Source organism: Sphingobacteriaceae bacterium GW460-11-11-14-LB5, assembly GCA_002151545.1.
Classification (GTDB): domain Bacteria; phylum Bacteroidota; class Bacteroidia; order Sphingobacteriales; family Sphingobacteriaceae; genus Pedobacter.
On sequence record CP021237.1, the window covers coordinates 2998918 to 3229603 of the forward strand.

173 protein-coding genes and 2 pseudogenes (1 of these 175 cut by a window edge) are annotated in these 230686 nt (G+C 39.4%); 66 read left to right on the forward strand and 109 right to left on the reverse strand.

Features of this window, described 5'->3' with window-relative positions; genetic code table 11:
- Both CA265_12110 and CA265_12115 read left to right on the forward strand, forming a co-directional pair.
- Positions 1 to 1622 carry the 3' portion of a hypothetical protein gene (locus CA265_12110; GenBank protein ARS40359.1) on the forward strand. 1612 nt of this gene lie to the left of the window's left edge, so only the last 1622 of its 3234 coding nucleotides appear in the window; the start codon falls outside the window, past its left edge; the stop codon is at positions 1620 to 1622.
- A 25-nt stretch (positions 1623 to 1647) separates the two neighbouring features.
- The gene (locus CA265_12115; GenBank protein ARS40360.1) at positions 1648 to 3273 is read left to right on the forward strand and encodes a hypothetical protein; all 1626 of its coding nucleotides are present in this window, start codon (positions 1648 to 1650) and stop codon (positions 3271 to 3273) included.
- 450 nt (positions 3274 to 3723) lie between these two features.
- Here CA265_12115 and CA265_12120 read toward each other — a convergent pair whose 3' ends face one another.
- From CA265_12120 to CA265_12260, 29 genes and pseudogenes are all read right to left on the reverse strand, one after another.
- Positions 3724 to 5130, reverse strand: coding sequence for a sialate O-acetylesterase (locus CA265_12120; GenBank protein ID ARS40361.1), 1407 nt, complete (start codon positions 5128 to 5130; stop codon positions 3724 to 3726).
- Positions 5131 to 5196: 66 nt separating this feature from the next.
- Positions 5197 to 6774 (reverse strand): hypothetical protein, encoded by a 1578-nt coding sequence (locus CA265_12125; GenBank protein ARS40362.1) that lies wholly within the window; start codon positions 6772 to 6774, stop codon positions 5197 to 5199.
- Between the two features lie 241 nt (positions 6775 to 7015).
- On the reverse strand, positions 7016 to 8458 hold the full coding sequence (locus CA265_12130) for a hypothetical protein (protein ARS40363.1): 1443 nt from the start codon (positions 8456 to 8458) through the stop codon (positions 7016 to 7018).
- A 3-nt stretch (positions 8459 to 8461) separates the two neighbouring features.
- Positions 8462 to 11797, reverse strand: a complete 3336-nt coding sequence (locus CA265_12135) for a hypothetical protein (protein ID ARS40364.1) — start codon at positions 11795 to 11797, stop codon at positions 8462 to 8464.
- A gap of 125 nt (positions 11798 to 11922) precedes the next feature.
- Entirely contained in the window at positions 11923 to 13053 is a 1131-nt protein-coding gene (locus CA265_12140; GenBank protein ARS40365.1) for a hypothetical protein, read from the reverse strand.
- Between the two features lie 74 nt (positions 13054 to 13127).
- Positions 13128 to 13703: a hypothetical protein gene (locus CA265_12145; GenBank protein ARS40366.1), complete on the reverse strand. Its 576-nt coding sequence runs from the start codon at positions 13701 to 13703 to the stop codon at positions 13128 to 13130.
- 314 nt (positions 13704 to 14017) lie between these two features.
- Positions 14018 to 16147, reverse strand: a complete 2130-nt coding sequence (locus CA265_12150) for a G-D-S-L family lipolytic protein (GenBank protein ARS40367.1) — start codon at positions 16145 to 16147, stop codon at positions 14018 to 14020.
- 62 nt (positions 16148 to 16209) lie between these two features.
- Complete coding sequence (locus CA265_12155; protein ARS40368.1) at positions 16210 to 17589, reverse strand: hypothetical protein; 1380 nt, start codon at positions 17587 to 17589, stop codon at positions 16210 to 16212.
- A 10-nt stretch (positions 17590 to 17599) separates the two neighbouring features.
- The gene (locus CA265_12160) at positions 17600 to 19132 is read right to left on the reverse strand and encodes a sulfatase (GenBank protein ARS40369.1); all 1533 of its coding nucleotides are present in this window, start codon (positions 19130 to 19132) and stop codon (positions 17600 to 17602) included.
- Positions 19133 to 19445: 313 nt separating this feature from the next.
- Positions 19446 to 21476, reverse strand: a pseudogene (locus tag CA265_12165) (beta-galactosidase).
- A gap of 680 nt (positions 21477 to 22156) precedes the next feature.
- A complete protein-coding gene (locus CA265_12170; GenBank protein ID ARS40370.1) occupies positions 22157 to 24094 on the reverse strand; it encodes a hypothetical protein in 1938 nt (645 codons plus the stop codon).
- Between the two features lie 151 nt (positions 24095 to 24245).
- A complete protein-coding gene (locus tag CA265_12175; GenBank protein ARS40371.1) occupies positions 24246 to 25727 on the reverse strand; it encodes a hypothetical protein in 1482 nt (493 codons plus the stop codon).
- A 477-nt stretch (positions 25728 to 26204) separates the two neighbouring features.
- Complete coding sequence (locus CA265_12180) at positions 26205 to 27701, reverse strand: hypothetical protein (GenBank protein ARS40372.1); 1497 nt, start codon at positions 27699 to 27701, stop codon at positions 26205 to 26207.
- Between the two features lie 105 nt (positions 27702 to 27806).
- A complete protein-coding gene (locus tag CA265_12185; protein ID ARS40373.1) occupies positions 27807 to 29297 on the reverse strand; it encodes a hypothetical protein in 1491 nt (496 codons plus the stop codon).
- Between the two features lie 311 nt (positions 29298 to 29608).
- Entirely contained in the window at positions 29609 to 31183 is a 1575-nt protein-coding gene (locus CA265_12190; GenBank protein ID ARS40374.1) for a hypothetical protein, read from the reverse strand.
- Between the two features lie 10 nt (positions 31184 to 31193).
- The gene (locus CA265_12195; GenBank protein ARS40375.1) at positions 31194 to 34607 is read right to left on the reverse strand and encodes a hypothetical protein; all 3414 of its coding nucleotides are present in this window, start codon (positions 34605 to 34607) and stop codon (positions 31194 to 31196) included.
- Between the two features lie 136 nt (positions 34608 to 34743).
- Positions 34744 to 35925, reverse strand: coding sequence for a hypothetical protein (locus tag CA265_12200; GenBank protein ID ARS40376.1), 1182 nt, complete (start codon positions 35923 to 35925; stop codon positions 34744 to 34746).
- A 45-nt stretch (positions 35926 to 35970) separates the two neighbouring features.
- Entirely contained in the window at positions 35971 to 36609 is a 639-nt protein-coding gene (locus CA265_12205; protein ARS40377.1) for a hypothetical protein, read from the reverse strand.
- 112 nt (positions 36610 to 36721) lie between these two features.
- Positions 36722 to 37108 (reverse strand): hypothetical protein, encoded by a 387-nt coding sequence (locus tag CA265_12210; GenBank protein ID ARS40378.1) that lies wholly within the window; start codon positions 37106 to 37108, stop codon positions 36722 to 36724.
- Between the two features lie 793 nt (positions 37109 to 37901).
- Positions 37902 to 38795, reverse strand: coding sequence for a hypothetical protein (locus CA265_12215; protein ARS40379.1), 894 nt, complete (start codon positions 38793 to 38795; stop codon positions 37902 to 37904).
- An 18-nt stretch (positions 38796 to 38813) separates the two neighbouring features.
- Positions 38814 to 47306: a hypothetical protein gene (locus CA265_12220; protein ID ARS40380.1), complete on the reverse strand. Its 8493-nt coding sequence runs from the start codon at positions 47304 to 47306 to the stop codon at positions 38814 to 38816.
- A gap of 393 nt (positions 47307 to 47699) precedes the next feature.
- Complete coding sequence (locus CA265_12225; GenBank protein ARS42970.1) at positions 47700 to 49202, reverse strand: hypothetical protein; 1503 nt, start codon at positions 49200 to 49202, stop codon at positions 47700 to 47702.
- 930 nt (positions 49203 to 50132) lie between these two features.
- Complete coding sequence (locus tag CA265_12230; protein ID ARS40381.1) at positions 50133 to 50699, reverse strand: hypothetical protein; 567 nt, start codon at positions 50697 to 50699, stop codon at positions 50133 to 50135.
- 839 nt (positions 50700 to 51538) lie between these two features.
- Positions 51539 to 54754: a dehydrogenase gene (locus tag CA265_12235; GenBank protein ARS40382.1), complete on the reverse strand. Its 3216-nt coding sequence runs from the start codon at positions 54752 to 54754 to the stop codon at positions 51539 to 51541.
- Positions 54755 to 54768: 14 nt separating this feature from the next.
- Complete coding sequence (locus tag CA265_12240) at positions 54769 to 55626, reverse strand: hypothetical protein (protein ID ARS40383.1); 858 nt, start codon at positions 55624 to 55626, stop codon at positions 54769 to 54771.
- A gap of 22 nt (positions 55627 to 55648) precedes the next feature.
- The gene (locus CA265_12245) at positions 55649 to 56584 is read right to left on the reverse strand and encodes a phosphoglycerate dehydrogenase (GenBank protein ID ARS40384.1); all 936 of its coding nucleotides are present in this window, start codon (positions 56582 to 56584) and stop codon (positions 55649 to 55651) included.
- Entirely contained in the window at positions 56581 to 57072 is a 492-nt protein-coding gene (locus CA265_12250) for a glyoxalase (protein ARS40385.1), read from the reverse strand. Before CA265_12250 ends, CA265_12245 begins: the two co-directional genes overlap by 4 nt.
- A 10-nt stretch (positions 57073 to 57082) precedes the next feature.
- The gene (locus CA265_12255) at positions 57083 to 58249 is read right to left on the reverse strand and encodes an enolase (GenBank protein ID ARS40386.1); all 1167 of its coding nucleotides are present in this window, start codon (positions 58247 to 58249) and stop codon (positions 57083 to 57085) included.
- Between the two features lie 71 nt (positions 58250 to 58320).
- Positions 58321 to 59205, reverse strand: a complete 885-nt coding sequence (locus CA265_12260) for an epimerase (protein ARS40387.1) — start codon at positions 59203 to 59205, stop codon at positions 58321 to 58323.
- 181 nt (positions 59206 to 59386) lie between these two features.
- Between CA265_12260 and CA265_12265 the strand changes: the two genes are divergently transcribed.
- The 3 genes and pseudogenes from CA265_12265 to CA265_12275 all read left to right on the forward strand — a co-directional run bounded on the left by CA265_12265 (position 59387) and on the right by CA265_12275 (position 61947).
- Positions 59387 to 60286, forward strand: coding sequence for a hypothetical protein (locus tag CA265_12265; protein ARS40388.1), 900 nt, complete (start codon positions 59387 to 59389; stop codon positions 60284 to 60286).
- A gap of 195 nt (positions 60287 to 60481) precedes the next feature.
- Positions 60482 to 61056 (forward strand): annotated as a pseudogene (locus tag CA265_12270) (GNAT family N-acetyltransferase).
- Between the two features lie 384 nt (positions 61057 to 61440).
- Complete coding sequence (locus tag CA265_12275; protein ID ARS40389.1) at positions 61441 to 61947, forward strand: RNA polymerase subunit sigma; 507 nt, start codon at positions 61441 to 61443, stop codon at positions 61945 to 61947.
- Positions 61948 to 62137: 190 nt separating this feature from the next.
- On the opposite strand, the gene CA265_12280 is transcribed toward CA265_12275, so the two are convergent.
- Positions 62138 to 62785, reverse strand: coding sequence for a hypothetical protein (locus CA265_12280; GenBank protein ARS40390.1), 648 nt, complete (start codon positions 62783 to 62785; stop codon positions 62138 to 62140).
- A gap of 175 nt (positions 62786 to 62960) precedes the next feature.
- Positions 62961 to 63566: a hypothetical protein gene (locus CA265_12285; GenBank protein ARS40391.1), complete on the reverse strand. Its 606-nt coding sequence runs from the start codon at positions 63564 to 63566 to the stop codon at positions 62961 to 62963.
- Between the two features lie 199 nt (positions 63567 to 63765).
- Here CA265_12285 and CA265_12290 point away from each other — a divergent pair, with 199 nt between their 5' ends.
- Positions 63766 to 64347: a rubrerythrin family protein gene (locus CA265_12290; GenBank protein ID ARS40392.1), complete on the forward strand. Its 582-nt coding sequence runs from the start codon at positions 63766 to 63768 to the stop codon at positions 64345 to 64347.
- A gap of 49 nt (positions 64348 to 64396) precedes the next feature.
- On the opposite strand, the gene CA265_12295 is transcribed toward CA265_12290, so the two are convergent.
- The 7 genes from CA265_12295 to CA265_12325 form a co-directional block, all read right to left on the reverse strand.
- On the reverse strand, positions 64397 to 65143 hold the full coding sequence (locus CA265_12295; GenBank protein ID ARS40393.1) for a DNA-binding response regulator: 747 nt from the start codon (positions 65141 to 65143) through the stop codon (positions 64397 to 64399).
- A gap of 11 nt (positions 65144 to 65154) precedes the next feature.
- On the reverse strand, positions 65155 to 67065 hold the full coding sequence (locus CA265_12300) for a histidine kinase (protein ID ARS40394.1): 1911 nt from the start codon (positions 67063 to 67065) through the stop codon (positions 65155 to 65157).
- A 33-nt stretch (positions 67066 to 67098) separates the two neighbouring features.
- Positions 67099 to 68406, reverse strand: a complete 1308-nt coding sequence (locus CA265_12305; GenBank protein ID ARS40395.1) for an HlyD family secretion protein — start codon at positions 68404 to 68406, stop codon at positions 67099 to 67101.
- Positions 68396 to 70588 carry an ABC transporter ATP-binding protein gene (locus tag CA265_12310; GenBank protein ID ARS40396.1) on the reverse strand — a complete coding sequence of 731 codons (2193 nt, stop codon included), beginning with the start codon at positions 70586 to 70588 and terminating at the stop codon, positions 68396 to 68398. Before CA265_12310 ends, CA265_12305 begins: the two co-directional genes overlap by 11 nt.
- Before the next feature lies 1 nt (position 70589).
- Complete coding sequence (locus tag CA265_12315; GenBank protein ARS40397.1) at positions 70590 to 71675, reverse strand: hypothetical protein; 1086 nt, start codon at positions 71673 to 71675, stop codon at positions 70590 to 70592.
- Positions 71676 to 71834: 159 nt separating this feature from the next.
- Complete coding sequence (locus CA265_12320; protein ARS40398.1) at positions 71835 to 72767, reverse strand: grasp-with-spasm system ATP-grasp peptide maturase; 933 nt, start codon at positions 72765 to 72767, stop codon at positions 71835 to 71837.
- 308 nt (positions 72768 to 73075) lie between these two features.
- Positions 73076 to 73348, reverse strand: a complete 273-nt coding sequence (locus CA265_12325) for a hypothetical protein (protein ARS40399.1) — start codon at positions 73346 to 73348, stop codon at positions 73076 to 73078.
- Between the two features lie 375 nt (positions 73349 to 73723).
- Between CA265_12325 and CA265_12330 the strand changes: the two genes are divergently transcribed.
- The 3 genes from CA265_12330 to CA265_12340 all read left to right on the forward strand — a co-directional run bounded on the left by CA265_12330 (position 73724) and on the right by CA265_12340 (position 77538).
- Positions 73724 to 74146 carry a hypothetical protein gene (locus tag CA265_12330; GenBank protein ARS40400.1) on the forward strand — a complete coding sequence of 141 codons (423 nt, stop codon included), beginning with the start codon at positions 73724 to 73726 and terminating at the stop codon, positions 74144 to 74146.
- A 163-nt stretch (positions 74147 to 74309) separates the two neighbouring features.
- On the forward strand, positions 74310 to 74681 hold the full coding sequence (locus tag CA265_12335) for a response regulator (GenBank protein ARS40401.1): 372 nt from the start codon (positions 74310 to 74312) through the stop codon (positions 74679 to 74681).
- A gap of 64 nt (positions 74682 to 74745) precedes the next feature.
- Complete coding sequence (locus CA265_12340; protein ARS40402.1) at positions 74746 to 77538, forward strand: hypothetical protein; 2793 nt, start codon at positions 74746 to 74748, stop codon at positions 77536 to 77538.
- 206 nt (positions 77539 to 77744) lie between these two features.
- Here the strand turns inward: CA265_12340 and CA265_12345 are convergent, their stop codons facing one another.
- Positions 77745 to 77978, reverse strand: coding sequence for a hypothetical protein (locus CA265_12345; GenBank protein ID ARS40403.1), 234 nt, complete (start codon positions 77976 to 77978; stop codon positions 77745 to 77747).
- Between the two features lie 422 nt (positions 77979 to 78400).
- Here CA265_12345 and CA265_12350 point away from each other — a divergent pair, with 422 nt between their 5' ends.
- The 3 genes from CA265_12350 (at position 78401) to CA265_12360 (ending at position 82586) form a co-directional block, all read left to right on the forward strand.
- A complete protein-coding gene (locus CA265_12350) occupies positions 78401 to 81469 on the forward strand; it encodes a hypothetical protein (protein ARS40404.1) in 3069 nt (1022 codons plus the stop codon).
- On the forward strand, positions 81447 to 82205 hold the full coding sequence (locus CA265_12355; protein ARS40405.1) for a hypothetical protein: 759 nt from the start codon (positions 81447 to 81449) through the stop codon (positions 82203 to 82205). Before CA265_12350 ends, CA265_12355 begins: the two co-directional genes overlap by 23 nt.
- Before the next feature lie 105 nt (positions 82206 to 82310).
- Positions 82311 to 82586 (forward strand): hypothetical protein, encoded by a 276-nt coding sequence (locus CA265_12360; GenBank protein ID ARS40406.1) that lies wholly within the window; start codon positions 82311 to 82313, stop codon positions 82584 to 82586.
- A 110-nt stretch (positions 82587 to 82696) separates the two neighbouring features.
- Here the strand turns inward: CA265_12360 and CA265_12365 are convergent, their stop codons facing one another.
- The 3 genes from CA265_12365 to CA265_12375 all read right to left on the reverse strand — a co-directional run bounded on the left by CA265_12365 (position 82697) and on the right by CA265_12375 (position 85875).
- Positions 82697 to 83878: a 2-polyprenyl-6-methoxyphenol hydroxylase gene (locus CA265_12365; GenBank protein ARS40407.1), complete on the reverse strand. Its 1182-nt coding sequence runs from the start codon at positions 83876 to 83878 to the stop codon at positions 82697 to 82699.
- Positions 83879 to 83956: 78 nt separating this feature from the next.
- Positions 83957 to 84814, reverse strand: coding sequence for an AraC family transcriptional regulator (locus CA265_12370; protein ARS40408.1), 858 nt, complete (start codon positions 84812 to 84814; stop codon positions 83957 to 83959).
- Positions 84815 to 84999: 185 nt separating this feature from the next.
- Entirely contained in the window at positions 85000 to 85875 is an 876-nt protein-coding gene (locus CA265_12375) for an alpha/beta hydrolase (GenBank protein ID ARS40409.1), read from the reverse strand.
- Positions 85876 to 86058: 183 nt separating this feature from the next.
- Here CA265_12375 and CA265_12380 point away from each other — a divergent pair, with 183 nt between their 5' ends.
- Positions 86059 to 86565 (forward strand): hypothetical protein, encoded by a 507-nt coding sequence (locus CA265_12380; GenBank protein ID ARS40410.1) that lies wholly within the window; start codon positions 86059 to 86061, stop codon positions 86563 to 86565.
- A 143-nt stretch (positions 86566 to 86708) separates the two neighbouring features.
- Here CA265_12380 and katE read toward each other — a convergent pair whose 3' ends face one another.
- On the reverse strand, positions 86709 to 88901 hold the full coding sequence (katE, locus tag CA265_12385; protein ID ARS40411.1) for a catalase HPII: 2193 nt from the start codon (positions 88899 to 88901) through the stop codon (positions 86709 to 86711).
- Positions 88902 to 89107: 206 nt separating this feature from the next.
- On the opposite strand from katE, the gene CA265_12390 reads away from it, so the two are divergent.
- The 5 genes from CA265_12390 to CA265_12410 all read left to right on the forward strand — a co-directional run bounded on the left by CA265_12390 (position 89108) and on the right by CA265_12410 (position 96891).
- Positions 89108 to 90136 (forward strand): hypothetical protein, encoded by a 1029-nt coding sequence (locus tag CA265_12390; GenBank protein ARS40412.1) that lies wholly within the window; start codon positions 89108 to 89110, stop codon positions 90134 to 90136.
- Positions 90097 to 91032, forward strand: a complete 936-nt coding sequence (locus CA265_12395) for a hypothetical protein (GenBank protein ARS40413.1) — start codon at positions 90097 to 90099, stop codon at positions 91030 to 91032. The genes CA265_12390 and CA265_12395 overlap by 40 nt, the downstream gene beginning before the upstream one ends.
- A gap of 27 nt (positions 91033 to 91059) precedes the next feature.
- Entirely contained in the window at positions 91060 to 93009 is a 1950-nt protein-coding gene (locus tag CA265_12400) for a hypothetical protein (GenBank protein ARS40414.1), read from the forward strand.
- A 724-nt stretch (positions 93010 to 93733) separates the two neighbouring features.
- Positions 93734 to 95557: a hypothetical protein gene (locus CA265_12405; protein ID ARS40415.1), complete on the forward strand. Its 1824-nt coding sequence runs from the start codon at positions 93734 to 93736 to the stop codon at positions 95555 to 95557.
- Between the two features lie 206 nt (positions 95558 to 95763).
- Positions 95764 to 96891, forward strand: a complete 1128-nt coding sequence (locus tag CA265_12410; GenBank protein ARS40416.1) for a hypothetical protein — start codon at positions 95764 to 95766, stop codon at positions 96889 to 96891.
- Between the two features lie 146 nt (positions 96892 to 97037).
- Here CA265_12410 and CA265_12415 read toward each other — a convergent pair whose 3' ends face one another.
- The 7 genes from CA265_12415 to CA265_12445 all read right to left on the reverse strand — a co-directional run bounded on the left by CA265_12415 (position 97038) and on the right by CA265_12445 (position 107428).
- Positions 97038 to 98033, reverse strand: a complete 996-nt coding sequence (locus CA265_12415; protein ID ARS40417.1) for a hypothetical protein — start codon at positions 98031 to 98033, stop codon at positions 97038 to 97040.
- A 143-nt stretch (positions 98034 to 98176) separates the two neighbouring features.
- A complete protein-coding gene (locus CA265_12420) occupies positions 98177 to 98689 on the reverse strand; it encodes a hypothetical protein (protein ARS40418.1) in 513 nt (170 codons plus the stop codon).
- Positions 98655 to 100601, reverse strand: coding sequence for a hypothetical protein (locus CA265_12425; GenBank protein ID ARS40419.1), 1947 nt, complete (start codon positions 100599 to 100601; stop codon positions 98655 to 98657). The genes CA265_12420 and CA265_12425 overlap by 35 nt, the downstream gene beginning before the upstream one ends.
- 34 nt (positions 100602 to 100635) lie before the next feature.
- Positions 100636 to 104202: a hypothetical protein gene (locus CA265_12430; GenBank protein ARS40420.1), complete on the reverse strand. Its 3567-nt coding sequence runs from the start codon at positions 104200 to 104202 to the stop codon at positions 100636 to 100638.
- Positions 104203 to 104337: 135 nt separating this feature from the next.
- Positions 104338 to 105516, reverse strand: coding sequence for a hypothetical protein (locus CA265_12435; GenBank protein ARS40421.1), 1179 nt, complete (start codon positions 105514 to 105516; stop codon positions 104338 to 104340).
- A 685-nt stretch (positions 105517 to 106201) separates the two neighbouring features.
- The gene (locus CA265_12440; GenBank protein ID ARS40422.1) at positions 106202 to 106798 is read right to left on the reverse strand and encodes a hypothetical protein; all 597 of its coding nucleotides are present in this window, start codon (positions 106796 to 106798) and stop codon (positions 106202 to 106204) included.
- Between the two features lie 399 nt (positions 106799 to 107197).
- Complete coding sequence (locus CA265_12445) at positions 107198 to 107428, reverse strand: hypothetical protein (protein ID ARS42971.1); 231 nt, start codon at positions 107426 to 107428, stop codon at positions 107198 to 107200.
- Between the two features lie 179 nt (positions 107429 to 107607).
- Between CA265_12445 and CA265_12450 the strand changes: the two genes are divergently transcribed.
- The gene (locus CA265_12450; GenBank protein ID ARS40423.1) at positions 107608 to 108594 is read left to right on the forward strand and encodes a hypothetical protein; all 987 of its coding nucleotides are present in this window, start codon (positions 107608 to 107610) and stop codon (positions 108592 to 108594) included.
- A gap of 18 nt (positions 108595 to 108612) precedes the next feature.
- On the opposite strand, the gene CA265_12455 is transcribed toward CA265_12450, so the two are convergent.
- The 4 genes from CA265_12455 to CA265_12470 all read right to left on the reverse strand — a co-directional run bounded on the left by CA265_12455 (position 108613) and on the right by CA265_12470 (position 115756).
- Complete coding sequence (locus CA265_12455; GenBank protein ID ARS40424.1) at positions 108613 to 109428, reverse strand: endonuclease/exonuclease/phosphatase; 816 nt, start codon at positions 109426 to 109428, stop codon at positions 108613 to 108615.
- 68 nt (positions 109429 to 109496) lie between these two features.
- The gene (locus CA265_12460; protein ARS40425.1) at positions 109497 to 111203 is read right to left on the reverse strand and encodes a RagB/SusD family nutrient uptake outer membrane protein; all 1707 of its coding nucleotides are present in this window, start codon (positions 111201 to 111203) and stop codon (positions 109497 to 109499) included.
- Positions 111204 to 111210: 7 nt separating this feature from the next.
- Positions 111211 to 114582 (reverse strand): hypothetical protein, encoded by a 3372-nt coding sequence (locus CA265_12465; protein ARS40426.1) that lies wholly within the window; start codon positions 114580 to 114582, stop codon positions 111211 to 111213.
- A gap of 55 nt (positions 114583 to 114637) precedes the next feature.
- Positions 114638 to 115756, reverse strand: coding sequence for a hypothetical protein (locus CA265_12470; protein ARS40427.1), 1119 nt, complete (start codon positions 115754 to 115756; stop codon positions 114638 to 114640).
- Between the two features lie 160 nt (positions 115757 to 115916).
- Here CA265_12470 and CA265_12475 point away from each other — a divergent pair, with 160 nt between their 5' ends.
- Positions 115917 to 116579, forward strand: coding sequence for a hypothetical protein (locus CA265_12475; protein ID ARS40428.1), 663 nt, complete (start codon positions 115917 to 115919; stop codon positions 116577 to 116579).
- 9 nt (positions 116580 to 116588) lie between these two features.
- On the opposite strand, the gene CA265_12480 is transcribed toward CA265_12475, so the two are convergent.
- Complete coding sequence (locus CA265_12480; protein ID ARS40429.1) at positions 116589 to 116786, reverse strand: hypothetical protein; 198 nt, start codon at positions 116784 to 116786, stop codon at positions 116589 to 116591.
- Between the two features lie 281 nt (positions 116787 to 117067).
- Between CA265_12480 and CA265_12485 the strand changes: the two genes are divergently transcribed.
- Positions 117068 to 118039, forward strand: a complete 972-nt coding sequence (locus tag CA265_12485; GenBank protein ARS42972.1) for an oxidoreductase — start codon at positions 117068 to 117070, stop codon at positions 118037 to 118039.
- Positions 118040 to 118617: 578 nt separating this feature from the next.
- Here the strand turns inward: CA265_12485 and CA265_12490 are convergent.
- The 23 genes from CA265_12490 to CA265_12600 all read right to left on the reverse strand — a co-directional run bounded on the left by CA265_12490 (position 118618) and on the right by CA265_12600 (position 149781).
- Positions 118618 to 121011, reverse strand: a complete 2394-nt coding sequence (locus CA265_12490) for a hypothetical protein (protein ARS42973.1) — start codon at positions 121009 to 121011, stop codon at positions 118618 to 118620.
- Between the two features lie 108 nt (positions 121012 to 121119).
- A complete protein-coding gene (locus CA265_12495; protein ARS40430.1) occupies positions 121120 to 122940 on the reverse strand; it encodes a hypothetical protein in 1821 nt (606 codons plus the stop codon).
- 62 nt (positions 122941 to 123002) lie between these two features.
- Positions 123003 to 125243, reverse strand: a complete 2241-nt coding sequence (locus CA265_12500) for a hypothetical protein (GenBank protein ID ARS40431.1) — start codon at positions 125241 to 125243, stop codon at positions 123003 to 123005.
- Between the two features lie 32 nt (positions 125244 to 125275).
- Positions 125276 to 127414 carry a hypothetical protein gene (locus CA265_12505; protein ARS40432.1) on the reverse strand — a complete coding sequence of 713 codons (2139 nt, stop codon included), beginning with the start codon at positions 127412 to 127414 and terminating at the stop codon, positions 125276 to 125278.
- 98 nt (positions 127415 to 127512) lie between these two features.
- Positions 127513 to 127869 (reverse strand): hypothetical protein, encoded by a 357-nt coding sequence (locus CA265_12510; GenBank protein ARS40433.1) that lies wholly within the window; start codon positions 127867 to 127869, stop codon positions 127513 to 127515.
- Positions 127836 to 129653 (reverse strand): hypothetical protein, encoded by a 1818-nt coding sequence (locus tag CA265_12515; protein ARS40434.1) that lies wholly within the window; start codon positions 129651 to 129653, stop codon positions 127836 to 127838. The genes CA265_12510 and CA265_12515 overlap by 34 nt, the downstream gene beginning before the upstream one ends.
- A gap of 124 nt (positions 129654 to 129777) precedes the next feature.
- A complete protein-coding gene (locus CA265_12520) occupies positions 129778 to 130269 on the reverse strand; it encodes a hypothetical protein (GenBank protein ID ARS40435.1) in 492 nt (163 codons plus the stop codon).
- An 18-nt stretch (positions 130270 to 130287) separates the two neighbouring features.
- A complete protein-coding gene (locus tag CA265_12525) occupies positions 130288 to 132255 on the reverse strand; it encodes a hypothetical protein (protein ID ARS40436.1) in 1968 nt (655 codons plus the stop codon).
- The gene (locus tag CA265_12530) at positions 132203 to 135601 is read right to left on the reverse strand and encodes a hypothetical protein (protein ID ARS40437.1); all 3399 of its coding nucleotides are present in this window, start codon (positions 135599 to 135601) and stop codon (positions 132203 to 132205) included. The genes CA265_12525 and CA265_12530 overlap by 53 nt, the downstream gene beginning before the upstream one ends.
- A 152-nt stretch (positions 135602 to 135753) precedes the next feature.
- A complete protein-coding gene (locus CA265_12535; protein ID ARS40438.1) occupies positions 135754 to 136806 on the reverse strand; it encodes a hypothetical protein in 1053 nt (350 codons plus the stop codon).
- 106 nt (positions 136807 to 136912) lie between these two features.
- On the reverse strand, positions 136913 to 137431 hold the full coding sequence (locus CA265_12540) for an RNA polymerase (GenBank protein ID ARS40439.1): 519 nt from the start codon (positions 137429 to 137431) through the stop codon (positions 136913 to 136915).
- Between the two features lie 371 nt (positions 137432 to 137802).
- The gene (locus tag CA265_12545; GenBank protein ARS40440.1) at positions 137803 to 139089 is read right to left on the reverse strand and encodes a hypothetical protein; all 1287 of its coding nucleotides are present in this window, start codon (positions 139087 to 139089) and stop codon (positions 137803 to 137805) included.
- 25 nt (positions 139090 to 139114) lie between these two features.
- Entirely contained in the window at positions 139115 to 141346 is a 2232-nt protein-coding gene (locus CA265_12550) for an ABC transporter ATP-binding protein (GenBank protein ARS40441.1), read from the reverse strand.
- A gap of 238 nt (positions 141347 to 141584) precedes the next feature.
- The gene (locus tag CA265_12555; GenBank protein ID ARS40442.1) at positions 141585 to 142307 is read right to left on the reverse strand and encodes a hypothetical protein; all 723 of its coding nucleotides are present in this window, start codon (positions 142305 to 142307) and stop codon (positions 141585 to 141587) included.
- On the reverse strand, positions 142304 to 143164 hold the full coding sequence (locus CA265_12560) for a hypothetical protein (GenBank protein ARS40443.1): 861 nt from the start codon (positions 143162 to 143164) through the stop codon (positions 142304 to 142306). Before CA265_12560 ends, CA265_12555 begins: the two co-directional genes overlap by 4 nt.
- On the reverse strand, positions 143165 to 143824 hold the full coding sequence (locus tag CA265_12565; protein ID ARS40444.1) for a glycosyl transferase: 660 nt from the start codon (positions 143822 to 143824) through the stop codon (positions 143165 to 143167).
- Positions 143817 to 144470, reverse strand: coding sequence for a hypothetical protein (locus CA265_12570; GenBank protein ID ARS40445.1), 654 nt, complete (start codon positions 144468 to 144470; stop codon positions 143817 to 143819). Before CA265_12570 ends, CA265_12565 begins: the two co-directional genes overlap by 8 nt.
- A 312-nt stretch (positions 144471 to 144782) precedes the next feature.
- On the reverse strand, positions 144783 to 145727 hold the full coding sequence (locus tag CA265_12575; protein ID ARS40446.1) for a hypothetical protein: 945 nt from the start codon (positions 145725 to 145727) through the stop codon (positions 144783 to 144785).
- A 64-nt stretch (positions 145728 to 145791) separates the two neighbouring features.
- On the reverse strand, positions 145792 to 146058 hold the full coding sequence (locus tag CA265_12580) for a hypothetical protein (GenBank protein ID ARS40447.1): 267 nt from the start codon (positions 146056 to 146058) through the stop codon (positions 145792 to 145794).
- 151 nt (positions 146059 to 146209) lie between these two features.
- A complete protein-coding gene (locus CA265_12585; protein ID ARS40448.1) occupies positions 146210 to 147781 on the reverse strand; it encodes a hypothetical protein in 1572 nt (523 codons plus the stop codon).
- A 506-nt stretch (positions 147782 to 148287) separates the two neighbouring features.
- Entirely contained in the window at positions 148288 to 148911 is a 624-nt protein-coding gene (locus CA265_12590; protein ID ARS40449.1) for a hypothetical protein, read from the reverse strand.
- 17 nt (positions 148912 to 148928) lie between these two features.
- Complete coding sequence (locus tag CA265_12595; protein ID ARS42974.1) at positions 148929 to 149192, reverse strand: hypothetical protein; 264 nt, start codon at positions 149190 to 149192, stop codon at positions 148929 to 148931.
- A 4-nt stretch (positions 149193 to 149196) separates the two neighbouring features.
- On the reverse strand, positions 149197 to 149781 hold the full coding sequence (locus CA265_12600) for an RNA polymerase subunit sigma-24 (GenBank protein ID ARS40450.1): 585 nt from the start codon (positions 149779 to 149781) through the stop codon (positions 149197 to 149199).
- A gap of 207 nt (positions 149782 to 149988) precedes the next feature.
- Between CA265_12600 and CA265_12605 the strand changes: the two genes are divergently transcribed.
- The 12 genes from CA265_12605 to CA265_12660 all read left to right on the forward strand — a co-directional run bounded on the left by CA265_12605 (position 149989) and on the right by CA265_12660 (position 159249).
- Positions 149989 to 150219: a hypothetical protein gene (locus CA265_12605; protein ID ARS40451.1), complete on the forward strand. Its 231-nt coding sequence runs from the start codon at positions 149989 to 149991 to the stop codon at positions 150217 to 150219.
- A gap of 188 nt (positions 150220 to 150407) precedes the next feature.
- Positions 150408 to 151523 (forward strand): alanine dehydrogenase, encoded by a 1116-nt coding sequence (locus tag CA265_12610; protein ARS40452.1) that lies wholly within the window; start codon positions 150408 to 150410, stop codon positions 151521 to 151523.
- Between the two features lie 3 nt (positions 151524 to 151526).
- Positions 151527 to 152117, forward strand: a complete 591-nt coding sequence (locus tag CA265_12615; GenBank protein ARS40453.1) for a hypothetical protein — start codon at positions 151527 to 151529, stop codon at positions 152115 to 152117.
- Positions 152114 to 153094: a GTP 3',8-cyclase MoaA gene (locus CA265_12620; GenBank protein ARS40454.1), complete on the forward strand. Its 981-nt coding sequence runs from the start codon at positions 152114 to 152116 to the stop codon at positions 153092 to 153094. Before CA265_12615 ends, CA265_12620 begins: the two co-directional genes overlap by 4 nt.
- Positions 153095 to 153101: 7 nt before the next feature.
- The gene (locus tag CA265_12625; protein ID ARS42975.1) at positions 153102 to 154280 is read left to right on the forward strand and encodes a molybdopterin molybdenumtransferase MoeA; all 1179 of its coding nucleotides are present in this window, start codon (positions 153102 to 153104) and stop codon (positions 154278 to 154280) included.
- A 3-nt stretch (positions 154281 to 154283) separates the two neighbouring features.
- Positions 154284 to 155024, forward strand: a complete 741-nt coding sequence (locus CA265_12630; protein ARS40455.1) for a hypothetical protein — start codon at positions 154284 to 154286, stop codon at positions 155022 to 155024.
- A gap of 1 nt (position 155025) precedes the next feature.
- Complete coding sequence (locus CA265_12635; protein ARS40456.1) at positions 155026 to 155523, forward strand: molybdopterin-binding protein; 498 nt, start codon at positions 155026 to 155028, stop codon at positions 155521 to 155523.
- Between the two features lie 4 nt (positions 155524 to 155527).
- Positions 155528 to 155761 carry a molybdopterin synthase sulfur carrier subunit gene (locus CA265_12640; GenBank protein ARS40457.1) on the forward strand — a complete coding sequence of 78 codons (234 nt, stop codon included), beginning with the start codon at positions 155528 to 155530 and terminating at the stop codon, positions 155759 to 155761.
- Between the two features lie 5 nt (positions 155762 to 155766).
- On the forward strand, positions 155767 to 156873 hold the full coding sequence (locus CA265_12645) for a molybdopterin biosynthesis protein (protein ID ARS40458.1): 1107 nt from the start codon (positions 155767 to 155769) through the stop codon (positions 156871 to 156873).
- A gap of 1 nt (position 156874) precedes the next feature.
- Complete coding sequence (locus CA265_12650) at positions 156875 to 157318, forward strand: molybdopterin converting factor (GenBank protein ID ARS40459.1); 444 nt, start codon at positions 156875 to 156877, stop codon at positions 157316 to 157318.
- Between the two features lie 2 nt (positions 157319 to 157320).
- Positions 157321 to 158229 carry a bifunctional molybdenum cofactor biosynthesis protein MoaC/MoaB gene (locus tag CA265_12655; GenBank protein ID ARS40460.1) on the forward strand — a complete coding sequence of 303 codons (909 nt, stop codon included), beginning with the start codon at positions 157321 to 157323 and terminating at the stop codon, positions 158227 to 158229.
- 678 nt (positions 158230 to 158907) lie between these two features.
- Positions 158908 to 159249, forward strand: a complete 342-nt coding sequence (locus CA265_12660; protein ARS40461.1) for a hypothetical protein — start codon at positions 158908 to 158910, stop codon at positions 159247 to 159249.
- Position 159250: 1 nt separating this feature from the next.
- Here the strand turns inward: CA265_12660 and CA265_12665 are convergent, their stop codons facing one another.
- From CA265_12665 to CA265_12675, 3 genes are all read right to left on the reverse strand, one after another.
- Complete coding sequence (locus tag CA265_12665) at positions 159251 to 159922, reverse strand: hypothetical protein (protein ID ARS40462.1); 672 nt, start codon at positions 159920 to 159922, stop codon at positions 159251 to 159253.
- A 245-nt stretch (positions 159923 to 160167) separates the two neighbouring features.
- Positions 160168 to 160356, reverse strand: a complete 189-nt coding sequence (locus CA265_12670; protein ID ARS40463.1) for a cold-shock protein — start codon at positions 160354 to 160356, stop codon at positions 160168 to 160170.
- Between the two features lie 164 nt (positions 160357 to 160520).
- The gene (locus tag CA265_12675) at positions 160521 to 160811 is read right to left on the reverse strand and encodes a hypothetical protein (GenBank protein ARS40464.1); all 291 of its coding nucleotides are present in this window, start codon (positions 160809 to 160811) and stop codon (positions 160521 to 160523) included.
- Between the two features lie 437 nt (positions 160812 to 161248).
- Here CA265_12675 and CA265_12680 point away from each other — a divergent pair, with 437 nt between their 5' ends.
- Positions 161249 to 161386: a hypothetical protein gene (locus CA265_12680; protein ID ARS40465.1), complete on the forward strand. Its 138-nt coding sequence runs from the start codon at positions 161249 to 161251 to the stop codon at positions 161384 to 161386.
- Between the two features lie 197 nt (positions 161387 to 161583).
- On the opposite strand, the gene CA265_12685 is transcribed toward CA265_12680, so the two are convergent.
- The 4 genes from CA265_12685 to CA265_12700 all read right to left on the reverse strand — a co-directional run bounded on the left by CA265_12685 (position 161584) and on the right by CA265_12700 (position 166977).
- The gene (locus CA265_12685) at positions 161584 to 162474 is read right to left on the reverse strand and encodes a gluconolactonase (protein ID ARS40466.1); all 891 of its coding nucleotides are present in this window, start codon (positions 162472 to 162474) and stop codon (positions 161584 to 161586) included.
- Positions 162475 to 162625: 151 nt separating this feature from the next.
- Positions 162626 to 164386 carry a multidrug ABC transporter gene (locus tag CA265_12690; GenBank protein ARS40467.1) on the reverse strand — a complete coding sequence of 587 codons (1761 nt, stop codon included), beginning with the start codon at positions 164384 to 164386 and terminating at the stop codon, positions 162626 to 162628.
- Positions 164370 to 166106: an ABC transporter ATP-binding protein gene (locus CA265_12695; protein ID ARS40468.1), complete on the reverse strand. Its 1737-nt coding sequence runs from the start codon at positions 166104 to 166106 to the stop codon at positions 164370 to 164372. The genes CA265_12690 and CA265_12695 overlap by 17 nt, the downstream gene beginning before the upstream one ends.
- 268 nt (positions 166107 to 166374) lie before the next feature.
- Positions 166375 to 166977, reverse strand: coding sequence for a scramblase (locus CA265_12700; GenBank protein ID ARS40469.1), 603 nt, complete (start codon positions 166975 to 166977; stop codon positions 166375 to 166377).
- A 405-nt stretch (positions 166978 to 167382) separates the two neighbouring features.
- Between CA265_12700 and CA265_12705 the strand changes: the two genes are divergently transcribed.
- Positions 167383 to 168228: an RNA-binding protein gene (locus CA265_12705; protein ID ARS40470.1), complete on the forward strand. Its 846-nt coding sequence runs from the start codon at positions 167383 to 167385 to the stop codon at positions 168226 to 168228.
- Positions 168229 to 168534: 306 nt separating this feature from the next.
- On the opposite strand, the gene CA265_12710 is transcribed toward CA265_12705, so the two are convergent.
- The 3 genes from CA265_12710 to CA265_12720 form a co-directional block, all read right to left on the reverse strand.
- Complete coding sequence (locus CA265_12710; GenBank protein ARS40471.1) at positions 168535 to 169206, reverse strand: hypothetical protein; 672 nt, start codon at positions 169204 to 169206, stop codon at positions 168535 to 168537.
- A gap of 90 nt (positions 169207 to 169296) precedes the next feature.
- Positions 169297 to 170730: an ATP-dependent endonuclease gene (locus CA265_12715; protein ID ARS40472.1), complete on the reverse strand. Its 1434-nt coding sequence runs from the start codon at positions 170728 to 170730 to the stop codon at positions 169297 to 169299.
- A gap of 253 nt (positions 170731 to 170983) precedes the next feature.
- A complete protein-coding gene (locus CA265_12720; GenBank protein ARS40473.1) occupies positions 170984 to 172123 on the reverse strand; it encodes a hypothetical protein in 1140 nt (379 codons plus the stop codon).
- Positions 172124 to 172480: 357 nt separating this feature from the next.
- On the opposite strand from CA265_12720, the gene CA265_12725 reads away from it, so the two are divergent.
- From CA265_12725 to CA265_12745, 5 genes are all read left to right on the forward strand, one after another.
- Positions 172481 to 173287, forward strand: a complete 807-nt coding sequence (locus tag CA265_12725) for a hypothetical protein (protein ARS40474.1) — start codon at positions 172481 to 172483, stop codon at positions 173285 to 173287.
- Positions 173278 to 173814 carry a 16S rRNA (guanine(966)-N(2))-methyltransferase RsmD gene (locus tag CA265_12730; GenBank protein ID ARS40475.1) on the forward strand — a complete coding sequence of 179 codons (537 nt, stop codon included), beginning with the start codon at positions 173278 to 173280 and terminating at the stop codon, positions 173812 to 173814. Before CA265_12725 ends, CA265_12730 begins: the two co-directional genes overlap by 10 nt.
- Positions 173815 to 174299: 485 nt before the next feature.
- Complete coding sequence (locus CA265_12735) at positions 174300 to 174761, forward strand: pantetheine-phosphate adenylyltransferase (protein ID ARS40476.1); 462 nt, start codon at positions 174300 to 174302, stop codon at positions 174759 to 174761.
- A gap of 261 nt (positions 174762 to 175022) precedes the next feature.
- Positions 175023 to 175526 carry an RNA polymerase subunit sigma-70 gene (locus CA265_12740; GenBank protein ID ARS40477.1) on the forward strand — a complete coding sequence of 168 codons (504 nt, stop codon included), beginning with the start codon at positions 175023 to 175025 and terminating at the stop codon, positions 175524 to 175526.
- Positions 175516 to 176121 carry a hypothetical protein gene (locus CA265_12745; GenBank protein ID ARS40478.1) on the forward strand — a complete coding sequence of 202 codons (606 nt, stop codon included), beginning with the start codon at positions 175516 to 175518 and terminating at the stop codon, positions 176119 to 176121. The genes CA265_12740 and CA265_12745 overlap by 11 nt, the downstream gene beginning before the upstream one ends.
- A 134-nt stretch (positions 176122 to 176255) precedes the next feature.
- Here CA265_12745 and CA265_12750 read toward each other — a convergent pair whose 3' ends face one another.
- Entirely contained in the window at positions 176256 to 176867 is a 612-nt protein-coding gene (locus CA265_12750) for an NUDIX hydrolase (GenBank protein ID ARS40479.1), read from the reverse strand.
- A 435-nt stretch (positions 176868 to 177302) separates the two neighbouring features.
- Between CA265_12750 and CA265_12755 the strand changes: the two genes are divergently transcribed.
- Positions 177303 to 178169, forward strand: a complete 867-nt coding sequence (locus CA265_12755) for a hypothetical protein (GenBank protein ARS40480.1) — start codon at positions 177303 to 177305, stop codon at positions 178167 to 178169.
- A 94-nt stretch (positions 178170 to 178263) separates the two neighbouring features.
- Here CA265_12755 and CA265_12760 read toward each other — a convergent pair whose 3' ends face one another.
- Positions 178264 to 179307 carry a hydroxyacid dehydrogenase gene (locus tag CA265_12760; protein ARS40481.1) on the reverse strand — a complete coding sequence of 348 codons (1044 nt, stop codon included), beginning with the start codon at positions 179305 to 179307 and terminating at the stop codon, positions 178264 to 178266.
- A gap of 413 nt (positions 179308 to 179720) precedes the next feature.
- On the opposite strand from CA265_12760, the gene CA265_12765 reads away from it, so the two are divergent.
- The 7 genes from CA265_12765 (at position 179721) to CA265_12795 (ending at position 189087) form a co-directional block, all read left to right on the forward strand.
- Positions 179721 to 180386, forward strand: a complete 666-nt coding sequence (locus tag CA265_12765) for an orotate phosphoribosyltransferase (GenBank protein ID ARS40482.1) — start codon at positions 179721 to 179723, stop codon at positions 180384 to 180386.
- A gap of 37 nt (positions 180387 to 180423) precedes the next feature.
- Positions 180424 to 180822, forward strand: a complete 399-nt coding sequence (locus CA265_12770; protein ARS40483.1) for an orotate phosphoribosyltransferase — start codon at positions 180424 to 180426, stop codon at positions 180820 to 180822.
- Positions 180823 to 180965: 143 nt separating this feature from the next.
- Positions 180966 to 183641 (forward strand): alpha-rhamnosidase, encoded by a 2676-nt coding sequence (locus CA265_12775; protein ARS40484.1) that lies wholly within the window; start codon positions 180966 to 180968, stop codon positions 183639 to 183641.
- Between the two features lie 613 nt (positions 183642 to 184254).
- Positions 184255 to 186855, forward strand: coding sequence for an ATP-dependent chaperone ClpB (locus tag CA265_12780; GenBank protein ID ARS40485.1), 2601 nt, complete (start codon positions 184255 to 184257; stop codon positions 186853 to 186855).
- Positions 186856 to 186979: 124 nt separating this feature from the next.
- Positions 186980 to 187660 (forward strand): hypothetical protein, encoded by a 681-nt coding sequence (locus CA265_12785; protein ARS40486.1) that lies wholly within the window; start codon positions 186980 to 186982, stop codon positions 187658 to 187660.
- A gap of 11 nt (positions 187661 to 187671) precedes the next feature.
- Positions 187672 to 188169, forward strand: coding sequence for a hypothetical protein (locus CA265_12790; protein ARS40487.1), 498 nt, complete (start codon positions 187672 to 187674; stop codon positions 188167 to 188169).
- A 282-nt stretch (positions 188170 to 188451) separates the two neighbouring features.
- Positions 188452 to 189087 (forward strand): hypothetical protein, encoded by a 636-nt coding sequence (locus CA265_12795; protein ID ARS40488.1) that lies wholly within the window; start codon positions 188452 to 188454, stop codon positions 189085 to 189087.
- A 53-nt stretch (positions 189088 to 189140) separates the two neighbouring features.
- Here the strand turns inward: CA265_12795 and CA265_12800 are convergent, their stop codons facing one another.
- Positions 189141 to 190343, reverse strand: coding sequence for an MFS transporter (locus CA265_12800; protein ID ARS40489.1), 1203 nt, complete (start codon positions 190341 to 190343; stop codon positions 189141 to 189143).
- Between the two features lie 103 nt (positions 190344 to 190446).
- On the opposite strand from CA265_12800, the gene CA265_12805 reads away from it, so the two are divergent.
- A complete protein-coding gene (locus CA265_12805; GenBank protein ID ARS40490.1) occupies positions 190447 to 191004 on the forward strand; it encodes an NAD(P)H-dependent oxidoreductase in 558 nt (185 codons plus the stop codon).
- A gap of 319 nt (positions 191005 to 191323) precedes the next feature.
- Positions 191324 to 191926, forward strand: coding sequence for a hypothetical protein (locus tag CA265_12810; protein ID ARS40491.1), 603 nt, complete (start codon positions 191324 to 191326; stop codon positions 191924 to 191926).
- Positions 191927 to 192005: 79 nt separating this feature from the next.
- On the opposite strand, the gene CA265_12815 is transcribed toward CA265_12810, so the two are convergent.
- A complete protein-coding gene (locus CA265_12815) occupies positions 192006 to 193658 on the reverse strand; it encodes a peptidase M28 (GenBank protein ID ARS40492.1) in 1653 nt (550 codons plus the stop codon).
- Between the two features lie 144 nt (positions 193659 to 193802).
- Complete coding sequence (locus CA265_12820; protein ARS40493.1) at positions 193803 to 196580, reverse strand: hypothetical protein; 2778 nt, start codon at positions 196578 to 196580, stop codon at positions 193803 to 193805.
- Positions 196581 to 196747: 167 nt separating this feature from the next.
- Between CA265_12820 and CA265_12825 the strand changes: the two genes are divergently transcribed.
- Positions 196748 to 197584: a hypothetical protein gene (locus CA265_12825; GenBank protein ID ARS40494.1), complete on the forward strand. Its 837-nt coding sequence runs from the start codon at positions 196748 to 196750 to the stop codon at positions 197582 to 197584.
- A 547-nt stretch (positions 197585 to 198131) separates the two neighbouring features.
- Here the strand turns inward: CA265_12825 and CA265_12830 are convergent.
- On the reverse strand, positions 198132 to 198575 hold the full coding sequence (locus CA265_12830) for a hypothetical protein (protein ID ARS40495.1): 444 nt from the start codon (positions 198573 to 198575) through the stop codon (positions 198132 to 198134).
- Positions 198576 to 199381: 806 nt separating this feature from the next.
- Entirely contained in the window at positions 199382 to 201889 is a 2508-nt protein-coding gene (locus tag CA265_12835) for a S9 family peptidase (protein ID ARS40496.1), read from the reverse strand.
- Positions 201890 to 202065: 176 nt separating this feature from the next.
- Here CA265_12835 and CA265_12840 point away from each other — a divergent pair, with 176 nt between their 5' ends.
- The 3 genes from CA265_12840 to CA265_12850 are packed head-to-tail and all read left to right on the forward strand — an operon-like array spanning position 202066 to position 205029.
- On the forward strand, positions 202066 to 202944 hold the full coding sequence (locus CA265_12840) for a polysaccharide deacetylase (protein ARS40497.1): 879 nt from the start codon (positions 202066 to 202068) through the stop codon (positions 202942 to 202944).
- A 12-nt stretch (positions 202945 to 202956) separates the two neighbouring features.
- Positions 202957 to 203820 (forward strand): polysaccharide deacetylase, encoded by an 864-nt coding sequence (locus CA265_12845; GenBank protein ARS40498.1) that lies wholly within the window; start codon positions 202957 to 202959, stop codon positions 203818 to 203820.
- Between the two features lie 39 nt (positions 203821 to 203859).
- Positions 203860 to 205029 carry a hypothetical protein gene (locus CA265_12850; GenBank protein ID ARS40499.1) on the forward strand — a complete coding sequence of 390 codons (1170 nt, stop codon included), beginning with the start codon at positions 203860 to 203862 and terminating at the stop codon, positions 205027 to 205029.
- Positions 205030 to 205337: 308 nt separating this feature from the next.
- On the opposite strand, the gene CA265_12855 is transcribed toward CA265_12850, so the two are convergent.
- The 5 genes from CA265_12855 to CA265_12875 all read right to left on the reverse strand — a co-directional run bounded on the left by CA265_12855 (position 205338) and on the right by CA265_12875 (position 208540).
- Positions 205338 to 205790 carry a 3-oxoacyl-ACP synthase gene (locus tag CA265_12855; protein ARS40500.1) on the reverse strand — a complete coding sequence of 151 codons (453 nt, stop codon included), beginning with the start codon at positions 205788 to 205790 and terminating at the stop codon, positions 205338 to 205340.
- A gap of 35 nt (positions 205791 to 205825) precedes the next feature.
- On the reverse strand, positions 205826 to 206170 hold the full coding sequence (locus CA265_12860; GenBank protein ARS40501.1) for a hypothetical protein: 345 nt from the start codon (positions 206168 to 206170) through the stop codon (positions 205826 to 205828).
- 181 nt (positions 206171 to 206351) lie between these two features.
- Positions 206352 to 206927, reverse strand: coding sequence for a nitroreductase (locus tag CA265_12865; protein ID ARS40502.1), 576 nt, complete (start codon positions 206925 to 206927; stop codon positions 206352 to 206354).
- A gap of 188 nt (positions 206928 to 207115) precedes the next feature.
- On the reverse strand, positions 207116 to 207676 hold the full coding sequence (locus CA265_12870; protein ARS40503.1) for a hypothetical protein: 561 nt from the start codon (positions 207674 to 207676) through the stop codon (positions 207116 to 207118).
- Between the two features lie 183 nt (positions 207677 to 207859).
- Positions 207860 to 208540: a hypothetical protein gene (locus CA265_12875; protein ARS40504.1), complete on the reverse strand. Its 681-nt coding sequence runs from the start codon at positions 208538 to 208540 to the stop codon at positions 207860 to 207862.
- A 414-nt stretch (positions 208541 to 208954) separates the two neighbouring features.
- On the opposite strand from CA265_12875, the gene CA265_12880 reads away from it, so the two are divergent.
- The 5 genes from CA265_12880 (at position 208955) to CA265_12900 (ending at position 214026) form a co-directional block, all read left to right on the forward strand.
- A complete protein-coding gene (locus CA265_12880) occupies positions 208955 to 210577 on the forward strand; it encodes an ABC-F family ATPase (GenBank protein ARS40505.1) in 1623 nt (540 codons plus the stop codon).
- 168 nt (positions 210578 to 210745) lie between these two features.
- Complete coding sequence (locus CA265_12885; GenBank protein ID ARS40506.1) at positions 210746 to 211438, forward strand: hypothetical protein; 693 nt, start codon at positions 210746 to 210748, stop codon at positions 211436 to 211438.
- Positions 211439 to 211561: 123 nt separating this feature from the next.
- Positions 211562 to 212146, forward strand: coding sequence for an RNA polymerase (locus CA265_12890; GenBank protein ID ARS40507.1), 585 nt, complete (start codon positions 211562 to 211564; stop codon positions 212144 to 212146).
- A complete protein-coding gene (locus tag CA265_12895; GenBank protein ID ARS40508.1) occupies positions 212139 to 213356 on the forward strand; it encodes a hypothetical protein in 1218 nt (405 codons plus the stop codon). Before CA265_12890 ends, CA265_12895 begins: the two co-directional genes overlap by 8 nt.
- Before the next feature lie 40 nt (positions 213357 to 213396).
- Complete coding sequence (locus CA265_12900) at positions 213397 to 214026, forward strand: restriction endonuclease (protein ID ARS40509.1); 630 nt, start codon at positions 213397 to 213399, stop codon at positions 214024 to 214026.
- An 88-nt stretch (positions 214027 to 214114) separates the two neighbouring features.
- Here CA265_12900 and CA265_12905 read toward each other — a convergent pair whose 3' ends face one another.
- The 4 genes from CA265_12905 to CA265_12920 form a co-directional block, all read right to left on the reverse strand.
- The gene (locus CA265_12905; GenBank protein ID ARS40510.1) at positions 214115 to 214621 is read right to left on the reverse strand and encodes a peptidylprolyl isomerase; all 507 of its coding nucleotides are present in this window, start codon (positions 214619 to 214621) and stop codon (positions 214115 to 214117) included.
- Positions 214622 to 214862: 241 nt separating this feature from the next.
- Positions 214863 to 215387 carry a hypothetical protein gene (locus CA265_12910; GenBank protein ID ARS40511.1) on the reverse strand — a complete coding sequence of 175 codons (525 nt, stop codon included), beginning with the start codon at positions 215385 to 215387 and terminating at the stop codon, positions 214863 to 214865.
- A gap of 276 nt (positions 215388 to 215663) precedes the next feature.
- Entirely contained in the window at positions 215664 to 216221 is a 558-nt protein-coding gene (locus CA265_12915; protein ARS40512.1) for a hypothetical protein, read from the reverse strand.
- Positions 216222 to 216372: 151 nt separating this feature from the next.
- Entirely contained in the window at positions 216373 to 218382 is a 2010-nt protein-coding gene (locus CA265_12920; GenBank protein ARS40513.1) for a thioredoxin domain-containing protein, read from the reverse strand.
- Between the two features lie 261 nt (positions 218383 to 218643).
- Between CA265_12920 and CA265_12925 the strand changes: the two genes are divergently transcribed.
- Positions 218644 to 219741, forward strand: a complete 1098-nt coding sequence (locus tag CA265_12925) for a dipeptide epimerase (protein ARS40514.1) — start codon at positions 218644 to 218646, stop codon at positions 219739 to 219741.
- Positions 219742 to 219817: 76 nt separating this feature from the next.
- Here the strand turns inward: CA265_12925 and CA265_12930 are convergent, their stop codons facing one another.
- Positions 219818 to 220714 carry a glycoside hydrolase gene (locus CA265_12930; protein ID ARS40515.1) on the reverse strand — a complete coding sequence of 299 codons (897 nt, stop codon included), beginning with the start codon at positions 220712 to 220714 and terminating at the stop codon, positions 219818 to 219820.
- Positions 220715 to 220854: 140 nt separating this feature from the next.
- On the opposite strand from CA265_12930, the gene CA265_12935 reads away from it, so the two are divergent.
- Complete coding sequence (locus CA265_12935) at positions 220855 to 222102, forward strand: MFS transporter (protein ID ARS40516.1); 1248 nt, start codon at positions 220855 to 220857, stop codon at positions 222100 to 222102.
- A 20-nt stretch (positions 222103 to 222122) separates the two neighbouring features.
- Here CA265_12935 and CA265_12940 read toward each other — a convergent pair whose 3' ends face one another.
- Both CA265_12940 and CA265_12945 read right to left on the reverse strand, forming a co-directional pair.
- The gene (locus tag CA265_12940; GenBank protein ARS40517.1) at positions 222123 to 223103 is read right to left on the reverse strand and encodes an arabinan endo-1,5-alpha-L-arabinosidase; all 981 of its coding nucleotides are present in this window, start codon (positions 223101 to 223103) and stop codon (positions 222123 to 222125) included.
- 553 nt (positions 223104 to 223656) lie between these two features.
- Entirely contained in the window at positions 223657 to 225027 is a 1371-nt protein-coding gene (locus CA265_12945) for a peptidase dimerization domain protein (GenBank protein ARS40518.1), read from the reverse strand.
- A 302-nt stretch (positions 225028 to 225329) separates the two neighbouring features.
- Here CA265_12945 and CA265_12950 point away from each other — a divergent pair, with 302 nt between their 5' ends.
- From CA265_12950 to CA265_12965, 4 genes are read left to right on the forward strand one after another with little or no spacing between them, the layout of a single operon-like run.
- The gene (locus CA265_12950) at positions 225330 to 226304 is read left to right on the forward strand and encodes a hypothetical protein (protein ARS40519.1); all 975 of its coding nucleotides are present in this window, start codon (positions 225330 to 225332) and stop codon (positions 226302 to 226304) included.
- Positions 226305 to 226359: 55 nt separating this feature from the next.
- The gene (locus CA265_12955; GenBank protein ID ARS40520.1) at positions 226360 to 226914 is read left to right on the forward strand and encodes a hypothetical protein; all 555 of its coding nucleotides are present in this window, start codon (positions 226360 to 226362) and stop codon (positions 226912 to 226914) included.
- Positions 226907 to 228412 carry a hypothetical protein gene (locus tag CA265_12960; protein ID ARS40521.1) on the forward strand — a complete coding sequence of 502 codons (1506 nt, stop codon included), beginning with the start codon at positions 226907 to 226909 and terminating at the stop codon, positions 228410 to 228412. The genes CA265_12955 and CA265_12960 overlap by 8 nt, the downstream gene beginning before the upstream one ends.
- Positions 228413 to 228439: 27 nt before the next feature.
- Positions 228440 to 228805: a DUF4440 domain-containing protein gene (locus CA265_12965; GenBank protein ID ARS40522.1), complete on the forward strand. Its 366-nt coding sequence runs from the start codon at positions 228440 to 228442 to the stop codon at positions 228803 to 228805.
- Positions 228806 to 228852: 47 nt separating this feature from the next.
- Here CA265_12965 and CA265_12970 read toward each other — a convergent pair whose 3' ends face one another.
- Positions 228853 to 229737 (reverse strand): NAD-dependent dehydratase, encoded by an 885-nt coding sequence (locus tag CA265_12970; GenBank protein ARS40523.1) that lies wholly within the window; start codon positions 229735 to 229737, stop codon positions 228853 to 228855.
- Between the two features lie 81 nt (positions 229738 to 229818).
- On the opposite strand from CA265_12970, the gene CA265_12975 reads away from it, so the two are divergent.
- Complete coding sequence (locus CA265_12975) at positions 229819 to 230172, forward strand: transcriptional regulator (GenBank protein ID ARS40524.1); 354 nt, start codon at positions 229819 to 229821, stop codon at positions 230170 to 230172.
- A 143-nt stretch (positions 230173 to 230315) separates the two neighbouring features.
- Here the strand turns inward: CA265_12975 and CA265_12980 are convergent, their stop codons facing one another.
- The gene (locus CA265_12980) at positions 230316 to 230639 is read right to left on the reverse strand and encodes a hypothetical protein (protein ID ARS40525.1); all 324 of its coding nucleotides are present in this window, start codon (positions 230637 to 230639) and stop codon (positions 230316 to 230318) included.
- Positions 230640 to 230686: the final 47 nt, after the last annotated feature.

Sequence of the window (230686 nt, forward strand, 5' to 3'; positions counted from 1 at the left end):
AGAAAGGCGGTACGGTTAATACACTAAAAGATGATATTTTGCTTAACCTGCGTCCAAAATGGACCATCATTCCCGGTCTTAGTCTCAAAGGACAATTTAGCTATCGTATAATGTCGGGTTCGGTAAAAAGTTCAAGGGATCAGTATCTGTTCTTTGATTATTTTACTAATGCAAAAATAGGCCGTGATTTTGAAACGGTACGCAATGCAGGCTCAGCAGAAAGAAGAAGCTACTATTATATTGGAGGAAACTTAGATTATAATAAAACCTTTGGGAAGCACAATATAAACGCGATATTACTTTATTCACAAGAGTATGATAATACCTCGGTTTGGGATGTCAAAACTTTACTTTCTTATCTGGGTAAAGCCTACTATAGCTACAATGGCAAGTATTTGTTAGAGCTGGGCTTACGTCGTGATGGATCGTCATTATTTGCCCCAGGCAAAAGGTGGGGATACTTCCCATCGGTAGCCACTGGATGGAACATCAGCAGCGAGAATTTCCTGAAAGACCTAAAATTTTTAAGTTCTATGAAATTGAGGGCCTCTTACGGATCTTTAGGAAACAACAATATCAATCCTTATTCTTATCAAACCACCATAAACAGCAGTGGAAGTGAGGCGGTATTTGGTAATCCGGATATTACCTGGGAGAAAATGAAAATTTTCAATGTGGGTACGGATATTAGCCTTTTTAGCAATAAATTAGACTTCACTTTCGAGTGGTATAACAAAGCAACCACCGATTTGATTTTAATTCCCCCGCCAACCTTATCATCGGGACGAGGCACCACTCCAACAAATATTGGCGAACTAAACAACAGAGGGATAGAATTTAAAATTGCTTATAATACAGTAGTTAATAATAATTTAAAGTTTAGCACCACTGTAGGATATTCTTACAATAAAACAAAAATTATAAAATTAGCTACCAACCTTCCTATTATTCAAGGTAACACTCGCAAAATGGCTGGTGGTCCTTTTACCGAATTTTGGGGATATAAAACAGGTGGTTTGTTAACCGCCCAGGATATGGCGAACAAGGTACCCATCATGAGTGGACAATTAGAAGGCGATATCAAATATATCGACATAAATGGCGATGGAGTAATTAACACAAGCGATTGGACAGGCCTTGGGACTGCAGAACCTTTAAGTAATTACTTCGCGAATATTTCGGTTACCTTTAAAAATTTCGATTTCGAGGTGCAGGTAAATGGCGTGGGTAAAAACCTTAAATTTTACGGTGGCCGATATGCTTACCCGCTTGATGTGGGAGGAGTTAGTGGCCCACCGCTTGTTGAACAAACTGATTACTGGGCCCCAACAAACTTAAACGCCAAATATCCAAGGTTGCGCCCATCCGCAGGTAACAATGGTCAATTTTCTGATTATTGGGCTGTAAATGCGGCATTCACCAGAATTAGATATTTGCAATTGGGTTACACCCTCCCATCAACCATAACCAAAAAATGGGCAAAGAATCTAAGGGTATATGTAAATGCCCAAAATCCACTTACATTTTCGGATATGAAACTGCTTGATCCTGAAAGTGGCGGTAACCAATCTACCTATTCGATAATGAAAGTTTACTCGGTTGGTGTTAATGTAAACCTATAGGCATAAATCATTAATTTAAAAAAACATGAAAAATAATATATATATTATCCTGATAGCTTTTTTTTGCTTAAGCAGCGTAACTGGATGTAAAAAATACCTTGAAAGAGACAATCCTGTAGCAACTACTGATGATAAATTCTGGAAACTGGAAAGTGATCTAAGGATAAATCTTGATGGGACTTATAGTGGCTTGCCAGTTGGTGCGCTTAACTATAATTGGCATGCAGGTAGTTGGATGCCTTTGGAAGGCTTTTCTGATAACATGATTCTAAAAACAGGCTACTTAACTGATGTAACTCTTGCACCATTAGGCTTAACCACAAGTTCAAGTAGTATTTACGACTCCTATTACAGTGTTTCGTATTCTTACATCAGAAGAACATGCAGGTTTTTAGAAAATTATAGTACTGCCTACGTACAAGATCCTAAAATAAAAGAACGGTATGCAGCAGAGGCAAGATCTTTAAGAGCATTTTATCACCTAATTTTATGGCTTTATTATGGCCCTGTACCTATTGTAAACCATTCATTGAGCGCACAAGACGCCAATCAACCAAGGGCTACGCAAGAAAATATGGTCAAGTTTATTAGCGATGACCTGCTAGCTGCGATACCCAATTTGCCCGATAACTATACCGAAAATGATAACTATAGATTTAGCAAAGGTACTTGCTATTCTTTATTGTCTATTCTTTATCTAAATGCGAAAGATTATCCTAAAGCTGCACAGTATTCAAAGATGGTAATTGATAATAAAGCCGCCTTTGGGTATGATTTACATACAGCAACCAGTCCTACGGTAAACAGCTATGCAGATCTATTTTCTTACAACGGCATCACTTCTAAAGAACGAATCATTTTTAGAAAAGGTGCAAATCCTGAAGCATTCTTAAGGCAAACATCAAGAAGCATGGGTGGCCATGCGGTGACATCGCCTACTGCATCTTTTGTAAATTGTTTCGAAACTAAACAAGGCAAAACCTTAGAAGAGCTTGGCCCGGATAGTGTTGCAGTTTACACACGTGAGCCTACTTATCATAATAACAGAGATCCTCGCCTGGGTATAAGCGTTTTAATGCCTAATGAGGTTTTTCTGGGTAAACTATTTAACCCATTTGATCAGTCGGTAGCCAATGTAGATCGGATCGGTCAGGCATATGCCACCCAAACTGGCTATTTTTCAAAAAAATATGTTGATCCAAGTGATATTAGCAGGCCTTATAGTGGAGGATTAGGCTTTTATATCATCAGGTATGCTGAAATTTTGTTAAACTATGCTGAAGCTTTAATAGAAAGTGGTGATTATCAAAACCCTGATGTTTTAACATATATCAACCAGGTTCGTACACGAGCTGGCATGCCAGAAGCCACCTCTGCCCAATATAATACACAAGAAAAAATCCGCGAATTGTTAAGGCGCGAAAGACGTGTTGAGTTTGGTTTGGAAGGTAAAAGGTTATTTGATATTCGCCGCTGGAGAATTGGCGAGCAGGTATTGGATGGTCCTGTTTATGGCGCCTTCGATCCAAATATAAATAAACCATACTTATCAGAAACCAGGGTGTTTTCGGCCAAAAGAGATTATCTATGGCCAATTCCTTTAGCCGAAGTAAACGCCAACACAAACATCGTACAGAATAGCGGATGGTAATTGATTGATTTGAATGCTTAGTACTATTAATAGCCTTCTTTAGATTTAATTGGTACAGAAAATTTCAATGTAAAAATGGGGTAATTCATAAAACATGAATTGCCCCATTTTCTTTAAAATTAACTTGAATTTTAGATTTTAATCTCATCATCCCATAGCTATCGGATGCGAATTGAAGGATTTCATGCATGACTGAAGCGATCTACAGATAACTTCCAATCGGCTGATAAGAAATTGAGATACCGCTAAAAACGATGATTTTTGAATTGTTTGATTGCAGGATTTGTCAGGGTTGTGACACCCACCTATAAACTTTAATCCAACATGATCAATTGTGAGAGCGTTAAGATCTTCACGCTCTGGTCCCCGGGTAGTATGATACTGCAACCAGGTCACCTACAAACTGCCTGATTGCAATATTTTAAGATATTTAATATGATGTATTGGAAATTATTTGATTTTATCCACACTAATCCCCCAATCATCGGTTCTAAAAGGGGCTACAGGTAAGCCAGCTTTACTAAAGAGATTGCCTATACCTGCATTGCTAAATTGATAGCGCACCGCCGCAGGGATTTTTACCTTTGCATTTGAAACAAAAATCTTATTTCCTTTTACTTTAACCTTTGCCGGATAAAATAACTTATCTGCACCAGCGATAAAAATTTCCTTTGGCGTATCTCCTTTAATCGTCAATCCACTTTCTGCATTATTGAATTCGATTACGATATCGCTTTTTTCTACTGTAAAGGATTTAAAAAGTGGATTTTTATAGCCTGCTTTTTTCTGTCCATAGGTTTCGGCCAATGCTAAATTTGCCAGACGTAAGCCTACATCTTTTTTATTGGTAGGGTGAATATTCAAAGTATCGGTAACCAGATCAGAAATAACAACCATACCCGTTTTTGATGTTGACAGGTTCCTGGTTTGCGCCTCCCGCACCAATGCCCCAACATTGTATTTATCGTATTTAAAAGGGGCGATCTGCACGTAATAAAAAGGGAAATCATTGTTCCAGGCCTTGCGCCAGGCACCTAACATCGTGTTAATTAATTCGGTATAACTTGCAGGCGTATCTCTGTTACTTTCGCCCTGGTACCAAATGGTTCCTGCAATGCTGTAATTAACCATAGGGGCAATCATGGCATTGTAAGTATAACCAGGTGCTACCGGCCACCAAGCAGTAGGTGCATTTTTCGTTGCTGCGTCTTTCAATACCGCATTATTTTCAACCAGTTGCTCAGGCGTCCAGGTTTCGGCAGGAGTACCACCCCAATTGCTGTTAATCAGGCCTATGGGTATATTCAGGTCCTGGTTGAGGTGTTTACCAAAATAGTAGCCTACTGCACTAAAAGTTTTTAAGGTATTGCTGTCGCAAACGGTCCACGTGCTATTGATATCATCTTGCGGTGTTTTTGAAGTGGTTTTAGGCACATTGAATAGTTTGATATTCAGTTTGCTCAGGTGTTCGAACTCTTCTTTGATGCTTTTAATTCCGGTACTGTAATTCCATTCCATATTCGATTGCCCGCTACATACCCATACCTCTCCTATCCACACATTTTCGAGTACAATTTTGTTTCCAGCCTGAAAAGTGATGTTGTACGGACCGCCAGCCTGTGGGGTTTTCAGTTCAACCTGCCAGGCTGCATTTCCATCGGCGCTAACTTCGGTTACCTGATTATCCCAGGAGGTGGTAATTTTTATTTTCTCTGCAGGCGAAGCCCAACCCCATAGTTTGGTCGTCGATTTTTGCTGCAATACCATATTGCTGCTTAAGATACCCGGTAGGCGGATATTGGCATGAAGTGATAACGCTAAAAAGCTGATGATAATGGAAAATATTGTTTTTTTCACTTATTTCTATTGTTAAAATGATCAAAAATCAAATTATTTGTCAATGGCGTCCAAAAGCTTAATCTTTCAGAGCACTCCTGTTAATTTATAAACCTGTGTGTAAGGGAGCTTAGTTTTAGCTGGTATTTGCAAAACCAGCTGATCACTTGTTTGTGTAAATTTTATTGCTGAGGCATCGCCAAAAAGACGGATATTTTTTATTTTCCTGATCGCATTTGTACCCAAACTCGGGATTGTAATATCGCCACCAACAGGGTTAAGTACAAAAACATATAAATCGTTTCCTTTAGTAGTAAAACGGACTTCATTATGGGGATAAGCAGGGCTTGTAATGGTTCGCTCGTTAAAATCTTCACTCTCGTGCTTTTTATTGGCCTCGAGATCAGCTTCGCTGATATTTTTCTGTTGTTTACCTCCATTTAGGTTATCACCATATATTTTCCAGGGTTTACTCGCGTAAATAGCCTCACTATTGGTATTAACCCACATTCCTAATGTATCCAGAATCACCTTGTGATCTGGAGGAATGGTTCCATCAGGTTTTAATTCTACGTTAAGCAGCAGGTTACCATTTTTGCTATTCATATCAACCAGGGTTTCGATAACAGTCCGCGCATTTTGTCTGATTGGTCTATCTGTTTTGTAAAACCAACTTTCAAAAGTCATCGTTCCCTGCCAGGGATATGGTAATATTTCTGTGGCACCACCACGCTCGATGTCTTTTACTGTTGAAGGTTCATTCGAAAACTTTCCAGCCACTACAGCGGTCACTTTGCCATGTTTTTGCAAACTTTGATTAAAAAAATAGGTACACACCTCTTTTCCATACTCCTTATAAGGGAAACCATAGCCATCAAACCAAAGCAAATCAACATTATACTTACTTACCAGCTCTTCCGTACGCTTTACATAGGTTTCTTTAACACTTTTAATCCATTCTGGTGTCCGTTTTTCGGGAGGCAATCCATACAAATCAGCCGGATCCAATCCTTCCCACCATTTGCCCTTGCCATCGGCTTTGGTCATCCAACCATCGTATTTCACACCTTTTTTCGCTCCGGAAGTATCAGCACCGAAGGCGGTTTTCCACCAGTCTAAAAAGCGGTCATCGTGCGAGCTTACACCGAAAGGCATACCGTATTTCACTGCTGATTTTTGAAACATCCCAATAAGATCCTTTTTAGGGCCAACATTTACCGAATTCCATGGCTGATAAGTAGAAGCAAAATTGTCGAAATGGTCGTGGTGGTTAGCCAGGGCCACAAAATACCTGGCACCTATACTCTTAAAGTATTTCAGCAATTCATCGGTATTCAGTTTGTCGGCTTTCCATTCGTGTATGACATCTTTAAATCCTTTTTCTGATGGATGTCCATAAGTTTTTAAATGGTAGGGATAGGCATTTGCACCCCATGTTTCTCTACCTACATTCTGTTGGTACATGTGACGGGCATACCAACCTCCACCTTCTGCTGGCTGCGATTGCGCCCCCCAATGTACCCAAATACCTAAACGGGCTTCGGTATACCACTTCGGGAACTGGTAATCTTTGCGAAGTTCTTCCCAATTTTTCTGCTGGGCAAATACAGCTGCCTGAATTAACAACAGGCATAACGTTAAGTAAAATTTAATTTTTTGTTTCATTTGTTGTTTGGTTTGTCGTTAATAACTTAAAAAATAACCCTCTGGCTGATGAAACAGACATGATTCAAACATATGAGAGTGGCAATCATTCTTTCATCTTGAAGACTAAAAGCTTTCATAATTTATGCTAAACAGATCAGTATAATTTTCACAGTACCATAAAATTCCGAAAATCAAATTACAAATAAAGGGCAATAATTTCTTGCCCATTATTTGTAACTGTATTACTATTCCTTGCAACTTAATAGCCTTGGTTTTGCGGCGCAAGTGCAGGATTTTTTTCTACCTCTACGGCTGGTACAGGTAAATATTCATATTGTGCCTGATAAGAATCTGCTCGCACCTTTGATTGTATTGCTTGTGCTGCCTTTGCAGTTTTTAACCATAATCCCCATCTCACAAGGTCCAACTTCCGATGCCCTTCACCACATAATTCGATACCACGTTCTTTCATGATTGCAGCACGCAAAAGCTCTTGAGTTAAACCATTTAGTGCTGATAAACCTGCACGTGCGCGGACTTTATTTATAGCAGTAAATGCCGTCGCCTGGTCGCCAGCTTCGTTTGCCGCTTCGGCTTCCATTAACAATACATCAGCATACCTGAAAATAATTATATTAAGCCCTGAATTACGTTCACCGGCATCTAAACGCCACCATTTTGGCCCAAACCATACGCTCACGCCATTTTCGGGATCAGGTATAAAGTTTTTTCCCATGTATCCAGTTGCAATCTCTAGGTCTTTACGTTTGTCACCTGCTTCGAAGCCATCAACAAAAGAATTTAATGGCACATAACCGCCATACCATGGTTTTTCGGAAAAGGGGGAAACGCCCACTTTTTTCTGAGGTGAATAAAAGGCATGCTGATAGCTATTTAAGTTATCCTTTTGAAAATCAATTTCAAAAATTGACTCATTATTAAATTCATTTGCTTCGGTAAACACATCTTTGTACTCTGGCAACAAAACACGTCCTGTTACAGCCTGCGCAGTCGTTAACGCAGCCGTCCAATTCTTTTTCCATAAAAACACTTTGGTTAATAGCGTTTGTGCAGCAGCTTTTGTTGCTCTTCCTTTATTAGCAGCTTCATACGAATCGGGCAAAACTTTAATAGCAGCTTCCAAATCTTTAATCATAAAATCTCTGATCTTATCTGCAGGTGTGCGCGGAAGTTTGGCAGCTGTACCATTATCAAGATAATTAACTTCATCGACCAAAGGTCCATCTCTAAAAACGCCGGTAACGTAATAATAATAAAGCGCACGTAAGAAACGGGCTTCGGCTACAGCACGATCTTTTATAGGGCTGCTTCCTGATTTACTTACCCGATCAATTACCTGCGAGGAAGTTTGTATACCCCGGTACAATCCGTTCCAGATGGTGGATGCATAGCCTCCATTTATAGGAGTTAGATTTAAGGCTCCTTTATTGCCCCAGGTAAAAATTGCATCGCAATCTTCGTCAAGGTAAGACCAAAGTTCTTGTTGAAAAAGACGTTGAGGGTGAGTGCCAACCAGCCAAAAATAAGCGCCATTAACGGCCATCACAGCATCTGCATCTGTTTTGAAAAAATTTTCAGGACTAACAAATGCCTTAGGATCTTCTGTTAATTCTTTTTTGCATGATGTCCCAAACATCAATGCGATTGTCATAAAGACAGCAAATATTTTATTGGTATTCATCAGTTATAGTGTTAAATTCAAGCCTAAAATAAAGGTTCTGTTTTGAGGATAATCAGTGTAATCGAAACCACGTAACGTAGAATTTGTTCCATAGCTATTTACTTCCGGATCGTAATAAGGATACTTGGTCCATAACCAAAGATTGGTTCCTGTTACGTAAACATTCAGCTTTTGGATCCATTTCACATGCATATCACTACCTGTTAAATTAAAACCAATTGTTGCAGTGCGCAAACGCAAAAAAGAACCATCATAAACACTTCTCGAAGAATAGATATAATCTAAAGTTTTTGGCAAACGCGGAATATCGGAAGATTGGTTATTCACTGTCCACCTATCTGCAACACTAGCATACTGGTTAAAACCCGGACTGGAGCTATTATTAAAGTTATCACTGATATTCATCACCTGATTTCCATAAGAGCCCTGAAAAAAAACATTCAGACTAAACTTCTTATAGGTAAAAGTATTGCCCAGGCCTCCATAAAACTTCGGATTCGAGTTTCCAATCACATGATAATCGGCAACATCTATCTTACCATCGCCATTTAAATCCTGGTACAGCGCATCTCCAATCCGGTTGTTCCCTGGTGAAGTTGCCGTTCCTGTAGGCGGGGTATCGGTTTTCTTGGTACCCACATAAGTGGTTCCCCAAAAAGTTCCAACAGGCTGTCCAACAATTAACCTGCTTATTGTAGAGTAAGTGCCATAACCAGTACTTGCATTATCAAAGGCCTGCACTCCTCCTAAATCGAGCACCTTATTCCTGTTTGCAGCAATATTTAAAGTCGTAGACCAGCTAAATCCATCCCGTACAATATTATCTGTATTAATAGCCAGCTCTAGCCCGTGGTTATTGATCGAACCAATATTGGTAACTTTTGAAGAATAACCAGATTGGGTAGCCAATTGTTGGTTGAGCAGTAGATTACTGGTTACTTTGTTATAATAGTCTAATTCTACGTTAACCCTTTTTTTCAAAATACTAAATTCGATTCCGGCATCGAACTGTTTGGTAGTTTCCCAAGTAAGATCGGGGTTAGGTAACCTGTCTGAGGTAAAGCCAACAATATTCGTCCCCCCAATCAGATAACCTATTACCGGTCTGAGTGAAGCTAAAGATTGATAAGTATCAATCCCCTGGCTTCCGTTTGAACCATAACTTGCCCTGATTTTTAGGTTATCAAAAACATTTAAATTTTTAATAAAATCTTCATTTGAGGCGTTCCATGCAATGGCAGCCGCCGGAAAAAAGGCACGTTTATGATTTGCTGCGAAACGAGATGAGGCGTCAGAACGTCCTGTTAGCGTTAAAAGGTATTTGTTTTTATAGGTATAATTGAAGCGGGCCAGGTATGAGAAAATGGCATATTTTGTTTCGCCCGATCCAATTTTGAATGTTGCCTGGCTCCCTGCCCCCAAATTATTATACAATAAAGGATCTGCATAATATTTTTGCCCTTCGGCATTGAATCTCTCTAATGATTCTGTTTGATAAGAGGTACCAATTACTGCGTTAAAATTATGGTCAGTACCAAAATCTTTATTGTAATTTAATGTATTTTCATTTAATACCATAATGGTATTGGCGGCATCAACATTTGCCATACCTGCATTCCCTGAATTTACCCTTGATGGCAATGAACTCGGTAAGTACCTGTTGACTTTATTAAAAGTCATCTGAGAGCCAAAGGTAGATTTGAATGTTAAACCTTTAATCAGCTCCCAGTCTAAAGTTAGATTCCCTGTGAAGTAGCTGTTAATAGTACGGTTATAAGGCACAGTCCCCTGTGCTACCGGGTTATCATAATAAAGTGGATCGTTAGGCTTTTGGCTTGTAAAAGATCCATCAGGGTTATAAACAGCTGCTATTGGAGAGTAGGCTGTAGCCGAACTTTGACTTGGTCCACCGAGGCTTACGGTATTGTTTCGGGTAACTGTTCGGCCAACATTAATCATTGCGCCTACTGTGACATTATCCCGGAGTTGTTTTGATAAATTGGTGCGAAACTGGTAGCGACTGAAACCGGAATTGAGAATAATCCCTTCCTGGTTATTGTAATTACCTGAAAGGAAATAGTTAAATCCTTTACTTCCGCCAGATGCACCAAGTGTATAATTACTCATTGGTGCTGTTCTTGTAATTTCCCTCTGCCAGTTTGTACCAACGCCTAACGATTGAGGGTTGGGATATAAAATAGGCGTGCCATTTAATACTGCAGCCTCATTAGCCAGTTCGGCATATTGGGTTGCATTTAACATGGCAATCTCTTTTGGCAATTGTTGTACTCCGGTGTAGGCCTCAAAATTGATATTATCAGATCCTGCTGCGCCCTTCTTAGTTGTAATAATGACTACACCATTTGAACCTCTGGCACCATATATTGCGGTTGAAGAGGCATCTTTCAATATACTCATCGAGGCGATATCTTGAGGGTTAACTGCATTGATATCTGCCCCGATTAATCCATCAATAACATACAGTGGCTCGTTTGTACCATTTATCGAATTTCCGCCACGAATACGGATAGATGCTCCAGAGCCTGGTGCACCATTGGTAGAGGTAACCTGTACACCGGCAGCTTTACCTTGCAACATCTGATCTACACGGTTGATCGGTAGATTTTCTATCGCCTTTTTATCTATAGTAGAAACTGCGCCAGTTAAGTCCTTCTTCTTAGTTATACCATATCCTACTACCACCACATCGTTTAAGTTATCAGATTTAGGCAAGAGTTTAATAGCCATATCAGCTTTCTGGTCGGCCTTTATTTCTTGGGTAGCATACCCAATGTAAGATATAACGAGTATGGCATCTTCTGGAACATTTTTAAGTATAAATTCTCCATCGCTGCCTGAGGTGGTGCCAATGGAACCATTTTTAACCTTTATGGTCACACCAGGCAAGGTATTGCCTTTTTCGTCGAGAATCTTTCCTTTAACGTCTCCCGGGGGAACAAGCAATTCTGTTTTTAACAAAATAGGCTTTCTTCTTATAATAACAGACTTATTTTTTACCGTGAATGTTAAGGGTTGATCATCAAAAACATGATGCAAAACCTTTTCGAGTGGTTCATTTGTACAATTAATGTTGACCGTCTTCGATTCACTGAGCATTTCTTCTGTACATAAAAAAGTATAGCCCGTTTGCTTTTGAATTTCTTTAAAAAAGATACTGAGCGCCATATCAGACGCTTTGATGGTTAGTTTTTGAGCTTTTACCGAAGCACTGACCTGCATTAAAACGGTAAATAGAAAAATAACTGTGAGTTTCATAACCAGTAATATTTTCTTTTTAGGACCATGGTGGCGCCATAACATTTTAGAATGATATTTCATACATTTGGTTGTTTTGGTTTAATTAGAATCTTTGATATGGAAATAATATTTAAGAGGTAAGCCATAACATTTATCGGGGGTGCCGCAAACACTCCCGATTCTTATCAGACAAACCTTAAATGGCTTTAAGGCATCACGATAATCCTCCTTCCTTCAACTTTAAAATGAACCAGATCTGTTAGCTCGAGCATATCGAGAACTTTATTGATGTCCTCATCGCGTGAAATGGTCCCCATAAATCTTTCTTTCGAAGTTCTACCAGTATAAACCACATCTACGTTATACCAGCGGCTAATCCTTTTCATTATTGTTTCAATCCTTTCGTTATCGAATACAAACAATCCTTTTTTCCAGCCAATGGCAGCTTCGGCATCTACAGTTTTTACTTCAATGGCTGATCCCTTCACTGCGGCCTGCTGGCCCGGCTTAAGAAATAAAGAGTGATAATCCAGTGCAATCACTTTAACACTTCCTTCCAACAGGGTTGTTTTTGTTTTATTATCTTCAGGGTAGGCACTTATATTAAAGTGTGTTCCAAAAACATTGATCTCTAATTTATTTGCAGACACTTTAAACATCCTCTTCTTGTCTTTTGCAACTTCAAAATAGCCCTCACCCACCAGTTCTACCTTTCGTTCACGATCCCCAAATCTGACAGGAAACTTTAAAGAAGATGCCGCATTAAGCCAAACTTTGGAACCATCAGGCAGTTGAAGCTGATATTGCCCTCCTGGCGGAGTCTGAATGGTATTAAATGAGGCTTCACCTATTGCCGGGTTATCATTTATAACATGAGTAAATTCATAAATCAATTCGCCCTTGGCGGTTTTGGTAACCTTGATGCCCGACTGCATGGCAATTTGTCCTGTACCCACATCTGCTAATATTATTTTTTTACCATCAGCAAGTGTAAGCACTGCTGTATTAGTACCTGGCCTTATTTCATGCATTGCACTTCCACCGTTGGCATGTTTTGGATATTTTTTTGGTGTAAGGAAATAAAAATAACTACCAAAACAAACCACAATCAGAATTGCTGCAACACGGCCAAGCCAGAATTTGTCCTTCCAGTGCGTTTTTCTGTTTGCAGATAAGTTGTTCCATACCTTTTTCCTTGCAGCCTCTATTTGCTTCGCCGAAGGCATATCTTTTTCATCTGCTAAATGCAGATACCAGCTTTCTACAATGGCGCATTCTTCCTGACTGGCTTTCCCTTCAAGATATTTCTCCAAAAGTGCTTCTACCTCTGATTTCATAATAAATAGATTTATCACCTATATCATAAGACTCCCGATAGGAGGCTATAGGGTACTGTAAGAAAAAATAAATCTTAACGGTGAATGAGAAGGAGCAGATAGGCAACAATCCCAATCCGCGATCGGAGGATCCTTAATGACTTTTTCACTTGCGTGCGTACGGTATGCTCAGAAGTACCGAGTTGATCTGCAATTTCCTTGTGGCTCATTCCATCAGTCCTGCTCATTACAAATACCTTCTTCATTTGAGGAGGAAGAGCATCAATTTCTCTTTCAATTAACGCAGCTAGCTCGCGTTCCCTCACCTGGGCATCGGTAACAAATTCTCCTTTATTAATAAAATCTTTTAAAGATTCTAGGTAAATATTTTTGCGGTCTGAACGTACTTTTAAGGTAAATATTCTATTCCTGATGGCTGCAAAGAGATAGGCAGAGAGATTCGAAATTTCCAGCTCGTTTCTTTTCGTCCATAAAAATTCAAAAAGATCGTGCACAATATCAATGGCATCTTCATCCGTTCCTATTTTTTTATAGGCATGAACATAAAGTGGCCTGAAAAAGCGGCTATAAATTTGGGCAAAAGCATTCTGATCCCCATTTTTAAGGAGTATTATCAATTCGTTATCAAGAAGCGAATCATTAGCTTTCATTGTTTTACAGTCGATCTTACTCAACACCTATCTTTCTTATAACAATAATTTGCAATTCATAATTTTGTTCACTCTTTGAAATCTAAATGTAGCCTATCAACATCTTAGAACATTAAAACGTCAAATATCAAATATATCGTAATTTGTTTAGGTAAAAAATAATGTCCCTTTATAGTTATATCTAATTTATCGGGACCGTTTAAATCGTATCACACAGTTACACCGCCATCTTAGTGAGTAAAGCTTTTTAGTAAATAATACTAGATTTGGTGTCAAAGTTAGATGCTCCATGAAATTTTCACCCTTATATGCAATTATCTTATCTTAATTATGTTTAGCATATCCGCTAAAATTGGCTTCAATGCCTTTGCCCAGGCCTTGTAGCCGTCTGCCTGTAAATGAATACCATCGCTTCCATATTTCGTGGGATCTAAATCGCCATTTGGCAATAAAAACGGAGAGGCGATTGATTGGTAAGTATAATTTTTATGGGGTAATTTGGCCAGTAATAAATGAACCTTTTCATACTTCGCTCTCCTTTCATCATCTTTTTTTATCCCAACAGGCAAAGGCCCTAATAAAAGCACCTTGGTTGATGGCATATTTTTGCTGGTCCAATCGGTTACTTTGCTAATGGCTGCTACAATTTCTTCCGGGCTATCGCCTGCACTAATGTTGTTCACACCAATCATCACCACCATTACCTTTGGTTTAGCTTTTGCATAATTACCGTTTTGCAAACGCCATAATATATTTTGGCTTCTATCGCCAGAAATACCTGCGCTTTCCCATTTTAAGTTTACAAAAACACTGTCAAAAGCTTTAAAGCCGGGTTTATAGGTTACCGAAGTTCTATGTCCACCGGTGCCCTGTGTAATCGAATTGCCTAAAAAAAGAATATCGAGGTTTTTCTCTGCCAGCAACAAACTATCTATATTTTCATGCTGTGCCCACCAGTCTTTGCCAGGGGTCCAGCCTGCACCCGATCTGTATTCTGAACCTGGAGCCGCAATCGCTGCGAAATTTACCTTCTGGCCAGTGGCCCTTAAAATAAAATCGGTAATAGGTGTAGGATTTGGCAAACTATGCGGATGATGGTTAACATTTGCTTTATGGATTACGGTAATATTGCCCCCGTTTTCACGTACTATTTTTTCAAAAGGTGTGGTATTTTCGGCAATAGGTACCACATCATCCACATCTCCTACCACATGTAACATCGGGAAACCCAGTCTGGCAATTTTTGCAGCGTGATCTAAGGGGCTGTTTTTAAAATTATCGGCCTGTGTTTCTGTAAGGTTATAGTCTTTTTTAAAATCTTCCCAGGGCTCTCTTGCTCCGGCATTTCTTTTTTTGCCCGGCCAGCTTTTTAAATCGAGTACAGGCGCATCTGCATAAATACAAGCTACTTTTTCGGGATTGGCCAGGGCCCAATTATATACGTAAACCCCACCACGACTCATACCTTCTAAAGCTACTTTTTTCGAAAGACCGCATGTTTGCATCAGGTTATAAAACTTATTCCACAAGCCAACGGCTTCGGCATTGCCAAAAAGCTCTGCTACATCGCAGTAAACAATATGAAAACCACGTTCCAGTAAAGAAACATCTGTTTGTGGCTCATGTCCCCAGAAACGGGCACGCCATACCCATAGATGGCCTTTCGCTACCACTTTTGGCTTAACCACCTTACAATCACGCCCGTTAAATTTAAAGCTGGCACATTCAAAGCCATTAAATTCAGTGATATTTTTGTCTTCCTTTATTTTAGAAAAAATGTCGGAATTTTCAGTCCTGTTTTGAGTGATGGTTTCATATAACCTCGATGCAATAATGGAAGCACCAATTGATGCAGGGTGGATTTTATCCGGAAACATACTTTCCTTATCAACAAACAGCGGATGGAGATTAATGATTTCCAGTTTTTCACGATACGCTACATGCTGTATCATTGGGATAATCCGGTTCACCAGAACAGGATCTGAAATGTAAGTGGTATCGGTAGAAAATGCAGCGACAGGCGCAACTAAAATAATGCGTGGTTTAGTTGATAGTTGCCTAAAGCTGTTAATCAGTTCCTTGTACGTATTTTCAAATTCATCATATCTGTTTCTATTTTGCCCTTTACTATCGTTGGTACCTAATTTGATCAGTACGATATTAGGTTCGCTCTTTAAGGCATCGGCGTATGCTTTTGTTTTCCAATAAGGATTGACGGTATTTTTTAACATCGTAGCGCCGCTATGACCGAAGTTCATGACCTCGTATCCACTGCCCAACATATTTTGCAACTGTGCCGGGTAACTGTTTTTTTCGCGGTTGGCAATGCCCATGCCATAGGTGATACTATTGCCTACGCAGGCTATTCGGATTTTTTTCTGGGCAATTGCAGTAAAGCAAATGGTCCACATCAGGATGGTAAAAAAGATGTACTGTTTTTTCATTTTAGTTCATTTGTGGTTTATGGTTAGTGTAATGTTCAGCTTCTCCTTATAGATTAATATTTTTAGTTAAATACTTTTTTAAAAAATTGATATGCATGTTCCATAACTGTCATATTCATATAAAAAACATGACCTTTGCCTTCTTGTATTTCCAATTCTGTTAATATTCCGTTTTCCTGATAGCGTTTGTACATATCTTTTGCCTCATCAACTGAAACTAAGCTATCATCGCTTCCATGAATAAATAAAAACGGGGCATCATCGGGTGTAATGTGTTTATATGGCGAAATCTTTTCAAACCAATCGGGCAAACTTTCTGCTTGTCCCCTTGGCCAGGTTTTCCTTCCGGTCAATGTTGGGGTTGCAAAGCCCGCTGCAGCCTGTATTTTGCTCGAAAACTTTCGGTTATCGCCATCCCCTTCCAGTACAGGATCATTACCCGTGGTGGCTAAAATCCCGGCTAAATGTGCACCTGCCGAGGCACCGCAAGCACCAATTTTATTGGTATCAATATTAAATTTTAGTGCGTTTGCTTTTACCCACCTCACCGCAGCCTTTGCATCGTAAACAGATTGTAAGGGTGTAACTGCATCAATCATCCGGTAGTCGATATTAACAGCCACGTATCCTTTAGCAGCCAGATACCTGGCCTGCGCTTCAAACCAGGCCCGTTTATGCACTGCCCAACCGCCATCATGCACAAAAATTACACATGGGATTGGTTTACTGGCAGCGTTTTTTGGTAAAAACAGATCGAGTTTTTGGCTATAACCATTAGGCGTAGTATAAGCAATATTTCGAATGGCTGTTGAGGCTGGGATTGTTTCGTCCATATTCACCGGACTCTGGTCGGTAATCAGTTCAAAGCCTAGTGTACGGGCTGCCTTTGCAAATTGCCCTGAAAAATCATTTAGAAGATTTTGCGTTTTACAATAATCCAGAAATACCTTTAGCGCTTTATCAGGGCTTTGCACATGAGGGTTCTCAAAATATACATTCTCAATATAAGCCAAACGTGCCCGATAGTAAAGCGGATTTGATTTAACAACGGTCTGCTTTTCGGCTTGTAAAAAATGAGCATAAGGCTCTATTTCTTTTATTTTTTTAAGCAGCGTTTTATGGAGATAGCCAGCATCAGGAACCAATAATACATTGATGATGGGTTTATTTTCTAACTGTACCGTTTGGCTTTGGTATCCTTTAGCGGTAATTTGAAGTATGGCGTTTGAACCAACCTCTAGTTCGTACCTCCCATCGGCATCTGTAATTACTTTTTTGCCTGATTGTTTATCTTTAACCTGCACCCATTGTAATACCTCCCGATTGTCTCTTATGGTGCCTACTAACTTAATAGATTGTGCAAAAGCTGTTAAATGAACAGCAAATAGCCCGCAAGCTATTGTCGCTATAAAACAAAATCTATTCTTCAAATAGTTCTTCATTATTTAAAAATTAGGGTTGAATGCTTGTAGGCCACGCAACAGGTTGCTGATTGGATTTGTAGATTGGCATCGGGGCGTTCCAGTTTTTTAAGCGGGCGCCTAGCAACTGCACAAGCTCTTTTGCTTTTTGTGGCTGAGTGTTCGACAAATCATTGGTTTCACCGATATCATTTTTAAGGTTATATAGTTCGTATTTACTATTGCGAAGGTTATACACCAATTTCCAGTCGCCTTTGCGTATGGCGCTGAAATAATTGATACCCTCCTCTTTTAAGTTTTGCCATTTATTAGGGAAATGCCACACTAGGCTACGCTCATTATCTACGGAGGAAGGATTTTTTAACAGAGGCACGAAACTTTTTCCGTCAATTTTTTGTACGGTTTTATAATCTTTGACTCCTGCCAGTTGCAGGATAGTGGGAAAAAAATCTTCAATAATTACATACTGATTGGTAACCGTTGACGGTTTTACCAGGACTGGATATTTAACAATCATCGGCTCTCTAATGCCTCCTTCATAAACCGAACCTTTGCCTGCTTTTAAGGGCAGATTTTGGGTGTAGGCTGCACCTCCCCGTTCGCCAGCCAGGCTTAATCCACCATTATCGCTTATGAAAATGATAACCGTGTTCTTTTCTATGCCTTTTTTCTTTACGAAATCCAAAACATCACCAAGGCTTTTGTCCATACCTTCTACCAAACTGGCATAGGCAGCTTCGGTGCTGTCTAGTCCGAGTTCTATGTATTTTTGAAAATATCTTTTATCACTTTGTATGGGTGTATGTACTGCATAATGTGCAAAATTTAAATAAAATGGCTGCTTATTGCAGATGGGCGCATCCAGCGTTTTTATCGCCTCTTTGGTTAGCGCTTCGGTTAAGAAGGTTTCAGTACCATAATATTCTTCCATATCGGGTACTGCTCTCAATCCGGCTTTTCCCAACATATTGCCATAATTTTCTTGCGGAAGATAGCTCTGTGGGTTTCCGGCTGCATGGCCGGCTATATTAACCATAAAACCCATATTGTATGGGTTTGCTCCCGGTGTGCCAGTCGAGGCCCAATGTGCTTTGCCTACATGAATAGTAAAATATCCTGCGTTTTTAAGCAGTTGAGGAAAAGGTGTTGCGTATACTGTTTTTACTATACCATCAACAGGACTTAAACCGTTGTAATTCCATTTTGCAGGTTCAAATTGGTCGTCTTTTGCATCAGTATTTTGATCTTTTTGAGGGTTTGTCCAACTAGTGATGCCACTATGTGCAGGATTTAGACCTGTTAACATGGCCGTACGACTTGGTGTACAAACTGGTGCTGCGTAGGCATTGGTAAACTTCATCCCCTCCTTTGCCATACGTTCCATATTTGGCGTATGGTAACGCTGATTGAGTGGGGTTTTTTCCTTCCAAAATGGAAGTGAAGTATCTTGCCAACCCATGTCATCGACCAAAAAAATGATAATATTGGGGCGTTGATTTTGAGCAACGACGTTACCCAAATTTATTACCAGTAACGCCACGAAGGTTAATATTGATTTCATTATTCAAATTGTCGAAAGTATTTTCCAAATAAATAGTTTACAAAAAGGCAAATAAAGTTTAATATTAATAAACAAATATCGTATTTAAAAAACTCTTACTTGGGTTTATATCATTTTTATTAAAGATGGATATCGCTTTGAGTGATTGTTAAGCCAGTTATCGCTTATATCAATGGTTAAATTGACCATGGTTCATTGTTAATAATCCCTTTCCCTTGCACTCGTTAAGTTAAATCGGATTTTATAAATTATTTTCAGCTCTGTATTCCATTTTAAGATTAAACTTATCCTTACTCTGCTATTCTAATTTTCGTAGCTACAACTCCTGCTGGCTTACCACATAACCATTTGGCCTTACCACAGTTATGACCGCTTTACCTTCATAATCTTTTTCGAGTTTCATTTTAATTTCCTGGCCGGGAGTTAAAGTGGGTAGATCCTATGCTTTCTGGCTGACCCAATTGTCTGTACGGCTTGAGACGTAGATTTTATAACCCTTCACGGTATGCTGTGGCAAGCCCATGCTCCCAAAAATGGTTACCGTAAAAGGTTCTTTTTTTTCTGGAGTCAACACATTAGCCACTTGCACCTCAACCGGAGAAGATAGCTCTCTCAACACCTTCATTGAAGGTTTAGGTTTGCCATACATATCGTAAACGCCATGTACTCTTCTTTTAAATTTAGTAGTATCACTTGTACCCGGATAGTGGGTGCGGTAATCGGTTAAATCGAAGTAAATCGCACCCTGTACAAAAGGCTTGTTTTCGAAAGTGGCCATATGGTAAACCATATCCTGTATCCGGCGTTCGTCGCCACCTTTAAAATTGGGTTCGCACAAGCCGAACTCTGAAATAATTAATGTTTTATCTGGATAACTTACATGGATACTATCCAGATAATTACCTATTTTAGCTACTGGCAATTGCCACCAACTGCCTCCATATTCGTTCATCATTAAATAATCGCCCTGGCTGGCACCATCGGGTACAAAGTTTTTGTGATTGCTGAAACTGCTGGTAAGCGTGTTGCTTACATAGGCTTTCATTCTGGTTTTATCCAGTTCCCCTGTGTGTATCATTAGATCATCAATCATTTGCTTAATATCAGCATCACGTCCACGCAACTCATTACCTACTGCCCATGAGAATATACTGGTGTGGTTATAAAAGTTGCTAATCATATGCCCGAGTTGCTGTATCGCAATGGTACTCACATCCTTGCTGGCCGGGGTCTCTGGTCCCCAAAGCGGAATTTCCTGCTGAACCAGGATGCCGTTTCTGTCGCAGAAATCGTAAAACAATTCATCCTGCTGAAAGTGCATACGCGTGAATATGGTATTTACGGCCTTTAACATGCGGCAGTGTTTTATGATGATAGAATCGGGTTCTGCAAAACCATAATGAGGATCTGAACCAGCTGTCCATTCTGTACCCATTAGTTTTACGGCTTCGCCATTTAAAAAGATCTGGCCATTTTTCATCTGCAGATTTTTAAAGCCTACGCTAGTAGCAATTTCATCAATCACTCTATTGCCCAGCATTACCTTTACCTGTACCTTGTAAAGGTTCGGAAAATCAAAATGCCAGGGATTCACTTTTGCCAGATTGAGTTCGGTTATGCCCTCATTACCTTGCCAGATTGGTGTTAAAGTTTTGGCAAATACGGTGTTGTGACTGCTTTGGTTATCCTCAGTTATTTTTATTGCGTATTGCAGGTTACGATTGGGTTTGTCGAAACCCAGTTTTATCTTAAGATGTCCGTTATTGTTAGTCAAATCCAGTTTTGGCTCGGCATGGATGTAACTGGCAGCAGGTTTTCCACTTACAATCAGGGCTACTTTTCTGATAATACCACCATCGTTTGCCCAATCGAAAGAATTGCTAAAAGGTACTTTCTTTTCATTGTACGCATTATTTACTGCAACTGTTATGATATTTTCTTTTCCATAACTGATTTTATCATTGAGATTGACTTTAATCTGATTAAACCCGTCGCCAATGCTTTCTAAAACTTCCTTTCCGTTAATATAAATCTTTGAGGTGTGGTTAATGGCCCCAAACTGTATAACCACGTTTTTATTTTTCCATTCTGTCGGTACTTTTAAAGTGTAACGATACCAGCCCCAGCCATAGTGATTTTGGGTCGCCTCTTCTACATTCCAGGTGTGCGGAAGGTTTACTGATTTTAAATGGGCTAGATCTTTTATATTCCAGCTCTGTGCAATACCTTCGCCTTTTAAATCGATGGCGAATTTCCAATTAGCATTGATGGGAATGGTATCGCGTTGCGCGAAAAGTTTAAGGCTAAAACAAATAGCTGTAAATAATAAAATAAATTTAATTTTCATTTGTGTTGTCTGGTTTACATTTTTGAATAGAGCAAAATGATATAAAAATTCACTATCGGCTGCACATAATTGTTACAATAAAATTGTTTCTTTGATGCTAGCGTTCCTTCAATTCCGATCTCTGAACCTTATCTCTCATTTCAGTAATATGAAATTATAACATTACCACCTCTGGCTATATGAATTTCCATTTGGCCCGCCTCTAAATCTCCAAGTGCTGGATTTCATTCTTTGAATTGACAGCGATGTTAGTCGGGCTCTTATGCGACAAACCTCTAGTTGTCAATTTCCACCAGCCCGACGATCTGTACAACATTTTATTGTAAGAAATATAAAATCCCATTTTAACTCGTCTGGCAAGTAAAAGTTAACTGCCGTTTCAACTTTAGTCATTTTCTTAACATACTAGGGGTAGATTTTTCATAAAGATCTGTATACTGTACAATCACGATATTTTAATAACAGTAGCATCGCCAGTACTCTCATTATAAAAACAATATTACTCTCCGCGTGCATAAATAAAATCTGACGGCAGCACTGGAAAAAGGCTACCAAATGGTATTTGCTAAAGAAAATATGGAGATTAGACCTTCGTTAATAACCAGTATGATATTTGGTTGAACAATAACTTTTAATCCCGCTACATTCTACAGTTTTGTTTTTCTGGTACAAACTGAATGCTAAGAATGGCGTGTACTGCCTGGTTGTTCCATCAGTCGTTTTAGTTCCTCAAAATGCGTTTGGTACACACCCCGTGGTGTTATTTTATATCTAATGCAAACTGCTGCTGCTTTACCTACAATTTCACCCATCATGCCGCAGGTACGCATTACGCGGACAGGACCTAGGCCATCATTGCTTACGCTGATATCCCTTCCGGCCATGAATAGATTGTTGATATTCCGGCTATAGAGAATCCTATAAGGCGCCCAATACACCCCATCATACACGTAGCCCTCACCAGAAGAGGCATGCGAGATAAATTCTTGTCCTTTTAAATCTTTATCAAAATTTTCATCTGCCTTATGGATATCGATATGCCATGAACACGGAAAAACGGCATCGGCAAACGCTTTGCGTTTTAAGAAGTCATCACCGGTAAGTACCACGTCACCCATTAACCTACGCGATTCTCGTTTACCCGCTATAAATGCACACCAGCCCAAACGGTGATTGGGATATAATTTATCAACATTTTTAAGCGCATCCCATGCACCGTACATAGCCCTCAAGTTTAAGTCTCTTATTTTTTCGATATCGGTAATGGGATTTTTATCAAAACCACTCTCCCAAAACCAACCGCCAAGGTTACCCAATGGATCTTCACTACCCCACTGGCCTTTATAATTTTTACGTCCGGGAAAAGGTTTATCGCTTAAATCTATGGCCCATGGGCACCGTGGAAATGGCTGTTCGCGGTTACCGGTTTCCCAGGACAAGGTAAGTGCAGTTTTGTCTTTGCATTCGCAGTCTAACACCTGCTTTTCATCCGAAGCATCCATAACATTCCATAGGTTAGAAGACCCCATCATATTTGAGCTGGCGATCTCGTAGTCGGCGCCGGCTAAAAAACCAATGGTTGCATCGCCTGTACAATCGGCAAAAAAAGTAGCTTTAATCTTCTTTTGTAAGGCTGTCTTTGTACTTTGAATAACTATTGCTGATAACTTGCTTTTAGTATGTTCTACACTAATTGCCCTATAATTGGTAAATAGGGTAATCCGGGATTCATCGGCAACGATTTTCAGCTTACGCTCATCTCCAAAATACTGTCCTTTTATAGCATTCCGTGATCCATATACGGGTTCTGGCATACCAGGAAGCATAATTTCTTCCACAATATCGCCAATATAAACAAATGGCTTTTGCCGGGTTTTTCCTTCAGGCCATACCCTAACTTCAGAACTACCATTTCCACCTAAAACCGGTCTATCCTGGATTAATGCAACCTTTAAACCATTTCGGGCAGCTGATAAAGCCGCACATGTACCAGCTAAACCCCCACCCACAACAGCTAAATCAAAGCTTCCTCCATCTGCAGGCTGATCAGGCAGGCCAAGTAGTTTTCTTCTGAATTTTGTAAGCGCCTGAACATCATTTGTGGGCCTAAAATTTTCATCTCTGCAAAAAAGCAGCGAATCACAGCGCCCTTCAAAACCGGTTAAATCGTGTAATGCAACATGGGTCTCGGTACCCACGGTAACCATACCCCCATCGTGCCAATGCCAATCTTCTTCTTTGGTTCCAAAAATTTCTTTTACTGGTTTACCATCAATAATTACCTGAAACTTTCCTGGTGCACCCGGTACCTTCCATGGCGCTACCCAATCGCGGGTGCGTACCCATATTCGGTATTGCCCTGCCGAAGGAAATTTTACGGTAGTTTTTGCGTCTTTAACCGGAATACCTAAACCATGTGCCAGTAAATAGGGCGAGCCCATTTGGTCCATAGATTGTTGATCTAAGTCCCAACCACCTAAATCTGCAAATTGCTCTGCTTCTAAAAAAAGAAATTCACTGTTAATGGCTTGTTTTTCTATACTGGCAAATAAGTTTGCGCCGGCCAGCAAAAGTAAACTGGTACTTCCTGCCTTACCGATAAACTGTCGACGATTCATTTTCTACGCTTAAAAGTTGGATTCTCCTGGTTTAAATACTTTAAATTATCATTTTTTTAATGATATAGCAATGTTGACCGTAAATAAATTTTATGGTTAAAAATATTGGGCGGGTAGACCAAACACCCCCCAATATTTTACTATTAAAAAATTATCTCCATATAAACCATTTCTGATTATAACCACCGTCCGCACTAGACTGTACAACCTGTGCACCATCTGCCGAAGATGCATTTAAAATCTGTATCGGTTTATTACTATGCACTGCGGTGATGGTGTAAAGGCCTGAAGCATCTGGCTCTAATTTAAATTGTTGATTAGCGGCCTGGTTCGACCAAGGCCATTGTATCAATGGAGCATTATTTGCTATTGAAGCTCCGTTAACATTCATAGCTTTATTAGTATAATTATTAATGATGCCATAATTTATACCGCTAACATAATTAAATCGCCAGAGGTAACTACCCTGGCTATCCCCCATGCCTTGTACTACTGCAGCACCATCCGCATTACTTGCAGCGGCGATTTGTATAGGCTTACCACTACTGATATTGCTGAGCCGATACGTACCCGGATAAAAACAGGAAGGATTTGTCTCACAATAGTTGATAAATTTGATGATGCTCGTGGCATCATCCTTAGTATCAGACAAAACATGCCAGATCATAATACCACCAATACCTTGTTGCAGGGCAAAGGGTATTTTCTGCCTGATCACGGGATGGCCATCATAAAAAACCTTGCGTGTAGCCGTAAGTGATACCGTATTTACGCAGTGACCACTAGGCTTTGCCTGTATTACGTTACTATAACCAATTTGAGTAGTAGGCGCGTTATTATCATAAACCCATGCATAAGTCGGTACACCCATGTTTATTTTTGATGGGGAAATTTTTAATTTACAAGTATTAAAATCTGTTACAAAATCGGAAAAAGAAGAGTGTGGCTTTGCACCGGGTTGATTTGTTCCATGATCATAACTCATTACATTCAGAAAATCAAGCTTGCTGTAAGCAGCAGTTGAAAGGACACTTGCCTGATATGCGGCAAGCGCAACGGACAGTAATTTAGAATGTAAATGAAGAGAATCAGACAATTGAACCACAAAAGGACTGAAATTACTGGTTAAACCAGCTCCCTCAAAATCAAGGTCTACCCCATCGAAATTATTGATGGTAGTAAATTTACGGATTTTAGAAATAAAGTCCGCCCTGTTATTATTGATCAAATTATTTGCATTGCCATTAGCTTCGACTGTACCAGTGCCAAAATAAATACGGAGGCCCGCGTTATGTGCTTTTGTAATTGCCTGGGTGACATTTGTGGTAATGGTAAAATTACCGGAGGCATCTGGATTAAGAAATGCAATAATAATATCAGTGTATTGAGATGTAACAAAGCTATCGATATAAGTATCGAAATCCGAACCTCCAACACTATGCAGGGTAAGGTAGCCCACTTTTCGAAGGCTACCCCCTGCGGAGAGCGTCTGGCTGTTTGCCATACGTTTATTTGTTGAGAATCCTGTCGTGTCTTCATTAGGCACAGTAGCCTTTTTACACGAGGTGAACAAGATCAAGAATGCCACTATACAGCAGTAGCTTCTATTCAGGCAGAATACATTTGTTTTCATAATTTTTGGTTAGGTTTTTGGTTAAAAATATTTGTACGTGTATTTAAAATCTGTACGGATTTTATTGCACTGAGACAATGACAAAAAATATCTGGCAATCAAACATCTAATTACAATTCCACTTTTTATTCATTTCCCAATTATTCTACGGATAGCTCTTTATAAGGATTTGAATACTGCATCGTCTCAATATTATTATGACGGCTAGCATCGCTGATACTCTCATGATAAAACCAAATATTTTTCCCACGTTGAATAAATCAGCGATTCCTGATTTGTGATAACCAGCTGACCCTATTATTGTGGTTGTTTTGATTAGTCGAAGTACTTCCGCTGCCATTCTGCGATATCCAGAGCTGTACGGATTTTCAGATTAGCCGGCTCAAAAGAAAAGGGCCTACGAAATAAAATTCATAAGCCCTTTTCCAATGGGTAGTTTTTCAGCCTCAGTGTACCTTAGGGCTATTGCTTATATTGTTATTTTTCAATAATCCATTGTTGATTAAGCCCGCCACCGGAGCTCCATACATCAATATTTATTCCATCGGCAGTAGATAAACCATATGTTTCAAGCACATTGCCGCTGTTAACATTGGTGACGGTGTAATAACCCAAATAATTAGCGACAAGTTTAAATTTTTGGTTATTTCCTCCGCCCCATGACCATTGATCGATATTTACACCATTTGCAGTAGAAAGCCCAAAGGTTTCTAATACCAAGCCGCTGTTTGCATTGGTAAATTTAAACTGGCCAGCTCCCAAATGAGTGGGTATCCACTTTTGTGAATTAGAAACACTGTTATAGCTTTCTTGCTGGACATTGGCTCCATTGTTTAAAGCAGCCCCTGCTACATCCATATATTTACCACTGTTTAGATTTTTAAAACGATAAGCTACTGTCGGATCAAAACCTAGGTTGTTGGGATTATTTAAACAGTAATTAATAAATTTGATTAGTGATTTATCATCTTTCGAATCGGCCAAAACATGCCATATCATTATGCCACCCACCCCTTGTTGCTGGCAGTAAGGAACTTTCTGACGAATCATGGGAAAACCATCGTAGAACCATTTTTTAGTTGGATTAGGTGAAAAGTAATTAACGGCATGAGCCGTTGGATTTTGTTGGACAATACCTCTATACCCTATCTGATTATTGAATGTTCCGTTTATGTATTCATAAGCATAAGCAGGTATACCCATATTTATTTTTGAAGCATTGTTGTTCATCTTCGTCTTAAACGTTGTAAAATCGAGCGTAAAATTTTCATAAGAAGAATGAGGGCCTGGCGTATTAGTACCCGAACCATGATCGTAACTCATCACATTTAGATAATCAACACTGTTATAGGCTGCAGCGCTAATAGCATTAGCCTGCCAGCGGGCAATTGCTACAGACAATTTTAGCGAGTGAGCATGCAAGTCATCTGCCAATTGGGTTACAAAAGAATTAAAATTGGGGATAATGCCATTACCTTCGAAATCCAAATCCACTCCTTGCAGATTGTTTGCTATAGCAAAGTTTCTAATATTAGTGATAAAATTAGCGCGATTGTTATTTACCTGGTTACTCACATCACTATTTGGCGTATTGCTAGAAATGCCAATAAATACACGTGATACACCAGCATTATGGGCTTTGGTGATAGCTGCTGTAAGGCTGGGTGTAATGGTAAAATTACCGCTGGCATCGGGGTTAATAAACGCGAATATGAGATCCGAGTATTGCTCAACATTAGTATTATCAATCCATGTACTCCAATCCTCCGTACCAGTATTCCAAATAGTAAAATAACCTACTGTTCTTGTGCTACCACCGGGTAAAAGCCCTTGAGGGCTTGTCATACTTTTTTTAGCTGAAAATGTTGTGGTCTCTCCGTCTTGCACAACTGCTTTTTTACAGGATGCAAGTAATATGGCTAGGACTAGAATAGCCAAATAAGCTTTGATTGACTGAAATGCTTGTGTTTTCATAATATTTTAGTCAGGGTTAAAAAAATTTATCAGTGTGTTAATAAAAAATGTGCGAAGCGACAAGAACACCTATCTTATTTATTAAATTAATGTATCTTATGTAGATCAATGTTTTCTAATGATGAATTTTTGGTTATCACCATTAGCATCAGGCCACTGCACTATTTTTGCACCCACTGCTGTTGAGGCTCCATTAACTGAGGCTAATCGGTTACTGGCAACATTTACAACTTTATAGTAACCCAAAATATCGGGTACTAATTTATATCTTTGGTTACCTCCGGTATGCCAGGTATTCTGTATAAATTGTAAACCCTGACCGCTAGCAGTTTCATCCACCTCATCTAACACCTTCCCGCTGTTTTTATTGGTAATTTTGAACTCATTATTAGTGGCTGCAAGCAACCATTTTTGGTTATTTGCATTTGCAAAGGTGTTTTGTTGCACACCAGCCCCGTTGTTTAAAGAGGCACCTGTCACCTCTATGGCTAAGTTGCTGTTCTTTGCGGTAAAAGAATAGTCAGTTACAGGATTGAAGCCCGCCATTGCCGGATTTCCTGCACAATAATTCATTAATTTTAATAAAGATGATTCATCATCTTTTGGATCGTGCATCATTTGCCAGATCATCATCCCCCCAACATGTTCTTGCAGGCAGTAAGCTACTTTTTGTCTGAGTACAGGATGGCCATCATACCACCATGATTTGGTAGGGGTAGCATATTGATAATTAAGCGCGTAAGCTTTAGGAAACTGCTGTAGAATATTTTTAATTGAAACCTGTGTTACAACATTATTTCCTTCATATTCATAAGCATAACCGGGCACACCCAGATTGATCTTAGCCGAAGGCACTTTAGTTTTAAAAATACCATAGTCGTATTGGAATTGTGCCAAAGAAGAGTGCGATGCGGCATAACCTGGCCGGTAATCATAAATCATGGCGTTTAGATAATCCAGTTTGGCATAAGCAGCAGTTGTTACCTGATTAGCCTGATAACGGGCAATAGCAATAGATACCAGCTTGCCACTATTGTGGATTGCGTCGGCCAGCTGGATCACAAACGCATTATAATTGGCGGGATTGTTGCTGATTCGTGCTCCTTCAAGATCCACATCAATACCATCAAAATTATAATTATTTAAAACAGCAATCATATTCGTTATTACCTGTGTACGGTTTGCAGGCGCAACCAGGTTATCCCAATAGGCTGGACCGCCACCGCCACCGATAGAATAGTGTACTCTCACTCCTTGCAAGTGTGCCTTTGGAACTGCATCAATAATATCTTGGCTTACAGTAAAATTTCCATTTACATCAGGATTAATGAATGAGATACAAAGATCGGTTAGCTGATCAAGGTTAATGTTATCCAATTCCTGTGCATAAGAAGTTCCCCAGGTTTGCAAATAACCATACATCCTGAGGTTGGTTTGTAATCCCGCCGGATGACCAACAAAACTTTTATAAGCATTTGATTTAAAGGTAGATGTAGGATCAGCAGATTGATCAAGATCTGGCGTTTTTTTACAAGAAAGAGCGGTAATTGCCAGTAAAATAAATACAAGCAATTTGAAGTTTTTTTTGTTTTTCATACTTTTTGGTTTTAAAGGTTAGTTAATTAGTTCAGTCAATTGGTAAACTGGCTGTAATTCCTTTGGCTGAATAAGTATTAAATGAAGTGCCGCATTTGATGCTGAATAATTTGGGTAGATTGCTATTTCAAAGCATTATTGTAAGATTTTTTGAGACATAAAGCTTAAAACAGGCGGCGCTACTAAGTCCGCCTATTTCAAACCAAGCGCATAATTTAGGTTATTAGCCTACTAATAGATTTTAAAATTGTCTTAAACTTCATGTCTTGAAATGGTTATCCTACACGAATACAGCCTTATTATTTATTAAATTAAAAATTAGGCCCGCCTTTATCCCACCATACACGTGTACTTCCGTTATCAGGTCCCCCAAGCAGCGCTAAACCAGTTTTAACTCCCTCAGGGTTGCCTAACAACTCTGATTGTGCATAAGGCAATCTTCTAATTTGGGTCTCGGTATCGATAGTACCATTGCTGAAATTACGGGCAACAGGAAAAAGCTTTGGATAACCTGTACGGCGATAATCAGCCCAGGCCTCATACCCATCAGGAAAAATAGCCAGCCATTTTTGAACAATAATTCTTTCCAGTTTTTGCTCCTGGCTTGCCGCATCATCCCATTTTATGGTAATTGATGATCGTGCCGAAGTGTTGTTAACCGGATTAATAGGATCAACATAATCTTCTTGCTTAGCTGTAGCGTCACTTAAGTATCCACCGATAGATACCCCCCATTGATCCATAGAAGTTTGTATTCCCTTTTCGTAGTTGGCTTTGGCATCTCCAGCACCAGTCCAGCCTCTTAATGCAGCTTCAGCTTTTAGGAACCACATTTCGGCTGCATTCATTTCCATGTGCGGTGCAAACTGCGTATAAGTATCAGTATAATTAAAGGCCGTAAATGTTCTGTAATCACCCTTGGTTACATCGGCTCCTAAACGTATACCTGAATATTTGCCTGCAATACCAGCCTGTGTAGCAGGTAACGCCATTTTTGTTGCTCTTGGATCGTTATAACCATTTAAATAAGTTCCAAATGAGGCATTAAGCATATTATCGCGGTTATAGGCAAAAGTAACTAACCAATAATCATTCTGTTTTCCACTGGTTAAAACGGCATTATCGGTATTGGCAGCCAAAACACCTTCTGGTGCGCTTAAGGCAAGTTCGCCTTGTGTTTTTGCAGTAGCTGGATCTATTTTAGCCAAACGCATGGCCAAGCGTAACCGTAAAGAATTACCAAACTTTATCCATTTTGCCAGATCTCCTCTGTAGATAAAATCGTTATTACCAATTCTGTTTTTAACGGGTGGATTACTTGCCAAATAAGTCCGCATGTTGTTCACAGCAGTATCAATCTGTTTAAAAAATGTAGCATATATTGTTTTTTGATCATCGTATGGAATAACCCGAAAAGAAGTACCTGTTTTGGTATAAGGAATAGGGCCAAATTTATCAGTTACCCTATGCATAGCCTGTACCTGTATTAATAGTGCGACTCCCCAAACATCGGGTAGCGTAGTACGTGCGCCTGCTTCGGCTATTTTTTTTATGGGCGCCATTACCATATTATATTGATGTGTAAAAGGACCGTCGTTCCAACGGCTCACCAACGAATAGTTTAAATTATTGAAGCCTCCTTCGAAATTAGTTGGCGACATCATGTAACCGGCATAAGCGTCTGCACTTAAATTCTGACTAATCTGAAAGCCTGTAAGTAAACCCATTTCAATAGGCCCTATTGCACTAGGCACCAGGCGTAATGATTGTTCGTCACTTAAAGCTAGTGGAGGGGTATTAAAATCTTCGAATTTTTTGGTACAGCTAAACAAGGTGCTAAGCACCACAATAGTAGTTAAGATGTATCTTGTTGAATTATTTTTCATCTTGGTATCCTTAAAAAGTTACATTTAAATTAAAACCGATGTCGCGCGTAGCCGGCATATTAAAAGCATCAACACCCGATAGGCCATTACCTGTAGACATGGTTAACTCTGGGTCATATGGTGCCTTTTTATAGAAATAGAGCAGATTTCTACCGGTTAGCGATAACCTAACATTTTTAAAAGCACTGTTTTTAATAGGGAGGTTGTAACCTAAGGCGGCCTCGCGCATGCGTACTACTGTAGCACTATACATATAAGCGCCTGCCATTGCACCTCTGGCACCAATAGTAGAATAGTAGGTTTTTGGGTCTAAAGTAGTAATGGATTGTCCGGCAGTATTTACTGCATTTACGGTAACACCTCCATTATCCCTTGCCATTCCACTTTCTTTTGATACGCCCATCAAATCCATATAAGCCTGAGTAATGGACATTACTTTGCCCCCAAATTTGCCATCAACTAACAGGCTTAAGCTAAAATTTTTGTAGTTAAATGTATTGCTCCAGCCCGCCTGAAATTTAGGATTAGGATTACCCACATACACCGTTTCCGTTGATTTTAATGGGCGATAAGGTTCGGTAGTGCCGTTTCCAGACAATTTCATCCTTCCTTGGTCATCGTAAACAAAAGTTTGCGCATAAATATCACCATATGAACCTCCTTTTCTTACTATAGAGCTATAACCATAAGTATCGCCAGTTAAAGCAAACTTGGTATTATCTTCCGGATCCCTTACCTCTAAAATTTTGTTTTTGTTAGATGCCCCGTTAATGGAAGTAGTCCAGCTAAAATCATTTCCCGCCAATGCGTTATAGCCTATTATAAACTGATAACCAGCATTTTGGATCTTACCTGCATTATAATATGCTACGCCTACCAGTGATGGTGCTGGTGGTGCATAAGCAAAGTATTGATTAATAGTATTGGTTTTATAATAAGTAAAACTTAAACTTAACTTATCTTTAAAAAACCTGAATTCTGCACCTGTTTCGAAGGTTTTAGTGCGCTCAGGCTTTAAAGTAAATTCTGCACTGTTGGTATTAAAGACTAATGCTCCCTGAGCATTTTGACTATTTAAAAACCGCGTAAGATATGATGGCAATGTATTCCCTACTTCGGTATATGAGCCTCTTATTTTTGCAAAAGATATAAATTCGGGCATCTTGGTCATTTGTGATGGCACAAGTGATAAGCCGACAGAAGGATAATTGTAATATTTATTTGCTGTAAATGCGAGTGTAGAAGACCAATCCTGCCTAAAGGTTGCGGTTAAAAACGCCCAATCTTTGTAAGCTAAATCTAAGTTGGCAAAGGCAGCCTGTAGCTGTGTATGGCTGCGTGAGGCACTACCCGGATTAAGTACAGGAAGTGTGCTCGTGGCACCCGGCGCAATAGTTTGGGCTGCTTGTGCTACGATATTGCTGGCTACGAAATAATCGGGAGTTAATAAATTTCCACCCATAGACATTCCTGTAGCTGAATTATCGGTAATACTGGTACCGATTAAACCTCCGATTTTAAAATCCTGTAAGTTTAACGGTATTTTAAAATTTGCAATCGCATCTGCATACTTTTGGATCTGGGTACTGCTACCAATTGCATAACTTCCATTACCTAGTCCATTCAGGTTAAAATCGGTACCTTGAAACCTTTTGGTTTCCGAATCATCAGTGGTGCGGTCTAAATTCCCCCTAACCTGTAGATTTAACCAATCGGCAAAAGTGTACTTTACGCTACCTGTAATTAAATAACGGTTACGTTTAGTTACGTTGGGCTCGTTATTGAGAATCCACCACGGGTTTTCCTGGTGAAAATCTCCGTTTTTTGTTAACCAAAACTGACGGTTGTAACCCTGTAGTTGCGTATTATGGTAATTTTCTTTGTATGGAGTAATATCTACATTTCGTGGAAAGAGATAAAGAGATAATAAAGGACTTGGATAAACTCCAATTGGAGGTTTGTTATTAACAATCTGGTTGATGTAATTTAAACCTGCATCAACCGATAATTTCCCTTTCAAAAAATTCGCCGTTTCCCTCAGGTTTAAATTATGACGGCTTAGTTTGTTTGTCGGTGTAATACCACTGGCACTAGTATTGGCATACGAAATATATGTTTGTGCTAAATCATTACCGGCAGAAAAATTAAGTGCATTGTTGAAGTTATTTCCATTTTGGAAATATTGATCCAAATGATCGTGACTGGTAGTTGCAGCTGGTCCCCAACTTGTAATGTCGCCTGTGGTTTGTGTAGTTACCGCTCCATAATTATCTTGGAATTTTGGCCTGTAAGCGGTTTGACTTGATTGATAAGACGAGTTAAAGTTAATTTCGGCTTTACCGATTTTTCCTTTTTTAGTGGTAATTAAAATCACGCCATTTTGTGCCTGGCTACCATAAAGTGCTGAAGCAGATGCCCCTTCTAAAATAGAGATACTGGCTATATCTTCTGGATTAAGGTTAGAAATGCCATCACCGCCATCACTTACACCACTGCCATAAATATCAGTTGGCTGACTGCCCCGGGCATTTAACATCGGCACACCATCTATTACGTATAAAGGCTGGTTATTGCCATTTACAGAGCGATTGCCACGCAAGGTCACTTTAGCAGAACCACCCACACCAGAGGTGCTTGAAGAAATGGTCACCCCTGCAGCTTTACCACTTAAGGAATTGATAAAATTATTTTGTTTAACCGTAGTTAAATCTTCTGACTTTAAGGTCTGAACATTATAAGATAGTGATTTTGAAGCGCGCTCTACCCCTAAGGCAGTAACCACAACATCATCTAACTTCTGCTCAGCAGGAATTAGAGTAATTGCAGCCGACCCAATGCCTCCAGCAGTTAATTCTTTAGTCTGATAACCGATATAGCTTATGACTAAAACCGCAGCATCATCTTTTACATTAATGACAAATTCGCCGGTTCCGGTAGTAGAAGTTACATTCTTTGTGCCCTTTTCAGCTACGGTCACCCCAGGTATGGGCTGCCCCTTTTCATCTACTATTTTTCCTTTTATTGGAATTTCGATTATTTTGACTAGCTGATTTGCAGTTATAATTTCTTTCACTTTTAAAAAAACAGCATGGTCTTCAACCTTGTAGGCTATAGGTTGATTAGAAAAACAGAGTGCCAGAACTTCTTCTATGCTTGCATTTTTAACATTAATGGTTACGGGATTTGCATTTTTTAAAATTTTATTATTATATAAAAAATCGTAGCCACTTTGAGCTCTGATGGCATACATAATCTGGCGTAAGGAAGCCTGGTTTTTATTGAGTGTAATTTTTTGTGCAAATGTTGATGCGCTTACCTGCATAATTACCGTCGTGAGCAAAAAAGCAATTAATTTCATAACCCGCAAGATTTTTTGTTGGGTAGGGCGGTTGCATCCATCCCTAGATTGTAAGTATAAATTCATAAATTTGAATTGTTGGGTTTAGTTGAAAATGGTTCAAGTCATTTTTTATTCCGGATTTCCGGAAAGGGTAATCCCAGCGTAAGGTTGAAGGTGTTAGCGCACTTTCAACCATTTTTTGGCACTACCGTGTCAAGTATTAATTCGTCACGATAACCCTCCTTCCTTCTATCTTAAAGTGCACATCGCCATTATATTCAAGCATTTTTAAAATCGCAGAAATATTTCTGGATCTCGAAATTCTGCCAGAGAAAGTAAGATCACTGGATGGTTTTACCTGGTACACCACTTCAACATTATACCATCTGGCAATCTTGCTCATAATGGTTTCAAGATTTTCATTGAACTGAAAGTCGCCATTCTTCCAGGCTATGGCTTCTTCTACATCTACATAATCTGATAGGCTGATTCCATTAGAACTAGCCACAGCCTGTTGCCCGGGCTTTAATAATTGAGATTGCCTGTTATTAAAAATCTTAACAGAACCCTCCAGCAGTGTGGTTTTGATTATTTCTTCATCAGCATAGGCCATAATGTTAAAATGAGTTCCTAAAACCTCAACCACCTGCCCTCTGCTTTCTACCTTAAAAGGCATTTTTTTATTGTGTGCAACTTCAAAATAAGCCTCACCTGATATTTTTACCTTTCTCTGGTTTCCGTTAAATTTAGTTGGATAGGTAATACTCGACTGCGCATTTAGCCAAACTTTGGTTTGATCGGGCAAGATGACCTGCCATTGCCCACCTATGGGTACAGATAAGGTATTAAACGAGGAAGGGCTACCGTTGCTTGTTGTCTTCGAAAAATCGTAAACCAACTGTCCATCTGCTGTTTTGGTAATTTTAATTCCACCCTCAGCAGCTACTAGCCCATTATTTGCTTTGGTTAAACTAATTTTTTTGCCATTTGCCAAGGTTAGGGTAGCTTGATTACGACCAGGGCCAATATCTTTTGTGTAAGTACTTTTAACTTGAGTATTGCTTTGTTTGATCCAATAAAAGCCTATACCCATCGCTACAGCAAGAATCGCGGCTGTGCCGACTTTTAGCCATACAGATAATAATTTCCGTCGTTTTGGCTCATTGGCATTTTGTTGCGAAAGTTGATTGTTTAATTTTTCAAATTGTGCTTCAGCTTCTATGTTACCAATGTGATCGCGGAGAAGCAACACTGTTTTTTTTAACTCAACGATTTCATTTTTGTCGTTTGGATGATCGGAAACCCATTTCTCCCAATATTCTGTATCTGCCAAATTAGTATTCAGGCAATAGTTGATAAAGCGTTGATCTTGGATCAGATTCTGGAGATCTTGTTGCTGCATTTTCTATTTGGTTTCCACAATAGAGCAACAACCATTAATTTTTCACTACTGTTTTATAAAAAAAATGAAAAATAGTATAGAAATGGCCATTAGCGCTAAATAAATTTCATTTAAATGTTCTTTACCTATTGCTATTTTAAGCTTATCCAATGCTTTATACATGGTATTGTAAGCTGTATTTATAGAAATTTGGTTGGCAGCGGCAATTTCTTCATAACTCAGGCCCAAATAGAACTTTTGGTAGATCAGAGATTTTTGCTTGGTTGGGAGCTGGCCTATAAATTTATGTAAGATATCGCTTAAATGTTGCTGGTTACTTTTTATGATGTATTCTTCTTCAACAGAAGGCAATGATTTTAAATCAGAGAACTCGTCATAGGATAAGCATTCTGCCAGAGGAATTTCTTTTTTATAGAGTTTCCTTAAGAAAACCGTAATCAAATAATTATGATGGTTATCGATATGGCCTAATTTTTTCCGATTTTCCCAAACAGATAAAAAAAGTTCGTTTAAAACATCTTTGGTTCTGCTTGTAGAAAACCCTTTTTTTAATGCAATATAAGTTAGATAATGATAATAATGGAGATATATTTTTTTGAAAGCCGTTGTATCGCATTCGGCAATAAAAACTGTCCAATGAGGTTTTAACGCGCTCCCATGCAATGTATTTCTGTTTTGATTCATTTGGTCGATCTAATATATTGAAAAATTTCGCCAATAGACTTCCAAAAGTTAAAACCTTTTTCAATTTATGTCGTTCGCTCCTAAAAACAGGATCAATTTAAATAATGAAGCGCTAGGGCAGTAAGGTATAGCCATGATCTGAAAGCGCCTTTGTCAAACAAGATCGGGCATTGGAGCCAAAGTTTCGGATTTTTCTCAAATCCTGTAACCGGTACTTTGTTACAAAAAATGAAACGGTTATTTTATCAGAAGTTCCAAATGGTATCTTTCCGTACTTGATCTCTGCATCTAAAAATAAACTCAGGACATTAAACAGCCTGATGGAATTAACGTTTTGCAGCACATCCAGCAGCAGGGTTTCAGCCTGATCGAGAATATCAGTATCAATCGGCGTTTCAGAATCGGAAAAGTCACTTTGCAACTGTTTGCTAAAACGTAATACAATATCCAATGCATCCAGGTACTCCCTGTACTTTATTTTATCACCGGGCTTGTTCATTCGATCCATCTATATTTTTTTAAAGAACTCAGAAAATTTTAGACTGTTAGCTAGAAGCATATGCAGATCAGATAGTGTTTCGGCAAACAAATTTTTTCATGTTCTTTAGTGGTTTTCTAGTTAAGTTTTGGTTTAAAAATATTTATTAATGTGTTTAAAATCTATATGGCTTTATTGCAATGCGTGAACGGTTTAAAGACCTTGTGATCATTTTGCAATTAATCTGCTCGTTTTAAACGTGATTCGATAGCGAAGTTGCAGCGTATGAATTTATTATTTCAACCAATACGAAATGCGCTACAATTCAGCTATAAATCCAACTCAACATAAATTTCACTTCATTTCTTTCCTTAATGTTCTACAGACAACTTTTTTTTAAGCACCTATGCCCTCCATTATTCCAATATCATTATGACGGTTATGCTAACTGGTACTCTCATCATAAAATTAATATCTTTCGTAATGAACTCTTTCCCATTAGATTAAAACTTAAAGCCAAGATCAAACTTCACCCGCCCCACCATTTGACGAACACATCAATTAGGATGCTTTCGATGAGCTTGTCATTGATCTGAATTTTCCCTCAACTGCAAATGGCCTCAATAAATTGAGTAACTAAAAGCTCAAAAAATGCTCAAGATATTCGGATTTCATTCTAAAAATCAAAAGCCCTAGATAGTTCCTCTAGGGGCTTTTGACACAATTAGCGTCCATCTTTCTCTTGATGGCAGTTTAAGAAGGATAATTTATTACCGAATCATTCTTCCACGACATAACTTTATCGTTGGTGCTCTTAAAACTTCATACCTAAAAACAACTCAAATTCTCCGTTGGTATAACTAGATAATGGGGCATTGATCTGGGCATTGTGATAAAAGTTAAAAGTGTAGTTTTTCATAAAATCAGCACCCACGCCAAAACCCAGCGTTCCTGAGCTTCGATATACACCCATCAGTTTAACCTGCTTTTGTACGAAGCTGTATTGCAGGGCGGCATCCCATATATCGCTGGAATTTTTTAATCCTCTGAAGACAAATTTTGGTTCAATTTGACTTCCAGCGACCTGAAATTTGTAACTAGTAGTAATATAAAACGTATTTACACTTTCAACAGCCTTTTGCCGCTGCCAAAAGGTATTGCGCAAATTGGGAAATGCGGCTTCGAATTCGAAGTTCTTAATGGTAATTCCTGTTCCAAAATCGCTATCAAAATAGGCAGCCCTTTGATTATACATGGCAATCAGTGGGTCGCTGGCATCTCCTCTAACATCACCAGCTGATAGACGTTGAGCGACTAAACCGCTGGAAAGACCAAAATGAAGCTCGATTCCATTTCCGTTTAAAGGGATATGATAAGAATAGGTTGCCATTGCTTTAAAATTTCTCTGCAAGCCTGCCCTATCCGATATTAAATTTAAGCCAATACCTGTTTTATTACCCCGCCACTCGCCGGTAATTTGCTGTACAGTAGGCGCTCCATCAACTGATGTCCATTGAGAGCGGTGACTGAGCCCCAACATCCACCCGTTTGTTATACCCGCCATCGCCGGATTTGCCAGGTATCTATCAGTATAATATTGTGCATTAAATGTACCCGTTTGAGCCTTAAGAGTTACTGTGGCAAATAATATAACCACTATTATAGCTACAAAGTGCTTTATATATTTTAATTTTTGCTTATTCATCATTTTTAATTTTACTGTTTGTTATTTGCCAGGATGATTTCGAACAAGAGTCATGAAACCTTTTTGTTTCAGCTTTCCTTTTCCAAAGTCGATTACATAATAGTAGGTTGCTTCGGCCAGCAAATTGCCATTCGAAGTGCCAGCCCAACTGTTATCGTAATTCCTTTTTGTATATACTATTCTACCAGCACGATCGAATATGGTAACCTGATTATCCGGATAAGCGTCTATATTTTCCACTTTCCATACATCATTGTGCCCATCACCATTTGGCGTAATCAGATTTGTAGCAGACAGCGTGGCATAATCATCCACCACCTCGACAGTAAGTGATACCGATTTTGCGCAGCCAAGTGCATTAACTGCCATGACTGTGTAGGTGGTTGTTTTTAATGGCCTAACTTCAAGCATCTGTGTAGTACTCGTACTAGTGAAACCATCCGTGCCCGACCAGTTATATTTTTCTCCTCCCTTTGCTGTTAGTATTATCGATTCGCCCTTACTTATCTTTAGTTTAGATGCGTTAAGGGTAACATTGGGCAATGGATTTATTTTCAGCTCACCAGGTAGGTAAATAAAACTGTAATTATCGGCCTCAGCGTCTTTAGGTGTTAAAACATAAGTACCTGCAGGCGATGAACTGTTTGCTAGAGTTGACACGCTTGCCTTAGTTTTTATAACGTCCTGTTTATCATTCAACTTGAATCCTGAATAGCTCACCGTAAAAGCTGGCAAATGTGTATTTTCGCAAATTTGGATATTGTCTGAAGTTGCGGTTAACATCGCTTTTTCAATGCTGAGTGGGGCTGATCGATAAATGATATTATAATTTTCGCCCGCGGTTAAGTTGCCCGCTTCAATAGCATAATTACCTGTATTTTCTCCCAATGTTCTAACTAAAGTACCTGAGATAGCGTCACTACCTAACAATCCTATGCTTGAATAATTAAATTGAGGATCGGCCTCTCCATAAGTTTTGACCTTTGCATTTGCAGTTATGGTAAGGTTTGCTTTTGATATGATCAGTTTACCTGCCCGATAAGTAATTGCATAATTATTGGCTGAGTAACCCGTAGCCTCTATAAGATAGCTTCCAGCATCTTTCGCTCCCATCGCACTACCGCCATAAGTTAAGGTGCCTTGCAGGTTGTGACTATTTTCGCCGTTCACAAAACCATCATAGCTTATGCCATTACCATCCGTATAGGCTATGCCGTCATAGGTTTTATTAAAATCGTTTGCAGTTACCGTTAATGCTTTTTGATCTACCCGAACCTGAAATGAAACAGGTGCAGCGGCAGCATAATTGGCATTTCCTACGTCACCAGCAGTAATGGTAGCTGTACCTGTACCTATCAAGCTTACCTGCCCATTAACATCAACAGTGGCTACATTTGTATTGCTGCTTTGGTAAGTGGCATTTAAACCTGAACTAGATTTGGCAGATGCATCGATACGAGCATCACCATAAGTTTTAATGACTAAACCACCAGCCGTTTGTGTGTTAAAAGCCAACGTATTTGTCGTAGTTTGACTGATCAGCAATTTCCCATCAACATAGCTAATGTTGTAATTGGCCGATGAAAGCCCGCCGGGCGTAATGGCATAATTCCCTACATCGCTTGCGCCTTGCGAATTGCCTCCGTAGCTAAGCATCCCCCTTAGCACATTGGCATCTTCACCATTTGCAAAGCCATTGTAGCTTACACCATTACCACCCGTATAGGCTATGCCGTCATAAATTTTATTAAAATCGTTCGCACTTACCGTTAATGCTTTTTGATCAACCTGAACCTGAAAAGAAACAGGCGCGGCGGCAGCATAATTGGCATTCCCTGCTTCATCAGCAGTAATGGTAGCTGTACCTGCACCTATCAGGCTTACCTGTCCATTAACATCAACAGTTGCTACAGCAGTATTGCTGCTTTGATAATTGGCCTTTAAACCTGAGCTAGATTTGGCAGAAGCATCAATACCAGCATCGCCATAAGTTTTTGTAACTACACTTCCCGCTGATTGCGTATTAAAAGCTAATGTATTTGCAGTATTCTGGCTGATCAGTAATTTACCATCAACATAGTTGATATTGTAATTGGCCGACGAAAGCCCGCCAGGTGTAATGGCATAATTCCCTACATCGCTTGCCCCCTGTGAAGTACCTTCATAACTAACTATCCCTTTTAGTACTTGGGCATCTTCTCCATTTGCAAAGCCATTGTAGCTTACGCCATTACCACCCGTATAGGCTATGCCGTCATAAATTTTATTAAAATCGTTCGCACTTATCGTTAATGCTTTTTGATCAACCTGAACCTGAAAAGAAACAGGAGCCGCAGCAGCATAATTGGCATTCCCTGCTTCGTTGGCCGTAATGGTTGCTGTACCTGCACCTATCAGGCTTACCTGTCCATTAACATCAACAGTTGCCACAGCGGTATTGCTGCTTTGGTAAGTGGCGTTTAAACCAGAGCTAGATTTTGCAGAAGCATCAATACCAGCATCGCCATAAGTTTTTGTAACTACACTTCCAGCTGATTGCGTATTAAAAGCCAATGTATTTGCAGTATTCTGGCTGATCAGTAATTTACCATCAACATAGTTGATATTGTAATTGGCCGACGAAAGCCCGCCAGGTGTAATGGCATAATTCCCTACATCGCTTGCCCCCTGTGAAGTACCTTCATAACTAACTATCCCTTTTAGTACTTGGGCATCTTCTCCATTTGCAAAGCCATTGTAGCTTACGCCATTACCACCCGTATAGGCTATGCCGTCATAGGTTTTATTAAAATCGTTTGCACTCACCGTTAATGCTTTTTGATCTACCTGAACCTGAAAAGAAACAGGAGCAGCAGCAGCATAATTGGCATTTCCTGCTTCATTGGCCGTAATGATGGCTGTACCTGCACTAAGCAAGCTTACCTGCCCGTTAACATCAACAATTGCCACAGCGGTATTGCTGCTTTGGTAAGTGGCGTTTAAACCTGAAGTCGCTTTTACCGATGCGTCCAAACCTGCATCACCATAAGTTTTTGCAACTACACCGCCTGCCGTTTGTGTGTTAAAAGCCAACGTATTTGTCGTATTTTGACTGATCAGCAATTTCCCATCAACATAGTTGATATTGTAATTGGCCGACGAAAGCCCGCCGGGCGTAATGGCATAATTCCCTACAACGCTTGCGCCTTGCGAATTGCCTCCGTAGCTAAGCATCCCCCTTAGCACATTGGCATCTTCCCCATTTGCAAAGCCATTGTAGCTTACACCATTACCACCCGTATAGGCTATGCCATCATAGGTTTTATTAAAATCGTTAGCACTTACCGTTAACGCTTTTTGATCAACCTGAACCTGAAAAGAAACAGGAGCCGCAGCAGCATAATTGGCATTCCCTGCTTCGTTGGCCGTAATGGTTGCTGTACCTGCACCTATCAGGCTTACCTGTCCATTAACATCAACAGTTGCCACAGCGGTATTGCTGCTTTGGTAAGTGGCGTTTAAACCAGAGCTAGATTTTGCAGAAGCATCAATACCAGCATCGCCATAAGTTTTTGTAACTACACTTCCAGCTGATTGCGTATTAAAAGCCAATGTATTTGCAGTATTCTGGCTGATCAGTAATTTACCATCAACATAGTTGATATTGTAATTGACCGACGAAAGCCCGCCAGGTGTAATGGCATAATTCCCTACATCGCTTGCCCCCTGTGAAGTACCTTCATAACTAACTATCCCTTTTAGTACTTGGGCATCTTCTCCATTTGCAAAGCCATTGTAGCTTACGCCATTACCACCCGTATAGGCTATGCCGTCATAGGTTTTATTGAAATCGTTTGCACTTACCGTTAATGCTTTTTGATCTACCTGAACCTGAAAAGAAACAGGAGCCGCAGCAGCATAATTGGCATTCCCTGCTTCGTTGGCCGTAATGGTTGCTGTACCTGCACCTATCAGGCTTACCTGCCCGTTAACATTAACAGTTGCCACAGCAGTATTGCTGCTTTGATAAGTGGCATTCAAACCTGAACTAGATTTGGCAGAAGCATCTATACCGGCATCTCCATAAGTTTTTGTGACTACACTTCCCGCTGATTGCGTATTAAAAGCTAATGTATTTGCAGTATTCTGGCTAATCAGCAATTTACCATCAATATAGCTAATGTTATAATTGGCTGATGAAAGCCCGCCGGGCGTAATGGCATAATTCCCTACATCGCTTGCCCCCTGTGAAGTACCTCCATAACTAATTATCCCACTTAGTACTTGGGCATCTTCTCCATTAGCAAAGCCATTGTAGCTTACGCCATTACCACCCGTATAGGCTATGCCATCATAGGTTTTATTAAAATCGTTTGCACTTACCGTTAACGCTTTTTGAGCTACCTGGACCTCAAAAGAAACAGGAGCAGCAGCAGCATAATTGGCATTTCCTGCTTCATTGGCCGTAATGATGGCTGTACCTGCACCAAGCAAGCTTACCTGCCCGTTAACATCAACAGTTGCCACAGCGGTATTGCTGCTTTGGTAAGTGGCGTTTAAACCTGAAGTCGCTTTTACTGATGCGTCCAAACCTGCATCACCGTAAGTTTTTGCAACTACACCGCCTGCTGATTGCGTGTAAAAGGATAATGTATTTGTAGTGCTTTGGCTGATCAGCAATTTCCCATCAACATAGTTGATGTTGTAATTGGCTGATGAAAGTCCGCCAGGCGTAATGGCATAATTCCCTACATTGTTTGCACCTTGCGAGGTACCTCCATAAGTAAGTGTACCGGTAAGTACAGTAGCATCATCACCAATTGCAAAACCATTATAGCTTGCCCCGTTTCCTCCAGTGAAAGCCATGCCATCGTAGGCTTTACTAAAATCATTTGCGCTAATGGTTAGAGCAGCCTTTTTAATAATAGCACGTGAACTGATAAGATCGCTATTATTTGCAATCTTGTAATTGTTGGCATGTGCGCCAGCAAGCTGTATATTCGAAATAGACAATGTAGCCGTTTTATCCGTACCCACATCTTTACTATCATATTCAATTTCATTACTGCTTAATGCTAATTGAACATCGTCACTGTTAATCAGATCCCCATTTGCGAGTGTTAAATCTGTATTTTGAATGCTGCCTTTTGTATTTCCATCGTAAATTTTTGTTAAAACAGCATCAGGCTTCAAATCAACATTTACGGACTTTTTGTTAATGCTAAGTTTGAAAATAACATCAGTTGCGAGTAAGTATGCAGCGTTTCCTGACTGACTGGCTGTAACATTGACAATCCCTGCCTTTTTAATTTCTATTTTCCATTTATTGCCATCTGCAACATCCTGAAATGCTTCTGCAATGGTATTATCTGACGAAGCATAACTGATTGCTAAGCCAGAACTTGCGCTTGCGATTGGTATAAATGGTGCCTCACCATAGGTTTTGTCCTGATCGTTGGCGGTAATGCTTTGTGTCTGCTTTTTGAATTCATAAGCACCTAAATCAATTGTTGTTTCTTCTATACGGGCATTTTCATTCAGGTCTTTGGAATCGGAATTAGAATTTTGATACAAAGTGTTATCCCCTGCATTTACAGCCAAACTGCCGGGTTGTAATGTCAAATCATCATCTTCTGTTCCTGCTGTATTATCTACACCGTCTGCATCGGTAAACGTAGGGTCTTGGTTTTGCAAGTTTGTGCTAACATCATCTAAAGTAGCATTGGCAGCTAGTGGAGCCGTATATTGGAGAATAGCGTTTTTAAAACTTACTCTTTGTTTAGGGCTTAAGTCAAATAAATTATTACCATTATTGAACGCAATAGAGTTGACAACATTAATCTGATAGTCGAACTCAAATAAGCCACCAAAACTACTTGATCCGGCTAAAAAAGAACCAGTTGATGCTTGATTGTTGGTAAAGCTGCAATTAATGAAGTTAGAAAGACGTTCTCCGTTTACAAATACGCCTGACAAATAGGCTACTCCACCTTTACCGGCTGATGAATTACCAGAAAAAATACTATTAGTAACGCTTACTTTCGTGGATATTATCGCTCCGCCTACATCTGCAGCATTATTACCTATAAATTTACAATTGTTAATGGTTTGATCACCTACCCTGGCAAGAATTGCGCCTCCTGAGCTATTTTTTGCACTATTACCAATAAAATTACATCTTGTGAAAAGTATATCTCCCGTTTCGTTTAAGTATGCCCCACCACCAGAAGCCAGGTTATTTTTAAATAACACATTATACATTTCTGTATTGCTCCCAAAGTTATAAATAGCACCACCAAGTTCTGCCTGGTTGGCTTGAAAATTCATATTTCTTATTTTGGGTGCTCCCTTTAAAAGATACAGCCCGCTACCATAGCTCAGGTTTACCTCTTTAGCGTTGATAGCTATTTTAGTGTTTAGATTAGCATTTCCACCAGTAACTGTAAAACCATCTATAATACCAGTACCAGCATCATCTACTGAAATGATTACATTGTAGGCGTTTTCACCATTATTGGCAATACTGAGGTTTTTCCCTGTGCCACTCAACACGTCATCGTCACTAAAGTCGCCTGTTAATGTACTTTTATTGGCTAAAATGCTTAAATTACGCTCGGCGAGTGTAGCTTCAGTTCCGGCAAAGCCTCCGTACAACTTTACATCCTTAACCAGCAAAAAACTGTTATTTCTACCTGATGGAATACCGGCAGTATTATCTGTAGGACCATAAAGAGGTTTGTACAGCCCTCCCGCTACCCAAATTTCTTTTATGGTACCAGGCGCAACAGCATTTTGGTATTTTGCAGCATATAACGCGTCGGCCACCTCGGGAGTAGCATTTGCCCAACTGCTACCATTCATATTACCTGTGCCATTTTGCTTCACATATGCAATTCCATTGGCATCAGGAATGATTAATTTTGGTTGTTTTTGCGTTTCATAGGCACCCAAATCAATACTGCTTTCCATGATACGGTTCTTTCCTGCAAGATCCGTAGATGGCCAGTTGGCATTCTGATACAAAGCAGTGTTACCTGCATTAGAAGCTGGGCTAAGGGGTTTTAATGATAAATCATCATCTTCAGTTCCTGCAACATTGTCTGCTCCATCAGCGTCTGTAAAGGCTGGGTCCTGATTGAGCATGGCCGTAGTTGCTGCATCAAAAGTAAAATTAGATGGTTTTGCACCAGGCTGTCGCAGCATGCAAAACTGGAAATTACCAAGTCGCTGTATGCCCAGATTAACATCATCGCGAATAATGCTATTGATAAAATCTACCTTATATCTATAACTGCGAACTAAGCTTTGACTCCAGCTAACTGCGGCACCTAATGGTGATTCATTATTGTTAAAGCCGCAATTTATAAATGTAGAGGTAATGTCCTTTTGTTCAAATCTCATAGACAAATACACTGCCCCACCTTCTACTGTGCCGGTATTCCCCGTAAAAATACTACCTATGGCATATGCTGTTTCAACACCGAGTGCTCCTCCGTAGTTTGCGGAGTTACCTGCAAATGTGCAGTTTTGCATATATTGCGTACCAACTAAAGAACCAATTGCGCCACCGTTACCACCTAAAGCATTATTACCTATAAATTTACAATTGGTAAATATATTTACAGTTGCTTTATTATAAAATGCCCCACCACTTGCTGCCAGATTGTTTTTAAATAATATTTTATCACTTGTTAAACGACCTACACAATGTATTGCTCCACCAGTCGATGAGGCACTATTACCATAGAACACAATATTACTAAGTGCTATACCATTAGCACCTGAACTATAATAGAGCCCCCCACCAAGATTTTGAAAAAGTTGAATCCTCGTTACGTAGATTTGGGCACTTCCGTTGGCATTTCCACCCGTAACATGAAAACCATCCATGACCGCAGTGCTTGCAGCGTTTAGATAGGTAAGTACGTGGTAGGCATTTTCTCCACTATTGGTTATACTTAGATTATCACCAGATCCACTTACCACATCATCACCATTAATATCTCCCGATAAAATGGTTTTATGAGCCATATTGCTCAAATCTCTTTGGGCAAGTGCTGATTCTGTACCCGCAAAGCTTCCGAATAGTTTTACATCTTTTAGCAGAAAAAAACTGTTATTTCTACCATCGGGGTTACCAAAATTATTATCTGCAGGGCTATACAAGGGCTTATAAGTTCCGCCAGCCACCCAAACTTCCTTAACCGTGCCAGGCGCAACAAGATTAAGATTTCTTGCTGCCACCAATGCATCCGCAAGTTCCTTCGCGGCATTAGGCCAACTGCTCCCACTGAAATCGCCGGCTGCATTTTGGTTTACATAGATGATGCCAGATGCATCTGGCGTAATTACAATGGCTTTAGCCTTAATGGCAGGCTTTACAAAAACCTGTTTCTTTTTATTTTGGGAATTAATTGCCGGTACGCTTCCGGGAAATATGCTGGCACTCAATATTGCAGGCATTATGAGCAGCAATATCCAGCCTAATTTCCTCCAGTGCCAGCCAAAATGTTTACTGGGTAACTTTTTTTTCATGTGCAGTTAATTTAAATATTTGCGAAAGTGTTATCATTCCCCTAGGCACTAAGCACCACCGCTAAAAGCGATGGCGCAGCGAATAAAACGGAACGAGATCGTATTTTTAGATCGCTGCAAATTTTATAACTCGGCTTAAGCTGCACAAGCTTTCCGGTAGGACAAAACTCGGACATCCATATATTGGTTGCCGATATAGCTTCTCAAAGCGGTGGACAAATAGCGGACAACCTGAATTCTTCAGGTTTTTTGATTAAATAAGGTTAAGTTTTTCTCAACAATCTGCAAAAAGGTGATGAAGAGGAACAAAGGAATTTAAGATGAGAACTAAAGACACATCATTATTTCGGACGAAGTATAACCTAATACCGATTTTCCATCGATTACGAAGTTTTAGATTTGGTTAAGAGAACAGATATAGTTTTCGAATGCGATTCCTTCTGGGATAGTGATCCGGTTCTTTAATCTCCTTTTGCTGCGTAGTACACTGTCTTTACTATTACCCAACATATCAGCTATCTGCTGGTTGCTAAGTTGAAGGCAAATTAAACTCGCTAAGCGTTCTTCTGCAGGGGTAATTTTGGGAATAACTTCTTTCAATCGGTAGTAAAATAGCGGATAGGCTTTGGTAAAGTCCTCTTTAAATTTAATCCATTCTTTGTCTGTGATCAATACGTAGTTACACAAACTCATTCCTAAGTCCGGAACACCGTTTTCATTAATTGCCTTTTGCATGTCCCTAATCAATTGTTCTTTTTCATGCATACTAACTGCGAAGGCGCTTATTTTGTCTTTTGCTTCTTTAATCTCCAGTTCCTTCACTATTCTATCGCGGTTCAAAAGCTCTTTTTCATATTTATTCTTAAGCCTTTGCCTGTTATAAAGCAGTCCGCTAATTACAGTTACCATGAGAATAGCAGCCAGAGTAAAATTCAATATGGTTTTCTTATGTTGCAGTTTCATCCCTGTATCTTCGAGGTTATCCTGTATATTGTCGAATTCAATTTTGGCCTTGAGCAGGCATAGTGTTTTTGCATTGACATCTGTAAGCCGCTCGTTGTTTATTTTGTGATAAAGTTCATTGTATTTATAAGCACTGTCTAACTCATTGAGCTTCTGGAAGCTTTTTTGAATGCCCTGTAGGGCCAATAGCTTCTGGTCTGTTAAATAAAAGCCATCTTTGCACGACCAGTAGTAAACGTTCTTCCACTTTTCGAGTGCTATTTTATAACTCCTGTGCTTAAAATATATCCCAGCCAAGATATTTTCGGCCATCGCCATATTATTGTAGGCCTTAAATTGTTTACTCACATTTAACTGAAACTCCACCATCGGGATGCCCTGTTGCTCCGACCCCTGCAGAATAAGGCAATGGCCGATGTTCCCTTTGGCTATGCCCATCCACAACATTTTATCGGGGTAGTGCCTAGAAACTTTCTGAATTAGGGTATCTATAATAAGTTGGTAATAATATTTTGCACTGTCATAACGCCCAAGCTTAAGGTAAGCTGCGCCAACAATATCAAGTTGAAAAACGTAGGTTCGTGGGTTCCATAGTTTTTTCTTCAACCTGGTAAAGGCCAGGCATTGCAAGCCATAGTTGATACTTTGTTTATAGCTATTACTTCTGTATAGGCCTATGCTTGCTCCAAAAAAGATATTATGTACATAATTGAAATGAGTAATACCTACTTTGCGCATCATTTCAATAGCCTTAATATTGTATAGTACATAATCTGGTGTACCTTTACCTGCGCTTGCATACAGGCCGTAAAGTTCAGCCATTAATTGATCGTCTTTAAGTTTATGTGCAATACCGATGCAGTTAAAAAGCCTTATGGAATCCTGCCCCGTAATTTTCACGCCATATTCTAGCTTGGCCAGAAAATCGTACATAAAAGCCCTGATTTCTAAACGGTTATCAGGATGCCGTTTAAGATATTGGTTTAAAGTATGCATCAACTCCTGGTGTTCGGGGAGAAATTCCGGCGATCTATGGGTTTTGAGCCAATCATAGCTGTCTTCTGCCCTGTGTGTCTGGCTGGTATCGTTTGTTTTCCAGGCATCGATATAGGTATTCACTATTGATTGGCCACGAACAGCATCGCACAAGACCATGATAAAGAGTGTTATTAAAAATAATAACCGTTGTAGTAGAGATGTTAACATTAGACGATGTCAGAACAAAAATGTTGACCAATTTATTCCGTAACAACAAAAATCTTCATCAATTTAATCCTTGACTTATTTTACATTCCTGGCTAGCAATGATTGGCCGCAATTAAACAATGCGAACCTGACTACAATTATTGCTACGTCCAGATCATAAACCAGAATCCATTTTAGTATTTTTACAAATACTAAACTTAAATTCTAATATTTGGTTACAGACAAATACGGTTCTATTTTAGAAAAACTTTAATTATCCTTTTTTTTACACAAAATAAGAATGAAATTTCAACTATTCAAATTATTTAGAGCGGACAAATAGCGGACAAACAAGTAACCTATATCTTAAAACCTAGTTATAAAAGAAAAAATAAAATTCCATAAAAGTCTATTAATGAATAACTAAGGTTTACAACCAAAAGAAAACAGCTCACTCATCATTAACTTTTCAAATTCAAAACACAATTCACATCTCAAATAATTAATGACAGTTAATAATCTAATACAAACTCTATATTTTGATCAAGAAAAAGTTTAGCTTAACTAAACAAAAAAAAAAAAAACGACATAAACGGTCCTTAGTATTATCTAGGGTTTAAAAGCTTACCTAATTAGATGCTGTATACACAAGATTTTAATTATTTGCCAAAAAAAACACTAATCATAAATTGAATCGATCGAAATCACTGATGCTTTCATCACCTCAATGGAATCATACCAAATGTCTTTATGGGTAAAATGACAGATACCACCAGTGATTTCAGTTATTACTGCCCCTAACAGTGTCGCGTGATACTTTTCAAAGACATCTCCATGATGATACTTTATAGAAAAAACTTTATGGCAATGTTGAAGCTGAACTTCCACTGCTGAACTAAGCTCTAAAAGTTTCGTGAATTTCTTTTTTTTCTTTCCGAACATTCCCCTTATCCGTAAAGAGTAGCTATTATTAACAATTTTATCTTTCAATATCTTCTGCTTAAATTCCTTTAGTTCAAACGATTTTATTGATATTTTAAACGTCCGGTTCAGCGTTACCCCATTGAATATGGATAAGCCCTCTTTGTCCCATACAAAAGTAATTGACAAGGTAGTAGCGGATGGCCTTAATGAAAAAACAGGCTCAATTGTTAGTTTTTTTTCATGCTCATTCAAACGCTTTAAAATTTCAGGAATAAGATCGTCTGTAATAGAATCTGCATAAACATTTATATAAGCACTCATATTTAAATTATTACAGGTTATCCAAGATAGATTCCAATAGTTGCATTTGTATCTTATAAAGACTCAATACATCAACAAGATGTGACTAAGATGATGGCTTGAAGCAACGGCATCCAATCTTCGAAAACTGTTAATATTTGTTTTTTATCGGGATAACATCATCCACGTCTGCGCAAATTTTGAAAGGATCCAAGGCTTAAGCAAGCTTTCGAGGCGGACAAAAAACGGACATTAAAAACAAAGCTGTCTACGAATGGACAAAGCAGTGCTAACCTCAGTCACTGGAGCCAGATGGCCAAATGCGCATGCCTAAAAACACTGCCAGATATAAGAGTATACCGTCTAACCACCATGTGCTTTACTTAATGAAAGAAGTCAACAGGATGTATTGCTATAAGTATTTACCCGAAGGATTCCTTTAAAGGCTGTAGGAGAGGTTATTATTAAGGGGTAATAGCTATGATTTTTTTAAGAGTGTTAATGATAAGATTTAAAAACATGATTTATATTTCCAAATTTTCTTAACTTTAACCTAAGAATTTGCAATCAAAAAATAGAGGTGAGTTTTAGCTGATTCAAAGCAGTCAAAAAAACACAAAATACTGATTAAAAGACATTTATAGCTATAGGTTCGACTCCCTTCGGCTCCACTGAAATCAGTATCAAAAATCACTGAAAAACATTAAAAGCCTGCAAATCGACCATTTGCAGGCTTTTGTTTTTTAGGCAATAGTGGCTTTTAAGACCAAATAACGCATGTAAGGCAGCTCATCAATTTACATGGTAATCGCTGTCTGCACTACGACTGCAAAACAAGGGAATTTATCCGTTTTTGACCCTTATCTCTTTCCTCCTTCCATCGGATGTTCTTTCAATAATTGTTCTGTTGTATAGAAATCTTTTTTCCCCTGGGTGGCTTTCCTCACGGCTTTAACTTTTTCCGGAGAAATAGCTGCCCCGTTATTTCCGAATGAGTTTCGAAGATAGGTTAGTACCGCCGCTACTTCTTGGTCTTTCAATAACTCGCCAAACGGCGTCATAGGAACCTGGCCGGTGTATTTTTTGCCATTTACTTCTATCGGTCCCATAAGGCCTTTCAGCACCAGTTTGATTAGCCTTTCGTCACTCCCGTTTACCCATTTACTGGCTGCAAGCGGTGGAAAACCGGAAGCTGTGAGCCCTTTACCGTCAGCCTGATGGCAGGTTTTACAATATCCTTCTTTATTGTAAATAATCCTCCCCTGGTTAAACAAGGCCAGTGTAGGGCCTTTAAGTTCTGTTTTTTCCTTTTTCTCATTTTCTTCTGCCAGATTTTTTCCATTTAAATGTGCCACAGCAGTTTTATAGGCAGGTACCATCCAACTATCCATAGGCAGTTTATTGGCCTCTGCTAAAACAGGAAGACCCTTTTCCTTACCGATCCATGAAGCCGCTACGATAGCCATCAATCTTACCCGGCTATTTTTATCCCTGGAGGCTTCCATCAATAAGTTGGCCTGGTCTGGCAGCTGGTGTCCGGTATACCGTACTACCTGCACTGCGGCAGCTCTTGCACGATAATCTTTCGCTTTTAATAGCTGTTTTAAAAGTCGCTGATCTACTTTGTTCATTCCCCAGCTCACCCAAAGGCCTTCAAGTAAATGATGTTCATAACGGATGTCGCTGGTATCCAGTTTCGCTATCCAGGTGGTGAGTTTAGCCAGTACCTGAGCAGCATTACGTCCCCTCAGTTCTCGGCGGGTACGGTAACGGGTTCGGTACTCGGGCAGTTTGAGGTTATCCAGGAGTTGTTCTATACTGGCACCAGCTATTTTAGCCGGTTTTACTAAAGGCCTTGAAGGATAAGTAATCCGGTAAATTCTTCCATGCGAATGATCGCGCAGGGGATCCCTAGCATTGTGCTGCATATGCCCAATAAGAATATTATGCCAATCGATCACGAATAATGAACCATCAGGTGCAAACTCCAAATCTACAGGACGGAAATTAGGATCATTGCTCACCAGCAAATCCTGACGGAAACGGCTTTTATAACCTGTGCCGTCATCTTCCAGGGTGTGTTCTTTCGTCCCCAGGAAACCAATGGTATTGTTGATCAGGAAGTCTCCCTGGATTTGATCAGGAAAATGGCGGCTGGATACAATTTCAATACCTGATGTTGGCCGTACCAGATGCGCCTGTTCGATCAGTTGTTTTGATTTGTGTGTGGCCTGCCCATATCTTGGTAATATTGTTCCGGGGAGCATCCAGCGAAAATCAGGGCTGGATGTTTCTGCAAAAAAAGGCTGTCCCCAATCATCGAATGTAATACCCCATGGATTTGGAATGGCCATTTGCGCCGTGCGCTCGAGTTTCCGGCGTATAGGATCGTATCTGTAAAAGCCGCCGTTGGTTGCATAAACAGGTCCATAAGAAGTTTCTACATTGGTACGGAGGAACACACCTTCGCCCGAATAAATGGCCCCTGAAGGATCTGTTGTGAAGGCATGACTGCTGTGGTGCGAGTCGTGGTCATCAAAACCGCTTAACAAAATTTCTTTCTTATCGGCTTTATCATCGCCATCGGTATCGGTCAATAAGATTAGATTAGGCCCCTGTGCTACATATACGCCTTCTGCGGCAATCTCAAAACCGAGCGGTAAATGGAGCCCGTCTGCGAAAACAATTTGTTTATCTGCCTTTCCATCCTGGTTGGTATCTTCAAGAATAATGATCTTGTCGTTGGGCTTAGCATCTCCTACTTTATATTGCGGATAGCTGGGCATAACCGCAACCCACAGCCGTCCTTTATTATCGAAGGATAACTGTACAGGTTTGGCCAGGAAATTAAACTCCGTTTCTGAAGCAAATAATTCCACCTTGTATCCCGGTGGTACCTTCAGGCTGTTAACAGCCTCTTGCCCGATGAGATATTTAAGGTTACCGTTTTTTTTGCTGGGTGTATAGTTGGTTTTAACCTCAGGCAAAATGCTGGTGTGTTTATCAGCCGCTTCCAGGTCCATTTTCTCCCCTTTAGCCGCCAGCCAGATCGCCGTGTCCCTAACTGCTGTCATCTCCCGGATTTTCTTTATTTCAGCAGGAAAATTGTCTGGTCCATAGGGTTTATACCTGCGGCCATAAACGTGTACTCCATTTGGAATTTTGAAATCGTTCAGCCACATCCAGTTCTTTTCCATCACGGCATCGTGCACCAGCTTTCTGTTGTTTTCTGCAGAGGAAGAACTTTCTCCAAAAATCTGGTCGGCCAACAATTTCCCAAGTTTTTTATAACCTTCTTCATTAAGCTGGGAACCATCGATGGTTAAAGGCGCCGCAGTATCCTGATACCATTTTAATGAAGGGTTGAATACATCTACAAAGCGTACCTGATTTTGCGAAGCAATCTCTTTCATTGCAATCGCATACAGCTGGATATTTTCATTTTCCTTTCGACCATCCGGCAGATCGTAGCTGCTTTTGCGGCTAAGGTCTTCAAAAGCGATAGGCGAAACAATCACAAGCTGTGGCGCTGAAGTACCATTGTATTTTTGCTTCAGGGTCCATTTAATAAAAGCATCAAGTTCTGCTTTATAGTTATCAAGTCCGGCTTTTCCAGCGAAAGATTCATTAAAGCCAAAAAAGGAAATAATCACATCTGTTTTGAGCCTGCTGAGCCATTGATCGGGTGTCTCAAAAAAACCTTCACCCGGGTCCTCCATCTCTAATGTTCCTCCGGCATCTTTGCTTTTTACCAGGTTTGCCCTTTCGATCTGAAACTTTTCTGCACCCGGGAAAGCCCATGGAGAATTCCTGCCGGCATGCGGCCGGAAACCAGGCGTTTCACCTTCGTCGCACATGTTGCGGATGAATAATTCATGCGCTGGAAAACGAAGCTGCAGTTCTGTTTCAAAATTATCATAATTGATCATCCTCGCCCCCAAATTGTTGCCGATGATTGCAATACGTGTGCCCTTAGCAATGGACAGTGGCGTATCTTTATATTTAAAGGCATTCATAATTACCGCTGCAGGTACAATTACGAACAGGCATAATATGCTAATCTTTATTAGTCTCATGATCGCTGACAGGTTTATTTAGCTACACGGTAAGGTACCTGGATATCCATCTTACCCTTCCATTTCTTTGGTACTTTCAGGCCCAGTTCGTCGTGAATGGCATTGATCACAAGCCGCTGAAAAGATTCTATCCTGAAATCCTCAGGATGGCCAAGTGTGGTCATAAAAATCTTTCCACCGAAAGAATTGGTACCCGTCCAGGCAACAGGATTGTCAACCGCTGTTCCCTGCGGATTTACGGCTTTGCCCATTAGCAATGAAGTAGAGCCTTTTAGCGGATAGTCTGGCACAACATGGTACAACCAGGAACGAACATGAAAATCTTTTGCAACGCCAGTGAGTATAGGATTACCAGACGCTGTAGGAATGATGCTCACATCGGTGCTGCTATTGTGCCCATAGTGGGTATGTTTGGCTTTTCCGCCCCAACCCGGAGGAGCGTTCAATGCAAATTCTCCGAAGGCATTCCATTTTTCGCTAACATGCCCTTTGGGAAAATTGAACGCATGTGTAGTCGTGCGGAAGCCCATCACTGGTTTTCCTGACTTCAGATAGGATTCAATATGGGCAAGCTGTTCAGCAGGGAGTCTTCGCCAACGCAAATAGAACACAACCAGGTCTGCATCTTTTAATACTTCCAGCCCTGGAATATTTTCTTCACTGTTGTGGTCTGGAGATGATTTGAGTACAATAGTCCTCATGCCATAGTTTTTTTCCAGTTCTGCTGCAATAATGGGAAGGGTTTCTTCACCGCTATATTCATGGTCTCCACACACAAAAACAACAAGCGGCTTTTTAGTCTTTTGAGAAGATGGTGTAGAGAATAATATGGTACTCAGGGTTAACAATAAACCCACACAAAAAGTATTCATCTTTATAAGAATTTAGTGATTATCATATAAATGCGTTTCGATTATATATACTATTTAATTCTGGTTGCTGACCTGCAAGTACTGACAATACATTCCTTACGGTAAGCAGGCACATCTGCTTGTATGTAGATGCAGTAAGACTGGCAGCGTGTGGCGTAACAAGTGCATTTGGGTGTTGTACAACGGCCAGGCTCTGCAAGGGTGGTTCATCTGGCAATACATCTGCAGCAAAACCAGCAATAGTCCCGGCGTTCAAAGCGTCAAGAAGTGCTGCATGATCTATCAGTGCCCCCCTTGCCGTATTGATCAGAAATGCCTTTGGTTTCATTAATGCCAGTTGGGATGCGCCGATGATCTCATTGGTTTCATTGCTTAAAGGCAGGTGAAGGCTTACTACATCCGATTGCTGTAATACTTCGTCCAAAGGCAGGTCCTGTACCGACCTACTCCAGCACAACACTTTCATGCCAAAGGCATCTCCCAGTTTGGCTACCCGTTTTCCGATATTCCCCAATCCCAGTATGCCAAGGGTTTTGCCATTCAGCTCATCACCAGCATATTGATTGCGCCAGTTCCAGTTATTCTGTTTAACATGATTTACTGACCTGTGCATATCGCGCATTAACATCAACATTAAAGCGAGCGTATGCTCTGCAATGGTGGCCGCATTACTACCCGGGGCATTGATCACCCTGATCTTTCTGGCGCTTGCTTCGTCCACATCCACATTGTCCAGGCCAACACCACATCTGGCTGCTACTTCTAAATGCGGACAGGCGTCCATCAAGGTCTTATCTATGTGTTTTTTTCCCCTCGTAATAATCGCATGTACTTCCACATTGTTCAGCGTATCTTTTAATCCGGCTTCATCATATCCTGTGAATACATTCACATTTTCCTGCAAGAGGGCTAATGCTTCTTCTGCGATAGTTTCCAATAGCAATACGTTTTTCCTCATGGCTTGTTATGGTATAAGGTCGCGTCGTCAGATTTGAATCCTCTGAAATCATTCCTTTTTGAAATATACAAGCCTTCTTCATACAGTTCATCTTTAAAGATACGGTCATCCACATCGGCTCCTGGTATAGAAGAAATTTCTACCAGGTTACCAGCAGGATCACGCACAAACATCTGCATGGCACCATCGGGTAACTTTCTTACTTTTCCCCAGGGATTTATATCAATAGCGTTCAGTTCTTTCATGCGAAAAAAGATGCTGCTGAAATCGTCTACCTGTACACAGATATGCCCGCGAAATGAAGTTCGGTCTTCCCATTCCGAAATATGCAACTGCTGTTCATCGTTAAATTTGAAAAACATCACCGGATAATCGAACCGAAAAGCGGCGAGTGGTTCAAGACCGAGTTCCTTTGTGTAAAATTCGCCTGCTTTTTCCAGGTTATCTACTATGAGTGTAACATGGTTAATTTTTAATGCTTTTGCCATACGTAATGATCTAAACCGATTGCTTAAACTGTTTCACAAAATCCCAATTAGGGGTCAGGCCTAATCCAGGGGCGGTGGGTGCGCTGATCTCACCATTTACAACAGCGATCTGTTCGTTCACCAGATCGTACATCATAGGGTTTCCACCCAGGGAGAACTCAATAATGGTTGCGGAAGCCGAAGCAAATGCAACGGTTAGCCCTGCCATAAAAGAAAAGGCAGAACCCCAGCAATGGGGCGCCAGCTCCACCTGATGCACGCTGGCCAGATGGCTTACGCGCATGGCCTCCGAAATGCCCCCAATAATGGCTGCATCTGGTTGTACCACATCTATCGCCCTTATCTGTAAGAGATCATGGATATCAAAACTGGTAAACTCACTTTCACCTGCAGCGATGGGTATATCGGTAGCAGCTCTTACCTCTGCTGTCCCTTTCCGGTTATCAGGACTGATGGGCTCTTCAAACCAATACACATTACAGTCTTCCACACCTCTGCAAAATTGCTTTGCTTCAGGCACACTGAAGGTTCCATGTGCATCTACCATCAATTTGATATCCGGCCCTAGTGCAGCCCTTGCAGCCTTTACCCTGTTTATACTTTTCTGCACGGTATCATCCATCACCCCAACACGCATCTTCACCCCTTTAAATCCCTTATTCACGTAGCCCATCAGCTGTTCGCCTATATTTTGCTCATCCGCCCAGCCTCCACTCGCATAAGCGGGCATTTTCGTTCTGCAGGCGCCACCCAGGAGATCGGCTACAGGGACATTCAGCATTTTCCCCTTCAGGTCCCATAATGCGGTATCAATGCCGCTCATTGCGGATATGGTAAGTCCCCTCCTGCCAAGGATTGGAAATTTTCTTCCCCTTGATAAGGCGTAATGGTCTCTTGTCCCGTTGTACATTTCTTCCCAAAGGCGGGTGATATTTTTCACAGATTTGCCAAGCAACATGGGCTTCAGCTCATTTTCAATACAATTTACAATGGAAGCGCATATTCCGCATGAGCCTACTGCGGCTTTAGCTTCACCAAATCCCTGTAATCCTGAATCTGTGGTGATGACTACAAGGGTCATGTCAAAGCTGGTGAGCAATCCATAGTCTGAAACATGTTGTTTTGCTTCAGGAATTGGACAACGCAACCAAAATGCTTCTACATTCGTTATTTTCATTAGGATATCTTTTATCGGTTATTAATCTCTCGTAGGCCTATTTTTCACTCGTATTTATTTGATCCTTGTGTTTAGATAAGCTTTGATAAAGTATGATAGGATGCTTTGGTAAGCATGGTATAAAATGCATCTGTAACAGAAGAACTGCCATGATCTATCAGGAACTTTTCCTGTTCAGGGCTAAGATTTTCAGGTTTTTCATCAATTGAGCCAGGGTAAGGATTTGCGGGTGTACGATCTAACGGCGAACAGAACTCTACAGAAAGTGCACCCTTATAATTTACTTCATGCAAGGTGTCAACAATCTTTTGCCAGTCGAGATTTCCCATGCCGGGGGCCATTCTGTTATTATCGGCTACATGAAAACCTACCAATCTATCTTTTGCCATTTTAATCGCTTCAAACATATCCCTTTCTTCGATATTCATATGAAAGGTATCAAGGCAAACGCCACAATTTGGGCCAACTTCTGCCGCCAGGGCCAGTGCCTGCTCTGCACGGTTAATGAAATAGGTTTCAAATCTGTTAATAGGCTCTATGCCCAAGGAGATGCCAGCAGATTCGCTGTACTCATATATTTCCTTCATCGAATTCACTGCCCAGGCCCATTCTTCTTCAGGCCGTCCATCTGGCACAATCTTTCCTACTGTACCCGGAACCACTGAAACCATATAGCCGTCAAGCTCTTTCACCATATTCACTACATCTTTTACATACTGCACAGAAGCTGCACGTTGCGCCTCATTACGTGCCAGCAGGTTACGCTCCCCTAACATCAACGTTACTGAACCCCAACAGGATAGCCCATGTTCTTTCATTAATTTTTGCAGGTCTTTGGTGTTGTACTGATCCGGGGTCCCCGCGATTTCAAGTCGGGTATATCCGATAGCAGAAACTCTTCTTACTGTTGTTTCTATAGTTTCAGCACGCATCCAATTGTGTATCGCGAGTTCCATAACGAGTGATATAAAATTTGGTCAGGTTTATTACAGGCCATGCTTAGTAAAGCCTACATAACAAACATATCCAGATTTGGGTTGAAATAAAAATACTTCATTTGCTAATTTGTGATACTATATTTACCTTAATTCAAAATTTCCGCTCTCAAAACTAATTAATGGTACTAAAATACAGCATATGAAAGCTTCTTACCGACACATATCTACACCTGAGGATGCCAGTTTTGCCATTAAGGAATACCGTCAGCCACGCTTCACCAATACTTTTCATTTTCATCACGGATATGAAATTATTCTGATTGTGAAAAGTTCAGGGCATGTGTATGTGGGTAACAAAGTGATGAACTATAACGAAGGAGAGATTTTTATGTTCGGACAGGGACTGGTGCATTGTTTTTCCAATGATAAATTACCTAAGGATACACCTGAAGAAGTGCATGCCATAATCGTGCAATTTACTGCAGATTTTATGGGAAAGGATTTCTTTGAACGACTGGAGCTAAGAAAGATAAAAGAGTTGTTAGAACAATCGGCTTATGGTATCAAATTCAGTAACGGGGCACCTTCTCTTAACGCACTGTTCTTCCAATTCCAACCCGACCAGCAAATGCGGAACCTGATTCTGTTGCTTCAGGTACTGGAAGAATTATGTCTGCGCAGTAGCGAAGAAGCTTTATTGCTCACTGACGATGTCAGAAAAATAAGGTACAAGGAAAGTGATTCGAACAAACTCGCTTCCATTTTCAACTATGTATTTGAGCACCATCACCATCATATTGATATCAGTTCGGCGGCTTCCATGGCCTGTATGAGCAAAGCAGCTTTTTGCCGTTACTTTAAAAGAAGCACCCACAAAACCTTCTCGCAGTTTGTAAATGAGATCAGAATCAGCCATGCCGCCAAGTTATTGATGGGGAAAGAATATAACATAACAGATATATGTTACGCCTGTGGCTTTGATAATGTTTCTTATTTTAACAGGCAATTTAAAATTCATCAGGGTATATCGCCCAGCGCATACCGGAAAGTATTTATGGAAAGAAACGCCAACAATCCTTTTTTACGACTTACCCATTGAATTGCGATTACTATTTACTTGAACCAGATGTTTATTATAATATGAGGGAACATCTTGCTTATTACATTCCCCGCATTTGCAATTAAAACAAACCGATAATGTTATTTGTTGATTTCATAAAAGACTGAAGGATAAGCGATTGGTTAATATTAAAAATAACCAATTTGCCAACGGAAGGTTAAAAATGATGGTGATATGGTCATAAGAAAGGCTTCGGTAAAAGATCAGGTCCATGTTTCAGGAGTATTGACGCTGGCATTCAGCACCGACCCGATGGCCAGGTGGTCGCTCCCTGATTCTGCAAAATATTTGGAAGTTTTCGCTTCAATCACGATGGCTTTCGGAGGAAAGGCATTGAGCAGGGAACGGCTTATGTAGCCGATGGTTTCACAGGCGCCGCGCTATGGTTGCCACCGGGTGTTGAATCCGATCAAGAAACCTTATCCAGGTTGTTCGATGAGCACACTGACGACAGGATAAAAGAAGATATGTCCAGCATTATTGAACAAATGGAAAAATTTCACCCGACTGAACCGCACTGGTACTTACCAATGATAGGTGTCGATCCCGCACATCAGGGTGCAGGTACAGGCGCTGCATTGATGACTGAAGCACTCAGGAATGTCGACAGTAGTGGATTAATTGCCTATCTTGAATCTTCCAATCCCAGAAATATTCCACTATACCAGCGTCATGGTTTCGAAGTTATCGGAGAAATTCAATCTGGCAGTTCCCCTGTTTTACGGCCCATGTTGAGAAAAGCGAGATGAGTCAATGCCAGTAATTTGTCTCATACGGCCAGTGAAAAGGGTCGGTGAATAGTTATTTATTCTTATTATCAACGCTGGATAGTTACCTGTACTTTTTCCGTCATTTTGATGCTGATCACCAGGTCTATTTGCCTCACCCCTGATCATGCATCCCATGATATATTTCTTTGTAAGCGCTGCAGTTGTTACATAAAATACTTTTCAGTGGGTTATTTTCTATCAGTCATAAAGCATATATCCGATAAGTCACCATCAATTACAGGTAGCAACAGGTAAAAATACGGCGTTTGCGAAATGTACTTACTACACCATAATCCGATGCAAAGGCAGAATTCATGTGGTATAGCTTTTGTAATTTATAGTTACACGCTAAAACAAAGACTTATGACACAGAAAGAATTCAGCGAGACCATCAGCTTTCATGCATCTTCCCTCAGATCGCATGCGCTTAATTTCACCAGGGATCCCGAAGATGCGAACGACCTGCTACAGGAAACCCTGCTCAAGGCGACACGTTTTGTCTCTAAGTTTGAAGACGGTACGAACATCAAAGGATGGCTTTTCGTGATTATGAAGAACACCTTCATCAACAATTACAAAAAAAGCCTAAAAAACCGCGACCGCACCGTTCAGGAAGAAGAGATTACTTCGGCCAATCTTTATTATAGCGCGACCACAAATGGTTCGGTTGGCAGTTTTGCCATGCAGGATATCAATCTGGCCTTATCCATGCTGCCCGAAAAATATGCTGCGCCATTTATCCGCTACTTTGAAGGTTACAAGTACCATGAAATTGCAGATGAGATGCAACTGCCATTGGGAACTGTTAAAACCTATATCCATGAGGCCCGGATACTGCTTAAAAAATACCTCAAACAATACCAGTCATAAACCAAAAAACTGGAAAGTAGCCGATACAACTTCTTTCCAGTTTTTTATACACCTGGTCAAAATAACAAGTTCCAATTACCTTGAGCCAGTGCGGAAAATACGCGTTTTATAAATAATAATACCTAAATATAATCCATTAGATCTTTTCAATAAAATATCTAATCTCTTCGGCCTGGTGAACAGCAATACATCAGTTAAGGATACCCTTGCTATAGGCAAACCGCATGAGTACAGCTGTATTTTTAGCACCAGTTTTATCGATCAGACTCTGACGGTGCCCCTCCACAGTCCTTCGGGAAATAAAAAGTTTATCTGCCATTTCCGAATTGGTCAGCCCCTGCCCGATCAGTTGAAGAATTTCAATTTCCCTTGAAGAAAATTCTGATCCTTGTATGTCAAGAGATGCCGGAAGTGATTTTTCGATCATCTTATCGAGCAAATTAATCGAAAGGCATGAGCAGATATAGCGCTCACCTGTAAAAATCTTCCAGATTGCAAAAAACAGTTCTTTTGAAGTGACGGATTTTGTAAGGAAGCCCATTGCACCTGCACCCATTGCCTGGTAAAGATGTGATTCATCATCAAGCATGGAAATAATTAAAACAGGAATGTTCAAACCCTTATCCTTAAGAACCTTAACCATGGTTATACCATCCATTACAGGCATTCCGATGTCGGAGACAATCACATCTGCCTGGCAGCCCTGATCAAGGGCATCAATTACCTCCTGACCATTTCCTGCGGTAAAAACAATCTGGTATTCGTTGGTTGATTCCAGAAGCATTTTAAGTCCGTCCCTGATGACTTTGTGATCTTCGGCTAAAATTATTTTTTTCATTATGAATTGACGCAATCGGGACAAAGCTGCGCTGGATTGTCGGAATAGTCATATGCTAAACAACACGCTACATTCCATAAAGTTTTAGATCGCGCCATTCAATTTCCAGAAATTTATAAGTCTTTACGATTTGAGCTCCCCATTAAGCGAATAAAATAGTTAAGCAGTGGATAACTTAAGACAATATTCCTGAAACCAGGAGATGCCATTGGGTAAAGGACAGGCCAATGGCGCTTCCACCATTTACCACCAGATTCCTGGCCTGATCGAGCAGTCCCAAACCTTCCGTGTTGGGTACCTCATTACGCCCATGTACCTCGGCGCTCAGCACATTGCCACTGCGGAAAACAATAAAGGTAGAAGTTGCCCGGTCAGAAAAAAAGTGGGCAGTTTTATTTTCTTCAAGACCAGGAACCCTGCTGGGCCTTGCCACGAAAAGCGTAAAATCAATATCCAGATTGGCATCGGTATACTGTTCCATGTGTTCGATACAAACCCAGTCATAACCAATGCCTACCGATGTTCCCAAACCGGGGATATCGATACGGATGTAATCTTTTTCCCGGGCCGCTCTATCGAGTTCATTTCCGAAACTGTCGATCAGTTTAAAACGGCTCGCTTCAATAGTGGAGATATGGTGCCATTCGTTGATATCAAGGAGGCGGTCAACAGCTTTCTGGTAGGCCGCAATAGCCTCCATTGGAGAAGGAAATATCTTTTCTTCTTCAGCGTCACTCTGCTGACCAATCTGCTGGGTGGGTATAAGGTCATCCTTCTTCATGGGTACTGTTTTAGTAAAAATACCATTAACAGCACAATTGTTTTCCGTTTTGATGAATAAGGTAAAAACAGGTAACTAACATCTTATGTAATAAATACCTGTTAACAAAAGGCCAACTACCTGTTTACGCGATTCTTCAAACTATTCTATTGTCCCTCAGGTTGATACCTATATAAAAGATAACTTAACATTAGCAAATATGGCAACTTCAACAAAAGCAGCAAGCCCTCAAACTGGCGGCAAAACTGCAACAAAAAAAACCACTGGCAATACCACAGGTAAAATTGAACCTGGTGAATTCCACGAATTCTTTATTGACGAGTTAAAGGATATTTATTGGGCTGAAAAACACCTGGTAAAAGCGTTACCTAAAATGAAAAAGGCTGCCACCAGCCCAGAATTGGCTGCAGCCTTTGAAAAACATACCCAGGAAACCCAAACCCACATTGACACATTGGAACAGGTATTCGGATTACTGGATGAGAAACCGGCAGCAAAAAAATGTGATGCCATGGCAGGCTTACTTGAAGAAGCAAACGGCATCATCGAGGATACTGATGCGGGCACAATGATCCGTGACGCAGGCCTGATCCTTGCCGCACAGAAAGTAGAACACTATGAAATTGCTACCTACGGAACCTTAAAAGTATTCGCTGAAAACATGGATCGTTCAGATGTAGCTGAACTTTTAGGACAAACCTTAGAGAATGAGAAAGCAACAGACGTAGCGCTCACCGAAATTGCGGTAAGTGCAGTAAACGCTGAGGCAGCGGCTGAGTAAAAATTTAAGATCAAGGCTCAAAGGAGCCTTGATCATATCTGTATTTTAACTAGGCAATATTCTCCAAATATTTCACAACTTCTTCCTTTTTCCTACTCGAAACCAATACCTGCTCATTATTTTGCATCAGCAGGTAACCCTCCCGGTAAAACTTTTTAACGTATTTGAAATTTACCATATAAGATTGATGACATCTTAAAAACCCGAATGGCGTAAGTAAATTTTCGTATTCCTTTAAGCCTTTAGAAACAAGAATCTCTTTCCCATCAATTAAATGGAAAGTGGTATATCCTTTATCACTCTTACAAACCACTATATCGTCTATCGCAATAATTTCGATGTATTCAAAAGTTTTTAGCGCAATGCGTCTGGTTGCACCTAATCCTTGCGCAAGGTAATGGGCTTTAGCGATGGCCAATTGCTGTTGACTAAACCGTTCCTGTTCCTGATGATGATAACATTTATTAATAACTGCGCTTAAAGAAATTTCATCTATTGGTTTCAACAGGTAACCAAAAGCACCTAAATTCAAGGCCTGAATGGCATACTGATCATAAGCCGTTAGAAAAACAACCTGAAAGTCCTTCATTCCAATTTCATCGAAAAGCTGAAAGCTGTCGCCATCTTTCAGCCGGATATCTGCAAGAATAATATCGGGTACCAGGCTGGGGATTTCCACCAAAGCCGTCGATACCCTATCGGTGAAACCTACAATTTCAAGATAACTGATTTTCTTTACAATCTGCAAAATATGCTGCATAATTCGCACTTCATCTTCAAGGATATATAACTTCATCTTATCGTGTTCTATTCTTCAATTAAAGGTATCGTGATTTCGGCAATTACGCCCTGCCCTTCTATTTTATCATTAACCGTAAATTCAGCACGTTCACCACGTGATGAAAAAAGCAATGCCAAACGCTCTCTCAGGATAATCTGGGCCAGGGATTGCTTATTTTGTTTTTCTGTATGATGATTCACAATTCCGCTGCCGTTGTCATCTACCTTAATCAATAACATCCTGTTAACCTTACTAAATGAGATCTTTAACATGCCTTTATGGCTGATCAGTCTTAAACCGTGTTCTATGGCGTTTTCGACAAAAGGTTGTATCAGCATTGGCGGGATAAGTACCCGTTGAGGGTTTAAATCTTCATCTACAATTATCTGGTAATCAAATTCACCTTCATACCGCATTTGCTGAAGCCGGATATAGTTGGTCAAGGTATTTAATTCTTCACCAAGCTCAATAAAATCCTTTCGGTTTTGTTCTAAAACGCCACGCAGTAAACTCGAAAATGAATTGAGATAACAAACCGGTTCATCCACATGACCTGAGGTGATTAAACTCTGCAGGTTGGCAATTGCATTGAATATAAAATGTGGATTTAACTGGGTTTGCAATAACTTTTGTTCGATGTTTAACCTTTGGTTCTCAGATTGCAGCAATCTGTTTTTCTCTTTTAAACGTTGTTGACGGTAAATAAAATAAAAGAATAGAAAAATAGCCAGAAAAACCAAGGTAAGTAAAACAAGTGTCCAACGCTGCTGCTTTATAGCGGCCTCATTTGACTTGTTAAGCTCATTCAGTTTCTGAATGCTTTGATCCTTTTTCTCTGTTTCGTATTTCTCCTGCAGATCAGCAATTTTAACTGCTTCAATCGCCTGATAATTCCTGAGTTCTATAGTATAAGCAGAATCTGCGGCCTCCATAGCACGTACAAAATCTCCCTTGTGTTGATAAGCCTCTTTAAGCCCCTGGTAATATCGTCCGTTTTGTTTCTTAAACTGATTCTTCTTTTCGCGTTCAATACCTTCCAGATAATATTTGATAGCCGAATCGGCCTGCTTATTCCGGATAAAAGCCGTCGCCAAATTGTTGTAAGCGATGTCGTTCAGGTTGTTGTGTTTTTTGAGGTAATTGAAATATAACCTACTAAATTCCACCGCTTTTTCATTCTGATGCTGTCTGGCATAAATCTGAGATTCGTTATTGTAAGAACGGGCTATAGCAAGACTGTCGCCAACTTTAACAGCCAGTTCGTGAGCCTTACCATTATAAAATTTCATCTTTTGATCGTCATTTAGTCTGGCTGCCAGCAGAAAACAAATATCATAATACCGTTGTTGAACAACCGCATGCGTTTTGTATGGATGATTTTCATAATAGAGCACCGAGTATTTGAGCGATTCTTTCTCATTGTTATTTTGAAAATATGCCTTGGCCAGCAAATCGTAAAAACGGTAAGTGACAGGGCTGTGAACCCGTTCCGCAATCTTCATGGCAGAAATTATTTTCTCCATTACGCTTGATTCGACGAGTAATCCATCTCCGAAACTCAGACTTAGGATGCTATAAGTTTTCAAAAGTTCTACCGCATCATCAGGCGTTTTGCCTTTCATCTGCTTAAATTCAAGCAGGGCACTGTCTGGTCTCCTTTCCAGCAGATATTTTCTTGCTTTAAAATAGTGAAGATAGGAACTAACAGGATCGTGTTTAGCTTTAATGAGATTGTTCTCCTGATAAACTGCGCTTTTGAAGGCCTCGTTAGATAAGGTATCCAAGGCCAAGATCGCAGCCAAAGAATCCTTCGCTACACTTGCCCCCTGGCTGCTCTGATGCTGTAATTTAGCCCTTCCCTCTTTATTTTTGCACGCACTGCATACCAGGATCCCACAAAACAGAAGATGAACATATATGGTTAATCTACTCCTCATTAATCAAATTATTTTATTTACTATCCGCTAATTCTAATCGATCTGATACCTTAAAAGTTTTCTGAACTGATAAAACACCCTTTCAATCAACCTTAAATCATGTGTTACGATTTCTGCTTTACCTTTTAGCTCCTTGTCAAAAATCAAACTTTCATGATGGGAAGTTTTCAATCCTTTAGGGAGCATAACATCTACATAATAATTTCCTTCGGCATCAGGGGTCAAAGATATGTTTTGCACCCTTCCTTCTACAATACCATATTCCTGAAAAGGATAATTTTCTAATTTGATCAGCACTTTGGCTCCTGGATGGATCTTCCCTGAATTAGTGGCTGAAACCAACATCTTCCCGATCAGCTTTTTGTTATTGTCGGGCAAAATAGATAAAATCGCATCCCCCTTTTTCACAAACTGATTTTCTCCCCAAAACTGCTGAAAACTGGCCATGCCGTCTGTTGAAGAAACAAGGAGATAATCCTGTTCCCATTGTTTTAATGACTTTCTTAATTGTTCAAACAGTTGCAGCGTTTGAGAAGCAAAACCGATTTTGTCTTTTTCGGTGTTTATGATAGCACTACTCTTTGTTTTATTAAAATTTGAGATACCTTCTTCTGCCTGAGATATGGAAATATTGATATTTTCCAAACCTTGTTGCGCCTGTAAAAATTTAATTCTTTCGTTCTCGAATTCTATGGCCGAAATAACCTTCAGACCGAAGAGTTTTTGTGCGCGCTGATAATTTTTTGTCGTGAGCTCGAGCCTTGCCCGTTCCAAATCTTTTTGTTGCTTTAACGATATAATTCTTCCTCTGTATTCGACTATATTTTGGTCAGCAGCGATATGCTCGGGCGTGTACGGGCGGAGTTTTGTAAACAATTTTTCATCCTGAAATGCTTTTGCAAAAGCATTGTAGTCGCCTTGTAATTCTCCTAAATTAAAACCTGAGGTTTTTTGAAGCGGAAATGAAAATAGTCGGGCTGATGATGTAGCATCCACAATTTTCTTTAATTCAAGCATGTTTTTATAATCGGCTGTAGATTGTAAAACCATTAATACCTCATTTTTGCGCACCTTCTGGTGATCTTTGATGAATATTTTTTCAACTTTAGAATCCGTTCTTGCCTGAAGCCGCTCTGGTGGATGGTGTGAGGTTACAATAATGGTAGCGGGTACAAATTCAGGATATCTGATCACATAACTCATCATCAAGATCATCAAAATTGCGCAAAATACGATCACATTTCCCCAACGGACCATCCAGTGAGGAGGTTCAGCCAATACGTCCTGAACACTTTCTGAGCGCAGTTCTATATCGTCTAGCAGGTCTTTTTTAGTTTCCAAGTTCCAGTTGATTTTTGATTAATCGGTAATACTCCCCCCTTTTAGAGACCAGTTCGTTATGATTGCCTTCTTCCACGACCATTCCTTTATCCAATACGATAATTTTATCGGCATGTTTTACGGTAGATAATCTGTGCGCAATAACAATTGCGGTCTTTCCTTTGAAAAACTGCTCCAGGTTTTCGATGATGATTTTCTCGTTATTGGCATCTAATGCACTTGTAGCCTCATCAAAAAAGATGTAGTCTGGTGATTTATAAACTGCCCTTGCAATAAAAAGCCGTTGTTTTTGACCTCCGCTTACACCTAAACCTTCATTACCAATTTTGGTATTGTAGCTCAAGGGTAAACTTTCTATAAACTCCTTAATATTCGCAATATTAATGGCCCTGCGTAGTTTTTCTTTATCGATAACATCCTCACCAATACCAATGTTATTGGCAATGGTATCATCAAACACATAACTTTCCTGCATCACAACACCACAATGGTGACGCCAAAACCTGGGCGAAATGTTTTTCATGCTGGTATTTCCTATTTTAATCTCACCTGAACTTGGTTCATAAAACTTGGTCAATAATTTTAGCAGCGTCGTTTTTCCACTCCCACTAGCACCAACAATTGCGGTTGTTTTTTGGAATGGAATAGTGAGGTTTAGATTTTGGAATACAAAGGATTCTGAACCGGTATACCTGAAAGAGAGGTTACTTAACTCAATATTTTGTTCGGGTATTTCTGTAGCATATTGCTCAGTGGTATGCTCCTCATCTTCCTTGTCATGAATCTCTCCCAAGCGTTCCAACGATATTCTGGCATCCTGGGCCTGCCTGATGAAATCAATCAATTGCAGCAATGGCGCATTGAGCTGACCAATAATATATTGTACAGAAAGCATCATCCCCAGGGTCAGGTTTCCACTTAATACCAGTTTTGCAGCCAGAAAGCTGACCAAAATATCTTTGATCTGGTTGATAAAACCACCGCCAACAGATTGCCATTGTTCTAAAGAAAGCGATTTTATCTGCACTTTGAATAATTTGACCTGTAGAAATTCCCAATCCCATCTTTTTTGCTTCTCTGCATTGTGCAGTTTTATTTCCTGCATACCATTGATGAGTTCGATGACCTTACTTTGTTCGCGTGCAGTTTGAGAGAACTTTTTATAGTCTAATTCCTTTCTCTTTTTAAGGAAAAAGCTGATCCAGCCGACATATAAAATTGCACCAATTAAGTACACGATAAACAAGCGGTAATCGTAAATCAACAGAACAACACTGAAAATGACAAGGTTGACCATCGAGAACAGGGTGTTGAGCGATGAATTGGTTAGCAATTGCTCTATCCTGTGGTGATCGTTAATTCTTTGCATAATATCACCTGTCATCCGGGTATCGAAAAAGCTGATGGGTAACTTCATGAGCTTAATGAAAAAATCTGAGATGATGGAGATATTGATGCGTGCAGAGAGATGTAACATGATCCAGCTCCTGATAATTTCTATACCCATTTTACCCAGAAAAAGCATAAGCTGGGCAAGTAAGACCAGGTATATAAAATTAATATCCTGATTCTGGATGCCTACATCAACAATACTTTGGGTTAAAAAAGGAAAAATCAGCGACAATATACTTCCTGCCAATAAACCAATAATGAGCTGGAGAATCAGTGACTTATACTTGAGCAGATATTTGGATAAAAAAGAAAAACTTGCTTTCTTTTCTTCGGCATCAAATTCACTTTTATAAAATGCTGGGGTAGTCTCCAAAATAAGCGCAATGCCTTCCTCGGTACGTTCATCCGCATTTTCACCGATCCAGCTTTTTATAAATTCGGCCCTGCTATATTTAATTAAGCCGTAACTGGGATCTGATACATAAACGTTTTGTGCGCTGTCGATTTTGTAAACCACTACATAGTGGTTTTTATTCCAGTGCACCATGCAGGGCAAAGGCGCTTCTGCAAGCAGCGTATTAAAATCTATTTTAACACCCAGGGTCCTAAAGCCCAAATTTTCGGCAGCATTACTGAGACCAAACAAACCACTTCCTTCTCTGGTTGTCTCCGAAAGCGTTCTAATCTGCTGTAAAGGGATGCTTTTCTTATAGAATTTAGCAATAATCCGCAGGCAAGTAGGACCGCAATCTTTACTGTCGGGTTGTTTATAAAATGGGAACGACTTCATATTAAATAGACCAGGCATTTTCAAATTCCTGAGTTAATTTCTCTTGATCAATGGCCATTCCGGCGGCAGAAACGGCCACTCCGGCATCGCTTAAAGTTCGGTAGCCTGTTTCATCATCCCACCTGGATAAATATGGATTATACCTGCATTCGGTGGCATGGTACCATTTTTCATCGCCCTTAAGCGGAACCCGACTATCCACGCACATGTATCTAAACTCACAGTCTTTGCACACCAGCATATCATTTTTATTGATATGCCCCAGTTCCCGAAATTCGGGCGAGGATATGATTGCTAAAAATTGTGCTTTGCTAAGGGAGGCTATATGTCCGTAACTTATTGTATTGTTTAAACCATTTTTAATATGGCCAGCAGCATCGATGTAGATCTTTCCAAAATAATAAGAATGGTAATTGTAAGCCTCAAAAAAATGCTCACTATTTATATCGAGTTTATCAAAGGTTAGCCTGCTGCTATAATCAGCAAAGCTTTCCTCAAAAAAATTGTAATATATATTGTCGATCAACTTGGTTTTCTCCCCTAGCTCTGTGTTGAAAAAGTTGACTGAAAAAATCAGCGGATAAAACCTGAAAGCTTCGCAATATTCCTCGAAAACCTCAGCGTTAAAATTTTCGATGTAAAGGTAAATGCCGTCAATTTCGAGTGTGGCAATTTTTTTAAACAGCCTGAACAGATCTGCGCTTAATTCAGTTGCGATGATGGAAATATTCATTAAATATTCTCCGCCCAAAAAATCCAGGAAACTTTCATCGATATTGGCATGAATAATCAGGTTGCTGAACTGATTGGGTGTATATAGATTCCTGTCGAGGGGAATAAACCTTTTCCGCTGATGAGGGTCAGAAAGTTCAAATATAATTTCCTCCTGCATTAAAAAACTGATCAGCTCCTGTCTTTCTCCGGCATCCTTAATTTTAGAAAACTGAATAAAGTTGTTGGTATCCAAAATGGCATGATACTCGTTTGGGATAAAAAAATAATCTTTTCTGAGCAGATCGTAAATTATCGCCCTATTGTAACCACTAACAGGAATACACAATTGGTTTCTTAAAAATAATTTGTTCATAGCGGCGATTTGTAGAAAAGATCCAATTGTAAGTTGGTGGTATTGAATAATTTTGAGCACCTGGTTTTAATCAGGTATTTAGGTTTCTCCTTTTTCAGTAGAGATTTCAGGTGTACAGGTGCATTACCGTTCTGAATTTCAAATTTTATCTTTTCCATGTTATAGCGTTGAGGCAATCTCCTTTTCCAGATGATAATTGCAGGGATTAGAAACCATTCCAAACTGACCTATAGGGTTGAGATCTAAAAAATAGTATTGCTGATCTTCCATGGCATAAACCACATCAAAGGAAGCACAGTTGAGTCCGATCGCGTCCAATAATTTTTGTATTTTACGCTCATAAGATCGGGGAAACTGATAGGGAGTCAACCGGTTCGGTTTCCCGTAATCATAGTTTCTAAAATCTACATTGGTATTTTTATTGTTCTGGGAAAAAATAGCCATCGCGTAAAAATCACCATTTAGATAGAAAGCCCTGATCTCGTAAGTTTTAATAATATTTTTCTGGAAAAATGTAGGGACAAATTGCTCAGGCAGATCGTTGATGTCTGCTAAAGTGATTTCTGCGGTATAGGATAAATGAGCAAAATCATCCGAATCAACCATGCTGAATGGCGCAGTTAAGGGTTTAGAGATCAGTTGTTTTTCCTGATGATAGAAATTTAATAACGTATTTTTACAACTGGTAACCAGAAAAGCTGGTGCTGCAATAGCATATTTTTTGCATAGATCCATCAAATGAAGTTTGTTGATGTCCCGGGTCCTGAAATTGTTTATAGCCGGTTTTTTATCCAGCACATAATAAAAGTACTGCACCAGGCTGGCAATTTCACTTGACAGATATTCTTTGATCAGTGCACTGCTGAAGTCTTTGCTCAGGTAAAGCCCACCCCTACGGTACCATATTTTTGTTATTTGCGCACTATGCACCCTTTTACCGTCAATTTTAAGGGTAAAATCATCTGTGGTAAGCGAAATAATTTCTACATCAGAATTTTCATTCAGCCGGATGAATGCCTTTTTCATGTGTATTAACCAGTTGATTACCCTACTGGTTGAATAATCATCGTTGACCGAGAAAATTAATATCATAATTGAGGTAGATTATTAGCGGCTGTTTGCAATTGACGATACCAAATGGAGGACAGAAGTCCCCCATTCTGGTTGAGTGAGATTTACCAGGTACTTGTGGTTTGGCTCAATACTTTACCTTCATCGTTGGTCATCGTGGTGACACTGTCACTACAACAATTGCTTGAAGTGTAAGTAGAACATGAGCTAAAAGTTCTGGCCAGTTTGCCACCATTGATTTGAGCGTCTTTTAAATCAATTCTTTTTGCGAATAGTGCTTTGTTGTTTTTCATAAGTCTTTTCTTAATTTATAGCTAAGTTTATACGGTTTATTTACAAACGTAATCTGTGCAGGCGCTGATTGGTTCTCCACAGTCGTTTTTAGTCACATACTGGGTGTCGGTACAGCCACCACCGCTAGTCGCTGTCGAGGTTACTGTGCTGGATTCAGCAAGTCTTCCTCCATTAATCTGGCAATTTTTTAGCTCAATCCGTTTTTCGAATAATCGGTTACTTTTCATAATTGTTTTAAATAAATATTGATAGATAATCCGCCAACTTACCCTGGCGTATGGGTTGTTGACAGCAAATTCGGGATACATCGTGACTAGCGCAAGGAACAATTTATATCCGAGCACTTTAAAGCGATATCCGCAGGCAATTGATAAATATTCGTTTTATTAAAACTGACCATTTACAATCTACAGCCAATGGTTATTTGAAAGGATCTTTCAGCGTAACAGGTGAATAAGTGGATTGTCTCAGCTGATTGGTAGCTTCAAAAATTGCTGAAATAAATAGAAGAGCTGGTAAAAAAATGATGAACCAAGAGCAAAATGGTCAGATGAACCACCTTACAACTTTTACGACTATCTTTATTAGAAACTGCAAAAATGCAGTAAATTGCGCTCGTCGTTATTCTTATTAATGCTTTCAACTGTTATATAAAATTTAACTAAAAGCATTAAAAAGAAATCATGAACAGTTTAAAGTTCAAAATAAGCCTGTTATTTTTAACTATAATGACTTTGTTGTCATTAACAGCCCAGGCTCAAACCTATACAGGCTGTGTAATATATGAAGCTTCAGGAGATCCACGTGTTAGTGATGGCATTTATACAGCGTCGTTAGGAACCACTTCCAGTTGCAATGGTTATACTGTTCAAGATTATTCTTCAACACCAACAACATCAGCACTATCCGGCTATTGTTATACCCCAAGTTTAGATAATGCTACTCCTGCACTCTTCAGAAATTGTGTAACCGCGGGCAGATGCGGAATTATCAAAACAATTACAATAGTCAACTGCCCGATAGACGATTACACCCTATATCTTACACTGGCATTAGCTGTAGTGGCAGTAAGTGTTTTGAGAAAGCAGGTTTATGCGACGCAGTAGCTATTTAAACCGCATCAATGGATTGGTGTTGGTGTATCTCCGGAATAAGCATCGAATAGCACATTAGAAACCTATTCTACTGATTGATAGCCTCCTGTAAGCTGTCAACATTTATCACGGTCACTCCCTTTTAAAATTTATTAAAATCAATGTATATTCGTACATGGATCATGCTAAAACCGTGCTTATCTTCGATGATGACCCCGACCTTTTGAATATTTTCAACTTCCTTTTTGAGGAAGACGGCTGGCAGGTACACAGTTTCCAGAACTGCGACCATGTAGTTGAGATGGCAGTAAAGCATCGGCCGCTGCTGATCCTGATGGACAATTGGATCCCATCTATTGGCGGGATTAAGGCCACTCAGCTCTTAAAGTCTAACGAAGAATTGAAAAACATCCCTGTGATCTACGTCTCGGCCAACAACGATGTGAAGGCGCTTTCGGAAAAAGCTGGAGCAGATGGATTTATTGCAAAGCCCTTTGATCTTGACGAGCTTTTGAAACTTGCCAGCGCGCTGGTAAACAAAAGTTAAAAGTCCTTGTTTTATCAGTCAGACCAACCAGGATTTACCCAGCAGACCACCACTTCCCCAGCTTATGGAACATGAAAACCAGACCAGAAACGAACAACAGATCATAGCGCTCATTGAAAGCGCACCATTCCCGATTGCGGTATACGAGGGGCATGAAATGCGCATCACACGAGCCAACCAGGCCGTAATTGATGTATGGGGTAAGGGAAATGATGTTATTGGGAAAATCTATGCAGAGCTGCTTCCAGAGCTCAAAGACTCTGGCATCTACCAAAAACTTGAGGAGGTTTACTCAACAGGTGTTCCCTATCACACCCGTAACAGCCGGGTCAATCTGCTCATCAAAGGAGAATTGAAGGAATTTTATTTCAATTATTCCTTCACCCCATTGTATGACCAGAGCGGGAAAGTATACGGGGTAATGAACACCGCTGCCGACGTGACCGATCTTAACCTTGCCAAACAACACGCAGAATTCGGCGAGCAGAACTTCCGCAACATGATCCTTCAGGCACCCGTAGCGATGTGCCTGCTGCGTGGACCAGCGTTTATTATTGAGATCGCGAATGAAGCAATGCTCGATATCTGGGGGAAACCGAGGGCCACGGTAATGAACAGACCAGTCTTCGAGGCGCTTCCCGATGCAAAGGAACAAGGTCTGGAGCAGGTAATGGAAGAAGTTTACCGCAGCGGAGAACCCTTTTCTGCTAATGAAACACCCGTGCAACTCTTGAGACATGGAAAACAGGACACCGTTTATCAGAACTTTGTATACCAGGCCTATCGCGATCCTTTCGGCGCAATTCTTGGTGTACTCGCCATTTCTGTTAATGTAACCGAACAGGTAAAATCTCGGCTGGAGTTGCAAAAAGCATACGAACAGATCCAACTTTCAAAAACCGCAGCACAACTTGGCACCTTTGACATGGACCTGGAAAAGGGAATCATGGAATGGGACTGGCGCTGCCGTGAGCTTTTTGGTGTGCCCCATCAAAATGCAGTAACCTATGAGAATGACTTTGTAAAGGGGCTTCATCCGGACGACAGGGAAAGAATCACCAGCATCATCGAAGCGCTGCTCTCGGGAAGTAGCCCTAACGGCGAATATGACGTGGAGTATCGGACAATCGGCCAGGCTGATCACCGCTTGCGCTGGGTACGGGCCAAGGGAAAAGTCTACTACGAAAACAAAAAAGCAAAAAGGTTCATCGGCTCTGTACTGGATGTGACTTCGGAAAAGCAGAACGAATTGCGCCTGGCCGACCTGGCTGAAAAACAGGCACGCCTTGCGGCAGTGGTGAATTCAAGCGACGACATTATTATATCAAAAACCCTGGAGGGAATAATTACCAGCTGGAACCCGGCAGCAGAGCGGGCCTTCGGTTATACTGATGCCGAGGCTATCGGTTGCCACATTTCCATTATTATTCCACCCGAACGTATACAGGAAGAGGACTACATTATCTCGCAGATACGCAGTGGAAACAACGTAGATCACTTTGAAACAATAAGACAGGATAAAAATGGCAAGCAGTTGCACTTGTCGATCACAGTCTCCCCTATTATTGGCCCTAAAGGAAATGTTACCGGCGCCTCAAAGATCGCACGCGACATTTCTGAGCAGCTGCAGGTCCAGGACACGGCCAGGAAATATACGGAGCGCCTGGAAATCATGAATATGTTGATGGGCTCTATATCCGAAGAGCTGGAGCTGAACAAAATACTGCAAAAGGTGACTGATGCCACCACTGAACTCACCGGCGCAGCGTTCGGCGCCTTTTTTTACAACAAGACCGATGAACAGGGAGAATCCTACATGCTCTTTACCCTTTCCGGTGCACCCAGAGCAGCTTTCGAAAAGTTCGGCATGCCCCGAAATACGGCGGTATTCCATCCTACCTTTTCAGGAGAAGGCGTAGTTAGGGTCGATGACATCACAAAGGATGAAAGATATGGAAAAAATGCTCCCCACCATGGCATGCCAAAGGGGCATCTGCCTGTGGTTAGCTACCTGGCTGTGCCGGTAGTATCAAGAAACGGGAACGTGATTGGCGGACTGTTCTTTGGGCATCCTGAACCAGCAAAGTTCACCCAGGAGCATGAGACAGTCGTTAGTTCCATCTCCGCCCAGGCAGCCATTAGCCTCGACAACGCAAAACTCTTTGAAGAAGTAAAGGCACTTAATGACAAAAAGGATGAATTCATCGGACTGGCCAGCCATGAACTCAAAACACCATTGGCCAGCATCAGCGGTTATCTTCAGATCCTGAACCGGTTGACATTCGATGCCAAACAGCAAACATTCCTGGCAAAAGCATCCAACCAGGTGCAAAGGCTTACCGCTCTTGTTAACGACCTGCTGGACATATCCAAGATTGAAGCCGGAAAGCTACAGCTTTCCATTAAATCATTTGACCTGGAGGCCGTGATCAGGGAATCGATTGAACTTATTCAACACTCAGCTCCTAAACATAGCATTAGTTTTCATAGCAATACCAAGCCCTGCATGGCCAGCGGCGATGCCCAGCGTATCGAACAGGTCATCATCAATCTGCTTACTAATGCCGTAAAGTATGCCCCGTTAGCCGACCAGGTTAAAGTTAACCTTGACTGCTCTCCTGAGCGGATTACCGTAAGCGTAAGGGATTTCGGACCTGGTATCCCACATGACAAACTAAAAAACATATTTACAAGGTTCTACCGCATTGATGAATCCTCGCCTAATATTTCAGGACTTGGTATCGGGCTGTACCTATCCCATGAGATCATCACGCGTCACAAGGGAGACATCTGGGCAGAAAGCGAACCCGGCTTGGGTAGTACTTTTCTTTTCACGCTTCCGGTTGGTGATAGATAAAAGAAAAATTTCTAAAGATTGCAGCTTTACATTTAAATACCATAAAGGTGAATTTTTGGTTCTCAATGCTAAAATTAATTCATCACAAAAAAAAGATAATTAAATCTATCGGCTCTACTCAGCTATTAAATTCATGATTACAAGCATCTTATCACAACAATGAATTAAACCTTCTTTCATCGGAAAGTATCCAAATGAAGCTAAAATCACATCACACAACGTTCATCGAAGATTACCGAAGGTATTAAAGAAAACGATCTGAGACCGACTACCTTAAGGCCCGTTGCGGAAAGCACGATTTCAAACCAGACATCGCAGTTGATGTACAATTCAAAAGGTGAATCTGCAATCCATAAATCTATTTCCTGATCGTTCACATCGGTGATAGTTGCCAGACCCGAATAGCGGTTTATGGCCGATATTTTACCAAGGCGCATCATAAGTATAAAACCCACCCTATATGGATGGTCTCCGCGCCAACGCCATGACCGGTACTTCCGGCATGGTGCAGCATTTTTTTTGAATACATATATTAGGATAGACTTTCCATTTTAATATTTCCATCAGGCTTCCGGCTTTAATACCCGGAGGTATCAGCAACAGCCGGCCAGTCGTTCAGGAAATAAATTTCTGAAGCAAACATGCCGAATATTGGGCCGGTGCTTTCAGAGACATAAATTTACAAATCCCCTCCATGCGTATCTGTGCCAGTTAACAGTTGGTAATCTTTAGCCCAATAAACAGCAATGCTGGTTAACCGTTGGAAATTCCAGGAACTGAGACTTCGTGGAATCTGACTCCGTGGTGCTATATTTGATCACTTAATTCCGAATCTGACGAAAATCCAATATTTTAGCATAAAATGTCTCTACGCCCTATCCCGTACTTCGCCGGCCTTATGCTACTGGCTATTCTGTCAGTTTGCGCACAATCCGTTCTCCTTGAGAAACGCCGGCTCACTTCTGCAGATGGATTACCGCAGTCCTTTGTGAGCGGTATTGTTCAGGACCGGGCAGGCTTTATCTGGACAGCTACCCGCGAAGGACTTGCCAGGTATGATGGCCGCAGGTTCAAGGTTTTCCGCCATAGCGTGAATAACCCAAAGAGCCTGGCCTCTAACATCATAGCTACCCTTTACCTCGATAATCAGGATCAGTTATGGATCCAGTATGAAAACGGTGCGCTGGACGTGCTCAATGCCCGCACAGAACACCTGTACCATTTTTCTGATGATCCTGTGTTCAGGCCTACTTTTTCGAATATCAAAAACATCAATGCCATCGTATCCCCTAAAAAAAATATTTATTGGATGATCTGTGATACCGGCGGCATCTTTGTTGCCGATCTGCAAATCAAGAAACTTCATTTTTATTCACCTTCCAGGCTGGGCTTGGGCAAAAAACACATTACCGGAATAGCCACATCTGCAGGCAGGATTGTGCTCAGCACCGACTCGGCAATCGTCACACTCAATACCGCAGGAAAAATACTGAGCACCATTCCGTTCACTTTTAAGAATCCAAACCTATTCGACCCCAGCAGGCCCTGGAAGGATACCTCGCCAATAATCAGAAAAAACGGAGATGTGGTTATCCTTGATAAGGGAAGGGTAATCATCTATAAAAAAGCCAGCCGAAGCTTTAGCATACTGCACCTGGCCGAGTCAAAATCTTATGTGCAGCCTTCTCTGGCCATAGATAAACAAGGAAACATTTGGTTTGGCAGCAATCAGACTGTATTTATGCTGACTACTGATAGCAGACTGATCCCCAAGCCCATCTACAGCGCTCCGGACGAGGTGGCAAGGAATATGCTGATTGACCGTTCGGAGGTACTCTGGATCGGAACAAATGGCTACAACCTCCGACAGTTCGACCTCCGGCTTCCCCGCATGCCGGCTAAAACCTATACCACAAACTTTTTCCTCGATATGCTTCACCGTGAACTGAATGTCCCGTTAAAGGAGATACAAAACAGTCCGCTGGCTACTGCAAGAACGCCTTACCTATTCCGTTCGGTCAGGGATAAGCAGGGAAAAATATGGATGTCAATTGCAGGCGCCGATGAGCTTCCAGCCCCCAACCTCTGTTATTATCAACAAGGCCACCTGATCAGTGACAAATGGCGTTATGCCGATACGATCAGCACTAATCACCGCAACCTGAGCGCAATGGCAGTAAGTAGCAAAGGTCAGCTTTGGGCAGTGGATGATAAACTCCACCTGATCCGCCTGGACACCGTGAAGCGCCTGGCCACCACGGTATCGCAGATCCCCCTTTCGGGCATGAAAGAGATATATGAGATTTATAGCCTGCTCATGGAGGGAGAAGATATTTTCTACATTACGACTTCGAACGGCTTTTTCCGGTTTGACCTTCGCACAAAAGTCAATATATCCTATGGAAAGATGCTGCCCGGAGCAGAATTTACCATGCTGATCAGGGATCCTATAAAACCAGGCATACTATGGGTGGGTACTAAGGGCGACGGGTTGATTAGAATGGATCTCGCGCGTAAAAAATTCAGGCTCTATAGCACAGACGACAGCCTGCCTAACAATACTATTTATGCCATCCAGGCAAAAAAAGGCAGACTGTGGTGTAGTACCAACAAGGGGATATTTTCATTTGGTCTTAAGGACGCCAGGATCCAAAGCTATACCATGACCGATGGACTTCCGGTAGATGAATTTAACAGGTTCCACTATTTCGAAATGCCCGATGGCAGGCTGGCATTTGGCGGGACTGAGGGCTATACCCTATTTCTGCCCGAGGCAATCACCCATGATAACTTCGCGCCTCCAACTGTACTTACCGGCATTCGGGTAAACAATAAACCCGCCGATTACGGCGAACCTGGCTCCCCCTTTAATCGGGCAATCAATGCCCTTGATACCCTGGATTTGTCTTATCGTCAAAATTTTCTGGAACTCGATTTCGCCGCACTGGAATATAATATTACCGGAAAGCTTAACTACCGGTATATGATGCTTGGGCTAGAAAACAGGTGGATTGATGCTGGAACAAATAACCGGGCAACTTATACCAATTTATCCCCGGGAACTTATCAGTTCAGGGTCAATGCCACAAATTCTGCCGGACAATGGAGCAGGGAATATAAACAACTGACCATCATTATCCATCCACCATTTTATCAAACCTGGTGGTTTATAACTGCGCTGGGTATACTTTTTACGGCAACAGCCTATTTGCTTGTCAAGCAAAGGATTGCCCGCATCCGTCAGCGGGATCAAAAAAAACATGAACTGGAGATCGAAATGATTGAACTGGAGGCGCAGGCCCTGCGTGCCCAGATGAATCCTCACTTCATCTTCAACTGCCTCAGCTCCATTAAATCACTGATCCAGGAAAATGCAAATCAACAGGCCATTAGTTACCTCTCCACCTTTTCAAGGTTAATTAGGGGGCAGCTCGGCAACGAACTACAGGAAATACCCTTAGAAGAGGAAATCAACACCTGCCGTTTATACCTGGATATGGAGAAGCTCAGGTTCGGAGACAAGATCAGTTATCGCTTTTTAACCGAACCTGGTATTGAGCCCAAACGAATAATGGTACCGCCACTTTTCCTGCAACCCCTGATCGAGAACGCCATATGGCATGGCATCCTGGCTATGGAACAGGGCGGTGAGATTGTGATCCGCATTTATAGCGACCAGCAAAATATCATCTGCCGCGTGGAAGATAATGGCATCGGGCTGACCGCTTCCCATGCCCGGAAGTCAAAAACCAGTAATCTCTATGAATCAAAAGGAATTATACTCATCGAAAACAGGCTTAGGGTATTTAATGTCAGGAATGAGACCCAGAGCAGCATTACAATCTATCCTCGCCCCGGAGGGAACAGAGGCACCATTGTCGAAGTTAAATTTTTAAAACCTGAAAGAAATGATCAACGCCATTATCATTGATGATGAAGCGCATTGCGCTAATGTCCTTAACAACGATTTAAAGCTATACTGCCCGGAGATTAAGGTGCTCGACATTGCCCATTCTGGCCTGGATGGAATCAGAAAAATCCGTGAACATTCGCCACAAGTGATATTTCTGGATATTGAGATGCAGGATATGACCGGATTTGAAATGCTCGAAATCATGGGACCATCGCTTCAGTGCAAGGTTATTTTTACCACGGCATATGCCCAGTTCGCCATTCGGGCCTTAAGGATCAATGCACTGGATTACCTGTTAAAACCGATCGACGTACAGGAACTTATACAGGCAGTAGAACGTATAGGAAGATCCATTGAAACAGATGGAAATAATATTCAGCAGGTACAGCATGCAATAGCCAATCTTAAGCTTCCGCCGGAAGAGCAGAAACTGGCATTACCTAACCGGAACGGATATGATTTTATCGCTCCTGCAGAGATCCTTTACTGCAAAGCAGACGGAGCCTATACAGAGGTGTACTTAACAAATGGCAAGACCATTTTGCTTTCTAAATCGCTGGGTGAAATTGAAACCGTGCTCCCCCCTTCGCTATTCGTCCGCATCCATCACTCCTGTACCATCAACATCAATCATATCAGCCAGTTCAGGAAATCTGAGGGGGCGAGCCTGGTCATGTCTAACGGGCACCAACTGGGGATTGCGCGCTCAAAAAAAGATCATTTGCTCCGACGGATCGGCTTATTGACGAAATAAAGCCGGGGTTAAGGAACGAAAATTTGTGCAACACTAATGAAGATTATAATGTAATGACCGGATATTTTGGCAAAACAAAATGCCGTTTGCAAGGGTTTTGAGATCATGACAGCATTTAACATTGAAATCGAACATGATGATCAAACGATCAGTCTGACCATTATCCCAAAAGATGATTATTTTAAGATTGTTTATTTCGGCGGGATTTTAGGCGCAATAAGAAAACAGGGATCTGACTGGACCTTACTGAAAGCAGAAGAAATCGAGCCTGGCGAACTGGCGCCATTTGATTACAAACTGACAGAAGACGGTCATCATATTTCGCTGGGTGTGGCCGAGATTAACCAGATCTCTGGGGCAATCGAAAATCACCTTAGCTAATGCATCTAACATTAAGACAAATTGTAAAACATCTTGCTAAATCTTCAATAGGCCTCCGGTATTCAAAATTATCTTTAAATGGAATTTTCATCAAATTAAAAGGCAGGGAATCAACTTCTATCCGGTGTAAGCATTTTTACAAATTCCTGTACCGATTCATCAGTAGGAGCAGCGAAATCTTTAATCCCGTCAATTGTCTCCTGGCTAATGCTGGCTGATCGCTCAAACATGATGTTTTCGTACGCTGAAATGGCATCATTTATATCCTTATATTCAAAACTTGTCAAACATTCGCAAAGATCTAAAGCATCGAGCATAGCTAAATTAACGCCCTCACCATTAGGGGGCATCAAGTGTGCTGCATCACCAATAAGTGTAAGGTTACTTTTTGTCTCCCACCGCTGTTCTAAAGGAAAGTAATTCAGTGGCCTTGAAACAAAATGATTACAAGCCTCAAATAGCGTAAAAAAAACAGGGTTCCAGTCTGCAAAATGAGTAATTAGATAGGCGCGCACCACTTCAGGCTTATTAAAATCAATACCGCTGGTGCTCACCCAATTTTCCGGATACATTGATGCTGCGTAAAAGGTTAATCCGCCATCACCGCGTGGCTGGGCAATAATTGTTGCTCCTGCTCCCATAATCATCAAATTAGCCTGATCAACTAATTCGTAAATTTCCGGGCATTCTTTTTCGGGTTGTTCTATTTCGCCCTGAATAATCATCGCTCCGGAGTAGCATGCTTTTACATCAGTTAGATAAGGACGGATCTGTGATCGGTAACCATCCGAGCCTATAATCATGTCTGCGGTGGCGGAGCTTCCGTTCCTGAAATGTAGTTCCCATTTATCTTTAACCTGATGCATATTTAAAAAATGACTATCCCAAACAACTGTTCCCGGTAGCAGCGCCCCTATTAGAATATCCCTAAGTGCACCACGGCCAATCTCTGGCCTGAAGTTTTCGTCGCCAAAATTTGCCGCTGAACTTTCCTCATCCAAAAGTATATTTCCTTTTGGATCAAGCACTCTGAATTTATCAGCGCCCGGTATATAATTTGATTTAAATTCCTCCATTAATCCAGCTGCTTCCATCACCTTTAGGCCGGATTCAAAATGAAGGTCAACAATTGCCCCTTGTATACGTGCCGACTGACTATGATCTCGTTCATATACTTTAACATCCGCACCTTTAAGCTGTAAAAGCCTTGCGAGCGTTAAGCCCCCAGGCCCACCACCAACAATGGCAATTTTTTTATTTTGTAATAATTTATGTTCTTTTAAAGTTTCCATTAGATGTTCTCTTTTTGATCGCACAAAGAAACATGGAATGTTCAGGCAGAACAATGGCTGAAACAGGTAAGTATAGGACTATTCGCGGTTTCTTTCACGAAATACTGTAGGTGTGCAACCTGCTAACTTGACAAACAGCCTTATGAAATATGAATAATCATCATATCCCAATTCCACAGCAATCTCCTTTATAGAAAGAAGAGAATGAAAAAGTAAGCGTTTAGCTTCCAGTACAATACGTTGCTGAATATGAGCAGAAACAGATTTCCCTGTTGTGGCTTTAACACACTCATTCAGATAAGAAGTAGATATATTCAGGCGTTTTGCATACTCCGATGGCGTTTTAATCTTTTTATAATAATCTCCCAATGCCACTTTAAATGACTTATTAATAACTTCGTAACGGTTAAGATGGTCTGTTTCTTCAGACCTTGCCAGATAGAGAGAGGTAACCAATGCAACCAATGTATTACAACTTTCCTGCAAAATAGCGTTGTACAGTTTATACGCTTTTTTTTCTGCAAGTCCCAGGCACAAAACAGCAGTTTGCGAAAGAATAACTAATGTTGCAAGATCAACTGTTAAAGGTTTAACTGGATAAAAATTTTGTAGCAAGCTTAAATATTGCGGATGGAGATTTTCTTCAGTAATAATCATGGTGCTGACCAAAGCATGTTCAAATGTGATGAGCCGGTGTACCTGGTCTGGTTGAATATAAATGATGGAAGGCGCCTGGATATTGTAGGTTTGAAAGTCAATTTCTATTACTGTGCAACCTTCTTCCTGAATAATAAAAGTATAACCACCGTCACGGTGCGACCGTTCCACATCCTCAAAGTTGGGCGGGCCGTCGAAGAATTCTCGCATGATCATTATTCCACCGAAGGTTCCATGAGGAAGTGCATTGACAGGTATTTGTAGGCTTTTTTTATTCACTTCTTAAAATTACCAAGATATTTGACATTTTAACAGCAGGCGTTAAAAAACACACCCAATACAATTTCTTTTTTCCAAAATCCAGTAAAAGGCTAATTTTTGAGATAATCAATTACATTAAATTTTAAAAGTCAGGAAAATAGAAAGGATTTTTATAAGAATCAATTCCCAATCCGTTAAATAAATTACTTTAAAAAACTATCCAAATAACCGAATATTGTTTGCGTTTGCTGCATCAGGCTTACATGCCCCTGCGAAGGGACTATGGCCAATTGTGATTTGGGCATTGCTCCGAAATCAGCAAATATAGCACCCCCGAGTAATTGATATGTTTTAATCAACTCCATTTTATCCAGTCCGTCATTATCACCTGCAATTATTAATACGGGAGAAGTAATCTTCGAGATATTGTTGTCACCCATGTTGTATGGTTCGCCTGCTAAAGCAATCATCTGCTCCAGGAACTTTGTCCATTTTGTTTTGTCGGGAGCTACCGCATCGTATGCAACGTGCATCGGACTGTTCATAAAAAGTTCAGGTTTCATGCTTTTAAACGCATTATTCACTTCAGGCATCCAACCAGCACTTTTATAAGTAGAAGAAATGATCACCAATTTCCCTAACCTTTTAGGGCTTTGTATGGCAAACTGGTAAGCTACGCTACCTCCGAAACTATAACCAATTACATCAGCACTGTCTATTTTAAGGTAATCCATTACCCCTGCCACATCGCTGGCTAAGGTAACATGCGATAATTTCCTATCCGAAAACGGGCTGTGTCCATGCCCTTGCAATTCGATAGCAATTACTTTTCTTGTTTTTGACAATTGAGGAATTAATTGGCCCCAATTTGCTTCAATCGTCATAAAAGCGCCATGCAGTAAAATAACAGGCTTACCCTGGCCATAGGTTTCGTAATAAACTTTGATACCATTCACCGGCACAAAACCACTGCCATTGGGTTTACCTTGTTGTGCATTTGATTGAGCTACTATCACCATCATAATTGCAATGAGTAGTATTGTTTTAAGAAGATATTGTGTTTTGAATAAATTTTTCATAACAGTTTAAATTAGTTTGAAAATCATGAACAATACAAAGATAGCGCTCATTTCAGGATTTGACCGCGGGCAAAAGCGACGACATAGCGGGTGGATTGTGACAAAACATCATCATTGTACTGACAAAGAACTGATTAGATTTTAAGTCTTAAAACTTTTATATCTGGCAATGGTTGTATAGGCATGGAGAACATAAACGAGCTGATTATTCCGGCAGCCAGACAAGGCGAAGTTGAAGTATTAAGAGAACTTATCCGCAGGGGTGTGGATTTAAACCATCGCGATGAGAAAGGATATACCCCATTAATCATTGCCTGTTATAATAAACAACTGGAGGCTGCAAAGTTATTGATAGATGCAGGAGCTGACCTGAATGCTGCTGATACTGGCGGAAACACGGCACTGATGGGTGTAGCCTTTAAAGGTTACATTGATATTGCCAGTTTACTTATTGAGAGCGGCGCGCTGCTTAACCTCCAGCATGGGAATGGAGGCACCGCACTGATGTTTGCTGCCATGTTCGGCAGAAATGATGTACTTCAATTACTGTTGAACCATGGTGCTGATCGTTATATGCTTGATGTACGGGGTCAGAGTGCCCTTGATTTTGCTGCCTTGCAAGGCAATGAAATGGGCATACAGTTATTAGAATCTCAAAATGGGGCAACGCATCTCTCAAAAGCGCCTTAGTAAGTTTTTTTGCTGATAGTATCTTCTTCTATTACGTTATCGAACTACTAAAAGTAAATAGGAAGAGTTATCCCATCTCTATCTTATCCATATCAAATGAAGTGGAGGCTGTTACGCCTCCACTGGTGTATGTTGTACTGATCTTATGCAGGTATTTTCCTTGGCTTTTCGCGCTCCCAGAAACGGTGTAGCGCAATAATCTCTACAAAGGTTTTGCTGAGTTGATCAAGATCTGCAGAAACGATGATACCCTCCCGCAAAACGGTTTCCCTGGAATATTCTGCCGGGAGCTTTTTAAGGAAATAGGTAGATTGCAATACCTGAAGTGCTTCTTCGTCTGCTGCAATTGCTTTGCAATGTTTAAAAGCCTCATTCAAAAAGTGGATGGCATTGGCCTCGGCCTCCAGTGCTGCTACAGCATTTTTTCCACCTGGAACATAAACCGCATCATATAATACAGATGCTGCTGTCAGGAAACTCTCGTCTACTTTAATCTTTTTATCTCCTTTTGAAGTGATCTCCCCAAGTTTTGGCGCAATAATGTGCACCACCGCACCATTGGCAATGAGTAAATCCTTAACTCCAGACAGGGATTTTTCATCCACACCATCTGCAGCAAGTATGGCAATCTTTCTGGTGCTAATGGTATCCTTAATCGTTTCTGCCATACTCAAAGGAGCCGATTTGGAAAGGCTTCCTTTAGGATTTAAAGAGGCATAGTCCGCAGGATCGCCATCAGCTGGTATACTATTGTTCAGTTCGTCCAGCGGGATCTTTGGAATATCCAGACCAAGCGCATAAGCAACAGCTGTAGCCAGTCCTTTATCAATTTGAACGAGTACCGCAAGCATACGCTCACGAATCTCGGTGGTTTTTACCTTTCCAAGCTCAAAACTCAGCGCATCAATAATGTGGTTCTTTTCCGGTTCGCTCTGCGAGTTGAAGAACAAGCGTGCCTGCGAAAAGTGATCAAAAAAACTTCTGCTCCTTGCCCTGATCTTTTTAGCATCAATACGTTCGTTATGGCTTACAAATCCCCCTTCAGCAGCTTTTACCTGTTGGGGATCGTTGGCTGCAATAGCGTTAGGTCCATAACTGGTTTTACCTCTATTGATCGTCTGGCGCATATAACCATCGCGCTGGTTATTGTTTACCGGCACTACTGGTCTGTTAATGGGAATTTCGTGAAAATTCGGGCCGCCCAAACGGATCAGCTGGGTATCGGTATAAGAAAAGAGTCTTCCCTGCAATAGCGGATCATTGGTAAAATCAATCCCCGGAACCACATGGCCAACGTGAAAAGCCACCTGTTCGGTTTCGGCAAAAAAGTTATCAGGATTTCTGTTCAATGTCATCTTACCAATACGCTGTACGGGTACAAGTTCCTCGGGAATCAGTTTGGTAGGATCCAAAAGATCGAAATCAAATTTAAACTCATCTTCTTCTGCTACGATCTGTACGCCCAGCTCCCACTCCGGAAAAGCACCAGCCTCAATGGCATCCCAAAGATCCCGGCGATGAAAATCAGGATCCTTACCGGAGATATTCTGGGCCTCGTCCCAAGCAACGGAATGTACGCCCAAAAGCGGTTTCCAGTGAAACTTCACAAAATTAGATACGCCACTGGCATTAACAAACCTGAAAGTATGAACCCCAAAGCCTTCCATCATCCGGTAACTCCTCGGAAGTGCCCGGTCGCTCATCGCCCACATGATCATGTGCGAAGATTCAGGCATTTGAGAAATAAAGTCCCAAAAAGTATCGTGTGCTGAGGCGGCCTGGGGCATTTCATTATCGGGCTCGGGTTTTACCGCATGTACCAGATCAGGAAACTTGATTGCGTCCTGGATAAAAAACACAGGCATGTTATTTCCTACAAGATCGAAATTTCCCTCCTGTGTATAAAATTTCACTGCAAAACCACGAACATCACGCGCCAGGTCAGTTGAGCCGCGCGAACCGGCAACGGTTGAAAACCTAACAAAGACCGGTGTTTCAACTTCAGGATCAAGCAGAAATGCAGCTTTGGTTAGTTCCGACATATCTTTATACACCTTGAATACACCATGGGCTGCCGATCCCCTTGCATGCACAATACGTTCCGGAATGCGCTCATGATCAAAGTGAGTGATTTTTTCACGCAGGATAAAATCCTCCAATAAAGTTGCTCCTCTTTCTCCTGCTTTTAATGAATTCTGGTCATCATTGATCCGAAGACCATGATTGGTGGTCAGCAATTCGCCAGTGGAATCCGCAACAAAAGATTCCAATTTAACGGTTTTATCATTTTCCTGACGAGCAGGTGCATTTTTCTTTTCAGATGTTTTCTTAGCCATAATACCTTACATTATGCCTATACAACCCAATATGCTGAACAATAGTTTTGTTTATCTGATACTAAAAAAAGGAAAACACAAAAAGCGGCACTAATTAAAAAACACCCGCTAAAATTAAGTTTCACCACGTTAACGGTTCGTCTTACCACGCCAACACAAAAAAGTGAAAATAAAAACCCTAGAATTAAGCAATTGGCTACTAAGCAATGGTATATGAACTTGTAAACTTCAGGGAAATAATTTTAGATGCCCTTAGGGCAGGAACAGTATATCAGCGTCCGCACAAGGAACTGCAAGACGAAATCGTAAAGGAAAGTAAACGAATATTCAATGCCATTCAGCACCACATCACACAAATAGCCCCTGACAGATCAAAGGCATATCTAACACAACATCAAAAAGGCTTGATTCAGTTAATGGAGGAGCTGGAAACCATGATGCATGATTCGCCTGATGCCAGTCATGAAAACAAAACGGAAGAAATTAATAGCCTAATCAATCTGCTCAACCAGATGGTTTTGGATCTTCAGCATTATTTCCCATATTATTTTGATTATCACAGTCCTGTTCCACTTATTTACCAAAAGCAAGTATTATTAAATATTGCAGAAAATTCTACCCAGATCTTTACAAACCTTGAAGAGCTGCATGCCGATTTGGAAGCCATCGAAGTTTTTACGCATATCTTTGAGCACTTAAATAGTGCTGCAGGCCGTTTCACTTTCGAACAGGCCGGATATCTGCGTGATTTTTTCGAATCACTTCAAATCGCATTAAAGAAATTTGTGCCCCCTTTAGAAATGCCGGGAATTATCCTACTGCTCAGCGCCTTAAATTTCAATCATCCATCTTTTTATCATTCCTGCTGCAGCCATTTTAATCATGAACTTCAAAAGTGCGAAAACATTAGCGAGCAATATAGATTACTCCATTTCTTTAAAAAGCTAATCGGGCAGGTTTTTAAAACCATAAGCCTACCATACAGCAGGAATTTGCCCGATATTGATGAATCACTGCTGAGGTATATTGAAAGCGAGATCAGCTACCTCAAATCAATTGATACCATCGCCGAAGACCTGAGTGCTGGTGGTATTTTAGACAGCAGTTTTAAAGTAAGCTTTACCGTAAGACAACTCGCGATCTTTATTCACTTACAAGTGGAGGCCGGCATTATCACAACTCAAAGCCCCAAGGCATTACATCAATACATTACGAAAAATTACACAATTCATTAAGTGTTAACCCGGCCTATGCAGGCTATAAGGAAGAATTCTTTGCTCAGCTTGCATTACGTACACAGTGGACAGGATTAAGTGGCGCCCCCCAAACGGGGCAAATTTCTTTGGATGGCGTTACAGAAAGTTTTAAAAAGAACATTGGTGTGGGTTTACAGGTTACGGCAGATAAGTTGGGCGCGCAGAGGGCAAACTCAATTTACCTCAATTATGCCTACAGGATACGTTTAGATAGAGACGATACCCAACGTTTGAGTTTCGGTTTAGCTGCAGGTGTTACCAATTATGTTATTGATGGCGCCTCCTTGCATCCTGTTGAGCAAGACGATGTTACAATACCTACCGGAACCGTAAGCAGTTATGTGCCCGATGCGCGCTTTGGCGTTTATTACAGTTCGCCAAACTATTATATCGGGGCGTCGATCATGGATATGTTTTCCGGCGACCAGTCAAATGATATTTTCAAATGGGATACCGCTACACAACAAAACATCAAGCGCAAACGCCATTATTATTTTATTACCGGCACCCTTTTCGAATTATCACGGGATGTAAAGTTAAGGCCAAGTTTACTTTGGAAAGAAGATTTTAAAGGGCCAAGCAGCCTGGATCTTAATGCCATGTTCGTATTCGGAGATAAACTTTGGGTGGGTGCAGGATACCGCACAGGCATAAACATATGGGATAAAACGTACAGAAACGGGCAAAATTTAAGCGATGCCAATTCCATTTCGGGCATTGCCCAGTTTTATGTTACAGACCGGCTGAGGTTAGGTTATTCTTATGATTATACCATTAATGGCCTCAGCAATGTGCAGAGCGGTTCTCACGAAATATCGATCGGGCTTACCTTCCCACACCGGTCTGAGCGCTTACTGAGTCCACGTTTTTTCTAATTCAATTACCATCTAGATTAATCCATTATGAATATTAAATATTTGCTGTACCTTTTAATAACCATCAGCTTTTATAACATCAGTTATGGTCAGGAACAGTTATCCTTTAGAGATCGGGCTAAACAAAAATATGAAAACTATGATTACGCCCAGGCTATCCCCATGTACCTTAAACTTGTAGATGTAAAAGATCCCCAGATAGGTGATGTAGAAAAGTTAGCTTACAGTTATTACAAGATAAACGATTACGAGGCTGCAGAAAACTGGTTTTCGCGCCTCATCGCCTATCCGGAAAGCAAAGCCGAACATCTGTTAACATATGGTTCGGTACTGAAATCAAACCTCCGTTATATCGAGGCTAAAAAAGTTTTCGAAACCTATGCCTCCAAAACCGGCGACACCAAAAAAGTAGCTAACGACTTATTGGGCTGCGATTCTGCACAGCTTTGGCTGGCTAAACCTACGGCTCATTTAATGCATAACGAATCTGCGGTCAATACATCGCTTTCCGAATTTGGTGTATTTCCATTTGCCTATACCGTATTTTATACCGGAGAGCCGGATGCAGGCGTTTTTAAAAGTGTATATGGCCGGACTGGAAATCCTTTTTTACGGATTTATACTGCAGATAGAACAGCCAGTGGCACTTTAAGTTTCCCCCTTGTCGACAAATCGGTTTACAATGATGCCGATTACCATGTAGGCCCCGTAATCAGTAATAAAGCAGGCAATATGCTTTTTGTTTCCCGAACATACGTTGGAAAAAAGGATGCAGAAATAGAATTAAAGGGGAAAACAAAGTTTAGAACAAATAATATCGAACTCTATATCTACACGGCAAATAACGGCAATTGGACAGCACAACCGTTCCTTTATAATAATGTAAAACAATATTCATTGGGCCATGCCTGTTTAAGCAAAGATGAGCAGACACTTTATTTCACTTCCGATATGCCGGGAAGTGTTGGGGGAACGGATATCTGGTTTAGTACCCTGCTAAGTGATAACACCTGGAGTAAACCACAAAATGCCGGCAGGGCAATCAATTCCGAAGGAAACGAAATGTTTCCTGAAATGGGAGCAGATAGTACACTTTATTTCTCGAGCGATGGTTTACCAGGCATGGGTGGCTTGGATGTTTTCGGCGCAAAAGGAAGTAGGGACAACTGGACAAAACCATTTAATCTACGTTATCCGATCAATTCGGCAGCTGATGATTTTGCCTTTGTAAACATGAGCCTGCCAACTGCTGATCTGGGAATCGGATATTTATCCTCGAATAGAAAAGGCGGAAAAGGTGGCGACGATATTTACAGCTTCCTGATTGAAAAACCAAAGATTATACTGGCCTTGAAAGGCAAAACTTTCGACAAGAGCACAGGCGCCTTGCTCCCGCTCACCAATATCACACTGATGGCGGGCGACCGCAGGGTAGTTGGTAAACAGCTAACCGCTGATTCTGCCAAATACTTTTTTGAACTCAGCAAGAATACAGATTATATGGTACTCGGTCAAAAAGTTAAATACTATAGTGATTCTGCAAGGCTAAGCACTGTCGGTCTTACCAAATCTGATACCCTGGAAGTTAATTTATACCTGAAACCACTCTTTGTAGTGGGCACAAAAATAGAAATCAAGAATATCCATTATAATTTTGATAAATACAATATCAGGCCTGATGCCGCCAAAATACTCGACGAAACCGTCCGCATCATGAGGGATAATCCCACGCTCGAAATTGAAATGGGATCGCATACAGATAGCAGAGGTTCTGACAGTTACAACATAGTCCTTTCACAGCGCAGGGCACAATCAGCCGTTAATTACCTGGTGAGCCGCGGCATTGCCCGTAGCCGGATGAAAGCGAAAGGTTATGGCGAAACGCAGTTACTTAACCGCTGTAAAAACGGCGTGGCCTGCTCAATTGCCGAACACCAGGCCAACAGGAGAACTGAGTTTAAGATTGTGAAATATTAATCACTAAACCATTATGGACTGAAAGTCCACAGATTTAATAACGAATGAAATTTATTATTAAAAAAGCCACAGATTCGCAGATTGCATCTAATCTGTGGCAAAAAATAAAAATTTGCAGCAAAGAAATCTTGCACTAAACTGCATCGTTTCAACTAAAGGATGAGACCATTAAATCCGCGCTGGGCTGGCCAAAAACCAGCCCATTTTTTGTGATAAAAACTTACAGATTTCTTAATCAAACTTGCTGCTGTAAGGATATGCCTTATTATAAAGTTTGGTGACCTATTCGCCCTTGAAAATAACAACTTTATTTCCTGATGTTAAAGGTGGACTGCGCTAAAATTTAAACTGCCCTGGCCCGATAGGGGCCTGAAAAAGCTGGCGGTACGCTTTCTAAAATAACAGAGTCATCTTTTGCCCATCCACATTCCATTTAGCCTGCAATCGCGACCAACAGTAACCAAAATCGTACTGAAGATGGGATCCTTTTGTAAAAATCATCCAATCTCCACTACTGCAAACGCCTACGATCAAACGTTTGCGCAGTCTTTTTTCTTTTACATCAATGTAATAATGAATACATTGTATTGAGGTTTTACACAGACTTTCATCCAGCTGTGTTAGGATTTAAACTGGCTAACTAAATATTACAAAACGAATGATCACCATAATCCATTGCTGGAATATGGCTCACTATAACCAAATATTTACCAAAACCTAAAAAATGAAAAAGAAACTATTACTCTTAACCGTTTCGGCTATTGTAGGGCTCACAGCCTGTAAAAAAGCAGCCGTATTACAAGATGAAGTTGTAAACACTAAAAAAACCATGAGTGGTGTCAGTGTACAATCCCTCACGCAAACCAATGTTTTTAATGTTACCGAAAAAATTAATGCATCAATTGAAAGAGATCGTTTAAAAAATGGATACTATTTAACCGATTTTACAGCAACCGGCTTATACATGGCTCCAGGTGCTACTTTAGATATCACTGTAGAGCAAACCGCAGGAACCCGTTTGCCTAAATTATTAATTGGCACCTACTCGCGGTATGGCACCTGGAATACCCAGCCCACCGTTGTACAGTTAACCGCAGGCACCAATACCATTAGTAATGCTGTTGGCGGCTTATTGTGGATCAGGTACACCAACTCGACCACCGGATCAACCGCTAAGTTAACTTTCAATAGCGGCTATACCTATGCGCCCTATTACAAACTTGGTGTGACTACAAATTCAGACTGGATTAACCAATTACAAACCTACACCACGCCCGATGTTGTTTTAGAAGGCACCAATTGTTTTATCGTCGTATCACGAACTAAAGCCATACAGTACCAGGCAGAAGATCAGAGCGCTATATTGAATAAAATTACACAGGTTATTGCGCTGGAAGATGATTTGAATGGCTTAGACAACTCATTACCTGCCCATGCTAAAAATGTGCATACTTATCTTTTAACACAGCATGAAGATCCGGCCTATTATTTTTTCGCTTACGATTACCGCACGGCTTATATTACTTCAGATGTGAATGCCATTTTAACTTTAAGCGCAGTAGGTACCAATGGCTGGGGCTTATGGCACGAACTGGGTCACCAGCACCAAATGATGTGGCGTTGGGGCGCTTTGGGTGAGGTTACGGTAAATCTTTACAGTTTATATGTGCAACGCACACTTACACCATCTATCAACAGGCTCGTAAATGATGGGGTGTGGCCAAAAGCTTTTACCTATTTAGGAAAACCTGCCGGAACCAAAGATTATAACGGATCAGCAAGTTATGCCAATCCTTTAACCGATCTGTTCATCAGGCTTTGCATGTTCCAGCAATTAACCCTGGCTTATGGCGATAACTTTTACAGAACCCTCGCCAAAAACATGCGTGTTGAAAATCCAACCCTAGCTAATGACGATGCCAGGTTGCGTTATTTCATGCTAAAAGCTTGCAGTATATCGGGCAAAAACTTAAGTAACTTCTTCCAGAAATGGGGATTGAATTTATCGACTCCGGCAGCTACTACCCAAATATATGCTGATATGGCCGCTTTGGGTTTACCTGCACCAAGCACCGATCCTTCTACCCTGCAAGACAACGTTGCACCTTTAACCGAATTAAGTAAAACCGGGTGGAGCATCAATTCTTTCAGCTCTGAAGAAACCAGTGGCGAGGGTGCTATTAATGGCAGGGCTGCCACTTTAATTGATGGAAGTTACAGTACATTCTGGCACTCACGCTGGACTACTTCTCCAACAAGTTATCCGCATCAGGTGGTTATCGATCTGGGTTCTTCAAAATCGGCAAACGGATTAAGTTTAGTGCAAAGAAGCGGCTTGAGCCGGGCGATTAAAAACTTTCAGGTGTTAACCAGTACCGATAATATCACTTTCACATCGGTAAATAATTATGTAGCTCAAAATGTTGCCGGCGCACAATATTTTGCATTTGGCAGTACCAAAACCTTAAGGTACCTTAAAGTAATTGCCACCTCTGCGCAAGACGGATTGCAGTTTGCATCGCTGGCAGAGTTAGGTTTATACAACTAAGCACTTAACAGGCTGTATCATAATATAGCATGTCATCCTGAGCCTGTCGAAGGAATTGTTTAAATGCCGCTCAAAGCATTTCAACTAATGACATTAATTTATGATACAGCCTCTTTTTATTTTACCACTTTACCCATTGCCTTTTTGATTTATATTCGCAGTATTAAAAACATCTGATACCATTATTTACCTATTGAATATCATTAATGAAAACAACAATTAACTCATTTAAAAAACTCACTTTATTTAGCCTTGTTTTAATAACGGCGGCCTGTTCTAAAAAGGAGCTTGAACCCTTAGAAACAGGTCCAACCATACCTGACTACTCTTTTACAGGCGCTTCTGCTGCAGAACTGATGTTCGAAGATGGCGAAGAAATGTCTACCATGACCAGCGAAAGTCGGAGATTTAATGTAAATAATGTATTGCGTATCGTGGCCCTAAACAATACCACGATCGAAGTAGCTAATTTTGCACCTGTTGATATCACTGATGCCACAATTCTGGTGTCGATTAAAGGTCAGCCACAAAAAATTCAGTTATTCCATATCGGAACCATTAAAGGGCATAGAATTAAACAAATGGAATATCCCTTTATCTCCGGTCAAACTGAATATCTCGACGTTAACAATAATACCGTAGATCTATCCGCCTATAAAACCATTGGCATTAATCCAGCTGATATTAGTTTTGAATTTACAGGCACTACCCCATTGATTACGAAGCTCAAAAAATTGAATATAATTAAATGGCAGCCTAAAATGCATGATTTTGATCCTCAAAATGAAGACAACAACTGGCTGGACGAACCAACAGCGAAACAGTTCAGGATGTTTACCGGTTTTATGATCAATTTTGCTTACATGTATACCGATGATACCATGCGAAGCAGTATCGTGAATGAACTCGTTATCGGCAATGATGGGACAACCCCGCTTACGACTGCTGAAAAGGAAGCTGATTGGATTAAAGCACAAACACGTACAAAAATCAATTGCGGTTTAACTGATACCCGTAAAGTATCGGGACTTGGTGGCGGAAGTACATTTGGTATGCCAGACTGGCTTACCTTAAATTATATGACCAAAAGTTACAGCACACCATTTCACGAAATGGGACATGTTCTGGGTTATAGCCACAGTTCATCGATGACTTACCCTCAAAACAACAGAGGCAATGTACCTGTATTTATGGCCAGACAGGATGTGATGAATGCAGCAGGCGATTTTCCGATAAGAACAAACAATTATTATAAACCTGATGATATTCCAGCAGCTAAACCAGCAACAAGTGCACGAAAAGCAATTGATAGCGGTTTAGAGTGTATTCATTAACTTCATATCAGGCAATTACGAAAGGTCGTTTAATAAATAAGCCTGCCCGGTTATGCCTTTTAGAAGATTTACTGTAATGAAAAGGGTAACAAAAATTGTTACCCTTTTTTATTTTAATAAACAGTGGAAAGCACGCTGGCTCAGTATTATTTTTTCATTTTTGGGCCGACAACGATTTTCCTTTTGCTTATTTTAGGTGCAATCTCCTGGCCAGGCCTTAATTTTGCGTCGTCTACATAATTTAGCGCTTCAGGCGATTGACCTACCCAATTGCTTTTTCGGCCTTCGATATGCATCGTGCCTGATGAAGGATCGATTGTTAAAGAAGTAAACAAAGCATCCTCGTAAGGACAGGTACTGGATATCCACGGATGGCTTTTATGAATTTCTTCTGAATAACTGTTGTGTTTGTATTTACCTCCAACCCAAAAATAAGAGGCCGAATTAATGTGGACATAGTTGATGTTTTTGATAAAAAGCTGGCAATCTATGTGCGTATGGCCATTTATGGCCAGCAATATTTTATCCGAAGCTGCACTTAATATTTCCTGTATTTCTGCCGCATTATCTACCGCCATGGCTCCCGCTAGTGGCTGGTGGCTGACTATAATAATAGGTTTATCGATTTGTTTTAGTTGCTGTTGCAGCCAGAGTTTTTGCTCATCATTAATGTAGGCTGGATAGCCGCCTTTGCGTGTTGGCGAGCCCTTATCATTTCCATCTAAAATAATAAAACACACCCCATTTATTTCTTTGGTATAATATCTTGATGGCATTTTCCAATAGCTCAAACATTGTTCTTTGGTGTGCCCATTGTCTGTATCATGATTACCAATAACATGTAATGCTGTTTGGTGTGCGTTATTAAACCGATCAATCAGTTCTTTATTTTTTTCATTAGGATAAGCGAAATCGCCCATTTGTAGGATCAGATCGGGATTGATTTTTTTAGTGTGCGCTAAAAAGGCATCTAATCTTTCGCTCCCATTGTGAATCACATCCTGATGAAGATCGGTGATGATCCCTACTTTTACTGGTTTTGCTTTATTCGCAAACATAGCAAGCGCCGTATCGGGGATCTGTAAAACGATACCCGTAGCAAATATGCCATTGATAAACGCCCTTCTATTTAATGTTTTCATTGTTTTAGCGTATTGTTTTTAATAATCGGTTCGACCAGACCTGAATTCTTGACAAGTTTAGCCTCACTGTATTCAAACTGTTTTATTTAAAGGTGAAAATGCCAGGCAGAAATTTTTCCGGCCTGGCATTTGGTTTCAGTAGCTTAAGGTGCAACTGATATCAAAATGGTCCAATCGCGTATAGTCCCATCTGCAGAATGCAGCCTATAGGTAAACTGGCCTTTAGAAAAATCGGCAATGATACCTGCCACCGGTGCGCCGTTCATTGGCTCTATTGTTTTTGCAAAGTGCGTAAACCTGATACCTACTTTAGTAAGGTCGGTTCCTTTTACGGCAACAATTCTTACGGTAGCCTGGCCCTTATCTACCACATTAGAGGTTGTCGTAATACCTGTTGTTTGATAACCAGTTACTACTTCTCCATAACCTAACTGATTCTTAACCTCGTCGTATTTGAATAATTGTGCCGTGGTAATATTGGCATTATCGCCCCACTGAGTATCATCTAATTCTACCCTTGGTTTCATACAAGCCGATAACATGAATAAACTCATTAACATCAGGCTATACAATATATTTTTATGTTTCATTTTTAATAATTTAATTAATACCAACAATGAATTAATTCCAACCCGGATTTTGACTGAGCGTTGCATTATTTGCCTGATAAAGTTTTATCTGCTGAAGCGGAATAGCACTTAGGTAATCTCTTCCCGGATTAATGTAGAGCCCTCTTCCCCCTGCCTTAAAATCGGCCACTTTAAAATAAGGGTTCATTCTTCCATTGGCAAATCTGTCTACATTGCTACCCACAACCAGACTAAATTCGTTAAGCGTATAACCATCTTTCCTGATTTGGCTATATAATGCTGGGTCTGATCCGTTATCCAAAGTAACCTGGGCTGGCGTACGATTGAAATAATCAAGAAACTCCTGTAATAAGGCCCCTTTTGGCTGATAGCCGTTAATTACCTTTTCGTATACGGCCCATCTTTTTAAATCATCCAGTCTAAAACCTTCAAGAGCAAACTCTACACTTCTCTCTCTTCTGATTTCATTTAAAACAGGCGTTGCAGTAGGATCGAATCCGAGATCCTCGCGGTATGTTCCCGGCGTAATGGTATTGATATTTAAGGGTGTCATGCCTACCCGGCTTCTAATCAGGTTTACTGTTTTGTCTATATCGGTTTGATTAATTGTTCCTAATATAGCTTTGGCTTCGGCTAAAGCCAATAAACCTTCTTCGTAGCGCATCAGGATATCATCTGTTTCACCTTTTGTGGCCTCTTGTGCCAATACCGCACCTTTAAAATTCCGGTATCCGGTTGAAGTAAATCCGATGGAAGTATATGGTGCCTGCGAAGCAATTACCGGGTACCTGAACGGTACGCCGTCTCCTCCTCTGCCTGCCAATTGATTAAGGGGACCACGATCTGGCGTCCACACCGTTTGTTTAAACCTGGGATCTAAAGTATTACCGAGCTGATTCAGCGTATTGGTATAATTTGCTGGAAAAACCTGTGGTGTTCCATCCTTGTTTAAATAAATATCAACCAGGTGGTCGGTAATAGAAGGACCAGAATCTAAAATCTTGAAAAAGAAATTGTGACTCAATGCAAGCAAAGCGGCATCATAAGCCTTAAAAAGAAAAACACCATCAATATTTGCTGCATTTTTTTGTGCAAAAAGCTGATTGTATGCAATTGTTTTATCGCCCGCACCAGTAAATATCTTTGTGCCATTCCTGTTGATCAGCTGTAAAACTGTGGGCTCGATCATTTCTAAAAACTCGACACCATTTTTACCAGCCATCGCATAAGCAGTCGTTTTTTTACCATGGTAATATTCCCAGGTGCCTTCGTATAATGCAACCCTAGCTTTTAATATCAACGCGGCTTCTTTATTTACTCTTCCTGCAATTGCGGCCTGACCTTCTCCTTTCCAGTTTAGTTTAGCGATAGCTAAATCCAAATCTGCGATAATCTGTTTCGCAACATCATATCTCGAAGCCCTTGGCTGGTATAACTTGTCGAGGTCATTGTCATTTAAGGCTTCTGTAACAATGGGCACACCGCCAAAATTTCTAAGTAAGCTGAAATAATCCCATGCCCTGAAAAAGTATCCCTCACCAATGTAATGGTTGGCCGCATCTGTTTTTTCTGCATTAAGATTGGCATATTTGAGGAAATAGTTATCTGATCTGATATTTGCATAACCTCCAGACCAGCTGCTATTGGCATCGGGCGCGACCGAAACCGCATCCCATCTGTATAAACTACTGGTAGCTGTTGTTTGTACAATCATCATATCTGAATTGGCATCCAGCGCCAGGTTACTGTTGCCACCGGTTGGGGTACCCGTACCGCCCTGGGTATTATATTGTGGTGCTAAGCGGCCATAAAATCCGTTAACAAAAATTTGCAGGTGGGTTGCAGTCTTAAAAAAATCATTTGGATTTACAGCATCCAGCGGAGTTGTATCTAAAAAATTTTTCTTACAGGCCACAAAACACATCATTACAAAGAGCGCAAGTGCGATTTTGCTTGATTTACTAATGTAAGCTTTCATCTCGATTATATTTATGTATGAAGTGATCGATTAGTTATAGGTTGATGTTTAATCCCATTGAATAGTAGCGTAGTGGCGGATAACCATTTACACCATTTCTTAAAAGCTCGGGATCATATTTGATAAAGGATTTATTGTAAATGAATCCCAGATTTTCGCCACTAAAATAAACGTTAACCTTTTTCAGTTTAACTTTGTTCACCCATTTCTGAGGGAGATCGTAAGCAAGCGTAACGTTTCTTACCCTTAAATTGGCCAGGTTTAACGAATATTTATCGGTTGCTGATCCTCTTCCAGTATTAAATGCAGGGAAAAAAGCATCTGTATTACCTGGACTCCAATAGCCTAAATCGGTACTTTCTTTAAATGCAGGGGTATAGAAATAAGCTAAATCGGCACCTGCTTTAGTCCCCCACACCCATTCGGTATCGTTATAAACACGCCATTGCATTACCCCTTCTAACACTGCTGAGACAGTAAAATTATTCCAGGAAACAGTTGGTAGTATGGAATAACTCTTGCGTGGATAATTAAACCCGTCTTTAATGACATCGCCCCTGCTATACCAAAAACCACCGTTGCCAGAATTGATGTAACCATCACCATTAACATCGTTGTACATGATGTATCCAGGGTAGTTATAGGTTCCGCTTAAGGTTCCTGTTCTCAAATCACCCGCGTTTTGCGCAATACCTTTTACACCATACACGTAGTTTTGTCCAAATTGTTCACCGGGTGTCCAAACACCACTTACAATACCTGTTTTATTTGCATTGTACTCGGTAACGTAACCGATATAATCGCTCATGTTAAATTTAAGCGAATAGTTTAAAGGTTTGCCTGCGGCCTGAAACTGATCATTCCATCCTACCGAGAGTTCCCAGCCACGGGTTTCGGAAACGGCATTGTTTTTTCTTGGGGCATCAGTTCCCAATACCTGTGGAAGTGGGTCAACAGGGCCAATTTGATCAATTACAGTGCGCTGGTACCATTCGTAGGTTACATTAAGCCTGTTTTTTAGCGCAGTGATATCCACACCAATATTTAAAACGGTTGGTTTTGCCCAGGTTAATTCTGAGGTCACTAAATCAGGAGTTGATGCGACATTAGCATATGTCCCGCCTAAAAGAAGATTTTTATTAACGGTGGTGGGTACAGTTGGCAAATAAGTGTAATATTCAGGGGTAACACCATCTTTTTTAAAGGCATTTAAATCTCCAGAAGTTGACCAGGAAACACGAGGCTTAAATTCTGAAATGATGTTTTTTAAAGGCCAGAAATTTTCCTTTGCTGCATTCCATGCTCCTGATAATGAAGGGAAATAGCCCCAGCGAGATTTACTCGCAAATCGCGAACTGGCATCACTTCTGCCGGCAAGCTTTACAAAATATTTTTCAAGATAATCGTAAGTAATTACGCCATAAAAACCTAGGGTGCTCCATTGATACATACTATCGCTTGCAGTAGGATTATTGGCTGCAGTACTAAGTGATTCTGAAACATCCTGCGCAAATAAATCCGTTTTGCTACCCGATAAAGATTTAAAGCCAGTTTCTTCGGTTTGAACACCGAACTGTGCTAAAAAATTATGTTTTTGTGCAAACGAATTACTATACTGGGCACTTAATTTAGCCATCTGATAGCCCAGCACGCCATTTGTTTTACTAATACTGCTCAAATTTGCCGAGCGGTTGTTTTGGATTTTGGTACCATCAGGCAGTTCGGTATAAACAACCTTTGTTACTTTAGAGTATTCGGTAAAGCTCTGTCTTCTTGAGTAATCTGCATTAATTTCGAAATGTTTGAAAGGCTTTACTGTTGCTCCACCGCTAAGCACAATATCATTTCTGGTATTGTTGATAAGTCCGCCATCACCTAAAATGCTTGCAGCGCCCAGGATCCACGAATATGCATTTCCAGATGGAACTCTTAACGGTGTAGCAAAATACTGCATCATGCTGGAGAAAATAGCGTCATAATTGGCTATGTCACCGCCGTTTCCGGTATAGTTGGGACCTTGGTTGGCCTGCCTCGCATAATTGATATCTGTTCTCAGGTCCAGCCAGTCTGCAGCTTTATATTTAAGCTTGGTTTGAAAGCTATATCGGGTATTGAAATTTAAATCACCTTTTAGTAGACCTTTGGTATTATTATAACCAAAGCTTGAAAAATAGTTAACCCGATCAGTTCCTCCACTAAAATTTAAATTATGTTGCTGACTGAAATCATGGTTATTGAAATAGGTATCGTAAAGCTTTGTAGTTGCAAAAGACTGCTCTCTGGTCCAGCCTTTAAAACCGGCATCGCCACTTGGAAACTGCCCATTTTCAATATACTGTTGTGCTTTATCACCAAATTGAGTTCTTAATGCATTAAACGACGGATCATTCCAGTCTTGTCTTAGCCAGGCTTCCATCCGTGCAATGGTAACCGCATCAACGCCATCTGTACCCGTTCCATTAGGCTGCCCGTTACGCTGCGCAATGTTAATGTACCTTGCCCAATCAGGCGAATTGGGCTGCGTTGGGGCAAGCACCATTTGACCGATTTTAGAATTAGTAGTATAGTTCACTGATACTTTTCCTTCTTTACCGCTTTTTGTGGTAATCAATAATACACCATAAGGCGCTCTCGATCCGTAGATAACTGTTGATGCCCCATCCTTTAAAAAGGAAACGCTTTCTACATCATTAGGATTAACGTCCTGAATGGGTCTTTCAACCCCGTCAATTAAAATTAATGGTGCACCGGTACTGTTAATTGATGTAAAACCTCTGATATTTATGGAAGGATTAGCTTCAGGCGCACCACTTGGCATCCTGATGTTCAGTCCGGGAGCTAAACCAATCAAACCATCGGTTACTGTACGGATAGGTCTATTTTCAAGGGCCTTTCCATCTATGGTTTGAACAGCATCGGTAAGGCTACTCTTTTTAACTTTACCATAGGCAGTTACCACCACATCGTTTAAAACTTCCTGGCTCGGGCTAAGTGAAATTGAGCCATTTACTGCACCCGCTACAACTTCTTTGGTTTGGTAACCAATAAAAGATATCACCAATACAGCCGCTTTATCTTTTACTTCGATGATGAAGTTACCGTTTCCATTTGTTTGCGTTACATTCTTCGAGCCTTTTTCGGTTATACTCGCCCCAGGTATGGGATTACCGTTTTCATCGACTACTTTTCCTGTAATTTTTTCGGCAGGCAATTGAATGGGGTTAAAAAAATTAAACTTTATTTCTTTTCCTTTGATCAGCACGGTTTTATCGGTGATCTCAAAGGCTAATGCCTGATCTTTAAAACAGATTTTTAATACCTCATCAAGGGAAGCATCCTTAACATTAATGCTCACCAGTTTGGCTTGTTTTACGATCTTCTTATTGTAAAAAAAATCATAATTACTCTGATTTCGGATTTCATCGATAATTGATGATAGGGACGCATTGGTTCTATTAAGGGTTATTTTTTGGGCGAAAGTGCTCGCACTAACCTGCATAATGGTTATTATCAATAAAAATGTTATCATTTTCATCACCAGCAGAATTTTGTAAAGGGCATGGCAGTTACCTCCATACCTATTATGTAAGTTTAAATTCATAAATTTGGATTTGTTGGGTTTCGGATTGATTCTTCGTTAAATTTTATTCCGACTTGTCGGAATGGGTAACTCAACATCCGGTCAGAGGTGCGCTAACACCTTTGGCCATTTTTTGGTTTACCACAGTTGTCGCCATTATTTCGTCACAATTACCCTCCTTCCCTCTATTTTAAAATGTACGTCGCCGTTAAACTCTATGATTTTCAATAAGGAAGATATATTCTTAGCACGCGAAACTTTGCCTGCGTAAACATTATTCGGATCGGGTTTAGTTTGATAAACGACATCAACATCATACCATTTAGCTACTTTTGTCATAATGGTTTCGAGGTTATCATCAAATTTGAAATAACCATTTTTCCATGCCACTACATCTTCCATATCGATATCATTGGTTACGGTAATTTTTCCCGCATTTACCTGGGCCTGTTCTCCCGGAACAAGTAACTTGCTTACTTTTCCCTCCGAAATTTTTACTGAACCTTCTAAAAGCGTTGTTTTAATGACTTTGTCTTCTGCATAGGCCATCACATTAAAATGTGTACCTAATACTTCAACTACCTGACTACCCGCATGCACTTTAAAAGGCATCTTCGCGTTATGCGCAACCTCGAAATAGGCTTCACCAGAAATTTTCACCTCCCTTTCATTACCGATAAAGTGTATTGGATAGGTTATACTCGATAGGGCGTTTAACCAAACTTTAGAATGGTCCGGAAGAATGACCTGCCACTGTCCGCCCACGGGCACTTCAATCGTATTAAACTCTGGTTTTAGCCCTTTTGATGCGGTAGTTGCAGTTGCTTCATAAACCAGCTGACCGTTGGCTGTTTTAGAAATCCGAATTCCAGTTTGACTGGCGATCTGGCCGTTGGTTAAACCGGCTAAACTGATCTTTTTACCGTTTGCAAGCGTTAAAATTGCCTTATTACTCCCCGGAGCCACATCGTTAGCCTTGGCTACAACGAGGTTGTTTTGATCTGTTTTTTGTACCCCTGATTTAAAATAAAATAAAGCACCAATGACCAGCAGCATGGCCGCAGCTATTGCAAATGTTTTTAACCATTGATTTGGATAAAGCTTTATGGCTGGAGTTGACTCTGATTTGATGCTGTCGCTAATCCGCAATAACATCTTCCGTTCGGTTTCCGAACGTTCATCAGCCGACATGTGATCGGTATAACCTTCATTCGAAGACTGGTTTTCGTACCAAAGTTCAATTTCCTGGATTTCGGCGGGTGTAGCCTTTCCATTTTTGAACCTGGTCATAATTTCCAGCAAATGCTCATCGAACGTGTTTTGATTCTTGCTCATATAACAGTATTCGGAGCAAAAGCAAAAAGGTTCTACAGGAAATTAAAATAAATTCAAAATAAAATACAATAAACTGATTTACAACACAATAAATTTAATTAAAACTGAATCACTAAGGAGTCAGCGTCCATAAATTTATGTAACGAATAAATTTGCTATTAAAAAGATGGCATATCATAAAGCCGATTTCAGCCCATATGCTATCATGTTGTCCAAAGGACTGTCCAAACACCTTAAAGCATATTTAAACAGATCATTCGCCAAGCTATCAATGACATTATTTTATAAACAATTATTAATCAGTACTTTAACTACTTCGTATTTCCATCCAGCCAGGCCATAGCACGGTATCCCCGTTCTACTTAAATCCGGCCTAACAAATTTTTCGGGCTACATTGTTCTGGCCACACAGCTGGCTTCAAAAGAAAAATTTTCAGCCGGCATTTTTTGTTTCTTTTTGATGCCAAAAAAAAAGAGCCATTCGGCGGCGGCGAGCCGAGGCAAGACCGTGGTGTATGGCAAAAGAAATCAATTATATATCACTACTAATATTGATTTTTATAAATAAATTATTTCTCAGGATGACAAGTCTACATTTATGATACAACCTCAAAAAATAAATTGCATAAACTAAAACCATTGCCCTGAGAGTACATGGTTTCCACTAACGGAAAGACCAATCAATTTATTTAGATAAAAAAAGCAAACAGGCAATCATCAGATAGGTTCTGCTGCCTTTAAACTCCTCTCTAAGGAAAAGCATGGCTTTATGAAGATGTTTTTTTACCGTGCTTACCGAAATCTCCGCACGCCGGGCAATCTCCTGATGCGACAGTTCTTCAAATCTAAACATCATAAATACTTCCCTGCATTTTTCGGGTAATTTACTGCAGGCAGAAAGTATAAGTGTTTTAAACTCCTTGCTTTCCAACTGATGATCAGGCAATACCGGTGAAAGGTTTGTTTCTGCAATCAGGTTGTCGATATGTTTATAGTGTAGCTGTTGCAAACGATAGGTATCGATTACTTTAAACTTAAGCGCTGTTTTAAGATAAGCCTCCAGCGTAGATTTTGGATCTATTTCATTGCGGCGAAAATAGAGATTAACAAATATTTCCTGCACCACCTCTTCCGCATCTTCTTTCGAACGTAAGCGCTGGTATGCTGTGTTGAGCAGAACTTCCCAATATCTGCGATAAATTTCAGTAAATGCGTTTTCATCACCTAACCTCAGTTGGGCAATTAAATCAGCGTCAGAAAATTTCTCATTAGTTTTCATCATGTTAAAAGCTAGCCACTTAAAAAATTATTTTTAATCCACTTTAATTTTATGAGGGGCGTTAAAGCAATTGTTTATTACACATGTTTTTGCATATAAAAAATTTTATTTGGTAGAAGTGATTAAAATTAGAACTTTTTATTTGTTTAGCAAAACTAAACTATGTTTATTATGATATAAATAAATTCCTGTTAATTTTTAGTTACCAAATTTTAATACCGGTTCTGATAAAAACTGGAAAGTATTTGAGAAAAAGAAAGGTAAGTAACGACTAATCAAAGAAATAACAAAACCACATAAAGCTTTACCAGCTCTTGCACAAAGTAATGACCGATACCAGATCATCGGATCGGAACCGTGAGGTAAACCGTAAAATTGAATATTAAAAAAGGTCTGTCAGGCTTATAGATTATTTACTTCAAAGCCACGATAGCTAAGCATTTCGGCATTATGCGAAACAATCAGACGGAGTTTTAATCTTTCTATGATTGCTCTGGCTTGCGCAATATTTCTTTGCATATCGTTTATTCCCCTGATTTCTATTCCACCCGACATGAGTTTAAATTTGCTGGGCTCAAACTGGTCAATAAACTGCTGTAGATCCGGACTCACTTTTACCTGATTATTTTGCATCATTAATTCTTTTGCCACAAAGCAAGATAAAGCGTTTTAACTTATCAGCGCATTCATATTAACTTATTAAGAAATTAGTATTTTACGCTAAAAGAAATTACGGTCATTGAATATCATGTATTTAATTGCACTTGAACTGAAAATGCAATAAATTAGCTAAGCAATCAAAGCCGGCCCGATTGGCCGGTAGCGAACCTCTTCCTAAAAAACAGATGATGCCCAATAACAAAGTATATCCGCTAAGCCTGCTGTTTCTGGCACTTTTATTCAGCTCCGTATCTGCAATAGCGCAAATTGTACTCAAGGATAAAAAATATCGTGTAGACACTAAAATATTCGCGCAAACTGATTCAGCTACACTAAAGTTAGATATTTATTACAGTGGTAAAATAACGGAAACTAAGCCAACAGTTCTTTTTGTATTTGGGGGAGGTTTTGTAATGGGCCGCAGAGATAGCAAGTTATTTGATCAATATTTTAACACTTTATTGGCGAAAGGATTTAAAGTGGTTTCTGTTGACTATAGACTTGGCCTTAAAGGAAAGAAATTTCCGAGTCCATTTAATACTTCTAATTTAAAAGCCGCTATTGATACCGCTACAACAGATGTTTTCGATGCAACAGCATACCTCATCAGAAATGCAAAAGAGCTCGGCATTGATACTGCGATGATTATCCTATCGGGATCAAGTGCGGGCGCAATTACGGCACTGCATGCCGACTATAACAAGCGGAATGCCACAGCCTTGTCGGTTAAACTTCCACCGCATTTTCAATACAAAGGTGTAATTTCTTTTGCAGGAGCCATACTAAGTTATCATGGTGCACCCAAATATGTTATACCCCCAGCACCTACCATGTTTTTTCATGGCACAACCGATAAACTTGTTCCCTATAATAAAGTGAGGTTGCTGAACCGGGGCTTTTTTGGCTCTAAGTATCTTGCACATACCTTCAGCAAAAACGGATATCCGTATTACTTTCAGTATGTACAAGGTATGGGGCACGAAATAGCAGGTACCCCAATGGTGGAAAACCTGCCTGATATTTTGTGGTTTATTGAAAATTACATCCTTAAACAAAAGCGCTATTTTATGGAAGTAAATTTTAAAGATGCAGACAAAAAACCCAGCTTTAGCATACCTCCTGCTTTGAAAAAGAGGTAGCGTAAATGGAGTGGTTCGCTATTTTTTCAGTTCGAGCACTGCAACGATAGGCAAATGATCTGAGGCGTATCGTTCAGGAATAACCTCGTGCGAAACCACTTGAAAAGGATTTCCGGTTTTAAAAGCAATATGATCAATTGTTTTGCGTGGGTTAATCACAGGAATGGTAAAACCACAATCGCTACAGGTTCTGGTAAAATTCGAATCGAATATCTTGATGCTTTCTGAACCTGGATCGGCATTCAAATCACCTGCAACAATTAGTGGTAAGGTTTCCTGTGCGGTTAAGCGATTGATCTCTTTAGCCTGAAGGATGCGGTTATCTTCCGGACGTTGGGCATCAAGATGGGTAGAAGCAAAACGGATAAAAACGCCTTTGGCAATTTCGGCAGTTGCAATGGCTAAAACCCTTTGTTCTGCTTTGGCATCGTTATTTTTAGGCAACATAAAAGTTTGTTGTGCAGATAAAGGAAAACGTGATAAAATGGCTACGCCATAGTCGCCCCCATCATGGTCAATTGCTTTACCAAAATAAAAATTCATCTTTAATTTAGTAGCCAAAACCACGGCCTGGTTAATACTTCCTGATCTTTTGGTATTCACATCCACTTCCTGTAAGGCCACCAGATCTGGTTTTTGCTGTGCTATCGCTTTGGCAATGGCATCAACATCAATAAGGCCTTCTTTCTCTTTTGATGGCGGATTGCAATGGTGAAGGTTATAAGACATTACACGCAGTACATTACTGTGCTTTGATTCAGCTTGTTTGCTGATCCTGGGTGAACATGCGCCCAAAAGGCAAATGCTTAATATTAAAAAAGAGTATAATTTCATATCGGTTAAATTAATAAATAAAAAGAGGCCGTATCATAAAATTTTAATGACACAGCCTCTTATATTAGCTACCAGCCTGGGTTTTGCCCCAGTACCGGATTACGTTGTAGTTGGGTAATTGGAATTGGCCAGAGATAATTTTTAGGCGCAACAAATTTTCTACCGGTGTTTACCACAAAATACCCATTGGCATCTGTCGCAATGGTGGCTACATATTGCTGATTAAAGCTTTCAACCAAACTTTTCTTCATGCCCTTTACATCCTGGGCCAATAAATCGCCTTGTTTCCAGCGGAGGATGTCATAATAACGCTGTCCTTCAAGTGCCAGTTCAACCCTTCTTTCGCGTCTGATTTCGGTTCTTAAATCCAATCCGGCCGCTGCAAGTTCGGTAATTACCATTCTCTTCATCCCCACACGATCGCGCAATTTATTAATGGTATTATCAATATCAGTTTGGGTAAGTGTACCTTGCTCCAACCTGGCCTCTGCAAAAGTAAGCAGCACTTCAGCATAACGGATATGATGGATATCGTTCGAATCCTGGCTTACTGTACCTACAGCAGCAACTTCTACGTATTTGCTAAAGTAAAATCCGGTTCCGGTTATACAACCCTTTTTATCGGCATTCCATTTAGGCGTGTTAAATATCGGATTTGTAGTGGCATCGGCATCACCATCATCTTGTCCACCCCAGGCTCCACCAGGTGTTAATATCGTTTGGTTCATGCGTGGATCCCTATTTTTAAAGATATCGGCATAAGTGCTTTCGCTATACAATGGTGATTTATCTATCGGAAGTCCATCGATACATAAATAAGCATCAACCAAGGATTTGGTTGGCGAGTAGCGACTCGTTTGATCGGGCACCTGGATTTCGCGACTGGTGTTGTGCACACTTACCCCGGCAACATTCGGTCTGGCTAAAATGGTTTCTTTGTTGGCTCCTCCGGCTAATTTTCCTTTGTAGGTAAAAAGGTCGTTATAACATTTGGCTGTACCACCGGCTGTATATAGCTGATAAACATTTAAGTCCATTACTGATTTAGCGGCAGCTTCGGCAATGCTCCATTTCTCAAAAAAGAGTGCTACCCTGGCTTTCCAGGCAAATGCGGCTCCTTTGGTAATACGGCCAAGGTCTGCTGCAGTATAAGCCGTTGGAAGGCCTGCCGCAGCTGCATCTAAATCGGCAAAAACAAATTCGAGCACTTCTGCCCTTTTATTACGCGGACCAAATACTTCTTCATCACCAATATCGAGTGTTTTGGAGAGTAACGGCACATCGCCGAAAAGGAAGATCAGATAAGTATACATAAAAGCCCTCAAAAACCTTACTTCGCCTGCATACTGCGCCAAAGCAGTGGCACTGATATTGGTGGCTTTGGTATAATTTTCGAGAAAATGGTTACAACGCCTGATGGCCGCATATAAATTTACCCATTCGGAGTTTAAGGTACCAGAGGTAAAATCGTAATTACCTGCAGAAATGGCCTGATATTCTGAATTTGGCGGGTAAATGGTATTGTCGCCCATGTTTTCCATGGCGATGGTATTATTGTTTCTTAAATTGCTGTAACAGGCATTCGCAGCCAGTTTTAGCTGTTCTTCCGTTTTCCAGAAGCTGATATCGGTTACCGAATCCAGCGGTTCGCGGTCAAGAAATCCTTTTTTACAACTGGCTAAGAAAAAGGATGGAATCAGTGCAGCGCCGCCCAACAGACCCGTTGCTTTTAAAAATGATCTGCGGCTGTTGATATATTGATTTTGATTTTTCATGGTTGGTTTATTTTAACTTAATCGAAAGACCGAAAATGAATGTTTTAACCTGAGGATATAATCCGCCACTGGTTGCCTGCGATTCGGGATCGTAAGCATAAAAGAAGTTGGTGTCGGTAAACAAGTTATCAGCCGAAGCGTAAACCCTTAGCCTATCTATATGAATTTTCTGCAAGAAATTTCCAGGGATAGTATAACCCAGCTGTAGATTTTTTACCCTTAAATAAGCTGCGTCCTGTAACCAATAGTCGGCCAATCTTCCGGTGTTTCGGGTATCTTTATATACGAAACGTGGGTATGAACCTCCTGTATTTTGTGGGGTCCACCTATCCATGTGTACTTCCTGAGGAAATGCAGCATCGGCATTATAAGCGTGTAAACCCACTCCGGTAATATAACCATTTGCCATGCCTACCCCTTGTAAAAACACACTCAGATCAAAATTATGATAGGCCGCATCTAACCTGAAAGAATAATTATACCGGGGATAAGCATCACCAATTACCTCGCGGTCTAAATCGGCACTAATCAAACCATCGCCATTTAAATCACGGTATTTAAGGTCGCCAGGGGCTACTTTACCCGCATCTGCAGCAAAGATTGGAAACTTTGGTACGTATTTGCCCGCAGCATCTTTGGTAAAATCAGCCTCCTGAGCTAAACCATCTGTGCGGTAACCATAAAAAGCATCAAGCGGTTGCCCTACCTGACGGATCCTGTCGCCAATGGTTGGTGGAACACCGCCCAAATCGGTAACGGTATTTTTGATATCAAAAAATTGCCCGGTAATGCCATATTTAAAGTTTCCGATCTTATCGTTCCAACCCAAACTCAATTCATATCCTTTGTTTGATATGGCTCCTGCATTCTGATCAGGAACGGTAAGGCCAATTACGTCAGGTTGTGGCACTTTAAGTTGTATATCTACCGTTTTTTTGTTAAAGATATCTCCGGTAAAAGTAAGTCGGTTGTTAAAAAAAGCCAGGTCCAAACCAACATTAAGCATCGTGGCTTTTTCCCATCTTAACAATGGATTAGAGAGTATCGTTTGTGCAAAACCAGTAGTCAGGATATTACCTATTGGCATGGTCCCCACACTGGTTAACACTTTAATATATGGATACCACTCAGAATAAGCTGGTCCGTCTGCTCCGTATTGATTACCTAATGAACCATAGGAAGCGCGGATTTTACCATCGCTAAACCAGTCGCGGCTATTGTCTTTTATAAAACTTTCTTCACTAAACCGCCAACCCGCAGAAACTGAAGGGAACACGCCCCATTTTTTTCCAGGTGCATATCGCGAAGACCCATCGTAGCGCATATTAAATTCTACCAGGTATTTTCCGGCATAATCGTAATTAACCCTCGAAAAAAGTGACTGTAAGGCATATTGATAAGCATCTCCGGTTGCCGTTGGATTTAATGATCCAATATTCAACACCGGTACATCATCACTAACCAGGTTGGTTTTAGCAGCCGTAAAAGCATCAAAACGGTAAGTTTCTTGCTGATAACCACCAAGCAGTTTAATGTGGTGTTCGCCTAAATTAAGGGTATAATCCGCCTGCATGGAGAAATTTTGCAAGGTCGTAGTCGTGGCAACTTCCCTCAGCGAATTGTTCGGACTGGTGGTGTAAATAATGGCATTGGTGGCTGGATTGAAATAATCGATCCTTCGGTTAAATGTCCTTCTTTTTTGAGAACTGGCAATTAAACCATACTGCGATTTGATATCCAAACCTTTTAGTACATGCAGGGTTCCGGTAATGTTGGAGGTAAATTCTTTAGAGAAAAAATTATTGAAACCACCATCGGTAGCAATAGCCAAAGGATTACTGGATCCACCGCCGTAACCCCAGGTCCCCGTAGTAAAGCGAACAGGTGTTAATGGCGAGCTGGTAAATGCTGTATAAATAGCACCTCCGCCGCCTTCCGTATCGGCAGCAGGCTGGTTTTGGTTACGGTCTAAATAGCCCAGATTCACATCAACATCCAGCAGGGAAAGGAGCTTTAATGCTGACAGCTTTACCCTGGCATTGTTTTTTGCAAACTTATATTGATCGCCGGCAATCAGGCCATCCTGGTTTTCTCTTCCGTAAGAAAAATAATAATTAAAATCGCTGCTTCCTCCCTGTACGTTAATGCTGTGGTTCTGTTGTGGAGCATAATCTTTAATCAGTGCATCTGTCCAGTTGGTGTTGGCAAAATAATTAGGATCAGAACCATTCCGCGCGACCTCAATCTGTGCATCTGTGTACGATTTTGGAAGGCCTGCATTGATCTGTGCTTCGCCAAGCAGTGTCATGTAATCAACCGAACCTAACATTTTAGGCAAACGGGTAGGTGTTTGAAAACCATAATAACCGTTATATGAAATAATGGCCTTCTGATTAAACTTACCTTTTTTTGTGGTCACTAAAATTACACCGTTTGCTGCTCTGGAGCCATATATTGATGAAGATGCTGCATCTTTAAGCACGGTTACGCTTTCAATATCATCAGGATTAATCCAGTTCATATCACCTGGTACACCATCAATCAGCACAAAAGGATTTGGATTATTGGTGGTTCCTGTTCCTCTTATCCTTAATGCCGAATGTGTAGCGCCTGGTTGTCCGCTACCGCCAATAGTGGTCAATCCGGTAATGGTACCTTGCAAGCCTGTAGAAACTGCCGTAATAGGCCGGTCTGCCAGTACCTTGGCGTCAACCTGCGATATGGCTCCCGTTACATTTGCTTTGCGCTGCGTTCCATAACCTACTATAACCACATCATTCAGCCCAACAGTTGAGGGTTTTAAACTGATGCTATAAGTGGTTTGATTTCCAATGGTGAAGTTATAGTCCTCATAACCTACCATCCGCACTTTTATTTTATCGCCAGGAAAAGCTACAATGCTAAATCGGCCCGTATCATCAGATGACACTGCTTTTTTAGAACTTTCGTTTACGATACTTGCACCAGGTATTCCCGTTCCGGTTTCATCAGTAACGGTTCCCTTAATATCAAGCTTTTGCGGCAGGGCTTTTTTGGTAATGACTATGGTGTGCTGTTCTATGGCATAACTAAGCGGCAAATTTTCAAGACTCTTGTCCATTACCTGCTGTATGGTCATATCTTTTACAGTAACATTGAAAGTTCCGGCCTCACCGATCATTTCGTTGTTGTATAAAAAATCATATCCGCTCTGCTTTTTAATTTCCTGAAAAATTTCTTTCAATGAAGCTCCTTTTAGCGAGAAGTTTATCTTCTGCGCATAAAGGGATGCTCTTACCTGGACGCAGAAGATTAATAGTACGGCTATCGTTAGTCGCATCACCTTAAGTGGCTGAAACATGGAACTTAGCCTGGTTCTTTTTAAATAAAAAAAATTCATTTTGTATGGTTTGTTTAGTGGGTGGTTAATCCGTTTTGTTGTTTAGGGCAAAAATTTAGTTGATAACAGTTACCCTCCTTTCTGCAATATTGAATTTTACCGTTCCTGTAAGACTGAGCACTTTTAGTACTTCAGAAATATCTTTAAACTTCGAAACCGAACCTGTATATGATAACTTGTTATTATGGGTATTGTATACAATATCGATGTCGTACCATCTCGAAATTTTGCGCATCACTGATGATAAATTTTCTTCATTAAACACAAAATAGCCGTTCTTCCAGGCCATGGTCTGCTCTATATCTGCTTTATTCACCGTAAACTTGTTTTCAAATAAAACCCCTTCTTCGCCAGGTTTAAGATAGGTAACTGCTGAAGCTGATGTAAGCATCACTTTTCCTTCCAATAGCGTTGTTTTGATAAAAGCTTCGTCTTTATAGGCCATCATATTAAAATGTGTACCGAGTACCTTTAGCTTCATATCCTGTGTTTTTACATAAAAAGGCATTTGTTTATTCCTGGCTACTTCAAAATAGGCCTCGCCATCAAGCTCTACCTCACGACTGTTACCGGTAAACCGAGTTGGAAAGCGAATGGAACTGGCGGCATTTAACCAAACTTTAGATCCGTCAGGAAGCACCAAAGCATATTGCCCCCCTCTTGGAATGGATACTGTATTCAGTACCACTTCTTCTGATGCATCGGAAATAACATCATAAGCCAATGTTCCATCAGCGGTTTTATTGATGGCAGTACCACTTTCGGAAGCTATTTGTCCCTGAGCCGCATTATTGAGTACAATCTGTTGTCCGTTACCAAGTGTGAGTATGGCTTTATCTGAACCAGGTTTGATTGTTTTTGCATGGTTTAATACCACCGCATGCTGCTTACTTTTAGGGTTAGTATTGAAATAAAAAACTGCCGAGACAATAAAAATCAATATTGCAGCTGCTGCAGCGATCTTCGTAAACAGTGTAAATGGTTTAACATGCTTGCGTTCACCAGCCCTTTCCATGACCTGTAAGAACAGGCGTTCGGCTTGCTCGCCACCCGGCTTTGTACTTTCAATCAGTTCGAAATCATCTTCATAAGCATTTAAGCTTTCTATTTCTTCTGGTGTACACTTTCCCTGAAGTGATTTTTGATAGAGAATAATATATTCCTGTTTTGTCATGCGAAGCGCTTTTCATCATAGAGCCACAACTCTGCTTAAACACACTTAATTTTTTAAAAAAATATTTAACCAGCCTAACCTGGTAAAGAATTAAGGTATCGTTCAAAATATTTATATTAGCTTAACAAATTCTTTATCTTGATCAATGAACTTTGCATAAATGAAACCTATCCATCCAGCGGCAGACGAGTGCGAATTATGGGAGGCCATTAAATTCGGGAATCAAAAAGCATTTAAAATATTATTTGACCGTTACTTCCCTACTTTGATGGCTACTGCCTCGCACTATTTGCAGGATGAGCAGGCATGCGAAAACATTGTGCAGGATATTTTTCTCAATATATGGCTCAAAAGAGATGTGCTCGAGATCAGGGATTTTAAAAGTTACCTTAAAGCCGCAGCAAGGTATCATGTGTATAAGGTCATCAGAAGTAAAAAGTTAGCCGGAAGTGTAATTTTTACAGATGAAAATCTGGAAAACGAATCGGCTTATGCCATTAATAACGCTGAGGAATGGCTCAATGTATCGGCACTAAAAACACAGGTTAGCGGATATTTACGGATGTTACCTAAACGCTGCAGGGAAATTTTCTTAATGAGCAGGGAAGAAAATTTAACAAATGGTGAAATTGCAGAGAAACTTAATATTTCTAAACGGAGCGTCGAGAATCAGATCACCGCTGCGCTTCATCACCTGAGGGTTAATCTCAAAAACTATCTTTTTATTAGTGGATTGGTTTATTTTTATGCCGCACAAAATCCTTCAGCAGAAAAAAATATTCATTTCCTTGTTGAATCGCTGTTGTTGTACCCGCTCATTTAGCTTAATGGATTAATTTTCGTGCTCACCATCCTCCGCAGTCAGTATTCTTTCCATTTCGATCATCATCTGCTCGGCCAGGCGTTGTTTAGCCTGCAATTTAGATAAGTAAGCATCAGCAAATGTGACTTCAAGCTCATCCATAATAAAGGCATATTTTGCTTTAAGTTCTATGAGATCAATCTGAAGCTTCCTGGAAAGATTTTGCATAATACAAAGCTAAAAAAAGGGCGGCTATAATTGCAGGTAATGGTCTTATTTTTCTTTCTAAAAAAAAAAATACACCAAACAGACAAACCGGTTAAAACAATCTCCTAATTCTTTCGTTTATAAATTGATTCCGGCGTGGTTTCCGGAATAGATTTGTTTGGTTAGTTGATTAGGGATCACTCCCAAAGTGAATCCCTTTTCTTTTTTACAAAGCTTTCGATCAGCCGGGCATGGTTTCCAGACAATATTTTCTAAATTCAGCCTTTCAAATCGATAATACAATGGAAGAAATCAGATGGGGCATTATTGGCTGTGGTGATGTGACTGAAGTAAAAAGCGGACCTGCTTTTAATAAGGTAAACCATGCTAAACTGGTTGCTGTAATGCGCCGTGATGGTGAGAAGGCTGCTGATTATGCCAGGCGACATCAGGTGCCTAAGTGGTATGATGATGCTACTCAATTGATTAACGATCCGGAGGTTAATGCCATTTACATTGCTACCCCACCCCTGCAGCATGAGGCTTACACCATTGAAGCCTTAAAAGCCGGCAAGCCGGTATATGTAGAAAAACCCATGACTTTAGATGCGGATGCGGCCCAACGCATGACTGATGCGGCTAACCAGTTAAAGGTGAAACTTTCCGTAGCCCATTACCGCCGTGCCCAACCCATGTTCTTAAAAGTTAAAGAACTATTGGCTGCACACAGCATTGGCGATATCCGTTTAGTCCGGTTAAAAATGCTCCAGTCGCCCAACCCTGCGTTGATTGCCAAAACAGCCGATAACTGGCGGATTAACCCAGCGATTTCTGGTGGCGGTTTATTTCATGACCTGGCTCCGCATCAGTTAGATCTGATGACCTATTATTTCGGTGCCGTTAAAAATGCGATAGGTATTGCTACCAGGCAACAGGAAAACACCGAGGTTGATGACCTGGTTGCGGGAAATATCCTTTTCGAAAATGGCATTGTTTTCAGCGGTACCTGGTGTTTCTCAGTCGCCCCACAAGATCAAGCCGATATTTGCGTGATTTATGGTTCAAAAGGCCACATCAGTTTCCCCATGTTTGGCAATAAAATTACGGTTACTACCGATCAGACAGCAGAATTTGTATTTGAACCTTTGCAGCATGTGCAGCAACCCATGATTGAAAAAGTTGTTGATTACTTTTTAGGCAAAGGACAAAATCCGTGTAGTGGCGAAGATGCCTTAATTACAATGAAGTTAATGGACGATTTTACGCGGAAGTAAGCGCTATGATGCTATGGAAAAGGAAATAAATGGCTGAACTAACACTTCATTTTTGGAATTTGCAAGACACAAAAAGGTATTAACCACATAAGAAAGGTAAGAAAATATAAGACCTCTGAGCTTATATGATCCTTCTACCTCTTATATGGTTTAATTAATAATTCTTCGATTTGCTCAGGACTAAGCACACCATCATCCATCTTATATTTTCCATCATACGAGATCCTTTGAATCCGCTCAGGATGACAATCGCTAAATATAAAGTTCATTACCATATAAGAAATGTAAGCCCCTTGAGCTTATATGATCCTTCTATGTCTTATATGGTTTAATTAATAATTCTTCGGTTTGCTCAGGACTAAGCACACCATCATCCATCATCCATCTTACATTTTCCATCATACCAGATCCTTCGACTCCGTTCAGGTTGACAATCGCTAAATATAAAATTCATTACCATATAAGAAATGTAAGAAAATATAAGACCCCTGAACTTATATCCTTCTACTTCTTATATGGTTTAATTAATAATTCTTCGGTTCCAAATAAAAATAACCTTTTGATGATCTAAATTCTTTTTAAAATTTCACTTCGTAACTTTTACCTGCCAGGGTTTTAATTTCTTTAAATTGGTTATGGTATTTAACCTTACAAACACCACCTTTAGGAGCGAAAATTTTTGCACCAGTTAATTTTCCATCGTTCCAATTCATATCTACTACAAAATTGCCCCTAGTTACGAAACCTTTAACCGATCCTGTTTTCCATTCCACAGGAAGTGCGGGTAACAATTCGATATAGCCCTGGTGGCTTTGCAATAACATTTCTGAAATACCGGCGCCACCCCCAAAGTTTCCGTCAATCTGAAATGGCGGATGTGCGCCAAATAAATTGGCATAAATACCGCCGCCACCGTATTTCACTGTAGCATCTTTACCTACAAAACGCATTAATTTTTTCACCGCATCGTAAGCACGTTCTCCATTTTGCATTCTGGCCCATAAATTTATCCGCCAGGTAATTGCCCAGCCTGTACCTTCGTTTGTACGCAGTTCAAGCGATTTACGTACCGCATCGGCTAGCTTTGGTGTTTCTGAACTGGTGATACTATAACCGGGATATGCCGAAAATAAATGCGATAAATGGCGGTGATGTGGTTCTCTGTCTTTCCAGTCGTGGTACCATTCCTGTAAATTTCCGGCTTTGCCAATCTGATATGGATAAAGTTTAGCCATTGCCGCCTTTACTTTGGCTTGCATCGCTACATCAAGCTTTAATATTGCTGCAGTTTTTAAATAATCGGCAAATAACTCCCTGATCATCGCCATATCTGCAGTACTACCATACAAAGTTTGACCAACGTAACCTTTATCGGTGATGTAAACATTCTCAGGTGAAGTTGATGGTGCCGTTACCAGGTAGCCTTTAGGATCAGCCGTTAAAAAATCTAAACAAAACTGTACTGATCCTTTGATTAAGGGATATGCCTGCTTTTTAAGAAAGGCCTCATCTTTGGTGAAGGCATAATGTTCCCATAAGTGGGTACTTAACCAGGTGCCTCCCATTGGCCAGTTGGCCCAGCAGGGGTCGCCTTCTCCGCTATCGCCCACAGGGTTAGTCATTGCCCACATATTACTGTTGTGGTGGCATACCCAGCCGCCAGCACCATAAAAGTTTTTTGCTGTTATAGCTCCGGGTTTAGCCAATCTGTCTATAAAGTCTAACAGGGGTTGGTGCATTTCCGAAAGATTTGCAGCCTCTGCTCCCCAATAGTTCATTTGTGCATTAATGTTCGTGGTGTAATTACTGCTCCAAGGTGGACGCACAGATTCGTTCCAGATGCCCTGTAAATTAGCAGGAAGGCCACCTGAACGGGAAGAACTGATTAATAAATACCTGCTGTATTGATAAAAAAGGGCAATTAAACTGTTATCGGTTTTACCTGTGGCAAATCGATTGAGCCTGTCTATTGTGGATAATTTTTCATTTTCAGTATCGCCCAATTGTATGGCAACACGGTTAAAATATTTCCTGAAATCGTTAAGATGCGCCGTTTTTAAACTTGGATAACTTTTGTTTAACACGCTATTGAGATAAGCCGCAGCAATAGTATTTTCAGCTTTGCCTGCTAAGCCTGGGTTTTTATCAATACCATTATAACTGGTCGCCATAGAAAGCGCCAATATTACTTCGGTAGCGCCATTAACACTTAAAGTTGTATCCGTTAAATTTTGTTTCCCATCTGTTTTTAAAACCTTTAACATCGATACAAAGCGCATCGCATTTGTGGTATCGTTTACAATTGCATTGGCAATATTTCCTCTGTAATTCGGTTCGGTATGCACAGGTGCCCAACCTTTCATCATCAACATACCCGATTTAACCAAACTCCTGGCCAGCAGTTTACTATTGAAATTACACGAAAAGCTAAGTTTATCTTTCCCAGTTGCAGTTAATTTAAATATAATCAGCTGATTGGGATGAGAGGCAAAGGTTTCGCGGGTATAAGTGGTATGGTTAATCTGGTAACTTACTTTTGATACCGCATTTTGAATATCCAGCTCCCGTTTATAGTTAGTGGCATCGCCTGCGTGATCGAATTTAAAAAACAGATTACCAAGGGGCATAAAAGCTTCTGAGTAAGGCCCCTGCATAAAATGAGCAAGTGAATCGGCCGCTTTATAATCTTCCGAAAAAAGTGCTGTTCTGATAGGTCCCAAATAATTTTTGGCATTGGGATTTATTTTTGCGGCATCAATCGGTCCACCCGACCATAAAGTGGCTTCGTTTAATGATATCTGTTCTTTAGCGATACCACCATATACCATAGCGCCCAAACGCCCGTTGCCCAAAGGCAGGGCTTCTTCAAATTGCGTTGCCGGTTTGGTATACCACAATTTTAGGGCATTATTTTCCTGAGCTAAAACAAAGGTAGCAATACAACAAAAAAATGTTGTCAAAAAAAATCTCATCTTAATTGGATTAGGATATAACATATGGCGTAAATAAAACAAAAAAATAGTTCAAACAATAAACTATTTTTTGCAAATACATAAACTAAATAATCATCTGTAATTAACTTAATTCTTAACCGTAACCGGACTTTCGAATTTAATATCTGATTTAATATCTTTTTTAAGCATTTCCTTCAATCGTATCTCGGGCTTTTCGATGCCGCCAAACTGATTGCCTTTAATCAGCACGCCTGTACAGGCTAAAAAATTAAATGCCGGACGGCTTTTACCTGATGGCATAAAATCTGACTTTTCGATCTTGTTATTGATAAAAGTTAGCCCATTGGTGCTTTTTGCAGATAATAAAGGATAATCCAACAGTTTAAAGGTATTGTTTTCGATCCTGATGTTACGGTGTACATAATAATTTTTAACCAACTCACGGTTTTCGGGGTTAATCTTAATGGCATAACTATCAGGTGCACTGTTATAACCGCATTCGATAAACTGGTTATTGCGGATGGTTACGTCGGTTACCGGACCCGATTCGTACCAGCCCATGGCATCATTTTCAATCAGGATGGCGTGCATGCCCGTACGGTAATAGACGTTATTTTCGATCAATACCTTACGTCGTGTGGTAATCAGCGTTCCCCTGGAGATCGTTCCTTCGAATCTTGAATTTGTAATTTTTACAGATGGTGTCCAGGTGATGTTTTCCAGGGCATCATCTATTTTTAATTCACTGGAAAAAGGTTTTTCCATTTCCACCAGCATTTCTCTTTCCGAAATTAGTTTTGCGGTTTTAATTACACCCTGGGCGTAAATCTGAAGTGCAGCACTGTTCAGGTAAGCTACCGTATCACCCGGTATAAAAGCATTAAATCCATAACTCTGGTGATGCATAAACTTTAACTTTAAACTGTTGGGCGATACAATTTCGCTTATTTTTAAATGTGTACCGTGTACGTTAACCGGATCATCATGCAAACCATTAAACCGGCAATTATTGATGATAATTTGTCCTTTGCAACCCGAAAAATGCATGCCATCAGCCGATGAAGCAATTACACGGCCGCTTCCTGGTTCAGGTGCTACAAAAACACTGTCGTAACTCAGGTTTTCGGAGAACTGAGATACAATACCCAAACCATGCATTGAATACATGTTGATGTTGTGCAGACTGATATTTTTAGAGCGGTTATTAAATGCGCCTACATAATCGCGATAACGGTCTCTAACCGTTAGCACATCGCCAGCCTGCGCTTTAAATTTCGAAAAATCTCCTGTGAATTTTACCTTGAGTGGGCCTATGTTTTCAGCGTTACTTTTAGAAAAAACTTCCCAATTGCTGTAGAATAAGGTGCCTGCACTTGGTCTTAAGAGTACCGCATGGTGGTTTTTAGCTATCCATTTTTCGCCGTACCATTCCAACCGACCATTAACAATGGCAAATTTGCTATCGGGATGAATGTTTGCGATAACCGATGTTGGTGTAATTTCCTGCAAGGTCATTTCCGACATCCCCGGCCGCTCATAATTAATGGATAGATTTTGAAACCTGATGTTTTCGCTCCCATCAATCACCCAGGTAATCATTTTTCCATGAAAGATAAAAACGGAGCCATTGCCTTCTAAAGTCACATTTTTTAAGTCTTTTAGGTATAAGCCGACGCTTTGTTTTTTTACCGGGAATTCTACTTCGGAGGAGGTGTTGGAGATATAATAATGTGTCTCGGTAGCGCTGTCTGGCCAAAAATCATACCGGCCTTTTGGGAAATTAAGTACAGATTTCGCTTGCCCTTTCGTTGCTTCAATAGCTTTTTTTACACTTGCAGTAGCATCAGCAAAACTATTGGGTTTGGCTCCAAACTGGGTAACATCAATGGTTTGGGCATGGAGCTGATGACCAATACATAATAACAAGGCGATAAAATATTTTTTCATTTGTGTGTTTGCTATAAATAATTCAGCCCTTACAGCTTTAGAAAACGGTAAGGGCTATAAATTTAATTTAAATGGATTGTAGTTTGATATTGCGTTACCGCTTTTATGGATTTAAATCCTGTTCTTTTGTTTTTAATCTCCTGTATTAACTCAGCCTGAACACCTGTAGTTTGGTTATTCCAGTCCTTTAAATCTAAGTTAATTTTGCCTCTGCCTAAAAATCGCTGCAAGCCAATTTGCCAGGTTTCGCCGTTATACAGGTTATCTGTTTTTATGGTCTGTTGCTGAATCAGATCGCAGGCATCACCCCAGTAATCTACATTTAAAATTACATCATTTACGTTTTTAGGAAATGTGGCCGGGAAACTAATCTCGGCAGTTTTACGGCTTGGATAATTTACCGTGATTTTAGCCATATAGTTTGGTGTTTGCCACTCATACTGATCGAAGAGCGATTTCGTCGTTTTAGGTTTAGCAGCTGTAAAAGCGTTTAATCCCTTTGGATAAACCATTAAATTAAATGTAGCTTTGTTAAGTTGCTGCAGCGTAATTTCATCATTTTGAACCAGAACATCTGCCTGGCTAATCAATAAGGCATCTTGTCCTTTCAGTTTTAACCTCCATGCATTTTGAGCTTGCTCAGGGCTAATAAAAATAATTTTGATTGAATTTCCGTCTGTGTCTGTAAAGGTGCAATCGGTTTTATCAATGACCTGCAGTTGCAGTTGATTAGCAGTTTGTACCGCTTTCCAACCTGTAATATCTTTATTTTTAAGCGTGCGGCTGTCTAACGCGAATTCTGGGTTTACACCTTTTAATTGCTGAAAAACCAGCGTAATATTTTTACCATTAACTAACCTGGCAAAAGGTTGTGCGGTTGCATATTTAATTAAAGCTGAGCCTGCTTTTAAGTTAAAAGGTAAAATTGCCGTCGTTTGTCCTTCGAGTAATAATGTTGGGTAATTAATCGTTTCGTTTGGCAGGTTTACCTGCATCGTAACGTGTTTATCGGGCATGGTAATGCGCACCTGTGTATTACCTAAAAACAGGAAACCGCTATTGCCATTAGCCCTGGCGATATATCTTAAGTCTTTCGTGTTTTTTTCGTCCCTTACCGGATTTTCTGGTTCGTAAACCCGCATAGGCGCTAAATCCGTACCGAAATCGTTCACAAATGTGTGAATTACCTTCAAATATTTATAGGATGGACGCAAAAAACCAAACTCACTGATGGGTGCTTGAAAATCGTAACTTTCAGGACAAGTTCTAGGTTCTTTTAATCCAGGCGTTTGGGTGCCACCATGAAACATGTAATACCCCACCAGGTTCATACCACGGCCTATCTGGTTTTGTAGGTGTGCTTCAATTACTTCGGGCTGTACAATAAAACGGTTTTGATAAGTGATCTGGCTACCTGCACCTTGCTCGCATAGCCCTTTTGGAAATTTGTGTACATCATAAAAAACTTTACCTAAGGCATCGGTCATAATCCATTGATCGTTGCCATATAAAAAATCTTTGGTGAGACCGCCACCGCCTCTTTCCCAACCGCGGTAAGGGTAAGAGCCCTGTAAAGGGATCACTTCCATTTTGGCATCGTCAAATACGGTATTAGCGGTTACCGTCCAATAGACTGGATTAATTTGTGCTTTCCGGGCGATTTCCTTCAGTGTAGTAATGTGTTCTGCCTGGCCACTTGCATATTCGTTTTCTAATTGCACGCCAATAACCGGTCCACCATCGGCAAAATACATGTCCCTGGTTTGCTGGCCAATTTGCTTAAACAAACCTTCTGATTCTTTTAGATATTCGGGGTTGTTGGTTCTGTGGCCTTTTAATTTTTGTATCCACTCAGGAAAACCACCATATAACTGTTCACCATGGCTCCAGGGGCCAATCCGCAGCCAGACATACATACCATTTTTTTGGCAAAGCGATATAAACCGCCTGAGATCACGGTTACCTTTCCAGTCCCATACCCCTTTTGTGGTTTCATGTTCATTCCAAAAAATATAGGTGGCTATGATGGACAAACCTCCGCTTTTCATCTTCAAAATTTCGGTTTCCCAGTTTTCTGGCCTTACACGGTTATAGTGCATTTCGCCCATCACCGGAAACCAGGGTTGATTATTTTTAGTAAAATATTGATTGTTTACTCCAAGTTTAATACCATCGGGATTAGTTCCTGTCATATTAATAGAGGTAACATCTAAACTTCTGTTAGATTTTACATCAATTTGATAGTATTGCGCCCGTGCTACTAAAAAAGAAAGCATCAAGCAAAAAGTTATTATTTTTTTCATTTGTTATGTTTATATTTTGGGTAGACCCAAATTTACAAGGGAAATTTATCTAACATAGCACGCTTTAATAGTTGTTGGGCTGCGCTGATCGGATTAGAAAAAGGTTCGATTTTACTTACTCCGGGATCATCTACCCAGTTTTGTTCAAAGGCTTTTTTATCGAATACACTCCTTTTGTTCCTGGCTTCCAAAGTCAATTTCATTCTTGGAATGTAGAAATCGCGGATTAAGCCGCTCCACATCCTGCATGAATAGTCATTAACAGGAGGCCCCCAAATGGTTACAATCCGCTTTGCGCTCGAAGCATAAAAATTTTGCAAAGACTGGTCGTTGCTGTGTGCTGTTGCAAAATTAATCCACCTGCCTAAGCGGTTTAAAGGATGGCTTTCCATCAAACGATCTAAATCAGCTAACAATTTCATTGCTTTATCAGCATATAGGTTAGCCTTAACAGTATCTTTTTTTTCGAAGGCATCATTTGTGGCAATAAGTAAGTTTTCTGCTTTTAAGCCTAAAACCAATCCAACCCTTTCAATGGCATCAGCCTGATAATTTTTAGATTTTTTTAATTCAGGGGCACAGGCCAGAAATAAGGCTACAGATTTAAAAAAATCTTTGCTGTTGTTAATACGGCTTCTTTTGAAAGAACCAGTCTGCCAGTTAAATTGTGGATGATCAATTAATTTTGCGTAACTGCTTTTGCGCAGCAGATCCCAAGATTTTTTAAGTTTTTCAGGATAGTTGCCATAGCGGTTGATGGAAAAATCTTTTAACCACTTATTTAAATCTATTGGATTATTATTCCATGCAACATCTGCCAACAATTCATAAACAGCAGTATTATTTTCTAATCCTTCGCCTGAGATAGAAAAACCTTTTAAATTGTTCCTTGCAGGATTTTTAAGTGTTTTTCCGGCACCTGTAGCATACAATTCCAAATCGCCGGTATAAGCCGTTTTGCCGCCCATATTAGGTACAAAACCATAAACCCATTGTTTACCATTAAAACCATTTACAGGTTCCCAACTATTCGCATAATCGTTTGCATAATCTAAAATCATAATTTTATCATCGGGTACCTTACTAAAGAGGGCTTTTACATTTTCTGGCGGCCATTGTTTACGCTGGTAGCCAAACATCCAACCCTGTATTACCCAGGTAGCATCAGGGTTGGCTAATCTGATAGCATCATAGGTGAATTTTCCATAATCTGCCAGAATATCGGTAACAGGCTTATCTCCCTTTGGCAGTTCCATTTCGTTAAAACTATCTACAAGGTAATATTTGGCATCTCCAAACTCGGCTTTCCACTCATCCATATACATTTTGGTAATCTTCATAAACAAAGGGTCGCCAGGCATCAGCATTACGGGCCTTTGCGAGGCTGGAAACCCTGCGTTCCATAAAGTATTGTGTAGTAACAACTCTGGATATAGCCTCTTTATGGCTTTGGGCACAAAACCCGCAAACGACTGCAGAATGGGCTCCATTCCAAGCTCGCGCATGCGGGCAAGAATTTTATGCTGCAGTTCAATTTGATCAGTATGCCATGTTGAGGGTAAAGTGCCCCCTACATTTTGGATATTACCCATTCGCTGCCATGGCAACAATGATGGCGAGACATAAAAACTATCAATTTCTTTTTGGGTAAGGCCTAATTTTTTCCAAACTCTTGTGGCAATGGCTTCAGTGGCTACTGGAGCCATTAAAGTATTAAACCCATGCATGGCCTGCCAATCCAATTCTTGCTCCCAGCGTTCCCAGGTCCAGAAAGGAGTAGTATAACCAAAAGTAACAACGTTGTAAGACTGCCTTATCTTGTAGGGCGATGTAATTTTAGTTATTGGTGCATCGGGCCATTTAGCCGGTACTTTGAAGTTGCTGCCCACCCAATCGAGCATGCCTAATTGGTTGTCTTTCAAATAATCATACACACCACGCGTTAAGGCATTGGTAGTAGTAGCCTTAACTGTTAAAACACCGTTTTTGGCGGAGTACTGATAATAATCTGTATTTCCCTTATTTTTTAACCATTCCAGTTGTATCCGTTCTGCCTTTGGGCCAATGGTACGTAGCAGAACATGTTTTGCAGGGAGTGTGTTTAACTTTTGGGCAAATACTTGTAGCTGCACCATTAAAAACAAGGCTATAAAAATTAATTTATTATTCATAGAGAACTGAAAATAAGATTGTGGTTAATGAATTGATCATAGCTTAATGGTTTATCTCTGGATTTTTTCCATCAAGTATAACTGCTAGCTTATGGCAATTATAATGAGGGTAGCTGCTCTGTTATAGCTTCATTTACTAATCTTGCGGCTGTTTCAACCGGATTTTCAAATGGCTTTATTTTGCTTATTTCTGCGTTATCTACCCAATTTTGCTCAAAAGCGGCTAAATCGAACTTCTTGCCAGTTTTCTTCTCCTCTAAAATTGCCTGCATCCTCGGAATATAGAAATCTCTAACTAAACCACTCCAAACCCGGCAAGAGTAATCATTTACCGGTGGGCCCCAAATGGTTACAATTCGTTTTGCACTAGCGGCGTAGAACTTTTTCAAGGTTGGGGTTGAGCCATGCTGCTTCGCAAAGTTCACCAATTTTCTAGTCTGTTTAACGGGTGAGATTCCATTAACCTGTCCACATTTGCCAACAGTATTATCCCTTTTTTGGCATAAGAATCTCCATTAGTGATATCTTTTTTAGCATAGGCCTTGCCTGCTGCTTCAAACCAGTTTTCGGCCTTTAACCCCAATACAAATGCACTGCGTTCAATGGCATCAGCCTGATAGTTTTTGGAGTTTTTAAAATTACTCCGACAGGCTAAAAATAATTCAACAGATTTAAAGAAATTATCGGACCTATCTACATTGTTAATTTTCAATCTTCCAATTTGCCAACTAAACTGAGGGTGGTCTATCAGCCTGCTGTACGCGCTCTTACGCAACAAATTCCAGGACTGCCTTAATTGATCGGGGTAAGCGCCGTAACGGTTAATAGAAAAATCTTTTAACCAACTATCAAGTACTATCGGTTTATCAGACCAAGCGGCATCTGTTAATAATTCGTAGATAACAGCGTTGTTCTCAAGGCCTTCGCCAGAAGTAGAAAAACCTATTAGATTCTTCTTTTTAGTGGAAGCGAGCGTTTTACCCACGCCTGTAGCATACAAATCGAGATTGCCTGTATAAGCTGTTTTACCACCAGCATTAAACATATAACCATAAATCCACTGTTTACCATTAAAGGCATTAAGCGGCTCCCAGCTATTAGCATAATCATTGGCATAGTCTAAAATCAGTATCTTAGCATCGGGTATTTTGCTAAACAAGGCTTTTACATTTTCTGACGGCCATTGTTTGTGCTGATAGGTAAACATCCATCCCTGTATAACCCAAACTGCATCAGGATTAGCACTTTTTATCGCGTCGTAAGTAAATTTTCCGTAGTCGGCCAAAATATCGGTAATGGGTGTATCACCCTTTGGCAGTTCCATCTCATTAAAACTATCTACGAGGTAATATGTGGCATCGCCAAACTCGGCTTTCCACTCATCCATGTACATTTTAGTAATTTTGGCAAACAAAGGATCGCCTGGCATCAGCATGGAGGGCCGTTGTGAGGCTGGAAAGCCCGCATTCCACAATGTACTATGGAGCACTAAATTGGGATAAAGTCTTTTAATAGCCTTTGGAACGAAACCTGCGAATGATTGTAATATGGGTTTTATGCCCAGTTCGCGCATACGTGTCAGCACTTTGTGCTGTAGTGCGGTTTGATCTGTAATCCATGCATCTGGCAAAGCACCGCCTACATTCTGTATGTTGCCCATCCGTTGCCACGGCAATAAGGATGGTGATACGTAAAAGCTATCGATTTCTTTTTGGGTAAGCCCTAATTTTTTCCATACCCTGGTAGCAATCGCCTCGGTAGCTATGGGTGCCATAAGCATGTTAAAACCATGCAAAGCCTGCCAGTCGAGCTCTTTTTCCCAGCGTTCCCAGGTCCAAAAAGGAGTGCTATAACCAGCGGTAACCACGTTGTGGGCCTGCCTTAATTTAAAAGGCGATGCAACTTTGGTAATTGATGCATCAGGTAGTTTGCCTGATATTTTAAAATTGTTCCCCGCCCAATCCTGCATGCCTAAATGATTGTTTTTAAAATAGTCGTAAACGCCACGAGTTAAGGCATTGGTAGTAGTAGCCTTAACGGTCAACCGGCCATTCTTAGCAGCATATTCATAATAATCTGCCCCACCGTCTGATTTTAATAGTTCTAATTTTATCTGCTCGGCTTTAGCGCCAAATGTTCTTTTTAAAACCTGTTTTGCAGGCAGGGTACTTACGTTTTGAGCGTTAATTTCTCCGTTTAAAATCAGGAGGAAAAAACAAAATAGTAAAGTTCTTATCATCTGTTTATTAATATACAAGTTATTGTATTCGGCTAAAACATCTTTCTTGACACAATAATGTTGTCTAGGACAATCATGGAAAAGAGCCGTTAAATTTAACGGCTCTAATCATACAACTAACCCACTAATTATTTGAAAATGAAGTGACATTGATCGTCCACACCTTAACATCACCATTGGCTGCAGTTACCACATATTTCAGCGGCTTGGTGGCGTCGGTAGGGTCGCCGAGCGCAGGCGTTCCACCTGTAGGCGAAATGGTAGCCGCTGTAGAGAGGTTAACATTGAACCAAATCTTAGTCTGAACCACTTTAGCCTTCTCCGCCGCAGTAAAATCAACAGGACTTCCTGCTGCCGGAACACTAATAGCTACATTTATAATACCATTAACCTTATCTATATTACCCTGTACCACGGTTAATGTTCTATTTGTTACAATTGATTGTCCGTTCATATTTTTCGCACCACTTTCAAAGCGATACTCGGCATTAACCAAAGTAATTGCATTGCCATCAGCAAGTGGCAGTTCAGGTAAACCTTTCTTCAAACAAGAAGTGAATAACATTGCTATGATAATGCCCATAAATGGCATTCTAATTTTATTAATATTTTTCATCGTTATTTTCTTATATATCTACCAACCAAAATTTTGCGGACCAAATTTTGGATTATTATCAATAAACCGTTGTGAAATAGGCATTAAATAGCGCCTGTTAGGATTGAATTTACGATCGTTGTAACCATTTGCGAAAGGCCCGGTAACAATGGCAAATCCTTTACGATCTCTAGTGATGTCCATTACTCTTATTGGCTCGGTTAGTTCGGGTATCGTTCCTCCGCTAGCGATATTATTATTTGCATCACCGCCGTAACGTCCCCAACGCAGTAAGCTCCAGTAATAATCATTTTCTTCGGTTAGTTCTACCCTACGTTCTCTTTTATAATCTTTCCAAACCTCTGATGAGGACGATGCCATCGAGGCAGGAATTTTACCATGAAATTCGCGTGTTTTATTTAAAAATATTTTAGCATTAGCAAGATCACCTTTTAATAGGTAGGCTTCTGCCATATTTAAAAACACACGCCCTAATCGCATACATACATAATGATAATCTGTTTTAGAAACATTTAATAATGTTGGCGTTACATTGGTATAAACCCCTTTGCGCCAGTACATATTACTCAAACTTGCACCCCAGATACCGCCGTTAACAGAAATCCACCTACAGGCATTACCTTTTACAGCAGTAACTAAATTATCTCCATAAAACTTGGTCGAGTCGCTAACGATTGAACTGGCCCATCTTGCATCGCGGTTTCTATTGGTTAAAGACCATACAGTTTCTGTACTTCCAGATTTAATTCTGCCTTGTTTTACAATTGTTTCCTCGGCCAATTTAGGAATAACATTATCTTTTAATCCTATCTTTTGATAAGGAATGGTAACAGAAGCGCTTTCATCAACTGCAGCCTTATATTGTGAAGTTTGATGCCAAGGCAAAGCTTTTGTAGGATCGGCATCGTCTTTAACTAAGTACTCATCAGTTAAGTTTTCACAAGGAAAGTTACCAGGCCAGCAATTGAACAAATCTGGAATGAGATACGCTGGGTAACCTTCCATCGGAACCAATTTATCAGGTTTAAGATTTCCAACCATAAATTGCATTGGTGTATCCTGTACGGTTGTATTAATGGCTTTCTTATAAATGGCCAATATAATTTCAGGAGAAACATTTTTAGTTTCATTAAACATGCCTCCATAATCTGCTTCTAGTGAATATCCTCCATTATTGATTACCAAATTTGCATTATCTATAACTTTTTGCAATAAAGGATCGCTCGCCGATACGTTTGCAGCATTGGGATAATTTTGGTAAGCTATGGCTTGTAAACAGATTTCTGTTAAAAATGAAGCGGCAACATATTTATTTGTTCTACCTGCCACTTTTATAGTTGGCAGATCGGCAACCGCGTCTTCTAAGTCTTTAATAATTAACTTATAAGATTCAGCAGGATTTGCTGTGCTTGGTAATTTTAATTCATCATCAGGGGTAAGCACTCTATCGATCCAGACTATACGTCCGGTGCTGCGAGCAATGCTGTAATAAGATAAAGCCCTTAAAAATTTAGCTTCTGCAATCATTGTTTTTTTATCGGCATCTGCAATGCCAGCAGATTCCTGAACTTTTTTCATAATCAGGTTGCAACGGCGAACGTTAGCCCAATTGTTAAATCCATAATCACTGTTATTGGTTAAGGTTTCACTAAATACTGGGTAAGCATCGCCGGCAATTCCATCCTGACCTAAAATATTTGATGTGCGGGCATCAACGCCAGGACCACTGGCAAACGAATTTGTAATTGCATCGTAAGTGCTGAACACAAATGTTTCAGCATTTGATTTACTACTCCAAACAACATCTTCACTAATTCTATCGTATGGTTCCGTTTCCAAAACTTTTTTACACGCATTTAGTCCCAATAAGCAAACAAATAAGCCTAAAGAAGATATGATATATTTTTTCATTTTTTTAAACTTTAGTTGTGAATTAAAAACCAGCTGAAACACCAAGGGCAAATGTTCTTTGTACAGGATAGCCATAGTTGTTGGGATCAGATTCAGGATCGATAAAATAATCCTGGCTTTTAGATGATGTTAATAGGTTAGTACCGGAAACAAACAGGCGTAGTTGCTGGAATTTTGATTTCTTTAATAGTGAATGTTTAAAATCATAGCCTAGCTGCACATATTTTAAACGCAAGTATTTGGATTGAATCAGCCAAAAATCACTTCTTGCGAAATTATTTCCTCCGTTAACACTTGATGTTGATACAGCACGAGGAAACAAGGCATCCTGATTATCAGTACGCCAATAATCTTGCTGAAACTGATAAGTAAGCAATGAAACAGGATTTGCACCTTGTACTACATCTCCAATATACCTGTCCCTGTTCCCCGAGCCTTGCATGACTGCACTAAAGCTAAATCCCTTATAACCAAGATCAACTGTAAGGCCAAAATTTATTCTTGGGAAAGTATTGTTGCCAATCCTAACCCTGTCATTATCATCAATTTTTCCATCTCCATTCAAATCCTGATACCTTAAATCACCAGCTACAACATCAGTTGAAGAAACTCTTCTGGCACCGTTCAGCAATTCACGATTGGTAGTATAAAACCCATTATTGATCAATCCCAAAATTGGCCGGCCACTATCGTCCACTAAAAAGCGTGTTTCTTGACCTGATACACGCGTAAAAGGGTTTCGGAGTGTAGCGTCATCATCCAATGTAGATCTTTCATTTAGAGTATTAAAATAAGTAAAATTCAATCCTACCTTATAAGTGAGTTCACTCACTTTTGAATTCCAATTTACATTAAATTCTACACCTTCTTTTCTGATTGCCCCAGCGGTGAAATTGATTGGCGGCAACCCGATACCTAGCGTTTCGGCAAATTGAGGATCGGAGGTAACAAAACCAGTAGTTCTAGTGTAAAAATAATCAACTGATGTATTTAAACGGTTGTTTAGTGATGCCATATCAATACCAATGTTTCGGCTTTTAATGGTTTGCCAAGAATAATTAATACTTGGCAATGCACTTGGCTCTGATGTACCTTGAACTGGTTTACCATCCATAACATAGCCTATCGAAGCCACTCTGTATCCGGCTACGTAAAGAAACCTTCCAATATTATCCGAATTCCCTGTCTTACCGTAAGATCCCCTCAATTTCAAATAATCTAAAATATGCTTCTCTTTCAAACCTTTCATAAAGGTTTCGTCAGAGAGCATGTAACTGCCCGATAAGGCATAAAATGTTCCCCATTGCTTTCCAGGGACAAATAAATCGCTACCATCTCTTCTGAGCGATGCTTCTAAAGAATATCTATTTTTAAAGCTGTAAGAAATACGTCCAATGTATGCTGCTCTTGCACTTTCCGCTTCGCCGGTAATTAAGTTATTACTTCCATCAAAAATATTTATGGTCTGATTTTCCGTAGGACCCGCTATAAACTGATCACTTATAAGTTGATAACCTACCCTGCTCACATTTAAGCCTGATGTTTTGAATTGTTGTTGTTCGTAAACCCCGGTAAAATCAATGCTGTGATCGCCAAATGTTTTGTTATATGTAATGTATCCTTGCAAAGTAAGTGTATTTCCAGAGCTGCTTGAGCCGGTTAAAGTTGGTGCAGGCCCCGGAATTGCAGTCTTGCTACCGTTGGCGTAACTTGGCGCAAAATAATTCCAAATTTTACCTTCAGAATTAATCGTATTATAGTTGCCGTTTAATTTAAATTTTAAGCCTTCTAAGAAATGTGCACTATATTCTAAACTTAAATTGCCGTTAAAAACCCTGCTCGATCTTCTATTATAACCAGATTTTGGATCCAGTTCTACCACTGGGTTATCTGGGGTATTGATAGATGGTAGTCCAAACTCATTGTATGCCTGAAACGTTGGTTGCTTATTTTGGATATGACTATACAGATTAGAAAAACTAACACTAGGCTGCGAGTTAGACTCAACGTATCCATCAAAGGCGGTAACAACTTTTAAATTAGCCTTTTCTAAATCACTCGAAGTGTTTAGCCTATAAGTAGCCCGTCTGTTATAGTTTTTATCGGTTTTTAAAATTGTTCCCTGGTCGTAATACGATAATCCTCCATAATAGGTTAACAATTTTGTACCTGAAGATATAGATAGGTCATGCCTCATTTCTGGCGCAAAATTTTTCATGGTTAATGCCCTCCAATCCGTATTAGGGAAGTTTAGCGGATCAGAACCTGTGCGGTATTTTTCCAAATCGGCTGGAGAGGTATAAGGGCTTTTACCTTCTGCAGCATACAACGTATTAATGGCACTCCTTTGATCGTAAGAGCTTAATTTATTTGGGAAAAGTGTAGGTTGAGAAAATACCTGATTAAATGCATAGTTAATATTCACGGTACCTTCTTTTCCTTTTTTGGTCGTTACCAAAATAACACCATTAGCAGCCGAAACGCCATATAGTGCAGTTGCAGCAGCATCTTTCAGTATCGAATAAGTTTCAATATCATTCGGATTTATATTGGCAAAATCATTTGCAGATCTGATCACATTATCGATGACGAAAAGCGGCGTACCTCCCCCTCTGATGGAAATGGTGCTTTTTGTACCTGGCGAACCACTATTAGTTGTCACAATTACACCTTGAGCTCTCCCAGCTATGGCATCATTTATTGAAGCTACAGGTATAGATGCTACAGCATTCATATCTAGTGTACTAATCGCACTCGTCGTTTTTCTTTTAGTCGTTGTACCATAAGCCTGAATTACGACTTCATCAAGATTATTGTTAGCGGGCTTTAACTGGACATTTATAAGAGATTCAGATGCTGGCACCTCAACAGATATATATCCAATAGCGGAGAAAACCAGTATGGCATTTTCAGGCACTTTTAAACTAAACCTTCCTTCTCCGTCGGTTGATACAGCAAGCCCCTTAACACCTTTTACTGCCACTGTAACACCCGGTAATCCAGTATTAGTTTCGTCTTTAACCACACCCCTTATGATAAGATCTTGATTAAACTTATCAGATGCCAGGATGGTGATCAAATTATTTTCCCTAACGTTAAAATTTAATGCAGTTCCTGATAAGAGTGATTGCATTACTTCTTCTAATGGAGCCTGGCTAGTTTTAATACTGACCAATTTATTAAATGGCCCTTCGGTTGGACTGTACACGAAACGGTATCCGCTTTGTTTTTCGATGATCTGCAGGGCTTTTTCGAGCTTGACATTTTTGAGGTCAAGAGAAAGCTTTTCTTGCGAAAAAACCTTGGCAGAAACATTTAAACAGGTAATAAAGATAATAAAAATGGCAATCTTCATTTGAATAATGAATTTGGATAGCAGCCTGAGCCATGGCGAGGCTTGACTAATGTAAATTTTAATCATATTTTTGTTTTTTGGTTGGTTTATTTGAGGCTGCGCATTTTGTGTAATGAAGCCTCAGATTAAAAAGAAGATCAAAAAAATTATTGAAGGGGAATTGTTGCAGCAATCCCCTTCTTTTTTCTTTTGATACAGGTTTATTTTGGTTAGTTTGTTTATTTGGTTATCGTAATCAGCTCTCCTTTCTTTTTGAATTTAAAATGTTTTACCTCCTGCATTTTCTGCAATACCGTTAAAATATCTTCGTTTTTGAAATTTGCCGTATAAACGTAGGCAGCTACTTCTTTATCCTCAAACTCTATAGTGACATTAAACCAACGCTCAAGCCGCTCTTTGATCTCCTCAAAATTGTTGTTTAAAAAAACGATATTATTATGTGTCCAGGCCGATTCCACGACCTCTTTGTTCACCATCGTAAGATTATTGACTTCAATTTTAGGCAACTTATCGTCTGCACTCCCAAGCGATGGCCTCAGATTCAATTGATCTTTTACAAAATGATAGGTGATTTTTTGCCCGGCCTTAAGAATAATGGTGTTTTTATTCAATCCGTTATTATCTTCTAATTTAATAGAGCCCCGAACTAAGGTTGCCGCCGATTCGTTTTCGTTGTTATAACTTTTAACATTAAAAGCGGTACCCAATACCGTGATCTTAAAATCCTTGGTACGCACGTAGAAAGGTTTCTGTGCATTGTGTTTTACATCAAAATAAGCTTCTCCGGTTAATCTAACGTTTCGATCTTTTTGATTAAAATTTTCTCCCAGCTCGATTTTGCTATCACCATTAAGATATACCGAGGTACCGTCAGGTAATACGATTTTTTTCTTCTCCCCTTTTTTCGCTACAAAGTTTTCAGCGTATAGTGATACTTCAGCTCGCCTGGTATAATTAAAATAGATGAGCCCTAAAAATAAAACAACAAAAATGGAAGCAGCAATGCCGTAATGTATTGTCTTAAATCTCCTGATTTTTACTACGGGCGATATCATGCTGGTCAGGTAATCCACCTGTTGATCAACAGGTTTTAAATTACCGCTTAATACCCCATATAATTTTTTGGCAGCATCAACTGTTTTATGCTTTTCAGGATTTTTGGCAATCCAATCTTCCCAAAAAAGAACGCATTTTTTGCTGCTACCCTCGCAATATTGCTTAAAGGTATCATCCATTAAAAAATCTTCCGGGTATTTATATTCGTCAATCATTACAGCGCTTTTAATACCAGTGCGCAGAATGTTAAACTTTTACCAAGTTTTTTTCGCTTTTTTTTTAATTTATTTTAAAACAGCTTTAAAATACAATTACAAACAGCTAAAATTTAAGGTGAGTACGGAGGAATTTGAGGGCGGTATAAATGGTGTTATAAGCCGTTCTAACGGTTAATTGGCTTCTTTTAGCCACATCTTCATAACTCAAACCATCGTAAAAGCGCAACTGAATCAATTTTCGTTGCTGAGGGGTCAGTTTTTCTAAAGCCGCAAGTAAACTGGCTTTAACCAGCTCATCAGATTGTATTTTTACAATCAGTTCTTCGTAAGGCATCTCTAATAGATCTTCGTCCTCTCTAACGATAATTGAAATGGCCTTATTTAACCGCTGTTCGTGAGCGATTTTCTTTAAAATCTTCCTTTTCAGAATGGTACGCAGATAAGATTCAACCTGTTCCACCCTGGGAAGTGCATCATGTTTCTCCCACAGTTCGAGAAAAACCTGGTTTAAAGTATCAGTAACTACTTCAGCATCGTTACAAACGCGTAAACCAAATCCAGCTAAACTCCGGTAAAGACTTTTATACAAGTTAAGGAAAGCATCTTTTTCACCTAAACACATGGCCTCCCACCACAAACTATGCAGAGAAATGTCCTCACCCAGAATATTCTTTTTGTCCATGTTAGTGGCACGCTTTGTTTGGTTATGATCTACTTATATAAATGGGGTTCCTTTATAAGTATTTTTCAAAAGTAACATTTAGGTTGCATATTTTATGTTCATAAATACTAAACAATAGGATATATTCTTTTCACCTTTCCTTGAAAACCCTAAAAACCAAGGGTTCACAAAGGATTTTTTCCACTAAGAAAGCTTCTATTTTAATTGGAAGATTGTCGTTTAATTAAAAAAACACCCACTGCCCATAAAAAATGGCAGCGGGTGTTTTTTAATAGGGATGTAAATTTCAATAAATTTTTTATGATTTATATTTACTTGTCAAAAATCTTATTCAGGTTTCGCATAAACCGCTGCAATAAAGAGCTTTCTTTTGTTACGATTTCAACATCTGCAACCATTCCAGGTTTAAGTATAATGGTATGTTCGGCATCTTTTTTTTCAAATTGCTGGAAATCTATTTTAGCAAGGAACACACTGTCTTTCAATGCAAAATCTGTAATATAACTTACCTTTCCATTAATCACACCAAATTCTTCAAAAGGGTAACTACGCAATTTAATCAGACTCCGTTGCCCTATCCTCACCTTGCCCATATTATATTGCGGAATCTGGACCTCACCAAAAAAATTACTATTACCAGGATTGATCATAAAGAGTGGCTGGTTCATTATTACATTCTGATTTTCCTGCAAAATACCTACATAACTTACGTGGCCTTTTGACGTTGAAGAAACAACATATTTCAATAACCAGCCTTCCGTGTCGCTAATAATACTATTCAACGCTTGAACGAATTTTGCCTGTTGTTCCCGTATGGTGTTCTCTAAAGTAGCCAATTCCTTTTGCTTATTAAGGTAGCTACTGTTGTTGTTGAGCAGTGCCGTAGCTGTTTGCTGCAGTGGATATTTACCAGAAAGATATTTATTTTCCTGCTGTTTAAATTCGCTGTTAGAAATCACTTCTTTACTTTTAAGCTTTTTATAAGCTTCGTATTCTTCAGCTATATTTGCGTATTCTTTTTCCTGTACCTGTTTCTGTTGCAAAATCTGCTGTTCTAATTTCCGTATTTCACCAATATCTCTTTGTAAGTAAGCTTTTTGGGCAAGATAGAAACCGCCAGATTGTGTATTTGCAAACTGGATATATTCTTGATAAAAAGACTGGTAACTGTTTTGTAATTCTCCTAAATTAAGACCTTTGGTCTCGAAATTCACCTTATTGATGGGTTTTCCAGTGTTTACTAATTCCCTTAAAGCTTTTAATTTTGTTGCAAAAATAAGTACATCTTCATGCCTGGCTGTACTTTCTATAAAGGCAAGTGGCTCACCACTGTTAACCATTATATTCTCTTTCACCAAAATTTTAACCAGTTTGCCTTGCTGATGCGCAATTACTTCTTTAGGCGCATTTAATGAATTTATCTTTAAAGAAGTTTTAATAATGTCAGGATAACGGATAAGTGCAGACATCAAAACAATTGAAAGCAAAACCAGAAATATCAAAGTAATTCCACGTCTTAATATCCATGAGGGCACCGCAGTAATAATTTCACTTACTTCCTCGCTATGTACGGTTACTATTTCTCTATATGATGGCATATTTATTTCAATTTTAGTCTTTCGCCTAAGCACCTAATTCCAACTGGTTTTTTACCAGATTAAAGTATTCACCCCTCATTTTTGTCAGTTCAGCATGTGTACCTTGTTCTACAATCATTCCTTTATCAACCACCACAATATTATGAGCATTTTTTACGGTACTTAAACGGTGGGCAACTACAACTACGGTTCTTCCCTTAAAAAATTCTTCCAGGTTATCCATAATTACGCTTTCATTATTGGCATCAAGGGCATTGGTGGCCTCATCAAAAAAGATATAGGCTGGGTCTTTATAAACTGCACGTGCAATTAAAATCCGTTGTTTCTGCCCTGCACTAATTCCATTGCCTTCAGCACCAATTTTGGTATTTAATCCCAAAGGCAAACTTTCGATCAGATCTTCAATATTGGCCATCTTAATCGCATGCTGTAGCCTGGCTGGATCAGGATATTCATCTGCCACTGCAATATTTTTGGCAATGCTATCAGAAAAGATAAAACCATCCTGCATTACTGTACCGCATTGCATGCGCCAATAGCCATAACCGATTTGATCAAGGTAGCTTGATCCGACCTTGATATCTCCTTTTTGAGGGCTGTAAAATCTCAGCAAAAGTTTTAGTATCGTCGTTTTCCCACTACCACTCATACCGACTATAGCAGTGGTTTTTCCGTGAGGGATATTTAAATCTATTCCTTTTAACACAGGCTCATTACCAGCACCAGGATAAGTAAAACTTACATTATTGATCAATATACTTTGGTTTGCCGGAAGCTCCTTTAAAAAGCTTCTTGTCAACGGTTCTTCATCCTCCATTTTATGAATTTCATTTAGCCTTTCTAAACTAATTTTGGCATCCTGAAAAGATTGTATAAAACCCAATAATTGCTCAATCGGACTGTTTACCTGCCCTACTATATACTGCACGGCCATCATTCCCCCCAGTGTAAGATCACCATCTATTACTGATTTAGCGACCAAAAAAGTAATCAGGATATTTTTACCTTCATTAATGAAAAATGCTCCTGCCTGCTGAAACTGCCCCAAAGAAAGGCTTTTAATACTAAACTTAAATAATCCTGCCTGCAAACGCTCCCACTCCCAACGTTTTTGCTGCTCACAATTATTCAACTTTATTTCCTGCATCCCGCCAATTAACTGTACCACACTACTCTGGTTTTTTGATGAGATATCAAAGCGCTTAAAATCCAAATCTCTGCGCCTTTTTAAAAAAGCCATTACCCATAGGGAATAGAGTACACTACTTACTAAGAATATGATAAATATGTTGATGTTGTAATAGGCCAGTATAATGGTAAATATTACCAAATTAAACATAGAGAATATGGTATTCAAAGTAGACCCGGTCAAAAAGCTTTCAATTCTTTGCTGATCATTCATCCGCTGCATAATATCCCCTGTCATTTTAGTATCGAAAAAGCTCATGGGCAGTTTCATCAGCTTGATCAAAAAATCTGTCAGAATAGAAATATTGATCCTTGTACTAACATGCAGTAAAATCCAAGAACGGATAAAATCTACACTCATCCGTCCTAAAAACAACATGGTCTGTGCAATCAGGATGATGTAGATGAAGTTAAGGTTTTTGGTATTGATACCGATATCAACCACAGCCTGTGTAAGGAAAGGTACAATGAGCTGCAATAAGGTACCAACCCCTAAGCCTACAAACAACTGACCAATTAGTTGTTTGTAACGATAAAGGTAACGCAATAAAAAAGTAAAGTTAATACCTTCATTTTTATCTCCTTCCTGATCATAAAATGCCGGACTTGGTGAAAGTATTAACGCAATCCCCTGGCTATGTCCATTATCATGTGTACTTAACCAGTGCCGTACAAATTCACTTTGATTATACACAATTAAACCCTTACCCGGATCGGCAACATAATATTTGTCTCCTTTAACTTTATAGAGTACTACAAAGTGATTTTGGTTCCAGTGCAGAATTACCGGCAGCTCTGTTTCCAAAAGTTGATCCAAAGTCAATCTACTTCCTAAAGTACGGAAGCCTATCTTTTCAGCAGCCTCGCTAATGCCCAACATGGAAACACCTTCGCGATTGATGCCACTGATTTCTCTTACCCTTTGAAGCGTAAAATTTTTACCATAATGTTTGGCCACCATACGCAGGCAGGTAGGGCCACAATCCATTTGATCGGGTTGTTTATAGTGGGTGAAGTTTTTCAATATAGATATATTATATGGTGCTTTTATCAGGAACAATTTGTTCATTTTTCCCTTTTGGGTACTAAATTTTTCAATGTTAAATCAATAATTTTATCTAAAATATATGTATTTGATGCTTTACCCTTTGCAGAAATTCCGTTCCAATTAGAACCCGCTCTATAATAGAAAAATGTATTATCCATAATTATATCATATGCCCAAGCCCAAAATCAGAAATAGAAAAGATTGATACAATACTCTAACTCCCAGAGGTAACAATTCAATATTTTGAAACATTTCATTTCTATTTTGCTAAAAAATTAGACCTTAAAAAATCATGACCACCAAGCTTATTTTTATTTAGAATCAAAATCTTTTTTTCAAATGGTAACGCCAGTCCCTCAGGATATCCGTATGCCGGGCTTAATTTTTTAACAAGTCGATGAAGCAAATACCTATTCAAATGCGATTCATCGTGCCAAACAGCGATAATACCTTTCTTCAAATCTTTTTCAATTCGGTAAGCCAATGCTTCTATTAATTTAATGTAAGCGCGGGACCTGCCGCCGTTAAATCCGCCCATAAAATAATATTTGCCTCTATTTCTCTCAACATATGCTAGAGATTTGGGATTTTCTTCGTATGTAAAATTTTCTCTTGATTGATTGTGAAAACCTGGGTGCACAACTGCGATTAAATCTTCTTTTTTGGGCAAAATAGTTTCGTCAATTACTGCAACACATTTCATATTTGCATTTAAAAAAAATACATAATCAAATTTTGTTAGTTGATCTTTAATTTCATAAAACATATGAAACCTCAACAGTGTATCAAATGGCCAACCCAAATGCTTTTGTTCAATGAGATGTACCCTTTTGTTAATTGGTTTTATTTTTATATTCTGATCAGTAAATACAAAATAGTGCTTGGTAATTTTGGGCAAAAAATAGTTTTCCATCGATTGGAAAAAACCATCCCAAAACATAGCGTATTTGCCAGTACAGATATATAGAATAGCAATCTTCATAACTTAATCCACTCTTTAGGCAAAATCCCATCAATATTTTTACTGTGATTGAACCATTTTTTTGGGGTAATTACTATTTTATTCGGATTATTATTTAACCATGCCCCCCACCAGCTAAAAGTGCTGTTGGCTATTATATTGTGCTTGCATAAACTCATTAGATACATATCCAAATGGCATTTATTTTTTTTATTGGTTTCTACATATTGGATATTATTTACTTGTCCCAAATTTTGTTTCGCCCAATGCATATCGTCCGTAAAAATATAAAACCATGGTTCATTGGTCTTCATTTCGATATATTCAATTGCATTTGCATAATACTCTAGCCCCAAATTCAAGTGGATTGGCGATTGCAAATAATCACCTCTTCGTATATGAATACTAACAGCATTACTATCTAAGATCTGTTTTTTATTTGCTAGATTTCCTAAATCTGCTTTTTCTAATTCCCTAAATCTGAATTGATGTCGAACTTCGTTTTCAATTTTCTTAAAATAATTAACGTTTTGCCAGTAACCTGAAAAATGAGCGCCGTCCAGATTTGCTAAATCAGGATTATAGCTAGACTCTTCTTCTAATACCTCCTCAATGATAAATTTGTCGGACTTTAACCTATAGCCTAAGTTGCCAACTTCATCTTTTATCGCTTCTATAAAATAGAAAACATCTCTTTTATTTGCTTTTGCAATATTAATATTGAATGCTTTATCCAACCAATAACCACCATGTCTATTATCGCTATCGTAATACGAAAGATCGAATTTTACTTCTTTATTTCCTAACATATGTATCAAAGCAAAAGCATATTGAAACATTTGGTTACCTAGCCCCCCCATAAGTTTGATGATGACCATTTATAAATTAGAATATTTTAAATAAGCTTCCTGAATTCTCTGTAACCTTTCTTCGGTTCTTTTAAACATATCTTGCACCAAACCGGGCTGTTCATTGTGCATTGGGGTAATATCTGAATATCCAAAATCTTTTTGCCGAGAAATAAAGGGATATAGCACCATTTTATGGCTGGTTAACCCTGCTAAAACCAAATCTGCAACATCTGTTTTTTTAAATTTATAGTTTAGGATTTTTTTATATATTTTTTTATAGACTACAATAAATTGAGTAGATAAAAACGTATTGAGCCAATATCTATTTTTAGTTAATGGTACAACTTGTCCATAGCCGCCAATCCCACCAGAGAGAATATCAGCACCTTGGTCATGAGCTTCAATAATATTTTGGATCAAATAATCCTTACAATAATGAGCTGTAAATTCGTGATCGTCCTCACATATGACAATTACATCATCATCATTTATTATAGCCATTTCTGTGATTTTAACTATACTCTGCCATAAGCCTATTGCTCCAATTTTATGTTCACAAGCCTCAACAAGTTGAACGTTAAACTCTGGCCTGGCTTTAAATTGTCGTAAAATATGGTGTAATCTTTCATTCCGGCTTTTAAGATTGATCACATATGTAGGTAAGATAATATCTTCGTGATTACTCATATAGGTTTGGCTTATAAAATTGCTTTACTCTATTTAAACTATTAAGAACCATACTAGCTTTTTCAAAAATTTGGGTAACATACCCCTCTTTATTATTTTTAATGGTTACATCAGAATAGCCAAATTCTTTTTGGATAGATATAAATGGATATATTAAAAACTTATTGGGTGTTAAATCAGCAATTTTTCGATCTGCTACATCCTGTTCCATAAATTTAGCCTCTAAGATGTTTCTAAAGAATTTTCTAAATATTATCGCAAATTGCAAACCGGTAAACTGGTCTACCCAAAATAAGTCATCAGAAACTTCTAGGACGTCACTAAACCAGCTAACCCCGCCTAATAAGACGTCTGCATCTTTTTCCTTTGCAGCGACTATCTTGCTAAACAAAAAATCATTTGAATAATGCTTTGTAAATTGATGATCATCCTCGCAGATCAGGATATATGATTCATCTTTTGATACTAAATTTTCAATTATATGTTTAATGGTACTCCATAACCCTAATGCCCCATTTTTATTTTCAATAGCATTTATAATTTGTAAGTTAAATTCTGATTTTTTATTAAATTCTTTAAATGCATGACATTTACGATCAGTCCGTTTTTTAAGGTTAATGATAAAAGTAGGAATGTTTTTTTTCATATTCGGAGTCTTCAAAATTATATTTTATTCATCAAGAGTTCAGATTAAGATGTTAGACTAATTAACATTAGGATAAAAAGCCTGCACTTATAAGAAATATATAGTTTATTTTATTGTAAGTTAAAGATCAAGATCCCATTTTATTTTAAATCACATAACCACTTCGCTACTAAACACTTAGGCTATTTATTATTGGACTGACTTAAATATGAGATGTTCCTTAATTAGGTCTATGATAAAAGTTAAAACTGAAATACTAACACGATTAGTTTTTACTTCCATGACCAATTTCATTCATAAAATCATTTTAGGTTAAGGTTTTGTAATGTATATCATGTTCTTATTAAAAGATATGTATATATGTCCAAATTTTCTTAAAATATAATTTCCAATTAAAGATGGTTCTGCGGCGGTCATCCCAGTTTTATTGGTGTGAAAAAATACTGAAGGTGTATCTATCTTAAATTTTCCTATTTTGATAGCCTTAAGTGTTGCAAAGTGACCAGTCATTACTTCTCCTTTCATTGTAGTCCCTTCTCTTTTGATCTCAGGTTTTAGATTTATTCCATATAAAAGGTTGTGTTTTTTAACTAATCGTGTAGAGAAACCGATCGTACCTCCACTCGCCCCTAAATCAATAATACATCTTTCTTTAAAACTATCCCCTCTTTGAGTATAAAAGGTTGCGAGAACTTCGTATCGTAATTTAGATTTATCAACTGGGTTTATCCTTATACTATCTATTAGTTTATTTTTATTTGAGATGTTCCCCTTATTAAAGGAAATGGTATTATTAAAATAATTTATTTCAACTATATAGTTTTTCATAAACTCCATTCCGATTAACAATTCTGCTTTGTCCCCAATTATTCTTTTCATGTCGATAATAGCATGCGACTTAGACACTCCATTTACTTTTCCAAAAGCAAACGTAATTAACATTCTTTGAAACTTATTTTCTTCTTCGGCACTTTGAACTCTTTTATATCTGGTATTATTTGGCCCTTGCTCAATCTTGGTTAGGCCAATTCTTTGAGCAAATGTAGAATCGCATATCAAGGTGTATGGTGCCCCGGTGTCCAATATAAAATTTACATTAATTGTATCTTGAATAGTACCTTTAAAAATAATATGTCCTCCAGACATAACTACAGGCATACTGTTAGATTTAGAAATATTGTTAACTGGTAAGTTATTATTCTGACATCCAATTAAAATTAATATAAGAAAAAACAAAAATTCGAATTTATTATTCATATTTCCATATATTATCAACCCGTGGTTATTAACAACAACCACAGGTTGAATAGGGATTGAAAAATTACGGGCGTATAATAACACCCCACTCACCACTCACACCTGATCCATTGTAGGCAGGATATATTGCATTACATGCAGCTGTAGCATCGCCACTAATCGAAGACCTACACCAATCCTCCTTGCCACCTGGAGTTGTACAAGAGAGATAATAGTTTTCCTGACAATTACCAATACCACTTCCTGTTCCTCCCATTACTTTTTTTAATTGCGCCCTGGTCAGTACTTCACCTTTCTTAAAGGCATTTGGTTTTAAACTTAATTTTTTCATTGTTTAATGCTTAAATTTGGTTTTAAAGTTTTTGTAGCCCTTCCAAGCTGGGTTACTTATGGCTCCATGTATTTTATAACCACATGGTAGTTCACTGGGGCAGTACATTTCGAACTGGCTGCCCCTCTTTTGTACAAAACGGTTTGTCCCTTTAAGTAATCAAATATTTGATATCCTCCAAGAGATAAGGCGCTGGCAGTTTATAGCCATTTACCAAAATGGTAGGCGTAAAGGCAATTTCTGCCATATCACACCAAGTTTTTTGTTTTTTAGTTACCTCATTCATTTCACCATTAAATGTTATAGGATATTTCTGTGCCCAGATTTCATAATTCTGCGCACCTTGCGCATACCAATCATTTAATGCTTTTCCTAAGAGATCAGCATTGTTCAATGTAGTCAATGCACTGATATGTCGGGACACTTTTGTTTTTTTATCATCATCATGGTCGGCGGTGGTAAAAATAATTTTCACCTGCAGATCATCACGATATTTTAACCATTCATTAATAGTTTGATGTGCCTTGGCACATGGTCCACAAAATGGATTGCTTACCATGGTAATTACCGTTTCAGCATTTGGATTGCCTAGTGTTACTGGCATCATTTCATCACCTATGGCATAACGTGATTGGTTTATTAATACCTGCTTAAATAGTTCACTATTATATTTAAATTTTTTAAGCTGTAATTTTAGTGGTTTAAACTGTATCGAATTAGTAAAGAATGGTTTAAATGTGTACCAAACTGTAACAGGAAGCAAGAAATAAAAAATTATTTGAATGAAAATACTAGAACTAAAAGTTGAAAAGCTAAAAGGCCAAAGTCCAAAGCTGAAAGCTACAATATTTGCGATTACTAATAAGCCTTGTACCATGCAGCACAACAGGCACCAATTTTTATAGCGATACTGATAAGAAATAGAATAAATAGTATAAGACAGCGCAAGTAAATTCAAACAACTCATTATTGCCAAACTACCAGGGTTAATGAGAAGTGTAATGACTGAACCAGTAAAGTAGAAAAATCCTACCTCGCCCCATGAAAGCCACGAAGTAAGTTTAGCAGCATCTGATTTAAGGATCGCATTACAACCATTTTTATTGCCCAAGCTGCATAGGTTTTGTACCAAAGGATTACTACTACCAATACTATTGATTAGCAATAATGAGGTAACACTAACACCAAATAAATTAATAATTAGTAAGACAAAGTAGACAGCGCTTAAGCTTGTATTCAATAACGCCAGAATTATTCCTAAAACTATTGTAATAATCAGTATGGGCAACCTCATACTTTGGAAAAGATCTTTCCATTTATTTTTACCATACTCAGGCTCTTTACTTTCTTTATCTGCCTCGGCCAACAATACTGTACCACTCCATTTTTGCAGAAATTCTTTTATCGGCAAAATAGCTTTTTGCTTTTTCTCGTCACTGTATACTATTTCCTGATCATTAACAGCCTGTACCAGTATAAAACTCCCTCCATTGCTAGCAAAATGGGCTACAAAAGGGCAATTTATGTCTTTAAAAGTAGTTTTATCAATATTAATGGCTGCATTCGCTACCTGCCATTCGGTTAAACAATCGCTTATAGACAATAAACTTGGATATTCAGGATGATCCTCCAACTTTTGCGTTAGTCCGTAGACGCTATGTTTAACAAAAAGGGTTTTCAACAGTAAACGGGTTACCGCAACGGCATTTGAATATTGACTCATAGATTTAAATGGTTAGCTATCGATAAAAAACAAAGGATAATCCAGGATCTCCCCAGAAATACTCCATATTGTTTTATCTTCTTATTTGATTAACAGAAAACAGCAATCTGCAAAAAGCCACTCTCATTATTCAAATAAAATAGTAATTGCTTGGCAACTGTAATAATTTGCAGTGGCTTCTTCCATCAAGGTCATGGAAATGCCAAATTTCAAGCGTCTTTCTTAAATAACTTTATTATAAGATAAGATAATCGAAGATAGAAAAAAGGCATTAACAAACAAAAAATAAATACAAAATAAATACATACAAGAATACATAAAAATAAAAATAAACATACAAATTATACAGAATACAATTACAGAATAAAATAAAACGTTTTAGCAAATACGCCTAATTTTTGATTTTTTTTTGATATCGCAAATAAAAAAGTGCTTTAAAACAAAAACACCCACTCCCAATAAAAAATGGTGGTGGGTGTTTCTAAATAAATTCTTTTTAACCCGACTTAAAGTTTTGAAAGCAAAAGTTTTACCGAGGCTCTTTTTTGATAATTAGGATCGAAATGAACATATTTAATTTTACCTGAACGATCGATAATATAGGTTGCCGGAACGGGTAAGGTATGCCGGGTATTACCGTTATTGTCTTCCAGATTTATACCATAGCCTTTGTATTTGATGAAGGTAGCTTCGTCCATCATGAAGTTTACATTGTAGGCTTTCATAATTTCATCGTCTTTATCCTGAAGGATAGAAAATCCGGCACTGGTTTTTTTGATTGTTTTATCAATGTTTTCTTTCGTTTCGGGTGTAACACCAATAACGAAAGCATCTTTCCCACTTAACAAGTTTAAAGAATCCTGAAGTTCTTTAATGTGTTTGTTACAGTAGGGGCACCACTGACCGCGGTAAAAGAATAATACCACAGAACGGTGTGCTTTGAGCGCACTTTTCAGGCTCACTGTTTTACCGTTTTGATCTACTCCATTAAACATTGGCGCTTGATCTCCTTCTTTTAAACCCTTTTGTGCTTTTGTTTGTAGCGATAATACAACAGCTAAGGCTGTAAATAAAATAATTCTTTTCATTTTGTCTTTATGTTTTTTACCTCTTAGTCGAACCGGAAACATTAACCTTACAATAAAAATTAATTTTTATTTATTTCTTTTTCAATTTTCTCGGTTAAGTTTTTTTTAAATGCTTCGTCCAGTTTAAAATCGTTGTTTTTGAAACTTACAAAGGCCTGATTAATCAACATACTTTGTTGCTGATAAATCCTGCACACAGAACAACCAGCCAAATGAACATGCAATTGCAAGGTCTCTGCTACAGTAATTTTTCCAGCTATTTTTTTTTCAGTTAAAAAAGTAGCCTGTTTACAGTTATTGATCATATTTCTCAGTGCACTTATCATATCAGTTCCAGTTTTTTTGAAGGCAGGCCCTCAGGTTAAGTTTTGTGCGGTGCATAATCACCCAGAAATTAGCAGTGCTGAGTTTTAATTCGGTACAAATCAGCTCTGACGTGAGATCGTCCATATGTTTCATTGAAAATACAGAAAACCATAAGCCAGGAAGTTTGGTCAAACAGTCATTCAAGATAGCACCCAGTTCTTTCATCATTAAAGGGTTATCTATTTCCAAACCAAATGCTCTTGGATAATCTTTTTCAGTCCAGTGTCCTGATTCTGCATCAAAAAAATCCTTCAGTTCGTTTCCTGCGTCCATTATCTTATTAGCAGAACGTTTTCGGTAAAAATCAGCTATTTTGTTTTTTAAAATTGCCGTTAGCCAGGTTTTCTCTTTACTATTTCCCTCAAAGCGATCTAATCTTTGTAAACCTGCCAAAAAAGTATCCTGTACTAAATCTTTAGCTACATTTTCGTCTCTTACGCTCAACATCGCAAAGCCATACAGGTAATCAGCATATTTTTCTACCCAACTTAGTGGGTCTGAATGAACGTTCTTAACTGTATATTCTCTATCCGTTTCGTTCTGCATGTTTTGGTATTATCTTATATAAATATACTGCTTAATTGATTAGTCGCAGGGAATGAAATATCCTTACAAATTATTTTATATTTTTTTTATAAAAAGGCCTGTATGCTGATGGAGCTAAATAAAAATATTTAAAAAAATCATTCTGATTTAAAGTAATTTTTAAAGTTGTACGTCTACAGCTCATAATAAACCTAAAAACTTTTCTATATGATAGCCGTTTTCAAAACAAATGTATCTACGGATAGCGAGTTAAACGTAATCAGTCCATTGCTGAACAGCCAGTTCAAAGAAATTAAATGGAATATCGATTTATGGGATTCTGATAAAATCCTTAGGGTCGATTCGCCAAGAGACTGGACAAAAGAAATTACTGAACTGTTTAACAGTATTGGTTTGCGCTGCATTAATCTCGAAATTTTTCATTCCGAACCTTTTTAACCCCATATTTTCCTTAAAAAGCAGAAATTACCACTCTAAAAAACATAAAAGTTAGAAAAAACTTTCATCAGGGTTAATTTAGCTCCATTTATAGAACGCTGCTTTATTGTAGCATATCTTATGGCTTTCTTTTGGCTATTTTGTAATAGATTATGATTAAATTGCATCATCTATTACATCAATCCCTAATGAAAGAAATTACCGATATCATAAAGGCGTACCAAAAGGCAACGAAGGAAAAGAAAAAAACGGCCCTTGCAACGGTAGTTCAGGTAGAAGGTTCTTCTTACCGCAGACCTGGTGCCAGGATGCTGATTACTGAAGACGGACAGCTAACCGGTGCCATTAGCGGTGGTTGTTTAGAGGGTGATGCGTTACGAAAAGCGCTTTCGGCAATTGTACAGCAGGAGAACAAACTCATTACTTACGATACCACCGACGAAGATGATGCTAAATTTGGTGTTCAGCTGGGCTGCAATGGTATTGTACATATTTTATTCGAACCCATTATAGAAGCGGATGCGTTAAACCCCATAGCTATTTTAACCGCTTTGCAAGGCAAAAGAGCGCATGCCGTATTGGTAACACTTTTTTCCTTAACAGATAAGCTGCAATTGGGCACCAGCATGCTCTTTAGAAATGAACCTGTTTTATCTAAAATTTCAAAAGAAATCAAGGATGAAGTACTTCAGGATGCTGAAGAAGTTTACAGGAATAAAACAGCCACATTCAAAAACTATAAAACTGAAAATCAACAGATTGATGCCTTTCTGGAGTTTATCCAACCCCCAATTTCATTAATTATAGCCGGTGCAGGCAATGATGCACAGCCTCTGGCCGAAATGGCTTACCTTTTGGGTTGGGAAGTAACGGTGATAGACGGAAGGCCTACACATGCCACGCCTCAGCGTTTTACAAACGCAACCAGGGTTTTAGTGAGCAAACCTGAAAACATTTTGGCTCAAATTCAGATAGATGCACAAACCGCTTTTGTACTGATGACACATAATTACAATTATGATCTCGAGCTACTTAAATATCTATTGAATACAAAAGTACCCTATATTGGTACACTAGGCCCAAAGAAAAAGCTGATCAGGATGTTAGGTGAACTGGATTTAGCAACACCGGCAAACGAAACACGTGTGCATGGGCCAATTGGGCTTGATATTGGTGCAGAAACTGCAGAAGAAATTGCCATTTCTATTCTCGCAGAGATTAAATCGGTTTTTACAGGCGCTTCGGCTATGTTTTTAAAAGAGAAGAAAAAACCGATCCACGTTTACGAATTAAAAAGTAATTAAGCATTGAAAACGGGCATCATCATATTGGCAGCTGGCAGCTCTTCACGTTTAGGGAGACCAAAACAGCTTTTGGATTACAAGGGAAAAACACTCTTGCAAACCGTCATAGATGAAGCTTTAGCCACAAATTGCAAACCTGTTCTGGTTGTTTTAGGTGCAAATGCTAAAGAAATAGCCGCCCGGCACCAGAATGATCAGATCAGCATCGTGATTAACGAAAACTGGAAAAATGGAATGGCTTCGAGTATTGTTGCCGGACTTTCATCCATGATCAAAAATAATAGTGCATTGGAATGTATCATTATTGCAGTTGCCGACCAGGCTTTTATAAAAATGAGTAACTTTAATCACTTAATCGAAAAGCAGAAAGAAACGGGTAAAAATATCATTGCCAGTGCATATGCCGAAACGATCGGAACTCCTGTCCTCTTCAAAAAGGATTACTTTGAAGCACTTTTATCGCTCAAAGGCGCAGAAGGGGCAAAAAACATATTAAAACAGCATCCCCATGAGCTGGAAACCGTAATTTTCGAAGGTGGAGGAATTGATATTGATACAGAAACAGATTACAACAATTTAATTAGCCAGCAATGATAGCAGATTCTTTTGGAAGAATACACGATTACCTGCGGATATCGCTTACCGATAACTGTAATTTTCGCTGCTTTTATTGCATGCCTGAAGAAGAGTACGACTTTACCCCTGCCTCCCGGCTCATGCAAACCGACGAAATTATTAAGCTCGCAGCAATTTTTGTGGCCAATGGCGTAAAAAAAATCAGGCTTACCGGCGGTGAACCATTGGTAAGAAAAGATGCCGCCCAAATTATTGCCGCACTGGGTAAACTTCCGGTCGAGCTCGTCATTACCACAAATGGAACCCGCATTGCAGAAATGCTCCCGGTTTTAAAAGAGGCAGGTATTAAAACCATCAATATCAGCTTAGATACCCTTCAGCCGGAAAAATTCTTTATGATTACCCGAAGGGATGTTTTCCATCAGGTACGCAGTAATATCGAACTGCTTTTGCAGCACAAAATCAAGGTAAAAGTAAATATGGTGGTGATGAAAGGTCTTAACGACAATGAGATCGGCGATTTTATCAGTTGGACCAAACATAATCCCATCCAGATCAGGTTTATTGAGTTTATGCCCTTTAGCGGAAACAAGTGGACGAGCAATAAGATGTTCTCTTTAGCTGAAATCCTATCTGTGGTTGAAAAAGATTTCACCGTATTACCTGTTAAAGGAGAAGCACACGATACAGCCAAAAGTTTCATGATCCCTGGTCATGAAGGTTCGTTTGCCATTATCAGCACCATGACCAATCCTTTTTGTGATACCTGTAACCGGATGCGCTTAACTGCAGATGGCAAACTCAAAAACTGCCTTTTTTCGGATAGTGAAACCGATCTGCTTACGGCATTGCGGAAAAATGAAGATGTGCTCCCACTCATTCAATCGGCCATTTGGAGCAAAAAGAAAGCATTGGGTGGGCAACTGGTAAGCGATTTCGAAAAAATTGATGCCACTACCATTCAAAACAGAAGTATGATTACCATTGGAGGATAAAATTTTCATGATTAGCGTTAAAGAAGCAAAAGACCTCATTTCTCAACACATCATAGCATTCAATCCCATTTCAATTGATTTGGCCAAGGCATCGGGACACATTCTTGCAGCCGATGTTTATGCTAAATACGATATTCCTGCATTTAGTCAATCATCTATGGATGGTTATGCCATTAAGTTTGAAGATCAAGAACAAGAGCTCGCCTTAATAGGCGAAATGGCCGCAGGAACGGCAATCCGTATCACTATACAAGAGGGACAAACCAGCAGAATATTTACAGGTGCCCCCTTACCTGAAGGTGCCGACACCGTGGTGATGCAGGAAAAAATTACACGTAAGGATGGAAAAATTACCTTACAAGATCCCAATTTAAAACCTGGCTTAAATGTACGGGATAAAGGTTCAGAAATTATGGCCGGAGCATTGGCAATGGAAAAAGGAAATCTGCTTAGTCCTGCTGCTATTGGCTTTCTGGCAGGGATTGGTATTAACGAAGTTAGCGTTTATCCCATGCCCAAAATTTCGATTATTGTAACGGGAAAAGAATTACAACAACCGGGGAAAACACTCGAATTTGGACAGGTGTATGAATCGAATTCCTATTCGCTTTCTGCAGCTTTAAAACAGGAAGGCATAGAACAGATTACCATTTACGAAGCCGATGATGATCTGGAAATCCTCAAAAAAGTATTACAAACTGCAACAGCAAGCAGTGATGTGGTGCTGCTCACCGGAGGTGTAAGTGTAGGCGATTACGATTTCGTAATCGAAGCAGCTTCACATTGCGGCATCAAACAGATTTTCCATAAGGTGAAACAGAAACCTGGCAAACCGTTATATTTTGGCACCAAAGATCAAAAACTAATATTCGGACTTCCAGGTAATCCTTCATCTGTACTCAGTTGCTATTATAATTATGTATTGCCATCCATCAAATCCTTATCGCATAAAAGCAATAGCGTAATGGAGGTTCAGGCAGAGCTTACGCACACCTATTCCAAACCTGCCGGGTTAACACATTTTCTGAAAGGTAAGTATGAAAATGGGCTGGTTACCCCACTCAGCGCCCAGGAGTCATACCGGTTAAGCTCTTTTGCACAGGCCAATTGCCTGATCTGCCTGAACGAAACACAAGAACATTTTAAAGAAAGCGACATCCTCACCGTATTGATTTTACCAGACTAAACGATGCAAGAAAGTTTTATCCTCTTTTACTGTTTACTTTTTATTGTAGCCTTTTTATATGCTTCAGTTGGGCATGGAGGCGCAAGCGGTTACCTCGCACTGATGGCTATTTTCGCCATTTCGCCTGCCGTAATGAAACCTACGGCACTATTGCTTAACCTGTTTGTTTCTTCCACCTCTTTTATCCAGTTTTACCGCGGTGGCCATTTTAAATGGAAAACTTTTTGGCCTTTTGCGCTCGCTTCCATCCCGCTCTCTTTTGTTGGTGGTATGATGGCCATTGAAAGTTCCATTTATAAAAAGATTTTGGGTGTACTTTTACTCATTCCGGTGATCCGTTTTTTCTTCTTTAAAAATACCGATCCGAAAGATTTCAAACCATCAAACATTCCGTTATCATTGCTTATTGGGGGGATTATCGGTTTACTTTCGGGCATGATTGGCATCGGAGGCGGGATTATCCTTTCTCCTATCCTGTTACTTTTAAAGTGGACGGATCAAAAACAAACTGCAGCCATTAGCGCGGCCTTTATTTTTGTTAATTCGGTTGCCGGTTTAGGCGGACAGTTGATTAAAGGTTTCGAATTTAACAGCCACATGCTCGCTTATGTTGGGGTAGCTTTCGCTGGAGGCATTTGTGGTGCTTATTTTGGTGCCTTAAAATTTCCGCAAACTGTTTTAAAAAATGTACTGGCCTGCGTATTGGCGCTGGCCGCTTATAAATTACTATTTACACATGCATAACATGAAATATCTCATCATCGCCCTATTGTTTTTAAGTTTTGCTGCGCATGCTCAAGAAAGCAAGCAATTTGTAATTGAAGGAAAAGTTAAAACACCATTAACAATTACTTTGAACAATTTAAGCGCCTATAAATCCGTTAGTTTGGATAGTATGACGATTTATAACCACCTGATGCAGCGCAAAAGCAGTATCAAAAACATTAAAGGTGTGCTTTTGAAAGATATTTTGGCCAAGGTAGAAATAGATGCGGCCTCGCCCAAAACATTAAGTGAATATTATCTGGTTTTTACCGCAACCGATAACTATAAAGTTGTGTACTCCTGGAACGAAATCTTTAATTCGCCTACGGGAAATCAAGTGTTGGTTTTAACCGGTTATGATGCCTTACCGGTAAAAGCGGAAAAGGGAAATATCGCCATTATTACGCCCAGCGATTTCGCAACAGGAAGAAGATTTGTAAAAGGATTGAGTAAAATCAGCATCTTACAGGTAAATTAGCAGCATGAAAATTGAAATGATCAGTTTTGGCAAGATCGCCGAGTTTATCAATAATCAAAAAATTGATATTGCTGGTATTGCCGATACCGATGCCTTTAAACAATATATCGAGAATGAGTTTCCTGCTTTAAAAAGCATGAAATATAAACTTGCCCTGAACAAAAATATCGTTCAGGAAAACACCGAAATTACCAACAACGCCACAATAGCAATAATGCCTCCTTTTTCCGGAGGATAAACGATATGAGTGCAGAGCGATACAACAGGCAGATTATCCTTAAGGGATTTGGGGAGGAAGCACAGCAAAAGCTTTTAAGGGCTAAAGTACTGGTAATTGGTGCCGGTGGCTTGGGCTGTCCTGCGTTGCAATACCTGGCTGCAGCCGGCATTGGCCATATTGGTATTGTTGATGATGATACCATCTCACTATCCAATTTACACCGACAGATTCTTTTTACAACAGCCGATATCGGAAAGCTGAAAGTAGAGGTTGCCGCGAAGCGCCTGCAGGAGATGAATACCCAGATCGGAATCATTCGTCACCCCATACGCTTGCAGAAAAATAATATCCTCGATATTGTATCCAGATATGATTACATATTGGATGGTACAGATAATTTCGAATCCAGGTACCTGATTAACGATGCCTGCGCACTGCTGAACAAGCCCCTTATATTTGCCGCAGTTTCGGGTTTTGAAGGTCAGTTAGCCATATTTAATGCTCCCGATCATCTAACACCCAGCACCAATTACCGCGATCTCTTTCCCATTCCACCCGATAAAGGAGAAGTAGCCAATTGTGCCGAAAATGGTATTATTGGTGTATTACCGGGCATATTGGGCACCATGGCAGCTGCAGAAACCATTAAACTGATTGCCAAAATCGGCCAGGCCTTAACCAATAAAATATTAAGTTATAATTTACTTACACAAGAACAATATACCATCAATATTAGTCACGGAGGCGGTTATACCCTACCCAAAACTGTTGATGAATTTTTAAATATGGATTATCAGGATACGAGCGAAGGACCACAGGGATATATAGAAATTGATGCCGGCGAGCTGGTTAAACTACAACAATTAGAATCGACGATTTTAATCGATGTACGCGAAAGGCACGAAGTACCAATACTGGATAAACAAATTTTTACACAGGTACCAATGTCGGAATTCGGAGCCTTTATGAGTAAAGAGTTTTATCAAAAACATGTGGTTTTAATCTGCCAGCATGGAATCAGAAGTGTAGCCGCAGCAGAAGCCATGCAGGAAAAATATGGCGATGCCAAAAAGATTTACAGTTTAAAAGGTGGTATTGTAAAATGTAGAGATCATTTTCTCAGACCCTAACATGAGCGAAAAAAAGATAAAGAACATATTTGTAAATGGCCCGATAGCACCCGCTTTTATTGCCGATAGCATTGCCAAACACAGCAGCAAAACCGCTATTGGTGGCCATAGCATTTTTATGGGTCAGGTGAGAAAAGATGAAATTGAGGGTAAATTTGTTGCAGCGATAGATTATACCGCATATGAAGACCTTGCGCTCGAAAAAATGCATCAGATCAGGGAAGAGGTTTTCGAAAAATATCCATTAAACTGCATGCACATTTATCATAGCCTGGGCAGGGTTAAAACCGGTGAGATCTGTCTCTTTGTTTTTACCTCATCAGCCCATCGTAAACCCGCAATAGCCGCTTGCAGCGAAGTAGTAGACCGGCTAAAAGCAGAATTACCCATCTGGGGAAAAGAAATATTCGAAGACGAAACCCATCAGTGGAAAGAAAATAGTTAAATATGGTAAACATCACAAAAAAATCCAATACCCTAAGGATTGCCATTGCAACCGCAACCGTAAAGGTATCTAAGCAGGAAACCATCGATGCCGTTGAACAGCGCAAAATTCCCAAAGGCGATGTATTTGAATTTGCACGGGCTGCCGGATTATTTGGGGTAAAAAAAACCAGCGAGGTGATTCCAGATTGCCACCCGCTCCCCATAGAATATACCGCTATTACCTACGAAATTGTGGGTTTAACCATTATCATTACCGTTGAAGTACATACCATTTACAAAACAGGTGTAGAAGTTGAAGCCATGCACGGTGCCTCCGTTACCGCCTTAACGATGTATGATATGTTAAAACCAATTGACAAAGGAGTTGAAATAGAAAATATTAGGTTATTAAAAAAATCGGGCGGAAAATCTGACCTTAAAAATGCCAGATTCCCCGAAATTAAAGCTGCTGTTGTGGTATGTTCAGATTCTATTTTCCAGAATAAAGCACAGGATAGCTCTGGTAAAGCGATTATTTCGAGATTGGCACAATGGGAAATTAACGCAACAAAATATGAAATTCTACCCGACGAAATCAACCTCATCCGTGATAAAGCCAGCGAATTAAGTAAAGGTGGTTACCAGCTGATCATTTTTACCGGCGGAACCGGACTTTCGCCACGAGATGTAACCCCGGAAGCGATAGCGCCTTTAATTGACCGGAACATTGAAGGGATTATGGAAACTGCCCGCCGTTACGGACAGGAGCGCATGCCTTATGCCATGCTTTCGCGCGGTGTAGCCGGTTTTATTGGAGAAACGCTGGTACTTACTTTCCCAGGATCGAAAAGTGGTGTAGAAGAAAGTATGGATGCCCTGTTCCCGCAGGTTTTACACTTGTTTAAGGTGATTAAGGGCGAAAAACATTAGATTGAGTTAAATCGTCATTTCGTTAGTCGGGATTTGTAATCCCGTCTTAAAAACCAAGGATTTATAATCCTTAAACACATAGATCAAAATGCGGATTACAAAGCCGCAGGGCGCTGGCCAAAACCACAGATCCTGACCAGCGCAAACCTTTCATTATAAACCCGATAGCAGTGGATGCCGATTCTTCATCGGCTGGAACGAATAGCGGGACTACCTTGCCCCATGGCGTACTAACATTCATTTCCAAAACCTAAAAATTATTATCCTTCGACAAACTCAGGATGACCTCTCTTTTTTAATGCATACACTTTATTCGACCTTATCGTTAGTCGGGATTTGTAATCCCGTCTTAAGAACCAAGGATTTCTAATTCTTAAACACATAGATCAAAAAGGCGGATTACAAATCCGCAGGACGAAGGTCAGGATCTGTGATCCTGACCAGCACACTACTCCATAAACATTGTTTAAAGATTTCTCCACTGCGGTCGAAATGACGACTGATTTTTAGAATCTGTCAGTAGTAACTTGTTTGGAATCGTAATGCCTCAGCAATAGCTTTATTTTGCATTAAGATTTCCGCCTACGCGGAAAAGACGAATTCACAATCATCAACAAGATTAAATCTAAACAGCAAAAATGTTTTTTGTGATAAAAAATTAAGTCCTATTTTTGCGGCATGTCGTCTAAATATAAGATTTTATACTTTTTCCAAAATTCTGATACCGCTATACTAGAAATTCAGCGTCTTGGTCTGCCCGACAATGCAGATGCAGAGGCAACCTACCACTGGCTTTACTTTGATAAAATTACAGGATCGTTGGTTAAATTATGGTTCAGGTCGATGGATTCTTCTACCGAAATTGAAGAACGTTATTTTGAGCAAGGTTATCTTAAATTCAATAAAACAGAGGCTACCTATATAGAAAAACACAATTCTTCTCAACAAAAGCTCAATAATATGGGCAATAGAGCTATTGGAGAGGATATAAGTGTTTTATTGGAAAATTATCTGAAATAATTCAGGCCATTTCCGGCAGCTCTGATTCTAAACCAACTTTACTTAAAGGATAACGGGAGGCATAGAAATCCTGAAGCGACTGGCAGAAATCCGGATACCATTCTTGCTTTTGCATGCTTTCTAAAAGTTGCGCACAGGCCAGTACATCGGCATCGGCCTGATGCAATGCATGAGCAACAAAATTAACCACATCCCAAATGCCTTCCATCATAAAAAACCGAAAGGTAGACAGGATTGCAGACCATTGCACTTTTTTAGCCTGCAATAAAAAGAACCGCGAAACAGGACTGCATAAACGTTTAAAAGCCATGTAATCCTCTTCTGCACCCTCGAGATTCAAAAGGCCGTCACTATAGGGTAGATTTACAATTTCTGCCGCAATTTTATCACGGCCATGGAAATAAACACTCCCTGCACAGATAGAAGATATCGATATCAGTGCTAAATGATCGTAGATTTCGGGATGCATTTTCAACTTGCCATTGCGTACAAACACCAGTCCGCCTTTTTTGGCAGCGCCAGCTTGTGTATTCATAGCTGATAAACTTAAGAGTTCAAACTCGCCAGCAAAATTAAGTGCTGCTACAAACTGTGCTGCAGCCATAAAAGTACCCCGATCAAGCGGTTTATTGTTGATAACAGGTTTCTGAATTGAAAAAATAGAAAGTTGCAAAAATATTTAATTTGTTTGGTTCCGGCCGATTGTATCGACATTAGCAAAAATAAAAATCCAATCCAGAAAACAATGATGTTGATCGCGGGTAAAGCGAGTCAGAATGGTAATCAACTAGAAATGAGAAGGAAATTTTTTCAACCTTTTTGTTCATTAAATGGTATACTCGTTTTCGATGGTATTTAAAACATGCGGGCAAAAAAAAAGCAGGACTAAATCCTGCTCAAAATCTTTTTGGGAAAGAATTAAACAACTCTTACTTTCACTGCATTAAGGCCTTTTTTGCCTTCTTGAACTTCGTATTCAACTGTATCATTTTCTCTGATTTCGTCAATCAGGCCTGATGCATGCACAAAAATCTCAGATCCGCTTTCTTCTTTAATAAAGCCAAAGCCTTTTTCTGAGTTAAAAAATTTTACTGTTCCGTTTTTCATTATACTGGATGTTTTTAAATTAAAAACCAAAAATAGGATTAAAACCGAAAAACCAAAATTACTGGCAAATAAAATTGCTAATTATGCACAAAAAGATTTACAACTGTAAAGATTACGGCGGCCATTTTACAGTCTGAAATATTAAGCACGATGTTGATGAGGGGTTAAAAAGATTTTCCCTGCGTAATGGAAGAATACCAATTAATAGGATGCGACCTTAAATTCATGCCATCACTCTCAATATGATACAAGATAATGGGCATACTAAAATCGACAAAACGCTCTACCTGTCTGGACAGTTTACCGAGAAAATCCATACTCGATATACCCTCTTTTAAATGAACGTAAATTACACTGCCTGTTTTAAACTCAAAGCGTTCTACCACTCCTGGCCACTCTGCTTTTATCCTGGTGAGGAAAGCTTTGATTTTGGTTTCTTCTTTTAGATTTTCCATAAGCTTATCAGGTTTTTTAATATATGCTAATTTAAAAAATTATTCCAAATAAGATTAATTGTAACAGTACCTATACAATTAGAAAGTAAACTAATGATGATGTCGAAGGCAGTAAAGAATCTTTAATTAAAGTGCTAAGATGGGCTAAAGCATTTAGATTTTCAATCAAGTTGGGAATGACGATATATTCTCTTCGTCATTCCCGCGCAGGCGGGAATCTTAATACCACATACAAAAAGACAAACGCGCTAAAGCATTAAGATTCCCAATCAAGTTGGGAATGACGATATATCCCCGTTACGTCATTCCCGCGCAGGCGGGAATCTTAATACCACATACAAAAGGACAAACCCGCTAACGCTTAAGATTCCCAGTCGAGCTGGGAATGACGCCACCTGTTACTTAGCCGAAACAACTTCTATATTATCAGCGATGTGATGATGAAAAGTGAAGATGTTTTGATGACAGAGGTTATGTACAGGATCGGTATTCAAACACAATCATACTTTACAAAAGCCTTTAAGAAAGAGTTCGGCGTAACGCCAACCGGCTACATGCAGAACCTAAAACCTTAAGGATGGATTAAATTAAAAAAGCCCTTCAATCCTGAGAGGGCTTTTTCATAGTCGTCTATCCCTATAAGTAGGAATCCAAAACTAATTAATGTGTTTAATATTTTTAGGGGTTGAATAAACTGAACAGAAAAATTTTTCAGCTTAATTCATCCTTGTTTTTTGTGCTTCACATGCCTTTAAACGGCCATAACGAACTATTACTCCACTCCCTTTGCATTCACGGGAATAACATACAGTGATTTTGAAGCCGTGATAAAAAGCATGTTTTTGTCTTTTCCACCAAAACAAATGTTACCACACCACTCTTCGGGTATATCAATATGGCCAATTTTTTCGCCTGTAGGCTTGTAAATATTCACTCCTTTTCCGGTCACATAAATATTTCCCTTACTGTCTAAAGTCATCCCGTCAGAATGCTGATTAAGGATTAGTTGCCTGTCTGTTAATTTAGCATCGGTACCAATATGATAACGGTAGGTTTTATTCGCCCCCATATCGGCCACATATAAAAATTTACCATCTGGCGTACCCACAATACCGTTAGGTTTAACCACATCATCGGCAACCACGATGGCTTCTTTTTTCCCTTTTGGAAGGTAATACACTTTTTGACCTTCAATTTCGGGCGATTTTCTTGTCCAGTAGTCGCGTTGGTAATAAGGATCTGTAAAATAAATGCCTCCCTTGGCATCCAACCAGATATCGTTCGGTCCGTTCACCTTTTTGCCCTCATAGTCGCTGAAGAGCACTTTTATTTTTTTATTTTTATCAATAGACCAGATCTGGTTATGCTCGTCAGCACAAACAATGAGGTTGCCCTTTTTATCGAAATAAGTTCCGTTTGCCCTACCCGATTTATCCATATACAGGCTCAGTTTTCCATCAATACCATATTTCCAGATCTTATCATTAGGCTGGTCAGTAAAAAAAACATTCCCTTGTTTATCAACCGAAGCACCTTCTGTAAACTTAAACTGTGCAGAAATCACCTTTAAACTATCCTGAACAAAAAGGTTATCGCCTGCATTTTGTGCAAAAGCACTAACGCCAAAGGCAGAAAATGCCAAAAAGAAGAAGTATTTTTTCATTTGTATTTTTTAATATATAATCGGTGTTTGCTGGTCGGGATTTGTAATCCCGATCATCGAGTTAAGGATTTTTAATGCATTTGTGGATTGCAAATCCACAATTCACACAGTCGAGATTATAAATCCCGACTAACCAATGGTTGTAAAAGTATTAACTTACCCGTTTCCCTTTTAGTAACATATTTAGTGCATCGTTCAGCGTTCCGGCCTTTTGCACTTCACCTTCATTTACAAAATAAATTTCGTCGGCATTTTCGATCGTATTTAAACGGTGTGCAATAATCACCAGCGTAGTTTCTTTTGATAGCTTATTTAAAATGCTTCCCAAAAGTTGTTCGGTTATGGTATCGATATTGGCTGTGGCCTCATCAAGGATCAACAGCTCAGGATTCCTTAACACCGCTCGCATAAAAGCGATCAGCTGTTTCTGCCCCAGACTGATGCTATCCGATCCTGAAGTAATCTGCGTATTTAAGCCCTCTTCAAATATGGCTAAAAGTGCATTCAGATTGGCTTCTTCAATTATTTTCTCCAGCTGTGCATCACTTACCTCTTTATATTGGCTGTTGCCGTACAAAATATTTTCTTTTACCGTTCCGGTAAATAAAAATGGCTCCTGCAAAATGAAACCGATTTTTTGTGTTCTTTCTTCAGCAGAAAATGAACGGATATCTTTACCATTTAATAAAACCGTTCCTTTTGTGGCATCGTACAAGCGGGAGATTAAGGAAGCAGTGGTGGTTTTCCCCCCTCCGGTTGGCCCAATTAAGGCGTAAGTTTTTCCCTTTTCAAATTTCAGGTTAATGTTATGGAGGATTTCTTTACTGTCATCATAAGAAAAATGCACATTTTTAAATTCCAGTAAAGCATCAGATGTGATGGTTTCTTTTGTTTCAATCTGCTTCAGGTCACTTTCTAACGATAAAATCTGCGATATCCTGTCCCAACTGGCCATCGCCACCTGAAAGCTGGTCCAAAGGGCCGCCAATTGTCTTAATGGATTATAAAAATTGGTGGTATAAGCAATATAACTCACCAATAAACCCAAAGTAAAGTTGCCGGTAGAAATGAGATAAATACCGAATAACAAGGTAATCAGTTGTGCTATGCTCGATAGCAATCCATAAACAGGCACAAAAATATTGTTAGCTAAACCAGCACCTATTGCCGTTTTATAGTTTTCAGTATTGGCTTCATCAAAACGTTTTCTAAAATAATCCCTGCGGTTAAAGGCAATAATCACTTTAAAGTTGTTCAGGCTTTCCTGTATTTCGGCGCTCATTCCGCCAACGCTTTTTAAGTTTTTAGCATTTTTTCCTTTTACCCAGGGCGATAACGCCATCGTAAAAAGAACAATCACCACTGCGGGCGAAAGTGTTGCAGCCCCCAGTTCTAGATTAATCGAAAGCAGAAAAATACCTGCTCCAATCATCGTGACTATACTGCCAATGAACTGCATTAACGATTGCGAAAAAAACTGGTTAAGCTTATCGGTATCGTTATTCACCCTCGAAATCAGGTCTCCTGCTTTATTCTGGTTAAAAAATGAAACGGGTAACTCCTGCAGTTTATTAAAAATGGCATTCCGTAAAGTGTATAACATTCGCTGGCCCACTCCCCCCATCAACCTGGTTTGGGTGTAACCGGTAACCATGGCAATCATGTAGATCACCAACAGGATACCACCAAAAATAAGCACACCGTGAAATTGTTTGGTGCGAATATAGGCATCAACCGTGTGGCCCACTAACAATGGCCCCAAGAGCAATAGACCTGAGTTTACCAAAATGGCAATTAGTGCCAGCCAAAGGTTTTTACGTTCAGCGGATATCAGTTTTAGCAGGCTTTTTAAAGCCTTATAGGTAGATTGCTTTTCCTGCTTGTTGCTAAGCTGGTTAAGATTGTAGTTCATAATTACTGGTGCTCTGTTGTGAATTGTAAATCTGAACATATTCAGGACTGCTTTTCAGCAACTCCTGATGGGTTCCTTCTGCAATGATTTCGCCTTCCATCAGCAAGATCACTTTATCATAATGTTCAACAGAAGCTATTTTTTGGGTAATAGAAAGTAAAGTTAAACCTGGATAATTTTGCTGGATATTTTCCAGAATCCTTTTCTCTGTATTGGTATCCACACGGGCTGTAAAATCGTCTAGTAATAAAATCTTGGGATTCACCGCTAAAGCCCTGGCCAGCATAATTCTTTGTTTTTGCCCACCTGAAAGGCTGTTTCCGCGCTCCGAAACAATGGTATTCAATTGATCGGGCAAAGCATCTATAAAATCTTTAAGTTCTGCAGTGGCAATGGCTTTGGCCAGCGATTCGTCTGTAACGGTATCGCTAAAGGCAATATTTTCCCTAATGCTCATGTTGAACATGATACTGTCCTGAAATACAAAGCCTACCTGTTGGTGGAAATTCTCCTGGTTATACTTCTTAATTTCTTCGTGATCAAACAAGGCCGCACCAGAATCTGCTTCAATCAGACCTGTTAAAATATAAAGCAGTTGTGATTTGCCTGCAGCCGTAGGGCCAATAATTGCCGTTTTAGAACCTGCTTTGGCAGAAAATGATACCGACTTTAAAATTGGCTTCTGTCCAAAACTCAAAGTAATATTTTTCGCTTCTACATCTCCCTTCAATTGTGTAGTCAGGATGCCTGGATGTTTAATCTCCGCAGCATTTAACACCGTTTCTATCCTTTGGTATGACGCTGTAGCCTGTGCAATCACATTGCTCATAAAACCAATCACCAAAATGGGAAATATAATGAGGGTAAGGTAACTGCTAAAAGCAGTAAACTCGCCCAGGCTCATCGAATTGGTAATTACAAAGTGACCACCCAGCACTAAAATGCATAAACCAGATAAATTGGCTGTAAAAACAATCACCGGAATCAAGGCTGCAAACATGCGGAGGATGGATATCCCTAAATCTCTCGCTTTGGCATTTGCATCCAAAAATTTATGGTATTCTAAGGCTTGCGAATTAATTACGCGGATTAAAGCAGAACCCAAAATACTTTCGCTGATGACCTTGTTCAGCCAATCGATTACTTCCCTGCTCTTTTTGAAAAGCACTTTTACCTTGCTGAGCACATAAAAAAATGCACCGCCAATAATCGGTACAATCGCAATTACACAAAGTGCCAGTTTCCAATTGATCATCAGGAGCAGAATACTTGCCCCAACAATTAAAAATATAGATGAACAGATAGAAACAATAGCCTGCGAAACAAACATTTTGATCGAATCAACATCGGCGGTAAGGTTAGTCAGCAGTTTTGAGGGGTTAGCCTGAATAATATAGGCATGGCTTTGTCGCGAAATCTGATTAGATAACCTGGTTCTTAAATCTCTTGCCACACGCTCAGAAGCATAGGTTTGTACGATACTTTGTAAATAAGTAAAGATAAAAACCAGAACAATGGCCAGCGAAAACTGAAGCAGGATAGATTGAAGGTTAAAAGTTTTGTTGGTATAAGAATCGATACCGCTGGCAATAATCTTCGGTAAGAGTAGGTTGATACCGTTACTGAGCAAAGCAAACAGGATCAGCATAAAAATTAAGCCCCTGTAATTACCAAGTAAACTGAAAATACTGGGCTTTTTGGCTTCTTTGGTTTTTTCCATATCAATGAAGATACCTTAAATTGTAGGTTCCAAATTTAGCCGAATTAATTGATATCGTTTGTAAGAAAATTATAGAAGAAGAAGAAAGCTATAAAATTAAAAGAGTCTGTATCATAATTATAGATTTGTCATCCTGAGCTTGTCGAAGGACTTATTTAAATACCTCCTAAGGTGTTTCGACAAGCTCAACATGACATAACTTAAGGAGAAATTACTTTTATGATACAGGCTCCTACTTAATATTTAACCGTTTAAACAGTTAATTATCCTACTTGCTTTCTTTCAAAACCATATCAATCGTAATTGCGGTAGCTACAATCGCCACTTTTTGATTGCTTTCGGCATAACTGGGATCGATAGAAACATTATATTTATCGGCTGTGGTAAAAACCTCTTTCAAAGCACCAGCCCATTTTTTGTTGATTTTGCCCATTTCGGCACCTGCATTATTGGTAATGCTAAAGTTCCAGGCTTTCCAATCGCCAGATATTTTTGCAATCTCCTCTCCCGATGTTGGGCTTGAAATGGTAAAAGTTGGCTTAAAGAATTTGAATTTTTGTTTAATAATGCCCACTTCAACACCAAGCGGATCGGTCACAATAATTTTCGACATCCAGAAGGTCCAGCCTCTTGTAATGGTGGCCTGAAGCTGGTCGTTGGTATCGGTAATTTCCAGTTTAAAAGGCATCATACGCTTATCAACCAGCAAAGTTAAAGCCTTTTGCCAGCCAGAAATACGCTGTTTAATAATCCCGATCTGAGCGCCCTGATCGTTGTAAACCTTATACTCGTTTGCAAACTTCAAAAAGTTTACTTTCTCATCAATAAAATACTCGTCGCTTAAAAAAAATGGAGGAATCTGCTTGTTCATACTGTAGATTTAAATATTAGATAAGCTGCTAAAATATATATTTTTCAACAACCAGCTGTAATTTGATTTAGAATCATGGGTTCTTTTGGCAATTAGTACAAACCTTTAATGATAAACCCGATAGCAGTGGATGCCGGTATTTCACCGGCTGGAACGAATAGCGGGACTACCGTAACCTATGGAACACTCACGTTCATTTCCAAACCTAAAAAAGAGTTAAAAATGTCATTTAATAATTTTCATGAATAAACTAATCAGTAATACAATAGATAGAGAAAGCTAATTTAGCGGACAGCCCAACTAAATGTTACAGTTTCTTTCTACCAGATTTAAACCCAATTTGCCACTAAACATTGCTACCTTTGCAGCAAAAGCCATTGAAGAAAATGGTTAAACCCAAAATACATGATTGAAATAGGAAAATACAACGAGTTAAGAATTTTAAGCAAAACAGAAGCTGGATTAAACTTAACCGACGGCGATAAACTGGTGATCCTGCCTTACCAATACGTTCCAAGCGGCGTAGAAATAGGCGACAATATTAATGTTTTTGTTTTTGTACAGAAAGATGGCCGCTTAACCGGTACAACCCAGAAAGCTTATGCCGAAGTGGGCGATTTCGCTTTTTTGAAAGTGGTTTCTGATGGCGATGATGGCGTATTTATGGATCTGGGCATCGATAAAGATGTGTATGTGCCTGATCGCGAACAAAAAAGGCCAATGCAAAAAGGCTATAAATATGTGGTTTACCTGTATCTGGACGAAAGTAACGACCGCCTTTTGGCCTCTTCTAAACTGTACGATTTTGTTGAAGAAGATGGCTTCGATTTTGAAGAGGGCGACGAAGTAAGTTTATTGATTACCGAAGAAACTGATCTTGGTTTCAACGCCATTATCAACAATACCTATATCGGTTTGCTTTACAATAATGAGGTTTTCGATAATATCCAACCGGGCGAAATGCGTAAAGGATGGATCAAGAAAATCCGCGTGGAAGGTAAAATTGATTTAACCCTGCAGCAAAGTGGTTATGGCCATATTCTCGATTCGAAAGAAATGATGTTAAGAGAACTGAAAAAGAGTGGTGGTGTAATTGAGCTGGGCGATAAAAGCTCTCCTGAAGATATTTATCACCGTTTCCAGATCAGCAAAAGTGCCTTCAAAAAAACTATTGGTTCCTTGTATAAAGAGCGCTTGATTATGCTTTCTGACGATTCGATCAGACTGATTACAGACGAGGATGCTGAGTAAGTTAACCACAGATCAAAAGGATAAACACAGATAGTATCTATAATTAGCCACTAAGACACAGATTTAACACGGAACAGTTTTCTGAGATTTCTGTGCCTCCGTGGCCAATATATAAATCGTCATTTTGACTGAAGTGGAACGAAATGCAGAAATCTCTCCAGATAGATCTCTCCATTCTACTGCGTTCCAGTCGAGATGGCGACGCTTTTTATTAGCGTATGCCATTGATAGCGTAGTCGAAGGATCTCCGCTACGATCGAGATGAAGGGCCAATTTCCGTGATTTCCGTGCCTCCGTGGCAAAAACCTAATTCAGATTAAACTTTTCGTTCTGCACCTTAACCGCATTTGATGCTGAAACGATGGCCACGATCATAATCCCGATTACAATAGCCAAAATCACCTGCAAGGTAGAGTAAACTTTGGTTCCCGAAACAAAAATTTCTGATCCTTTAATCAGTTCGTTCCCTACTTTAGATTGTATTTTGATGAGTGCCGAAAGTTTGGCTAAAGTCTGGTTTGCGGCATTTCTACCCATCGATTCATAAATTGCCCTTCCCTCTGTGCCAGCCATGTTCAAAATTTTAGCCTCCAATCCCTGTTGAACAGTTAATGCCTTTTTAAGATCATTTAAAAAACTTTTTTCCTGCTTTACCAATAAAGTGAGTTCGTATTTATTAATTACCGAATCTATTTTACGGTTGTGTTTATTCATTTTCACCATACCAGTTGAAGGATGAACCGCACCATTACCTAACAATGTTTCCTGAAGGATCTCATTTTTATAATACAGATTTTCAGCAATAAAATATAAATCTGTTGCCGGTACCAGCCTGTCATTGTACATCGAAATAAAAGATTCGTTAATCTTCTCTACACTTTTATCCTCCAAAAAACGGATCAATAAGGTGCAGCACATGATGCAAAAAAGCAAGAAAGCAATTTTAAGCTTGTTTTTGAGACTAAAGGCAAATTTCATATATAATTGGTTAGTATGTTTGACCACAAAGACATATAAACACAAAAGAGAGTTCAATCGGTGTAATCTCTAAATCTGTGTAATCCCGTTTTAAAAGTAATCCTCCAGCGCCGTTTTTGCGAAAAGCTGAGGCGCAAAATTGACTAAATATAACTCTTTTTTTGCTCGTGTTACAGCGGTATACAACCAGCGGAGAAAATCGAGATCGATCATTTCTTCGGTAAGATAACCCTGATCAGCAAAAACAGCATCCCATTGGCCACCCTGTGCTTTATGACAGGTTACTGCATAAGCAAACTTGATTTGCAGCGCATTATAAAAGGGATCGGCTTTAATGGCCAACATCCGCTGTCGTTTATTGGCAATATGTTCATAATCTTCGTTAAGCCCATCAAAAAGCTTCTTATTTTGTTCGTAAGGCAGGTTTGCACTTTCTAAATTTAAGGTATCCAGCATTACTTTGCAGCTGATCTGCCCTGCAGCCGGAAAATCCATAAACTCCAAAGTAGCATCGGCAAAACGAAAACCATAACGTTCTTCCTCCCCCCTCACGCGGATCACCTTTGCCATATCGCCATTGGCAATAAAAGCGGTATCTTCATTATCTGGCAGCCAGAAATAATTGTTCCGCACCACCATAATCTGATCGCCTCCCGTTAACTCTTCTTCGCGGTAAAGCAGCCTTGCCCTAATTTGCTGGTTGTATACATTGGCCGATTTATTGGAACGGCAAACCACCAAAGTATTTTCCATACCGAATTTGCGGTAAGCATATTCTAAGCCCTCTACTAAACGTGCCCCTGGCATATTGTAAATATCAGTATAACTTTTAGTCAGGAATTTAGGCAATGGATTTTCAGGATTTTTGGCAATCTGGTTCCGCAGCATGGTGGCATTGGCCAGAATACCCGATTTCTTCCCTTGTCTTACAACTTCCTTTAGCTCAACAGACGAAACGGTTAGCGCAAATTTATCTTTAAGGTACTGCTCGTTCAATGCCGGACTGTCTAAACTCCCTACCGGAGGCAACTGCGCCGTATCGCCCACAAAAAGCAAAAAGCAGTTTTTGGTATTGTACACAAACTCGAGCAGATCTCTCAGTATCGAAGAGCCCGTTTCGTTAAACTCGTCGGCTATCATCGAGGCCTCATCGATAATAAACAACGTATTTTCGGAGAGGTTCGGCGCTAGCTGAAACTGCATTTCGGGCGATGCTGCTGAGCGTTTGCGGTAAATCCGTTTATGTATGGTTAAGGCTTTTCGGTATGAATACTGGCTCATTACTTTCGCTGCCCTTCCGGTTGGTGCAAGCAGTTCACTACGCAAATTAAATTGCTTCAGTACCTTCACTAAAGCCGCTACAGAGGTCGTTTTACCCGTACCCGCGTAACCTTTAAGCACAAAACAGCGGTACTCATCGTCCTGTTGTAAAAACACCGACATCCGTTCGCAAAAAAGCAATTGCTCCCTGGTAGGCGTATGTTCGTATGCAGAAGCAATAAGCTGGCTTTTATCCGGGATCATTAATGGTTAATTGTTTAAATGGTTAATCGGTTAACTGTTTTCAGGGCAAAAATAAAACCTGAGTTTTTAGCATCGGCTTAAGTTAACTAAACCGTATTGAAGCGATATCTCCCGATCTAATCGCCTGCTTGTTTTTTGCAAAGATTTTGATCGGGAATTTAGCGAAAAGACGGACTGCGGTAACCAACTGGCATTACAGTACCTTTTCAAATCAATACAAGGGTTATGCGCTTTGCTTCCTGCGCGCTGCTAATTACAAAAGTAAGGTTTCGATGCGATGTGCCATTACCATATTTTGTTTTTTACTAAAGCTGAAAATAGTAAAATGGCCATCCTGAGAGGCTACCAAACCGATAGATTGTGGCTGATCATTAACAAACTGGGCCACAGAAAAATGCCGCGTACCACCCAATTGTCCTGGATACAGGATTTTATCTTCACCACCAACAATAGGTTCCGAAAAGGCAATCTGTTCTACAGTTGGCTTGCCTTTAGCACGACCGATTTTTGCGCCAAAAGCAATCAGATCAAACTCTTCATTGATGATTGTTGCACCATCAACCGCTGTTAAACCTGCTAAGTGGTCAACCTCTCTACGCACAGCGCCCTGTGAAAATATCTCACTTTGGTTACCACTTTGTTTCGCCAAATTAGACAGGCCACAGAATGGAGGTTCTACCAAATACTGTATGGGGTGGATAATGGATTCTTCCCATTTCGTATCACCTTTCGGCACAATAAGCAAGGCCCCACCACGACCATGCGCACGCATAGACACTGAAAATTGGATCAGGATATTAATCGGGTCGTTCCAGCTGGCTAGAACAGTCAGATCTAATAAGGCCTGCAAAATAGGCGGACAATCTTTATTTGTACAGCTCCTGTCGTCTACGATACGGATCTGCTCGCCTTTTAGCACCGCAACATTGGTAAACTTACCGATGCCGTAAATCCTTCGGTGTTTAATCACGATCAGGCCAGGTTCAGAAACATCCACAACAAAACAAAAGTTCGGAATATTGAGGGTTGTACCCCAGATATAAAGTTCGCCATTCTCTTCCCAAACACCCAGGTGAATTCCGGAGCGCTCAATTCCAGGTGCTATTTTGGTGAGGGTATTGGCATTTAAGGCTAGCTTTTTCGCGAAACGTAATGGCTTCGAGGTTTGTTCTGGTGGTAAAAAAGCAATCGAAATCCGTGGCGAATGCCCTTCCTCCTTACGCAAACTGCTCCAAAAAGCAACATCGATTATCGCTTCAATTATTTTTCGATCCGGTTGAGTAGCCAAATCTATCTCACCCTGTGCAATTGCATTTTGATGCAGTTTGACAAAATGTTGCTCAATAGTTGCTGCAATCGTGTTTGCCGCTTTATAGGTAGGCTTATAACTCATGTTCCGAATTTAAGCCGAATATTTCGATTTTTGAATATCCGAAAGGTTTGATTTTGGTAAAAATATTTCGAGGTTTTAACCGCAAAGCGCGCAAAGACAAGATTAACCACAAAGGCGCAAAGCACACAAAGTGAATTGTATATTTTTGGCCGAACGTCATTCCTCAAGTGAACTGAGGTGTCTCAGGTGGTAAAAATAAAGTTCATTTGTTCATTGAGCAATTAGTAAGTAAGATGGCTAAGAATTATTTCCGTGAACTCCGTGTTTCCGTGGCAAAAAATTAAAACACTTCGGCCCAAAACCAAAAATTTAAGCTCATCTTACTGTTAATCCTCAAAAAAGTCTATTTTTGTTTCAATGAGTAACAATAGTCTCTTATTAGTCGACCCGAATTTTAAAGCTGGTGCATCTGCTAACTGCCATTTATTATTAAAAATAACGAATGACAGCCTTTCTTATGCTGTGGTCAGCAAGGATACAGAAGAGATTAATATCATTTTTGATAAACAAGGTTGTGAAGATGTACAAAAAGAACTGAAATCAGCCTTTGAAACTGATCGTTACCTCTCCTTAAACTATGCAACTGTAAAAGCGGCAATCCATACCTCGAATTTTATTTTCATCCCTGACGAATGGTTTGATGGTGAAAACCTGACCGTTTATGCTAAATATTTAGGTTCTGATGCTAAGGTTTATACTAAACATAATGAGAAACTGGGCTTTAATACTGTTTTTTGTTTAGATGAAGATTTAAAAGCAAATCTGCCCGAAAAAACAGATTTATTTCCACAATCTGAACCATTAATGGTTTTATTTAATCATTTGGCAGATGAATCTTTACTAATCGATTTTACAGCAGTATCTTTTAATGTACTCTATATCAAAGATAAAAAGATCGTTTTTCAAAACCATTATCAATCAGAAAATGCCGAGGAATTTAATTATTTCCTGTTGCTGATGATTGAACAACTGGACCTAACCGATGCCGTTCCCGTGTATTTACAAGGCATTATAAACGAAGATGATGAGCATTATAACTGCTTATTAAAATACTTTAACCAACTTTATTTCTTTCTTCCTGCTGGAAAACAAAATAGCGAATTATTGGCTGATATGCCTAAACACTATTTCAGCGGTCTCCTTGCTTTAGATTTATGCGAATAATTGGTGGCAAATTAAAAGGCATCCGTTTGCAGCCCCCTGCAAATTTACCGGTACGCCCAACTACGGATATGGCCAAAGAAGCACTCTTCAATATCCTCAACAACAAATATGATTTCGAAAGCTGTACCGTTCTGGATTTATTCTGCGGTACCGGAAATTTAACTTTTGAGTTTGCCTCACGCGGGGCAGAAAGTATTTTAGCCATTGATATGGATTATGGCTGTGTAAACTGGGTTAAAAATACCGCAAAACAGCATCAGTTTGATCAGGTTGATGTGCGTAAAGGCGATGTTTTCAAATTATTAAAACAAATGACCGGCGCTTACGACCTGATATTTGCCGATCCGCCCTACAATATGCCCAACATTCCACAAATTCCGGTGATGGTTAAAGAACAACAATTACTTAAACCCGATGGTTTACTCGTTGTAGAACACCAGAGCAATATGAAGCTGAACAGCCAGCCCGGCTACACCGAAACCAGAAAGTATGGTAATTCGTCTTTCAGTTTTTTTGAGTTTAGTTAGTAGTCGATAAAATTTCTTTAGCCAGTATAATATTATTTTCTTTTTTGAAAGCGTATAGGCAATAAGTTGTGGCAGCCTTCAGTCCTGCTTTTCATTGCAATCAGGCTTATTGTCAAGGGCCTGCTTCAATCCTATACCATTGAACTTCTTAATGCCCTTAATTTCTTAATGATAAAACATTAAACCATACGTATTCCGTGTATATCCGTGTTTCCGTGGCAAAAAATACAGAAGACCAGAATCGTCTTGCTGAATTTATTATTTTCAATTGTCTTGTAGCTACTATGTGGTCAGCATCTTTTAGTATAAAGACCCTGAATTAAATATGCATTGAACTTCCTAATACCCTTAATTTCATAATGATAAAACATTAAACCATACGTATTCCGTGTATATCCGTGTTTCCGTGGCAAAAAAACAACCTTATTTGTATCCTTCGTGTCTTAGTGGTAAAAAATTCCGCCATAAAAATCTATATTTGAATCATGAAGATAGCGCTATTTCCAGGCTCATTTGATCCGATCACTATTGCTCACGTAAATATTTTACAACGTGCCACTCCCCTTTTCGATAAAATTGTAGTAGGTATCGGACTCAACAGCGCTAAACAGAATTTCTTAAGCGCAGAGCAGCGCCTTCAGATTTTACAAACTGTTTTTAAAGGCTATCCGAATATCGAAATCCAAACATACGATGGCCTAACCGTAGATTTCTGCCGAAAAATAGATGCCACCTATATGGTTAGGGGCATCCGTTCAGCTGCTGATTTTGAATATGAAAGAGCCATCGCGCAGATTAACCAGACGATGATGCCTGAGGTAGAAACCATTTTACTCTTAAGCAAGCCCGAATACTCAGCCATCAGTTCTACCATTGTACGCGATATTTTAAGAAACCATGGCGATGTAAGTCCATTCGTGCCAAAAGAAGCCCTTAGTTTTTTGTAAGAAATTTGGCACCGTTACATTATTCCCCTCTTCCAGAGGGGTGTCCGCAGGACGGGGTGTCAAACCTGTACTCAACTGATCTTGGCGTCTCGCTAAGACATAATTATTTCTATACCGAATACCGATTACGAGAGACAAAGTATAGTGTCTCATCCGACTTCATCCTCTTTATCTTCCTAATATTAACAGCTAGTGCTTAAATTTTATTTAATTTAACCTGTAACGTTTTTTAAAATCGCTTACCAATGGGTTATATATTAAATGAAAGAAACAGAAAACATATTTCTTACCCTGATTAATCAACACAAAGCGATTATACATAAGATTTCGAAAATGTATATGAACGGTTTTGAAGAGCAGCGTGATCTGTTTCAGGAAATTGTATTACAGCTTTGGAAAGCTTATCCCACTTTTAAGGGTAATTCCAAATTTACCACCTGGATGTACCGTGTCTGTTTAAATACAGCTTTAATATACTTTAAAAAGGAGAACAGAAAAGTAGATAAGACACCTTTAGACGAAAATATTGATATAATTGATGTAAATGAGAGCGAGGGAAAAGAAGAAAAACTGGCTTACCTGTATACCGCCGTTCAAGAGCTGAATGTGATAGAAAAAGCCTTGATATTTCTCTTTCTCGAAAATCAATCCCATCGCGAAATTGCCGAAAACCTGGGCATCAGCGAGGTAAATGCACGGGTAAAACTGAACCGAACTAAAGAAAAATTACAATCCATCATAAAGAAAAACGGTTATGAATTTTGACGATATAAAAAACGAATGGAATGCTGAAAGTCCGGAAGGAAGTAACATTTCGACCGATATGCTTAAAATAAAACAAGCACATACCCCAATCGACAGGATCAGGGGAAAAATGAAACACGAGTTTTTTTACCAGATCTTCTTTTTGGTTATCATGGCCTTTGTTCCTTACTTTTTTGATTTTTCATCAGCTATGGATCAGGTATTTTTAATGTTTTACGCCATCACTTGTGGTTTTACAGCCTATTACTTTATAAAATTCTACCTCTTCTATAAAAATTCATACGATATGAGCCTGGATACACGTAAAAATATCCTTTGGTTTTATTACGAAATGAAATTGAATATCGAACTTTATAAAGCCCTGACCTATATTGTTGCCTTTATCGGAATTGCCTTTCTTGCAGTTTACCTGTTTGTAGAAAAGGCTTCCATTTTCGCCAGGATTTTAGGCAAACTATCGCCTGTTTACATCTTATTAAACTGCTTTTTCACCATTCTGATTATAGGCGTAATTACCGAGTTATGGGCATGGTATTATTATGGCAAACATTTAAAACAAGTAAAGAAGGTAGTGGATGAACTGGATTATGAATAATCGGTGCAGTCAGATAAAAATATTTGACACCATAGCTACCAAAGGTGCTGACCACGTAGTAGCTACAAGACGATTAAAAATACTACCTCTACTTGTAAAATAAGTTCAGCAGGACGATCTCTGGGATAGAACACTTATAGTATTCCTCCGGCTCTTAAAACATCCATAATTGATGGAAAAGTATTTTTAACCACCGGTGAAATGTGGTTTTTGTCCAGCCAAACAGCTTCATCAATCCCTTCTTCTTTCTGAGGGACCAATTTTGGCTCGCCTTTAACCTTCATTTTGTACCAGTTCGTTTTCTTGATTACCATTTTAGTACCAATCGGGTAAACGTGATAGGTTTTACAAAGTTTTTCTTCGCGTTTAAACACCTTAATGCCGCACTCCTCTTCTACCTCACGAACTGCCGTTTCTTTCATTTTTTCACCTTCTTCAAGCTTTCCTTTGGGTAAATCCCACTTTTTATTTCGAAAAATAAAGAGATAATTTCCATTTGCACTCTCCACCAAACCACCTGCAGCTTTAATAATAGTACAATCTTTCTTTAGTTTTTTAAAGGTCTCCTGAGGATTTTTTGTCAAGAAAATATAGCTCTTCTTCGAACCATTTTTTAGTTTTTTGTAGAACATTTGCAGATCAAAATCCTGGAATTCAAGTTGTTGAATTTTCTCCTTTTGCTCTGGCAAAAAATCTGAGATAAACAAAGTGTTATCGTTGATATAAATTCTATAATTTCTTGGCATATATTTTAAAACACATTAACAGCATAAACTGCGCTTTACAGCAGCATATTCCTTTCCCGATTACATTTAAAGAGTTCTTTCTGCGAAACCTATATATTTTGCAATGCTCTAAAAGTAGAAAAATTGTTGGGTTATTTATAGGGTATAAAAAAAGGTTACAACAATTAATGTTGTAACCTTATCTAAATTAACGCTCTCAATCAAAGATTGATGCAAGGCTCTCACCCCTTGCTTGCTACAAATATATAATAATTTATTAAAGAGTGAAAAAAAAATATTTTTTAATCCATAATCATCCTATATCACTTGAGGCCAGATACACTAGAATGTAAAAAAAATAGTTAGTAATCTGTATTGGAACATTCAACGGGAAAACAATGGTGAATAATTCCCTCAACGATAATATTTTTCATAATTTTAACCTTTTAATCTGCCATGCCCATACCTTCACTATCCGAAACAGATCTGGAAGCATACCGAAATGATCTTTCTAACCCAGAAAAATCAACAGGTGAACTCTTTATCACATTAACCGGGCTTTATCAGCGTTTTGCCGGCAATGAACAACTATTGGCAAATTTTGAGTATGCCGCCGAACTGCAAAGTTTAGAAAATAGTTACGCTTCTAAAAAAGACCAATACAATAAGGAAATTACGGAACTTAAAAGGCAGTTTAAACAACTAGACAACCGCATTGTTGCCGCAGAGCAAAAGCTACGTCACGGTATACCCGACGATTTGATGGTAATGGATAAAATTATAGCTGAGCAAGAATCCATCGTTGAAGATCAGGAAAAGCTTAACCATGCGGAATCATCTGTTGTAGAGCAGGTTAGAAAAATAGATATAGCGCATGGAAAAGACCTTCAGAAGCTGGAACAGCAACAAAACAATAGAAATACGCCGCTGAACAGTAAATTTTCTGCTTTTACCGAACAGCTCAAACAAGCAGAAAAACGCATTACACTAAAAGCAAGTGCAATCGCCATTATTGCCATTATCGGTATTCCTTTAATCTTAGATCTGGGTCTTGTTTCCTTAGGATTGCCTGCTTTAAGCAAGAATACCAATAACCTGATCTTTACCCATTATATCTTTTTAATCGCGCTGATTTTGGTCGAATTGTTCCTTGCCGAAAAAATCAGGAGCAGGATCTCTGGCATGTTATCTATCTCTTATCTTAAAGATTCGTTAGCTACACTCCAAAACCTGCTGACGGAAAACAAAAAACAAATTTTCAAGGTAGAATCTGAGCACAAGATTTCCTTATCAGAATTTGTAAAGCAAAATTACACTGCCTAGGGAACTGATTTGTTTGATAAACAAATAGGGATTTAGCAACCTTTATTTCCAGTTCCTAAACCCCTATTGATTAAATACGATCAGATATTCAGATCTATAATGTGGCCATATCAATCACGAAACGGTAACGCACATCACCTTTTTCCATACGCTCGTAGGCATGGTGGATGTCTTTGATATCAATCATTTCGATATCCGATACGATATTGTTCTCTGCACAAAAATCCAACATTTCCTGAGTTTCGGCAATACCTCCAATACCTGATCCCGCCAGGCTTTTTCTACCACCAAGTAAACTGAAAGCGGCAATTTCTGCTGGCTTAGGCGGAACACCTACGCAAATGTGTATACCATTTGTTCTCAACAAGGAAAGGTACATGTTAAAATCATGTTCTGCAGAAACCGTATCCAGTATAAAATCGAAGGTACCCCTTGCTGCTTTAACCTGTGCCGGATCGGTCGTAACTACAAAATGGTGTGCGCCCAGTTTTTTGGCATCTTCTTCTTTTTTTGGTGAAGTACTCAATACCGTAACTTCAGCGCCAAAAGCTACACCGAATTTCACGGCCATGTGACCTAAACCACCTAAACCAAGTACGGCTAGTTTATGGCCTTTTCCTACTTTCCAGTGTTTTAATGGAGAATAAGTGGTAATACCCGCACATAAAAGTGGGGCTACAGCTGCAAGGTTTAATTTATCTGATACATGAAGCACAAATTCTTCTCTTACTACAATCGAATCCGAATATCCACCATAAGTTGGTGTTTTACCATCTCTTTCTAAACCATTATAGGTCTGCGTATTTCCTTCTAAACAGTATTGTTCTAAATTTTGCTTGCAGTTTTCGCAAACCTGGCACGAATCTACCATACAACCTGTACCGGCAAGATCGCCTACCTTAAATTTCTTCACATGATCTCCAACCTTTACTACCCTGCCCACAATTTCGTGCCCCGGAACCATTGGGAAAATTCCCGGAAACCAATCGTTTTTGATCTGGTGCAAATCTGAGTGGCAAACCCCACAGAAAAGTATCTCAAACTGAACATCATGAGGCCCTACTTCCCGGCGCTCAAAATTCCAGGGTGCAAGATCTGTTTCGGCATTTTGTGCCGCATATCCTTTTGTTGCTATCATAAAAATTTAAATTAATTTTACCATAACAAATGTAAACAGCTTTTGTTAAGAACAATTACGCAAATCAAATAATTCATTGCAAAATTCAAACAATACTTATCATTTACGAGAGATTTTAAAAACGCTATTTGAACGAAAATAATCATTTAATGCTACAAAATTCGTCAGTCTAAAAACTTAGCTAGCCAATATAACATTTACATTCTCTTCTATTTTCAGGCCTTGCCATTCTTTATCACATTGATTTACAGCGCTTGGCAAGAAATAGCTTTTACCATCCATCAAAATTTCCGATATTTGTAGCATTTGGAAGTCGTGATTCAATTCAATTCCCGACATTTTCTTTCCCCGCTAAAACAAGTGGGGCTTAATAAACGTTATGACAAACACAAATAAATCTGTAATTTTGAGCCATGTATAATAAAAGTGATATTGAATTAAAGGTAGCGGAATTTTTATTACAGATAAAAGCAATCAAATTACAACCAAATAACCCTTTTACCTGGGCATCTGGTTGGAAATCGCCGATTTATTGCGACAACAGAATTACCCTTTCCCACCCTCAGGTTAGAACTTACATCCGTCAGAAACTTGCGCAGGCCATTCAGGAAGAGTTTGGTTCAGTAGATGTTATTGCGGGTGTTGCAACTGCCGGAATTCCTCAGGGCGTTTTAGTCGCTCAGGAACTTGGTTTACCTTTTATCTATGTAAGGGCGAAAGCTAAAGAACACGGTACCGGAAGTTTAATTGAAGGTGAAGTGGTAGAAGGTCAGCGTGTAGTGGTTATCGAAGATTTAATTTCAACCGGAAAAAGCAGTTTACAAGCTGTTGAAGCACTAAGAGCGGCAGGATTATCGGTAGCTGGCTTAGCGGCAATTTTCACTTACGGTTTCGAAAAAGCAGACGAAAATTTCGCAGCTGCAAAATGTCGTTACTTAACCTTATCAAACTATGGCGCCCTAATCGATTATGCTGCTGAGCACAGCATTATTGCCAAAAGTGATATGGAATTATTAGGTAAATGGCGTTTAAATCCTTCAGAATGGGGACAAGGACAAGTATTAAGTTCGGAGTCTTAAGTTTTGAGAAAAAACAAAAATCTATAAAAAATATATAATGACTGTTATTGAAAGCGCAGTGGAGGTGAATAAACCAGTTGCAGAGGTTTATGCATTCCTATCCAATATGAACAATCATCAGCAACTGATGCCAGAAAATATCTATAACTGGGAATCTACTGAAGATGATGCTCGTTTTACCATTCAGAACATGGCAAAATTGGCCATTAAAATTTCGAGCCGTATCGAAAATCAGGAAATAACAGCCATTCCGAGTGAAAAAGCACCTTTCGATGTGGAGTTAAAGTGGACTGTAGCAGATAACGGAAACGGAACAACTACAGCGAAACACATTATCTCAGCAGATTTGAACATGATGATGAAAATGCTGGCATCTGGTCCATTACAAAAGTTGGCCGATCACCAAACCGAAAAATTGAAAGAAATTTTAGGATAAAAAGTGATTGCAAAGATTTAAATGATTGCACAGATACAAAAGACGAGTTAACCCTCGTCTTTTTTTATGCGTAAAAATTCCATTGTGGTTCTTTTATCAGCATTTTATTTTAATACCTTAGTTTTTTGAATAACCATTAAACTATGAACCTCAGATTTCTACAGGTAACTGCTCTGTTTTTTGCCCTCTTTCCTGTTTCCAAAACGTTTGCTCAATCAGTTACGGCCTTGAAAACCGAATATTTGGTTAATCCGATCGGGTTAGACAACCCAAATCCGCGTTTTACCTGGCAAATGAACGATGCCAGCCAGGGCGCTAAACAAACTGCTTACCGTATTTTGGTAGATACTGATTCGGCTTCGCTTGTTAAAGCTGAAGCAAAACTTTGGAATACAGGGTGGATAGCTTCAGAAAAAAATCTGATCGTTTATTCGGGCCAGTTACTAAAACCTTTTACTAAATACTATTGGAGGGTTGACATTGCCGATGGAAATCAAAAGAAATCAAATAAGCCATATATCGCCAGCTTCGAAACAGGCATGATGAAAATGGAAAACTGGCAGGGTGCATGGATCTCGGATACCGAAAATATCAAACTTAAACCTGCTCCCTATTTCCGGAATACCTTTACCACGAATAAAAAAATCAGATCGGCCAGGGCATACATTGCCGCAGCGGGATTATACGAACTATCCATCAATGGGAAGAAAATAGGCAACCACCGCATGGATCCGATGTACACCCGTTTTGATAGACGAAGCTTATATGTTACCTATGATGTAACCAATGCAATCAGCAAAGGCAAAAATGCAATAGGCGTATTGCTGGGCAATGGATGGTACAACCACCAATCAACTGCAGTATGGTATTTCGATCGTGCCCCATGGCGCAATAGACCAACTTTTTGTCTGGACCTAAACATTACTTACGAAGATGGCACTACCGAAATCATTAAATCGGGTAAAGATTGGAAAACGGCTTTAAGCCCGATTATTTTTAATAGTATTTATACCGCCGAACATTACGATGCTCGTCTGGAAAAAGCAGGCTGGAACACCGCAAACTTCGACGATACCGATTGGAAAAATGTGATATACCGTTCAGCACCCTCTAAAAATATTGTTGCACAGGCCATGCACCCTATCCGTAATGTGGAGGAAATAGCCAGCAAAAGTTTAAGAAAATTTAATGATACCACCTACCTTTTCGATCTGGGCAGGAATATTTCGGGAGTAAGCAAAATTACAGTGAGCGGACCGGCCGGAACGGTGATTAAACTGAAACATGGCGAGCGTTTATACACCAACGGACATGTGGATATTTCGAATATTGATGCCCATTACCGTCCAACGGATAATACCGATCCTTTCCAAACCGACATTCTGATTTTAAACGGAAAAGGTGCACAAAGTTTCATGCCCTATTTTAATTATAAGGGCTTTCAATATGTGGAAGTAAGCAGCTCCGCTCCCATCGAATTGAAAAAAGAAGACCTCACAGGTTATTTTATGCACAGTGATGTGCCAGTTGTGGGCGATGTTAAATCTTCAGAGCCGATCATCAATAAAATCTATTACGCCACCAATAATTCTTACCTATCCAATCTTTTTGGCTACCCAACAGATTGTCCGCAACGGGAGAAAAACGGCTGGACAGGCGACGCACAGATCGCCATCGAAACAGGCCTTTATGGTTTTGATGGCATTACCATTTACGAAAAATGGCTCGCCGATCACCGTGACGAGCAGCAGCCAAATGGTGTTTTACCATCCATTATCCCTACCGATGGCTGGGGTTATGAATGGGGCAACGGACCAGATTGGACCAGTACCATTGCGATTATTCCGTGGAATGTATACCTGTTTTACGGCGACAAAAAATTACTTGCCGATTGTTACGAAAATATCAGGAAATACGTAAACCATATTGATGAAACCTACCCTACGGGTTTAACTACCTGGGGCCTGGGTGATTGGATTCCGGTAAAATCTAAATCGCCTGTCGAACTTACCTCTACCTGCTATTACTATGCTGATGTGCTTATTTTAGCCAAGGCAGCAAAAATTTTAGGTAAAAACGATGATTATGAAAAGTACATGGCCATGGCTAAAAAAATTAAAGATGCTTTTAATGCCAAGTATTTGAATAAAGAAAAAGGGATTTATGCTTCTGGCGTACAAACCGAAATGAGTGTTCCGCTTTATTGGAAAATTGTTCCGGAAGAATCAGTTGCCTTAGTTGCCAAAAATTTAGCCAAACGTGTAGAAGCCGATGGTTTCCACCTGGATGTGGGATTATTGGGTACAAAAGCCATTTTAAATGCGCTGAGCGAAAATGGCTACAGCGACATTGCCTACAAAGTTGCTGCACAAAAAACCTATCCAAGCTGGGGCTGGTGGATGGAAAACGGAGCCACCACTTTATACGAGAACTGGCCTATTGATGCAAAATCGGATATCTCGATGAACCACATTATGTTTGGAGAAATCGGTGCCTGGTTGTACAAATCGCCGGGAGGCATTAAACCAGATGAAAAGCAGCCTGGCTTTAAACATGTGATATTGGATCCGCACATTATGGAAGGCCTCAATTCTTTTGAGGCTAGTCATATTGGTCCGTACGGTAAAATTATGAGTGCATGGAAAAGAATTAATAATGGAATCAGGTACGATATTACCATTCCTGCAAATTCTACAGCTACTATTAATGTACCGCTTACAAGTGGTATGATTGTTTATGTAGATGGTAAAATAAACAACACTGGAAAAATAGATTTAGCGGCCGGTAAGTATGTAATTGAACATAAAGCAAAAAAATAATCTATAACATTACCGCCTGGCTTAGATGTACTCAGGTGGCTTAGGTGGTCATTTGTTTTTAGAAAAGCAGCGTTAGTGCTTTTAGGCTATGAAAGTCCCGCTATCCGCTTCAAAGCCTCGGCTCGTACCTCACCTTCGGGTTTTATGCTGCTATCGGGTTTATTAACGATAAGGCACTTGCTTTTGGCTACACATACTACAGACCGTGAATTAAACTTTTGCGGTATCTTCCAGCGATAAATATCTTATTAGGATGGAAGGATCTCACGCCCCCAAGTTTAAATACGTTGGTTTTAACACCACAGACCTAAGTAAAATAAACCTGATAAAGTGGAAAGCCCGCATCCCGATTTTTCTTCGGGAGCGGACTTGGAGTGATAGCAGGACTGTTCTAACCAACACGGACTGACCCCTGATTTTCAAAATAAGATTAACTACATAAATCACCATGCATATTCGAAACCTGAGAGGTTTAAAAGAACCAACACGACAAATTTTCAGTATAATTCATTAATTATCAGCAATTTAGTCATTAAAAATAAAATCTTACCGACAAAATTTCCGATTATAAAATCAAAATTGATGTGGCATTTGTTTTGACCTTAAAGGGAATATGAACTTCAACAATTTTACCATAAAAGCCCAGGAAGCAGTTCAACAGGCTTCTGAAATAGCCCAAGGCAATCAGCAACAGGCTATTGAAACGGCACACCTGCTTAAAGGTTTGCTCACTGTTGATGAAAACGTGGTTTCTTACGTGTTAAAGAAATTAAACGTTAACCTAAATTCATTGAATCAAAACTTAGATGCAGAGATTGCCAAATTCCCGAAAGTGAGCGGCAGTAATGTCTATCTGTCATCTAATGCCAATAGCGTTTTGCAAAAAGCGCAAACATTTTTAAAAGAATTTAAAGATGAATTTGTGTCTGTTGAGCATTTATTATTAGGCATCTTAGCCGTTAACGACAGCACTTCGAAATTATTAAAAGAACAAGGTGTTAACGAAAAAGACCTTAAAAAAGCCATTGTAGAGCTACGTGGCGATAACCGGGTAACCGATCAAAATGCCGAAGCCACTTATCAGGCTTTAAGCAAATATGCCAGAAATTTAAACGAATACGCCGAGAGCGGAAAACTTGATCCGGTAATTGGCCGCGATGAAGAAATCCGTCGGGTTATCCAGATTTTATCCCGCCGGACCAAGAACAACCCTATTTTAATTGGTGAGCCAGGCGTGGGTAAAACGGCCATTGCTGAGGGTATTGCTTTCAGGATTATCAAAGGTGATGTACCCGAGAATTTAAAAAGTAAAGTGGTTTACTCGCTCGATATGGGATCGCTTATTGCAGGCGCCAAATATAAAGGTGAGTTCGAAGAGCGTTTAAAAGCCGTAGTTAAAGAAGTGACACAGAGCGATGGCGACATTATCCTCTTTATCGACGAGATCCACACTTTGGTGGGTGCCGGTGGTGGTGAAGGTGCCATGGATGCAGCGAACATTTTAAAACCTGCCCTTGCCCGTGGAGAGTTGCGCGCTATTGGTGCAACCACTTTAGATGAATATCAAAAATATTTAGAAAAAGATAAAGCCTTAGAGCGTCGTTTCCAGAAGGTAATGGTCGAAGAACCGGATACCCAGGATGCCATTTCGATCCTTCGCGGACTGAAAGAACGTTACGAAACACACCATAAAGTAAGGATTAAAGATGAAGCGATTATCGCAGCCGTAGAAATGAGTCAGCGGTATATCTCAGACCGTTTCTTACCAGATAAAGCCATAGATTTAATGGATGAGGCTGCATCGAAATTGCGTATGGAGATGGATAGTGTGCCCGAAAATGTGGATGCTTTAGACCGTGAAATTATGCGTTTAGAAATTGAACGCGAAGCGATTAAACGGGAAAAAGACGATAGAAAGGTCAAAGAACTTTCAGAAGAAATTGCCAACCTATCAGCAGAGCGTGATGAATTTAAAGCGAAATGGCAAGGCGAAAAAGACCTGGTAGATGCCGTAAATAACGAACTGGAGCAGATTGAGCACTACAAATTAGAAGCAGAACAAGCTGAACGTGCAGGAGATTATGGCAAAGTGGCCGAAATCCGTTACGGAAAAATTAAAGAAGCACAGGATAAAGTTGAGAAACTAAAAGCCGATTTAGAAAGCCAGCAAAGCGATAGCCGCATGCTTAAAGAAGAAGTTACCGCCGATGATATTGCTGGTGTGGTGGGTCGCTGGACAGGTATTCCGGTTACCAAACTGATTGCCAGTGAGCGCGAAAAATTACTTCACCTGGAAGAAGAATTACACCAGCGCGTAGCGGGTCAGGATGAAGCAATTGAAGCGATATCTGATGCCATTCGCCGTTCCCGTGCAGGCTTGCAGGACAAACGCAAACCAATCGGCTCTTTCATCTTTTTAGGTACTACTGGTGTGGGTAAAACGGAATTGGCAAAAGCCCTCGCTGAATTTTTATTCAACGATGAAAATGCCTTAACGCGTATTGATATGAGTGAATACCAGGAACGTCACGCCGTGTCGCGTTTAATTGGTGCGCCTCCGGGATATGTGGGTTATGATGAAGGCGGACAGTTAACCGAAGCCGTTAGGCGTAAACCTTATTCGGTGGTATTGCTTGATGAGATTGAAAAAGCACACCCGGATGTATTTAATATCCTGCTACAGGTGTTGGATGACGGACGTTTAACCGATAATAAAGGAAGAACGGTGAATTTTAAAAATACCATCATCATCATGACTTCCAACATTGGTGCACATTTAATTCAGGATAACTTCAAAAACTTAAGTGATGAAAACCGTGAGGAAGTAATTGCCAAAACCAAAAACGAACTGTTTGAAGTATTAAAACAAACCATTCGTCCGGAGTTTTTGAACAGGATTGATGAACTGATTATGTTTACCCCGTTAAACCGCAGTGAAATCAGAAATATTGTAAGCTTACAGTTTAAACATGTACAGCAAACACTGGCCGAGATGGGTATAGAAATGGATGCCAGCGACGAAGCTTTAGATTGGCTGGCACAATTGGGTTACGATCCGCAGTTTGGTGCGAGGCCGTTAAAAAGGGTTATTCAAAAGAGAATCTTAAATGAGTTGTCGAAAGAGATATTGGCGGGTAAGATAGATAAAGACAGCAAAATTAAATTGGATATGTTCGATCACAATTTTGTGTTCCTGAACCAAAACGCAGGTTAAAACATTCCAGATCAAATCCCACAGCTTAATTTCTGTGGGATTTTTTTGTTTAAAAAAGAACCTCACTAAAAGTAACTAACATGATAGTTCATTTTCTTGTTTTTTGTTTCAATAATGATTATTATTGATTACACACAAAAACACAAATAAAATGAAACCTAAATTAATCATCATGGCGCTGCTATGCGCCGTCAGTTGGCATTGTTATGCCCAAACTGAAAAAGGAACCGGCTTTGCTGGTTTAAGCCTGAGTTTTGGAACCTCAAAACAAAACAATTCGTCACCAAGCCTAAACACCTTCACCGTTACGCCTCGCGGAGGCTACTTTTTGGCCAATAACTTCGCCATAGGCCTGGAAATTCCTTTAAATCTTTCCAAACTCCGCGGCGAAAGTTATATCTCCTGGGATGAAGAAGATGGAAGATACGAAGATCGTTATGGTCCCAAAGAATTTAGCTTCGGCATCTCTCCCTTTGTACGCAAATATGTAGATGTAAAAGAACGTTTTAAGTTTTTTGTACAGGCCAATTTGCTTCTTCAGATTAATACCTTCAACAGGGTTGATGATCAAGGTTACCTCATCCGCACCGATGCACGTGCAAAAGGCTTTGGAGCCAGTTTAACTCCAGGGTTTACTTATTTGCTTTCTAATGATTCGAGCATAGATTTTTCATTTCCAATTTTAAGTTTCTTTCATCAAAATTATTATGCTGAAGAATCGTTGTACAACTTCGATAAGAAAAATAACCTGAGATTGGCACTCGATAACTTTACCCCTACTTTCACAATCAATATCCACTTCTAAGTTCACAGCTCATGAAAAATATATTCACCAAAATTTTAAGCGTAACGAGTATAAGCTTATTATTTCTTTTAAGCCTTTCCAATCAGGCAATTGCTCAGCGCTTTCGGGGCAAAATAGAATATTATAGCAGTGTATTCCCTTCTGAAAATGGAAAAATCAAATCTATCAATGGTACTAAAATTGAATATTACAATTCGGTTTTTAAATCGGAAGATGGAAAAGTAAAAACAATTGGCGATAAAAGAGTGGAATATTATAACAGTGTATTCCCCTCCGAGGATGGAAAAATCAAATCTATCAATGGTATTAAAATTGAATATTACAATTCGGTTTTTAAATCGGAAGACGGAAAAATTAAGTCGATTGGTAATATCAAATTTGAATATAATAACAACGGATCTCAAAAAAGTGATGGTAAGATAAAATCAATCCATAATGAAAATGATGATTCCGGATCAGAAGACGCATTAGACACCTATTACTTTATTGAAAGACTCAATTGTCAATAATTTACAACCTAATAAATGATGGAAGAGGCTGTATCATAATTATAGACTGTCATCCTGAGCCTGTCTAAGGACCTGTTTAAATACGCTTTAAGGTGTTTCGACTACTTGTCCCGATTCTTCGGGAAGCTCAACATGACAGCATCTTAAGTGAAATCGCATTTATGATACAGCCTTTTTTTTTATTTACTGACCTACAACGACTTAAAAATAAATCAACTAAATAATTAGTTTTTGTGTTTTTTTTATTCTATTATTGGATACACAAAAAAAACACAAACACAAATGAAAAAACAATTATTAGTTACGGCTATGGCCGTGGGTATCTCCCTATGCGGTTTTGCGCAAACAAAAGGAACAAACGCTTTAAGCTTTGGCATTAATACTACCACAAGCAAAAGTAGCGGTAACAACTACGAAACCAAATCAAAAAACAACTATTTCACACTTGGTTATGGCTTTTTCTTTAAAGACAATGATAAGATTGGCTTAGATTTAACCTATGGAACAAATAAAAATTCCTCGGGAAATAATAGCCACCAAGAGCAAAAAAGCTACGGCGGAAACCTAAGTTACCAACACTACTTCCCTCTTGTAAAAACCTTGTTTGCATATGCGGGCGGAAAAGCAGCTTATACTTATAGTAAAAACGATAATTTATATGACAGTAGTTATACCCCAATATCAGGCTATAAATCAAACCAATACGCTATAGGAGCCTATGGTGGTATTACCTGGTTTGTATCAAAAAGATTCGCCTTAGAAACAAGTTTGTTATCAGCAGATATCGTTTACAATAAAACAGAACAAAATGAGATTAATGCGAATAACTATTTTACAAAAAATGAATATACCTCATTCAATTTCAGCAGCCAAGGAGTTATCAACAACCTCGGCTTTAAGATCTATATCCTATTTTAACCTCCTCAACCATTAAAGCTTTGGCCCATCCCCTTAAAAAAGGATGGGCTTTTTTATTTCTTCTTTGTTTCAATATTCGGCAAGAAACCGGTTAGTAAACCGATTAAAGGCAGAAACGCACAAACATTAAATACATATTCGATACTGGTAGAATCAGCTAACTTCCCTAACAAAGCCGAACCAATACCACCCATGCCAAAGGCAAAGCCAAAAAACAAACCGGCCACCAAACCTACTTTTCCTGGAATCAATTCCTGCGCATAAACCAGAATTGCCGAGAACGCCGACGCCAAAATCATCCCGATAGGCACAATGAGCACACCTACCCAAAATAAACTGGCATGTGGCAGCAACAATGCAAATGGAGCAGTACCCAATATTGAAGCCCAGATTACATATTTCCGGCCTATTTTATCGCCTATTGGTCCGCCCAGCAATGTTCCGGCAGCTACCGAAAATAAAAACACAAATAAATAAATCTGCGAGGTTTGCACCGAAACATGGAATTTATCGATCAGATAAAAGGTAAAATAATTGGTTAAACTCGCCATGTAGAAGTATTTCGAGAAAATCAATAAGAGTAAGATACAAACAGAAAAGATCACCTTAGTTCTCGAAAATTGATTCACAACCGTTTGAATATTGATCTTTTTACTCCTCGAAAGCATAAATCCCCTGTACCAGTTGCCTACATAGGTTAAAATAATAATGGCCAAAAGTGCAATAACCGAAAACCAGATCACGCTGAACTGCCCGTAGGGAACAATAATCCAGGCAGCCAATAAGGGGCCTAAAGAACTCCCGGCATTGCCGCCCAATTGAAAAACAGATTGCGCCAATCCCCGCTTCCCTCCTGATGCAGCATGCGCCATACGTGACGCCTCAGGATGAAATATAGAAGAGCCAATGCCAATAAAACATACCGAAAGCAATATGGTGTAAAAATGGGTGGATTGTGAGAGCGAGATTAAGCCGATCAGCGTAAAACCCATGCCTGTAGCCAATGAGTATGGCTGAGGTTTTTTATCCGTGTATAAACCCACAAAAGGTTGTAGCAATGATGCGGCCAGCTGAAAGGTTAATGTAATTAGGCCGATCTGCGAAAAACTTAAATGATAGCTGGTTTTGATAATGGGGTAAATGGCAGGAATTAACGACTGTATGGTATCGTTAAGCAGGTGTGAAAAACTTAAAGCGAAAAGTATAGGGAAAACGGTTTTTTCAATAATGGAGGTGGTGGTGCTATTCTCAGTCATAACGGTAAATTATACCGTCAAAAATAGTGAATATAAATTTTTAAACTACACCGATTGTCCTTGCACAAACCAAACATTTTTATAAAGTTTTGGTTTTATAGCTATGGAAAAGAACAGAAAAATTGTTGGCTTATGCGGAAGTTTAAGAAAGGGATCGTACAATGCCATGCTGCTTAAAGTTGCAGGCAGTTTAATCCCCGAAGGTATCCACTTCGAAACAGTGGCTTTTGATGATATTCCTGTTTATAATGCAGACCTCGACTTGCCTGAAACAGAAGAAAGGCCTGCAAGCGTGACGAAATTTAGAGATGCCCTCGCTACAGCTGATGCTTTTATTATTGTTTCTCCTGAATATAATTATTCCATCCCTGGTGGACTAAAAAATGCCATCGACTGGGCCAGCCGTGGAAAAGATTCGCCCTTAATGCATAAACCAGTTGCCGTAATGGGCGCCACACAGGGCATGTGGGGAACGGTTAGAATGCAAACAGCATTTTTGCCTGTTTTTACCTTCCTGAACATGAATCCGGTTTTACAACCAGAAGTTTTAGTGGCCCAGGCGCAAAATAAATTCGATGCAGAGGGAAATCTGACGGATGAGAGAACCATCGGTATCATCAAAAAGAAAATAGAAAATTTAATTTCTGCCTGTAAAGTTTAATCCAAAACGGCAGCATTCCCCTATACAAAACCTGCCATTTGCGACAGTTTAAAATCTGACATTTATACAAAAAAAGTCAGATTGTCAATCTGTCATGCCTGAAAAATTAATCAGTTGATTAATTTTTGGTCACACGAAAATAATATTGACTTAACACTAAATTTATATCTCTTTATCAATTAGACAGTTGACCAAAAACTGATTTTTTGATGACGCTGACAAAGTTTTTTGGCACAAGTGTTGACTTTTATTCAAATATAGTCAGAAATTAAAAAAGTAAAATTGACTATATTTTTATAACAAATAAATAATAAAAAAGATGAAAAAACTATTATTATCTTTAGTAGCAGTAGCAGGTTTAGTTTATGGTGCACAAGCACAAACTGAAAAAGGAAATTTTATGTTAGGCGGTAATGTAGGTGTAAACTCTACAAAAGCAGATGGCGCTCCAAAAGCAGATTTCAGCTTTAGCGTATTACCAAGTGTTGGTTATTTTATTAGCAACAATTTTGCAATCGGTACTGGTGTTGGTTACGAATACAATAAAGAAGTAAGCAACAAAACTCAGGATGGTGCTTTTAAAGTTGCTCCATTCGGACGTTACTATGTTGGTTTATCTGATCAATTCAAATTCTTCGGACAATTATCAGTGCCATTGGCATTTGGTGAGTTAAAAGCAACTGATGCTAACGGCGATAACGCAGTTAAATTGGGTACTACGACTAAAATCGGTGTAGAACTTGCTCCGGGATTTGCATTTTTCCCAACCAAAAGAATCGGTATCGAACTTTCAGTTAAAGGTTTAAGTTATGAAAACTATACTTTAAAAGCTGAAGGTACAGGCGCTAAGTTAAAAACAAACACTTTTGGCTTAAACGCTGATACTTTTGCACCAAGATTAGGTGTACAATTCTACTTTTAATTCATTCTCCCTTAGGGGAAAATAATAAATGACTTTTTTTCAAAGAGCGTCCCGGTTTACCATCGGGACGCTCTTTGTTTTACTTCTTTTCTCTGATGGCTTTAAATTCAGATCCATCTTTCCATTTTGGATACGAATCTTCGTTACTGATGCGATAGCCCAAATCAAAAAGCATCCGAACATCTGCTACAATACCTGATAAATCCCATGTTTTGGCATCGAAATTATCCTGCGGCGAATGGTAACGGAATTTGGTAAAATCGGCTACCTGTTTTAATCCCCATGCCCTGCCGTTCTTAATGTTATCTACACCCGAACCAGTAAACAGTGAAGGCACACCAACCTTGGCCAGGTTAAAATGATCTGAACGGTAGTACAATCCTGATGATGGAACAGGATCGGGAACAATTACCCTACCCTGCTTTTTAGCCGCCTCGGCAGCATAATCTTCCAGTTCTGACTGGCCAAAACCATATACCACAACATCTTTGGTTTTACCGGCAATGCCCATCATGTCCATATTAATATTGGCTACGGTTTTAGCTAAAGGAAAGGTAGGATGTTTGGCATAATACTCTGATCCTAAAAGGCCTTGCTCCTCTGCCGTATAGGAAATAAATAAAATGGTCCGTGCGGGAGTTTTGGGTAGTTTTTTAAATGCTGATGCAATTTCGAATAAAGCAGCTACGCCAGTGGCATTATCAACCGCTCCGTTGTAAATCGAATCGCCCTGTATTTTTTCGCCCACGCCCAAATGATCCCAGTGTGCCGAATAAATAATCGCTTCATCTTTACGTTGATCACCGGGTATTTTAGCCAGAACGTTATAAGTAACTGATTTTTTGATGGTATTTTTAACTTTGAGTGAGGTGGTGATATCTAAATCGACAGCCTTAAAACCTTTTTTCCGGGCACTTAAAGCCAGTTGATCGAATGATTTCCCATCCATTGCAAACAGCTGTTTCGCCTTTTCTAAAGTAATCCAGCCTTCTACTACAGCCCTGCTCATGCCATTGTCTTCGCTTTGCAGCGTAAGTTTAGATTTCGACCAGCCACTGCGCACAACTGTCCAGGGGTAAGCTGCCGGTTCGGTATCATGAACGATAATAATTCCTGTAGCGCCCTGTCGTGCAGCTTCTTCAAACTTATAGGTCCATCTGCCGTAGTAAGTCATATTTTTGCCTTTAAATAAGGTCGAATCGGCAAAACCCGGATCATTAATCAGCACCACTACCGTTTTCCCCTTTACATCAAGGTTTGCATAATCATTCCAGCCATATTCGGGCGCCACAATACCATAACCCGCAAAAACCAGTGGTGAGTTACTTATGCTTACTTCATCTTGCACACGGCGCGTGCCAGCCACAAAATCGGTTAAATAATTGAGGGTTAAGGAAGCGGATTTCCCTTTAAGCACCATTTTATCTTCAGGTATGGATTTAATTTCCACCATGGGTACCTCCTGGAAGAAACTATCGCCATTGCCAGGCTGCAGGCCCAGTTTTTCGAATTGAGTTTTTAGATAATTAATGGTTTTGGTTTCTCCATTGGTAAAAGGCTTTCGCCCCTCTAAACTATCAGCTGCAATTACGGATAGATATTGGGTTAAACTCGAATCATTAATGGCTTTTATGGCTAAAGAATCGGCACCAACACTGTTATTTTTTGCACCTTGCTTACATGAACAAAAGAAAAGGAGTGCACAGCTGGGAAGTAGCAGGAGTTTTTTCATTTAAAGGATCGTTTTTAAATAATTAATCGCATTTGCTGAAAAATACGAAGAAATTGGGAACATTCTGTGTTTATCATCTTAAATCTGAGAACAAAACGCGCAAAAGAATCTCCCGCAGATCTCACAGATTTCCACAGAAAATGCTTATTTCTTAATCAGCTTAAATTTCTTTAACTGTTGCCCGTTTTTATTGATTATACCAACATAAACACCCGTTGATAATGCATTGAGCAAAAAGCGGTTTGAGCTTGTGGCCTTTTCTTCGAAAACCTTCTGCCCTAATATATTAAATAACAACAAACTATAATCTTCGAAAGATCCGCTCAGAATGGTTAAATAATCAGTTACCGGATTGGGATAGAAAGTAAATTCATTTTCCTTAAGGAACACTACCGAAACCAGATCGCTCTGTACCTGGCCGTTAGCCGTTTCGAAAGTAACGCGGTAAAACTGAATGCCCGCTTTTGGCTGATCATCGAAAATGGCATAATCAAGCTGATTCTGGACAGGTTTGGTTTGCTGTAATGCCGTGAAAGTATTAACACCCGTTTGTTTTTCCCAAATGATATTCTTTAAATCCAGGGTGCTTCCAATACTGAGATCAAGCCTTACTTTATCGTCGCTTACAGCGGCAGACAAACTCTTAACATAACAAGCAATGCCCTGCTGTGTATAATCTATGGTATAACTTTTTACGGCTGTAAAACCTAGACCATTTGCGGCCACAGCAAAATATTTACTATTAACCTTGTTTACATCAAGCTTAACAATGGTATCGGTTAGGGTTAACACCGGAGAAAGGATATTATCTACTATATTATATAACGTATAATCTTTTGCACCGGGCTGAGGGTTCCAGTTTAACACCACACCATCTTTACATACATAGCCAACTTTCAATATCCTTGGACTGGAAATAGTAAACGATTGGCTCAAAATTATATTTCCCTCTACCTCCATTTTGATCATGGCTTTAGTGAATAAATCAGGGGTACTCCAATGGTAAAAACCTTTGCTTAAATCGATCCCCGAGGCGATTGATTTCCAGGTAAGTCCATCATCATAACTCACCGATAAGTTTCCGGTTTTACTTGCGTAAGTATTCTCCCACCGGATGTAGTTATCTTCATTGGCGAAAAAGTATTCGTTTTTTTCCGGGCTGATGAAAGAAAAAGTGTTTTTGAATGTATAACGATAAGCCAGTGCAAAACGCTGGTTATTGCCTTGTGCGATCCTGTTACCCTTAACATGGATATTGTAAGCACCGGCAGCAGGATTATCGAGTGTAACCTGCTGAACGTTATTGATAAGATCGGCCTTACGCACCGCTGGCTTTGAGAGGGAATCTAAATGAGGAAAACTGCTTAACCCCCAGGGCAGCGTTAAATTTCCGGCAGGATTTTCGAGACTTAAATCTAATCCGTTCACCAAACTTTGTGCAGCATTTACAATTGCAGGAGGATCGTTCCAGGTCATGGTAAGTTTAACTTCGGCTACATTCGCTGGAATAGTCAACGGAATAAGCAGATCCTGATTTTTAGCCACCTCATATAGAGAAACCCTGTTTTCATCTAAAGTTTTTAAGGATTGGGCGACATTGAGTTTCCCGTATCCGTACACAAAATCAACCTGAGGTGTGCCCAAATCATCAGCCGAATTAATTACCGTTGCCCTGATCAATGATGCAGAAGGTGCTTTTTTATATTTCTGCTGGTAAAATTGTTCCAGCAAAGTAATCGATCCACTGGTAATCGCTGCAGAGCCAGATGTTCCATCCTCGCCAAGGGCAACAAGTTCGGGTTTTACACGACCATCGTAGGCAGGACCTTTACTACTTAGGTTTTCAGAAATATTTTCCCTGTTGATTCCACCTATTACCAATAAATTTTTAGCCTGTTTAAAATTGCCCGTTAAATTAGCGCGGGAGGTCATGCCCTGATAAACACCAACGGATGGCGTGCTTGTTCCCTTGTTCCCTGCAGAAAAAACATGAATCAAGGTATCGCTTTCAAAAATCTGTTTATCGTAGGCAGCAGCCTCCATACCATAATCGTTATCTATATCAGTACCGTAGGAATGGTTTTGAACTTTAATCTGAAGTTTATTTAAATCGGCAGCCAGGTCAGGCATGAGGTTAGCGAAATCGGAATAGGCAAGTTTGGCTTTAGGCGCTGCGCCCAGGCCACGGATAAAAGAGTTCCCGTTCCCCAGGGCTAAAGTAGCCATAATAGTGGCATGCGTAGTTGGTGTTTTACCAATCGTAGCGCCCGGAAGGGTTTTTCCCAATAAATCAAGATCAGCTGCATCATACATTCCTTCTTTAAACGAAACATTTATGCCTGTGCCATCAATACCGGGAAAAAGACTACGGGTATTAGAAATTTGGTTTAAACCCAGATCGATTCCGTTAACCACTACTTCCTCTCTCGCCACCGGCAGAACATCTGCGTATAAAATATCATTGAGTTCCAACAAAGCCATTAAATCGCCTGGCGACAGGTAAACCGAACAAATGTTATTGACATGATCGGTTGATTTTATCTTTAGGCCTGCAACAGCTTTTGGTAATGCATTTATATTTTTGAAGGCCAGCCTAACCAGGATAGAATCGTTCTTTTTAGTGCTTTTGTTTAATACCTTCATCAATCGATCACTCACCTTCCAAAGTCCGTTGGCTTGTTCTTGTGAAGCTATACTGTTAGAAAAGCGATCAATATTAGATCTATCGACGATAAAATAATCGCTTGCAAGCCGCTTTTTGGGCTTCAACAATTGAATTTCAGCCGCTGTTAAACTATGTTTGAACCGAACTAAAACAGGCTGATCGGCACTTAATTTTTGCAAATTGCCAGTTTTTGAAATATATTTTTCAAAAGATTTTTCTATTCCGCCAGGTTGTACCTGTGCTTTTAAACCCAGCACAGACAGACAAAAACATATAACTAAAAATACAGTATTGACTTTCAAAAATTATTTTATTATAAAATTTTGTTTACATCGATTATCTTCTCTAAATTAGGATTTATAAGGTAATCCACAAATTTTATTAACTAACTTATTCAACCTAAACTAATTTAATTCTAACCAAGATGAAAACAACAAAATTTTTATCGATTGCAGCAGTATGTTTTCTGCTCACTAACCTATACTCATGTAAGAGTAATAATACAGAAAATGCAGTAGAAGACAAAACTGATATCTCAGCAGACAAATTATCACAGATTAAATCGCTAGGCTTTAGCACCGACAATATCCGTAAGATAGATGAAGGCTATTTGGTAGAGGGCGATATTCTTTTAACTGACGACAACTTAGCTGAGCCTTCTACTGGTGCAAATTTAAACATTGCCGAAACTGAACAGTACCGAACCACAAACCTTGTTAAATCTTTACCACGGGTAATTACCGTTTCGGTAACCAATTTACCTCAGGTGTATAGCGACGCGGTTAACACGATGATTTCGAGATACAACTCGTTGGGTTTACGTATCACTTTCCAAAGGGCCAGCGCCGGAACAACCGGAAACATTAATGTTGTTGGCTTTAATGAAGGTCCAAGTGGAGGCTTTATTACCCTAGGCTCTGCAGGTTTCCCTACTTCATCAGGTAAACCTTTTAATCAGATCAGAATGAACACCAATGCAGCAGCCTATGGTGCCAATCCTAATTTATTGTATTTAGCTTCCGTGATCCAGCACGAAGTTGGCCATTGCATCGGTTTCCGCCATACGGATTATATGAACCGTGCCTTTAGTTGCGGTGCAAGTGGGGCAGGAAATGAAGGTGCATCGAATGTTGGTGCGATTAGAATTCCGGGAACACCTTCGAGTCCTGATGCGGGCTCATTTATGTTAGCCTGTTCTAACGGCGGTAATCGGACCTTCAATGCAAATGATGTAATTGCCGTAAATTACCTTTATAAATAAAAAATACCCCAAAGGATTACCTTAACAGATCAGAAGCCCCGAATTTATTCGGGGCTTTTTTTATACCACGGTATCACAGCACCTTTGCAATGTAAACAGTCAAAATTTGGAACACGGCACCAAATTAACCAAACCTGATAGCGCCAAATAGCTCCCGATTGGAGTAAATATTTATGATTTAAGAGGTCTTAAAATCGGGACTATAGGCAATAGCAGGGCTGAAATAACCAAAGAACGTCAGAACGTTGCTTTTCAAAACAATAACTCATCATAAAAAAAAATGAAAATGGTTTGTGAGGACACAAACCATGGCAAGGAAAAAAAAGATTGCCACGGCTAATGAAAAATTAGCCTCGCAATGACGATTTATGTTAATAGGCAATAGCAGGACTGAAATAACCGAAGAACTACCGAACGCTGCTTTTCAAAACAATAGTTCATCATAAAAACATGAAAATGGTTTGTGAGGACACAAACCATGGCAAGAGAAAAAAGATTGCCACAGCTAATTAAAAATTAGCCACAACGACGATTCATGCGGTTAAAATTAATCGGCCACTTCTTTAATAAACTTGCCGCTTGCGTCGTACCATACATTTACGTCTGGTGTACCTTCAATATCAATTTTATAGGTAATTTTTCCTCCAGTGTTAATCCAATCTACATCATCAATTCTGCCTTTTGGATATTTAGCTTTAATATTTTTAGCTATTACCGCCGGAAGCTGCGCATTTGGAATATCTTTTTCGAAAGAAACCGTTTCGCCAGCTGCTGAGTAAGTGGCTTTATGATCTACCTTTCCTAAATTAAAATCAACTTCATAATTTGCACCTTTCTTTTCCCAATCTGCATCTGTTGCTTTTGGATAAGCTTTATTAAATGCCGTTTTAACCAATGAGGGAACATTTTTCTGATCTATATCTTGAGCGTTGCTACTGGCAATTCCTCCAACTAAAAGTAATGTTGCCAAAATTGTGCTTTTGTAATTCATATTAAAATAACAGCCATCTCCTGCAATTGTTTCAAGCTTAATCTGCTCCTTTTTTTATATAGGTAAGATAATACCATGGTTTTGCGAATAAAGAGATGCAGCCCTAAATGAATTAAACCTGATAGCGCCAAATAGCTCCCGATTGGAGCAAATATTTATGATTTAAGAGATCTTAAAATCGGGACTATAGGCAATAGCAGGACTGAAATAACCGAAGAACTGCCGAACGTTGCTTTTCAAAACAATAGTTCATCATAAAAAACATGAAAATGGTTTGTGAGTGCACAAACCATGGCAAGGAAAAAAAAGATTGCCACGGCTAATGAAAAATTAGCCTCGCAATCACGATTTATGTTAATAGGCAATAGCAGGACTGAAATAACCGAAGAACGTCGGGACGCTGCTTTTCAAAACAATAATTCATCATAAAAAAAATGAAAATGGTTTGTGAGGACACCACCATGGAGAAATACTAGTTAGGTAGGTTGCTATGGCAAATGAAGATTAGTCTCAATAGTTATGAGTTTTTTTGGAGCGCAATACCTGTGCAAAACATTTAGCCTCTCCCGTTTTACGCTTATACGCTTCGCTGCCTCGTACCTCGTTGCTGCAGGGTAACACTTCAACCGGGGCTAGGCGGCCAAGGCAGCATTCCATTTTTAAGGTTTATGAATACGTGCTTCATGCAACGCTAATCAGGTAGATTGCCACGATTAATGAAAGATTAGCTCCGCAATGAAGACTTATCGTTATAAAAAAAATGGCCTGCGTTTCCGCAGGCCATTGTAATAACTATTGTATTCAAACTATTTTCCGTTCTGTTCGATATCTCTGTCCATTTCTACCAAATCAACATCGCTCGGTTCAGAAAAATCGCCGATTAAATATTTGTTAAAATGATCAGCCAGCTTCCAGAAAGCATACTCCGTCATATCGCCAAAACCATGGCGCTGACCAGGAATAATCAGGAAATCGAAACGTTTGCCTGCCCTCATCAATGCATTAGCCACGCGGATAGAATTTGCCGGATGCACATTGTTATCTACATCGCCGTGCATCAACAACAAATGACCTTTCAGGTTTTTGGCTAGATCAGGGTTTTTATCAATGCTGTATTTAAACGAGGTATCTCCTTTTAATGAAATGGTTTCTTTTACACCATGGTGTTTTTCGCTCCACCAGCGGTTGTAAATGCTATTATCGTGATTTCCGGCGTTAGAAACTGCAGCTTTAAAGAAATCAGGGTAAACCAACATCGCAGCTGTTGACATAAATCCGCCTCCAGAGTGGCCTGTAATGCCCACTTTAGATTCGTCGATGTAAGCATATTTAGCTGCCAATTGCTCAATAGCTGTTTTCTTATCTGCCAAACCGTAATCGCGCAAATTACCATAACCGTAAGTATGGTACCATTTAGAGCGCGAAGGGTTTCCACCGCGGTTACCTACCGTAATGACGATATAACCAAATTGCGCCAAACGTTCGGTACGATCCATGCTTTTGCTGAAAGCCTTATTTACGGCTTCCGTTTGCGGACCTGGATAAACATACTCGATAATCGGGTACTTTTTATTTGGGTCGAAATCGAAAGGTTTATACATTACGCCATATAAATCGGTAATTCCATCATCAGCTTTTACTTTGAAAGGCTCAGGGAATTTGTAACCCGCTGTCATCAGCAATGAAAGATCTGTAGTTTCAAGGTCCATTACTTTTTTACCGGTTCCATCATAAAGCGTTGCTTTTGGAGCCGTGTTTACCCTCGAATAATTATCGACAAAAAAAGTATTGTTATCGTTCATGTTCGCCGCATGATCAAAATCGCCTGCATTTAACAATCTCAGGTTCGAACCATCAAAATTGATGCTGTACAAGTGCAGATAATAAGGATCTTCTTTACCTTCCCTGCCATTTGCCGTAAAATAAAGGATACGTTTTTTCTCGTCGATATTCACGATGCTCTCACAGTGGAAAGCGCCTTTGGTAATCTGGTTTTTCAGCTTCCCGTTTTCATCAAAAAGATAAAAATGTGCCCAGCCATCGCGCTCGCTCCAATGGATCAGTTCTTTACCATCGTTTACCAAACCCGGACGGTTAACCTCCACATAAGTATTAAAACGTTCGTCGATTAAAGGCGTAACTTTTCCGCTGGCAATATCAACCGTACCGATGTCGATACGTTTTAAATCGCGGCTGGTGCGCGAAAAATAGAACTTGCTATCGTTACCCAACCAAATAGATGGACGGAATTCGTTATCACGGTCTTTATTTAATGATGGTTTGCTCCAAACCGAAACACTTTGATCTTTAAATGCGGCAACACTTAGTTTTTTATAAGATTTTGCAGCGAAATCAAATAACAGCACTTCATCCTGAGGGGCTTCAGCCTCGCCAGGCATTTGATATTTATAGGTTTCTAAAGTTGGACGACCCGGTGTAACGCTATTTATGACCCAAAGATCTTTAACCTTACGCGAATCGGTTCTGTCCAATACGAAATATTTCGAATTCAGCGACCAGAGCACATAAGCACCACGGCGTTTTTTATTGTTTTTTTCGTTCTCTACATTGTTTTCGCCATCACCATCGCTTCCGTACGAATAAAACTTAACGCCATCTTTAGTAAGCTGATGTTCTACAATGGTGCTGTCATCTTCATTTTTGACTGCCTTTTTGTAGTTGTCTTTATCCATCCAATACAGGTTGTAATTACGGGAGAAGATAATGGCCGACGAATCGGGTGCTACAGATCCCCATGATGGTTTCGGTTTTGGCTTGCTGAAATTTGGCACCTCTGTTAATTTTGCACTGGCCAGTTCGTATTTGAAAGAAAATATTTTCTTCTGCATAGAATCTGCAGCTTTTTTATCTTTTCTATCCTTCTTAAGCTCATCTACACTGCTTTTAATTTCGAAAGAGATACTTTTTTCGTCGGCGGCAAATTTCAGGTTTTCGAGTGGTAAATGTTCGGCATCGAAGGGATCGCGGACAATCAGGGTAATATCGGCTGCCAGTTTAGCATTATCAAACATCAGTTTTTTGCTTTTTGATGCCGGATCTACCAGGTACCAAAACTTTCCTTTTGGACTTTCGAAAGTGTACCAGAAACGATTGCTCAATTTTAACCAATGCGGATCTACTGCAGTAGAATAAACCATTTTTTTCAGCTTATTTGGCGAAAAACGCGATGCAAGCTGATAATTTGCTTTAGGCTGAGGCTGAATATTCTCGGTTAGGGTAAATGTTTTGTTTTGTGCGGCTACAGTTAAGGATAAAAACTGCGCACACAGCAGGAGTTTATAAAGTTTATTCATCAAAATTTGTTTGAGCCGCTAAATTATTTAATTAAAGGATATTAAGCAGTTTTTGATGTGTAATAAATGCGATAGTTAGCGTAATTTCCTGCAACTGAAATTAATTATTAACACAATTTGTTTTGATGGATAAATAATTAATGGATTTTATAGTTTTGTAGCTATATATCCTAATAATGAAATACAGCTTTTTAACCCTAATAACAGCCGGAGCAATCTTATTTGCCAGCTGCCAATCTAAATCTCAAACAGAAAATTCTGCTACCAAAGATTCTACTGCACAAACCAGCAATACGGCAGCCAGCACCGGAACACCGGTTGATGTTTCGAAAATTAAAGTTGCTGATGCTAAAACCATTTTAGCCAGAAAACAGGTGCCCATTTTATGCTACCACCAGGTAAGAAACTGGAAAGCAACAGATGGCAAAGTAGGCAAAGATTATATTGTAGAAATCCAGAACTTTAAAGATCAGATGAAAATGTTGGCCGATAGCGGTTACCATACCATTTTACCCGATCAGCTTTACGCCTACCTGAACACTGGTGCAGCGCTACCGAGCAAACCCATTATGTTAACCTTCGACGATACTGACCTGGATCAGTTTACGATTGTGCGCCCAACTTTAGATAAATTAGGTTATAAAGCCGTTTATTTCATCATGACGGTTTCGATCGGTAAAAAAGGGAAATTTGTAGATTACATGAGCAAAGAGCAGATTAAGCAACTTGCTGACGAAGGAAATGTGATCGGCAGCCACACTTACGATCATAAAAATTTCAAGAAATATGCGGGTAAAGATTGGGAAGAGCAGTTAGATAAACCAACTAAAAAACTGGAAGAAATTACAGGAAAAAAAATGACAGAATTTGCCTATCCTTTCGGTTTATGGAATGCAGAAGGAATTCCGGAACTTAAAAAACGTGGGTTTAGAATGGCTTATCAACTATCAACCAAACGCGATGAAAAAGATCCGTTATTTACCATCCGCAGGATTATTGCCAGTGGTTACTGGTCGCCTAAAACATTAAGCAACAGCATTAAAAACAGCTTTTAACAGGCGACGAATATGAAAAATTTTCTGCTCTACGGTGCTGTTTCTGCATTATTTTTAGCCTCTTGCCAATCATCTGATGCTTCAAAAGGAAAAACTGCCGCAAAAACCAAAACAGAAGAAGTTAAAATAGATTCGACCCACACCAAACCTGCCGATACCAAAACGATACTGGCGCGCAGGGAGGTGCCGGTTTTGTGTTATCACCAGATCAGGAATAATATTGCCACTGATAGCAAAAGGGCGCATGATGATATTATAGCTCCTGATAAGTTTAAGGAACACATGAAAATGCTGGCCGATAGTGGCTACCACTCCATCCTACCTGATCAGCTGTACAATTATTTGGTATATGGCGCTAAGCTGCCTGAAAAGCCAATTATGATCACTTTTGATGATACGGATGAGGATCAATTTACGATTGGAAATACAACGCTGAAAAAACATGGTTTTAAAGGCGTTTATTTTATCATGACGGTATCCATCGGGAGAAAAGGCCGGATCAATTACATGACTAAAGAGCAGATTAAACAGTTATCCGACGAAGGAAATACGATTGCCAGCCATACCTACGATCACAAAAACTTTGCCCAGTTTACCGATGAGGACTGGACAAGCCAAATTGATGCACCTACTAAAAAACTGGAAGAGATTACAGGAAAAAAAGTGGAATATTTCGCTTATCCCTATGGCGTTTTTAAAGCATCAACTTTGCATAAACTAAAAGAACATGGCTTTAAAGCGGCATTTATACTTTCGACAGCACGAGATGAAAATTATCCGCTTTACACCATTAGAAGAATCATTGATCCGGGGAGATACACAGCAAAAAACTTATATTACAGCATAAACAAGAGTTTTAATAAAACAAAACCATAGTTTTGACTGTAAATCTTAAGTAAATCAATTCCCTAACTTATGAAATACGCTTTTCTTTACTGCCTTTTCGGATTACTGGTTTTATCGGCTTGTAACAACCCTAAAAATAGCGCCAATACCACTGAAACTACAGCTGATAGCACAGCGAATGTAAAGGCCGAACTTACAGAAAGTTTCTACAAGAGATTTGAAGGCACCATTGCGGGCAAAAAAGTAATTATGCATTTGCAAAAGGTGGATGACGATGTAAGTGGCACCTATTATTACGATGGCTCCTGGCTTAACCTATCAACTGATACTTTGATCGGGAAAGACAGCATTATCCTTACCGAATACAGTTTTTACGAATCTTACTTCACCCGGGACTTTAAATCGCCGCATTTGGCCTTAAAGTGGAATGGAAATGGCTTTAATGGCAATTGGGAAAGTGGCGATAAAAACAAAAAATTTCCGATTGTTTTAACGGAAAAATATCCTGAGGGCAGTTATCAGTTCAATGCAGGCATTTATAAAGATTCGGTAAAAGCATTTGCCAGTCAGCCAAAATCGCCTGCTGCAGAAATCAGTTTTGAGTATCTGGAAAGCAAAAACAATGATGAATATGGCAACTGGCTAAACTCGGAGCTTAAAAAAATATCGGGCGTAAAATCAAATGTTGACCGCTCCACAGGCTTCAAAAACATTGCAGCTGCCTATTTCAAAGACTATAAAACGCAAGTTACCGAGCAAACCAAAAATAGCCGTGGCGATGATTTTCAGGCCTGGATGAATTATACCAACAACAGTCAGCAGTCGGTTAATTATAATGATAATGGTTATGTCGTAATCGATTTCCTGGCTGATGCCTATACCGGCGGCGCACATGGCAATTACAGCAGTACCATGTTCTGTTTAGATGTGAAGAACAAAAAACAATTGGTGCTGAGCGATATCATTAAAATAGATTCGAATACCTTACAAGGCATTTTAGAACGTAATGTTAGGAAAGAATACAACATTAAAGCTAAAGATGCTTTAAGCACCGTACTTTTTGATGATTTTATAAAACCGAATAAAAACTTCTATTTCAATGCGAATGGGATTGCTTTTATGTACAACCCTTACGAAGTAGCCAGTTATGCACAGGGACAAATTGTCGTATTTATTCCTTATTCGGATTTAAAAACTTATTTAGTGCCGGCTTTTGCAGAAAGGATGGGAATTAAGTAAGTTCTCCGTTAGCAATTTTCAGTTAACTTAATTCTGCGTTTACCCCTTAAATCAGCGGGCATAATTAAAAAAGGTTTCCCCGCTGATCAAACAGATTTGAGCGCAGATTTTGATTAAGAAATACTGGAGAAAAACAGTTAATCGCTAGCTTCAATGGAGAATAGCAAGTTGCAAACTGAAAACTTTATAGTATCTCTTTCACGAAATAATCTTCAATGAACAATTGCAAATTGCCAACTGAAAACCATATACTATCTCTTTTACGAAATAATCTTCAATGGAGAATTGCAAATTGCCAACTGAAAACTTTATAGTATCTCTTTTACAATATATTCCTTGCCATTAAACTTGAAGCGCTCATTTATTACTTTTCCAATTAAAAACCTGCCTATTGGCGATGCCTGCGATACGGCGAAAAATTTCTGTCCATCGGTATTAAGTTCACCGGCGCTGATGCTGATGTAAAAATTACCTTCTGAGGTTAAAACCAGACTTCCGTTTTTAACCAGGCGATCTGATTCTACATTTTCAATTTGCTGTAATGCAATTTTCTGCTGACCGGCTTCGTACAACAATTTACTGTTACGATCCATCTCCTGCTGCATCATTTCGCGGGTGGTTTCGTATTTATCACCAGCGCTACTTTTTGTATCATCGTTTGATGCCTGCCTCGCTTGTTTTAAGGAATACTCGATATTTTCTATCCTGTTTTGGATAAAAGTCAAACAAAGCTGATAAAGTTTTGATTTTAAGGTAGACATATATGATTATGGATAATGGGTGATGGAAGACGTAATTAACTACGGAGGGCAAAGGCCTGTTTTAAAATAGATTCGATTTTCTTTTTAGGAATATCTTCGAGGTGGTTGATCAATAAAATTTTCATCCGGGCTCTTTTCTCTTGTAACAGATCTTCGTGTTCAATTTTATTTCCGTCAACCAAACCAATGTAAGGTTGATGAAGTTTTTTATGGATCCAAAGATAACAGAACATTTTTCCTTTATGGTAATAAAAAGGCATTCCATATTTCCAATGCTCGGTAATATCAGCATAGCCCACTAAAAGCGATCTTAAATATTGCAAACAGCTTTTAACAGGTTCATCTTTTTGCTCGAAATAGTTATCCAAAGGATTTAGCATAATGCATGATGTTAGATGGAGATAGTCTGTAGTCGTCAGTCTGTAGTCTTCAGTCTGTAGTCTTCAGTCCGTAGTCTAAAGTCCGTAGTCTAAAGTCGATTAACCATATCAACCATTGACCAATGAACTACTGATCTAATGACCAATGAACTAATGACCAGTGAACTAATGAACCAATATACTACCCCTCTATCCACCTCACCTTTTCTTCTATCGAAGTCCGGTTGGGTTCCCATGGTTTTTCGTTATGATAGCCCATGTAGAATAAACCGATGCACTTTTCGTTTTCACTCAGACTTAAAAAGTTACCTAAATCATCAATTAAAGGCGGAGAACTCCAGTAGGCGCCAACTTTTAAACTTTCGGCAGTTAAAGCCATATTCTGAACCGCACACGAAACTGCCGCCAACTCTTCCCACTCTGGTATTTTACCGCTCACCTGCATATTGATGGCAATAATGCAATCGGCCTGACTCGTTTTTTCGGCAAAACTATCGTACTTTTTCTGTAAAAACTGCTGGGGGCTAACCAATTCCTTGTATAATTTACCCAGTTCTTCACCAAGTTTTGTTAATCCCGCCTTTCTGATCACGACAAAGCGCCAGGGCTGTGTTAATTTATGTGTTGGTGCATAATTGGCTGTTTCTAAAATCTGGTTGATCACCTCAACCGGAATTTCTTTTTTTATATAGCTGGCAGGGAAAATACTGCGACGTTCTTTTATAACTTTTGAAACAATATCGTATGTTGTACTCATTTGGTAAATATAAGGTAAAAGGTGGAATGATATATGAGGTAGAAGGCGGAAGGTAGAGGGTTGAAGGTTAAATCCCGAAGATTTGACTTTACGTTAACTGAAGAAAGCTTAATGGCGGAAGGCAGGAAGATTGAGGGCTCAAAAACTGTCAGCTGAATCTGTTAAGAAGAACTGCAAATTGATAACTGTTAACCGCGAACTGCCAACTGTTTCCTGATCTGTTTAACCTTTGCGAAAAAGGCAATACTTTCTTTATCTACCAGGAAATCCATGGTTTGTAACAATTCTTCCTTAATCCATTTGTGTTTGACATTTAAATTGGCCAAAAGGTTTAAACAGTGTGATTTTACAGCTACCGGAATCTGCTCATCAATTAACCAGGCGAAAGCAACTTCTACCAACTGGTTAGTATCATATTCGGCAAGGATTTTCTTAACTTCCACTGAGGCATTTTTTTTGGTCATAAAGGCCATAATTTTAACATAATGCCTCAATGCCGACAAATTGTTTTGTTGTGGAAATTTCTCTAAAAAATAAAGCGCAAAGGGCAGAAATCTCTGCTGATGGTTAGTGAATACATTTTCTAAGATCCAGGCGGCCCTGAAACCAATCTGTTCATCATGATAGAAACTCAAATCAATCAAATCTTTTACCGAAAAGGTATCTTCAGAAGCTATTGCAGCTAATTTTTCTACTTTGCTTTTTTGCAGCGTGGTTTTTATGGTATCTAGCAAGATATGATTTGGCATGGGACTAAAATAAATATTTTACCACAAAGTACATTGAGATAGGTCGTCATTCCCAACTTAATTGGGAACCACGAAGTGCTCATCGAGGATAATCTAAATGTTATATGCAACTTGCATTAAGATTCATGCATGCGCGAGAATGACGCCCTCCTTTGAAAAAGTTTATTAAATAATCAATACCCTTTAATGTTCGGGAACAAAAGATTTATTTCCAAAAATATCGGTTTTGAAAATCCCCATCTTTTTACCATTAACATCTTCTATTACAGTATGGCCAAATACATCTTTTTTATACTTAGCTAATACATTTCCATGGTCATCTTCGACAACGGTATCGCCAAAAATATTATTTTTCTGTTTGCCTATTACCTTACCATTGCCATCTTCTATGATGATGTTGCCCGAAATATCTGTTTTATAAACATTTAAGATCTGGCCACGGTCGTTTTCAATAACGATATTACCGAAGATATCTGTTTTTTGCCTGATGGCCACTTCTGTTTTCCCATCACCAGGAACCAAACCTCCTAATGGCTTTGGCACCAGGTTTTGATCACGTTCACTTTCTAACACCTTATTGCCAAAAAAATCTTTCTTTTGTGTACCTACAGTTTTTCCGGCTTCATTTTCTAAAATCGTATTACCGAAAAAATCCTGCTTTTGCTTGGCTATGGTTTTGCCATCTTTATCTACAATAATGGTATTGCCAAAAAAGTCTTTCTTCTGTTTGCCGATGGTATTATCTTTGGAATCGACCAGAATGGTATCGCCAAAAAAATCGACTTTATATTGATACTGGGATTCTTGGCCAAAAGCCACGACGGAAATAGCAGACATGATGATGCCTAGTGTTAATTTTTTCATATTGATTTCATTTTGTGTGTATCACTAAAATACTAAAATCACATCATGAAAAAAAGTAATGACCAAAAATCTATTTTTATCAATTGCGCTACATTTTGTTATTAATTTAGTCTCTGGGTTTTATACCATTAGCCAAAAGCTTCCCCCCTTTGTAAAATAAACCCGGTAGCAGCGGGCACGAGGTGTAACGGAGTAAAGCGGATAACGGGACTGCTTAGCCAAAAAAGAACGGAACCTCCGTTTTCAAAAAAATTGGTTAACCGGTTAACTGATCATACAGCTTTCAACAACATAGCAATCGAACTTTCCAACCTCAAAACCTTTCAACAATAAAACAATAAAACAACCAAACCATCAAACACTTTCCTACCCTCAACCTTTTTCCCTATCTTTGCGGCTTATTTCAATTACAGCATGATTTCAGTTTCTAATTTATCGTTACGATACGGCAAACGCACATTATTTGAAGATGTTAACCTAAAATTTACCCAGGGCAACTGCTATGGCGTAATTGGGGCTAACGGCGCAGGTAAATCTACTTTTCTAAAAATTTTATCGGGAGAAGTGAACCAAACCTCTGGTAGCGTGGCTTTTACTCCAGGCGAAAGAATGGCGGTTTTAAAACAAAACCACTACGAATTTGATGAGTTTTCGGTATTAGAAACCGTAATGATCGGTCATAAAGAACTTTATGCCATCATGAAAGAGAAAGATGCCATTTATATGAAAGAAGATTTCTCGGAGAAAGATGGCGAACGTGCTGGAGAGCTGGAGAATCTTTTCGCAGAAATGGATGGCTGGAACATGGAGAGCAATGCTGCAACGATGTTGAGCAATTTGGGCATAACGGAAGATAATCACTATAAGTTACTTAAAGAACTGGACAACACACAGAAAGTACGTGTGTTATTGGCACAGGCCTTATTCGGTAACCCGGATATTTTATTACTGGATGAGCCTACCAATGATTTGGATATTGAAACCATTGCCTGGTTAGAAAACTTTCTGGCCGATTACCAGAATATTGTATTGGTTGTATCGCACGACAGGCACTTTTTAGATGCCGTTTGTACGCATATTGTCGATATCGATTTCGCTAAAATGAGTATTTACACTGGTAACTATACTTTCTGGTACGAATCTAGTCAGCTGGCTTTAAAGCAACGTAGCGACCAGAATAAGAAAATGGAAGATAAGGTGAAGGAGCTACAGGAATTTATTCGCAGGTTCAGTGCCAATGCATCTAAATCAAAACAGGCTACTTCGCGTAAGAAAGCTTTGGATAAGATTGATATCACCGAAATTAAAGCCTCGAGCAGAAAATACCCGGCCATTATATTCAACAATACCGGTCGCGAAGCTGGTGACCAGATTTTACAGGTAGAAAACCTGGGTAAAAACGGAAATGACGGTGTATTGTTTGATAAAATCACTTTCATGGTAAACAAAGGTGATAAAATTGCCGTATTATCTCAGAACAGTTTGGCTACCGCAGCATTTTATGATGTATTAACAGGCAGAGATGCAAACCATAGGGGTGAATTTAAGTGGGGTGTTACCATTAGCACTGCAGATATTCCGAACGATAACTCTGAGTATTTTGCCGGTAAAGATGAAAACCTGGTTGATTGGTTACGTGAGTATTCAGGCACTGATGCGGATGAGCAATTTGTACGTAGCTTTTTAGGCCGTATGTTATTCTCAGGCGAAGAAGTACTTAAAAACGTAAAAGTGCTTTCAGGAGGTGAGAAAATGCGTTGTATGTTCTCCAGAATGATGTTACAACAAGCCAACTTATTAATGTTTGATGAGCCAACCAATCACCTGGATCTGGAATCTATCGAGGCACTGAACAATGGTATGAAAGATTTTAAAGGTGCAATATTGTTTACCTCTCGAGATCACCAGTTAACAGAAACCGTTGCCAACCGCATTATCGAAATTACGCCGAAAGGCACTATTGATAAGTTGATGACTTACGATGAGTACATTAACAGTAGTGATGTTGCAAAACTAAGAGAAGAAATGTATTCTTAGTTCTTCAATTAAAATACTGATTTAGAAGCCACATGCACTCCATGTGGCTTTTTCTTTATAAAAAAACACATCTGCTGTAGCGTTTTCATTCCGTTAATCGTTTTACAAGAAAAAAGCGTTAATGGCCATTAACCAATTTTGTTCATAAAATTGATTTAAAACATTAAAATGAAAACGAATTTGAAAAATTTCAGCACTACAAAAATTATACTCTCTCTCTTAGCGATAGCTTTAACCATAACTGCCTGTAAAAAAGATTTTAACAACGATCCGATAGAAGCTGCCGGTATTGGCTTTGTTCATGCATCACCAGGAACAGCTGCGTTAGATTTTATCCTGGATAACCAAAAAATAAACAGCTTTACCTACACTAAAGATCTGGGTTACTATGCTGCTTATCCCGGAACAAGATTAGTTGGCGTTGCTAAAAAAGACTCTTTAAAATATTTAACAACAGCTACAGCTACCTTAAAAGAAGGATCATTTTATTCGGTTTTCGTAGTAGATACTTTAAAATCTACCAAACTTTTAATCCTGGAAGATGATTTAAAAGCACCAGAAACCGATAAGGCTAAAGTTCGTTTTGTAAACTTAAGCCCAGGTTCTGCCCCATTTGATTTAGCTATTGCCGGAACAGATGCACCATTATTTACAGCAAAAGCATTTAAAGAGTTTACCACTTTTAGCAATATTGCACCGAACGACAGTTATACTTTCCAGCTAAAACAAAGCGGAACAGTTAAAGTGAGTTTACCAGCTGTTAAAATCGAAAAAGGTAAAATTTATACCATCTGGGCTAAAGGCTTATCAAGCAAAACCGATAGTACCGGCGTTGGGTTATCAGTGATGACAAACAAATAAAAAATATTTCACGCTACCTGTGGAAACGAAAATTGACACCACTCAAAAAATTGGGTGGTGTTATTTTCTTAAATTTGCAATAATTAATCATGATAAACCTTTAATAAATAGTCCTTTACAGGGGTGATAAAAAAAATACTCAGTTTTGAGGAAATTTTAAAAGGCTGTGTAAAAAACGACAATAGCTGTAAAGAAATGATGTATAAATCATTTTATGGCTATTTAATGGGCATAATTTTAAGGTATACCAAGAATCCTTCGGACAGTGAAGAGCTTGTAAATGACAGTTTTATCAAGATTTTCAAACATGTTGGCGGCTTCAAAGCACCAAAAAACCCGGAAGAATTACAGCGATCATTTAAAGGTTGGATTGCCCAGATTGCTTCGCGGACAGCAATAGACAAAATACGAAGTTCGAAAGTTCAATTTTATGTTGATGATTTAGCAGAAAGTGAACATCCGGTTACTCAGGTTTCGGTTGCTTCGGAACTACACGTTAATGATATTTTGAATTTACTAAATCACTTACCAGATACGCAGAGACTGGTATTTAACTTATATGAAATTGAGGGCTTCGCCCATGATGAAATTTCGAAGATGTTAAACATTCCTGAAAGTTCCAGTCGTGTTTACCTTACACGTTCTAAAAATAAGTTACGTACCCTTTACCTAAATACCATGGTTAATTCATACGAAAAAAATGGATAAGGAATTAATTGAGCATATCACCGCGCAACTCCAAAACCATGAGGAAACATACCCTGATGGTGCATGGGAGCGCTTTTCGGAGAAAAAAAATAAGAGACCAGGCATCGCTTTTTGGCCTTTGTGGGCTGCTGCTGCCTTAATTTTTATCTTCGGAGGTGTATTTTTTATGCAGAACGATACAGATCAGAAAAAAGAAATTGCGATAATTAAACCTAAAGCCACGCAAAATCTGGTGGCTAAGGGGCATACAGATGCGGTTATTGAAACTCCGGCCAATCCTACTGCATTAAATGGCAGTGCAACTGCTGCAAACAACCTTGTTGCCAGTCGCCCGGCCAAAACTGTAGAAAGCATAAAACCATTATTAACACCACAAAGCGATTATACGTTTATCAATACCGAACAATTGGTTCCGGCAAATGATAATCTTTTAGATAACAAGCTTGCGGGTACTAATCTTTCAAACCTGAAATCAAAACCGTTTGATATTTTAACGGAAAAGAAGAAACCTCAGCCAAATACGCAAACAAGTTTTGAGCGATTGCTTGCCCATGATAGTTATGTAAATCAGCAAAAACCGCCATCCAAAACAAGTGAAAATTCTAAATGGCAGCCTGATGTGTACGTAGCACCAGCGATGGGTAATGACAATAAAGTAACCATGAACTATGGCTTTTCTTTATCGTATGCCATCGCCAACAAACTATCGATAAGCTCTGGTGTTTCTTATGCATCTATTAGCACCACCGAATCATTAAACGCTTCTGCACCACAAACTTTATCAGGCAAAAACCTCGAGTCGGTTGATGCTAAAGTGCGTGGAATTAACGTTCCTCTGGAATTAAAATACAATATAAGTGATAAACTCTACACCAATATTGGGGTTTCTGCACTGGCTGTTTTAAACAACTCGCAACAGAATAACTACATTGTAAACCAGGTACAGAATTTTTCTTCTACAACAGCAAATGGTTATGCGGATTCGAAAACGATGATTGTGAAAGAAAAAACTACTGAACCACAGCCTGAAGCCAATATAGATCCTGATAAATACATCGGATTTTATAATTTCTCGTTCGGTTATAAACAAAAAATATCTAAAAAGAACAATATTGCCATCGAACCTTTTTTAAGGTTGCCGATGAAAACTTTCTCTAAAGAAAACCTCAATCTCACTAATGGCGGACTGCGTTTGAAGATTGATTTTTAAAAAAACTAAGATATTTAGTATATTTGGTTAAATACCTCATATGAAAAATATCAAGCCATACCCTACTGAGGAGGAGCTGCCTCCAGTTAAGACGCTTAATGAGATTGATTTCACTGCGTCTTACAGTTATGCAGATTATATGCGTTTCGAATTTGAAGAGCGCTTAGAGATCATCAAAGGGTACATTTTCGAGATGAGCCCTGCTCCTTCACGTATTCACCAAAAAATATCGGGAAGAATTTATGTTCCAATTTACAACGCATTAAATGGCCATAAGTGTGAAGTATATTCAGCACCTTTTGATGTCCGTTTAGCAAAGAAAACCCAGGAGGATAAAGAAGTTTTCACGGTAGTACAGCCCGATATTGTGGTGGTTTGCGATCAGACTAAACTGGATAAACGCGGATGCATAGGTGCACCTGATATTGTTGTCGAAATTTTATCTCCAGGCAACAATAAAAAAGAACTGATCAACAAATACGAGGTTTATGAAGAAGCAGGCGTTAAAGAATACTGGATCGTAAGTCCTTCGGAAAAGACTTTTTTCAGGTACATCCTTGATGATAAAGGCAAGTTTCAGCCCACCAAACTGTTAACCGTTGGTGAAAAGGTAAGCACACCGATTATGCCCGGGTTTTTACTTGTTCTGGAAGAGGTTTTTCAAGATTAATTATGCACATATAACGAAAGAAGTCAAGTTTACATAGCAAAGTGGCTATCTAAAACTTGACTTCTTTGAAAATCGTTTATATTATTAATTAGTGACCTGAATGACCATCCGCTCCGTGCGCATGACCATGAGCCAATTCATCTTGAGTAGCTTCACGTACATTCAAAATCACACCATTAAATACCAGGTTTTTACCAGCCATTGGGTGGTTTAAATCAACTGAAATGGTTTCGTCGTGAACAGCTGTAACACCTGCTCTAAACTGGTTACCATTGTTATCTTGCAATGGAATTACATCACCTACATTTGGCAATTCGCCACCAGCTTCAGTAAACATCGTTTTTGGCAAATCGGCGAAAGCACCCGGATCGATATCGCCATAACCATCTGCAGCAGATAGCTCGAAGCCATATTCATCACCAGTTTTTAAACCAGTTAAATGCTCTTCAAATTTAGGCAACATCATGCCTACGCCATATAAAAATACTAAAGGATTTTGTTCGTCAGCTTTTTCGACAAAAACTTGTTGTCCTTCTTCGTTAGTAGTATGCAATTCGTAAGTTAACGCTACTACAGAGTTTGGTGAAATATTCATTTAAATTAATTTATTGTAAATACTCTAATGCGTCCTCAACAGTTTTAACCGGCAACTGGCATACTTTATTTCGGCAAATATTTATTAAACTTGTTTAAGTGCTTTTAAATATTGCTAGGCAAAGATAAGTTAATTATTTACCTAACAAAAAAGATGAGCTGATTGTTCAGAAAAGAAGATGTTTTTTAGTACTAGTACGAAAAGTAATACCTTTTTCTCCTATTGGAAAAAGATAGATTGACTAGCCGTATTTCAATTTGAATTTCTCACCAATCCTCTCCAGCCTTATTCTATTTTCTTTCTGTGCTTTTGTAATAACATCGTGGTACCGGTTGGTTTTAACTACTAACTTTTTTTCATCGTAATCAAACATTAATATACCTAAAAGTCGGTTTACTTCAGAGATTGAGCTGTAGATTTCCGTAAACTCTAGCATCTCCTTACTATCTAAAATGATGAATAATTTATAGTATGAAGCAGTAAACTTATTATGAGTTGGTATAACATATTCATCCACTTCTTTACCTTTAATCTTGTGAGAAAGAATATCAAAATATGGAAGCTGTATCCAGCATAATTCTGAAGCTGTATAACATTCAATAAAATTATTCATTGATTCCACCTTTAAATTCTGAAAAAGTGAATGCCTTAATTCATCCTTTTTATCCTTTTTGTTGAAATATCTATTAGCAAAAAATGAAATTATACCAATTACAGTAGCGAATTGAAAACCATATGTTTTAAAGAGAGTTTCGATAATTAACATATCTGATAGATTTGATAATACTTAAAGTATTTAGACGACAGAAAAAAATGGATAAGGCAACAAAAAAGAAAACCCCCAGTTAAGGGGGTTTAGTGAGACTGACCAGAATTTTATCCTGCCCTTTGCAAGGCTGTCCAGATTGTTATCCTGTCTCAAATACTGATACAAATATAAATATTACTTTATATTTTTATGTATATTATTACAAAAATATTTGTAAAATGTTTTGCAAATATTTTTAAAGCTTAATAAATATTAATAACAATTAATCGAAATTTAATGAGTACACTCACTGACTAATAACATCTTAGCCTTTTCTAGACGTATTAGTGTAGAGGTTTCATCGGGATGAAGTATTAGTTGATACTGCCCATCACTCAATTTAAAACCACCAATTTTCATCGCAGTTTTTAGAGTAACTTCAAACTTATTTAGTCCAAGATAATGGTATTCAGCAACAACATTTAATGGTAGTTCGCCTTCAACTTCTTTCGTCAAAACAATCCTCTCTGGTCTTGGTACAACTTCAAAATTAACAAAAGAAAAAGTTTTGTTCTTTATAGAATAATAAAATAAATGTCTCCCAGCTTCAACAAGTAATGATTTTACAGTATCACTTTCGATTCCGTCACGTTTACCTTCTTGGTCTCCATGTTGTTGCCTGTCAAAATAATGTTTATCAAAATAAATATCAATTTCAATGTGTTCGGCAGTAGTTGAAATTTTCTTTGCGTTTTCTGAACTTTTGTTTTTTACAAATGCTTCAACATCTACAACTACTTCACCAACCTTGGAGGAATAGTCAATTCTTTTACGTTTGTTTTTACTTTGCACGTTATCATTTAGTCTATGACAAAGATAAGTATAACTTTTAAAACCTTGATTGTATAAACTTAAAGTTAAGAAGAAGTTATCTACATTAATACCGCAAATTTTAAAGTTCCTATCAAAGAATAACTGCTCGGTTGTGAAATATTCAGATTTTTTATTGTAAATACTCTAATGCCTCCTCCACTGTCCTTACAGGCAACTGGCATACTTTATTTCGGCAAATATAAACTTTTGTTTCATTGCTTTGCTTACCTTTTAACAGCGGTAGGTTACTTTTTGTTCCGCCCAATGTAATTTTGTTCGGAATATAATGTCCGCTTAATGCTAATTTAACAACATCCGTTTTTAAACCGGTAATGGCAATTTCATTTATGCCGAAAATTTCGTTTAACAATTGAATGGCCCAGTTTGAATAGGCAGAACCATAGGTTTTTATCTTCGGATGAACCGCAGCAAGCATTTCTGAAGCTTTTTCAGTGTATTGTTCTACATCAAAAAGCAAACCCAGTTGCTGCAAATTCTGCGCCATGGTAGAATTTGAAGCCGGAATTACATTATCCATTACTTCATGTTTGCGGGCAATTAAATCCTCACTTTCGGCAGAAGTATAGAAAAACATTGGCGAATCTGCATCTGTAAAATTAGCGATCACATAATCGGTTAATGATTTTGCTTCTTCTAACCATATCTCCTCAAAATCAGCTTCATACAGGGCAATTAGCGCTTCAATAAAAAAAGCGTAATCGTCTAAGAAACCCGTAATAGAAGCCTTTCCGTTTTTATAATTGCGGTATAAGCCACCATTTTCTGATTTTAAGTGCGTTAAAATAAAATTGGCGGCAGCTGAAGCTTTTTCATAATAGGATTTTTGATTTAACACTTCTGCTGCATCGGCTAAAGCTTTAATCATCATCCCATTCCAGGCCGTTAAACATTTATCATCCAACCCCGGACGGATCCTTTTACTCCTAACCGCTAGTAATTTTGCTTTAGCTGACTTTACTTTATCATGAAGTACTGCTGCATCAATATTAAATTTTGCAAGCAGGTCATCATCGCTAATCGTTTTACGTAAAATATTGGTTTGCTCCTCTTCCCAGTTGCCTTCTTCGGTAATGTTGTAATAAGCGCCAATCAACTGGGCATCTTCGCCTAAAACCTCATTGAATTCACTTTTATCCCAAATGTAAAATTTGCCTTCTACCCCTTCGCTATCAGCATCCAGTGCCGAATAAAACAATCCATCTGCTGAAGTCATCTCATCGAAAACCCAATTTATCGTTTCAACAACGGTTTGTTTAAAAGAATCGAATTTAGTGCATTGATAGGCCTCAGCATATAAACTGATCAGTTGCGCATTATCATAGAGCATTTTTTCAAAATGTGGCACGTGCCATTTATCATCAACCGAATAACGGGCAAAACCACCGCCGATCTGATCATAAATACCACCACGGCTCATTTCTTCGAGGGTATGGCATACAGCGGTAAAAACTGACTCATCATCCTTTAAAAAGCCATATCGCAATAAAAAGACCCAGTTATTGGGTAAAGGGAATTTTGGTGCACGGTTATATCCCCCGAAGCCAATATCGAAATGACGTTTCCAGGGATCGATAATTTCAGTTAAATGTTCATGGCTATATGCTTCTGCTGTACCTGCAGGGATTATCTTTTCGCTGTCTTTAATGCCCGAAGTTAACCGTTCTGCATATTGAATGGCCTTATCAGGTTCGTTGGCCCAAAGTGCAGCCACATTTTCCAGAATATTGATCCAATCATTTTTACGGAAATAAGTCCCACCATAAATCGGGCGCTGATCGGGCAAACAGATACAATTTAATGGCCAGCCTCCACTACCAGTCATGAGTTGGATGGCATACATATAAATCTGGTCAATATCCGGACGCTCTTCACGATCGACCTTAATGCAGATAAAATGTCGGTTCATCACTTCGGCAACTTCATGATTCTCGAAACTTTCACGCTCCATTACATGGCACCAATGACAAGCCGAATAGCCGATACTAACCAATATCAGTTTGTTTTCCGCTTTGGCTTTTTCTAATGCTTCTGCGCCCCATTCGTACCAATTAACCGGGTTATGGGCATGTTGTAGCAAATATGGCGACGAAGCGTGGATTAAATTATTGGTATCAGACATGGCTGCTAATGTAAAATGTAAGTGGGAAAAGGAATTTTAATTTGAGGCGTAAATCTATTAATAATCTACAAACCTGTTTCTATTTAGTTTTTGTTTTTATACTTTAGTTGGAAATCTAAATGATGAATGGAATTAAGCACAAATGAGCTATTTAATTGGAATATGATGCATTGCATTATGAATTGAATTGTACACATTATCGGCTTCTATCCCGATTTGCAAACCTTACACCTTCAACCTTATACCTTCGACCTTAAAAAAATGAAAATCACCCATACCGAAATATACCGCTTTAGCATCCCCATGGAACCTTTTGTGATTGCAACCGGAACCATGCATTTTGCCCAGAATGTATTGATCAGGATTTACACTGATGCTGGCATTCACGGCATTGGAGAGTGTTCCGCTTTCCCGATGATTGTTGGTGAAACGCAGGAAACCTGTATTGCCATGGCTAAAGATTTCGCCGCCATTTTAAAGGGCAAAGATCCGTTAGATATTCCTGAACGGATGAACGATTTATTGGGTTATGCAGATCATAACCATACCATTAAAAGCGCTTTTGATATGGCATTATTCGATATTGCAGCGAAAAACGCCAAATTACCACTGTATAAATTTCTCGGCGGAACCAAACGCAGCATTGAAACCGATATGACCATTGGTATCGACACGCCAGCGGGAATGGCTACAACAGCTTTAAAATATAAGAGCCAGGGTTGCCGCATATTAAAGATTAAGCTGGGTAAAAAAGTACATGATGATATCGAAAGGGTAAAACATATCCGCGAAGCGGTTGGTGAAGATTTGATTTTACGCCTGGATGCCAATCAGGGCTGGAGTTTTGATGATGCTTTATTTGCTTTAGGCGAATTAGCGCAGTACAACATTGAGTTTTGCGAACAACCCATGCGAACCTGGTACGATGATCAATTACCAGAACTGAATGTAAATTCGCCGATTAAACTAATGGCCGATGAAAGCTGTTACAACCATCACGATGCCCGAAAATTGATCAATAGCCAATCAACAACTTATTTAAACATTAAATTTTCGAAATCTGGGGGCATTTTAGAAGCGCAAAAAATCCATGAAGAAGCTTTGCAACGAGGCGTAAAATGCATGATCGGTAGCATGCTCGAAACCCGCATTGCATTAAGTGCCAACTTACATTTTGCATTGGCCAGTCCTAATGTTGAGTTTTTTGACTTAGATACGGCACTATTGGGGCACCTGGTCGACCCTGTGGTGGGTGGCTTAACTTATAACGGTTACTTTCTTGATGTTCCCGAAGAAATTGGTATTGGTGCCGAGGCAGATGAGTTTTTCCTAGAGAAATGTGAAAGCTGGACGGTTTAGCTGTACTAGTTTGGAGTTGAGCGTTTGGCGTTTGGAGTCGGTTAACCGATTTAAACAATTAACCAGTTAACCTCATCTAATGAACTAATAACCTATCCAACGCCAAACTATCGCCGTTAAAGGCATTAAAATCGACTACATGACCAATACCATTAATTTTAGCTTTATCAGAATGCTGCCAAAATTTCCAGCGGCTTTTATCCATTCTTAACTTTGGTTGATAATAATGGGCGATCCACAAAGGATAATCTTCAAAATGATCGACTAAATAATCTTCATAAAATTTAAGTCCGGTATAAACAATCGGCCTGACTTTGGTTTTCATTTCTACATAATTGAGAAAATCAGAAAGTTCTGCCCTCATTTTTAGTGGCGAAACGCCATCAAGAGATTCAATGTCCACAACAGGCGGTAAATCCCCTTTCTCTATATTAACCACCTGCAAGAAAAATTTAGCCTGCGTTTTACCATCCTTTTTGGGTCGGAAGAAATGATAAGCACCACATATAATCCCTGCTTTTGGCGCTTCACGCCAGTTGCGTTGAAAATAGGGATCAACTAACATTAATCCTTCTGTGGCTTTGATAAAGGCAAAACGGATGCTGACCTCATCCTCTTTCATTTCTTTTACTTTTTGCCAGTTTATTTTGCCCTGGTAATACGAAACATCGATTCCGTGAACCGTATATTTTTTGGGGATCTTGATATTAAAACTTTCGTAAGTTCTGTAATTGGGGTCTTGCCCCCAATCTTTAACCCAGCGCCAGGTAGCCACAAAACTTCTTAATACATAACCATAATAAAATGGAGAGAGCAAAACCAACAATAAAGCAGCAATAACCAATTTAAGCTGAACGGAAAGCGCACCTTTCTTTTTCTTGTTTGCACCAGGTTTTCTGGCTACAGGTTTCCTTGCAGCAGGTTTTCTGGCAACTGGGCTTTTGTTTATCGGGGTTCTTTTCTCTGGCGGCATTTGATCGGTTTCCGGATGCAAATTTGTAAAAAATTATGGGATATTTTTTGCTCATCTTTTTTAGCTCAATAAGCGGATATTGAATTCAGATGATTAAATAATATCTGGCTTTTGGTATTTTTACTGCATCTAAATACACCATGTTCAAACTTATTTTCGACACTTATAAAACATCATTTAGCGGATTAAGCAGAGAAACCTGGCTTTTGAGCATTGTAATGATGTTTAACCGATGTGGTAGTATGGCCGTTCCGTTTATGGGCTTATACGTTACCCAAAGTTTACATCGATCGGAAATGGATGCGGGTTTGATCATCACCTTATTTGGTGTAGGTTCGATCCTTGGATCGGCAACAGGTGGAAAGCTGACCGATATGATTGGTTTTCGCCCGGTGCAAATTCTATCGTCAATTATTGGCGGTTTGCTTTTCATGCTTTTTTCTACGATCACCCACTTTTCTACATTATGTATTTTAGCCGTAGTCATCAGCTTTTTTTCTGAGGCATTCCGTCCGGCAAATTTTACAGCAGTTGCCCATTATGCCGCAGAAGGAACCATAACCAGGTCGTACTCCTTAAACAGATTGGCCGTCAATATAGGTTGGTCGGTAGGAATCAGTTTGGCAGGTATTATTGCCTCCATAAATTACAAACTTCTATTCATTGTTGAGGGAGCTGTAAGCATTGTAGTTGGTTTATTAATCCTGTCGTTTTTGCCACAGGTGAAAGATTTTATCAAAAAAGCCAAAGAAAATGCCAGTAACATGGTGATTATGAAACCATGGAGAGACATTTTTTATGTAAAATTTATCCTGCTCACTACGGTTTTTATTACCTGTGCTTTTTTAATGTTCAGGGTTGTGCCAGTGTTTTTTAAAGAGCAATGGCACATTGATGAATTTGCCATTGGTATTATTATTGGGATTAATGGAGTAGTGATTGCCTTATTCGAAATGATCATGATTAACAAGATTGAAGCCAAAAAATCTCCCATGTTTTTCATCATCATAGGGGCAGTTTTATTTTCGGTCTCTTATATCATGTTGAGTGCTCCGGTGAGTTTTCACATCGTTGCTGCTGCACTTACCATTGTTGTTTTTACCTGTGGGGAAATGTTCTCCTTACCCTTTATCAATACGATCGTGATCAGCAGAAGCAATGAGCATAACAGGGGGTTATATGCGGCAGGTTATACGTTGAGCTGGTCGTGCGCACAAGTAGTCGGACCATTATTCGGATTCTTCATCGCCAAAAACTTAGGTTACAACTGGCTTTGGCTAGGGCTGGCCTGTATGCTTTTATTGTGTGCCTGGGGATTTAATACCCTGAATAAAAAGCAGGCGAAAACTGTTTTGCAAACCAGTAAAGTTCAGCTGGAAATTGAATAAAATCGCCAGCTGAACAGCAATTATTTTACTTTCTGGGCTTTTACCCCTTCGTTTGTAATTTTTACAGGGAGAATATTGCCATCTGCATCAAATTTCATCTCATCAATACAGGTAACACGGTGGTTTCCATCTGTTTCGGTTAAGGGGCGACGGTGATAAACGATATAATACTTTCCTTTTTTCTCGTTAATGATAACCGAATGATGGCCCGCGCCGGTAGCAATAGCGGCATCCTGCTTTAATATTTTTCCGATCCTTTTAAACGGGCCAAATGGCGAATCGCCCACGGCATAAGCTACAGAATAATCCGGACCAGTCCAGCCGCCTTCGCTCCACATGAAATAATATTTACCATTCCGGATGAACATATAAGGTCCTTCTACATAATTATCAGGTGTAATTTCTTTAAAGGTCGTACCATCTTCAAAAGGCAAAAAGCCTGTAAAATCTTGATTTAATTTGGCAATATTACAATGTTTCCAGCCTCCATAAATTAAATAATACTGACCATCTTTATCTTTAAACACAAACTGATCAATAGGTTGGGCACCGTTATGAAATTTATCTACCAAAGGTTTCCCGATGTGATCTTTGTATGGTCCTTCTGGTTTATCGGCAACAGCTACGCCAATTCCGCCAATTTCTTTGTCGCTTTGAATATCATTGGCGCCAAAAAACAGGTAATATTTTTTGTCTTTTTGAACAATTGCAGGAGCCCACATCGCTTTATTGGCCCATTTTACAGCAGCCGTATCTAAAATATGCGGGTGTTTTTTCCATTTCACCAAATCATCTGATGAAAAGGCATCTAAAAAAACCTGTTCCTTATACCTGGCCGAATAAGTGGGGTAAACCCAATATTTATTGTTAAAAATAGCAGCATCTGGATCTGCATACCAACCTTGAAAAATTGGATTTCCAGATTGGTTAATCGTTTTAGTATCCTGAGCAAAAGAAGCGAGTCCGGATAAAAGTAAAAGAGATGAGAATAGGTATTTCATGGTACCAATTTAGAAAAAAAACCTGGTAAAAAAATTAACCACTAAAATCAATTGGTTGAAACCAGTTGATATGAAAACAACAGGGATGGTCTTCGATTCCGCTCAGACGGACAGTCAACTTAAATTTATGTAATGTTTTGGAAAGCAAAACCGGTAACAATGCAGTTAAAGTAGTCCCGCCATCCGTTTCAAATCCTCGCCCTCATACTTCGGGCTGTGGGTTTTCCACTACTGTCGGGTTTAGATGGCTAGGCCTGTTATACTATTTAAAGGTACAAATTGCATCTGTAGTGTTGCCTCCTGGGAACTGCCTGCAGTTAAATAAACCCGACAAAGCTAAATAGCCCGGAATGAAGTGCAACGAAATGAGGACTATAAGCGATGGCGGGGCTGCAGCACCTATGAAATACAGAACGCTCATTTTCAAAAAAATCGTCACCTCGACTGAAGTTTGGCGAAATAGAGAAATCTGCTGAAAATAGATTTCCCGACTGCGTTGCACTCCGCTCGAAATGACGATCTGTTGGGTCAGAACGGATAAATGAAATTGAGCTTATTTGCTCAGCTCTGCGAAATATTTATGGAATAAAGGCAAAGTTTCTATTCCTTTATAATAATTGTAAATATCATATTTCTCATTCGGAGAGTGTAGTGCATCGCTATCTAAACCGAAACCAAAAAGCACCGATTTAATTCCCAGTACATCTTCAAACAAAGCCACAATTGGAATACTACCACCACCGCGTGTTGGAATAGCCTTTTTGCCAAAACTATCTTCAATTGCTTTTTCTGCTGCCTGGTATGCAATACTATCAGTTGGGGTTACCACAGGTTCGCCACCATGGTGAGGGGTAACTTTTACCTTTACATTTTTAGGTGCAATACTTTCGAAATGTTTGGTAAAAATCTCGGCAATTTCTTCTGAGCTCTGGTGTGGAACCAAACGCATAGAAATTTTTGCATTGGCTTTACTTGGCAATACGGTTTTTGCACCTTCGCCAATATAACCGCTCCAAATTCCGTTTACTTCTAAAGTTGGACGGGTACCTGTACGCTCCAGCGTTGAATAACCTTTTTCACCCCAAACTTCTTCGATATCTAAATCCTTTTTGTATTCAGCTTCGTCATAAGGTGCAGAATTTAATGCTTTTTTCTCCTCATCGGTTAATTCAAGCACTTTATCATAAAAAGCAGGAATAGTAATGTGGTTATTTTCATCGTGTAATGAAGCGATCATTTTACAAAGAATAGTGGCCGGATTGGCTACTGCCCCACCATAAACCCCAGAGTGTAAATCGCGGTTCGGACCAACCACTTCAACTTCCATGTAAGCTAAACCACGTAAACCGGTTTCGATTGACGGGTGTTCCATACTGATCATTGAAGTATCAGAAATTAAAACGACATCGGCTTTTAAACGCTCAGCATTGGCTTTTACAAAAATACCAAGATTTGCAGAACCTACCTCCTCTTCGCCTTCGATCATGAATTTAACGTTACAAGCCAGGGTATTGGTTTGCATCATCAGTTCGAATGCTTTTACATGCATATAAAACTGTCCTTTATCATCACAAGCGCCACGGGCGTAAATTTTACCATCGCGTACGGTTGGTTCAAAAGGTGGTGTATGCCAAAGTTCTAATGGATCTGCAGGTTGAACATCGTAATGGCCATATATTAAAACGGTTGGTAAAGAAGCATCTATAATTTTTTCGCCGTAAACGATAGGATATCCTGCTGTTGGGCAAATTTCTACCTGATCAGCTCCTGCATCTTTTAATTTCTGCGCAACATAATCAGCTGTTTTTAAAACATCGCCTTTGTATTTCGGATCAGCACTAACCGATGGAAAACGCAACAACTCAAACAACTCATCTAAAAAACGTTGTTTGTGCGTTTCTACATAATTTTTAATCTCTTGCATAACAAAATGAATTTGGACAAATATAGGCTTTACCAAATAAAAGGCACAGCAAGCGCTTAATAAATTATCCTCATATCGGCGTAAAACTTTAATATCGCCAGATGATAATAGGTTCAATTATTTTTTATTTAAAAGCTAAAAATCAATGTATTATCTGCAAAACGCAAAACCCGTCTGTTAATAGATACAAAAAATGATTTATTGTTTGTAAAAAAAGATTGCACAGCATTATTTATATTTACTTTTTTGTAAATTGCGCGAATAACAGATATCCTTAAATCCTGTACGAAAGAATTTTAACAATGAAGTTTAGCGCAAAAGTTTTTCTATCTCTGCTGCTGCTTCTTGTTGTCCGCATCTCTTCCTTCGCTCAAGCGCAAAATCCCACCCGCGTAAGTTGCCCGGAAGCAGCCCAATATTATTCGAAAGACAGTATAAATATTGTAACCTTTGGGGCCAGTACTGTTGAAGGTGTTAAGGGATTGGGTTTCCAAACCATGCTGGAGAACAACTTTTTGAACTGTTACACCAATAAGGTAGTCGATATTACTAACCACGGTATAGGCGGTCAGACTACTTTTCAGGGTTTGCTCAGAATTGATAATGCCATAGCCAATAGAACAGGTTTTATTGTGATTGATATGGGTATTAATGATGCTATAGCGATTGCTGCAGGCAAAGGAAGTATAGCCGAAAGTGTTGCAAATATGAGGGTGTTGATTACAGCAAGCCTTAAACAAAAATTGATTCCGATTTTATGTACCCTTCAGTTTGTTGACGATAGGACTGTTAAAAGTTATGTTGCTGTAAATACCAATATCAGGAGCCTTAATACCGCATACCGGAAATTAGTTACCGAGTATAAAATATATTTAGCGGATGTAAATGCGGCGATGAGGCGCGATTTTTCGCTTTATCAGGATGCATTTCATCCAAATGCACGCGGTTATAGATTGGTGAGTTATGTTATTTTCGATGCCATTAATAAAGCAATTTTTGATAAATTCTTAAAGTTTACCGTTTCTCAGAATTACCCAAATCCAGCGGCCATGCAAACCTTTATTGATATTGTTTTGCCGGAAACGGATAAAATCAACATCCAGATTTACGATTTAATGGGCCGATTGGTAAAAACAGTGGTAAACGAATACCTTAATACCGGAAAACACACTCTAGAAATCAATACTTCTGCTTTTGTTCCCGGCATTTATTTCTTCAAAATCTCTTCCGATTCGGGTCAATATAATTCTGCAAAAAAGTTTATTGTAGCGAGGTAACAAAAGATTTAAACATTAGTCTATTGATAGATTAATATGTTTTATACCTTTAACCATGACCACTGAGACATTTTTCACCAATGAAGTTATTGATCTCGATCTTCTCCCAAAATACGAAGACATTCAGTTAGGCCAGCCACATCCCGATTATTGGAAAATCATCTGCATCAATCTGTTCATCTTTTTTGGCCTGCTAGGCATAACTGTTGGTTTACTCCTGTTCTTTATCGATGAAGTAAAAGCAAACGCAAAATGGATTATCCCGCTTTATCTTGCTTTATTAGCCATCTTCTTTTTACTCTTTCGTGCCAGTTTTAAAAAACGCGGTTATGCCATCCGTACACATGATGTAATCTATAAAAGTGGGATTATTGCCGAATCGACCACAATTGTACCTTTAAACAGGATTCAGCATATCGAATTAAATGAAGGGATTTTTTCCAGGATGTACAAATTGGGATCATTACAAATATTTACCGCAGGTGGCCAAACCGGGCATATCCATATTTCGGGTATTGCCATTGACGAGGCAAAGCGTATTAGAGACCTGCTTTTGAAAAAACTAGACCTGCTCGAAAACCCAATAACTGAATTGAATCCTAATGAATAACGATTTTAGCAAACCGCAACGCGAATCGGCCTTTGGTATCATCATCATGGGCTCCCATACCATGCTAAAAATTGGCAAAGCGAGTTTTTTCTTATTCATTATCGCATTTGTAAAAATGTCGGGCACTTCTTTTACCTATCTCCTGTTGGGCATTGCTGCGATCATCGTATTCAGTTTCATATTTGCTTATTTATGGTATTTAAAATTCACCTTCTTTCTGAATAAAGAAAAGCAGGAATTTGTAGTGAATAAGGGGATATTCAATCGCGATCAGGTCATTATTCAGCTTGATAAAATACAGCAGGTTAACATTAACCAGAATATGCTGCAGAAAATTATCGGTGTTTATGGTTTAAAAATCGATACTGCAGGGGCTCATGGCGAAGAAGTAAGCATAAAAGCCATCGACGAAACTTCGGCCTACAACCTTAAAGAGCATTTATTAAACAGAAGAGCCGCAATTGAAACGCCATTAGAAATTGAATTAGAAAACAAGAAGACAGCAGAAACACCATTTTTAAGAATAAGTGCCTGGACATTGTTTAAAGTTGGACTAACCTCTAATTATGGGCAAAGTTTAGCTTTACTTGCTGCTTTTTTTTACACCGTTATTTATGAGGGCAGGCAGTTGCTCGATGCTTTTAAAATTAATAAAGATGAAATTCAGAGCATGGTAACAGGTATGCTGACCATTGTTACCGTTTTTATCTTAATTGCCTGCCTATTAATGGTATTGTTGATTATTAATTTGGTGAGAACCTTTTACAAGTATTTCGAGCTCGAAATTAGTGAACATAAAAACACACTTTTACTCTCTTCAGGGCTAATTGCCAAGAAAAATACTCTGATTAGTCCCAATAAAGTCCAGATTACCAAATACAGCCAGAATTACTTTCAGAAAAAGATGAATATGCTGAATATGAGTTTAAAACAGGCTCATTTTGGTCAAAGTAAAAAAGGACATGAAATGCAAGGAAATACTTTGGAAATTCCGGGATGTAACCCTGGCGAACGGGATGAATTGCTAAAAATGATATTGGGTCAAATTCCTTTAAAAACAAAAACCTTTATCCCTGACTGGCGTTTTTTGAATTTACCGATCTTCTTTAAACTGGTTTTGCCAGTTGTGGCATTTTTAATCATTGCGTTTAACATTCCTGAAGTTAAACCTTATATCGGTGCATCAATTGTTTACTTTATTATAGGCACTTTGATGATTTATATCAGCTACCGCCGACATCGGATTTCAGTAAACCAGGATTTTATCATTAAAAAAAGCGGAATCTGGGATATTTCGAATGAAATTGTAATGCCAAATAAAATCCAGGCCATTAGCACTTTTCAATATCCATGGCATAAAGGGGTTGATGTTGGTCATCTTACCTTACATACGGCGGCTGGCCAGATTCACTTTAAATATGGAAATTATACCGAAATTAAACAGCTGGTTAATTACTGGTTGTATCAGGTAGAAAATGGAAACGAAGATTGGATGTGAGTTTTTTAAAGAATTAAAATAATGAATATGAATACCAGGGAACAGATCATTTTAAACGAAAAGAGATTATTAACGGCCATACTGAATGGTGATGTTGCAGACCTTAATCTGCTTTTGCATGAAGATTTACTTTTTAACCTGCCCAATGGAATAACCATAACAAAGGCCATGGATTTGGAAACTTATACATCCGGAAGTATCGATGTAAATTCTATTATCCCCTCTGAACAGCAAATTAACCTGATTAATGATACTGCAGTTGTTAGTGTTAAAATTGAGCTAAAGGCCATATATGCTTCACAAGCTATCGAAGGTATTTTCAGGTATTTGAGAGTCTGGAAGTTGTTTGATCAGGAATGGAAAGTAATTGCCGGAAGTTGTGTGGCCATATAAAAAATAACAGCTGCCAGGTTTAAATCCAGGCAGCTGTTATCGTTCAATTAATCCTGGTATGCCGCAGCAAACTCAGCCGCAAAATCTTTAAGCTTAATGTTACCTAAAACGGGCCTGTTTTTATAATAATCTACAAAAAGTTTATTGCTTCTTATCGCATCGCCCATTTCTACGTAGTTTTTGGCTATTTCTTCCGGTAAACCCGCTCCTACCATTCCGTTAAATGCATCTTCATCGCTAAATTCTATCCATGGTAATTCCGGCTTATCGACTGCAGCACCTAATATTTTTGCAACATCGGCTGGCGTACTTTCATCATCACTGGCGACATACTGTACGCTTTTACCTGTAAAATTACTTTCCAATACTTCAGCGGCTACCTCTGCAATATTACGCGGATGCACCAAAACTAATTTTGCATCAGCACCAAAATTAGACCCTAAAATGTTTGCCTGTTTAACCATATCAATATTGGCTAAAAAGTTAATGTAGAAATAACCAGCATGCAAATGTTTTACATCTACCCCATTTAATGTAGCAAAAATATTTTCTACATCGTGTAATCCGGCAATAGGACCAGTTCCATCCGGCAGGTCTGCACCTACGCTACTTAAATTCACTACTTTTTTAACACCTGATTCTTTAATGGCAACAGCATAATTTTCGCCAATACTTTTAATATATGCCCTAAATTTTGGTGCTGCAAAATTCGGCGGAACCATGGTGTAAATGGCATCAGCCCCAGAAAAGGCCGCTTTTAAAAATCCGATATCGCTTACACTACCAATTAATGGTATTGCACCCAGCGATTTAATTTCTTCGGCTCTCTCAGCATTGCTGCTAATAATTTTTACTTCGTGACCTTTAGCTACCAATATTTCGGCAAGTGGCTTTGTAATATTACCTGTTGATCCTGTTAATGTTATTTTCATGATTTTTTGTTTTTAAATATTGAATACAAAGCTATATTTGTACTTACTTTTATACAAGTACTTACCCCAAAGTATGTAACTATGACAGCTGTTAAAGAAAGTTCGACCCGTAATTTTAATAAAGGCATAGCGCTAACCAGCTGTCCTGTTACTTTTGTAATGGAAAAAATTGGTGGTTATTGGAAACCGATTATTATTTTTCATTTAATGAGCGGACCAAAACGCTACAGCGAGTTAAAACGTGCAATACCACAGATCACTGAAAAAATGCTTATACAACACTTAAAGCAATTGCAAAATGATGAACTTGTTTATAGAGATGCGCAAGCAGTTGTTCCGCCGGTAGTTACCTACAGCCTCACAACATCGGGGCAGGATCTTTTTGAGGTATTGGATTCAATGGTAGATTGGGCCGTTAAAAACGGATCGGTTTAACCTTGATAGGTACTCCTTCTGACTATCTTTAATTGGAGGGAAGATATTGAGCAATAGGTAGCTTAAAACTTTGACGTAGCGGTTAGCCAAGCCGCTACGTGTAAAACCAATATTTTGCTAAAATTATTTTATACGTACGGGGCCTATAGTATCATTATTCCCTTAATGTTTCCGACTTGCTTATAAACAGCAATCACCTCATCAGCATTTTGCATGATCTTTTTTACGGTAATGGAAACATATTTCCCGGTTTTTGAAGCATGCTCAATAAACTCATCATCAGGTAAAACGGTACGCAAATCTTGTATTTTGTCTAGTCCGCCCGTAATAATAAATTTAAAATTGTACACACCCGGAAATTGCTCAACACTTTCCAGTTTCTCTTTTAAATTAGCATAAATATCTGTATTTGTTCCCTCCGGGATATCAGTAAACTCGATATCCTTATTTATTTTTTTCTCTTCCATTATCAAAGCATATCAAATTCTATACCCAAATAAATAGGGTGCAATTC

Bases quoted from the DNA above. Each gene is read 5' to 3' on its own strand.
- CA265_12925 (ARS40514.1), top strand. From the start codon at position 218,644: ATGAAAATCACCCATACCGAAATATACCGCTTTAGCATCCCCATGGAA.
- katE (ARS40411.1), bottom strand. From the start codon at position 88,901: ATGGCTAAGAAAACATCTGAAAAGAAAAATGCACCTGCTCGTCAGGAA.
- CA265_12845 (ARS40498.1), top strand. From the start codon at position 202,957: ATGAAAAATTTTCTGCTCTACGGTGCTGTTTCTGCATTATTTTTAGCC.
- CA265_12930 (ARS40515.1), bottom strand. From the start codon at position 220,714: ATGCCGCCAGAGAAAAGAACCCCGATAAACAAAAGCCCAGTTGCCAGA.
- CA265_12355 (ARS40405.1), top strand. From the start codon at position 81,447: ATGATCAACGCCATTATCATTGATGATGAAGCGCATTGCGCTAATGTC.
- CA265_12685 (ARS40466.1), bottom strand. From the start codon at position 162,474: ATGAAAAAATACTTCTTCTTTTTGGCATTTTCTGCCTTTGGCGTTAGT.
- CA265_12180 (ARS40372.1), bottom strand. From the start codon at position 27,701: ATGAAAACACAAGCATTTCAGTCAATCAAAGCTTATTTGGCTATTCTA.
- CA265_12955 (ARS40520.1), top strand. From the start codon at position 226,360: ATGACCACTGAGACATTTTTCACCAATGAAGTTATTGATCTCGATCTT.
- CA265_12610 (ARS40452.1), top strand. From the start codon at position 150,408: ATGAAAGAAATTACCGATATCATAAAGGCGTACCAAAAGGCAACGAAG.
- CA265_12745 (ARS40478.1), top strand. From the start codon at position 175,516: ATGAATTTTGACGATATAAAAAACGAATGGAATGCTGAAAGTCCGGAA.
- CA265_12135 (ARS40364.1), bottom strand. From the start codon at position 11,797: ATGAAATATCATTCTAAAATGTTATGGCGCCACCATGGTCCTAAAAAG.
- CA265_12620 (ARS40454.1), top strand. From the start codon at position 152,114: ATGATAGCAGATTCTTTTGGAAGAATACACGATTACCTGCGGATATCG.
- CA265_12830 (ARS40495.1), bottom strand. From the start codon at position 198,575: ATGAATTACAAAAGCACAATTTTGGCAACATTACTTTTAGTTGGAGGA.
- CA265_12215 (ARS40379.1), bottom strand. From the start codon at position 38,795: ATGATGAATAAGCAAAAATTAAAATATATAAAGCACTTTGTAGCTATA.
- CA265_12570 (ARS40445.1), bottom strand. From the start codon at position 144,470: ATGAAAAAAAACATTCCTACTTTTATCATTAACCTTAAAAAACGGACT.
- CA265_12220 (ARS40380.1), bottom strand. From the start codon at position 47,306: ATGAAAAAAAAGTTACCCAGTAAACATTTTGGCTGGCACTGGAGGAAA.
- CA265_12465 (ARS40426.1), bottom strand. From the start codon at position 114,582: ATGAATTTTTTTTATTTAAAAAGAACCAGGCTAAGTTCCATGTTTCAG.
- CA265_12770 (ARS40483.1), top strand. From the start codon at position 180,424: ATGACTGTTATTGAAAGCGCAGTGGAGGTGAATAAACCAGTTGCAGAG.
- CA265_12950 (ARS40519.1), top strand. From the start codon at position 225,330: ATGAAGTTTAGCGCAAAAGTTTTTCTATCTCTGCTGCTGCTTCTTGTT.
- CA265_12375 (ARS40409.1), bottom strand. From the start codon at position 85,875: ATGAAAAATTTATTCAAAACACAATATCTTCTTAAAACAATACTACTC.
- CA265_12755 (ARS40480.1), top strand. From the start codon at position 177,303: ATGCCCATACCTTCACTATCCGAAACAGATCTGGAAGCATACCGAAAT.
- CA265_12775 (ARS40484.1), top strand. From the start codon at position 180,966: ATGAACCTCAGATTTCTACAGGTAACTGCTCTGTTTTTTGCCCTCTTT.
- CA265_12605 (ARS40451.1), top strand. From the start codon at position 149,989: ATGATAGCCGTTTTCAAAACAAATGTATCTACGGATAGCGAGTTAAAC.
- CA265_12740 (ARS40477.1), top strand. From the start codon at position 175,023: ATGAAAGAAACAGAAAACATATTTCTTACCCTGATTAATCAACACAAA.
- CA265_12780 (ARS40485.1), top strand. From the start codon at position 184,255: ATGAACTTCAACAATTTTACCATAAAAGCCCAGGAAGCAGTTCAACAG.
- CA265_12900 (ARS40509.1), top strand. From the start codon at position 213,397: ATGAAAAATATCAAGCCATACCCTACTGAGGAGGAGCTGCCTCCAGTT.
- CA265_12625 (ARS42975.1), top strand. From the start codon at position 153,102: ATGATTAGCGTTAAAGAAGCAAAAGACCTCATTTCTCAACACATCATA.
- CA265_12475 (ARS40428.1), top strand. From the start codon at position 115,917: ATGAAACCTATCCATCCAGCGGCAGACGAGTGCGAATTATGGGAGGCC.
- CA265_12250 (ARS40385.1), bottom strand. From the start codon at position 57,072: ATGGCAAAAGCATTAAAAATTAACCATGTTACACTCATAGTAGATAAC.
- CA265_12325 (ARS40399.1), bottom strand. From the start codon at position 73,348: ATGTATCCCGAATTTGCTGTCAACAACCCATACGCCAGGGTAAGTTGG.
- CA265_12655 (ARS40460.1), top strand. From the start codon at position 157,321: ATGGTAAACATCACAAAAAAATCCAATACCCTAAGGATTGCCATTGCA.
- CA265_12875 (ARS40504.1), bottom strand. From the start codon at position 208,540: ATGAAAAAATTAACACTAGGCATCATCATGTCTGCTATTTCCGTCGTG.
- CA265_12245 (ARS40384.1), bottom strand. From the start codon at position 56,584: ATGAGGAAAAACGTATTGCTATTGGAAACTATCGCAGAAGAAGCATTA.
- CA265_12560 (ARS40443.1), bottom strand. From the start codon at position 143,164: ATGGTCATCATCAAACTTATGGGGGGGCTAGGTAACCAAATGTTTCAA.
- CA265_12285 (ARS40391.1), bottom strand. From the start codon at position 63,566: ATGAAGAAGGATGACCTTATACCCACCCAGCAGATTGGTCAGCAGAGT.
- CA265_12190 (ARS40374.1), bottom strand. From the start codon at position 31,183: ATGAAAAATAATTCAACAAGATACATCTTAACTACTATTGTGGTGCTT.
- CA265_12230 (ARS40381.1), bottom strand. From the start codon at position 50,699: ATGAGTGCTTATATAAATGTTTATGCAGATTCTATTACAGACGATCTT.
- CA265_12260 (ARS40387.1), bottom strand. From the start codon at position 59,205: ATGGAACTCGCGATACACAATTGGATGCGTGCTGAAACTATAGAAACA.
- CA265_12515 (ARS40434.1), bottom strand. From the start codon at position 129,653: ATGATAAGAACTTTACTATTTTGTTTTTTCCTCCTGATTTTAAACGGA.
- CA265_12945 (ARS40518.1), bottom strand. From the start codon at position 225,027: ATGCAAGAGATTAAAAATTATGTAGAAACGCACAAACAACGTTTTTTA.
- CA265_12480 (ARS40429.1), bottom strand. From the start codon at position 116,786: ATGCAAAATCTTTCCAGGAAGCTTCAGATTGATCTCATAGAACTTAAA.
- CA265_12675 (ARS40464.1), bottom strand. From the start codon at position 160,811: ATGGAAAATCTAAAAGAAGAAACCAAAATCAAAGCTTTCCTCACCAGG.
- CA265_12795 (ARS40488.1), top strand. From the start codon at position 188,452: ATGAAAAAACAATTATTAGTTACGGCTATGGCCGTGGGTATCTCCCTA.
- CA265_12965 (ARS40522.1), top strand. From the start codon at position 228,440: ATGAATACCAGGGAACAGATCATTTTAAACGAAAAGAGATTATTAACG.
- CA265_12400 (ARS40414.1), top strand. From the start codon at position 91,060: ATGAATATTAAATATTTGCTGTACCTTTTAATAACCATCAGCTTTTAT.
- CA265_12295 (ARS40393.1), bottom strand. From the start codon at position 65,143: ATGAAGTTATATATCCTTGAAGATGAAGTGCGAATTATGCAGCATATT.
- CA265_12445 (ARS42971.1), bottom strand. From the start codon at position 107,428: ATGCAAAATAATCAGGTAAAAGTGAGTCCGGATCTACAGCAGTTTATT.
- CA265_12310 (ARS40396.1), bottom strand. From the start codon at position 70,588: ATGAAGTCGTTCCCATTTTATAAACAACCCGACAGTAAAGATTGCGGT.
- CA265_12895 (ARS40508.1), top strand. From the start codon at position 212,139: ATGGATAAGGAATTAATTGAGCATATCACCGCGCAACTCCAAAACCAT.
- CA265_12195 (ARS40375.1), bottom strand. From the start codon at position 34,607: ATGAATTTATACTTACAATCTAGGGATGGATGCAACCGCCCTACCCAA.
- CA265_12920 (ARS40513.1), bottom strand. From the start codon at position 218,382: ATGTCTGATACCAATAATTTAATCCACGCTTCGTCGCCATATTTGCTA.
- CA265_12735 (ARS40476.1), top strand. From the start codon at position 174,300: ATGAAGATAGCGCTATTTCCAGGCTCATTTGATCCGATCACTATTGCT.
- CA265_12750 (ARS40479.1), bottom strand. From the start codon at position 176,867: ATGCCAAGAAATTATAGAATTTATATCAACGATAACACTTTGTTTATC.
- CA265_12430 (ARS40420.1), bottom strand. From the start codon at position 104,202: ATGAATTTAAACTTACATAATAGGTATGGAGGTAACTGCCATGCCCTT.
- CA265_12650 (ARS40459.1), top strand. From the start codon at position 156,875: ATGAGCGAAAAAAAGATAAAGAACATATTTGTAAATGGCCCGATAGCA.
- CA265_12835 (ARS40496.1), bottom strand. From the start codon at position 201,889: ATGAATAAACTTTATAAACTCCTGCTGTGTGCGCAGTTTTTATCCTTA.
- CA265_12360 (ARS40406.1), top strand. From the start codon at position 82,311: ATGACAGCATTTAACATTGAAATCGAACATGATGATCAAACGATCAGT.
- CA265_12255 (ARS40386.1), bottom strand. From the start codon at position 58,249: ATGAAAATAACGAATGTAGAAGCATTTTGGTTGCGTTGTCCAATTCCT.
- CA265_12235 (ARS40382.1), bottom strand. From the start codon at position 54,754: ATGAGACTAATAAAGATTAGCATATTATGCCTGTTCGTAATTGTACCT.
- CA265_12330 (ARS40400.1), top strand. From the start codon at position 73,724: ATGAACAGTTTAAAGTTCAAAATAAGCCTGTTATTTTTAACTATAATG.
- CA265_12645 (ARS40458.1), top strand. From the start codon at position 155,767: ATGAGTGCAGAGCGATACAACAGGCAGATTATCCTTAAGGGATTTGGG.
- CA265_12640 (ARS40457.1), top strand. From the start codon at position 155,528: ATGAAAATTGAAATGATCAGTTTTGGCAAGATCGCCGAGTTTATCAAT.
- CA265_12405 (ARS40415.1), top strand. From the start codon at position 93,734: ATGAAAAAGAAACTATTACTCTTAACCGTTTCGGCTATTGTAGGGCTC.
- CA265_12455 (ARS40424.1), bottom strand. From the start codon at position 109,428: ATGAAATTATACTCTTTTTTAATATTAAGCATTTGCCTTTTGGGCGCA.
- CA265_12910 (ARS40511.1), bottom strand. From the start codon at position 215,387: ATGTTAATTATCGAAACTCTCTTTAAAACATATGGTTTTCAATTCGCT.
- CA265_12500 (ARS40431.1), bottom strand. From the start codon at position 125,243: ATGAAAAAAATAATAACTTTTTGCTTGATGCTTTCTTTTTTAGTAGCA.
- CA265_12705 (ARS40470.1), top strand. From the start codon at position 167,383: ATGATTGAAATAGGAAAATACAACGAGTTAAGAATTTTAAGCAAAACA.
- CA265_12435 (ARS40421.1), bottom strand. From the start codon at position 105,516: ATGAGCAAGAATCAAAACACGTTCGATGAGCATTTGCTGGAAATTATG.
- CA265_12125 (ARS40362.1), bottom strand. From the start codon at position 6,774: ATGAAACAAAAAATTAAATTTTACTTAACGTTATGCCTGTTGTTAATT.
- CA265_12150 (ARS40367.1), bottom strand. From the start codon at position 16,147: ATGAAAAAACAGTACATCTTTTTTACCATCCTGATGTGGACCATTTGC.
- CA265_12365 (ARS40407.1), bottom strand. From the start codon at position 83,878: ATGGAAACTTTAAAAGAACATAAATTATTACAAAATAAAAAAATTGCC.
- CA265_12690 (ARS40467.1), bottom strand. From the start codon at position 164,386: ATGAACTACAATCTTAACCAGCTTAGCAACAAGCAGGAAAAGCAATCT.
- CA265_12170 (ARS40370.1), bottom strand. From the start codon at position 24,094: ATGAATCGTCGACAGTTTATCGGTAAGGCAGGAAGTACCAGTTTACTT.
- CA265_12410 (ARS40416.1), top strand. From the start codon at position 95,764: ATGAAAACAACAATTAACTCATTTAAAAAACTCACTTTATTTAGCCTT.
- CA265_12880 (ARS40505.1), top strand. From the start codon at position 208,955: ATGATTTCAGTTTCTAATTTATCGTTACGATACGGCAAACGCACATTA.
- CA265_12980 (ARS40525.1), bottom strand. From the start codon at position 230,639: ATGGAAGAGAAAAAAATAAATAAGGATATCGAGTTTACTGATATCCCG.
- CA265_12545 (ARS40440.1), bottom strand. From the start codon at position 139,089: ATGCCATCATATAGAGAAATAGTAACCGTACATAGCGAGGAAGTAAGT.
- CA265_12870 (ARS40503.1), bottom strand. From the start codon at position 207,676: ATGCCAAATCATATCTTGCTAGATACCATAAAAACCACGCTGCAAAAA.
- CA265_12265 (ARS40388.1), top strand. From the start codon at position 59,387: ATGAAAGCTTCTTACCGACACATATCTACACCTGAGGATGCCAGTTTT.
- CA265_12800 (ARS40489.1), bottom strand. From the start codon at position 190,343: ATGACTGAGAATAGCACCACCACCTCCATTATTGAAAAAACCGTTTTC.
- CA265_12630 (ARS40455.1), top strand. From the start codon at position 154,284: ATGCAAGAAAGTTTTATCCTCTTTTACTGTTTACTTTTTATTGTAGCC.
- CA265_12935 (ARS40516.1), top strand. From the start codon at position 220,855: ATGTTCAAACTTATTTTCGACACTTATAAAACATCATTTAGCGGATTA.
- CA265_12710 (ARS40471.1), bottom strand. From the start codon at position 169,206: ATGAAATTTGCCTTTAGTCTCAAAAACAAGCTTAAAATTGCTTTCTTG.
- CA265_12885 (ARS40506.1), top strand. From the start codon at position 210,746: ATGAAAACGAATTTGAAAAATTTCAGCACTACAAAAATTATACTCTCT.
- CA265_12155 (ARS40368.1), bottom strand. From the start codon at position 17,589: ATGAAGAACTATTTGAAGAATAGATTTTGTTTTATAGCGACAATAGCT.
- CA265_12730 (ARS40475.1), top strand. From the start codon at position 173,278: ATGCGAATAATTGGTGGCAAATTAAAAGGCATCCGTTTGCAGCCCCCT.
- CA265_12140 (ARS40365.1), bottom strand. From the start codon at position 13,053: ATGAAATCAGAGGTAGAAGCACTTTTGGAGAAATATCTTGAAGGGAAA.
- CA265_12490 (ARS42973.1), bottom strand. From the start codon at position 121,011: ATGAGATTTTTTTTGACAACATTTTTTTGTTGTATTGCTACCTTTGTT.
- CA265_12725 (ARS40474.1), top strand. From the start codon at position 172,481: ATGAGTAACAATAGTCTCTTATTAGTCGACCCGAATTTTAAAGCTGGT.
- CA265_12720 (ARS40473.1), bottom strand. From the start codon at position 172,123: ATGAGTTATAAGCCTACCTATAAAGCGGCAAACACGATTGCAGCAACT.
- CA265_12635 (ARS40456.1), top strand. From the start codon at position 155,026: ATGAAATATCTCATCATCGCCCTATTGTTTTTAAGTTTTGCTGCGCAT.
- CA265_12565 (ARS40444.1), bottom strand. From the start codon at position 143,824: ATGAGTAATCACGAAGATATTATCTTACCTACATATGTGATCAATCTT.
- CA265_12525 (ARS40436.1), bottom strand. From the start codon at position 132,255: ATGGCTATCCTGTACAAAGAACATTTGCCCTTGGTGTTTCAGCTGGTT.
- CA265_12860 (ARS40501.1), bottom strand. From the start codon at position 206,170: ATGCTAAATCCTTTGGATAACTATTTCGAGCAAAAAGATGAACCTGTT.
- CA265_12905 (ARS40510.1), bottom strand. From the start codon at position 214,621: ATGAATATTTCACCAAACTCTGTAGTAGCGTTAACTTACGAATTGCAT.
- CA265_12275 (ARS40389.1), top strand. From the start codon at position 61,441: ATGACACAGAAAGAATTCAGCGAGACCATCAGCTTTCATGCATCTTCC.
- CA265_12340 (ARS40402.1), top strand. From the start codon at position 74,746: ATGGAACATGAAAACCAGACCAGAAACGAACAACAGATCATAGCGCTC.
- CA265_12425 (ARS40419.1), bottom strand. From the start codon at position 100,601: ATGAAAGCTTACATTAGTAAATCAAGCAAAATCGCACTTGCGCTCTTT.
- CA265_12805 (ARS40490.1), top strand. From the start codon at position 190,447: ATGGAAAAGAACAGAAAAATTGTTGGCTTATGCGGAAGTTTAAGAAAG.
- CA265_12590 (ARS40449.1), bottom strand. From the start codon at position 148,911: ATGTTTCCGGTTCGACTAAGAGGTAAAAAACATAAAGACAAAATGAAA.
- CA265_12550 (ARS40441.1), bottom strand. From the start codon at position 141,346: ATGAACAAATTGTTCCTGATAAAAGCACCATATAATATATCTATATTG.
- CA265_12585 (ARS40448.1), bottom strand. From the start codon at position 147,781: ATGAGTCAATATTCAAATGCCGTTGCGGTAACCCGTTTACTGTTGAAA.
- CA265_12520 (ARS40435.1), bottom strand. From the start codon at position 130,269: ATGAAAAATATTAATAAAATTAGAATGCCATTTATGGGCATTATCATA.
- CA265_12850 (ARS40499.1), top strand. From the start codon at position 203,860: ATGAAATACGCTTTTCTTTACTGCCTTTTCGGATTACTGGTTTTATCG.
- CA265_12225 (ARS42970.1), bottom strand. From the start codon at position 49,202: ATGTACGATTTTCTGGCCAAGCTAGAATATGGCGTGAAAATTACGGGG.
- CA265_12175 (ARS40371.1), bottom strand. From the start codon at position 25,727: ATGAAAACAAATGTATTCTGCCTGAATAGAAGCTACTGCTGTATAGTG.
- CA265_12680 (ARS40465.1), top strand. From the start codon at position 161,249: ATGATGAAAAGTGAAGATGTTTTGATGACAGAGGTTATGTACAGGATC.
- CA265_12205 (ARS40377.1), bottom strand. From the start codon at position 36,609: ATGAATCAAAACAGAAATACATTGCATGGGAGCGCGTTAAAACCTCAT.
- CA265_12115 (ARS40360.1), top strand. From the start codon at position 1,648: ATGAAAAATAATATATATATTATCCTGATAGCTTTTTTTTGCTTAAGC.
- CA265_12390 (ARS40412.1), top strand. From the start codon at position 89,108: ATGGTATATGAACTTGTAAACTTCAGGGAAATAATTTTAGATGCCCTT.
- CA265_12580 (ARS40447.1), bottom strand. From the start codon at position 146,058: ATGAAAAAATTAAGTTTAAAACCAAATGCCTTTAAGAAAGGTGAAGTA.
- CA265_12555 (ARS40442.1), bottom strand. From the start codon at position 142,307: ATGAAGATTGCTATTCTATATATCTGTACTGGCAAATACGCTATGTTT.
- CA265_12855 (ARS40500.1), bottom strand. From the start codon at position 205,790: ATGTCTACCTTAAAATCAAAACTTTATCAGCTTTGTTTGACTTTTATC.
- CA265_12530 (ARS40437.1), bottom strand. From the start codon at position 135,601: ATGATTAAAATTTACATTAGTCAAGCCTCGCCATGGCTCAGGCTGCTA.
- CA265_12840 (ARS40497.1), top strand. From the start codon at position 202,066: ATGAAATACAGCTTTTTAACCCTAATAACAGCCGGAGCAATCTTATTT.
- CA265_12810 (ARS40491.1), top strand. From the start codon at position 191,324: ATGAAAAAACTATTATTATCTTTAGTAGCAGTAGCAGGTTTAGTTTAT.
- CA265_12315 (ARS40397.1), bottom strand. From the start codon at position 71,675: ATGAACAAATTATTTTTAAGAAACCAATTGTGTATTCCTGTTAGTGGT.
- CA265_12200 (ARS40376.1), bottom strand. From the start codon at position 35,925: ATGCAGCAACAAGATCTCCAGAATCTGATCCAAGATCAACGCTTTATC.
- CA265_12415 (ARS40417.1), bottom strand. From the start codon at position 98,033: ATGAAAACATTAAATAGAAGGGCGTTTATCAATGGCATATTTGCTACG.
- CA265_12540 (ARS40439.1), bottom strand. From the start codon at position 137,431: ATGTGTTTAGGTGAAAAAGATGCTTTCCTTAACTTGTATAAAAGTCTT.
- CA265_12700 (ARS40469.1), bottom strand. From the start codon at position 166,977: ATGAACAAGCAGATTCCTCCATTTTTTTTAAGCGACGAGTATTTTATT.
- CA265_12670 (ARS40463.1), bottom strand. From the start codon at position 160,356: ATGAAAAACGGAACAGTAAAATTTTTTAACTCAGAAAAAGGCTTTGGC.
- CA265_12240 (ARS40383.1), bottom strand. From the start codon at position 55,626: ATGAATACTTTTTGTGTGGGTTTATTGTTAACCCTGAGTACCATATTA.
- CA265_12600 (ARS40450.1), bottom strand. From the start codon at position 149,781: ATGCAGAACGAAACGGATAGAGAATATACAGTTAAGAACGTTCATTCA.
- CA265_12695 (ARS40468.1), bottom strand. From the start codon at position 166,106: ATGGAAAAAACCAAAGAAGCCAAAAAGCCCAGTATTTTCAGTTTACTT.
- CA265_12420 (ARS40418.1), bottom strand. From the start codon at position 98,689: ATGCAACGCTCAGTCAAAATCCGGGTTGGAATTAATTCATTGTTGGTA.
- CA265_12350 (ARS40404.1), top strand. From the start codon at position 78,401: ATGTCTCTACGCCCTATCCCGTACTTCGCCGGCCTTATGCTACTGGCT.
- CA265_12380 (ARS40410.1), top strand. From the start codon at position 86,059: ATGGAGAACATAAACGAGCTGATTATTCCGGCAGCCAGACAAGGCGAA.
- CA265_12765 (ARS40482.1), top strand. From the start codon at position 179,721: ATGTATAATAAAAGTGATATTGAATTAAAGGTAGCGGAATTTTTATTA.
- CA265_12575 (ARS40446.1), bottom strand. From the start codon at position 145,727: ATGAATAATAAATTCGAATTTTTGTTTTTTCTTATATTAATTTTAATT.
- CA265_12815 (ARS40492.1), bottom strand. From the start codon at position 193,658: ATGAAAAAACTCCTGCTACTTCCCAGCTGTGCACTCCTTTTCTTTTGT.
- CA265_12865 (ARS40502.1), bottom strand. From the start codon at position 206,927: ATGAGTACAACATACGATATTGTTTCAAAAGTTATAAAAGAACGTCGC.
- CA265_12660 (ARS40461.1), top strand. From the start codon at position 158,908: ATGTCGTCTAAATATAAGATTTTATACTTTTTCCAAAATTCTGATACC.
- CA265_12440 (ARS40422.1), bottom strand. From the start codon at position 106,798: ATGATGAAAACTAATGAGAAATTTTCTGACGCTGATTTAATTGCCCAA.
- CA265_12495 (ARS40430.1), bottom strand. From the start codon at position 122,940: ATGAAAAAATATTTTATCGCCTTGTTATTATGTATTGGTCATCAGCTC.
- CA265_12320 (ARS40398.1), bottom strand. From the start codon at position 72,767: ATGATATTAATTTTCTCGGTCAACGATGATTATTCAACCAGTAGGGTA.
- CA265_12940 (ARS40517.1), bottom strand. From the start codon at position 223,103: ATGAAATACCTATTCTCATCTCTTTTACTTTTATCCGGACTCGCTTCT.
- CA265_12300 (ARS40394.1), bottom strand. From the start codon at position 67,065: ATGAGGAGTAGATTAACCATATATGTTCATCTTCTGTTTTGTGGGATC.
- CA265_12335 (ARS40401.1), top strand. From the start codon at position 74,310: ATGGATCATGCTAAAACCGTGCTTATCTTCGATGATGACCCCGACCTT.
- CA265_12960 (ARS40521.1), top strand. From the start codon at position 226,907: ATGAATAACGATTTTAGCAAACCGCAACGCGAATCGGCCTTTGGTATC.
- CA265_12715 (ARS40472.1), bottom strand. From the start codon at position 170,730: ATGATCCCGGATAAAAGCCAGCTTATTGCTTCTGCATACGAACATACG.
- CA265_12145 (ARS40366.1), bottom strand. From the start codon at position 13,703: ATGAAAGCTAATGATTCGCTTCTTGATAACGAATTGATAATACTCCTT.
- CA265_12290 (ARS40392.1), top strand. From the start codon at position 63,766: ATGGCAACTTCAACAAAAGCAGCAAGCCCTCAAACTGGCGGCAAAACT.
- CA265_12485 (ARS42972.1), top strand. From the start codon at position 117,068: ATGGAAGAAATCAGATGGGGCATTATTGGCTGTGGTGATGTGACTGAA.
- CA265_12825 (ARS40494.1), top strand. From the start codon at position 196,748: ATGAAAACAACAAAATTTTTATCGATTGCAGCAGTATGTTTTCTGCTC.
- CA265_12975 (ARS40524.1), top strand. From the start codon at position 229,819: ATGACAGCTGTTAAAGAAAGTTCGACCCGTAATTTTAATAAAGGCATA.
- CA265_12460 (ARS40425.1), bottom strand. From the start codon at position 111,203: ATGAAAAATCAAAATCAATATATCAACAGCCGCAGATCATTTTTAAAA.
- CA265_12345 (ARS40403.1), bottom strand. From the start codon at position 77,978: ATGATGCGCCTTGGTAAAATATCGGCCATAAACCGCTATTCGGGTCTG.
- CA265_12505 (ARS40432.1), bottom strand. From the start codon at position 127,414: ATGAATAATAAATTAATTTTTATAGCCTTGTTTTTAATGGTGCAGCTA.
- CA265_12535 (ARS40438.1), bottom strand. From the start codon at position 136,806: ATGATTGACGAATATAAATACCCGGAAGATTTTTTAATGGATGATACC.
- CA265_12970 (ARS40523.1), bottom strand. From the start codon at position 229,737: ATGAAAATAACATTAACAGGATCAACAGGTAATATTACAAAGCCACTT.
- CA265_12185 (ARS40373.1), bottom strand. From the start codon at position 29,297: ATGAAAAACAAAAAAAACTTCAAATTGCTTGTATTTATTTTACTGGCA.
- CA265_12280 (ARS40390.1), bottom strand. From the start codon at position 62,785: ATGAAAAAAATAATTTTAGCCGAAGATCACAAAGTCATCAGGGACGGA.
- CA265_12470 (ARS40427.1), bottom strand. From the start codon at position 115,756: ATGACAAAACAGGAATATATTATTCTCTATCAAAAATCACTTCAGGGA.
- CA265_12790 (ARS40487.1), top strand. From the start codon at position 187,672: ATGAAAAATATATTCACCAAAATTTTAAGCGTAACGAGTATAAGCTTA.
- CA265_12210 (ARS40378.1), bottom strand. From the start codon at position 37,108: ATGAACAAGCCCGGTGATAAAATAAAGTACAGGGAGTACCTGGATGCA.
- CA265_12760 (ARS40481.1), bottom strand. From the start codon at position 179,307: ATGATAGCAACAAAAGGATATGCGGCACAAAATGCCGAAACAGATCTT.
- CA265_12130 (ARS40363.1), bottom strand. From the start codon at position 8,458: ATGAATACCAATAAAATATTTGCTGTCTTTATGACAATCGCATTGATG.